Here is a 230,686-nt window from a genome sequence, read left to right as displayed (position 1 = left end):
TCTTACCCGAGGGTTTGCCAATGATCAGGATGGGACTGCGACGGAAGAGATGGTGGCGTATTACGAGCGACGTGCCAGGGATGGCGTAGGGTTGATCATTACAGAGGGTATCAATCCCTCGCTGGCAGGCAAAGGAACCTATGGTATCCCCGGATTATATACGGCTGAACAGACCGCTTCATGGAAAAAAGTAACGAATGCCGTCCATAAACACGGAGGGAACATCATCGCTCAGCTGTGGCATGTGGGCAGACTGTCTCACTCCGATCTGATCGGTACCCCGCCACTAGCACCTTCAAGCATTCCGGCTCAAGGAAGAGTCCATAAATTGCATAAGCCATATCAGATACCCCAAGCTATGAGTGTGCAGGATATCCGGGATACCGTTCAACAATTTCAAACGGCTGCCCGCAATGCGGTACTGGCTGGATTTGACGGAATTGAGCTGCATGCAGCGCATGGTTATCTGATCGACCAGTTTATCAATGAGAAGACGAACCACAGAACAGACGAATACGGAGGCGATATCCAGAGTCGATTGCGTTTTCTGAAGGAGATCATTATTGCAGTCCAAAAAGAAATCAGCGTGGATCGCATATCGGTACGATTTTCCGAGAAAAAAGATGATGACCCTTCCTATGTCTGGTCAGACAAGGCTGGAGTGCTGAATGCCTATCTGAGTCTTTTCCGCGAGACAGGCATTACAATCCTACATCCTTCAACAGATCGGTACACCAGAGTCTGGGATGGGGAACAAAATTTCCATGAGGCGATTCGCGAGCAGTGGGAAGGTATCATCGTTGGCGTAGGCGATCTTGAGGCAAACACAGCAGAACAGGCTGTACAAAATCGGAGCATTAATTTGGCAGCGTTCGGCAGACCGTTTATCGCCAATCCTGATCTGGTGCAAAAATTGCGTACGGGGCAGCAATTGATCAAGTATGATGCCAATGCACATCTGACTGTGTTGGTGTGAATGTAGAAAGAAAAGGGCAGAAGCTGATCTTAAAGATCACTCTGCCCTTTGTTTACGTATGGAAGGATGGTTATGGGTTACTGACGACGGTGACTTTCTTTTCCGTTAAGTAGTATACGAGTGCAAGCAGAGGCATTAACAGACCAATCAATGTCGTGAGACTCCAACCTCCATGCGCGTAGGACCAACTGCCAAGAGATGATCCAATTGCGCCACCTACAAAAAAGATCGACATAAATATCCCGTTTACGCGTCCTCTTGCTTCGCTCAACGAATAGATAATGCGCTGTCCCAGCACCAAATTACCCGAAACCGCCATATCCAGCGTGATGGCAACGACCACAAGCAGAATAAGGCTAGCAGTAGAGTGACCCTGGAACAGATAGGCGAGCCCAAAAGATGCAGCCGCGATAACCATGGCGAGTCCGGTTAATATGCGGGTTAAACCTTTATCCGCCCATCTTCCGGCAATAGGTGCTGCGATGGCACCCCCAACACCAGCCAGTGCAAACCAGGCAATTCCCTGTTGGGACATGCCGTACTCATTGGCGAGCTGCAAGGGAACTGTAGTCCAGAACAAGCTGAAGGCGCCAAACAGACTGGCCTGATAGAGGGCTCGGCGGCGAAGCATGGGAAATGTTTTGAGCAGGGAGCCCAATGACAGAATTAATTGTCCGTACTTCATCGCAGGTTGTGGCTGACGTGCAGGAAGTGCGCGTGACAGGAGCAGTGTAAGCAATCCGATAACGATTGCCGAGAAGACAAAGACCGCTTGCCAGCCGAGCAGGCTCGTAATAAAACTGGCGACAGGCCGAGCCAGCATGATGCCCAACAGCAGACCACTCATCACATTGCCGACAACCCGTCCGCGTTGCTCCTCCGAAGTGAGGTAGGTGGCATAAGGAACCAGAATTTGCGCAACGACTGAACTGATCCCGATGACGAGGGAAGCAGTCAGAAATAATACGGCATGGGAAGAGAAGGCAGCGGCAATCAATGCAACGACTAGAATGATGAGGAAAAAAGTTACCAGTCGCTTATTCTCCAGAATGTCACTAAGCGGAACGATAAACAGCAGGCCAATAACATAACCGATCTGTGTTAACGTCACAATCAGTCCTGCAGCAGCAGAGGAAAGCCCTGTTGTAACGCCGATTGGTCCTATAACCGTCTGTGCATAATACAGGTTTGCCGCAATCAGCCCGCACGCCGCAGCCAAAAGTAAAATCAACCACCTTGGAACTGAATTTGCCTTCACATCAGTTTGCATATCCATGAGTATCACCCTCCACATGTTCTCAAATTATTTTTTATTAAAGTGAACTTGTATTGAAATTGTTAATTACTAAACGGTGCGTTTACTAATCGTAAGCATATAATAAACTAAACGTTTAGTATTGTAAATAGGCGTGGGAACTTTTTTCATGTCGAAGTAAAGTAAGAACGAAATTGTTTAATGTATCGGTGTTTTAGTATAATGAACGTATAGTTTTTATGAATTACAGATGCATTGGTTACACCAAGGAGGGCTTATGATGACAGCCAAAAGAGGGCGTCCCCGCAATGTGGAAACCCAGAATGCGATTCTTGCAGCTTCCTATGAATTATTACTGGAACATGGCTTCGGAGCGGTTACGATCGAAAAAATTGCTGAACGTGCTAAGGTGAGCAAAGCAACGATATATAAATGGTGGCCTAATAAAGGTGCTGTCATTATGGATGGGTACATGTCTGCGGCAACGGCAAGATTGCCTGTACCGGATACAGGATCGGTATTTGAGGATGTGCGTATTCATGCGAGCAATCTGGTTGATTTTTTGAGCAGCCGGGAAGGAAAAGTGATCACACAGATTGTCGGAGAGGGACAGTCTGATCCAGGGCTTGCAGAAGAATACCGAACCAGATACATTCAGCCTCGTCGGCGCGAAGCGTGGGGGATTTTTGAAAAAGGTATAGAACGGGGACAGTTGAAAAAGGATTGTGACATCGGACTGTGCATAGACCTCGTCTATGGAGCGATGTTCTATCGCATGTTAGTGACTGGCCAATCGATAGATACTGAATTCGTGCAACGTTCGTTGATTTCCTTGTTTGAAGGTATTAAATCTCGATCATAGAGAAAGACATCTGGGGGAGGGATAGGGCGATTCGCAAGAATCACCCTGGATGCAAAAGGCTTGTGGATGAATGGGGAATGTGTGGAGAACTGAGAACTATACCTGGAAGATCGGTGAGATGGCAGGGGGCCATGAATCAGGAGAATGCGAAGTGGAAGAAGGAAGAGATTCGTTCAAGAGCGGGGGATCGTTCCATATGAAACTGGGGATTTCGCGTCGTAACACTGGCGCTACATCCTGGGCGAAGCGTTCTACCTGCTCCAGCTGCTCCGCATGGCTGAGTCCATCCACGCTGATACTCAGTACCTGATGTCCATATGCGGCATGGTAATTGAGGATTTTCTCAATGACCTGCTCTGGACTACCAATCAGTACAGGGCCATGCGCAATGTTATCCTCCAGGTCCTTAAAAGGCGACTGGTTGTGCTGCGCAGCGGCCGTAGCATGAAAGGCCTCATAATAAGGCGTATAACGCCGGATCGCTTCTTCGCGTGTATTCGCGAGGTATAGGCTACCTGCCCCGGAGCCAATCACCGCTCGGTTCGCATCATGACCATAATAATCGAGACGCTCCCGGTAATGGTCAATTAACGCTTTGTATTTTGCCTGTGGGTGGAAGGAATTCGAGCTAAATATCGGTTCGCCATACTTAGCTGCAAGCTCGGTAGAGCGGGTGCTCGATGCGCTACCATGCCAGATCGGAATGGATTGCTGAAGCGGTCTAGGCTGAGTGGTAACCTCTTGAAGGGGAGGGCGATACGTTCCCTGCCAGGTTACATTCTCTTCAGTCCACAGCCGTTTCAGCAGTTTGTAGCGTTCACCGAGTGAATCCCATTGTTCCTCTTCGCTAATACCAAACAGGGGATAGTGCCGAGGATCATTGCCTTTCCCGATGATCATCTCCAGACGTCCGCCCGATAATTGATCCAGCGTGGCATAATCCTCGGCAACCCGTACCGGATCAAGTATACTGAGAACAGTGACCGTTGTTAGCAACCGGATACGTGAAGTCGCAGCAGCGACGGCGGTCAGCACAACGGGAGGTGAGGAAGACAGAAAAGGTGCGCCATGCCGCTCACCGATCCCATATGCATCGAACCCCAGCCGTTCGGCCAGCTTGGCTTGTTCCAAAATGTTGTGAAACTTCTGTTGTGTTGTTAGTGATTCACCAGTTACGGCATTTGGAAGATTCATCATGAGACTAAATAAGGCAAATTTCATCTAACCATCCCCTTGGATTGGATTGGAAAAGCACTGGGTTGTCTAATCCTATGGAAATAGTAGGATATTCAAGCTAAAACTAACTTTACCATGTTGCCATGCATTCTTCTAATGGATTTTTTCTATAAGGCGGATTAAAGCTGCCCAAACCTAGACAAATGGGCAGGAAATTGCCACGATTTTTATTGACCGCTGTAAAATTTAGGATTAAAATTGTGCATATCATATAAATTCAAATTTATGGATTTTCATTGTGGAGGTGGGAGACATGGAACCTACAACTACGATACGCTCCTTTATTGAGGACTACATCAGGAAACAGGGCTATACCCTGCAATACTTTGCCGATATATCGGGTGTGAACGCTGGAACGTTAAGTGCGATCATCAAAGGGACGCGGCCAATCGCCATGGCTCAACTGGATTTGATTACCAAAGGCATGAAGCTGGAAGAAGGCCATTTCTACGAAATTTACGGCGCTGAGTGTTTTGTGGAGTCTGCACCACATTGGAGAAGACTGGAACCTTTTCTGCAACGTTGCGCCGAGCTGGACAAGCTCGAATGTATTCAGAGGGTAATCCAGCAAGTGACGGATGACCGCTCCTATATTTCCGAATTATTTGAGATGGCAGAAGGCATGCTTGAACGAGGACAAAAGAAAGCGGCCCGCATGTTATATGAATGCGTTGCGGAGTGTGAGAAGTACCAACACTCGGAACGTCTCGCATTGTGTCAGTATCGTATTTTCACACTATCTCTGGGTCAGGATCAGCATGAAAATCTCAGGGCAGCCGTGCACTTCGAGCCATATATTAATAGGCTTGATGAAGAGCGGCAACTGGATGCGATAAGAGAATTGGCTAATACATATAGTGGATTGTGCCATTGGGATAAGGTATTTCAATTAGCCAGTGAACTAGAGCAACGAGTTGAATTTTTAGAACAATATAAAAAAAAGAAAAAGGGTTTGGAACAACAGAGGACTTCCAAACATCCTTTATTCACCTATAAATCATACGCATATTTATTGATGTCTAATGTATGGGGGGAGCGTAAAGATTATGAAAAGGCATTGAGTCAGACAGCTCTTTATGCGAATTTTGAAATTGAAAAACCTACTTCTGAGGATCTTATATTTATTAAACGATTTCAAAATTGGGCTGAAATTAATACCTATCTCTATAAATTGATGTTAGGTGATTACGAGGCACTAAATACTTATTTAGATATTATTGAAGAGAACGAAAATGAAACTCTTCTTGGGTTAGTTAAGATCATGGAAGCTTCGAATTCATACAATCTGAATGTAGACCACGCTCTTAGAAGATTCGATTTATATATTCATATGTTGTTTGAGGATCGTAATCATGAAAGTAGCTATATTGCTCAAATTAAAGATGATAGATATACTAAATTTTGGGCGGAATTAGCGTTTTATCAGTTGTCTAAGGAACGATATGAAGAAGGATTTAGAAGTCTGTTAACATGTTTAGCATCTGCTCATAAAATCAAAGATGATTCTACAATAATATATTGTGTGGGTTTATTTGAAGAGTACAGAATGCAAGCGACGGAATCAGTAAAATTAAATTATAATAGTCTTATCAAGGAGGTCTATGGTCGATATGATAAAAAAAGCAATGTTAGTATTAATGCTTTTTAGTTCATTCCTTTTATTCTCTGGTTTTACTGGAGGTATTGATTCTACGACGATAAATGCTTTTTTTAGTCACGGGACAGGCGGATATTAGGGGTTTTGATATGTAATGTAGTAAATTGGCTTTCTTCTTAACGAGCGTTTTTTTTCCTGAAATATGGAAATAGAACGCTCGTTTTATGTATCTAATGATTGACCATTGTTAAATACAGGATTAAAATTACATTTATTATAATTGAATGAATCATAAGGGAATTTGGATAATTGGGGGTGGAAGAATTGAAACTTGCACCTACGATACGCACATATATTGAGAACCACATGAAGGAGCATAAATATAAACTACAACAGTTCTCTGAAGTCACTGGCGTCAATGTTGGCACGCTAAGTGCCATAATCAAAGGGAACAGGTCCATATCCATGAACCAATTAGATCAGATTACGTCTGGAATGGGGCTTGAACAAGGATACTTTTACGAAATGTACAGCGTGGAATGTTTTGTGGAAGCTGCACCTCATTGGAGACGGCTAGAGCCGTTCCTGTATAATTGTGCTGAGTTGAACAAGTTAAATTGTATAAAGAAAGTGGTTATACAGGTTACTGATGATCGATCGTACATTGACGAATTGTTTAAGGTAGCTGAGGATTTCTACAGGAAAGAGTTTGAACAAGCGGCACTTATTCTATATGAATGTGTTGCGGAATGTGAGAAATACCAGCACTCTGAGCGGTTGGCATTATGCCAGTACCGTATTTTCCTAATTAACAAGACGTTAAACAAATTCAATAATTTGAATGCGGCGATTCGATTAGAACCTTATGTAGAGAAACTAAATGAAGAAATACAACTGGATGCTATAAAAGAATTAGCCAATGTATATAATGCTCTGAATATATGGGGAAAAGTATATTCTTTGTCAGAAGAACTGGAAAGGAAAAGTGATTTCCAATTAAAGGACGAATCACTTAGGAGAAATAAGGGTCAAAGAGCTACTTTTTATCCTATATTTACTTATAAAGCTTATGCCAATTTGTTAAAAGCAAGTGTTTTTGAGGCCCGAAAGGAGTACGAACTAGCATTAAAGTACACAGAGGTTTATGAAAAAGTAATTGATATTCCTAATCCAACAAAGGAAGAAATAGAAATAATAGAAAGATTCCGAATATGGGCTCAAGGGAATCGATTATCAATTAACCTGATGTCTGGGAATCACGAAGTTATTCATTCATACCTTCAATACCTTGAGGATAATCCTAAAGAAATCCTAACTGCCTTCATAAATATTGTTCAGGTGGCCAACGAACATTCACTTAATATTGATTTTGCATTGGAGAAATTTGAAGCTCAGATCCAACAGTTCCATATTGATTTCCATCTAAAGGGTGAGGATAATCCTCAAATTGGTATTCACAGATTTCTTTTGTTTAACTATGAATTTGCCAAGTATAGACTTAGCCAACGAAACTTTCAGTCTGGAATAGATACTTTACTCTATACTCTGAGGCTTTCATCTTCAAGCCAAGATGATTATTTGACTATAAAGTGTATAGATTTGTATGGGGAGTATAGAGATCATGCCGATTTGGAGCAACAGAAAGTATATTTTCAATTAATAGAGGAAATAAGTTTTCAGAAATTACGAGTATAATTTTGAAATACAAGTTCATATGAAAGTATGTGAATGATGTTGGGAGTGAGAAGAATGAAACTTGCACCTACGATACGCTCGCATATAGAGGATTATATCAAGGAGAAAGGGTACAAACTTCAACAATTTTCTAATACCTGTGGAGTTAATGTTGGCACATTAAGTGCTATTATAAAAGGGAGCAGGCCTCTTGCCATGAATCAACTGGATCAGATTACTTCTGCGATGGGATTGGAGAAGGGGCACTTCTATGAAATGTACAGTGTGGAGTGTTTTGTGGAAGCTGCACCTCATTGGAGGCGTTTGGAGCCGTTCCTGTATCGCTGTGCTGAACTTAACAAGCTAGGCTGTATTAAAAAGGTGATTATATCAGTAACGGATGATCGCTCTTATATTGAAGAATTGTTTGAAGTTGCTGAGGACCTTTACAACAAAGGGATGAAACAAGCGGCGTTCATTTTATATGAATGTGTTGCGGAATGTGAGAAATACCAGCACTCTGAGCGGCTTGCTCTTTGTCAATATCGAATTTTTTTGCTCAGTTGTGGCAGTGATCAGAAGATCGCTATGCAGGCAGCCACTCGATTTGAGCTTTTTGTGGATCGTTTAGAGGAGGAATATCAGCTGGATGCACTTAAAGATCTGGCTAACCTGTACTCTGCTCTGCATAATTTTGATAGATAATATCCAATAACAATAAACCTAGAGAGATTAGCAAAAATTATGATGAGTCACATTAAGCAGGATACTACTCATACCAAAAGAAAGACCGTATATCCACTTTTCGTATACCAAGGTTATTCATTGCTTCTGAGGGCTTCTTGTTGCTCCAAAATAGGGAAGTATGAGGAAGCTTTGGAGTGCACACGTACTTATTATGAATTAACTTTAATCGAACCAAATGAGGAAGATATCTTATTTATAGAGAAATTTAGAAAATGGGGAGAAATAAACATCTATTTATATAGATTGATGATGGGACAAAATGAAGTTCTTGAGGACTACATTGAACATGTAGAAAATGAATATGAAGGAGAGGATGAAGAGATTTTAGTTGCCATATTTAATATCGTTCAGACAGCAAACCGATTTAAATATGATGTTAACTTTATATTGGAGAGGTTTAAAGACAAGATCAATCTTTCTCATATAGGTTCGAGACATGAGGGAGAGTACTCTGAGCAAAATTGGAACACACGTCTGGTCAATTTTTTTTATGAATTGGCAGTTTATTATTTAAGTAGGAGTAGTTACGAGTCAGGTATGAAAGCGTTAATTAGTAGTATGGAACTTTCGATTAATATCAGTAACGACCCTTACCTAATAAAATGTGTAAATCTGTATGGGGAATATAGAAGATTTGCTAATGAAGAAATAAACGTTAAATATCAACAGATATTACAGTCGAACAATATTGCATAAATTATAAAATAATTATTTAAAAGCCAACTGTTTTTGCAGTAGGCTATTTTTTGTTCAATAATCAGGTCTGAAAATGGAAATAAAATCTTTTCTAAACAATCATTTTTACAAAATTCTGCAAAATATCATATGTTTTTGTAAGTACAAAGGGTTTTAACGAAAAAATTGGAGGATTCAAGATGTATTCTAAATTGTTTTAAAAAGGGGTGCATGCTGTGAGAGAGCCGAGAATCCTGAGAGACCAAATAGAGCAAAGTAGACAAGAGCTGCGCCGTTTGGTGGAGAGACATGGCATGCATGATGATAGGGTTTTACAGCAGTCCAGGATTTTGGATGAATTGATAAATGAGTTTAACCGATATACTTCAGCAATTAATATGAAGAAAGAACAGCATTAAAGACGCAATTCCAATAAACATTATTTAGAAATTTTATCCTTAATAATTGCAGCTCTTATAGAACTGCGAAACCATAAACTAAATATGGTTTCGCTGCCTCTTTCAATTAACTCCTGATGCAATGGCGTATTATGAGATCCGCTGCTCATTATGAGAAGAAAGGTTATAGTTAGGCGCGCTAAGAGTATATCTGAAGTTTACATTATTAAACAGTCTCCATTGTTCTTTTAGCTATGATTTTCTTAATAGTGTTTAGAATAAGGAATAATACAATACACATTCCTAACTTTATGCCGATATCAGTGAGACGTTGAATATTACCGGCAACAAAAACGTTGTACCCATTTGTTACCTGTGAAATAAATCCATTAGATAAGAACAGGTAATACATTCCAATAACTAACATGTGAGAGATTGTATACATTACAGAAAATAAGAAAGGCATAACCGAGATGTAAATATTTTTGCTCAGAATAAATATTGCAATGGTTTGCAGTGTTATTATAAAACCTCCAATAAGCATGAAACTGCTACGCCCCGAAAAGTCATATGCGCCACTAAAAAAAAGATTTTCAAAAAGATTAAATGATTCTATCCCGCCTAGCATATTTTTAAAGAGTCCTAAGTATGCCTGTAAATAGCCTAATCCAAATAAAAAGGGAACTGATACCAGGCACAATCTATCTATATTTCTACGAGTAAGCAGTAAAGCACCACATATTGCACAAATTGTAATAAATAATACGGGAAAAAGTTCAATCACTCTATTGTGAATACCATAATGGTTTGCAATTATTCCTAAAATTAAAGAGCTTACAAACAAAAATCCACTGATGCAGATTAACCCCAAAATCACACTGCTTGATAAGCCGAAAGTTTCTTTAGTCAACTTTTCCCTTATACTTATTGGATTGCCAAAGGACTCTAAGGCTTTTTTGGTTGCTTGATCAGAGGAACAGCCTTCATTAATATAACGTTCTTTTGATGAATTTAAATGTGCAGCCATTTCTTCTGTCAAATCCGTTCGTTCTTTTTTGGATAAAAAGGAATTTCTAAATACTTGATTTAAATAAGATTGAATATCCACTAGTTGTACCTCCCAAAAAAATATTTATAATATGTGTGTTTTTTATCCAAGAAGATTTAATGGCTTTAAGTTTATTCTGTCCCTCTTCTATGATTCGGTAGTACCTTCGTCTTGGGCCACCATTTTGTTCCCCCCAATATCCTTCAATATACTTATTAGCCTCTAGCCTTTTTAAAGCAGGATACAGAGTCCCTTCTTTAAGTTGGAACTCTCCATAGGTTATTTCATTTATATACTGGGATATCTCATAACCATATGCATCTCTTTGGCTCAAGATGGATAGTATGATACCATCGATGTATCCTTTAATCATTTCATTCTTCAATTTATACACCACCTACTATGTAATTCTATGTAGTAAAATTAACAGGAAATTGAAAATAAATCAAGACCATAAGATAAGTATTTGAAATTTGATCTAAATCTGGTGGGATCAATATTTTAGTATTTAACTTTAGCTTTTTTTGATAACAAGTGACCCACAACCTTTACGCGAATGTAAGGGTTATGGGTCACATTAATTCCGGCGGTGTCTAAATTAACTTTTACTAGTTGGTATAAACATTCCCTGCGCCATCAACAGGGACTGGAGCCCAATTAACTATACGAATGTGATAATCGCTACCGGCGGGTACACCTGTTAAAGAAATAGAGAATCTATCGCCAGCAGCAGATGAATAGTTGCCGTATACGGGCTCGGATTTTCCAAGAGTCTTCCATCCAAGGAATGAATCTTGAGCCACTTGATAAGTTACATCGGCATGGTATTGTGTCCCTGCATATTGCCAACCTATTAGATTAACGGCATTACCTAATGTAGAAAAGGAATTAATAGTGTAGTGAGCTCTACCATAGTTAAACCCTGTGAAGGAATAGTAATCTACCATAGCTTGGGTAGTGAATTCCGGAGCATTTAGTGCAGCAATAGTAGCAGGATCATCATCACCAAGAATCAATTTCCATTCTTCATCTATTTCTTTAACGTAGATCTCATTTTTGGAATCAATCCCTGAAACATTACCTTCAAAAGTAACTACAACATTTGCCTCATCCTTTAAGCTCGCATCAACAATTTTCATTGATTCAAAGTCACTTACTGAGTTATAGTGCTCATACTTTGCAATTTGTTTTTCTTTACTCGGGTATCTTAAATCTACTACTAACTCTGTAGCTTCTGCGAATTTTTCCTCTGACATAGCATCGAAAAACTCTTGTACAACCAGTTTTGCAGCTCCCTGTGGGTCCTCTGTTGCATGAATGGTTGATGTATTAGAGAAGAAAGCGGCTCCCCCGATAATTGATAAAGATAATAAAGGTACTAAAAATTTAGCTTTCATTGATCAACGTCTCCCCTCGATATTTAATAGAATCGCTTAATTTTTCATAACAATCTCGATTTATGGTATCTCAATTTAAATGATATTTATTTTCGATCTTTTCGCGCTCACCTCTCTTTTGGGAATAATGGGTAAATAACACCTCCTTTTCTATATTTTAAATTTTTTTGCATAATATTTTAATTCTAATTATTAGGAAAAAAATGTTTAGCTTTAATTTATTTTGAAAATCTCTCTAGAAAGATTAAAGATAAAATTGAAATAAACTCTGATTTGAAAAAGACGTTAATCCTTTGAAAAGTTATGTAAGAAAACATTTTATTTTGCAAGAGAATAAAATATGAATTTTTTGGCAATGTATCCTAAAATGTTTTAAAAAGAGGGGGTGCATGCTGTGAGAGAACCGAAGCAGATTAGAGACCAAATCGAACAAAACAGGCATGAGTTAAGTCGTTTGGCGGAATATCATGGCATGCAAGACTACAAAGTCCTTCAACAATCGATGGTATTGGACGAGTTAATTAATGAATATAATCGCTTCAAATATAAAAAACACTTTATGAAAAGACAGCCGATTGCATAATGCAGTCGGTTTTTTTATGTAATAGAAGAGTAGTCGACTGTAGCGATACAGTCGGCTTTTTTGCGTTTCCCCGAAACCTGCGCTTCAATCTTGAAATTCCGTACCAATCCCATGGTTGGCAGGATAGCCAACGATCATTAAAACTGAATATGATGACCCCAGTTATATTCAGATTGATCTGTGAAGGGGGCTCATACAATGATCGGGAGAGGGAGGGATGAACGGAATGATGGACAAGGTACTAGGTTATTTCGGAAGAAATATAAATCTGCGCACCAAGCTGCTTCTGTTGTTCCTGGCGTTGACCTTGCTGCCGCTAAGCTTGCAGGGAGTGGTGAATTACCTGCATTTCTCGCAGACGATTGATCGCAAGACGGAGCAGTTCACCATTGATATTGTTCGCCAGATTAATACTAATCTGAATCGGCTGCTCAAGGACTTCGAACGTTTGTCGCTCTTGCCGCTCTATGATCAGATGGTGCTTGGCATTCTGGGCAAATACAATGCTCCGATGGGATCGGGTACATGGGCGCGGTCCGATGATTATCTGAAAATGAAGCTCTACACGTCCGGTCAAGCGTATGACCGACCGGAAATCCGTGGCATGCATCTGATCAGCAACAGCGGCATTTTGTTCTCCAATCTGGATTCGCTGGCAGTGAATCCGGTATGGGACAGCAGGCAGGATGACTGGTTTGCAGAGCTTAACGGCTCGGAAGGGGAATGGCGTCTGCTTCCTCCACACGAACCAAGCTATTACACGGGCAGTCGTGAAGAGCCGTATATATCGGTTGCCCGTGAGATTCGTGATCCGGGTACACTCCAGCGACTGGGTTACATTCTGATCGACATCCGGCTGGAAGCCTTCGGCCAACTCTTATCCAATCTGAATTTTGAGCAAAATGCGAGCCTGATGATTGTCGACAGCAAGCAGCGTCTCCTGTTCGAACGCACCTCAGCCGGAGGTCTGTCCGCATACGACCAACTGTTAAAACATGGCCAGCTTCAAGGATACGCAGGCAACCAGAAGGTTGTCCTTGAGGGGAAGCCCTATCTCTACGTACAGCACCATTCCAGCTATTCAGGACTTTCGGTGATCAGCCTTACACCTATTGCCGTTATTCAGAAGGAGTCGGGCGAGATGCTCACGTTTACGTTTGGATTCGCTGTGTTGTGTATGGCGGCCGTAGCAGTTCTCGCTGTTCTCTTATCCTACCGTATAACGAGGCCGCTAATTCGATTGAAACACAATATGATTCGGGTCGAGCAGGGAGACTTTAGCCAGCGCGTAGTGCACTTTAGCAATGATGAGTTCGGACAGATTAGCCGGGGTTTTAACCGAATGATGGAAGAGATCAATCGACTATTCAACGAGGTATTTCTGTTGGGCATTCAAGAGCGAGAGGCGGAGTTGTCAGCATTACAGAGCCAGATTAATCCCCATTTTATATACAACACATTGGAGTCCATCAACATGATGGCGGTCCGCCAGAAGCACGCTGAGGTGTCTGATATGGTGACGGCACTTGGCAAGCTGCTGCGTTATACGATTGATAAGGTGGACCGGAGGGTTCCGCTTCAGGAAGAACTGGCTTTTGTACAATCCTATGTACGCATTCAACAGGTACGTTATGACGGCAAGCTGGAGGTAATCTATGACATCGATGAAGCCATTACAGAGTGTCTGATTCCTAAGCTGGTATTGCAACCGCTGGTGGAGAACGCTGTCTACCATGGCATTGAAGGGCAGGCGGATGGCGGGGTGATCTGGGTATCTGCATTGAAATTCGATGATGAGCTGCTGATTATTGTGCGTGACAATGGCAAAGGCATGGCTCAGGCGGAGATTGATGAATTAAATGAATCCATTGCTCGGCAGCCTTCCAATGAGGCATTGCGTTGTCATGCCGGGGACAGGCTGGGACTTAACAATATCTCTCAAAGGCTCCGCCTCATGTATGGAGAAGGCAGCGGCCTGAGCGTCGATGGCAGTCCCGGGCAGGGCCTGGCGGTGACGATATCCATTCAACTTCAACCGAAAGGGGAATGAAGCGCATGTATAAAGTATTGCTTGTGGAGGATGAGACGGTCATCCGTCAGGGACTGAGAGAGCTGATTGTACAGGCGGCTCCTCAGTTCGAGGTAACAGGTGAAGCTTCGAGCGGAGCCGAGGCACTGGATTTTCTGAGATGTGAAGTACCGGATGTGTTGATCACGGATATTCGCATGCGTGAAATGGACGGGCTGACACTCGTATCCAAAGCAAGAGATATGTACCCTGAACTGCTGATGATCATCATTAGCGGGTACGGAGAGTTTGAATATGCACGCAGGGCGATGGAATACGGGGTATTGAACTATCTGCTGAAGCCGATTGAACGACATGAACTGGCATTATGCATCCAAAAAATTCAATTGCTGCTGGATCGCAGGTATGGCATTTCAACCCTTCCAGTCACTGAGCCATCTGGGAAAGCAGAGCACTCCGGCGGAGATACGCGGAAGATTATCCGAGATGTGAAGGAGCACATCAAGCAGCATCCCGATGGGGATCTGCGACTTCAGACCATAGCAGCTCTGGTTCATCTGAACCCCACCTATCTAAGCCAACTGTTCAAGAACGCAACAGGAACCAATTACTCCGAATACATCGCTGAGGCTCGTATGGAACGGGCCAAGTGGCTGCTGGTTAACACAGGGCTCAAAATCTATGATGTTGCAAGGTTATCCGGGCATCAGAGTCCTAAGCACTTCATGCTGGTATTCAAGCAGCAGGTGGGATCGACAGCAGGGGAATATCGTGACCGATTCAGTAGTTCTTGAAAAACCATACCATTTCTGTAATTGACGTGATTTATGAGCGGCCGATACCTTCGTTATACTTTGGTTGCACATGTATACCACTAAGTCCATAAGGGGGATTTTCATGAAAAAAGCAGGACTGATATTGATACTCTTACTCATGATGATTGCTTCAATCGGGTGCACAAGCTCCAATTCCGGAAGTGATCCTGGGCAAACAGCCGGGGAGAATGGAGAGGTTGAGCTGAAATTCATGATGTGGGGCAATCAGGCACATATGGATGTATACAACAAGCTGATCGATGGCTTCACGCAGGAAAATCCAGGCATCAAGGTGACGATGGAATCCGTACCTTTCGCGGAATACCAGCAAAAAATATCGGTGCTTGCCGCTGGCGGCTCTCTCCCAGATATCGCATGGGTATCGGAGCGGATGGTGCCACAATTCAAATCCAATCACATCCTGGCCGATGTATCCGAGTTCAAGGATGATGCACAGTTCAAGCTGGATGATTATATACCAAGTACATTGGATTTGTTCCGTGATGGCGATCAGCTGCTGGGGCTGCCTTTTTCCACACCTCCGGTGGTCATGTTCTACAATAAAACGCTGTTCGACAAAGCCGGCCTGACCGACCCGAATACACTTGCCAGCCAAGGACAGTGGACATGGGAACAGTTCGAGAAGTCCGCCAAGGCGATCACGAGCAAGGAGGCAACCAACCGGATATATGGAGCTAACTTTTTTCGCGACTGGAAGACCTGGGCAGTGCTCTCCTCGTATTCATGGTCCAATGGCAGTGGCCCGTTTGACGAAGGCATGACGAAGTTCACCTGGAACGATGCTTATGGCGTACAGACCTTTGAACTGCTGGAGCGCATGATGTTCACCGATGAATCGCATCCGAAAGCAGGCGAGCAGGTCAGCTTCGATGCTGGCAATGTGGGCATGTTCTTCGATAACTACAGCTATGTCTCCAAAGCAAGAGAGATTACCGATTTTGAGTGGAGTATCGCTCCCATGCCTTCCGGCTCACAGGGAAGCGTACCGATGCTGGGGCAGGCTGGATATGCCATGTTCAACGACAGCAAACATCCGGAGGAAACCAAGAAGCTGTTGAAGTATTTTGCCAGCGAGCAGGGCATTCAGGAGACGGCCACCTATTTTGTGCCTCCGCGTACCTCTGTGCTGAACTCCGATGCGTTCATTAATCAGCCCAATAATCCGAGCAAGGAGCATATTGTGCAGGCGGTGATTAGTGAAATGCCAAAAGCGCGCTTGATTCCAGGTCATATCCGTTGGCAGGATATCGACAATGCGGTGTTGCAGGGATTTGACCGACTGTTCGCCCGTTCAGCGACACCCGAGGATAATCTGAAGCAAATGCAGGAAGAGGTCCAAAGCGTGCTGCAACAATAAATATTCTTATAGAAACAGGAGGTGAGCATGATGGGCAAATTCAAGGAATTGCTTGATCGGAAATCCCTGTCACTTGTGGTCAGTTTACCCGAGAACGATCTATCTTTGGCCCGGGCAGCAATTGAAGAGGGCGCTGATGCACTGAAGGTGCATTATAATGTCGGTCATCGCGCCAGCGGGAATCATTTTGGTCCACTGGACAACTATGCCGAAGTTTTTCAGGCGATCCGTAGCGAGTTTGGCGGCCCGCTTGGGGTCGTACCATCCGGTAGTATAGATGGAGCACGGAGGGAGGATGTGGAGCGCCTCTCCGGGCTGGGTTTTGACTTTTATTCCATCTATGCACATCACTTGCCATCCTTCATGCTGGATGACCTGGGGTTGGACCCTACGTTTGCGATCAACGACGAATATGAACCTTCAATCGTAACGTCAGCGGCTCATTACGGCTTCACCGCCCTGGAGGCATCCATTGTGCCTGGGAATGAATATGGTACACCGCTAAGCTTTGCGGACGTGCTCAAGTATCGCCGTCTGGTCTTGCAGGCGCAAATTCCGGTATTGGTTCCTTCTCAGCGTAAGCTGGTGCCGGAGGATGTTCGGGTGCTGCACGATACCGGAGTCAAGGCGATCATGCTTGGAGCGGTCGTAACGGGCAGAGCGGAGGAGCAGCTGCGAAGGGCTGTTAACGCCTTCCGTAATGCGGTGGACAATCTGAACCGTCCAGACTAGAGGGAAGAAATTTGATAAAGGGGAGGGCCTGACTGTGACCCGTTCACGCAAGCGTACAGGAAGAGGTCCGCTCGCCAGAGAGGCCCAGATCGCGGGATGGCTGTTTGTATCGCCCATGGTGCTCGGGTTTACCCTGCTGCTGCTGTTTCCCATGGGTCTCGCGCTATACATGAGCCTGACCGACTGGCCGCTGCTGGGGGATCATCATTTTATTGGACTGGAGAATTACCGGAATGTGATGACAGACGCCATGTTCTGGAAGGTGCTTGCCAATACAGTCTATTTCACTGCGGGGCTTGTGCCGCTTAACATTGTGCTCGCTCTACTGCTCGCGTTGCTGCTATCCAGAAGTTTGCGCGGTATCGGGATTTTTCGAACAGCCATCTTCGTTCCGGTCATGACCTCGCTGATTGTATGGTCCATCGTGTGGAAGCTGATGTATGCGACAGAGTCGGGACTGATCAATCAGCTTCTGTTAATGATAGGCATCAAGGGTCCGGCCTGGCTCTACAATCAGGATCTGGCGATGCCTGCGGTTATTGTGACGAGTGTACTGAAAAATGTGGGGCTGAATATGGTGCTGTTCATTGCAGCCATTCAGCAGGTGCCGCGTTCACTTTACGAAGCGGCAACACTGGACGGCGCGGGCAGAAGGGGAACCTTCTTTCACGTCACGTTACCCATGATTACGCCAACGGTGTTTCTAACCATGGTCATGACCGTGATTGGCTCGCTCAAGGTGTTTGGACAGATCTACGTCATGACACAGGGAGGGCCGAGCAACAGCACGAAGGTATTGGTCTATTACATCTGGGAAAAAGCATTCAAATTATTTCAGTTCGGCTACGCCTCTTCGCTTGCCTATGTGCTGTTTTTTATCGTGCTAATTCTGACGCTGCTGCAATGGCAGCTTCGAAAGAGGTGGGTGTTCAATGAAGGCGATGCCTAATCCTTCGGTTCGTAAGACATGGAGTGCCCTTGGGACGTATTTGTTGCTGACACTGATCTCGCTGATCATGATTGTTCCATTTATCTGGATGATATCGACGTCATTCAAGGAACCTCAGAGCATATTTACCTATCCACCACAGTGGATACCGGATACCTTCCGATTTCAGAACTACATCGATGTCTTTCGATTGATTCCGTTTCATCGATTTTATTTTAACAGTGTATATATTGCTGCTGTGGTTGTGCTGGGTACGGTGTTCTTTGCATCTCTCGCTGGGTACGCATTTGCCAAAATTCCGTTCAAAGGACGTAATGTGGTATTTCTCATCCTGCTGAGTGCGATGATGATTCCCCACGAGGTGACGGCAATCCCGATGTTTCTGTTCATGCGGCAGCTGGGGTGGATTGATACACATCTTCCGCTGATTTTACTGCCGATCTTTGGGGCGGGCGGTGTGTTTGGCATCTTTGTGATGCGGCAGTTCTTCATTACGGTACCCACCGAGCTGGAGGAAGCGGCGATGATTGACGGCTGCAACCGCTTCCGGATCTATGCTCGTATTATGCTCCCGATTGCCAAGCCCGGTATGGCTACGCTGACGATCTTTACTTTTGTGACAATCTGGAATGAGTTTTTCGATCCGTTGATTTTCATTAACTCGCGAGAACTGATGACGCTGCCGCTTGGGTTATCCCTGTTCACGGATGAAGTGGGTACAGCCTGGCAATATCTGATGAGTGCCACCGTCATGGCGACCCTGCCACTGTTGATTGTCTTTTTTCTGGCACAACGGCGCTTCATTGAGGGGGTTGCCATGACAGGACTGAAAGAGTAGTCCATGTAATAGAACGGAAGGAGTGATAAACTTGAGTGAACGGACGAGTATGAGTATGAAAAAGGAAGAAGCGGATGTGGTTATTGTGGGAGGAGGTCCGGCGGGAATAGCAGCAGCCATTGCTGCTGGACGACAAGGTGTTCGAACAGTGCTGGTGGAGCGGTACGGGTTCGTTGGTGGAATGTCGACTGCCGCTATGGTGTACCCCTGGATGACCTTCCATACGGAGAGTGGTGAGCAGGTGATTCGAGGCATCGCCCAGGAAATCGTTGACCGACTGCAGGCGCGCGGCGGCTCTCCGGGGCATCTTCGGGATACGGTTGGATTTGTGCATACTGTTACGCCTTACCATCCGGCGATCTATCAAGTGGTTGCGGCGGAGATGCTGCAGGAGGCGGGTGTCCGGTTGTTATTGCACAGCTTCGTGGATGAAGTGGTTATGGTGGATGATCGAGTAGAGGCGGTACGCCTGACGAACAAGTCTGGCCGAATGGAGCTCCAAGCGAACGTGTTTGTGGATGCCAGCGGTGATGCGGATGCGGCTTATCTTGCGGGCGCTTCTGTTGCGAAGGGGCGAGATGGCGATCAACAGTCACAGCCGATGACCATGAAATTCCGGATGCGTGGTGTGGACCTTGGACGAGTGAAACAATACATGCAGGAGCACCCGGAGGATTTCTATGCCAAAACCCCTTTCTCCGAACTGGACAGTATTCCGTTAACCGGGGTGAGCGGCTTCTATTCCCAATGGAAAAAAGCAGGTGTACCGATTAATCGTGATCAGGTATTGTTTTTTACCGGACCGGCTGAAGATGAAGTATTGATTAACTGCACCCGGGTGCAGGGGTTGGATGCTACAGATGCAGAGGATCTGACCTCTGCTGAACAGGAAGGCAGGAAACAGGTGCTGATGATCGCTGAGTTTCTGCAGCGTGACGTGCCTGGATTCGAGCGGGCTTCGATCTCAGCGGTAGCACCGCAGATCGGTATCCGTGAATCCAGGCGAATCATCGGACACTATGCATTGACCAAGGACGATGTGGTTGCAGGGAAAAAGTTTGACGATGTAATCGCCAGAAGTGGCTATCCGATTGATATTCATGATCCCTCCGGTCAAGGCGTCGTAGCGGCTTTTATAGAAGGAGACGGAGCATACGATATTCCGTACCGCTCTCTGATTTCTCGCAATATTCGCAATCTGCTGGCGGCAGGACGTTGCATCTCCACCACACATGAGGCCCACGCAACGACAAGGCTGACTCCAAGCTGCATGGCTACGGGGCAGGCGGCGGGAACAGCAGCAGCTTTAGCTGTTCAGATGAAGCTAGATCCGTTGGAGCTGCCGGTAGCGGTGCTGCAAAAGGAACTACGCCGTAACGGAGCAGCGATTTGAGGAATGATTCCTGTGCGAGCAGACTATCATGAAATCCAAAAAAGACTCCAAAACCACTATTGAAGTGGAGCTGGAGTCTTATTTGGTTTGTAATGGGGGTTGCAATGGAAGCAACAATCATCCGATCATCAAGTCATTCGTGCTTCAAGCCGCCGTGCCACAATGGACAACGTGTAGTTGATGACGAAGTACAATACGGCTGCGAGCAGCAGGGCAGGGATGACGTAATCGAAGCTTTGACCCCCGAGGATCTGCACATTGTGCATCAGTTCCGGCAGGGAGATGATGATCGCCAGTGAAGTATCCTTCAGCAAGGAAATGAACTGGCTTACCATCGGTGGCGACATGCGCCGCAAAGCTTGAGGCATGATGATGCCGCCAAGTGTCTGCATATAGCTTAGGCCGGAGGAACGGGCGGCTTCCACCTGACCGCGCTCGATCGATTTGAGTCCACTGCGGACAATCTCTGCGATCATGGCGCCTTCGAACAGACTTAGTCCAACAACCGTAGACCAGAAGACGGACATTTTGATCCCGAGCTGGGGAAGTACGATATGAATGAAGAAAATGATCAGCAGCAGCGGCAGATTGCGGATCGTATCCACGATGACGGCCACAATCTGTGACAGGACCGGAATTCGGGTGTATCGAACGGTACCAAGCACCGTACCGAGTACAAAGCTGAATACAATCGATAACCCTGCCACTTGCAGGGTGATCAGGAATCCGTGCAGCAGGAAACGAAGGTTGGGCCAGGCGTAGGCCCCGCTAAAGTCCATAGATCATCGGCCTCCTTCTGTGAGTAGGACAAGATTTAGAAAGGATGTCTGTTTTACATGGTGACCTGACCCGTTGGTTTGTTCTTTTTTGGTTTGCCTTTGGCACGGCTGGCATCCGCATCACTTTGTCCGAAACGGCGCTCCATATAGTGAACCAGGAAGCTGAGCGGTAAGGTCAACACCAGGTAGAACAGCGCAACAATGGTGTAGACGCTGAGCGGCAGGAACGTATCCGAGTTGATCAGATCGGCAAAATACATCAGATCCATGCCAGCCACGACCGCTAGGATGGATGAGTTTTTGACCAGATTGATAAACTGGTTGCCAAGGGACGGCAATACAATCTTGATCGCTTGTGGCAAAATGATCAGGTTCATGGCCTGTACGTAGGACAGACCGGAAGATCTCGCAGCCTCTAACTGCCCGCGAGGGACCGTCTGAATACCCGCTCGAATCGCTTCGGCAATGAAAGCAGCCGTATAGATGGTCAGACCGAGTGTACCCGAGATGAATCCATCCAGTGAAATGCCGAGTGCCGGCAATCCGAGATAGAAGAAGAACACGACAAGCAGCAGCGGGATGTTACGGATAAACTCCACAAAAGCCGTGCCGATCCAGTTGAGCGGTTTGATGGGGGATATCCGAAAGATAGCCAAGATTGCACCCAGAATAAAGCTGCCAATCAAGGCCATGATGCTCACCTGAATGGTGTTGAGGAACCCTTCCAGAAATCGATCCGAATGTTTGATCAGTACGCTGAAGTCCAATTTGCCCATGTAGGCGAAGCCTCCGTTCTCCAGATGTAGAAGCGGCGATTGCGTCTGCTCATGCATTGCATATCACAGGCGAAGTCGCCGCTTAACCATCATTAATCGGGGTTACTCTGGCTTGCTGCCCAGCCATTTTTCATGCAACGTATCATATTCACCGCTGTCCTTCAGGTTTTTGAGCAGGCTGTTTACTTCTTCGACGAAGGCTGTGTCGCCTTTACGAATTGCTATGCCGTAAGGTTCACTCGTAAAATTGCCACCAACCAGCTTGTAGTTGTTATCCGTCTGCTGCATGCCGATCAGGATGATGTTATCGGTCGTCAGAGCTTCGCCTTTACCCGCTTTGAGGGCTGTGAAGGCATCCTGATAGTTATCGAATTCCAGCACCTCGGCGTCCGGGGCTTTTTCGCGAATGTTTTGCGCAGAAGTCGAGCCTTTGACGGCAAGTACCTTCACACCGCTGAGACTTTCGAGACCTGTAATTGCGCTGTCGTTTTTCACAAGCAGGGACTGCCCGGCTTCAAAATAGACATCGCTGAAATCCACCTGTTCCTTGCGTTCATCCGTAATCGTCATCGTTGCGATGATGAGATCAATGTCGCCGTTTTGCAGCATCGGAATGCGCGTTTTGGATGTTACTTCCTTCAGTTCTACCTTCGTTTCGTCTCCAAGAATCTGTTTGGCGAGTGCCTTGGCGATATCAATATCGAATCCTTCGACTTCGCCACTTGCGGGGTCCTTCAAACCGAACAATTTGGTGTCGTATTTCACGCCGGCAATGAGCTTGCCACGCTCTTTAATCTGTTCAATCGTGCCTTTGGCTTCGGTACTCCCACCAGAACCACCGCTGTTGCTACTTTCCTCTCCAGTGCTACAACCGGACAAGACAAGGGATAGAATCAAGACAAGCATAAACGACGGCCACTTTAATACATTTTTCATTTGGTAAAGACCCCTTTCAAAATGGATTATTCTCAGTGGTGAATCAGACGACTCAGAAATTGCTTGGCCCGTTCTTCTCTCGGGTTGTCGAAAAATTCAGCGGCGGAGGCTTCTTCCACAATTCGGCCTTCATCCATAAAGATGACTCGGTCTGCGACCTCGCGGGCGAATCCCATCTCATGTGTAACAACGACCATTGTCATCCCGTTATGTGCAAGAGACCGCATGACATCCAGAACTTCCCCAATCATTTCGGGATCTAGTGCAGAAGTGGGTTCGTCAAAAAGCATGATTTTGGGCTCCATGGCAAGACCTCTTGCAATGGCTACCCGCTGCTGTTGTCCACCGGACAACTGGGAAGGATAACTGTCTGCCTTGTCGGCAATGCCAACCCGGGTCAAATACTTCATCGCCGTAGAGGCTGCCTGTGCTTTGGGCTGTTTACGCACCTTCATGGGTGCAAGGGTAATGTTATCGATGACTTTTTTGTGAGGGTAGAGATTGAAGTGTTGAAATACCATGCCGATGTCACGGCGGAAGAGGTTGATGTCCACCTTTTTCTGATGTAAAGGGACACCACTGACGATAAGTTCACCTTCGGTAATCGTCTCCAGACGATTGATGCAGCGGAGCAATGTACTTTTGCCTGAGCCGGAAGGGCCGATAATGACAACGACTTCTCCTTCTTCAATGTGAAGATGAATATCTTTGAGGACATGAAAATGGCCAAAATGCTTTTGAACACCCCTAAATTCAATCAAGAGACCCCATCCTTTCTGCAACGTCTGTTTGTAAAAGGAATAATAAGGAATAAATTGAAACTAGTTATTTAATCATACATACTCATCCTGCTAAAGGCAATTGGTTTGTGATAAAACATGACATAAGTAATGGGTTTTATAGGGCTATAGCCAGTAATTATGTTATATATTTGTTATATTGCTAGCCTCTTTGTGACGAATCCTGACAGAAAAATGAATCCATTCTCCTAGTTGTTTTACAACCATTGGAATAGATGTATAGAGTATACTGGAAGGGATGTTTACTTTATGACTCTCATCATAAAAACAAATAACATCAAATTCTGAATCGTACATGGCAAAAAAGCTCAACCTTATGCCCTATGGCATTGATATGATGGAGCGAGAATGCGCTTTCCAGTAAGTAATGCAATATTAAAAACAGTCCGATCCAATTATAGGTAGAGAGGATGTTCTGAACGATGAATACATATTACTCCCCACTGGGTACAGGAGAAGGTGTTGAATCCCATACGAAAGCTTATGAAGTGAGTTTACCTGTCATCCCTGCACGGGATTTTCAGATTACGGATTATGGTGCGGTAGGGGATGGCTTGACCGATAATACCGAGATGTTTCGACTGGCTATAGCAGCTTGTGCAGAAGCGGGCGGTGGCCGAATTGTCATTCCGGCGGGTGTTTGGTTAACGGGTCCGATTGTTCTCCGCAGTCGAATTGAGCTTCATGTTCAGGCGGGTGCTCTGGTTACGTTCAGCCGTAATTTCGATCAATATCCCCTGATTGCGTCCAGCTTCGAAGGTTGGCAGGCAGTGCGGTGTCAGTCGCCTATTGATGGTGAGCAGTTGGAGGATATTGCGATCACGGGTGAGGGGATTTGGGATGGCGGTGGAGAGGCATGGCGTCCGGTGAAACGATCCAAGATGACGGCCTCGCAGTGGAATCGACTGGTTTCCTCGGGCGGTGTGGTGGAGCAGACTGGCGGCGACGAAGCCATTTGGTGGCCCTCGACTTCTGCTCTTGAAGGCGGTGCGATTGCGAATCGTCTGCATCTGGAGCAAGTGTGTGATGTGGCTGCTTATGACGAAGTCAGAGACTTTTTGCGTCCTAACATGGTCAGCTTGCGTCAATGTAAACGAGTGCTTTTGGACGGACCGACGTTCCAAAACTCTCCTGCATGGAATCTGCATCCGTGGGCATCCGAGCATGTCACAATTCGTAACGTGAGTGTGCGGAATCCATGGGTTTCCCAGAATGGTGATGGGCTTGATATCGAATCCTGCCGTCATGTCCTTGTGGAGCAGAGTGTATTCGATGTTGGTGATGATGCGATCTGCCTGAAATCCGGCAAGGATGCAGAAGGACGTGAACTCGGTCTGCCCTCGGAATATATTACGATCCGCAATTGCACCGTGTATCACGGTCATGGCGGTTTTGTCATTGGCAGTGAAATGTCTGGTGGTGTGCAGCATGTCCGGGTCTCGGACTGTACGTTTATTGGAACGGATATTGGGCTTCGCTTCAAAAGCGCGCGTGGGCGCGGCGGGGTCGTTGAGGATATTCAGGTGGAGCGCATTTATATGAAAGATATCATTATGGAAGCTATTTCGTTTTCCTTTTTCTATGCCAATCAGGAGGGTTCCGCTCGTGGTAGCGACTTGACTCAGGAGGTCAGTGAGGAGACTCCGGTGTTCCGGGATATTCGGATATCGGATGTGGTCTGTGCAGGAGCGGAAACCGCGTTATTGGTGAGTGGACTGCCGGAAATGCCTCTGGATGGTTTGGTCATTCAGGGATATACGGTGACGGCTCGTAATGGGGTGCAATGCGCTCATGCGAAGCACCTGCGAATCGCCGAAATGAACGCACATATTACCGATGGATCGTTAATTCATTTGCATCAGTGTAAGGGTGCGGAACTGGAAGCGATTGAGGGTGTAGGCGCGGACGGTCGGCTTCTGATGGTGACAGGACATGAATCGGCAGGAATCGTATGCCGGGAAAGTGATGCAGATACAGAGGGACGCCAAATCTCCATTGGTCCTGAGGTAAGAAGTGGTGTAATTATCCGCAGGTAAGAAGGGTTCAACTTAGTATACGCTTAGCATATCACCGCGGGCATCTCCTGGCGCGCGGTGTCATGATAGGGTGTCATATGACAGGTGTCCGGCTTCGCCAGTCGCCTCCAAGATCTATCGATGTTCTTTGCGATAGCGAAGCGGCGTGGTCCCGGTCACCTGTTTAAACGTTTTATTAAAATGGGCTGTATGCTCAAATCCGACCTTCTCCGCAATCATTTGCACCCGTTCCTGAGTGGAGAGTAAACGTCTCTGTGCCTCCCGAACCCGGGTAACACGTAAATATTCACTGAAGCGAAATCCGGTAAAACGGCTGAACATCCGGCTCAAATAGGATGGACTGATATAAAATCGCGCTGCGGCCTCTTCCAACGTAAGAGGCTCGGTATAATGATTGTTCACATAAGTGACGATCTCACTGATCTTATCCTGCATGGGATGATGCGGGGCCGGAGAGGATTGCCGAGTATCTTCTTCAACCCGGTGGATCTGAATCAGGATCTGGGCAAGCAGGCTTCTCACCACGATGTCATAATGAGGTCGGCGCTCCCTGCATTCTTGCAGCATCTGCCATAGCATTCGTTCGATCTCGGGCTGTTCCGCATCAGGAAAGTGCAGCAGCCTTGAACGATCGAAGGGAAGCAGACCACATACTCCAAGCTCCATCCCGGTGGCAAAAGAAGGCGAGAATCCGATCAGGATTCGTTCAAAGCCGGGAATACTTCCTTTGGACGTCGTATGTACATCATGGGGATTGATCAGGATCAAATCACCTTTGCGGGCGGTAAGAAGCTGACCATTCATGGAATAGACGCGTTCTCCTTCAAGCAGATAATACAGTTCATAAAAAGGGTGGGCGTGAGGCTGTGGCATGGCGTTCCCTTCGTGTCTGCTCATGTGTTCAATGGTGAATGAACTCTCGCCAATTCGATATTTGGGTCCAATCCGATCCTCTATAACACTCATAACACGTCTCCCCTCTGCGCCAGCTGATTTACGGTTAATATCCATATCATAACGGAAAATCCAGTTTGTTGTAAACGCTATCATTTGAATAGGGGGCCGACCAGACGAAATGAACAGCATACGGGTGGAATGATTTTCGGCAAGCTTATATATGCTGTAAAGGTGACAAAAGTCTATTCATGTTTTACAGTAGGGGGAGTGAGACTAACCTCTGGATAGGGGTGTCTCCAATTCGATTTGGAAGGAAGGAAACAGAATATGACGACACATGAATTATCGCCACTCGTTGCTGCATTGAATATGCAGCCGCACGTTGAAGGCGGTTGGTATAAGGAAGAATGGAAGGCATCGTACCAAATTCCACAATCCGTACTGCCGGATACATACTCAGGCCCTCGATTCTCGGCAAGTTCGACGTACTTCCTGCTGCACTCCCATGAAGTCTCGGAATGGCATACCGTTTTGTCCGATGAGCTTTGGTTGTGGCATAGCGGCAGTCCAGTAGAATTGAAATTGGGCGGCAACGGGGAAAACCCCGAAAATGAAGAAGTGCTCGTGTTGGGTATGGATATTGCTGCGGGGCAATCGCCGCAGGTACTCGTTCCAGCTGGAGTATGGCAAACAGCACGACCGCTGGGTGATGAGCCTGTACTGGTAACGTGTGTTGTAGCGCCAGGTTTCCATTTTGATGATTTCAAACTGGTTTCCAAAGGCTAATATAACTATAAATGAATAAGCAAAATCCCGATCCAGGTGCGTGTGCGTCCAGATCGGGATTTTTTGATGTTTTCTAGCTTGATTATATATTGAGGTTAGAAGTTAAAATTGTCCGGATCGGAACCAAAGCGCTTATTCTCGTTCAATTGATTGATGCGCTCGATTTCTTCCTTGGTCAACTCAAAGTCATACAGGTCCGCATTATCGCGAATGCGCTGTGGTGTAACAGATTTAGGTATGGTCACAATGCCATTTTGCAGATCCCAACGCAGAATGACCTGTGCCGGTGACTTGCTGTATTTGGCAGCGATGTCCTGAAGAAGCGGATGCTCCAGCAGATGTCCCTGACCCAGTGGAGACCAGGCTTCAATCTGGATCTGATGTTTGCTGCAATACTCCCGTAGCTCCGTTTGAATCAATAGCGGATGCAGTTCCACCTGATTCACAGCAGGTTTAATGGTGGCATCGGTCATCAGGTCCTCCAGATGGTGAATCTGGAAGTTACTCACCCCAATGGCGCGGATGCGTCCTTCCTTATGCAGCTTCTCCAGCGCTCTCCAGGTATCCTTATACTTGCCTTTGACAGGCCAGTGGATCAGATAGAGGTCCAGATATTCCAGTTCGAGTCGTTCCATGCTTGCTTCAAAAGCCGCCAGTGTGGATTCGTAGCCTTGGTCCCCGTTCCACACTTTGGTGGTAATGAACAGATCCTCGCGGGCGATTCCGGATTCACGAATACCCTGAGCTACACCGGTTTCGTTGTTATACGCTTTCGCTGTATCGATACTGCGATAACCTGCCTGGATAGCCGTTTTGACGGCTTCAACCACTTCTTCTCCATCTTTAACTTTGAATACACCAAAACCCAGCCAAGGCATTTTGACTCCGTTATAAAGTGTCGTTGTGTCCTGCACGTGTTTCATGGTCCGAAATTCCTCCTCTGATTCATTCATTATTCCATTATGTAATTACCCTGCTGACCGCCGGCCAATCCTAAATGGAGGGCCGTCTGTATTGATTATACTAAAACCTTTTTGGTAATGGAAAAGAATACGACCATTTCGATAGGAAAAACCCCTCTTTTATCCTTTTTCGCCAGCCAGAGGTTTGGTTTTGACGCTTACGGGTGATAAGATGAAGTATACGAAATATGGAAACCGAAGCTTTCCTATGGAAGCAATCACAGGAAGAACAGAAGAGCACGGGAAAGTTGGGTGTTATTGAACCCGTGTGATTAACGATAAAGGAGTAAGAATACAATGGCTAAACCTAAACAAACCAAAAAAGCAGCAGCTTGGTCTCTCGTTATTATGGGAGCGGGATTTGCCGCATCATTGCCGTTTCAAGGCGGTGTAGTAGGCAAACTGCTGGTAGGGTCATTTGAAGCGGGATTGGTAGGTGGACTTGCGGATTGGTTCGCCGTAACAGCGTTGTTCCGTCATCCACTGGGTATTCCGATTCCCCATACGGCTTTGCTGCCTAAGAATCGGGACAAATTGACTGAAGGCCTTGTCTCCGCGGTGGAAAACAACTTGCTGAACAAGGATAGCATCACCGAGAAAATTGCGGGCTTCAAGGCGGCAGAAATCGTTCTGGATACCATGACAAGGGAACTTCACAACGATGGAGTCAAAACCATGATTGATACGCTCTGCAAACGAATCCTTGCAGGCCTGCCGTTGGAGCAGATTGCTCCACTGGTTGCGGGCGAGATCAAATCACAGGCGGGAGCCTTCGACCTGGGTCCGATTCTGGAACGTGCTTCGATCCAGATGAGTGAGCGTGGTTATGATGCCAAAGCACTGGACTATGGTCTGAAGCAGGCAGAGGAATGGCTGGTGAAGCCGGAGACGATCATGTTTTTGGGTGAAAGCGGCCTAAAGGCAATCAGTGGTATCCAGATGAACGGATTAATGCAATTTGCGATGAATGCGTTCATGGGTTATCTGAACGAGGAGCGTCTGGGCAGTATTTTGCAAGGATATCTGTTTGACCGGGTGGAGGACATGAAGCGGGAGGGTAGCGCTCTTCGTTACAAAGTGCTAGATCTGTTGCGAACCCAGGCTATCCGGCTGGCGATGAGTGAAAGTGTGCAGGATGGAGTCAACGGCTGGAAAAACAACATGCTGGATGGATGGAACGCAGAGGAAACCGTGCTGAACAAACTCACTGAATTGAGGGAAAAGGCGCTCGCTGCAATGGAAGATGGCCAGTATGTGGAGACGTTTGCTCTACCCGCGATTGAGCGGGTATTGTCTGATTTGCGGTCAGACGATGCTTTATTGGCTGGATTGAATGCGAAGATTGTGGAAGGTGTAACGACGCTGCTAGAGAAAAACCATTCCAAAATCGGCAACCTCGTACGCGAAAATGTCGACAAAATGGATAATGCCTCACTGATCTCCTTGATTGAGGATAAGGTAGGACAGGATCTGCAGTGGATTCGGATTAACGGGGCCGTTACCGGATTTATAATCGGGATTGCACTGACCGCCCTGCGGATGGTATTGGAATAACTCATTGATAATGGCAAGATTAGGGCCGCTCTCTGGAGCAGGCTCTTTTTTTGTCTGGGCAAATGATAAATAGAGAAATGATGCAAAAACAGTTGGATTGGGTAATGTACACCCGAATGCTCTATTGGAATCATTTAGGAACAAAGTTACATAAAAACGATGCCAACAGCCGATGTCATCATGTTGATTTTGTACTATGATGCAGATAACAGAAGAAAAGAGTGGGTATACGAATATATTTAATGATAAAGAAAAGGTGATTGATATGAGGTTGAAGCGACGACTCGCATGTATATTTTTTTTGACCATACTATCTACTTTCATTTTGGGAGGGTGTCAGAACATGAAGGAAAGTGAAAAACAGGCCTATTTTAAAGAAGCCGAAGCGGAAGCCGTAAAATATCTGAAAGATAAATATGAACTGGATGTCGTGATCACAAATAAAGAGCTGTTACCTGAGATGGCGCTTGATTCTATTGCTATGGAAGGGCATGTGGTTGAACATGAAGAGCAAGAATTTACGATCTCGTACGACTATGAGGATAAAAAAATCAAAAACTTTGGCATGAGTCCAGCAATTAAGGAAGCAATTATAGCTAAGGGGTATGATCCGTTTAACAAATAAATCATAATTCAGGATTGATTTTCTTGGAGGTGCAACGGTTGTGAGTAAATCACCAAAAATTGATGATGAAACATACAACAAGATGTCTGAATTAGCTTACGAGAATCTGAAATCAGGTATTGAGTTTGACAATCTTCCCGGATGGCAAGTTCTTGAGGACACTCATGGAAATAAAAAATCGGGTTTTGATGCGGTGACCTTCTACAATCCTGAGACCAAACAGGCGGTTATCGCATATCGGGGCACCGAGGGAAGTGCATCATTGGATCGCAGCGCCCCTGATTATTACGCGGATGCTCAAATCGGTTTGCCTGAGCTTGGCAGAAAAATCGAACAAAGTACTGACCTTACGCCAGATTGGTTAGCTAATGGAATTCAGAAGGTAAGAGATGTGACCGGAATCACTAAAGTCGAGAATGCTGTGGGAGAACTGGACAAAAAGCTGGATAAGACAATCGGGCTGGGTCCCAACCAAATGTATGAAGCGGAAGATTACGCCAAAGATATGCAGAAAAAATATAAGGATTTGGATTTTTCGCTGACAGGGCATTCGCTTGGAGGGGGCAATGCCCAGTATGCGGCCGCATACACGGGACTTTCCGCGGTGACGTTCAGTGCGCCATCCGTGATTTCCAGCCTCACGCCAGAGGCAAAACGAAAGGCTGAAGAGGGTGGGTTTGATAGCCAAATCATTAACTACGGACATCCCGGAGATTTTGTAACCAGCGGATTTTTTGGTGGATATGATCGTCATGTAGGTTCCATGTATTACATCAATTCCAACTACAAGGATATGAATGATGACATGGGCATGTTCGATAAAATCAGTAACACCTTTGGTGGTGAAGAGTATCACGGTTTGAAACAGTACAAATTCGAGAATGGCTATATTTCCAACGATCTATACGATCCGGTTACGGGCGAGCAAATCAGTTATTCACCACGTCAGCCATCCAATGTCCTGTCTGATCTCGCAGCATTCATGCGGAACCTGGGTGGGCAAGCAGGCAACCTTGCAAGAGGTATGGCCGCAGCAGCAGGAGCGTCTGGCCTGATTCAGGTAACGCCCGAAGAACTCAAAAGTGTCGCTGCCCGGTGGAAGCAAAATGCACAACAGTGTAATGCAGAGTTGAATACGGTACGGAGCCGAATGGCGCAATACCTGCATTCCAGCCGTAGTCGCAGACTTGAGCCTATCGTCACTCATTTGGATGCGTCTATTAACGAATTGAGCACATGGCATATGAAGCATACGAGTCAATTCTTGAACTTTATCGAAGAGAAGGCGGAAGCATTCCGTCAAGCGGATGAGAGTCAGGTCAGTTTTAAATAGAATTTTGCGTGAAGGGCCTGGCGCTTGGCACTTACATAAGGGAGGGAACACGAGTGAGCGGACAATTGCTGGTAGAGCTAAATGATCTTCGGATTGCTGAAAAAGAATTGACCCAGCTGCTTGCCCGTCTCCAGGCAGATGAGCAGGAGGCAAGAAGCCTATACAACCGTCTCGACGATTGGAAGGGACAATCGGCCGATTATACAAGGCAGCAGATCGAAGCGTTTTTCGCGGGTCTGTCTGGACGAATACAGTCGATTGAACAACAGAAGAAGAGCTTGCTACAATATATTGAAATCATGATCCAGACGGATCAGGGACGATAGGGGAAAAGTTGTAAGGGACGCTGTTCTTAATCAGTGAACTTAAGCATGGAAATTTGAAATCGAAGTTGGCGTATGCATACAGATATCAAAAAGGAGCCTCGGCACATCGGGAAAGATCCCGTTCGCCAAAGGCTCCTTTCTTTTTCAGTCTACATACAAGACTCTATGTTAGCTCTTAACGTTTTTTGCGGCGTGTTGCCAGAGCGATACCCAGGAAGGACAGGATCAATGCCAGAATGGATACGATCAGTGTTGCCTGTTGCAGCTTCAATGTGCCTGGGTCTGAATCCGTGTTGTTTGGCTCACCAGTAACGGTGTCGTTCAGCGCGTCACCCAGTGTGGTGTCGTCGTTTGCCTTCTTATCATCGCCCGTTGCTGCTTTATCATCATGGCCAGCATTGCCGGCTGTGCCTGCACTATCATGACCTCCGCCTGTAGCAGTATTACCTGCAGCAGCAGGATCTTGGCTGATTGCCGTAATACTGTGCGGGTTGCTGTCACTTGGTCCGCCTGTCCATTCCACGATGCTGCCATCGCTATAATACTGGAACGCATCCCAAGTTACTTCCGTTTCGGCATCCGGATTCTGAGCTACGAAGTTGAACTGCTGGAATTGACCAGCCAGAATTCCTTCGTTATCTCCGTCTACTTCCCAAGTGATTGATGTTACTTCATTGGAATCATTTTTTTCGGTAGTGATTTTCCAGCCTGACAGTGGTTGGTATTGCTTGAATGCAACGCCTTGCGGTACTTTCAGCGTGATTTTGGTGGTAGGCAGCTCTTTTTCGGATGGAATCTTGATGCTATACGTCTGCCATGCACCTGTTTGTGCTACGGTTGGGTTAACGGTAACGTGTGCGCTGGCGAATCCCGCGAACAGCATCAGCGCAGCGGCTCCAGCAGTTAGGCTGGATGTCAGTTTGGAAGTCCATGATGTTTTCTTCAAAATAATTTACCCCTCTCAAATCTTCTAATATATAAGCTCAACTAAAGAATATTTACACTAGCCACTACAATGACAGAACAACCTTCTGATCGCTGTTATCCCCAGATTTTTTGATCCTCTTCTTCAAAGGGGAAATCCGGGGATAAAGGCGAACGCTTCGCTTCTCCAGGTTTTTTCTGTCCTCTCCGTTATTGTGTAAATGTTTAGTTGAACATATAAGGCCAATCATTAATCGGTTTATACCTACGGATTAGCGGTGTCGATCTCAAATTCGGTATCCAGCGAATCCAGAGATCGGGTTAGCAGATGAACCTTGATGTTCCAGCGTCCTGGCATGGAGATATATTCTTCTGCTTCGTAAACGCCAGTATCATTTTTCGGAATCGTGATCTCGTAAATGCCCATATCCATATCCAGGTGGGTCAGTGACAATGTGATCTGTTCCAGATCGTTGACTGTACTGCCGTCCGGTTTCTTCACGTCGACCTTGAACTGATTCTCTCCGGTACGATTGGGACTTACCTGAAGCGTAATTGTAGTCCCGTCATCCGTAGTCTGCACTTCTTTATAGGGTCCTACGGCTGCTGGTTGTCCGGGAGACAAGTGTGTCAGCACGGCGGCCAACGCAAGCACGACGGCTCCAGCAATCAGTTCGGCCTTCAGGCTGCCAGCGAGTCGGTTGCCGCTGCTTGCACGTGCCATTCTGGCATGACGCCAGGCCAATAGAAGCATCGCCACAAGCAAGACAACTTTAGCGATAAGCACGAGACCATACGCCGTTGTGAACAAAGACGTAAGGATAGGTGCAGGCAAAATGATCAGGCTGCTGTATATCCCCGTAGCGACGAGAGCAGCAACAGCGCCGATGCCCCAAGCTGTAAATCGTCGGATCGCCGTCCAGTAGACCTCACCTCGCACCGTGGAAGGCAGTTTATCCGCGAGCGGAGGCAGACACGCAGCCATGGCAGTTAGAGCGCCGATCCAGAAAGCGGCTCCGATCAGATGAACGAAGTCCATTGCAATGGCGAGCGCGCGATGTTCTGCTGCAGCTGGATGTCCTGTCATGGCATGGGTGAACAACCAGCCAAGAACGAGGACCAGTGATCCGTATGATGACCAGATACGGATACGCAGCGAGCGATCCCGGTCATATCCGGAGAGGATGGTAACCGCCAGCAGCATCACAATAAGCATCTGTACCATCCAGATCTGGCCAAATGACGTCAATTTGAGTGCGCTACCCATCAGTGCCCAGCTGAACTCTCCGATGGAAACGCCTGATTCATACAACGTGTTCAGGGGCAGACTGATCAGAGCGGCAACAGAAGCGGCGCCATAACTGATCCATAACAACTTGTAGCTCCTTGGCACTTCCAGTGGTTCTCTCGCCATGGAAGCTGGTGCAATTCGGAACAGCAGGAAAGCAAGTGTGCCCAGAATCACAGACAACCCCAGATATTGAATCCAGTCTGTCAGCGACAAAATCCATTTTAACGGTCCGCCAACCTGGCCTGTACCTGAGGTTAAATCAGCCAGACCAGCAGGAGCGCCAGATGGTTCCCCAATATGAAACACATAGGCCCCTTGAATGGGGTGACCATCAGCAGACACGGCCTTCCAATTCACGGCGTAGGTTCCGTTTCCAAGTCCGGTCCGCAGTCCGGTCTCCAGAATATGAGGACGGTTCTCGTCGACATGCACATTGCCGTCATCTGCCTGTGTTCCGTCAGGTCCGGTGATTTTAATATCAAAAAAGGCCGTCTGTAAAGACTCGTTGAACTCCAGAGTCAGGCGTTCAGGTGCTGTCGCAACAAGTTCATTTTCACCTGGTGAGGCCTGCACAATATAAGCATGGGCGGATGCCCATTGTGGCATAACAAGGCAACACAATAACATCAGGGCGACCATAAGTGCCCAGTGCCGTTTGCCCAATTTCATGGTGAACCTACTCAAAATCAAAAAATCATCACCCTTAGGTCTAGAATTGTAAGTCATTCTTTGTTAACCGAGCACAATCTATACCATTATAACTTTGTCCAAAATAACACTGTATGACTACATTGGGCTATAAAAAAACGAAATGATCCATGGAATTGTGACAAAAACATGAATGTGCCGCTATTTACGCAGCTTACGGCCTGCCAGTCCGCTTTCCAATGCATAGCGGGTTAATTGCACACGATTTTCGAGATGCAGTTTCTGTAAAATATTCTTCAGGTGATTCTTCACTGTTTGATCCGAAATGCCAAGTTGGTCGGCAATCTCACGGTTAGTATATCCCGCAGATACCCATTGCAGGATCTCAAGCTCCCGCGTAGTCAGCGGATTATCGGGTACATCTTCCGTGCGAGGTGCGGGGAACTCCTGAAGGATTCGATAGGCAAGTTCTTTGCTCAGGGGTGCATCATCACTGACGATGGCGCGAAGGTATTCAAGCCAAGTGGACGGAGATAGATTTTTGAGCAAATATCCTTGAGCCCCTTGCTTCAGCGCTTCGAACAGGTACGTGACATCATCCGATACAGTAACCATGACGATAATGACATAAGGAAAGCGCAGTTTAATCTGGCGGGTGGCTTCCAGCCCATCCATATCCGGCATCTGCACGTCCATCAGAATAAGATCGGGCATCCATTGCCCGGTAAGCTCCAGCGCCTCTAGTCCAGTCGAAGCGGTACCAATAACTTCAAACAGGCTGTCCTCGGATAAAATACTGCAGATCGCCTCACGCGCATGCGCGTGATCATCGACAACCAATACCCGTACAAGTTCCATATTAAGCATGCCCCTTTCCAATGGTTATTCGAGTGTAACCTGGCCTTGAATCAAGGGCGAAAGACCAGCCCATCTGAGCTGCACGTTCCTTTGTAATTCGCAAGCCGTACCGATCCTTCAGATGCAGTGGATCCCCGCTCACACCAACACCATTATCCTGAACGAAGATGGACCAGACAAAAGGGGTTCCTTCTGCAATCACCCGAATATCTGTGGCCCGGGCATGTTTACGTACATTAAGCAGTGCTTCCCGAATGCAGGCGAGCAGCTCTACCTGCTCCTTTGGGGAGAAGAAGGTGCTGTCGAGATCCCATTCCAGACGCGCCGAAGGAACCGTCTCCTCTATAAGTAATTCTAACTGTGACAACAGGGAAGTTCCCTCCGGTACTGCCGCTTGTCCAGGGACGTAGCGGAGCTGGGCGATGGCCTGCCGTACGTAAGCGTTGACCTCATGTACGGTTTTGCGTATTTCCTGAATTTCATTCTCGTGACCACTTCCAGCCAAACTGCGCTCGGCCTTGTCTGTTTTTACCGACAGGAGAAAAAGAGACTGCGAGATACCATCGTGAAGCTCGCGGGCTAGTTGATCCCGAGCTTCGAGTGCCACTTTGGAAGCACGCTCCTGCTCCAGAGCAGCCCTGGCACTTTCCAGCATCTTAAATAAGCGACTTAGCAAGGTGACACTTATGAGGTACAGGATAAGTGGGGTAAGCCAGTTGCCCGCATCCATGGAAAGGTAGGGCATCAGGAATTGGTGACGGATGTATTCCCAGAGACCAACCGTGAATGTGGGGACCAGCAGAATCATCCATTTAATCTGTTTGTATGACATGAATACAGAACTCCTTTGAGATAAGGTCCATTTATATGTATCCGTTTCAAGGGCTGGCACCATTATAACGCATGCTTGCTTCAGACCCTAGTCTGGCTTTCTTCGGGGGAACCTCGGGTGGATAAGGGAGCATTTAGAAGGATATCTAAGAACAACATGGGGTGAAATTATGTCACGCAGGGTGAGCCTTGGTGAGTACAGATGAGCGGGGCTGTATCCATTTTCCCTATTGGAGAAGGTCCTCTATACTTATATAGAACAGAAATTCATTACAAAAGATGTTAAGGAGTGAACGCAACAACATGAATCAAGAGGTATTGGAACGTCGCAGCGAGTTGCTCAAGAAGAACATTCATCAAATGCTTCTTCAAGACAATCAGCACGGAATCAGTCGTCAGGATAACATGTTTTTGCAGCAGATGATTAAAGAGCTGCATCAGACTTCACATGAGATGAATACCACTCGATAACGCAGAATCTGCACAAGAATGAAGTAATCTCGTGCATGATTCATTCCATGATGAACATGAAAATGGCGCTATCCCCGATTAGGCCGGGGGTAGCGCTTTTGGCTTTGTAAGGGGGAATTCTGTGGGTGTTACACAAGTTGTTGCTGCACCGTTCGTTTCTGAATATATCGGATGAACAGCTCGGCTAGCTCAGGATCAAACTGAGAACCGGAGCACATCTGTAGTTCCTTGATAGCTTCATCGACATTTTTCGTTTCCTGATACGGTCGCTCTGTCGTCATTGCGTCAAAGGAATCAATCACCGTGAGCATCCGGCACAACCGAGGAATCTCACAGCCTTTCAGACCATAAGGGTAGCCTGCCCCGTCATATCGTTCATGATGCAATTCAATATAGGGAATGAGATCGGCAAAACGCTCGTTCGTCATGGCCATTTTTTTGCCCCAGGTGACATGGCCCTTGATCGTTTCCCATTCTTCAGCGGTAAGCTTTTCTTTCTTATTCAAGATAAACCATGGAATTTCAAGCTTTCCGATGTCATGAATCAGTGCGCCCAGTACAAAATTTCGCTTCTCCACATTATCGAGTTCCAGCAACTCACTTATATCGAGAGCATACTTATATACGCGTTTGGAATGTTTGAATGTATCCATATCCTTATACCTGAACAAGTTGAGTTGTTGCTCAATGTCACGCACATCCTGGACCAGATCAATCTCTTGCTCCATGCCATCATTACTACCGTGGCGATGCACATTGTTTTTGCCTTGCTTTTTGGCATAATACAACGCTTTATCCGCCTGATCCACAAGTTGTGACTTGTTGTACATATCGACTTCATAACGCGCAACACCTGCGGAGAACGAGAGACAACCGTGCGGAAAGACTTCAACCCCTTCAAAAGGTGTGTCGTTCAGCTGCTTGCGCAGCTTGTTCATGAAAGCATAAGCCTCGTCCAGATCCATGCCTGGCATGAGCAGGGTGAACTCTTCTCCGCCATAACGAAAGGCGGTGACCGAAGTGCCTTCCGTCTTCCGACTGAGGAAATCTCCGAGAAGAGCCAGCAGGCTGTCACCCTGGAGATGACCGAAGCGGTCGTTATACTTTTTGAAATCATCAATATCGATGAGTCCCAGTGAAAGCGGGGTTCCCTGAGAACGGGCGTTACCAAGCTCGGTCTCCAGCATACTTTCAAAATGACTGTGGTTAAACAAACCTGTGCGTTGATCCGTATTCGCCTTTTCCTCAATACTCTGATACATCACAAACAGCTGTTTGAACGCATGTGATAGCAGAATGCTAAGACTGAGGTAGAGCAGCAGGCCGAGAACGCCGTTATGCACAACGAGAATGGTCAGCACGAGCGCCAAAATCAATGTACATAAATAGACCAGCAGCGATTCGGTAACAAACACACGCTTCATCTGCTGTAATGCATCCTTTGTTGAGAAATGAAAAAACAGGCCAAGCGTGATTGTATTGATGATGAAGTAGGCTGCAAGTGCCGCAAAATAGGGCAGCAAGTTATATCCATCCAGTGCTCCCGGAATTCCTCCAGTCCAAGTAAATACATAAGCCGCTCCAGCAATCATGAGGCTGTAAATGCTGAAATTGACGATATGTTTCCACCAGGTGAGTTTGCGATCCTTGATTAACAGAATGAGGGAAACAGGCAGCAGTACAGACAGACTGAATGCACCACCAAACATGAAGATAGAGGCGAGGTACACGGAAGAGTCCATGGATTGCTGATTGCCTTTGGGTGGAATTTGAAACGTGAAATAATCCAAAATCAGCGCCGCACCAAGCATCGTGTATACCATTACCCATTCGTCAGAGGATAGATGGAGATAAGACCACTTGTTCATATACAGAAAAATACCGATGCCGGTACAGCTAAGCAAGACGACATACATGCTGCTCCGATCTGCTTTATGGATAAGGTTACGAATAAAGTTCATAAAAATTCTCCTGCTTGGTTTAGTCTGCTCTTGATGTGAATATATCGGCTTGTACTATATTGATGTATAACATAACAAGTTACCTCCCAAAAATCCAGAAAGAAAAAACAGGCCGCTGGCAGCCTGTTTGTCTTGGTTGGCGAAGTATATGTACTAGCCGCCCAGCTTGTATCCCGAAGTCAATGCAACAACGACAGAAGCTACGATGATTGCGTTGATGACGAGACGGGAATATTTAATGCCTTCGAATTTTTTCATGGAAAAGACCTCCCTTCCTTGGAGTCTGTCCGAATGTCTTCAGGCCTGATGGAACTCACTGGCTGCAAAGCTTCTCCGGTTCGATTCACCATCATGTACTGGATAAACAGGAATATGCCAATGTTCATGACCACATCGCCGATGCTGATCACCTGGGTCCGCGGATAAGGGCTGGACAGCGGGATGATATCACCTAGGAATGAAAGATGTGTGGAAGCATCCATCATATAGTGCTTTGATACCGCCCCGCCTTCGCGCAGCATATCTACATAATAGGGCCCAAGAACAGCAGAGGCGTCCACGGAAACCGGCATACGCCCACCGTTCACTGCCATGACGATGAAATTGAGAAAGACACCGATCCAGATCAACGTAAAACCTTTGTAATGTCGATTAAGCCACAAAAATGCTAGACCTGTGACATAAACGGCAGCAAACAGGTACCCGTTGATGGATGCAACCCAATCAAGCCTTTCCTGCAAGAAAAAGATGAAGAACTGGGCCAGCAGCAACAGCGGGAATATCCATCCGCCTCGCAGCTTGAGTGCTGCAAACTGGTGGAGACCATACCGAAATCCTCCCCGGAACAGTCCAACGATCAAGCCTAGCAGAATGCCGTCGTATACCATGATTAACTCCTGTCTTACAGATATGTGTAAATGTGATTGCGTGTTTGTGTATCTATGTTATTCGACCTTTTACTGGTAAATCCTTCAATGGAAAATATTTTTTTGAGAAGAAATTTGCAAAAAAATAAACAAAAAACCGCCTTTACGAACCAATGGGTCGAATCCATTGAAAAGTTCGGTAAAGACGGCTTTATATTATGTCAAAATGCGAGCTTTAATGCACCTAGCATATGTTCGATTTATTCCGATTCCCCGTTGAGATAATTGAAGAACGGGTGGTCAACCCAGAAGGTGTAACTGGAAATATCCGCATCAGGGGCGAGCTTACGGAATCCTTCCTGAATTGCCTTGGAATTCTCCTTAAGGGAGAAGGATTGTGCGTAATAGTTGCCAAGTGAAATTTTATTGTTAGCAATGACCGGATATTCCGCCAGAGCAGTCGGTGAATAATACAGCGGCTGCCACCAGGAAGCATGGATTAAGGCAGAGGTGTCATCGCTATTCTTTTTTGCATACTTCAATATAATGTCGTTGAAACGGGCTTTGTCCGCTGTGTTATTGAACTCGAACTGAATGTCATATTCTTTGGCGTAGGCGATGTAGTTGCCATTCTCGATCTGGGTTACTTTGTAATCCGGTGTTTCTTTGGGCTCTCCCCATTCCTTCAAATAGATGAAGGCAGATGTCTTCGGCTGGAACTGTACATCAGCATCGATGCCTTCACTGCGCAACAGTCCAATCAACTGCACAGCATGTTTAATATCATCATGACCGTAAGTTAAAGTCAGTTCATCGATGAAGTTGGAATCAAAGCGACTATCCTTAAGATTGTAACCTGTGACGAGATCATTCCGCAGAGCTTGATCCACAATGGTCCGAAGCTCTGGTGCTTCTATTAAATCAGCAGTGCGATAGGCAGCGTACAATTTGGAGTAAATGTCAGCGTCGCCGGAACGGCCAATTTCATTTTTATATTTACCCTGACTGGTCAATACCCGTCCAAGCAAAATGTTGGCAAAATCGGAACTTGCTTCGCCACCCTTACGGAGAGCGGGGTACAGACTTTCCGGAATTAGACCTGTATCGATGGCAGCGGCCAGTTCCTGCGCGGCTTGTCCCTGCACGCGGCTTGGGCTAATGCCCAGTTTTGCAAGTGCCTTTGCTGTTTTGTCTTCAGGATATGTATAGGCCAGCTCTTTGAATCCGGCTGCTTTGACTGCGATGAAGACAGCGGCATAAGTGCTCAGTTTGTCATTGGCACGAACTTCCGTACCGGATAGGATACCATTGTTATATAAGGAAACGGCAGCTTTATAAGCTGAATCATTCGATTTCAGATCAGTAAAGGATGGGGCCTTAACTAAGCTGTCACTTGCTTCATCTGTAGCAGGAGCAGCTTGATCGGCTTCAAGAATGGTAGCAATCGCCTTGATGAAGTCACCCTTCGTTAACTGTTTCAGCAATTGGATATTGTATTTAGCTTGCAGGAATTGGGCGTAATCAGCTGCACTCTCGGTATAAACTGAAGGAGCTTGTGCTACGGGTCCTTTAACAGCCTGTGAGGTCGTTTGTCCAGCGGAAGTGGCGGATGCTGCGGATACCGAAGCGGGCAAGCTGAGGCTGCCGAGTGTAACCGGAGCGGCGAGCAGAGCGGCCAGTGTGATCTGGGTGATTTTTTTCAAATGAATAGCCTCCTCAAAATAGGGTTGGAAAATAAATAAGATTGCGTTATAATTCTGACAAATCCTATCTGAATATAATAATTGGATTGACTTTAGCATGGAGCAGCTCTGGATGTCAACGGAAAAAACCTTGGTATAGAGAGGCTTCGGAGGCTCTGTCAAAGGCAAATCAACTATTATATTCCATTTAGTGTATACGCTCAAAGATTTATTGACAAGGATCGACAGTATCCGCTAGGATTATAAAAAAAGAATAGTGAAAAGGGGAATTTTCAAAATGAAAAGAGGTTTATCGTTCGTCTTATCGATCATCATGTTGGCTATATTGCTGGCGGCTTGTGGAAATTCTGCTTCCAAAGACGAACAATCGGCCCAAGGTGGCGACAGTGAAAAATCACTGCGCATGGCGCTTGTACTTCCTGAAAAAATCGGGGTAAACCCGTTCTTCGTACAGATGGATGAAGGTTTCAAAAAAGCAGGCGAGGAATTCAAGGTAGATACCAAAACGATTGAATCGACTGACCCGGCAGCATTTGAGCAAAACCTGCGTGCTGCAGTTGCTGAGAACTATGATCTGATCATTACAGCGACATTCCAGGCAGAAGATGCACTGAAGAAAGTGGCTGCCGAAAATCCGGACAAGTCCTTTGCCGTTGTAGACACAACGGTGGATCTACCGAACGTACGTAGCGTTGGTTTCCATGAATATGAAGGAGCATACCTGCTTGGTGCAGCTGCCGGACTGTCTACGAAAACAGACAAAGTCGGTATGATTGCCGCGATGGACGTTCCATTGATCAAGAAATATACAGAAGGTTTCAAAGCTGGTCTGGAATCAGTTAACCCGAAAGCGGAATTCCTTGTGAACTACGTTGGTGGATTTAACGACCCGGCCAAAGCCAAAGAGCTTGCGTTGGTACAATTCGGCAAAGGTGCTGACTTCATTGCCGCAGCATCCGCTGTAGGGGATCTAGGCGTGTTTGAAGCCGCGAAAGAAAAAGGCTTCTATACTTCCGGTCAGGATACGGACCGTACCGTTGAGGATCCGGAACATATCGTATTGTCTCAATTAAAGTCGACTGATACAGTTTCTTACCAGACAGTGAAAGACTTCGTTGAAGGAAACTTCAAGGCGGGTGCTGTCAACTATGGCTTGAAAGAAGATGGCGTAGGCCTGACTTACGTAACACGTGATAGCGAAACTCCATTGAATGCTTTTGTTGGACAAGAAGTTATCGACAAGGTTAAAGCAATCAAGGATGATATCGTATCCGGCAAAATCGTTGTGAAAGATCCATTGCAACAGTAGTATTGTTTGTTTCATAGGATTGAGTAATTGAGTTGATCAGCCGGCTGCCCGATCAGGCAGCCGGTTTTGCTGCTATTTAAGACCGAGAGGAGAGAACGCGAGATATGCTGTTGGAGATGGAGCAGATTACGAAGAAATACGGCGGCTTCACCGCTAACCGGGACATCCGTTTTAATTTGCGAGAAGGAGAGATTCATGCCCTCGTGGGTGAGAACGGCGCTGGTAAAACAACCCTGATGCGCATGTTGTATGGAATGGAGCAACCGACATCAGGCACAATCAAAGTTCGTGGACGCGAGGTCAGCTTCGCAACTCCGTCTCAGGCCATGGCAAGTGGTATCGGCATGGTGCATCAGCATTTCATGCTGTTTCCTTCCTTTACGGTTGCCGAGAACATCGTGATCGGGCGTGAACCGTCTGCGGCAGGTGTATTTGACCGCAAACAGGCAGCGGCCCAGGTGAATGAATTGGGCAGAACGTATGGCATGCCAGTTGATCCGTGGAAAAAAGTATTTGAATGCCCTCTGGGCATGCAGCAGCGTGTTGAAATTCTCAAGGTGCTGCATCAGGGCGCGGACATCATTATATTGGATGAACCATCAGCGGTACTAACACCGCTGGAAGTGAAAGAACTACTCGCGAATATGAAATCCCTTGCCAAGTTGGGCAAAACCTTTGTATTGATCACGCACAAGCTGCAGGAAGTTATGGATGTGGCAGACCGGATCACGGTTCTTCGTGATGGTCAGGTGACAGGTACATTGGAAGCAAAAGACACGAATGTAGAGGAACTGTCCCGCCTGATGGTAGGCCGTGAGCTGGTTCGCATGGACAAGCAGCCATCCGTTCCGGGAGAAGCTGTGCTTCAGGTGGAAGCGGTAAACTTGTCAGGGGCAGAGGACCGTTCTGCACTCAAGGATATCCATTTGCAAGTTCGGAAAGGTGAGGTCGTTGGAATCGCGGGTATTTCCGGCAACGGCCAGTCTGAATTGATCCAGATCATTGCGGGACTACGCAAGGCAGATAGCGGCCGCGTCCTGCTGTCAGGACAGGATACAACCAATTGGCCGGTGCGGCGCATTCGGGAGCATGGACTTGCCCATATCCCGGAAGACCGTTATATGTGGGGAGCGGCGAAGGATGCGAGCGTTCGTGAAAATGGACTGATGGGCCACCATCACCGGCTTCAATCACGCGGTATCATTAAAGCGAAGGCAGCACGGACCATGGTGGAGAACTGGATCAAGCAGTTCAGCATCAAAACCGGTTCTGCGGAAACGAAGGCGCAGTTCCTATCTGGCGGTAACTTGCAGAAGTTGATTGCTGCGCGTGAGTTTGCCCAGGATACGCCGTTTCTGATTGCGGCTGAACCTACGCGGGGTGTAGACATCGGAGCGATGGAGACCATCCACGCTGAATTGCTGCGCAAACGGAATGAGGGTGCGGGTATTCTGCTCGTTTCCTCGGAATTGTCTGAGATTTTGCAATTATCGGATCGAATCATTGTCATGTATGAAGGCGGAATTGCCGGGGAACTGAAGGCAGATGAAGCAACAGAAGAACAGATCAGCTTGTTGATGGCAGGAGGGAAAGAGCGGATATGAATCGGGTAAAAGAAACACTTCGCGGACTCATACAGCCGCTGCTTGCCGTATTCATCGGTTTGCTGGCAGGTGCTGTAGCCATTCTGATCGTTGGCGGTTCCGTGGTGGATACGTATGCGGAGATGTGGAAAGGGGCCTTCGGCAACTTCTACTTCTTCACTAACACACTGGCACGTTCGACGCCCATTATTCTTGCGGGGCTGGGCGTAGCACTGGCATTCCGCGCCGGATTTTTCAACATGGGTGCAGAAGGACAGATGGTTCTGGGCGGACTTAGTGCAGCGCTGACGGCGCTCTACCTGCCGGGTCCAGGCTGGTTTGTCTGTATTGCAGCCATTGTGGCGGGGATCATCGCCGGTGGGGTCTGGTCGCTGTTTGCAGGTTGGCTGGATGCCCGCTTTGGCATGAATCTGTTGATCACAACACTGCTGCTCAACTATATTGCGATTTATTTTGGAGGATACATGGTATCCTACCCGTTTAAAGACCGTACAGGATCAGCGGCAATGGCCCAGACGCCAATGATTGATCAGAGTGTCTGGCTGCCGAAGCTGTTCCAGGGTATGGGACTGCATGCTGGATTCATCATTGCTATTGTGGCGGCGATTCTCATCTACTGGTTCACACACAAGACGGTAACTGGTTATGAGATTCGCATGTTGGGAAGCAATCCTTCGTTTGCAACGTATGGTGGCGTGCGACGCATTCGCATGATGATGCTGTCCATGATCATCAGTGGTGGACTTGCAGGTCTTGCGGGTGCAGGGGAAGTGCTAGGGACACAGTATCGTTTCCTTGATGGATCGTTGTCATCGGCAAGTTATGCATGGAGCGGCATTATGGCGACCTTGCTTGCCCGCTCGCATCCGCTAGGAACAGCTGTGGCGGCAATCCTGCTTGCAGCGTTGCAGACAGGTGCTATGGGGATGGAACGGAATACGGATGTGCCGCTGGAAGTCGGTAGTGTCATCCAAGCAGTATTGACGTTATTTGTATCGGCTCAGATCGGATATTCATTCCTGAAGCGGAGAAGGGAGAAAAAGTCCAATGCAACAACTGTTTGATGCAGCCATGTTTGGCTCTACTCTGCGGATTATGACGCCGATCCTGCTTGCAGCGCTCGGTGGGGCTTTATGCTCTCGTGTCGGTCTGTTCAACGTGGGTCTGGAAGGACTCGTACTGATCGGTGCTTTCTCCGCTATTGTCGGTAACTATCTGTTCGGCAATGTACTGTTGGCTGTAATATTTTCTATTGTGATCGTCATGTTGTTCTCTGCGCTATTTGCCTTTATCAGTATTAATCTGAAGGCCAACGCCATTGTGGTCGGGATCTCGCTTAACTTTCTGGCCACAGGACTGACGACTTTTGCACTGCGGGCGATTTTTGATGTAAAAGGTGCTTACTATGACAAGGATATGGTGGGACTCCCCAAATGGGACATTCCTCTTATTAAGGACATTCCGTGGGTAGGCGATGTTATCTCAGGGCATAGCCCGCTCGTATATCTCGGGATTATTATCGTGATTGCCTTGCAGTTTTATCTGTTCAAAAGTGTCTCCGGCTTCCGTCTTCGTTCCGTGGGTGAGAATCCGGTAGCGGCACAAAGTATCGGCATCAAGGTGCGCGGCATTCAATATGGTGCAGTTCTGATGTGCGGCGTATTGTGCGCCTTGGCGGGTGCACAGTTATCGCTCGGTCAGGTTACGATGTTTACCGAGGGTATGACCGCAGGTCGCGGCTTCATCGCATTGGTAGCGACCATGCTGGGTCAAGCGAATCCGCTCGGCGTTATGGGGTCCAGTGTGCTGTTCGGGTTCATGGAAGCTCTTAGTATCCGACTGCAGGGCTTTGCGCTGCCAACTCACTTTACCATGATGCTGCCGTATATTGTGACACTGGTGGCGATGTTCTTCTTCAAGGACCGTACTTATGCACAAGACGCACTGAAAGCGGGCGGAAGCTCGCGTTAAATCCTGAATGTTATGCTGGAAGCATATAAAGAAGGAGGAATCACGCTTGCATAATAAGGCTGAACGTCTGAAAAAAACGAAAAGCCCGGCACCCAAAGCGGGTGCTGAGCACGGAGACCGACTGCCACCGGGGCAGGTACTGACCGAGAAATTCCCGATTCTGCATGAAGGTGAAGTGCCGGAATACGACCTTTCCACCTGGGATTTGAAGGTATTCGGTGAAGTTGAAGAGGAGAAGGTGTTCTCCTTCGCCGAGCTTCAGGGGATGCCTCAAGTGAACACGGTGAGCGATATTCATTGTGTTACCCGCTGGTCGAAGTTTGATACACCATGGGAAGGCATACGGTTCTCGGATTTCATCAAGCTACTTGGTGTCAAACCGGAAGCAAAATATGTTATGATCCACGCGGATCATGATTATGAAACGAATGTTCCGCTCGAAGAACTCATGCATGATGATGTATTGCTTGCTTTTAAATTTAACGGTGAGCCGCTCACACCGAAGCACGGTTATCCGCTGCGCTTGGTTGTTCCACAACTCTACTTCTGGAAGAGTGCGAAGTGGATACGGGGTCTGGAATTCATGAAAGAAGATCGCAATGGCTTCTGGGAAGTCAATGGTTTCCATCATTTTGCCGATCCGTTCAAGGAGCAGCGCTTCTCTGGTGAAGATATTCCGATTCCGGAAGACGAATGGACGAAGAAGGAGTTTGATTAAGATGTTGATGCCTATTTTGCAAATTCATTCCGAAGATATGCCTGCATACGCCATTGTCTGTGGTGATCCGGCACGTGCGGAGAAAATTTCCCGCAAGCTGGAGCAGGCGAGAGAACTGGCGTTCAGCCGGGAGTATCGCACGTTTGTAGGATTGTATGAAGGTGTACAAATGGCCGTGGTCAGCCATGGCGTAGGTTCACCAGGAGCAGCTGTCTGCTTCGAAGAACTGATCCGGGCAGGGGTAACGACCCTGATTCGTGTAGGTACAGCGGGCTCGTACACAACGGATTATCCAGCGGGCAGCGTAATCGTCAGCACGGCCGCTGTGCGTACGGACGGGCTGACACGTCAGCTGGTACCAGATGGTTTCCCTGCGGTAGCGGACCTTGGTGTTACACAAGCGTTAATCGAGGCAACTCGTGAGCATGCAAGTGCAGCGAAAGCTTCAAGTGCGGGTAAAGTTGGCGTGGGCATTACCGTTACGCTGGATGCATTCTTCACAGGAGTTGAAGAGATTCCTCATCGCAAGTACAAGCAGGCGGGTGCTCTTGCCGCTGAGATGGAAATTGCCGCGCTCTACATCGTCAGCACACTGCGCGGCGCTCGTGCCGGGGCTATTGTCGCTATCGATGGATTCGCAGACAGCGACCTGGCCGCCGAGTATGATCCGCATACAAATGCGGTAGCTGATGCTGTTGAGCGTGAGATCGAAGCGGCACTGCGTGCATTGGCTGTACTGGCTCGTCAGGATCAGTCGTAAAGCTGAGATCATCAGGGTATTTTGTATTACTACAGCTGGTAAAATTGCAAAATAAGCAAATGATGTCCATCTGAGATGGACAATATAAAAGGGCGTCCCATAAGGTCATGAACATGACTAAGGGGCGCCCTTTTGAGTTTGAGATAGAAGCGACTGTTGCTAGATTGGAAGGTGCAATCGATTCGTTAGCGTTGTCCGAACAATTGCTGTGCCGTCTCAATAAATAACCGGGATGCGGGAGAAGCATCGACAAGTGAAGGAACGGCAATCTCGATATTGCGGTAGGCTTTCGGCTCTGTGGGGAGTGCTTTGACACCCGGAGGCAGCCAGGATAGTGAAATAGCAGGCAGCATAGCGGTCCCGAGTCCCTGCTCAATCATGCTAAGGCAAGTGTTTACGTTATACACGACAAATCCGAAATGTAATTCTGCATCTGCTCGATTGAACAGATCAACAATCGGTACCTCATAGCCGCCTTTGCAAATAATCATGGGGTGTTTGTCCAGCATTTGTACCGGCAGAATTTCCTGATTCGCAAAAGGTTCATCGTCCCGAAACACCGCGAGCATCTCCTCGCTATAGAGTGGAAGCGTCTCATAAGACACATCTACTGGTTCTTTATCTGTGGCAATAATGAGAGCTACATCAATGGCGCGTGAGCTTAGCCACTCCTGAATTTCAAGGATGTTCCCCTCGTGCAACTCAAACTGAATCTGAGGATAGCGCTCCCGAATCGAGCGGATGATTTTTGGCAGCAGATGGGCGGATGACATAGGGAAAGAGCCAATACGAATCGTACCAATCTCCAACCCTTTTTCGGCGGCAACGACCTGCTGTACCTTATCAAATTGCTGTAAAATGCGGCGGAAAATAACCAGAATTCGCTGTCCCACATCCGTAAGCACGATGCCGTTCCTACGATCCCGTATGATTAGAGTGACATCCAGTTCATTCTCCAGCGAGGAGATGGCCCGACTGACTGCGGGCTGTGTCATATTCAGTTCCTGGCCTGCACGGGTGAAACTTCCCGTCTCTGCAATTTTCACAAATAACTGCAACTGTGAGTTGTTCATAACAAATATGGTATGCTCCTTATGATTAACATGCATTTCAATTATTTATATCAATATTGTATCATGAAGACACGGAACGATCAAAGAACGAATGTAAAACGGATCTGGATCGGATTCCAAATGGTTTGCAGGCACAGAAAGAGCGCAGGATAATGTGTACGATTGATTAAACTGCGCCTGTAGATGGTGCCGGATAGGAGAATAAACATATGGCTTTATCACGTGCAAAAGCAGGCTGGGTCCTGGCTTTTCTGGTACTCATGTGGGGAGTAAACTGGCCCCTGACCAAATACGCATTAAATTTCACACCGCCGCTCATATTCGCAGGCATGCGCCTGTTAATTGGGGGTCTGGTGCTGGGGCTGTATGCTTTTCCCCGCTACAAAACGCTGCGGTTAAAGCAAACCTGGCATATTTATGCCATATCTGCGGTGCTTAACATCATCTTCTTCTACGGTTTTCAGACCGTGGGGCTGACGGAAGTGCCAGCAGGATTATTTTCATCCATCGTGTTCCTACAGCCTGTGCTGCTTGGAATCGGGGCATGGTTGTGGCTGGGTGAGTCCATGTATGGACTGAAGATTGCCGGATTGGTGATCGGTTTTGCAGGGGTGGCTACGATCAGTATTGGTGGCATGACAGGCAAAGTATCCCCTGAAGGGGTTATGCTTGGGCTGTTCAGCGCAATTAGCTGGGCGATCGGGACCGTATATATGAAGAGAAATTCAATGAAGGTCGATGGAATCTGGATGACAGCCATTCCGATTCTGATCGGCGGAGTTGTTCTGACATTGACGGGTACGGTCACAGAGAGCTGGTCTGATGTGCAATGGGTGCTTCCTTTTATACTGGATACGCTATTTATTTCGGTGTTTGTCATTGCAATGGGCTGGCTCGCGTTCTTCAAACTGGTTAGCTCCGGCGAAGCCAGCAAAGTAGGATCGTTTACGTTCCTGATTCCGCTGATCGCCCTGTTATGCAGTGTGCTGTTCCTCGGAGAGTCGGTTACGGTCAACCTGATCGCAGGTCTGGTTATGATTATTGCCAGCATCCTGCTTGTGAATGTTAAAGTGAAAGGCAGTAAAGTCGCGAAAATATAAAGTTATACGGAGAACTTTCTTCAAGTGGTTGTTGAACCTTGTATACATTCCGAATGACAATGCAAAAAATGGGTAAGTTATATATAGGAACATCACCATGATTACGAAGAGGAGGACTCCAGCATGACACAGAACAATCAACCTCAGGATGAGGCGGCAATTCGCAACAAACTGGATGAAGACGGGGATTCCTTGATGGAGAAAAAGAAAATTTTGAGCGGTGTGGATATTGAGCCGCAAGCGGACGAATGGTCTGCCAAACCGTCACCTGTAGCATTTGATGAAGGTAAATCATCCAAAGAATAAGAGGAACCAGATATAGCTTTAAAAGAAGCGGGTACCGTTAAGGTATCTGCTTTTTTATATCAGAATGGTTAAGCATGTTTCGGAGCATCATCTTCCTGATGTCTTATTGTATAATCATGGGAACGTTTGTGAGAGGAGAATGTGAAGATGAGTGAGATTAACATTAGAAGGGCTGTCATCGGAGATTACACGGGAGTATCTGCCTTAATGGATGAACTTCATCACTTGCATGTGGAGGCCAGGCCAGACGTATACAGAGAGCTGCAGACGAGAATGAGTCATAAGGAATATGAAGAACTACTGGAAACGGATCATCGTTATCTCTATGTTGCGGAATTGCTGGAACAGGGTGAGATTGTTGGATTTGCGAGCGCACAGTTGAATGTTATTCAGAATGTGGATTTGTTAAAGGATCGAAAGATGTTATATATCCATGAGATCATCGTTGGTAGCAAACATCGTGGACATGGGACAGGCAAACTGTTGATGCAGGAGTTAATCCAACTTGGCAAAAAAATGCAGGTCGACAGTGTTGAACTGACCGTGTCTACATTTAATACTGGTGCTCAAGCTTTCTATGAGCAGATGGGTCTGGCTGTACGTAGCAGCAGAATGGAATACATACTATAATATGCCTGTACGAAGACTGATGAGATGTCTGGCGCGTTAGTGCAGTCGTAGGAAGCATGGAATACATCCATTTGGAGTAAAATAAAGAAATAGTCTTGCATACCCCCACGGGGTATGTTACTCTTATTACAGAACGAAAGAAAAGGGGTGTTCGCGATGGAACATCAGAGCCATCCCAAGGAACCTTTGGAGTCATCCGTAACAGAGGTGAACGAAGTCTCACAGACAGATGATCAGCAAGCCAATTCATGTCATACGTCAGGCAGTGATGGAAAGCATGTGCGCAAGAGCCATCACTCCCAAGAGATGAAGGGCAACCTGATTTCCCGCTTGAACCGTGTTGAAGGACAGATTCGCGGGATCAAGGGATTGATCGAGAAGGATACCTATTGTGATGATGTGCTGACACAGATCGCGGCTGCTCAGTCCGCTCTTAATTCAGTAGGCAAGCTATTGCTGGAAGGCCACATGAAGAGCTGCATCGTTGAGCGCATTCAGGCCGGAGAGCATGAGGTTGTGGATGAATTGTTGGTAACGGTAAGAAAGTTAATGAAGTAATTATTTTTGAATGAACTCATCATTTATATATCTAAGGAGGAACTACCTATGTCTAATATTACGTTGAACGTTACAGGAATGTCTTGCAATCACTGTGTGAAATCGGTTGAAGAAGCTGTGAAGAATGCGGGAGCGAATGGTCAGGTTGATCTGGCAGCAGGAACTGTCGCAGTTGAATATGACGAGCAAAAAGTCAATGTGGATCAGATCAAGGCAGCCATCGAAGATCAAGGATATGACGTAGTCTAATCATCGCAGGCTTAAACTGAACTTCCCTTTGCATGGAAAGGAATTCAACAGGTCTTTTCCATTAAATGAGTTCATTGTTTAAGCCTGATTTTCTGTCTTTTATATACCCCTTGGGGGTATTGGATGTGTAGGAATATTTCATAGAGAAAGGAGCTAACAACATGGATAAGTCATCAACAACGGAAAACGCAACAGTATCAGAACCCGTACCTTCACAGGAAGCGGCGGGATTGCAGACAACACTGCAAATTACAGGCATGACCTGTGCTGCCTGCTCTACCCGGATTGAAAAGGGTTTGTCCCGAATGGAAGGGGTCAATCAGGCGAATGTTAACCTCGCTATAGAACAAGCAACGGTATCCTATGATCCGAAAACAACGAACATCAATGCTTTGCGGGATAAGGTGGAGGCGCTTGGCTATGGTACAGTAACGGAATCCGTGGATCTGGACATTACAGGCATGACCTGTGCTGCTTGTTCTACTCGAATCGAAAAAGGTCTTTCCCGGTTGCCGGGTGTATCCCGTGCAAACGTGAACCTGGCGCTGGAAACGGGACATGTGGAATTTGCAGCAGGAGTACTGAAGGCAACCGATATTACGGCGAAGATCAAACAGCTCGGTTATGGAGCAGAGTTGCAGAAGACACAGGAAGATACCCAATCAGTGCGTGAGCGTGAATTACAGCGTAAAAAGTGGAAATGGATGATCTCCGCCCTGTTATCTTTGCCACTGCTTTGGGCCATGGTGGGTCACTTCTCATTCACCTCGTGGATCTGGGTACCGGATCTGTTCATGAACCCATGGTTCCAACTGGTGTTGGCAACGCCAGTACAGTTTGTGATTGGATGGCAATTCTATGTGGGAGCCTATAAAGCGCTCCGTAATGGCAGTGCCAATATGGATGTACTGGTTGCTTTGGGTACAAGTGCGGCTTTCTTCTACAGTCTGTATCTGACCCTGACCAGTGGCAATGCAGCTTCGACCATGATGGATCATGGTGGGACGGGAATGGCTACATCAGCCATGCCAACCGTGGAGCTTTATTATGAGACGAGTGCCATTCTGATTACGTTGATCCTATTGGGAAAATGGTTTGAGGCCGTAGCCAAGGGGCGTTCCTCTCAGGCAATCAAGAGCCTCATCGAACTGGCTCCGCGTGAAGCCAGAGTGATTCGTGATGGACAGGAGGTTATTGTACCGTCTGCGTATGTCGCGGTAGGTGATCTCGTTCTGGTAAAACCCGGAGATAGCATTCCTGTCGATGGCGTCGTGGAGGAGGGGCAGTCTTCTGTCGACGAATCCATGTTAAGCGGAGAGAGCCTGCCCGTGGATAAAAAACCAGGGGACGCCGTTACAGGTGCTACGTTGAATAAAAATGGAGTATTAAGACTGCGTGCGACCCGCGTGGGCTCGGACACGGCGTTATCCCAAATTATTAAAGTGGTTGAACAAGCGCAGGGTTCCAAGGCCCCTATTCAGCGGATTGCCGATGTGATCTCAGGTATCTTTGTTCCGATTGTTGTAGGCATCGCAGCAGTCACGTTCCTGATCTGGTATTTTTTCGCCAGTCCCGGTGACTTTGCCGGTTCGCTGGAGAAGGCGATTGCTGTACTTGTCATAGCCTGTCCTTGTGCGCTTGGACTCGCAACTCCAACGTCCATTATGGCTGGATCAGGGCGTGCGGCGGAATATGGTGTGTTGTTCAAAGGCGGCGAACATCTGGAATCGGCACAGCAGATCCAAACCGTTGTACTGGACAAAACAGGTACAGTTACCCAAGGCAAGCCCGTGCTTACGGATGTGGTGACGGCTCCAGAATGGACGGAAGCAGACCTGCTGCAACGGGTGGGAGCAGCAGAGCAGAGTTCGGAGCATCCATTGGCTGAGGCGATTGTAGAAGGAATCCGAGGTAAAGGTCTGGAACTGGTCCAGTCAGAGCAATTCGAGAACATACCGGGATATGGTGTGCGAGCTCGGGTTCAGGGACAAGAAATCCTGGTCGGGACACGCCGACTGCTTACGGATGCGAAGGTGAATGTCTCCGAGGAAACGATGCAACAGATGAATAACCTTGAGGAACAAGGACGCACAGCGATGCTGGTCGCGGTAGACGGACAATGGGCTGGGGTTGTTGCCGTGGCTGACACCATCAAGGATACTTCAAGGGAAGCCATTCAGCGGCTTCATGCTATGGGAATCGATGTTATCATGATTACGGGAGACAATGAGCGTACAGCACGCGCTGTAGCGGAGCAAGCTGGAATCAATAAAGTTCTGGCTGAGGTACTGCCAGAGGGTAAAGCGGCAGAAGTGAAAAAACTTCAGAAGAGTGGCCTCAAGGTAGCGATGGTGGGAGATGGAATCAACGATGCTCCGGCCCTTGCTACAGCCGATATTGGTATGGCCATTGGAACCGGAACCGATGTAGCGATGGAAGCAGCGGATATTACGCTAATGCGCGGTGATCTGAACAGTATTGCAGATGCGATCGAGATGAGTCGGCGCACGATGGGCAATATCAAGCAGAACCTGTTCTGGGCACTTGGCTATAACGTGATTGGTATTCCAATTGCAGCAGTGGGCTTCCTGGCTCCTTGGTTAGCAGGTGCGGCCATGGCGTTCAGCTCCGTGTCAGTTGTACTGAATTCGCTGCGTCTGCAACGAATGAAACTGAAAAGCAATGACTGATGTCCATTGAGGGACGTGATTCAACTTTCTATTATGCTCAAAAATAAGCATAGGGTGCGGTCCGCTACGGCGGACCGTGCTTTTTTTGTTGAGGAAAGGTGTTTGAAATATGCTAAGGGAATGGTCCTTACCTTGTTATTAGAAGGTGAGCATGTGAAGTGATGTCCTCTTATGAAATGGAATACATTGTTTGCGAAACACATCTTTATCTTTCTGAACCTTTCAGAAATAGATTGACAATATAGACATATAGACTTAAAATTTAAAACGATTGTTTGATTCAAACAATCGTTTACATCAAATTCGAACTAATGAGTAATGGAGGACATCATTTATGTTGCAGGCTTTACGTATATTGTTGAAAAAACCGCCAGTAATTGTGGGGATCGTGACGGCACTTATGTTCCAAGTGATCTTCAGCGTGATCTGGATGACAGCATATTCCGGAGTGAATGACCGGATGAATGAATTGACGGTTGCCGTTGTCAATGAGGATGGAGAGCAGTCCAAGGGGATCGCAGATCGTATGGCTGAGACGCTTCCTTTTCATACCGTAACGAATCTGAGTGCTGCCGAAGCACTTGACCAGTTAAATCATCGCAAGATTCATATGGTGCTGAATATTCCTGCAGGGTTTAACGAGCTGATTCAGACAGCCGGTTCCACTGCCGAAATCAAGTACACCATTAACGAGGCGAACCCGGTTACGATCAAAAGCATGATGCAAGGTGTATCGCAGAGCGTGACGAACACGATTAACAAGCAAGCAACCGCTCAAGGTGTGCAAGCTGTGTTGACGGCTTCTGGAGCGCCTGCAGATCAGGCAGCTGAAGCTGCTGCCAACCTGACTACACGAGTGGAAGGTACAACCACTTCCATTAATCCGGTTAACGGTATGAACAATCAGATGGTGCCGATGATGATGGTACTCGCTTCTTATGTGGGAGCCATGATTATGGGTATGAACCTGCAGACAGCGATGGGTATGCTGTCGGCTACTCACTCCCGCTGGACTTTGTTTGGCGCCAGAGTAGTCATTAATCTGGGGTCTGCTCTTGTGGTTTCCCTGCTGGGATCATCACTGATCGTGTCGCTGGGCGGACAGATCGAGCAAGGATTTATCGCATTCTGGTTGTTCCAGGCTTTGTTCCTCTGCACGTTCATGTTCTTCTCCCAGTTCTTCCTGATCTGCTTTGGACCAGCGGGAAGTTTGTTCAACATCATTTCACTGTCGCTGCAACTGGTATCTTCCGGTGCAATGGTGCCACGTGAATTGCTGAACAGCTTCTACAGTGGTATTGGTCAGTATCTGCCTGCCACATATGCCGTTCAAGGTGTTCTGAGCGCTCAACTGGGTGGACCTGGAGTTCAATCCGCGGCTGGCTCAATTACCATTGTATTGCTGGTTGCTGTAGCCCTCTCCCTGGTGGTGACGTTGTTGAAAAAACAACCTATGCCAGCTGGGGCACCAAGCCCGGCTCAAATGAACAGCTAATATTCCAGTCATCATGGTTGTTCTTCATAGGATATGATCAAGCACCCCGGTGATTTTCACCGGGGTGCTTGGTTTAATAGTAGGTTGAGGTGGCTAGCTTTGCAGAACCACAGGCGGCACACCTTGCGCTTTGATGCACAAACTTTCATAATGAAACGATAGAGTAGTCTCGCTGCAGCCCGGTGAGCTGAAGCAAATGAATAGAACGGACAAGAGGAGCGGACGGAATGACGGAACCGGAATTGGATATAAAAACGAGGATTTTGCTTGCAGCCAAGAAGCTTTTTGCACAGCAGGGGTATGACGGGACAAGTGTTCGTCAAATCTGTGATGAGGCGGGTGCGAATGTATCGCTGGTCTCGTATCATTTTGGTGGAAAAGAAAAGGTGTTCGAAGCATTATTTGAGCACTTTTTTCCTGATCATATGATGAACGAGTTGGCTGAAGAGTCCATGTCCTCCCCCGTGGAGGGTATCCGACGAATCATAGGTGAAGTCGTAAAATTCACGATGACGGACCGGGAGATGAGCGATATTGTGCAGCTTGAAATTACACTGCGTACCCATCGCACAGCTACCGTGTTTCGTTTTTTGGACCCCGTCTGGACCAGAGTGAGAGAACTGCTGCAAGAAGGCAAGGAGCAGGGCGTGTTTCAGATCGAGTCCGTATCTTATGCGATGCTTCAGGTCATGGGTGTGGCTTTGGCGCACAAACGGGCTAAGAATTCGCGGTTTAGCTTTGACTATCAGGATATGAACACAGATGAACTGGCTGAGCAAACCATTGAATTCGTACTACGAGGATTGGGAGTGAATAGCAATGAACGAAACCATTGAATTGATGATGAAACACCGCTCTGTGCGGAAATTCAAGCCAGACCCGGTAAGTGAGGAGCAGCTGGCAGCAATCGTGGCGGCCGGGCAGATGGCTTCCTCTTCAAGTAGTGTGCAGGCCTATACTATAATTGCTGTTACCGAACAGGAGCAGAAGGCCAAATTGGCTGAATTGGCAGGCAATCAGTCTTACGTCAATGAATGCCCTGTGTTTCTCGTATGGTGTGCTGACCTTTATCGCCTGAGTGATGCTGCCAAGCGTCATTTGCCTGAAAAGGAATCCTATGAGGACTCCACTGAAAACTTTATGGTGGCCACCATTGATGTTGCACTCGCATCGCAAAATGCTGCGCTTGCAGCAGAGTCACTAGGTTTCGGAATTGTATATATTGGCGGGCTGCGCAACCGTATTGAGGAAGTGAGCGAAGTATTGGGTTTGCCCGACGGCGTCTATCCAGTATATGGAATGTGCATTGGTGTTGCTGATCAGGATACGGGTATTCGTCCGCGTCTACCACTGGATGCTGTCCTGCACCATGGCCGCTATAACGCCGAGCAGACTCTCAAAGGCGTCGAGAGCTATGACGAAACGACTGCTGCATACATGAAGGAGCGCACTCAAGGGGAACGTTCTACATCGTGGTCCGAAATGATGGCGAAACGCCTCACAGAACCGGTACGTCTACAGATGAAGCCATTCCTCGAAGGCAAAGGATTCTTGAAACGTTAAGTGTAAATTCAAAAGAAGTCAGTTCGGCAGATGCCGACTGACTTCTTTTTTTGCATACTATATCTATTTAGTTGAGGAACCAGCACAAGAATGGATGCCAATTCGGACCTAAGGAAGACCGTAGAAGCGTTTCGTATTCTGATAAAAGAGACGCGCAGCCCGCTCCGTTCCCATACCGGTCACTTCACTCCACGCTTGAATGACCTGTCTGGTCATGGCAGGGTGCGTCATTCTTCCCTGGAAAGGTCCCTCGAAAGGCCAAGGTCCATCAGTCTCTGCCATAACCTGCTCGGAAGGATACTGGCGAGCTAATTCGCGAATTTCCTCTTCGTATATGATATCAGGTGTAAATGAGACGAAGTATCCGTTGTCAGCCATTCGCTGGACGGTCCCCTTGGAACCTTTGAACCAGTGAAAATGTGCCCGGCGATGTTGATATTGCTCCAGCAGGTCACAGGCGATATCGGCATCCTCGTATACAGCGTGCAGCACAATCGGTTTACCGTGCCGTTTCGCTAGCTGGATAAATCGCTCCAACAGATCGATATAGCCGCTCTGATCAAAGTACTGTCCTGCCTGTTCGGCTTCCTGTCGGTTGTAATAAGGCAATCCAACTTCCCCAATCGCTGTGGCTTGTCCCATATGCTTTTCGATCCATTTGATAAATAGATCCTGCTCTGCCAGGGACGGCAGGGGCTGCTCGGGATGGAACCCAAAGGCCGGATATACGGTACGAGGGTATTGGGAAGCTACTTCTAGGTTACTCTGGGCAGAAGCCAGATTCATGGAAACGGCGATGACAGCCTCAACCTGCTGGGATGGGAAGGAATGCAGCATCTCACGTTGTTCTTCAGGTGTATATTTGTCCAGGTGAAGATGGGCATCGATCAAGGGTGCAAAAGCGGTTGATTGCATGGATGGACCCCTCCTTTTTGTCTTTTACCAATGATACGCAGGATAGTTTGTCTTGGATCACCCATTTTAGGGAAAAAATAACTCAAAAACCCGCACTATTTAGATAGGCGGGTTTTCTGCTGTTCTTCTCTCATCCACTGGGAAATCTGCCGTTTCCGTTCAAGAAAAGCAGATTCCTCCGTGATCGCTTCGCGACGTGGACGATCAAAGGGAACATCGACCTCGTGAAGTACAGCCGCAGGCCGATTTGATAAAACATAGATACGGTCCGCAAGCAATAATGCTTCCTCGATATTATGCGTAATGAACAGCACCGAGCGGCGGTTCTGTTCCCAGATATCGAGCAGCCAGCGCTGCATGTCGCTACGGGTCAGTGCATCCAGCGCACTAAAAGGCTCGTCTAGCAGCATCAGCTCCTGCGGACTGAGCAGGGCGCGCAGAAAGGCAACCCGCTGCTGCATGCCGCCCGATAACATATGCGGATAGGCTTGTTCGAACCCAGCCAGTCCGACACTGCTCAGCCACTTCCGGGCATCTGCAAGCGCCTCTGCTCGGGGTGGTGCATCCGAAGACACTTCACCTGCAAGCAGCACATTGTCCTCAATGGTACGCCATGGGAAGAGGGCAGGCTGCTGCGGCATATAGCTAATCTTGCCGCGTTGTCCGGTGACATCCTGACCATTCATCAGGATTTGGCCCTCCTGAGGTTTCAGCAGACCGCCGATGATGTGAAACAGGGTGCTTTTGCCACAGCCGGAAGGGCCGACGATGGCTACGAATTCTCCTTGTTCCACGGTCAGGGACAGGCCATCCAGAACGGGCAATGTGCTGCGTCGCTCCCGGAACGAAGCATTCACGTCTAATACTTCCAACGCTGGTGAAGAATGATGTGCAGGTAAGGCCACGGTTCCATATTCAGGACTCCCGCTACTCGTTGGAGTGGTTGCACCTTCATCCGGCGCAGTAGCTACCCGCTCGTTGTGTTCGGGTGTCATCTTGTCATCACTTCCTAACCTTTATATGGTGCATATTTCAAAGTTATCGCTTTTGTGGACGCCAGCGTACGAGCAGCTTCTCCAATAGCGCAATGAGCAGGAAGAGCAGCAGACTCAATGCCACAATAATCATGATTGCCACGAAAAGACGATCCGTCCGATAGGCTGATTTTTGCAGCATCATATAATAGCCGATGCCCTTATCTGCACCGATCCATTCGGCGATAATCGCACCCATGACGCTGTACGTAGCGGCAATTTTAATCCCCGAGAACACCGAGGGCAATGCATGTGGAAGTTCGAGCTTCCAGAAAATTTGGCCGCGTTTTGCACCAGCCATGCGCATATAGTTCATCATCGCCGCATCGGTGCGGGTCAACCCGTCCATGGCAGCTACAGCCACCGGGAAGAAGCAGACCAGGATGATGGTAATCAGTTTGGGCAGCAGCCCAAATCCGAACCAGATCAGCAAGAGCGGAGCAAGCGCAATGGTCGGTATATTTTGACTAAGAATAAGTAATGGATAGAGTGCAGATTTCAAAAATGGAATCAGATGCAGCACCATCGCAATCAGTAATCCCACGAGCGTACCTGCTGCAAATCCTATTAATGTCAGCTGGATTGTTGCCGATGCATGCATGCCAAGTCGCTCGGCCTGGGATGCTGCTTCATGGGCGATGTCCGAAGGCGCAGGCAGCATCCATTTCTCAATATGGAACAGGGAGACGGCTCCCTGCCATATCGCTATAAAGAGAATAACCGCCACAAAGGGCGGCCATACGCTTTTCCAATAGGCATGCATTAGCGATATTTCTCCGTCAGGGTGTCCATGCTGAAGCCACTTGGGCTATGGGCGATTTTGATCTGTGAGATGATGCTAGGGCTGCCAGCTTCCACGAGAACTTCGTGCATTTTGCGGACAACCTCCAGCAGTTCCTCCAGTTCTCCCTCCATCGTAGTATCCAGTGGATTAACCTGATATTTCAAGCCAGACTGCTGAATGACTTCAATCGCACGATCAACATAAGGATAGGAATTTTCGCCATTTGGCGTTTTGGGAATGACTTGAATGCTAAGTAGTGTGCTTGCCATGAGAGATCACTTTTCCTTTCGAAATATATAAAATGAACTAATGACTGTTACACTTGCCACTTCGATGACAGAATAACCTTCCAATCGCTGTTATCCCCAGATTTTTTTGATTCCCTTCTCCAAAGGGAAAATCCGGTGATAAAGGCGAACGCTTCGCTTTTTCACGTTATTTCTGTCCTCTTCGTCATCGTGTAAATACTAAGTTCGTTTTATATGGATAATTTTATTGGGGTAAGAACTCGTTTGTATATGCTTTGGATACATCTACCTGCTCATCGAGCAGTTTTTTGCTAAACATCCAATCCGTGTAGTTCTGCCATACTTCCTGCTTCTGCTCACCCCAGCGTGGTGCGTCATCCTGATATTTTGGACTCAGCCACTTCTGGCTTGCGAGTACAAGATCCTTATCCAGATCCGGTACGGCCTTGATCAGAATGTTGGCAGCGTCTTCGGGATGTTCAATCGCGTATTGATATCCTTCGGAAGTCGCTTTCAAGAACGCTTTAACCAGCTCGGGATCGTTCTGAATCGTCTTTTCATTGGTAACGAGTACAGGTGTGTAGTAGTCCAGTGAATCGGAATAATCTTTCACATATAACATGTCGATCGGTTCCCCGCGCAGTTCGGCTTCAATGCCCGTCCACGCGTAGAAGATCCAGGCAAAGTCGATATCGCGTTTCACAGCGGTGAAGAAGTCTGCATCGCCCATGCTAATATTTTTTACTTTGGATACATCGGCGCCTTCGCCTTCCATAATGGACTGCATCACAGCTTCTTCCACCGGAGAGCCCCAGCCACCATAGGTTTTACCTTCAAAATCTTTGGGGGATTTGATGTTCCGGTCCACCGGAGCGGCAAATCCGGACGTGTTATGCTGAATGACTGCAGCAATGGACACGAGCGGTACGCCCTGTGTGCGGGCCTGGGTCACACTCTCCTGATAACTTACGCCAAAAGGCACTTCGTTCGAAGCCACCATTGTATCCGCGCCTCCGGCACCTGGTTGTACAATCTCGACATTTAAGCCTTCAGCTTTGTAAAAACCTTGATCTACGGCCGCATACAGTCCGGTATGATTCGTATTTGGTGTCCAATCCAGCACCACTTTAATGTCCTTGAGGGCTGCGTTGTCACCTTCATTGCTGTTTTCGGTGTTGCTGCTGCCATTTTCTCCTGAAGGTGCAGCTTCTTTGCCGCCACATGCGGCCACAGCCACGAGTAGTACGCACAAGAGCATTAGGCCCATCATTTTACGCCATCTCATCTTCATTTCTCTCCTTCATGTTGTCCGGCCAGTGGCGCGGGGTACTCCTTGGCTTCATATCCAAGCTTCTTGCATAAATCGACAGATTTATACCAGCTATGATCCGGATGACGTCACTTTTTTTAGCTCTCTGGCTATATAAAAGAACATTAAAAAAGCGCCCCGTTAATCCGGGACGCGTGCAGGCGTTAGAGATGTGGCACTCAGCAAAGAGGCTGGGCCAATTCGATATACTCCGATTCCTACGCTGGCATGATCCAGATCAGGTCTAAGGGTCAGTATCTTGGTGGGATACACTCTCAGCCGGCCTATTCCGACTCCCCTGGGAAACTATGAAGTTACGGGCATTACTAGGTGTAATTATAGGCCAGAGGCCCACGCATGTCCAGTCAGGAACTGGATAGGGGCACGTATGAATGAATCAAAGAGGCCATTATACATGCGTATAACGACCTCTCTAGATGTGTGATTTTCAACAATTATCGTGGCGAATCATATAAGGAAATCTGACTGAGTGCAAAAGCATCGGATTTCGGGTCATAGCCTACCTGTTTCTGAGTGGTTTCCAGATTCAATCGTTTAAACCGATTATTCGAGATCCCATGCAGTATGGTGAAGGGCTCCAGATCTGTAGTTGTAATTGCTTTGAACATCAAATCACACAAGTCAGCCGGACTAATATACGCGCTCATATCCCTTGCCTCCAGCGCGGGTCCATCCGGTTGGAAATCATCATATGCACCTATACGTATTGCTACACTTTGTAAACCTTCGGTATATGCAAAATAGGAAGCGAGCGATTCACCAAAACATTTGCTAACTCCGTACAAATTCCGTGGGCGTGTCGGCATGTCCGGATAGACTTGAGCATCAATGGGATACCCCTCGATCGTCTGTGCACTGCTTGCCAGAATGACTCTCCGCACACCTTGGTCCTTAGCTGCACGGAATACATTAAATGTACCTTTGATATTGATGTCCAACAACGATTCATAGAATCCGGCATGCGGGGAAGGATCTCCCGCCAGATGTACAACCACATCCATGCCTTCGCAAGCGTGCTGACAGGCTTCGGGATCTGTCACATCAAGTGTCATGATCTCATGGCTTGTCCCTTGATACGTATGCAGTCTGTCGATATTCAAATCCGTTAGTCGCAGGTGAAATGCTTCTGACAAGTGTTGGGACAAGTCACGTCCAATTTTTCCGGCTGCGCCGGTAATTAAAATGTTCATTAAATCAGCTCCAATTCTTAGCGCTGGAAGAACTCAATCCATTCCTTCTCGGGTCCATAGATGAAGAAATAACGGTAACCGTTAGGCAGTGTAATCATCTCTCCATCAATAAACTCGGCCTCAGTTGCCTTAATGCGGTTGTACTCAGACTCAAGGTCATCGACATGGATAGCAAAATGATGCACCGTACCTTCGGAAGGCAGCTTGTCGCTGTATCCCTGAATCAACTCAATCTCAGTCTCATCGCTTCCGTTGAAGCCGAGAAAGGCGAGCTGAATGACACCGTTGGTGTGGGTTACCCGATCTTTCAATTCAAGACCAACAATCTCCGTATAGAAACGCAGCGTGGTCTCTAGATCACGAACGGCAATGCCGACGTGGTCAATGCGCTTTTGAAAACTCATAATCCAAATCCTCCTTATATGCATTGAATCTTTTCTACCATTTTAAGGGATATCATAGGGCTGTACTACGAGGTTGTCAAATAGGATTTTAATTTGGAAAAATTATAATTGTTCACAGAATGTTCACTTATGAGGAGGGGTTCGTCATCTCTATAATTACGAAGGTAAACAGAGAGGATGAGAGAATTGCCAACAACGAAGAAAGAACAGATTATTTTTGGAATGATGATGTGCACAGGAATGGTCATCGTCATGATGGCCTTCAATTTATGGCACAATGGGTTATTGAGCAAGATGTCCGCGCTTGAAATATTGCTTCAGTTCATATTGTGCTTTGTCATTGCATTTCTGGTGGAGTCCTTTATTGTCGGACCTGTAGCGCGAAAAATTGCATTTTCCTTACCTTTTGACAAGTCCAACAAAATCCTAGGCGTGCTCGCTATGTCATTTTTCATGGTCATTGGAATGGTTCTGATTATGTCCTTGTACGGAATGATTTCCGCTTATCTTGCGAATCAGTTAAATGGAGCATCCGTACTAAGTACGTATCTTCATACGATTGCTCGTAATTTTAGCCTGGCGCTTCCTTACCAAATTATTATTCTGGGACCACTCGTTCGATATGTATTCGGTAAATTCATTAAGGATAAAGGGAGTGTAGTCCCCACAACCTAAATAACGTTAGTTCCGATTTAGAGCATCTGAAAGTATTTCCTGGGCAATCGTCCACTGCACTAAGATAAAGAAGTAATTGTTCATTTTCAAATCAAAAAAGACCTCGTAGCATTCACGCTACGAAGCCTATCTTTTTACCAGCTATGATTTATTGAATTTAATTTATCTTCTGTTCGGTAGATATTACGATGCTGAACTCACAGTATGCCTGCGCTGCCATTGATACGCGATCACGCTGATAATCAGCAGACCAACTGCAAAAATGGCAAGCATCCACGCCGACTGGTTAACTTCCAGATGGTCCAAACTCCAGCCTGTAACCAAAGGCAGAATGGCACCACCAACACCACCTGATGCTATCAGGATGCTGGGCGTTGATTCTTCTGTTCCAGGCAGCATTTTGCTGGCGAAGACGAGGGCAATGGAGAACACGCCCGATAGTGCAAGCCCGAGCAACAGGATGATCAGAAATGCCGACCAGATCTGGTTGGTAAAAGGAAAGATCATCAGCAGTACAACTGCTGCAAGGCAACTGTACAGAACGTAGACGCGATATTGGAATTTCTCCGCAATATATCCGGCAAACAGTCGCCCAACAGACATGGCGATCCAGAAGCAGGTAACACTAAGTGCAGCACCTGCTTCCTTCATGTTCATTTTCTCAATCAGAATGGCTGGCATGAAGTTGGCAAGGCTCATTTCAGTGCCGACATAGAGAAAGAAAAATAGAACAAATAAAGACAGAAGAGCCAAATTACGGCCGTGATAGGTTGAACGAGTTGGTTTAATGTCTTCAGGATTCGATCCATTTGGCGATTCAGCAGCGTGAGTGTGTACAGGAGTCTGGTCTGAGCTGCGTCGACTCAGCTCGTTGTCCAGCTCACCGAATGAACTTTTGGCCCAGAAGATAAAAGTCATCGCTGCACAGACGGCAACCACGAGGAACGACATGCGCCAGTACCCGGCAGAAATCAGACCGCTGGCAATGAGAGGCATGACCATGGCGCCGATACCAAATAACACTTCAAGTCGGCTCATGGCAACCGCCGTATTATCTTTAATTGCAGCAATGATGATTGTACCGATGACAGCTTCTATCATACCGAATCCGAATCCGGCTGCAGGTGCAATGACGAACATCCAGCCCCAAGGAGGCAGCAGCATATAGGATAACTCTGCAATGCAGAGCAGAGCTGCGGCAATTAATATGCCACCTCGTTTACCAAAGCGTTTATTCAACCACGGAGATAACAGTACACCACCCAGGAACCCGGCAAATTGGGCAAATATCAGTGTGCCTCCCTGACTATAATCCTTGCCATAATGTTCAAGGGCAACGGGCAGGATGGAGCCGAGAACGACGTGGGCAAGTCCGATGAGGAAATAGGACAAGCATCCAATCCAAAGCAATTTTTTCATGAAGAAAAACTCCTTCTTGATATTATGTTATGTAGTAAGTCTGCCATTCAGGAGTATTTCCTAAAAACAAACAATCTCTATCATAACAGGACATGTAAGGGTCTGCACGGATAACTTGCAATGGAGGCTAAAGTTCGTATATACTGAAAAACAACAATTACAGATCGGACCATGCCGTTGAAGAGCATCCAACTCGGAGGCGTTTTCGCCAGGGGAGCGTTATTCCCCAAGTTAACCGGAACCGCCCGTTATCGCGGACCAAGAGGCTGAACCAGAATATTCTGGTTTGGCAAGTTGGGTGGCACCGCGAGCAGAGCGCTCCTCGTCCCAAGGGATGAGGGCGCTCTTTGTATTTTTACAGCCAAAGGAGACGGTGACCATGTTGGAAATGAAGTGGATTCGGGAGCATGCAGAAGAGGTGCAAGCTGCGGCAGTTGGCAAGAGAATGAATATCAGTATTCGCGAATTGTTGGAACGGGACGAGGAGCGCAGAGCACTTTTACTGGAGACGGAAGAAGGACGTAGAGTACGTAATTCGTTATCTGCAGATATTGGCAGACTGATGCAAGCTGGTGAGCGTGAACAGGCCGAGGGTTTAAGGGAACAGGTGAAACAGCTGAATGGTCAGTTAGAGCAAGTTGAAGCCAAGCTTGCCGTTGTGCAAGAGGAAGTGACAAGGCTGCAATGGTTGGTACCCAATGTTGTATCGCCAGACACGCCAGTGGGTGCATCGGATGAGGATAATGTGGAGCTGCGACGTGTGGGTGAGCTGCCGGTATTCGATTATGAGGCCAAGGATCACGTGGAACTTGGTGAACGGCATGATCTAATCGACATCCCACGTGGGGTGAAAATCGGCGGAACACGAAGCTATGTGCTCAAAGGAGCAGGGCTTCTCCTGCACCGGGCTGTACAGCAACTTGCGCTTGATCTGCTGCTGAAGCATGGATTTACGCCAATGGAAGTTCCTCTGATGGTGAGGGAGAATACGCTTTTGAACACGGGGTTCTTCCCCACAGGACGGGATCAGGTCTATGAATTAGTAGGCGAGAACAAGTGGCTGGTGGGAACATCGGAAGTGCCGCTGGTTTCGTATTATGCGGATGAGATTGTGGATGTGCAGGAGCCAATCAAGCTGGCTGCTACATCGACGTGTTTCCGCAGTGAGGTTGGCTCAGGCGGGCGGGATGTACGCGGATTGTACCGGGTACATCAATTTGCCAAAGTGGAACAAGTCATTCTCTGTGCACCGGATGCGGAAGAATCGGAGCGAATGCTGCAGGAAATTACGGGACACGCCGAGGAATTACTGCAATTGCTGGAACTGCCTTATCGAGTGGTGGCTGTGTGTACAGGGGATATGTCGCAGAAAACGTACAAACAGTACGATATTGAAACCTGGATGCCAAGCCGCAATGCGTACGGGGAGACACATTCGTCGTCGAATCTGCATGATTTCCAGGCTCGGCGTTCGAATATTCGTTGTCGCGATGCCCAAGGTAAGCTTGCCTACTGCCATACGTTGAACAATACGGCTGTGGCTTCACCACGCATTCTGATTCCATTGCTGGAGAATCATCAGCAGGCGGATGGAAGCATTCGTATTCCAGCCGCACTTCAGCCTTATATGGGCGGTGCTGAATATTTGGTTTTGGCGCACCAGGATGAAGAGAATTAAAAGGATTACAAGCTGTGTGGAGAAGTAAAAAGGGAACCCTTGTGAGGGTTCCTTTTTGTTTTGCCTGTGATTTTGGGACCGGTGAAGGTGGGCAGCGTTTTTATGCTACGGTTACCGCAGTACAGGAATGCGGGAAATGGCCAAACCAGATGGGTATGTCACACAGCTGTAACGTACAGATTGTATAGTAGAATGCAGTTTGGAAAGGAGGCGCAGATATGAACCTGCTACTCGCGGATGATGAGCCGTTGATGCTGCAAATATTAAAAGCCTATTTCGTTAAAGAGGGCTTTCAGGTGTTTTTAGCCGAGGATGGGGAAGCAGCCCTGAATCTCTTTTATAATAATCAAATCGATTTGGCGGTTTTGGATTGGATGATGCCAGGACGCAGCGGTGTTGAGGTGTGCCGGGAAATCAAGCGTACGAGTCGTGCGAAGGTACTGCTGCTGACAGCCAAAGGGGAATCGGATGATGAATTTCTTGCCTTGAAGGCCGGAGCGGATGATTATCTGCGCAAGCCGTTTGATTCGCGTATCCTGCTATTGCGTGTAAAGAAGCTGCTGCAACTTTCCTCCAAAATCATTGTGGGAGAACTGACTGTCGATCTGGAAGGCCAGAAGGTTTACCGTCGTGGAGTGGATGTAGGGGCTACCCATAAGGAATTCGAATTAATGAAGGTTCTGGGAATGAATAAGGGGCAGATCGTAACCCGTAAAATATTGCTGGATCAGGTGTGGGGTTTCGATTACTTCGGCGAGGAGCGTACGGTAGACACTCATATCCGCAGACTGCGTGAGAAAGTTGGAGAAGATTCAATCAAAACGTACCGGGGAATGGGTTATTGCCTAGAGGATCAAGATGAGTAAACTGACCCGTAAACTGCTCGTGCGCATAATCAGTGCATTGTGTGTTGTCTTCTTCCTATCCTTTATCGTCAATACGTTTTTCCTGCCTAGCTATTTTTTGTATCAGAAAAAGCAGAAGTTGGCCGAGTTAACGACTGAAATCTCTGCTTCAGAACATGGCGATCAGCTATCACGGATTGAGAGTCTTGAAACGCAATACGAGGTCGCTATCGCTTATGCATCGTTGAAGGATAGTGTGAATGATATTAACGATCAATTGTTATTTCAATATAACCGCAAGGGAATTGCTCTTAGTAAATTTTGGCTGACAGAAGAGAGTATCTCTGCGCTGCGTGAGGGTGCCAGGGTTAATAAATTCTATGATCAGACCAAGCTGAAATCAAGCTTTCTCGTGAACTTTGTGAAGGTGGGGGATTCCGTGTTTGCTGTCGGCGAATCCATCTCCCATTCATCGGAGACGATTCGAATTATTAATCAGTTCAACGCGTACATATGGCTCGGCATGCTGCTGTTGCTTATCCTGCTTTCCGTGTTGTATACTGCCCGGATTGTTAAACCGCTCGCGAAGCTAAGCGAAACAGCTGAGGCCATTTCCAATTTATCGTTTACGAAAGTTGATATAAAGACAGGTGATGAGATTGAGTCTTTAGGACGCAGCATCAATGTGATGAGCGACAAATTGCAGCAGGCGCAACATTCTTTGGAAATAAAAAACGCCAATCTGCGAACGTTCATCTCGGATATCTCGCATGAATTGAAAACGCCGCTTTCCCTGATTCGAGTTTATGCCTCTGGTATTCAGGATGGCTTAGATGACGGAACCTATGCTGGAGTAATTCAGCAACAGAGCGAAGAGCTGGCTGGTTTAATTGACCGTCTGTTGGAGCTATCCCGTCTGCAGGCCGAAGTATATGATTTTGAACCTGTTGATCTTCGCCAACTGCTCAAGGAGACCCTTCATACCTATGAAACCGTATTTCAGCAGCATGGCTTGCATGTGGAGGTGGAGGATCGATGGACTGCCGAGACATGGGTGCTGGCTGATCGACGGAAGCTGGAGTCTGTTCTGCACAATTGGATGACCAACGCGGTGAAATATACAAGCGGTGACCGAATAACCATTACCCTTGAACTGAAAGGGGAAGCGGCACATTTCGGTATCGCCAATGAAACGGATAAGGAAGAGCATGAACAGTGGGATCAGGTTTGGGAGCCTTTCTATGTAATGGATAGTTCGCGCAGCAAAAAGTTTAGCGGGACGGGTCTGGGCTTATCTATTGCCCGGACGATTCTGGAGAATCACCATGCCGACTATGGCCTTAGCGTAGCCGATGGAGAAGTTATGTTTTATTTTTCTTTACCTTTAATACAACGTTAATGAAGGAGCCGCCATGCAAATGGTGGTTTTTTTGTGTGAGAAGCAACCTGAATTAGAGCCTTTTTCATGTTGGGGAAAGCCAATTGTTCCCCTGTCATACTGATGTAACACAATTGCCTTAGGATAGGCCTATCACCAAATCAGAACTTAATTCATGGAGGGATATCCGATGTTCAATAAAACCTTTTTAATAACAGGAGGCACAGGCTCATGGGGAGAAGAGTTGGTCAAACAATTGCTCGTTCAGGAGCCGAAAGAGGTTCGTATTTTCTCACGAAATGAATCGCTTCAGGCTCAAATGAGACAAACCATCTCTGACCCGAGAGTGAAGTTTGTACTGGGGGATATCAGAGACCGATGGGAGCTGGCAGGTGCCTGTAAGGATGTAGATTATGTCTTTCATCTTGCGGCGCTTAAACATGTTCCGGTCTGTGAGGACCAACCGGATTGTGCGGTCAAAACCAATATAACCGGAACGCAGAACGTCATTGATGCTGCAATCGAGAATGGCGTGCGGAAGGTGGTATACGTCTCTACGGACAAAGCAGCGAATCCTTCCAGCATGTACGGGATGACCAAAGCCATCGGGGAAAAATTGATCTTATTAGCTGACAGTCGTTCCGCTACAAGCTTTGCTTGTGTACGAAGCGGGAATGTTCTTGGATCCACAGGCAGCGTAGTACCGTTATTCAAACGCCAGCTTGAGTTGAAGCAGCCACTCAGCATTACCGATTCCAGAATGACACGTTTTTTTCTTCCCCTTGGAGACGCCGTGGAAATTCTCCTGTCGGCCATGGAGCAATGCGAGGGCGGCGAGATTATTGTACCCCGAATGCCATCCTGCAAAATAACGGATATCGCACAGGTTTTGGCAGAGGATGCTGGGCAAAAGCATGTTCCGATACATTTCATCGGTGCCCGTCCGGGAGAACGGCTTTATGAAACGCTGATTTCAGATTGGGAAAACGTTAGGGAAGTGGAAGAGGAGAAGTCCTACTTTGTTGTCACCGCTTCATCTTCAACCAAATTAACGGATAAAGAGGGTTGTGAAACATCTGTTCTTCCTGGCAGAGGATACCATTCGGAAGATGTCATCATGACCAAGGCAGAGGTTCGCGACATGCTGTGGAGAGGGGGATTTCTGTGTTCAAGCGGAGGATCATATTTACAGGAGGCGGCTCCGCCGGTCATGTAACAGCTAACCTTATTCTGATCTCCAGATTGCTTCAGGAGCAATGGGAAATTCATTATATCGGTTCCAAGCATGGCATCGAGCGCCAATTAATCGGCAAAATCCCGGCTGTTCATTATCATGCGGTTGCAACAGGCAAGCTGAGAAGATATTGGGCGTGGGCGAATATTTCCGATGTGTTCAAAATTATACTTGGAGTGCTGCAGGCTTATCTGCTCATTTTACGAATTAAACCACATGTATGCTTTTCGTTAGGGGGATTCGTGGCTGTTCCTGCTGTAGTGGGTGCCGGGTGGAATCGGGTTCCGGTGCTGATTCTGGAGCCGGATCTTCATCCGGGACTGGCCAACAGGCTGTCACGGCGATACGCTCAAATGATGTGTACTACGTTTATGGATACAGCGACATTCGCTTCCTCTAAGGCGTCAGACAAGACGATGTACGTGGGACCTATAATTCGGGAGGAGTTGAAGCTTGGCAGCCGAGCACGGGGGATTCATTTTTGCCGATTTGTCTCCCACAGACCTATTCTGTTAATTATGGGTGGCAGTCAGGGTTCGGAAAAGCTTAATCAAATGGTACTTGAAACACTGCCAGAGCTGCTCAAGCGGTATCAAATCATTCATATATGTGGTACAGGTAAATTGAACTCATCCTTCCCACATTTTGCAGGCTACAAGGCATTTGAATACGTGCATGAAGAACTTGCGGATCTAATGGTTATGGCGGATATAGTTGTGTCACGTGCTGGCTCCAATGCGATACATGAGTGGCTGTTGCTCCGCAAGCCAATGCTCCTGATTCCCCATGCCAACGGCGGATCTCTTGTTGGACAGACGCTGAACGCGAAGTATTTTCAGGAGCGAGGTTATGCAAGAGTTCTCCAGGAAGAAGAGCTGACTTCTCAGACATTCCTGCGAGATATTGACCTTGTATATAAGGAGAGAGATCATATGGTGGGCCATATGAAGGCGAGTGGAACGGACAACGCCGTTGACAAGGTTCTGCAGCTTATTCATACAACGGTTTCTTCGGTAGAAAGAGCTGAACATGAGTAAAAGATTTCCCGAACTGCTGCTGGTCATGTTCTTTTTGCTCATCGTATCGATCCTGATTATCTCAAAACGTTTATTGTATTAAACTATATAAGTAAAACTAAAGATTTTACACTGAACACTCCGATGACAGAATAACCTTCCAATCGCTGTTATCCCCAGATTTTTAAAATTTCCTTTTCTCAAGGGGAAAATCCGGTGACAAAGGCGAACGCTTCGCTTTTCCAGGTTTTTTCTGTCCTCTCCGTTTCTGTGTAAATGAATAGTTTAATTTATATAGGATTGTAGCCTGTTACAATCCCGTTCTTCTTCTGAATAAAGAGGCATTTTTCAGTCACTTCCTAGTGACTTGAAGAATGCCTCTACTTATTTGGGATATTCACTTTTATGTAATGAGTTTCCGATATAATATAATAGAAGTAAAATATTGGATTACAGGAGATGAAGATTGCAATGAATGGAATGAAATTAGCAATACGAGGCAGCTTGGCCTTTATTTTAGTATTGGTATTACTGGCTCCTTCGTTTGCCCTAGCAGCCACAGGTGACGTGACATCTATCGAGATTACCAACAGTAGTCCGCAACAGATGAGTGTATCCGAGACAACTACGCTTCAGGTAATGGCGGTTATTGAAGGGTTTGATAATAAGCAGGATGTTACTGGAGGCGTCACATGGTCCACGAGTAACGAAGCTGTTGCCACCATTATTAAAGGCAAAGTGAAGGCTGTGGCAGCGGGAGAAGCGACGATATACGCACAGGTAGATGGCGCCAAAGCGCAATTGCTTGTTAAGGTTCAGGATAAAATTAAAAGCATCAAAGCTTCGCCAAGTTCCTATAATTTTGTCAAAGGTAGTGAAAGTACGCTGCCCAAAGTAAGCATTGTGCGTGCAAACGGTAAGGAAGAAGACGTCACATCTGAGATTGTATGGACGGTATCGAGTGCTTCCGCTGTGCTGGAGAGTGGTAAAATCAAAGGAATCACGCCTGGCAGAGTTCTGTTACAAGGCAAATATGGCTCAGAGACGGTTAAAGTTCCCGTAGCGATCACGGACGAGATTACCAAAGTCGAAGTAACTCCTGCTGTCATGCAGCTGAATATTAAGAAATCGAAAGCGTTGAAGGTTATCGGTACATATGCCAATGGGAAAACGATTAATCTTTCGAAACAGGTAACGTGGACCTCTTCCAACAATAATGTAGCCATCGTAAAAAATGGTACAGTCAAAACACTTACCGAAGGACAAGCCACCTTGACAGGGACTTATCAAAATCAGACAATAAAGGCAGAGGTTACCGTTGTTCCTTTGCTCAAAAAGCTGATCACAGGCCAGAAAACACTCATTTTATCGCCACAGGCAAGTACAACACTGAGTGTGATGGCGCAGTATGATACAGGCAAAACCACGATTGTAACGAGCAGTGCCGTATGGAGCAGCACCAAACCAAGTGTAGCCACAGTAACGGGCGGCAAGATTGTGGCCGTAGGTAAAGGCAAAACATCCATCACCGCCAAGTGGGGCAATAAAAAAGTTACTATACCGGTGACGGTAAAATAAAGTTTCAACGAATGAAGTATATCAAATGAAATAAATTCATCATCGTGAACAGAAACAGATGGGGCGTAGACATACGCCCCTTTTAAGTATAAAAAAATTGGATGTGATGAAACTGAATTCTTCAATTATAAGCTCAGATACCAATCTCATTGGATTGGCTTACATGAAGTATCTTCTTCTGACCCTACTTTCGATACTGACACTTGGGATGATTGCCACAGTTGAGGACGCGAAGAAACGATCCCATACGAAGTACCTGGAACAATACCGATTGAAATTCAGTCCTGCAAAGGAGGGAGCATCTGAATGACAGATCATCTGCAACCGGAAAATTGGCCTGCATGGGCGACAGAATCGGTAGAGATTGTTGAGGGCCAATCCTATGTGGAGCCTACAGGCTCAGGAAGAGATTCGCCAGCTCCGAGAACTATTACAGCAACTCAATATTCATCGATTTGAACATATCGGAAGCACGTCGATTCCAGGATTGCCCGCCAAGCCCATTATTGATTTGATGGGAGAGGTGCAGTCATGGGAGGACATGGACATGATTGCCGATCAGCTGAATCCGGTAGGCTGGAACTACGTTCCACCTGAACTGGATGGTCGGGAATATAGACGTTTCTGGGTCAGAGTGAAGGATGGCAAGAGGGCTGTACATCTTCATCTGATGCGCCCAGGCCAGGAACGTTGGGATCGTCAAATCCAGTTCCGGGATGTGCTGAGACAGCGTCCGGATCTGGTAGAGGTTTACGCAGCTTTGAAAGCTAAACTTGCTGATGAGAATAAGGACGACAGGGAAGCGTATACCGCTGCCAAAACGGAATTTATTTTACAAGTGCTTGATGAAGGCATTTGATCGATGATGAAGGCATTTTTCAAAGAGAGGCTGATTTATTTCATCGGTGTGATCATAACCATGGCGGCAGGGTTGGCATCCAGACACTATGGTGAACTTTTACCGGATTTTGTGCATGAGCATTTCGGTGATGCCTTGTGGGCAGCGATGATCTATTGTGGGGTACGCATGATTTGGATTAATCGCAGCAGGGAGTTGGCGCTGATCGTGAGCCTGATTTTTAGCTGGGCCGTTGAATGTTCGCAAATGATTCAGATATCTTGGTTGAACGAAGTGCGTTCCACGGTGCTGGGTGCGCTTATTTTGGGACGTGGATTTCTGGTGATGGATCTGCTGAGGTATGCTGTTGGCATTCTGTGTGTGTATGGGATGGATCGTTATTTCCTGAGAAATAAGAAGGCTTGATAATGGGGAGGGACTTAAGTGAATGTAGAGAAGCTTTTTACGGAATCACCCGAATTTGAGACAGATCGGTTGGTACTGAGACGTCTTACGCTCAACGACCTCGATGATTATTTTATGTTTGCCTCCGATCCGAAAGTGAGTCAGCAAAGTTTGTGGAACTGTCATGAGACGTTGGATGACTCCGTTCAATATATTCAAAGAGTGTTAGATAATTATGAGAAGAAAACGGTCTATATATGGGCCTTTATTCTGAAGGAAACGGGGAAGCTGATCGGGCGAGGTGGCATTTTTCATCTGAATGAATCCATGCAAAGTGCTGAACTGGGGTACGCGATTGCCAGCAGTTGTTGGGGCAAAGGCCTCGCAGCAGAAGCGATGCAGCCGATTGTTGAATATTGTTTTCAGGAATTGGACTGCAATCGGCTGGAGGGGACATGCAATGCAGGCAACATCGGCTCTGCACGAGTGATGGAGAAGCTGGGCATGTCTTATGAAGGTTTGCTGCGTAAACAGTTGAAGATCAAAGGTGTGTTTACAGATCAAAAATTGTACTCCCGTATCCGGGATGATCTATAATACTTCCAATGACGTACAGGATACATAGAAGAAATTGAAGGAGGCGGAACAATGATCTACAGTATTATTTCCCAAGCGGTATGGGAGCAGGTATCCAAGCAGAGCGTGTATGCACCGGATAGCCTGGAGACGGACGGTTTCATTCATTGTTCCACTAAAGAACAGATTCCATGGGTAGCGGCTCAATTTTATCAAGGACGTACGGATTTGTTATTGATTGGTATTGATGAGAGGGCCTTGAAGCCGGAACTGGTGTATGAGGACCTGTATGAGTTGAATGAACTATTTCCACATATTTATGGTGAACTTAATTTGGATGCTGTACGGAAAGTCATTTCCTTTGAACCGAATGAGGACGGGACGTTTTCTTTTCCTGAATAAAGACATTTTGCGAAGGGTTGTGAACGTGTGGATATGAATCAGGTATTTCTGGATACAGCCGAGAAGCAATTTTTGTATTACAAACAGCTTGGTGAAAAGGCCATGGAGCAACTGGAATCTGAGCAACTATTTCAATCCTGGAATGAAGATGCCAACAGTATTGCAGTTATTGTGAAGCATCTATGGGGCAATATGCTGTCCCGTTGGACGGATGTACTGACAACCGATGGAGAAAAGCCATGGCGTGAACGTGATGCGGAATTTGTGAATGATATTTCGACTCGGGAAGAGCTGCTCGCCAAATGGGAGGAAGGCTGGAACTGTCTACTTGGAGCCATTCGTTCTTTTACACCGGAGCAACTGTCTCATATTATATATATCCGCAATGAAGGACATACCGTCATGGAAGCAATTATCCGGCAATTGGCGCATTACCCCTATCATGTGGGGCAGATTATTTATGCAGCCAAAATGCTCAAAGAAACCACATGGAACAGTCTTTCCATTCCGAGAAACGGTTCTAGTCAATATAATGGTGGCAAATTTGCCAAGCCGAAGGCACGAAAACATTTTACAGATGATGAATTACGCATAGAAAAAGGTAAAGGTGAGGAACAGCAATGACACAGATCGCATTGATTCGCCATGGAAGCACGGCATGGAATAAGGAAAAACGTTCACAGGGACAAACGGATAATCCACTGGATCAGGAAGGAAGAGAACAGGCACTATTGCTTGCTGCGAGACTGAGTGAGGAAACGTGGGATGCCATCTATGCGAGTGACCTGGAGCGTGCAAGTGAGACGGCTCGCATCGTTGGCGACCGTTTAGGAATACAGGAGATTCATTTGGACCCGAGGTTGCGTGAAATGGGCGGTGGGCAGGTGGAGGGTACGACCGAAGCTGAACGAGTTGCCCAATGGGGAGCGGATTGGAACACTCTGGATTTAGGCCGGGAACTTGCAGATGCAGGTACGATTCGGGGCAGTGCCGCGATAGAAGATATTGTACGACAGCATCCCAATGGAAGAGTGATCGTTGTCAGCCATGGCGCTATTCTCCGTAATACACTGCGAGGTCTGGTGCCTGAACTTGATGTGAGCGCAAAGCTGTCCAACACGTCGATTACCCGGATTTCTTGGGAAACGAATTCTTGGCAATGGGAGCTATACAATTGCAGCGTGCATCTGAATTCCTCCAAGGAGTTGTGATCGATGGATGCTCTGGCATTAAAACAGAAATTGCGGCAGATTCAGTCGGCTAACCTATCCGCACATGAAGTGGAACATCCTTACGAATTGGCTCTGCATATGATGCAGCATATTGGCAGTCCAGACCCGGTTCTGCGGGATGAATTGATCTATGTTACGTTTGCGACCTGGATTGGACAGGGTGTATTTTCGGAAGAACAGCTCAGTCAGCTGTTACATATGGCGCTGGATGATCAGCATCTTTTTCATGGTAATGGAGAACAAGGCACGGACAGTGTGTTTACCCGAACCTTCTCTGTGCTGCTCCTGCCTCCAATTCTGAGTGTAGATCGTCAGCGGCCTTTTCTGAAAAAGGAAGATATAGAGGTTATTCATCATCGGTTGACCACGTATCTGGAGCGTGAAAAAGATGTTCGTGGCTATACCGATGATAAGGGCTGGGCGCACGCCCCGGCACACGCGGCAGATGCGGTTGAAGATCTTGCACAGTCGCCTTATATGGAGCGGGCCGCCTTGCGGGAGCTTTTGCATGCGCTCACTGTGAAAATTACCGAATCAAGTGTAGTCTACATCCATGATGAGGATCAACGGATTGCTCATGCAGTGGTCACCATCCTTCGCCGCAATCTGCTGGAGCAAAACGATATTTCGTCTTGGATCGATTCACTGAATCCAAACGATAAGAAGGAGGGGAAATCGCTTCTGGAGATCAGCCAGATGAGCTTGAATGTACGCGTTTTTCTGCAGACGCTCTATCTTGCCATACGGACAGAAGAAGCAGAGCCCTTTCCCGCTGTTCGTTCACTTATTTTGCAGGCTTTGGAGAAAAAATGATCAAGGGACTATAAACTTGTGTAGAAGGAGGGTGATAGTATGACTGAACTGTCGTATTCATGGACTGAGGATGTGCTGTCTCCTCTGGGCGAAACAGGAGTTATGATCCGTTGTGGGGACACGATATCCGAAGCGGTGCACCGGAGGGTGATGTCGGTATGTACTTTGCTGGAAAAGAGCCAACTACCGGGCATCTTGGAGTGGTTACCTTCGTTTGCATCAGTTACGTTTTTCTATAATCCGTTGATCTCCCCGTACCACGAGATATGCAGAATGCTGCTTCATAAATTGAACAAGATGGAAGAGGCAACGCTGGCTGAACCCAGAACGATCATTATTCCCGTATGTTATGGTGGTGAACTGGGTCCTGATCTGGAATATGTCGCTACTGAACATGGGCTTACGCCAGATGAAGTCATAGCTATTCACACATCCGGAGAATACCTGGTTCACATGATCGGATTCGCGCCGGGTTTTCCTTATTTGGGCGGATTATCGGAGAAGATCGCTACGCCCAGACGACCTACACCTCGGCTTCGAGTTGAGGCGGGAACGGTGGGCATTGGTGGCAAACAAACGGGAGTTTATCCGGTGACGACTCCCGGCGGATGGCAATGTATCGGCCGTACACCGCTGGCGCTATTTCGTCCGCTGGAAAATCTACCAAGCCTGCTGGCAGCAGGGGATCGGGTTCGTTTTGCATCGATATCTCTTCAGGAGTATCTTGAACAAAAGGAGGGCGAGCGATGAGTATTGAAGTCATTCGCCCAGGTTTGTTATCCACCGTTCAGGACGAAGGGAGAATGGGATTTCGCCGGTATGGAATTCATCCGGGCGGGGTTATGGATACCTTTGCGGCCATAGCAGCCAATGCATTGGTTGGGAATTCCCGCGATGCAGCTGTGCTGGAGATGACGATGACGGGACCGGAGCTTCGATTCCATGAAAATCGGCTGATCTCTTTATGTGGTGCCGATATGACAGCAACTGTGGATGATCTGTCTGTTCCATTATGGCGTCCGGTCGTGTTGCTTGCTGGAAGTGTGCTGAGATTTGGACGATGCCGTTCCGGTTTGCGGTCTTATATGGCGATTGCTGGTGGAATCGTGGTACCTGAGATCATGGGCAGTAGAAGCACGGATCTCAAGACAGGTTTTGGTGGGTTTAAAGGACGTGCCTTGAAGGTGGGAGACAGGTTGTCTGTGGGGGAAGCTTCTCGTGAAGCGCAAGCGGCGTTGCATGGATTGATTGTAGAAGCTGAAAAAAATAACTGGCGGATGCATGCACCTGCCTGGTATTTGTCCAGCAGGGAATGGCCCGCCTACCATGCTGAACCTGTTATTCGTGTCATGCCGGGCAAAGACAGTGCAGAGTTTAATGAAGATAGTCTGGAACGATTCCATAAAGAACGATATGTAATCTCTCCTCAATCGGATCGGATGGGTTATCGATTGGAGGGTGCAAAGCTAGAACTCGTTCAACCGATGGATCGGCTGTCCGAAGCCGTCACCTATGGTACAGTTCAGGTGCCAGCAAATGGTCAGCCCATCATATTGATGGCCGATCATCAGACTATCGGGGGCTATCCTGTGATCGCACAGGTGGCACGAGTAGATTTACCGATACTGGCACAGGCAAAGCCAGGGGAGCGGGTTACTTTTGAACGGATTACATATGAAGAAGCACAGCAGCTATTCCTGGAACAGGAGTTGGAGTGGCGACTAACCGATCAGCTGATTCGCAGGAGATTGGCAGAAATGGGGGACCATCAATGAACACGGTGGATATCAACTGTGACCTTGGCGAAAGTTACGGGGTGTACCGGATGGCGTCGGATGAGTCGATTCTGCCGCTAATCACTTCAGCCAACATCGCTTGTGGATTTCATGCGGGTGACCCGGCAACGATGCGGCAAACCGTACAGCAAGCATTAGAGCATCAGGTTGCCATCGGCGCCCATCCCGGTCTGCCGGATTTGCAGGGTTTTGGCAGAAGACGTATGGATATTACACCACGGGAAGCCTATGACATGGTTGTGTATCAGATTGGTGCGCTGGATGCTTTTGTCCGTTCATACGGGGGGCGTATGCATCATGTGAAGCCTCATGGAGCCTTGTATAACATGGCTGCTGAAGATAATCAACTCGCTGAGGGAATCGCCGAGGCGCTTTATAAGGTGCAACCGGAACTGTACCTCTATGGCCTGGCCGGAAGTGCGCTGATACAGGCAGCGGATCGCATTGGACTGCGCAGTGTCAGTGAAGTTTTTGCGGATCGAACCTACGGATCGGATGGGACTCTAACCCCACGCAGTCAGCCCGGGGCTGTCATTCAGCAGACCGAACAAGCTCTTGTTCAAGTGCTGCGCATGGTGAAAGAGGGAATCGTTGTGTCGACGGAAGGTACACCTGTATCCATAAAGGCAGAGACAATTTGCATCCACGGCGACGGAGCTCATGCCCTTGCATTTGCTCAAGAGATACGTACGTTGCTTGAATCTGATGGAATTAACCTTTCTGCACCTGGAGTTACTAGATGATTGCTAAGGTAACCGAGGGCCAGAGGTCGAACTATACGAGTTTGTAAGGAGTGAGATTAGAGCATGAAACCGATACGTAATTCGGCAAAGGCTGTCATTGTACAGGATGGACGTTTGCTGGTGATCCGGTTGGAGGATCAATATGGTGACGCTTATGTTTTCCCCGGCGGAGGACAGGAGAAAGGCGAAGAACTCAAGGATGCCGTTGCTCGTGAATGTCTGGAGGAGATTGGACAGGCGGTGGACGTGGGAGAATTGCTGCATATCCGGGAGTATATCGGAAAAAACCATGAATTTGCCGAGTGGGATGCCGATGTCCACCAGGTTGAATTTTATTTTGAATGCAGATTGATTGATGCGAAAGCTACAATCTTTGAAGGCTCCAGCCCAGACGACCATCAGGTAGCCGTAGAATGGATTCCGCTTGAAGAGCTGTCCAAGGTTCGCCTATATCCGAAAACAATTGGTGAGTTGCTCCAGAATAAGAATTCATCACGCATTTATCTTGGAGATTTGAATTAAAACTGTCACGTTTACGAACGGGTTCATGGATTCACCATAGATGAGGTGGGTACACTATAAGTACAGGCTTATTACACCTAACGTAAGCTGACTGTACTTATACACGGCAGCGGAGTGGATAAAAAACCTAAGGAAACAAAACCTGCAAAGTTGAGGCGTCGACAGGTTTTGATTTGAACTTTAGCTTACCCACTCCTCAATTTGAAAGAACAGTAGACGTAGTGAAGGAGACGGAATCGATTCTGTAGAAGCGAAGCGTTCGCCTTTATCACCGGATTTTCCCTTGAGAAAAGGGAGTCAAAAAAATCTGGGGATAACAGCGATTGGAAGGTTGTTCTGTCTTCGTAGTGTCAGTGTAAATCGTCTGCGAGACAACAGCGATCGAAAGAACGATCCGTACCCGTAACGGCCGCCTACAACGTTCTTCAAATATTCCCCCAAATCGAAAGGAGCATGTCCCATGAACCAGACTGAATTGGAACAAAACATTGTAAAAGCATTGGAAAACAACCCTTTTTGCAGCTTCTCCACGGTGGAGAACGGTAAACCGAAATCCCGCTATATGGCGCTTTTCAACGATGGAATGAACATTCATCTGGCGACAAACCGCCGTACGCACAAGGTAGAGGAGCTGGAGAATAATCCAAACGTCAGCCTTTTGCTAGGATATGAAGCGGGCGGCTCCAAGGAAGTGGTTGAGATTGAAGGAACATGCGAAGTGACGAAAAATGAAGGTTTACGCGAACAGGTATGGAATGATGAACTAAAAGCTTGGTTTGACGGCCCGAACGATCCCAATTATGTCATTCTGGACATTACCCCAAAACGGATTGAATACATCGGCAAAGATCATGAGCATCAGGTGTGGGAGCAATAATTTTAGATATTGAAAATCACCTTTTCTAAGTGGAAGGCCGTGCCGATTATTTGGAAAAGATATAGCAAACCGTGAACGCCAGAAGGCTTCACGGTTTTTTGATATGGGTCGATTCAGCTAATATGGATATAGATGTAAGCCACATGTAATATACGTTTTTAACAGCGTGAGTAAACTATTTTCATCCAAAAACATGCAAAAGATGTCGAAATCACGCATGTTATTGTAAACTGGGGTAGGTATGTGCGGATAACGTAAAAAATAATGCTTTTCAATGACTGAACATTGCGTTATGATTTGGAATGTAAACGGTACGCACAGATATGAATAGATGTTCATGTGAGATAAACTAACCTGGAATTCTGAACCATACGATCAGAAAATCAGTACGCACAACCCATGAGATCTTTCGCATTTCTGCGCTTATTCGTTTGCTCACTAATGCATGATTCAATGTACATAACCGGGAGGGGTTATTTTGAGAAAGAGTAAAAAAGTATTATCAAGCCTGACTGCCGCTTTGGTTGCATTAAACGTGCTTGCGGTATTTCCGGTACCTGTATCGGCTGCGGACGCTACCAAGGTTAAATTGCGGATCATGGAAACAACGGACATTCACGACAACCTGATTAACTATGACTACTATTCCGACAAAGAGACAGACCAGTATGGTCTGGCGAAGACAGCTACGCTGATCAAAAAAGCCCGTGACGAAGCAAAGAACAGCTTGCTGTTCGACAACGGTGACCTGATCCAGGGTAACCCGCTCGGGGATTATGTAGCGAAGATTGATCCACTCAAAAAGGGTGAGACTCACCCTGTATATAAAGCGATGAACCTGCTCGATTATGATGCAGGAAACATCGGTAACCATGAGTTTAACTATGGTTTGGATTTCCTTGACATGACGCTGGAAGGTGCGAACTTCCCTTACATCAATGCCAACGTATATGTAGATGACGGTGACGACGATGAGACGAATGACAAGAACTATTTTACCCCGTATAAAATTTTAGACAAAAAAGTTACCGATGAGAGTGGCAAAGAGCACACCATCAAGGTGGGTGTCATCGGATTTGTACCACCACAAGTCATGCAGTGGGACAGCGCTAATCTGGAAGGCAAAGTCATTGCCAAAGACATTATCGCTACTGCGAAAAAATTCATTCCTAAAATGAAGGCTGAAGGTGCCGACATTATTGTAGCTATTCCTCACTCCGGTTTTGAAGATATTCCGCAAACGGATCTGATGGAAAACTCAGTATTGTATCTGAGCCAGGTTGAAGGCATTAATGCCATTCTGTTCGGACATGCCCACAAAGTATTCCCGAGCGCTGATTTTGCCGGTAAAAAAGGTGTAGACCTTGAAAAAGGTACAATCAATGGCGTTCCTGCTGTAGAGCCAGGCTTCTGGGGTGACCACCTTGGAATTATCGATCTGGATCTGGAACTGGTAGACGGCAAATGGAAAGTGGCAGACTCCAAAGTGGAGGCACGCCCAATCTATGACACAGCCAACAAAAAGGCTCTGGTAGATGCTGATCAAGAGATCGTTGATGCTGTTCATGACGAACATGAAGGTACGCTTGAGTATGTGCGTGGTCCAGTCGGCGAAACGACAGCTCCAATCAACAGCTTCTTTGCACTGGTTCAGGATGATCCATCCATTCAGATCGTTACCAATGCACAGAAATGGTATGTTGAAAAACATATGCAAGGAACAGAATACGAAGATATTCCTGTATTGTCTGCAGGCGCTCCGTTCAAAGCAGGCGGACGTTCAGGCGCATCGTATTACACGAATATCCCTAAAGGCACCATTGCGATTAAAAACGTAGCTGACTTGTACGTGTATCCAAATACGGTACATGCCGTATTGGTGAATGGCGCTGAGCTGAAAGAATGGTTGGAATGGTCTGCTGGCCAATTTAACCAGATCGATCCGGCAAAAGGTGGACAGCAACAATTGGTCAATATGGACTTCCCAACGTATAACTTCGACGTTATCGATGGTGTTACGTACCAAATTGATGTAACACAACCAGCGAAATACGATGGCAAAGCAACGATTGTAAATGCATCTGCCAACCGGATTAAAGACCTGAGCTTCAATGGTAAACCGGTTGATCCAGCACAAAAATTCATCGTGGCAACGAATAACTATCGTGCTTCTTCGTCCAAACTGGCTAACCCAGACGGTAAACGTATCGTCTTGGCTGCACCGGATGAGAACCGTCAAGTGATCATTGATTACATCCGTGAGAACAAAACGATTAACCCGGCAGCAGATGGCAACTGGTCGCTTGCGCCAATTAAGCCTTCTGCAGGTGTAACAGCAGCTGCACTTAACGATCTTGAAGTGGTGTTCGCGTCTTCCCCAGATGCCAAAGCATTGGTTGAAGCGAACCCGGCGATGTCCTTCATTGGGACAAACAAAGACGGTTTTGCTGAGTATGGCTTGAAATTGACAGGAGAAGCAACAACGACTCCAGAAACAGGTGTGGAACCTGCTCCAACGCCTACGAAGCCAGACCCAACTCCAACTAAACCTACAACCAAGCCACAACCTGAGAAACCAGCAGGCGGCAAAGTGGTTCATGTGGTGAAAAAAGGAGATAACCTCTACCGCATCGGCTTGAAATATGGTGTGGACTGGCGCAAGCTGGTTTCCGTAAATAAAATTACAAATGTGCACAATCTTAAAGTTGGACAGAAAATTGTAATTCCCGCTTCTTAAGATTAATTAGCGGTAAATGAAGACCGACAGTCATCAGACTGTCGGTCTTTTTCATGCTATGCTGATTCGTTAACTCATCAGTAACCGTCATAGTTGAAGTCATCAAAACAGTAGAGATAAATTTCAAGACCCATGCTATAATATTTACAAACTTTGGGTATATACCAGTAAACATTAATGAGATAGAATCACAAACTGGCAAGGGGGTTCTACATGAATTGCAGTGGCTGCAGTCCAATTCATCCTATAGAGGATCAAGGTACCCTGTATATGCGTCCCATCTCCCCCGCTTTGCTGGAAGCACTGCAAAAGCAGGGAAGACATATCGAACATTCGGATGAACTCATCTGGATGCATTTTTTGAATCTTGAATCTGTACAACGTTGTATTGAGGATATTCTCAAGATTGAAGCGACCCTGCCAGATATGTTAACGGTTCAGGTCACTCCACTGTATGGCCAGGCCGATGCTGATAGCTGGATCAGTCTCTCCATGCAGGAAGCTCGCCTCAAACATGCTGATCTGGTTTCTGTTATTCTGGAACATCAATTCAGCAGTCATATGCAGCCAATCGTAGATGCATCGGAGCAGATTATCGGATTTGAATTTTTACTTCGTCCTGCTGAACAGGGTAGACCCTTCAGTGCATATGAATTATTTGAAGTTGCAAGGGATACCGGATTGCATTCTTTTCTGGATCGGACAGCCCGTGTTGCTGCCATCGAGACGAGTGCCGTTCTTTTACCGCATGGTGTCAAACGTTTTGTGAATTTCCTGCCTTCCTCCATCTATAACCCCGAATACTGCCTGACGCACACATTTGAGACGATTGAACGCCTTTCGCTAGACCCTAAGGATTTTGTGTTTGAAGTGGTGGAAACGGAACAGATTCAGCATATGTCCATCTTGCAGCATATTTTTGAGGTGTATCGTTCTCATGGAATGTCGGTTGCCTTGGATGACGTGGGGGCCGGATTCTCGACGATCGAAGTAATGAATCGGCTGAAGCCGGATTTTGTCAAAATAGATCGGAGCCTCATTGATCATTGTGATCATGATTTGAACAAACAGCAGCAAATTATCAATATTGTTGAGATGTCGCGTCGATTTGAGGGGCGGGTACTTGCCGAAGGCATTGAACGAATCGAGGAATTTGATTTCTGTCGATCCGTGGGTATTGATTTGGCACAAGGGTATTATTTTGGTAAACCAACCGCATATCCGCCACAAGGTCCCTACGGAAAAACATCTGCATAAACAATAAAATACGGATGTACCAACAAGTCACTTCGCATGATCGGAGTGGCTTGTTTGTCGTGCTATGTAAATTTATAAATACGCTCATCCAACCGATATATAGGATAGGCCTTTAGATTAGATGGGCGTCTATGTGACAACTTATTTAATTAGGTTGGAGAGGTCTTACATAAAAAAGAAAAAGGGCAGATTTATATTTGGAGGGGGAGAAGTAAAATGGGGAACATTCGGGGGAATGAGCAAGTTAAGGCAGCAATCAAGCCAGCCAAGCCAAAAGATAATAAACCGAAAAAGAAAAACAAAAAGAAAAAAGGCTTCGTCTGGAGCATAAGGAACAAATTATTGGTATCCTTCCTGGCGGTTCTGCTCTTGCCGAGTCTAACCATTGGGATCGTTACGCTGATTATCGCTGATCATACGGTGGAAGACCAACTGATGGACAGTGCCAAACAAAGTGTAGACACAACGAATTCAATCATTGGGACACATGTGGATGCGAAGGTTCATGATATCAATTATTTTGCTAGTTTGATTGTAACTGACATGATTAAAGGACAAAATGAAAGCCCTGAGCTTGAGCTGAAATTGAAACAGTATCTTGGACTGCATCCGGATGCTTTAAATATCTTTGTGGGGACTAAAGAGGGAGTCATGGTCCGTGGCAAGGAATCTGCGGGAAGTTCACAAGGGTCACCTTATGATCCCCGGGAACGAGAATGGTACAAACTTGCAATGGAGAAGCCAGGTACTCCAGTAGTTTCACCTGTATCCAAGAACACGGATGGCATTGCAGTTGTTTTTGTCTCCAAAACGCTTGATGATCAATCGGGTGTTATTGGTTTGTCCATGGATTTGACCGAACTGCGTGAGCAGGCTTCCATTAAGGTTGGCAAGGAAGGGTATGTCGTTATCTTGGATGCAGACAAAAATTATGTCGTATCCCCAGTCGTGGAAGCTGGTACACAAGAACAAACAACAACGCTGGATCCAATGTTCGAGAGCAAGGAAGGCGAGTTCAGCTATATCTATAATGATGATCCCAAAACCATGATTTTCTCTACGAATGAGAAAACTGGATGGAAAATTGGCGGTACAATGTTCAAAAGTGAAGTATCCAATGCAAGTAAAGACATTCGGATGGCTACACTCATCGTTATCCTGGCTGCCACATTACTTACTCTGATCTTCATTATCTGGTTTACACGTTCGATGCTGCGTCCGATTAAACGTCTGCAGGAATCCGCCAGATCCGTAAGTAAAGGCGACCTGACGGTAAAATTGGACACAGGACGCAAAGATGAGGTAGGCGATCTGGCGAAGTACTTTGAACGGATGGTCGACAATCTGCGCATGATGATTCTGGGTGTGCAGGAAACGGCAGAGCAGGTATCTGCCTCCTCACAGGAATTGTCCGCTAGTGCGGATCAAACAACCAAAGCTATTGAGCATTCAACGATGGCAATTCAGGAACTTGCCGAGGGTGCCGAGCAGCAAGTGAAGAGTGTAACGGATGGATCGGGACAAATGAGCCAAATGGCGGAAGATGTTCGCATGATGTCTGAGCGAGTACAATCCATTACAACGAATATGCGGCATACATTTGGAGCGGCTTATTCAGGTAATGAGGCTGCAGGTCAGGCAGTAGAGCAGATGAATAGCATTCAAGAAACGGTGGAACAGCTGGCGACGGTGGTTCAGTCACTGAATGTACGCTCTGTTGAGATCGGCAGTATGGTAGATGTGATTGCCACAATTTCGAAACAGACCAATCTGCTGGCTCTGAATGCTTCCATTGAAGCGGCAAGAGCGGGAGATGCTGGCCGTGGCTTCGCAGTTGTAGCGGGAGAGGTACGGAAGCTCGCAGAGGAATCGGGAAGCTCGGCTGCGCAGATTGGTCAACTCGTTCATAATATCCGTCAGGATATGGATGCTGCCCTGAACGCTATGAATGCAGCTCAGACTCGGGTTGGAGACGGAATTCAGGCCGTGAATACGTCCGGACAATCCTTTGCACAGATTCGGGAAGCTGTAGAGGATGCTGTTCATACGTTGGATGATTTGTCCGAAACAACGAAGCAATTGGAGAATGGTGCTTCCCACGTTGCCAAAGCAATGAACGATATTTCGATTGTGACCCAAGAATCTGCTGCGAATACGGAATCCGTCTCGGCATCTTCACAGGAACAGCTGGCATCTGTGGAGGAGATCGCTTCGTCTTCAGCACATCTGAACAGTATGGCGGAGCAACTACAAGGATTGTTGGGTATGTTCAAAATGGTGGAGGACACGCCGAAGGATGGGGACAAGTCCTGACCATTAGGCGATATCTTTTATCTCAGTTTCTATAGAAATTAGAAGGAAATAAAGATAGACATTTCTCCTGCAGCCCTGTATAACTATAGCGTCTGGTTTATCCGCAATAATTGCAGTGTAATCATATCTGGCAGGCCATTCTCATATCATGCTCCAAAACATGATGAATACAGCGGCGCAGGAGGCTTTATGACATTTGTAGCAATTCTGATTTTTGTCCTGACCATCACATTGGTTATCTGGCAACCACGCGGATTAGGTATTGGTTGGTCCGCCATGGGTGGGGCTCTGCTAGCATTGATGTGTGGTGTCGTCAGTCTGAACGATGCATCTGATGTGGCATCCATTGTATGGAATGCAACGCTCGCTTTTGTCGGCATTATCATGATTTCATTAATACTCGATGAGACAGGTTTCTTCGAATGGGCCGCTCTTCATATGGCAAGGTTGGCAGGAGGAAATGGACGTAGGCTCTTTATCTATTCCATTTTGCTCGGCGCGGCGGTGTCGGCGCTCTTCGCCAATGATGGTGCAGCGCTAATCCTCACCCCGATTGTGCTCGCGATGGTACGTGCATTGAAGTTCGATGAGCGCATGGTACTTGCCTTTGTTATGGCTAGTGGATTTATCGCGGATACAACGTCGTTGCCGCTGGTCGTCAGCAACCTGGTGAATATCGTATCTGCGGATTATTTCGGTATTACATTTGTGGAATATGCGGTGCGGATGATTGTGCCTAATCTCTTTTCCATCGTGGCGAGTACCGGGATGCTGTTCTTGTTTTATCGCAAAAGCATCCCGCTTCGCTACGATATTTCTGCAGCACGTGATCCACGGGAAGCTATTCGTGATCCGCGGATGTTCCGCATCGCCTGGTTCATGCTGGTGCTGCTGCTCGTGGCCTATGCCTCCAGTGAGTTTTTGCCGATTCCCGTATCGGTTATCGTCGGCGCCGTAGCTCTTTTGTTCGCCATATTGGCAAGAAAGAGCGAAGCTGTGGACCTGAAACGCGTGATTAAAGAAGCACCATGGTCCATTGTCGTGTTCTCGGTGGGCATGTATATCGTGGTGTATGGGTTGCGTAATGCCGGTTTAACCGATCACTTGAGCCGTTGGCTAGATGCCATCGCAGACCATGGTCTGTTAGCTGCCTCAGTGGGGATGGGCATGATCGCAGCGATATTGTCATCCGTAATGAACAATCTGCCCACCGTGTTAATTAACGCATTGGCGATTCAGGGTGCACACACCGAAGGTATTGTGCGTGAGGCGCTGATCTATGCCAATGTGATCGGTTCCGACTTGGGTCCCAAAATGACGCCAATCGGTTCACTTGCCACATTACTGTGGCTGCATGTGCTGTCCCGCAAAGGTGTAAAGATTACATGGGGATATTATTTCAAGGCAGGCATCATCTTAACCATTCCCACACTATTAATCACCTTGGCCGGATTAGCGTTATGGCTATGGATTCTGGGTTAGTAAAATCGTAATTTACATTAACAATCATCATATGATCCAACTTATTGTAAAAAGCTGCTCTCACACGCTGGTGTTACCTACCAGCTATGAAGCAGTTTTTTTGATTCTTCTATAGAAGAATCAAATTCTCTTTTTACATTATGCATGTACACAATGGCCAGCCTTCTACAGTGCTGGCCTTCTTTTTTGCCATCCCCAGTCTGAGGATTAAAATGCCTGAGACACAACCAGCGCTGACACAGCGCAGGGAACGGAACGATTGTGTAAAAGCGAAGCGTTCGCCTTTATCCCCGGATGTATTCCTTGAGAAAAGTAAATCATATAAATCCGGGGATAACAGCGATTGAAACAACGTCCGTTCCCGGAGCGGCCACTTCAGCGCAATTTGTCACAGATGTATTTCAATCCACAGTAAACATTTTTAACATTGCGTTTACAAAACATTGATTTTGAGATGACATAACGCAACTACAATGAATAAAGAGTTGATGGTGAACAAAAATAAAAGCAAATCGCCGTCACTAATTTGGGGGAGGAAAACAAAACATGTTTAAAAAGTTGCCGTTCATTTTGATGACCTTAACGTTCGTACTGGTACTCGCAGCATGCGGATCGAAAAATGACGCTGGTACAGAGGGAAGCAATAATTCCACAGGAGAAACTGCTACTGAACTTAGTGGTAACATTCTCGCTGTTGGATCAACAGCACTGCAACCTCTGGTAGAGCAAGCTGGACAAAAATTTATGGCAGTTGATGAATATAAGAACGTGATGGTACAAGTGCAAGGCGGCGGTAGTGGTACTGGTTTGACACAAGTATCCGAGGGACAAGCTACAATCGGTAACTCTGACGTATTTGCAGAAGAGAAAATCGATGACGCAGCAAAAGTAAGCGAACTGAAAGATCACCAAGTGGCTGTTGTAGCCATCGCTCCAGTAAGCAACAAAGATGCAGGTGTACAAGATTTGACGAAGCAACAACTGATCGACATTTTCTCTGGTAAAATCACAAACTGGAAAGATGTTGGCGGTAAAGATCAAGCCATCGTTATCGTAAACCGTCCTAGCAGCTCCGGTACTCGTGCAACATTCGAGAACTTTGCACTGGGAACAAAAGTGGAAGATATCCAAGGTTCTATTCAGGAAGATTCCTCTGGTACAGTTAAAAAGCTCGTAGCTGAAACGCCGGGCGCAATTGGTTACTTGGCTCTGTCCTACCTGGATGACAGCCTGCAAGTTTTGAAATACGAAGGTGTAGAAGCAACGGTTGAAAACGTAGAAGCAGGAACTTATCCGGTATGGGCTTACGAGCACATGTACACCAAAGGTGACCCGGATGCAGCAACAAAAGCATTCCTCGACTACATCCTGAGTGACGAAATTCAACAAAACGACGTGACGGAGCTTGGTTACATCCCAGTATCCGGCATGAAAGTAAAACGTGACGCAGCAGGCACTGTGACTCAATAATCTTTGAACTTGCGCATACAGCGAGAGAGGCGGACCCAGGTCCTGCCTCTTTGCGCGGTTTGCTCTGGATTAATCCCATATTTTGCATGAATTCTACTATAGAAGGATGGTTGTTATGGAACAGACCGAAGGGGGAACGGTAATGAACAACAAGTTGAAACCGCGCCGGCCCTTGAGAGAGAAGCATTATTGGGAAGAGTGGACGGGACGGATCTATACGTCGATTTGTGTCGTTTTCCTGATCGTTGTCATGTTTTCCATCGTTTATTTTGTAGCGTCCAAAGGCTTGTCGACCTTTTTCCAGGATGGCGTGAGTATGCGCGAATTTTTAACCGGAAAAACGTGGAATCCAACGGGAGAACCTGCTGCCTATGGAGCGTTGCCGTTCATTACCGGTTCATTCATAACAACATTACTTGCAGCTCTGATTGCAAGTCCACTTAGCTTGTGTGCAGCGCTCTTCATGACCGAGATTGTACCAGGTAAAGGTAAAAAGATATTGCAACCTGCGATTGAGCTGCTGTCCGGTATTCCTTCCGTTGTGTACGGGTTTATCGGTCTCAGTGTTATCGTTCCTTTATTGCGCAGCATGTTTGGCGGAGCCGGCGTCGGGATTGCAGCCGGATGTTTGGTTCTGTCTGTTATGATTTTGCCTACCGTAACAAGTATTATGGCAGATGCACTGTCTGCACTGCCGAAAGGTCTGCGTGAATCGTCCTACGCACTGGGGGCAACACGCTGGCAAACGATCTACCGTGTCATTATCCCGACGGTTCTTCCAGCTTTGCTGACAGGGATTGTACTTGGTATGGCACGCGCATTTGGTGAAGCTCTTGCCGTACAGATGGTCATCGGGAATGCACCACATGTACCGACATCACTGCTCGAATCGGCTTCAACGTTAACGAGTGTAATCACCCTGAGTATGGGTAACACCACGATGGGATCTGTTCATAATAATGCACTGTGGAGTATGGCGCTTGTCCTGCTGGTGATGACCTTTGTCTTCGTCATTCTGGTTCGCCTGCTTGAAAGGAGGAACCGGGTATGAAAATGAAGGCTAAAACGGTAGATAAAGTTGCCACATCCGTTATCGTTGTTCTGGCGCTGTTCATTGTTGTTCTCTTGCTCGGTTTGCTTGGCTTCATTCTGGTACGTGGGATTGGGCAGATTAACTGGCACTTCCTGACCAGTGCACCACAGCTGCTCAAAGGTGGAGGCGGGATTGGACCGCAATTATTCAACTCAATATTCCTGCTTGTTCTGACCTTGATTATTACGATTCCGCTCGGATGGGGCGGCGGTATTTATATGGCTGAGTACGCCAAGCCGGGCCGGATCACAAGTTTTATTCGACTCGTTGTCGAAGTGTTATCCTCGTTCCCATCTATCGTTATTGGTTTGTTCGGACTCTTGTTAATTGTTAATACATTTGGTCTTGGATTCTCCTTATTATCGGGTGCCATGGCCTTGGCTATATTCAATCTTCCACTCATGGTGCGGACAACGGAGCAAGCGTTCCGGGCCGTTCCGAAAGAGCAGAAGGAAGCGGGTCTTGCACTCGGATTGTCCAAATGGAAAATTATCACCTCCATTCTGCTGCCTGTGGCATTGCCAAGCTTAATCACGGGTACGATCCTGGCATCGGGCCGGATCTTCGGTGAAGCAGCAGCCCTGATGTTCACAGCAGGTATGAGTAGTCCACCGCTGGACTTCACGGACTGGAATCCAACGAGTCCAAGATCGCCGATCAATCCATTGCGTCCGGCAGAGACGTTAGCTGTGCACATCTGGAAAGTAAACAGTGAAGGCATTGGCCCGGATTCCAAAGAAGTAGCAGCTGGCGCTTCAGCGGTGCTTGTACTTCTCGTACTGGCGTTCAATCTCAGTGCACGCTGGATCGGTCGGGTGGTTTACCGCCGCATGACAGCTTCGAAATAAGGAGGAACCAACATGGCCATACCTTTTGGTACGGAACAGTTAAGCATATATTATGGGCATTTTCAGGCAGTTAAGCAGATCAGCCTGACTTTTCCCGAAGCCAGTGTAACGGCACTCATTGGACCATCCGGCTGTGGTAAATCCACGTTCCTGCGGTCGCTCAACCGAATGAACGACGAGATTGCCGGTTCCCGCACCGAGGGACATATCTGGATGGATGGCAATGATCTGAATGAGCCGGGCACAGATGTAATCAAGCTTCGTCAGAAGATTGGCATGGTGTGGCAGAAGCCGAACCCTTTCCACAAGTCTATCTACAACAATATCGCGTTTGGCCCCCGCTACCGCGGTATTAAGAACAAGAAGGCATTGGATGAAATTGTGGAAAAAAGCTTGCGTCGCGCTGCGCTCTGGGACGAAGTGAAGGACAGACTAAATGAATCTGCCCTGGCCCTTTCGGGTGGGCAACAGCAGCGGCTCTGTATCGCCCGCGCGTTGTCGGTTGATCCGCAGATTTTGCTGCTCGATGAGCCGGCATCTGCGCTTGACCCGGTATCAACGGGTAAGGTGGAGGAGTTGATCTCGGAGCTCAAGAAGGAGCTGCGGATCGTAATTGTTACCCATAATATGCAGCAGGCGGCACGCATCTCGGATTATACAGCTTATTTTTATCTGGGAAGCATGATTGAGCACGGGGATACGGAACATATTTTCACCAACCCGGACAATCGTCTGACTCAAGAATATATTATGGGACGTTTCGGTTAACTGTTAAATTGGATGGAGTATGAGATCGAGATAGATTTATAGAGATAGAAGGAAGCATAACACTCGGGCGAGGTCGTTCGGGGGTTATGCTTTTTTACATCATTCTACATATGGAATAGTTTGCCAAAATAAAAACAATCATGCTACGATATTTGTGAGCACCACCTTTAATTTGATAAGAGAAGGAGATGTGGATCATAACTACCCATAAGATTGCCCATGACACCATGGCAACTGAAATTATCTCGCATTATTCCATAGAAAAGCCTGCAATTTCCTTTATCCGACATAATGAAAATCTAACGTATCAGGTGGTTGATGAATCAACCGGAGAGAAGTACCTATTGCGTATACATAAAGCCGCTTTTGCAAGTATGACGGGCATCCAGCATACACGACCTGCACTTGAAGCAGAGATGAATCTACTTTATGAATTACGGGCTACCAGACCATTGCGGGTGCAGACTCCTGTACGCAATACATCGGATGAGTGGGTCACCGTCTGGTTGGACGAAGCAGGAGAAGAGATCTGTTGTACTGTTCTGGAATGGATTGAGGGCAGGGATATTAAGCAGGGAGAACGTCTGACAACAGCGCAGATTCATGATTTGGGCGTACAGTTGCAGACGTTGCACCAATATGGACGACGACCAACGGGAGCTCCTGAGCCTCAGGTGGGTTCACTGAAGTCTGAAAGCGGGCAGCAGACGAATGACCGTGAACAGCACGCTGATAAGGCGATCATCTCAGATATATATAACGATAGCCCTGCCTTAGAGCAAATGGGAGTAAGACCAGCCTATGGCTCGATCAAAGAGAATCTGGTCATGTTGGAGCAATTGGAGGAAGGCGTTAGACGTGGTATCTTTACTCCTGAAGATTTCGATCTGATTCGTGAGACGTTTGAGAACATTAACGGGCAACTCGAAACGTATCCGCAGAATGCCGAGACATGGGGAGTGATACACGGAGATATTACCCGCGGTAATCTGCTAGTGACGGATCAGGGTATATCTATGATTGATTTTTGTTTATACGGTTATGGCTACTATCTCTTTGATGCCGGAGGTGCGGCTACGATTTTCAATCGGGAGGAACGGGATGTCTTCCTATCGGGATATACGGAGCAGACAGGACCACTGACGAAGCGTGATATTCGGTTAATGGAAGGATTCATGCTGATCTTTACGTTCGGCTATTTTGCATTTCAGATGGAGAATGAGTCCAGGTACGAATGGATGAAAGAGCGGATGCCTCTTATATGCAGCAAATTTTGTAGACCATATCTGCAGAACGAGAGTATTTTCTATGAGTTATAATTTGTGATTTCTAGTGGGTGGGTAGCGCTATGAAGAACATTCGTGCAAAGAGAGTTGCATCGAAGGGGCAGTCTGGTGGCTGGAAGCATGCCGGATTGCTACTTAGCGGAGTGGGCATATCCAATCTGGGTGATTTCATATATATTGTGGCGATCAACCTGATGGTATTGAATATGACACAGTCTCCAGCGGCAGTCGCAGGGTTGTGGATTATCTCGCCGATTGCTTCGGTGTGCACTAAGTTTTGGTCAGGCAGCCTGATTGATCGTTATGATCAGCGACAGCTGATGATTGGTGCTGATATGCTACGGGCATTGTTGGTGGCGGCGCTCCCACTGATGTCCAGCCTATGGATGATGTACGCAGTGATGTTTCTGATCAGCATGTCTTCATCTATATTTGTCCCTTCCTCTCAGGTATACATTACCCGATTGGTACCTGCTGAACGGCGCAAGCGCTTCAATTCCCTACAAGCCCTGATCAGCTCAGGGGCATTCATTACCGGCCCAGCAGTTGCAGGAGTGATGCTAATTTATTTATCTCCGGCGGCAGCCATTTATGCCAATGCGGTTTCCTTTGCTGCTTCTGCGTTGATTCTAATGTTTCTTCCCAAATTGGGCATTGGAGAACAGAATATAGGGACGGGAAGCAGACTGACACCTCGGATGATTGCCCAGGATTGGAGAGCTGTACTGAGCTTCAGCCGAAAGTCGGGCTACGTGGTCGGTATATATGCCCTGTTCCAGATTATTCTGGTGGTCGGTATGTCGCTGGATGCTCAGGAAGTGGTGTTTATCCGTCAGGTGATGAACCTGCCTGAATCACAGTACGGAGCATTAATGAGTATCACCGGTATCGGTTATTTGGCAGGTTCCATGCTGGTTTGGATGTTCGCCAAACATTTGCCGATCCGTCACATGATGGGTGGCGGTGTACTTCTGGTCGCGCTGGGTTATTTTCTGTTCTCCCGTTCATTCTCGTTTGAGCTGGCGGCGGTTGCCTTTATTCTGCTCGGTCTGTGCTCCGCACTGGCGAATACGGGCCTGGTTACCTTTTATCAAAATAATATCCCTGTCGATCTGATGGGGCGAATGAGCAGTGTACTTGGACTAGTGTTAAGTATGCTACAGGTGGCTTCCATTTTGATTGTAGGCGTAGTGGCAGAGCAGTTGTCACTTCGTATGGTATATACAGTTGTATCCGGGGTTATGCTGCTGGCTGCGTTGGGATTGTGGGTGACGAGTATGCTTCCTTCCCGAAGCAGGTATTACGATGAACCATCGAAGCCCAAGGCGATGGTGGGGTGACAGGCAGAAATACGGCAATTCTTGTACAGAATAAAGGTTGCCTGAATACCCGAACCGTTCTGTGGAACATAACATAAATAGTATTAAACACTGATAGTCACTAATAGAAAATGAACAATGTATACGCTTTCGAGATGAAACGCATTAACACATTCATGTGATGAAAGTTTACAGTTCGTTAATTTATTTAGTGTATAAAATGGAAAAAAGCAAATATTCACAAAGAAATCGTTAAGTTTGTTGACACTGATCTTCCGGTCGATTAATCTTAATGAGAAAGTATTAAAAACTTCAATTATCGTTCTGTTACAAGATCAGAATGGTTCCATACAGCGAATGATAGCGAGCGGGAGAGACCTGGGCATGTCGAGTAAAATGGCAGCTGTCGGGCACCGAAGGAGCAAGCTGCTACGCACCCGGCGCAGTGGTTAATCTCTCAGGTAAATGTACCATCGTTGGACGCAACTCTGGAGAGTGCGCGAAACTGCGCCACCCAAGGGGTATATGGTCAAGCAGCACGGTGTGCAGGGTGACATCACCTGTGAATACAGGGATTGCATCGATCCGCCGCGCTGCTTATCATGAAACTCTCAGGTATCGAGGACAGAGAGAGGGCCTAGGGCCTTCTTCTGTCCTTTTTTGATGTCATCATTCAGTAATAAAGGAACATTATGGGTGTACGTCTGGATGAAAATGACGATTATAAATGGAGGGTTTGCGATGCGTTTTAAAGACGTTTTTTCAATTATTGGTCCGTCCATGACAGGTCCATCAAGTTCACATACGGCTGGAGCGGCAAGATTGGGGCGAATTGCCCGTCAGTGGCTGGGGTGCACGCCTGAACGCGCTCGATTAACACTGTATGGCTCGTTCGCCGATACGTATCAGGGGCATGGTACGGATCTTGCGTTAATCGGTGGCCTGCTTGATTATGTGACTGATGATCCACGTATACCGGATGCAGAACAATATGCAGAGGAAGCGGGTATGGAGGTAGAGTTTTTCACAAGCGGCCTGCCTGCTCCTCACCCGAATACGGTCAAAATTGAACTGTGGCATGGAGCCCGCCAATGCTCACTAATCGGTGCTTCCATCGGCGGTGGTAGTGTATCAGTGCATGCATTGAATGATTTTCGTGTACAGATCAGCGGAGAGTTCCCCACACTTGTACTGCGCCATTCGGACAAAGCAGGGGTGCTCGCTTCCGTAACCTCGACCATCAGTTCGTCCGGGGTGAACATCGGGTACATGCAAGTGGATCGGAAAGCCCGGGATGGTGAAGCATTAACAGCGATGGAGATGGATGGTGTGCCGAATCCTGAGATGCTGAACCGTCTGCGGTCACTGGATCATATGCTGGACATTCGCGTGATTGATTTAAAGAGAGGGGTCGAGCCTGATGCGGTTTAAACATCTACATGAACTGAATACCATCTGTACAGCAGAATCCAAAACCATTGCCGAGCTGATGATCGAAGAGCAGGTTCAGGAGACGAATATCCCGGAAGCGGATGTTGTACAGCAGATGTCGGATTACTATCAGGTGATGAAGGAAGCTGTACACAAAGGGCTGACAGAAGATACGACATCACGCAGCGGTTTGACTGGCGGAGACGGCAAAAAAATGGCTGAGTACATTCGTAAAGGTGAGACTTGTTCTGGAGATGCTTCTGCACTGGCCATGGCGTATGCCCTTTGTGTATCGGAAGTGAATGCCTCCATGGGCCGGATCGTAGCGACACCGACAGCCGGTTCTTGCGGCATCATTCCGGGTGTGTTTATAAGCTCCCAAGAGCGTTTTGGCTGGAGTGACGAGCATCTGGTGAACGGTCTGTTCTGTGCGGGAGCGATTGGTTATGTCATTGCCAACAATTCATTTATCTCCGGTGCCGAGGGTGGCTGTCAGGCTGAAGTGGGTTCTGCCATCGGTATGGCCGCTGGAGCCATGGTGGAGCTGCGTGGAGGGACGCCGGAGCAAGTGGTTCATGCGGTTGGCCTCGCGTTAAAAAATACATTAGGCCTTATCTGCGATCCCGTCGCAGGCCTCGTGGAAATTCCGTGCATCGTGCGTAACGGACTGGGTGCCGTAACTGCGTTGGCTGCGGCCGACATGGCGCTGGCCGGGGTACGAAGTGCCATTCCTTCTGACGAAGTCATTGATGTCATGCTGGAAGTGGGCAGTGCGATGCCGAGCAGGCACCGTGAAACGGCCCAAGGTGGGCTTGCCCAAACACCGACAGGACGGAAAATGATGGAGAAGCTTGCTAAACCAAAGGCGAAGCGTGCGGAGCCTGAGATTGAAGCTGAGTCTCCTGCTGAAAATGAACCAGAAGCCAAGGCATAACATGCATGAACGTACATGAACTGAATTTAATTCGTGGAGCTTGATCATTAACGGTAATGATCTGCTACCATTATGATAAAAAAGCCGATACGAATTCTTCCTGGTGAAGAAGCGTATTGGCTTTTTTGTTGTTCCAACAAAGAAAAATAAAAAGGTATTGACGTTTATATATCGTTTAGATATATTATTTATTGTCATATATCAACACGATATATAAGATCGAGAATAAGTTATACAAATTAAGGAGATGGATAACATGAAAAGTGTTTTTCAAACGAGTCTTCTGTTTTTGAAAAATGGAGCTACAGTAGTCGGGTTAATTACAGCCGTACTGTTCCAGGTTTTTTTTAATACCATTTGGCTTAGTGGATATGATCAGGTAAATGCACGGATGAATCAGCTTGCTGTGACCATCGTAAATGAAGATGGGTCTGCGGCTGAGCCTGTGGCAAAGTCTCTTGCAGAGGGGCTTCATTTCGCGATTAAACCTTCGGCAACTATGGAAGAAGCCAGACAGATGTTAACGGACCGGGATGTATACATGATTATCGAGATTCCATCCGGTTTCATGCAGCAGGCGGGAGACTTGTCGGGCCCGGTGGCAGTGAAGTATGTAATGAATGAATCCAACGTGGCTACCGTAAAAAGTGTGATGCAGACCGTGTCCGCACAAGTTACAGCGACGTTGAACCGTGAAGTACAGCAAAATAGCATTCGGGGAGTGCTGAATCAATCAGGTATGGCTGACGATCAGGCGAATGCGATGGCAGCGGGGTTATCTTCCCGTGTGGAGGCAGAAGTGGAACGGCTGAATCCAGTTCATAACTTTGCTTTTTCCATGGTACCAATGTTGATTGTGACGGCTACCTTTACAGGTGCAATGCTTCTTGGCATGAATCTGCAAAAGGTTTCTGGTGAACTCAGTAGCAGGGCAGGAAAATGGGAACGCTTTTGGGCGCGCAATATCATCAATGTTGGTGCTGCATTTATCGTATCGCTCGTTGGAGCAGGGATGATGCATGTTATGGGTGTATCATCAGCAGATGGATGGTGGATGTTATGGCTATTTCAGTTGTTGATTACTTTATCTTTTCTATTCGTGGCGCAATTGAGCTTGCTGCTGCTTGGAAATGCTGGAGCATGGTTAAACAGTGCCTTGTTGCCTCTGCTGATGTTGTCATCAGGCGCAACCATTCCGCGCGATGTCATGCCTGACTTCTATCAACAGATCGGTCATTATCTGCCGGCAACCTACGCGGTGGAGGGTATGATGAATCTGGTACTTGGCGGAGATGGGATTAGTCATGATGTTCTGCTTCTGGTAGTGATTGGAGCGGCGACGTTGGTTTTGGGAGCGGTGTGCACATGGATCAAACGCTCAGGTCCTGCACAATCCAGCATACCGTTGGAGTCCAAGACTGCTGCGACACCTGTCGCTCTGACTGGAAACCTGCCTTCACCTGATCGTGGATAACGATATACTCCTTTTGCCGGATAAGCCAATCCGTGAATGTCTGATGATGTTGAACGTATAAGGGAGGATGTGATACGTTAAGAGCAATTGGAAAGGAGCGGTACACCGATGAACACGCAGCATGTCATCCTCGGAATACTGCACAATCAGCCATGTTCCGGATATGAGATCAAGCAGTACTTTGAACAATATTTTTCATTTTTCTTCGATGCCAGCTTTGGCACCATTTATCCCACACTTGCGAAGATGGAAAAGTCAGGGTTGTTAACCAAGGAATCCGTTAGACAAGAAGGGAAACCTGACAAAAATGTGTATACCTTAACACCGGAAGGGTCTGCGGAGTTTAATACCTATTTGATGAGTCCACTGGAAGCAGAGGTGTTCCGTTCTGATTTTCTGATGCGTCTGTATTTCGGAGAGCTGGCGGATGAAGATACTGTCGCAGGGTGGGTCCGGTCGGAGCTGAATCGTAAAGAGTTGCTGTATGCCGAGCTGCAGCGCCAGATGAAGCAATTTGGCGAACAGATCTCACCTGCACAGCGTTTGTGTATGCAAGTGGGGCTTGTGCAATATGAGGCTACCATCCGATTGCTCAAGGAACAGCTGACCGCGCCTCTGTAGCTTTCTATAGTATCCGTGTCACTAAATCAATTGACGATCCATCCATAACGCAGAAAAGCGCTCTACAGATCAGTAACAGGTCTGTGAGCGCTTATCCGGCGTTGCTTGCAATGCGTTGGAATTGCAAGGATACAACAATATGAAGAAGTTACGCGATATCTGTACTTAGTACAGCATATCCATATGCGGGCAGCTCAACGGCCAGAATTCCCTCTTCCTTGGCTGTACGATAATTCTCGCCAAATAACTCCGTCCATTCCCCGGCACCCGCTTCGAGCTCCACGATAGCTGTTTCTTCCGAACGATTGAAAAGGATCAGAATGCGCTCCTCCTCATCCTGTCGTTCCAACACAAGCTGGCTTCCGCCTTCACGGGCCTGCAGGAATCGAATGCTGCCTTCTGCACGCAGGGCAGGATGGGCATGGCGAAGTGCGATTAGCTTCTGATAAAAGGTGAACAGCTCGCGATCCTGCTTCGTCTCATCCCACTCCATACATTTCCGACAGCCGGGATCATGATCGCCGTCCAGCCCAATCTCATCCCCGTAATAGATGCACGGGGCACCCATATAGCTGAATTGGAACAACGCGGCCAGTTTCATCTTCCGCTGGTCACCCTCACATAAGGTGAGCAGCCGTGGTGTATCGTGGCTATCAAGCAGATTGAACGCCACTTCGCTGGCTTGCAGCGCATAGCGGGATAGTTGTCGACCGATCGAGTTCGCGAACTGTTCGGCGTGCATGGCATCTTTTACAAAAAAACGATTTACGGCTTCCGTAAATGGATAGTTCATCGAGGCATCGAACTGATCACCTTGTAGCCAGGAGGAGGACTCATTCCATACCTCACCCAGGATATAGGCATCCGGATTCGCAGCTTTCACTACACGGCGGAAGTCGCGCCAGAACGCATTATCCACTTCATCCGCGACATCCAGCCGCCAGCCGTCGGTGCCCACTTCCTTGATCCAGTATTCGGCGACCTCCAGCAAATACGCCTTCACCTCGGGATTTTCCGTGTTAAGCTTCGGCATGTGGGCTTCGAATCCGAATGTTTCATACGTAGGAATGCCATCCTTCACGTCCAGCGGGAATTCATGCACATGGAACCAGTCCTTATATTTGGACTTCTCCCCGTTCTTCTGCACATCCACAAACGGCGCAAAAGTCTTCCCAGAATGATTGAACACCGCATCCAATAGCACCCGGATTCCGCGTGCATGGCACAGCTCAACAAGCCGTTTGGCTGTATCTGCATCACCAAAATGCCGATCTACTCGCAAATAATCTTCGGTATCGTATTTGTGATTGGTCGTTGCCTCGAAGATTGGTGTGAAATAAATGGCGTTAATGCCCAACTCTTCAAGGTAATCCAGATGGTCGATGACGCCCTGGAGATCACCGCCGAAGAAGTTAAACGGGGTCGGCTCACCACCCCAGGGTTCCACTTTTTCTGGATCAAGGTCGGGGTTGCCATTTGCGAATCGTTCAGGGAAGATCTGATAGAAGATCGCATCCTTCACCCATGCAGGCGGTGTAAATACAGCTCCGAGATGGATGTACGGAAACTGGAACATGTGACCAGGATCGTCGGGTTCATGCGTTTGGAAATCCGTTTCGGTCATCCAGATCTGTTCTGTGCCGCTTTTCAGCAGGAAGGAATACTTCAGTCGATGATACGGAGGCTTTACTTGCCCCTCATAATAATCGAACATGGAATCGGATGTATATTTGGTTAAAGGAACCAGCTCTTTGGTGCGATCCCAGGCGTATTTGTCCCCAGTCAGGGCATGTACCTCGGTGAGATCATTCTTTTTGGCACGCAGACGCACACGAATGGTATCCTTATCGTAGGCATAGGCCCAGTTCCGTTTTGGTTGATGATAGATGGCTTCCAGCAGCATGTTGAATCTCCTCCCGTCGTATACACACGTAGTATGTGAGCAAGTAGCTGCATTCGATGCAAATTAATCTCGGGATGAATGCCACATGCTTATGTTGTTGAATCAACCTCTCAATCTCTGCATGAATTATGCGAAGCGGATGATTAAGGTATAATTTAAAATAAAAGGATATCCATGGTCGTGTGATCATCATTCGTACATTTTATATAAACAAGATACTTCATTATGTTTCAAATATATAATTAACCCAAAGGGTGCAGAAAGGAAACGAATACGCGCATGAAAACGAAACTGTTATACATTGAAGACGATACGGAAATTGCCACATGGGTTAGGGCCGACTTGGAGGAGCGTGGATATGAGGTGGTATGGCTCGGAAGTGGTGAAGGTGCGGCTGAAGCTGCCGGGGGCTGCTCGTTGGTTATTCTGGATGTCATGCTGCCGGGACTGGATGGATTTACGGTAGGACAGCGACTCAAAAAGGAACATCCTGAAGTGCCCATTGTCATGCTCTCGGCTAGAACGTCCATTGACGACAAGCTGCATGGGCTTGATTTTGCCGATGATTATGTAACCAAGCCATTCCATCCCGATGAACTTGCCGCACGGATTGAAGTCCAGCTTCGGAAGGCAGGGACAGCGATCTCGGCCGATACCGTGGTAAAACTGGACCACTTGTCCATCTACGAGAAGGATCACCGGATCGTGAATGAGGAGACAGAGGAAGAAATTATTTTATCGGGCAAACAGTTTCATATCTTCGCCTACCTGCTCAGGCATATGGGCATGATTCGAACCAAGGAACAGATCTACGAAGCCGTTTGGAACGAGCCTTATCTGGACGGGGACAAGACATTAATGGTACATATCCGGCATCTGCGCGAGAAGCTGGAGCGTGATCCGGCGAACCCAACCATCATTCAAACCGTTCGTGGTGTTGGGTATCGTGTGAAGAAGCCATGAGAAGAAAAGCGACGATGCGTGATCCATCCGATAGGAATAGGGGAGTGAAACGTAGTCTTCCAGGCAAACGGAAAATGCGTTTTGGACGGACCTTGATGTCCCGATATATTCTCCTGATCTTGGCAGCGGTTTTGTTTGTGCCGGTCGTTCTCCCCATTACATCCATTATCTATGTGGTGGTGGTGAACAATACAAATAAAGACAATACGGCACCTTATGGCGATAGCACGAAAATTAGCAACCTGTGGACCCGGGAATCCGAGAAGCTGGATGGGGCGACATCTGAAAAAATCAATCAACGTATGGAACAGCTGCATCGTAAATATCCCAAATCTTCGATGTACCGTGTGGACCAAAACGGTGAAACGGCATTTATTCTCGCTGGAGAGGACGTTGATGTATCGGAGTCCACCGTGGATGGAACAACAATGACGACATTGAAATGGACGTTGGATCATCCGAATACAGAGACCCGGATTCCTTCGATATGGAATGCAAACAGCTCCCTGGAATTTATGAAGGAAGCCTCCTATCGTGATCCGCTAACGGTTGTTTCTTTTGTGGGTGGAGATAGTGAAGACAAGGGACAAGGGTTTATGGTGATTGAGGTTCCAAGGTATCTTTTGCAAAAGCCACAGAACAACTGGCCTATGGAACTTTTGTATTTGGGTGGATTGATGATGATCATCTTCCTGTTATTTATCATCATGTCGATCCTGTTCTTTGCGCGAATTCGCAAGCGGCTCATCCGGCTCCAGACGGCGATGATCACTCCGGGCAAGGAAGGCATTCCCCTTCCTGTGGAGATTCGCAGATCGGATGAGATTGGACATCTGGAGGAATCGTTCAACGAAATGGTGCATCAGTTGACAGACAGCCGTCACCGGGAGCGGGAGGAAGAGCAGCTTCGCAAACGTCTTGTCGCGGGATTGTCGCATGATCTGCGTACACCGCTGACCGTCATCCGTGGACATATGCATTCCCTTCACAAAGAACCACTAAGCACGGCTGCGGATACTTCATTGCGTCGTATGGAAGCCAAGATGGATGATTTGAGCGGATTGATCGATAACATGTTATCGTACAACCTGCTCACCAGCGGAAAATATACATTGAAGCTGGAACAGAAGGACGTCCTGCGAATCGTCAGAGAAACGGCAGCGGCCTGGTATCCCGTTTGGGAGAAAGAGCAGTTTGAGATTGATATCGATCTGCCGGAAGAACCGTTGTTCTGGCAGGTGGATGAGCAGGGATTACGTCGTGTTCTCGATAACCTGTTTCAGAATGTCATCCGTCATGCAGCGAGTGGAAAATATATTGGCATATCGACAGAACAGATCCATGGGGAGAAGGCTCTTGTTATTCAGGATAGGGGCCCAGGATTGCAGGAAGATTCGGATACCAAGGGAACAGGTCTGGGGTTATCCATCGTGGATCTGCTGATTCGTGAGATGGGGCTGCGGAAGAGGGTAGACAGCTCTGAGAATGGATTGCGGGTGTGCCTCTATAGCGGCGGAGGAGCTGGGAAATCAAGGCCGTACCTTTTTTTAAACAAAACTTAAACTTCAACCGACTTCAGCTTTAACCTTGGAAGGTTACGATGATATCCGAGGTGATTAAACAGTGACTGATAACATTATTCAAACCGCTAACTTATGGAAAACATACCGGGACCGTGCGGCGGTCCGTGAACTTGATCTGCATATTAAAAAGGGAGACATTTATGGCTTCCTTGGTCCCAACGGCGCTGGCAAAACAACAACTATTCGTATGCTTCTTGGCTTAATCAAGCCAACCAAAGGTGTCATCCGTGTATTCGACAAGGATATCCGCAAGGATCGTATGGACATTCTGCGACGTGTAGGTTCGTTGGTTGAATATCCGTCATACTATGGACATCTGAACGCGGTGGAAAATTTGGAAACCTTGCGCCGGATATTGGATGTACCCAAATCAAGGATTGCCGAAGTGCTTTCCATCGTGGACCTGACTCGGGATGCCAAACGTTCCGTGAAAGGTTACTCGCTTGGAATGAAACAGCGTCTGGGGATTGCAAGTGCCTTGTTGGGTCAGCCGGAGCTGCTGATTTTGGACGAGCCGACGAACGGTCTTGATCCAGCGGGCATCCAGGAGATCCGGGAATTAATCAAGCGTATGCCGCTAGAACACGGCATTACCGTCCTGGTGTCCAGCCATTTGCTGAGTGAAGTGGAACAGATGGCGAGCCGGGTTGGCATTATCCGTGAGGGGAAAATGGTCCTTCAAGATACGATCGCCAATCTGCATAGCCAGACGGGCAGCTCCATTCGACTGACCGTTTCCGAGCCGGAAGAGGCGATGAAGCTGGCACGAGAGCAGGGACAATTCGGTCAACGTGAAGGAGCGGCGCTCACGTTCCCGTATATGGATAATAGCGCGATTGCATTGCTGGTCCGTCGATTGGTTGAGCAGGACCATGCGGTTTATCGTGTGGAAGAGCACCGTCAATCCCTGGAAGACTTGTTCATGCGGGTCATCGGTGAGGGGGCAACGGTATGACGGGCCGTGCGTTATCGTCCGACTGGCTTAAAATTCGTGGCAAAGGTATCTGGTTTCTCGTTTTTCTGGCACCCATTGGACTGACGGCAATGCAGGCTTTGAACTTCGGGCTTCGTTTAGGCTATCTGAAAGAACAGTATGGGAATCATCTGTGGGAGGGTTTACTGGACAATGTGGTTGTTTTTGTACCACTTGCCTTGATGCTGGGGGCGACGATTCTCAGCTCGATGATCGCAAATGTTGAACATGAACAGGGTTCATGGAAGCAGCTGCTGGCGATGCCGATCACAAGACCTGCGGTTTACCTGGCTAAATTCCTGCTCGCTTGTGTGCTGCTCATTATCTCCTGCTTGTTATTAACCGCGGGAACTATTGGTCTGGGATTGGTGCTTGGATTCGACGCTGGTGAGATTCCCTGGACGCATGCAATCAAGCTGGGTTTATTGCCACTGGCAGGCGCGCTTCCGGTGTTATCGCTGGAGCTATGGCTGACGATGGTAAATAAAAATCAGGCTCTTCCGGTCACTCTCGGCATTGTACTCGCGGTAATGGGGATGTTCGCACTCAGTATCTCACCGTACTTTCCGCTTGCTTGGGCACAGATGGCTTGGATCAGCCCGAAACCATTTGTGTATGTCGGTTTGGGTGTAGGGGCGGGGCTCCTAATCATGTTGCTGGGTATGATGCACTTTAGCCGGAAGGATGTGGCCTAAGATGAGTTTTGCAACAACCTATTTCCGAATCCTGTCCTCTGAGCGACTCAAAATGGGTAAATCACCTATCTGGCTTCTGATTCTGCTGAGTCCGTTAATCGCACTGCTTATTGGGCTGCTGTCCACACCATCAGGTCATTGGAATGTGCTTATGGGTTCAATGGTCTTTCTGCACGGTTTGTTATTGCTGCCCATCCTGACCGGCGTATTTACCTCTTTCGTCTGTCGATTCGAGCATGCGGGGGGAGGCTGGAAGCAAATGCTGGTGCTGCCGCTTACTCGTACGGGCGTATATGCAGGCAAACTGACCATCGTGATTTTGCTTCTGGCGGGCACACAATTACTGTTGCTGGGGGCCATCCTGCTGACAGGTACGATCCAGGGCATGACGGATCCCATCCCATGGGGATTGCTTACAGGTAAGCTGCTGCTGGGGCTATTCGCTTGTGTGCCGCTCGCTGCTCTCCAAATGTTCGTTTCCTTGGTATGGAGCAGCTTTGCCGCACCGCTGGCATTGAATTTTGCGTTGACCGTACCGAACATTCTGATCGTGAACTCGGCTACATTTGGCCCGTATTACCCTTGGGCGCAGCCGATGATTCTAATGACACCTTTTGAAGGTGGGGGATTCGGAGCTTATAATGTTCCACTTGGGACCATGCTTGCAGTAGTCGGGGGCAGTGCAGTTCTCTTCATTTTAATTGGAGTTTTATATTTTAGAAAAAAAGAAATTTAATCGTAGAATTTATTCATTAGTTGTGTAATAAATTCCTTTTAAGCAAACATAGACCTCAGTTATTGACGGACTATGTCGCTTAAAGGGGATTTTTTTGTCGCTTTTACATGGTTTTGGTGAAGAGATTGTAAGCAAATTCGAACTGGAATCTGGTAAAATAAAAAAAGCTGTTTCTAGGAGGGCTTACATGGTTATTCGAGGGTAGGCCCATTTCGCCGAAAATTATATTTTTTGGTTGTTAGATGAAGATATAGGCTAAGAAAAGAGGGGTAAGCCTTGGATATTAATAAAACTGGAACCCTAAAGCGCATTATTTCTGAGGGAAGTTCTTACCAATCCTTGTTTTTTAATCACCCAGATGCCATATATGTGATGGACATCCATGGAAATTATATTGATGCCAATCCCTCGATTGAGAGGATTTCAGGGTATACATTTGAAGAACTCCGTAGCTTAAATCGAGATAGGATTTGCCCTCCTGAGAGTGAGGAGTTACGAGGAGAATACATTAGTGAGGTACTGGCTGGCCATTCAGTCAGTAAGCCGATCACGTTTTATCATAGAGACGGTTCCCTGAAACAGGCCAAGATTACCTATGTGCCCATAACGGAGAAAGAAGAGATTGTGGGGATATACGGTATTGCCAGGGATGTAACCGAGATCGTGGAAGTGGAACGTAAATTGCATGAAACGCAGGAGAAATATCAGATGTTGGCGGACCATGCTCAGGACCTCATTACCACGAGTTCGATGGACGGCAAGCTGCTTTATGTCTCTCCTTCCGTCTATTCGTTGCTGGGATATCGTCCGGAAGAGGTAACAGGAAAGTTCCTGAAGGATTACTGTTATCCTGAGGATTACCCTGAACTTCTAGAGATGTCGTCGAGTGGGAATGGCTGCAAGATGCGAGTGCTTCATAAGAAGGGGCACTACATCTGGATGGAAACGCTGGCAAAGCCGGTGGCCGGAGAAGAGGGCAAGAATACTCAGATCGTCAGCGTCAGCCGGGATATTACCCAGCATAAAAATGCAGAAAGACGTCTTAGAGAGAGTCGTCAACGTTACAAATCTCTCTTCGAACATAATCCAGCAGCGGTATACTCGCTGAATCTCGAAGGCAAATATACGGCAGTGAACCGCAATCTGGTCAAAATGCTGGATGTACCTCGGAGCAAATTGATTGGGCAGTCCTTTCTTTCGCATTTGGATAAATGTGAAGTGCATGGCGGGCAAGCATATTTCGAACTGGTGAAGCAGGGGAAACCCCAACACTATGAAACGCGGATCGTGAATTCCAGTGGCCGGAAGGTTGATGTATCTATCATTAATGTTCCCATCATTGTGGACCAGGAACTCGTGGGTGTATATGGGATCTTGTCTGATATTACGGAGCGTAAGGATTATACAGAGCAGATCCAGGAGCTTAGCAAACAGCATGCTCTGATTCTTAACTCGGTTACAGAGGGCATCTATGGACTGGACGCAGATGGCATCACCAGGTTTATGAATCCGGCTGCTGCTTCCATGTTCGGCTACGAAGCGGAAGAGTTTGTCGGCAAAAGCTCGCATCCTATTATTCATCATTCACGTGCAGACGGCAGCTATTTTCCAAAAAGTGAATGCCCTATTCATATGACGGTGATGGACGGGCAGCGTCGCACTGTGAAGGAGGATGTGTTCTGGCGCAAAGACGGAACCAGCTTTCTGGTGGAATACCAGGTTACGCCAATTATCGATGAGGGTCAGATTCGTGGCGCCGTTATAGTGTTCAATGATGTGACGGGTGATCGCGAAATTGTGCGCGCCAAGGAAACCGCTGAACTCGCGGCACAGGCCAAGTCGGAATTCCTGTCCATGGTCAGTCATGAAATTCGTACACCAATGAATGGAATCGTGGGGATGACTGAATTGCTAATCAGCACGGATTTGTCGGAGGAACAGCGAGAATACGCCGAGATCATCCGTGAGAGCGGTGATGCACTGTTAAATATCCTGAATGACATCCTTGATTTCAGCAAATTGGAATCTGGGAAAATGGCTTTGGCCTACGAACCGTTCTCGCTGCGCATCATGTTGGAACAGGTTGCGGAACTTTTCTCGTCTAGAGCGGAAGAGAAGCAGTTGAAGATCCGATATCGTCTCAATCCCGACATTCCTGAGTTTATGGTGGGCGATGCGATGCGTATTCGGCAAATTCTCGTCAATCTGGTGAGCAATGCCTTGAAGTTTACGGATCAGGGGGGCATTGATGTCACGGTAGATATTATTCGTGGCAATCGACCGGAAGCGAGTGTGCTGGACTTTGCGGTGAAGGATACGGGGATCGGTATTCCAGAAGATAAGCTGGATCAGTTGTTCCAGTCGTTCTCTCAACTGCATCCTGTCATTAACCGCAAATATGGCGGGACAGGTCTTGGATTAGTCATCTCGAAGCGACTCGTGGAGATTATGGGGGGCAGTATCAGTGTGGAGAGTGAAGAAGGAAAGGGATCAACCTTCCGGTTCGCTGTGCCTGCCACAAGTGTAGATGCGACTGCAGAGGCAGAGCAATCTGCACGTCAATTCAGCCATGATCGGACACGCCAGGGGGATAAGGTAGCAATACGTATTCTTGTTGCCGAGGATCACCCGGTAAACCGAAAGATTTTATCGGAGTATCTAGAGAAGCTTGGATACCAAGCAGATGTATGCACCAATGGCGTTGAAGCGATTGAAGCCATTTCGCAAAATGCCTATGATATTGTCCTGATGGATCTTCAGATGCCTGTTATGGATGGACTCAAAGCAACAGACCTTGTACACCGATTAATTCCGCAGGAGCGTATTCCAGCTATTATAGCGGTAACCGGAAATGCCAAACGTGAAGACAAGGAAGCTTGTTTGGAGATTGGGATGCGTGACTTCATCAGCAAACCAATCATGCTGAGTGAATTAAAGCGGGTATTGCAGCAATGGGGGCCAACAGATGAACCGCAGCTTGCACCAAGCTGAAGACTCGTACTCCCAAGGTGGATAAAGACAAACAACACAAAAACGCCAATGACGCTTCTGTATCAGGAGGTTATTGGCGTTTTTGTGTTTCTGTTTATTTTGTTATGGACCATCCTTAAATGGCTGAACTGGTCAAACCAGGGTAAGACGATTGATATTGCCTGACAAAACTTCGCATGAACGCTCGAATTTCTCACGTTCAGATGCATCCAGATTCAACTCGATAATCTCCTGAATCCCATCCCCGCCAATAATGGCTGGAACACCTGCGCATACGTTGTTCTGTCCATACTCTCCATCAAGAATTGCGGAGACAGCAATGATCTTGTGTTCATCGTTGAGAATCGAACGGGTAATATGTGCGAGTGCGTTACCGATTCCGAATTGGGTGGAACCTTTACGAGTGAAAATTTCCCAACCGGCGTCTTTCGTTTTGCGGGCGATATCTTCCAGGTCCAGATGTTTGAAGCGTTCCTTGTGCTGTTCCATAATGTGCATAATCGGTTTGCCTCCGATGGTGACATGGGACCATGCCACGAACTGGGATTCCCCATGCTCCCCGAGAGCATATCCATGCACGCTGCGTGGATCGATGGAGAAGACCTCTGACAACAGCGTTTTGAGCCGGGAGGAATCAATAGACGTACCTGTACCGATGACTCGTTCACGCGGAAGACCGGACAGCTTCCATACCATATAAGTTACTATGTCAACCGGATTGGCCGCGACGACAAAAATCCCCCGGAATCCGCTATTCATGATAGGAACAACGATATCTTTGGCAATGGACTCCGCTTCCTCCAGAATATCCAGACGAGTCTGCCCTGGCTTCGGATTCGCTCCGGCAGTCAGGACTATGACGTCCATGCTGCCGCAATCTGCATAAGTGCCAGCGTATACCTTCGTGCGGTTATGTGTGAAGTCCATGCAATGGGAAAAATCCAGCGCCTGTGCAACCGCACGGTCATACGTCCGGTCAACCATCATAATTTCTCTGCATATCGATTGATTAATCATGGAATATGCACAACTTGAACCGACAAGTCCCGCCCCGATCACCGCTACTTTACCTGATTTGCCTAACACTGCTGTTCAGCCCCCATTTACATTTGATTTATCCGTTCGTAATAATACATATGTTAAGTATAGTCCTTTATTTTATGCGAATAGCTGCTTCTACGTTACATAAGATAACACATGGAAGAGCTGTGCAGCAATGATTTCCTCTGTCGCGGGAGCGTATTGGAGTGACGGAGTTAACAAAATTGACATGAATAATTCATCCTCATAAAAAGTGACGGCGTTTGCACCAACGAATTTCGACATGACAGCATTCATGCTCATTGTCGGATGAAGGGTTATTTTTACGAATGAGGCAACTGACAAAAGCTCTTATGAATCCGCAGAAACAGAAGAAAAGCGTCAAAGGGATCTGCAAAGAGACTGACGAATACATACGGACAAGCAAATGAAATATGCGTACTTGATCCATGAGACAGGTTGACCCGATCCGATGACAGTTCCAAAAGGGAACGCTGAAGCCACTACCTTATACTCAAAAAGACTTCATTCCGGGAGGGAATAATAATGATTGAAGAAGTAGGAGCAACGACGGAAACGGCCAAGAGCCTGGGCATTGGTGCCAGTACTCTTCGTAAATATGCGGCAGCGCTTGAGGAACAAGGGTATCGATTCGAGCGTTCCGCCAACAAATCCAGATTGTTCAAGTCGGACGATATCGAGTGCATCGAACGCCTGATGACAGAACTTAGGGAACATAACCTGCCACTTGCAGATGCTGTGGTGACCGTACTGACTCCAGACGTGCCTGTGATGGTAATGGAGGAGGCCTCAGTGGCAGAATGTGCGGCAACAGTGATGCCTGCAATATTTCCTGAGGAACCTGAACTAACTGGAGCATTGAGATCTTATGAAGGTCTGGGACAACTGGTGAGTGAAGTGACTTACGGTGCTGTCGGACAGCAGGATGATCAGGTCCAGCTGCTGCAGCATCGGGTGGACGAACTGGAGTTAACGCTGCAGCATCTGGCGGATACCCATCTTGCTCTCCAGGAGCAGATGGAGAAGCAGCGCCTATGGATGAATGAGAAGCTGGAAGAGGAGCGAGACCGTGAACTGGTCACCAATCTGCGCAGCTTCCAGGGAAGAAAACGCAAACCCAAAGGAACATCGCTTCGAATGTTGTTCGGGCTGCTGCCCAAAAAGCACAAAGAAGCCTGAGAACCCTGTCCATGCTCGTCGTGATTTTACACAGCTAGCTTGGTATAATGAGCCCATACAACAACAAGACTGGCTGCTGATCTGCTCTGCTTAAACGGAAAACAGGAGATCAGATGGCTGGCGTGGGAGGACCTGTGGAGCTGCGACGAAGCTGGCAAAGACTACTCGGCCTATGGACTGATCGTCCCCGGAGGAAAGGTACGAAGATCGCCGGGCGTTATACGATATATGACTTGCTTGGTATGGGAAGTTATGGACTGACATACCTGTGTACCGATGAACAGACTGGCAAGGATGTAGCGTTAAAAGAATCCAAACCCAGCAAGGGTAGACTCGCTGTACGGTTGCTGGACAGGGAGGCGGATGTGATGAATCGGATGGATCATCCGGCCATCCCTAAGTTGCTGGATGTGTTCACATACCGGGCGCGCAGTTACATTGTCACCGAGTATATCCTTGGGGAGACACTGGAACAGTGCATATTCGAGCAAGGCCGCAAATATACGGAACAGGATTGTCTGGAGCTGGTAAAGCAACTACTGGCTCCCATTGTGCATGTTCATGAGCAGGGATATATTCATGGGGATGTCCGTATTCCAAATGTCATTTTACGTGACGGGCAGGTGCATTTGATTGATTTTGGCCTGGCGCGGCGCATGGGGGAGCCGTTGTTGCCTGAGCTAAAACGCCGGATGCGTGAATTGCCCGAGCCTGAAGATGAACTGGCTGCGCCGGATCAGGATTTGCAGGATCTCGGTCATTTTCTTTTGTTCATGCTGTATTCCGCTTACGAGCCAGAGAAGGGCCGCAAACCGGCTAGTTGGCAGGAAGAACTCAAGCTCACGCCGGAAGTTCACGATATGCTGGAACGACTGCTTGGACTTCGTCCAGGCTATGAAGGTGGAGCGCTGGAATTACAGGCGGATATTGACCGTGTGCTGATAAAGTTGCGATGAAGAAATAAATAAGGGTTGTTTTGCTAACCGTGAAGACGGCTGGCAGAACAACCCTTTTAATACATATACGATGATTTAGCGCCAGTCTAGCTGGAGCTGTATTTCCTGCTTTTATAATAACCGGAGCCGTGGCGGCTATCCCGACGCTTCGCATCCGAAGATGAATAGCGTTGATAGGCACGCTTGCCTGAGGAACTGCTGTGACGTTTATATGAGCGTCTATCCGATGAGCTGTTACGCCTACGATGAGATGAAGATTTAGAATCGAGGAGTTTGCCGATAATCTTTTTGAACATGAAAGTTCATCCTTTCGTCTTCAACCGTTTTAAGCATATACGGGGCTCTGTTGGAGTGGGTTTCGGATTTTTTAAGGGGGATTATATTCATTGGACAGGGGCTAGCCTTATAATAGAATGTTGAGGATTACACGGAATTTTTTATTTTGAGCATTTCGCGTTACAATAGAAGACAGGATGAGATTTTAACGGACAGGAGTAGTTGTAATGATTACGTTGAAGACCAAAGAACAAATTGAACTTATGAAGAAGGCTGGAGAAATTCTTGCCGCATGCCATAGAGAAATTGCTGGAATGATCCGTCCAGGGATCACGACACAGGAAATTGATCAGTTTGCAGAAGCTTTTATGAAGAAAAATGGCGCTACGCCGGAACAAAAGGGATACAACGGGTACCAATATGCGACATGTGCGTCGGTTAATGATGTGATCTGTCATGGATTCCCGGGAAAATATGTACTGCAGGATGGAGACATCGTTACGATTGATATGGTCGTGAATCTGAACGGCTGGCTGGCCGATTCCGCTTGGTCGTATGCGGTGGGTCAGGTGACTCCAGAAGCACAACATTTGTTGGACGTTACCAAAACATCTCTCTACAAAGGGATTGAACTGGCTGTGATCGGCAACCGGATCGGTGATATCTCCAATGCGATTCAGACGTATGCAGAAGGTGAAGGTCTATCGGTTGTCCGTGAATTTATCGGTCATGGGATCGGCGAGAAAATGCATGAGGAACCACAGGTGCCTCACTACGGCCCACCACACCGTGGTCCACGTCTCAAGGAAGGCATGGTTATTACCATTGAGCCGATGCTGAACATTGGTACGTACCGTAGCAAGCTGGACTCGGATGGTTGGACAGCACGTACTCAGGATGGAAGTCTGTCTGCCCAATATGAGCATACGATTGCCATTACAGCAGATGGTCCTGTCATTCTGACTGCTCAATAATTACGCTCAATGTCTCCAATGTGATGATATTTGCATATTTCAAGGCGGCCCACGTTTGTGATCCGCCTGTTTCGGTTTAAACTATTTAGAGGCGATACACATAGAGCCGGTGGTGAATGATATCAGCTGACAGAGAGTTAACCCTGTCCACTGGCAAGAAGGAGGTCATTTTGGTGTCTGAAAATAAACAGATCGTACTTGCGTCTCGTCCCGAAGGTGCCCCATCCAGAGAAGACTTTAAATTCATTGATGCACCCCTTCCTGAACCGGAAGCAGGACAAGTCCTGGTACGTACGCTATATTTGTCTGTAGATCCATACATGCGGGGCCGCATGAAAGATACAAAATCCTATGCTCCCCCCTATGCGTTGAATGAAGTGATCAAGGGCGGAACGATTGGGCAGGTGGTGGAGTCTTCGGAACCCAATCTGCGCAAAGGGGATTTGGTATCCGGCATGTGGGGCTGGCAGCAGTATGCAGCCGTAAATACGGGAGATATTTCCTTGATTGATACAGAAGAAGCTCCAATTACGGCTTACCTGGGTGCGCTGGGCATGACCGGTTTGACCGCTTATTTTGGCATGGAAGATATCGGTAAGCCGAAGGACGGCGAAACGGTGGTCGTATCGGGAGCAGCCGGAGCGGTAGGTATGATTGCGGGCCAGATCGCCAAGATTGTAGGTGCGCGTGTAGTCGGGATTGCAGGTTCTGACGAGAAATGTGCTTACCTGAAAGAAAAACTGGGATTCGATGTGGTGTTGAACTATAAGCACGAAGAGGATATGTCTGCTGCCATTGAACGGGCTTGCCCGGCTGGCGTAGACGTTTATTTCGACAATGTTGGCGGTGAAATCTCCGATGCGGTACTAAGCCATATTAATCGGAATGCACGTATTCCACTCTGTGGACAGATTTCGTCATATAATCTGGAGAAGCCGGATATCGGCATGCGCCCGCAGACGTTACTATTAACGAATACAGCGTTGATGAAAGGTTTCCTGGTGGGTGATTATGCCAAGTCCTTTAAGGAAGGCCGTGCCAAACTAGCAAAATGGATCAAGGAAGGCCACTTACAGTTTGAAGAAAACATTGTGGAAGGTTTTGACCAGACACCGGAAGCATTTATGGGCCTCTTCTCTGGAGATAACCTAGGCAAACAGCTTGTAAAGGTTGCAGACCCTGAATAGATATAGAATCCCTTGAACATATACCAGGACAGGAAAAGACACGTTCCGCACGGTGAAGTGCACAGAACGTGTCTTTTTAGTTGTTAGGAAGTTGCGATGATGCTAAGATTCCGCAGCAACAACTTCCTTATAGTGCTTGTACATATATACCCGCCAGCGTACGATCATACCGAAGGCCAGAAGGAAGAACAATCCACCCGTTTGAGGAATGCTCACATAACGCTGAATGACTTCATGCAGGATTAGACGTATTGCCAGCAATCCAAGCAGAATGAACGCGAAGCTTCGTGAACGTGTGGCGAAAATTTCTTCATTAACTCTTTCAAAGCGAGTACTGCGAATGAGGGGGTACGAGAATATAAACCAGCCCACCAACAGCGCGATAAGTGCCCATAGAAGCGGGACATGTGTCTGGGGTACAACAAACATGAGAAAACCCGTGCTCATTCCCAGTGGGGGAATAAGTATTTTGCGAATGGTTACCGGACGGTGGCTGGCTTTCATTCGAATAAAAATGGCAAGCAGGGCCATGACGAGCATACCCAGAGTTGCACCGATCTGAAGGTAAGACGGACTGATTTGAGCCACGTAAAACTCCCTCTTTCTGGAATAATATGTTATCCGGACATCCGGAACATGATGCGAATTACCGGAATTTTCTGTTTCTATTATATCACAAACGAAGAAAGCCGATAGAATGCTTAGTGTATCATTTACCCGGATTGTATATGCAGGATTCATTTGAAAAATTTGTATTATTGTACCCACTGTGAGGCGGTTTATTCGAATAAGGGGAATTCAGGAAATGAACGAACATTTAGGGTCATAAAAATCGGTGATTACAAGACAGATAACCAAGTGGGTCATATAGAGCTTGTCATGCGAGTGCACAAACATATGAAACAGATGAAAGAGCGTGGACGTATTATATACATTCCCGATCCGATCTATGGGTGGATGGGCTACAGGAGGAAGGACAGTAAGAACGGAAAGGAGTAATATGCCGATCATAGGAATACCTTGGAACAGAGCAAGGAGGAATACGCTTCATGAATAGAAATCACAGGCCACTCACGGTATGGACTTTGGCTTGCCTGACCGTGGTATCAGTGGTTCTGGTTATCCCCTGGATTTTGTGGCAATCACAGGCACCGACACTGCTTAACATCATGATTGTCGACAAAAGTAAACCGGACTTGTCCTATGTGGGGCATAAGGGACTAGTCTGGATTCTGAATCAGCAGAAGATTGTCCAACAGACAGGGGAACATTATACGTATGAAGAAGACTACTACGGATATGATATACAGAACGGGATCTCCCGGTTTGAACGGAAATTGCCGGATGAGGTGACTGACACGGACCTGATCTATCTGACGGCGAATCATCATATTTCATCTACAGATACGAATGAACGTATACAAGGCAAAGCTTATGAAGGTCTTACGATATATGATGCGCACAAAATTCGTGAAGCTGCAACCAAAGGCGTAACGATTGTCGCTGAGTTTAGCGCCTTGTCGAATGCTGTTTCGAACATGACAAGAGAGCAATTGTATCCGATTCTGGGCATGAAAAGCAGCGGATGGCAGGGGAGATCGGTATCGGATCTGCAGAGCTTGGATGAAGTGCCACAGAAGGTACGAATGAACTATGAGCTTAGGGAGAAAAAAGAGTGGCCCTATCATGGAGCAGGTATTGTACTGATTCATGAGGATGGACGTGTGATTGTACTGAAGCAAGGCCGTGATGTAAAGACCGGTGACATAAAGCTCTCCTTTACACAGGAAGGTGGGAAATGGAGTGGAATTACCCGGGATATCTATTACAGCGAATGGTTTGACATCATTGTGCCTGAACAACAGACTACTGTACTGGCCTGGTATAAGACGGATCTAACGGAGAGTGGTCAGCTGAAACTGATGGACGCAGGTATTCCGGCGGAATTCGCTGCTCTTATCCGGTATGAGGGCTATAATCGGACGTATTATATGGCAGGATCATTCGGAGAGCTGGAGCATTATTCGTTCTGGCGCCGTATCAAGGGATGGGATGTGGTAAAAACGAAGCTCACACCGGATCAAAAGGGTGTTCCGGATCGGTTTTACTGGAAAGTTTACGTACCCGTGATGAAGAAGATTTTGCAGGAAGTCCAGACAGGGCAAGCACCCTGGCAATAGAAAAGCCGTTCCTTTGGTAGCGGAACGGTGGGATACATAAGGAGGGCTGCAGATGATCTGCAGCCCTCCTCCATTTGGCATCAGGATATATCGGGTTTTATGAATGAAGATGTTGCAACCCATTCAGGAAAGCGGCCACGGACAGTTGCAGGCTCTCATCCGGGTCAAAGTTCATACCGAAGCCACCCTTCTCACCCATGGAGGCGAAGCCGTGGCAAAGACTGCGTAAACCGCGAACGGCATGGAGCGTTTCCGCTTCACTTAGCGTATAGGGCTGCAACAGGCGGAGCAGCAGATCTAGGGCAGCTGTACTCTCCACAACGAGCTGCGGTTCCTGACGGTCCGGGGCATGGAAAAAGGCTTCGTACAGCCCTGGATGCTTGCGGACGAAGCCGATATATGCAGCAGCGACCTCCTGAATGGCTTCGTCACCCGAACGGCCGACAGAAGCCTCAGTTAATGCAAGCCTGAGCTGCTGTGCGGACATCAACGCCATTTCCTGGCGAAGCCCGGGAAGACCGTTGATGTGGTTGTAAAGCGACGGGGAGCGCACATCCAGCCGCTGGGCCAGAGCGGCCAGTGTTAGCGAATGGAATCCGTCACTGTCGGCAAGCTGGGTGGCGGCGCTTAATAGAGCGCCGCGATCCAGCCCTTGGCGGGGGCTCAAAGTTGCCCCCCGGCAGGGCGCAGCCGCTGCTCTGCGTCTGCTGTAGCTGCGCGCATGGCCGCGGCGGGCTGACGCAGCATTCGTCCGTGCCCTACAGCGAGCACGGACGGCTCCAGCTCAGCCAGGCGCTTGGCGCTGGCAAGAGCAAGTTCACGGTTCCACGTCGCCAGCGCGGGGAACGGAAAGAGCGGGCGCAGGCGGCCGGATACGGCGAGGCCGCCGTGCAGCTGATACGCGTCGCCAGCGATGAGCACGCGGCTGCGCGTATCCATGAAGGCCATATGGCCCGGCGTATGGCCTGGGGTAGCAATGGCGACCAGGGATCCGATCCGGTCGCCGTCATCGAGCAAGCGATCCGGCCGGGTGCGGATCGCTTTGGGTACACTGCCGCGTACCGGAGTCTGTGGCTCGCCGGGAAGCAGGGAGGCGTCTCCGCCAAGCAGTGGGGCATCTCTTCTTGAGATGCAGACCTCGGCTTCAGGCAGTGCCTCCTTAAGACCATCCAGTGCACCAACATGGTCACCATGGGCGTGAGTCAGAATAATTCTGATAATCGGTTTGCCCAAGGATTGTGCAGTAGCCAAAATCCCCTTGAGACTGAATGGCATTCCGGCATCAATAAGGGTAAACCCCTCTTTTTCTTCAACAAGATATACGTTCACAGGGAAGAGGCGTGGAAGGAATGAAACTTGGACAACATCATGCTCACGTGTAATTCGCATCATTGAATCCTCCTTAAAACTAATGTTATTAGTAATATAACTAATGTCATTAGTTTTTGCAATACCCTATGTAGATTTGCTTAAAAAATAGCATATTTTAAAATCCCAAAACACTTTACAAAAAAAGCGTTTTCAAAATAGGAATAACCGATTATAATAATCTCGTAAGCCCTTTCATATGTCTATCTTATTGGAGCCTTTCGCGAAGCGATAGGCTCACTTTTTTTGTTCTGTTCCCTCAAAACCCGGAGGAACTCAACCTTTTTACTAAGCCTATGAAGGGCCTGTATATACTGGTATGACAGGGGGAATCAGGTTTTCTAACCCCTAAGTTGATAATGTTGACAAACATAACTGTTATTCCTATAATAACAGTTATACTTACCTTGGATTGAATTTTCAGCGGTGAACGATATGCCGGGAAGGGAGTAAGTAATGAACAGTGAATTTACCATTGCTGTGCACTGTCTGGTCTTTCTGTCCATGAAGGATGAGTGTATGGCCAATAGTGAAGACTTGTCTCAAAGTGTTGGTACGCATCCAGCCAGAGTACGCAAGGTGCTTAGTGTGCTGCGGAAGCATGGATACCTGACCACCAAGGAAGGTGCCCACGGTGGATATCTGCTCAGCCGTCCGAGTGAAGAAATCAAGCTTGGAGAACTGTACAGACTGGTAGCAGGTGGATCACTTGGTCCCAGCTGGTGTTCGGGAGAATCCGGTTCAACGTGCGTTGTTTCTTCCAATATGCAGGATGTGATGGGAAGTATCTACGATGGAGGCGAAGAAGCATTAAGCGCTTATTTTGACCGTATATCCATTGAGGATGTGAAGCATCGTATCGGTAATGGGGAAGAATGTTCTTTGTCTATGGAACCCTTGGCCATGAAGGATAGGTCGTGACAGAACTGATCGTTAACAGCTCTTCATGACCTGGCCTTGGACTGCTGCTATCAGGCATGGTGGACAAGCTATATAAGGGCGTTTGCTCCGGTTGTAAGATCCGTTGATGTTTCAGGCGATTCCGGGCATAACGTGAACACAGATGGAAGCGATCGTCTGCGCTGATGTTATTTTCGGAAGGTGAGTACTCGGTAGAGTTTGACCTTGCGAACGTAAAAAAATAAAAAAAGAATTTGGGGAGTGGAACGCATGTCCAGCATTGAAAACAATGAAACACTTCGCGTGATTAACGAACGTCACGCTGTCAAAAAGTACGAAAGTGGTTTTGTTATGCCTGAAGCAGATCTGAACGCTATCCTGACTGCCGCTTCCGAAGCACCGTCTTCATGGAACCTGCAACACTGGAAATTCCTCGTGATCGAATCCGAAGCAGACAAAGCCAAGTTGCTGCCAATCGCTTACGGCCAAAGTCAAATCACAGACAGCTCCGTTACGATCGCTGTACTCGGAGATTTGGAAGCAAACCGCAACGCCGTGATTTATGATCAGGCTGTTGAAGCAGGTGCGATCCCGGCTGAAGTTCGTGACGCATTGGTTGGACAGATCAACGGTGCTTACCAAAATCCGCAAATCGCCCGTGACGAAGCAATCCGCAATGCATCTTTTGCTTCACAGAACATTATGCTTGCTGCACGTTCCCTGGGATATGATACTTGCCCAATGGGTGGTTACAACCCGCAACAATTGATCGAAACATTCAACATCCCTGCGCGTTATTTACCAACGTTGTTGATCACTGTAGGTAAAGCTGCAGTACCAGCTCGTCCGGCAGGTCGTTTCCCGCTGTCCGAAGTTGTTGTTAAAGGTTCTTTCTAAGACTGATTTTGGATCAGTTATCGCTATAGAGAGTAATATATATAACGTAAATAGCCGCATGTCCCCTTTAGAGGGAACATGCGGCTATTTGGTATTTAAATGATGAAGAAGGGCATTATTTCTCTGGTGTTTCCGGGATTTTCGGTGCATTGAAATCTTCCAGATACTCAATTGCGTTATACATCATAACCGCAGCTTCGGCGCGGGTAATCGTTTCCTTCGGATTGAAGTTGCCTTCTGCATCGAGTGTATTAATCTTCAAGACAAGGGAACGTTGAACAGCACCTTGAAATTCTGGAGTCAGCTCTTTTTCATCCGTGATGTCTACAGGTTTGATGTTAATCATCGGCAGGCCGCCTTTGGCTTCAATGCCCTGCATCAAGAAAAGGGTATACTGTTCACGGGTCAACGCCTTGGAAGGATCGATATCGTTGGACATCTTAATGCCATTGAATTGGGCACGGACAAAAGCATCACTGTACCATACGCCATCTTTTACGTTGGAGAAGTAGTCACTTGGCAGGGGTTGTTTGATAAAACGAATCGTGTCCAAATTCAGATGGAGGCCATCTGTAATGAGCTGGATACCCTGAGCTGTGTTTAGTTCCTGTTCCGGTTTGAACAAGCTATCACTCACGCCTTTGATTAAACCATCCTGATGTAGGGATTCAATCTTGTCTGCCCCTACAATACCTTGAATATCAGTGAATTCCGCTTGAGCGGCGTGAATCGGACCAGCGCTCAGAGAAAGGGTAAGTAAAGCTCCGGCTGTTAATGTAGCCAATATATTTTTTTTCATATCAGATTCGCCTCACTTTTCCAGGGAGTATCCCTTTGTATAAAAGTTATTTGTCCCTATAGACGACCCTATTCCTCAAAAGGTTGCTGTAATTTTCCATTGTTTTTCTACAAGAAATTCTGTTGGAATATGTGCAAAGTGAATGGACTATTGTAAGGCCTTATGCTTTGTATTATGGTGAGGAAAGATAACCACTGAAGCAAAGGTCTGTGATTTGGGTAAGTACATAACAGTGGAATCAACTATTCGGGTTACAACTTCTTATAATTGCATGTAATTAGAGTGTAAGGTTAATCATTTGAATCAATAAGGAGAGAATGAGACGATGGAACCGACAGCAACGAATGAAGCTTTTTTCTATACAGGTACTTATGCATCAGCAGAACAGCCGGGGATTTTTCTATGTGCGTTAAACAAGGAAACAGGCGAGTTGCGGATTGTAAATCATATGGATGGGGTGGATAATCCATCCTATCTGGCTTTATCTCCGGATGGGAATGGTCTGTACGTGGTAAGTGAGACAGATGAGGGAGAGGTGCTGGTCTATCGCAGGGATGCCGCAACGGGTGAGCTGCACTTGATGGATCGCAAATTGACGAAGGGCGCATCGCCTTGTTATGTATCTGTCACGGAGGATGGCGAGTGGGTGCTGACTTCAAACTACAGCAGCGGCAGTGTGAACGTATTTCCGGTAGGAGATCAAGGCACGCTGGAAGAGATGAGTGCGTTGATTGAGCATACCGGAAGAGGACAAAATGATGACCGTCAGGAAGGGCCGCACGCCCACTCGATCCAACCAGACCCCTCAGGTCAGTATGCCGTTGTCTGTGATCTGGGTCTGGATCAGATTATTGTGTATCGTCAGGAAGAAGGTCGCCTGGTAACGCATCGTGAGATGAATCAGCCTCCAGGCTCTGGACCGAGACATCTCGTCTTCCACCCAAGCTCGAAATGGGCCTATGTGATTAATGAATTGAGTAACACCGTTACGGCATTCATGTATGATCAACGCAGAGGTGAGTTCACTACGTTGCAGCATATCACCACACTGCCTGAAGGACATTCTGGTGAAGGTACGGGAGCGGATATCCGTGTGTCCCCATGTGGCCGTTTCCTGTATGCTTCCAATCGTGGGGACGACAGCATTGTGCTGTATCACATTGACCAGGAATCCGGTGAGCTGGAGGCTATAGAGTGGACTTCCACTATCGGTCAGACTCCGCGTAACTTCAACCTACTTCCCGGTGGTATTCTGCTGGTGGCCAATCAGGACAGCAACAACCTGGTTGCTTTTCAGATCAATGGTGAAGATGGACGCCTAACACACAACGGATTCAAGCTGGAGATACCCCGCCCAGTGTGTATTGCTCCGGTAGTATAAGGTGGGATGAAACAACATTCTTGTTACGTTCAGATTCCGATCGAGCGTGTGAGAAAGAAGCATCCAAGTCGAAAGATTCATCTTTCGGCTTTTTTCCTTTTTTTCATACATGAAATTACTAAGTTAGACCTATAGATGGAATTATATGTTTAATTTAAAATAAATATATTAAAGCGCTTACATGTATGCGAGATGGCGCTACCAAGGGCATCGGGCTTACCAATTCGATTGGGGAGGCAATGGCTTTATGGGAAAACGATCGTTATGGAAGCGTACATTGCGGACCGCAGGTGTGTCACTGCTGAGTTCTGCGCTACTGGTTACTTCGCTGGGTCTTGGAGACACGTCGGTCACTCATGCTGCGGGTGCCCGTCAGATGGAGTTTCTGGACCGAGGTGTAGTTGCAGTGAAGACAGGCACAGGTGTGTTCGTTAGCTGGCGGCTTCTGGGTACGGAAGGGTCGAATGTATCGTTTAATGTCTATCGGGATGGAACCAAGGTAAACGCATCGCCCATAACGAACAGCACCAACCTCCAGGATACAAGCGGGACAAACAGTTCCAAATATACGGTTCGAGCCGTAGTCAGTGGAACCGAACAGGCTGCTTCGACGGCAGCGAGCGTATGGGGCAATAATTATTTGTCTGTACCTCTCAGTGTACCCGCAGGAGGCACAACACCGGATGGTGTAGCCTACACGTACAGTGCCAATGATGCGAGTGCAGGCGATGTGGACGGGGACGGCGAGTATGAACTGATTGTAAAGTGGGACCCGTCCAACTCCAAGGATAATTCCCAAAGCGGCTACACGGGTGAAGTATTTATCGATGCCTACAAATTGAATGGAACACGCTTATGGCGTATCAGTCTGGGTAAAAATATCCGTGCGGGTGCCCATTACACCCAGTTCATGGTGTACGATCTGGACGGAGATGGCAAGGCCGAAGTGGCGATGAAAACGGCTGATGGTACGAAGGATGGTACGGGAGTAGTCATCGGGGATGCCAGCAAGGATTATCGTAACTCCAGCGGATACGTTCTGTCCGGACCGGAGTTCCTTACGATCTTCAATGGACAGACCGGCAAAGCACTTTCCACGGTGAACTACGAACCGGCGCGCGGTAATGTGTCCGATTGGGGAGACAACTATGGCAACCGGGTCGATCGGTTCCTTGCTGCGATTGCGTATTTGGATGGGGAGCGGCCAAGTCTGGTCATGGCGCGTGGATACTACACCCGAACCGTGCTGGTGGCGTACAACTGGCGGGATGGACAACTAGCAAAGCAGTGGACGTTTGACTCCAACACGTCAGGTAATTCAGGTTATGCTGGGCAAGGTAATCATAATCTGAGTGTGGCGGACGTAGATGGCGATGGCAAAGACGAAATCGTTTACGGAGCGATGGCGGTGGATGATAACGGCAAAGGACTTTACACGACAGGGCTTCATCATGGGGATGCGATGCATCTAAGTGATCTGGACCCCGATCGTGCGGGACTTGAAGTATTCCAGGTGCATGAAACAGCGTCCAATGCCGGAGTGGAATTCCGTGATGCGCGTACAGGTCAGTTGATCTGGGGCATACCTACGACAAAAGATATTGGACGCGGCATGGCAGCCGATATTGATCCACGTTATAAGGGTGCCGAAGTGTGGGCTGATGGTGGTTTGTATACAGCCAAAGGGCAGAAAATTGGGACAACCCTGCCTTCCTCCACGAATTTTGGCATCTGGTGGGACGGTGACCTGCTCCGCGAGTTGCTGGACAGCAACCGAATTGATAAATGGGACTACGCCAATAGCAAAACGGTTAATCTGTTGACCGCATCCGGTGTTTCTTCCAATAATGGAACGAAATCCACACCGAATCTGCAGGCTGACCTGTTTGGCGACTGGAGAGAAGAAGTGGTATGGCGGACCAATGATAGCTCTGCACTGCGCATCTACACGACAACAGCCGTTACGGACAAACGGATCTACACCCTGATGCATGATCCGGTATACCGTCTTGGCGTAGCTTGGCAAAATGTAGCCTATAACCAACCGCCACACACGGGCTTTTATTTGGGAGATAGCATGAGCACACCTCCCGTACCGAATATCCGGTACGCTGGCAAATAAGAGCGAAAGGGCATGGAACTCATGCCAACCCCAGAGATGATGTTACAGCGAATTAAACTTACCGCTGATAAGGGAACAACGGACTTTGATTCGTTGTTCTTCTTTTTCTGCCATTTACACAGATATTCGGTAGAAATCGGAAAAAAACGTTTGACAGTCATATGTACTGCCCTTATGATACGTATATAACTCACTAAACAGGTAGGAATAATAAAAATGACCTTGCTCTATTTGCGGGAGCAGTCATTTACAGTCACATGAGAGATCGTAAACGTGAACAGAATAACGTTCTCACCGTATAGACGGAGGAACACCGCAGCGCATCATTTCTGGATGAAGCATACACGGCCTTTGGGTCGGCATGACTTTATGAGGGAGAAGTGCGCGGGGGTTCCTCCGTTTTTTGTTTTTTTTCGGTGCGTTCCATGCTGTTCAGCCTGCCTGGGGTAATCTTGCAGATCCATTCGGGGGGAGTGTTATCTATGAAAAAGAGAATTCATAAGGGTATTCTGGTTGGTCTGGCATTGGTGTTAACAGGGGTATTGGCGGCATGCGGATCGGATAGCGGTGGCACGAATGCGACAGGCACATCGGGGGGAACGGAAGGCGGCAAAGAAGGGGCAAAAGCGATCGAGCTGCTGAATGTATCCTATGATCCGACACGTGAACTCTATGAGCAATATAACAAGGCGTTTGCGGCGTATTGGCTGAAAGAGAAAGGTCAGGAAGTAACGGTTAAGCAGTCTCATGGTGGGTCAGGTAAACAAAGTCGTTCTGTTATCGATGGGCTGGACGCGGATGTGGTTACTCTGGCATTGGGATACGATATCGATGCTATTGAAGATAAAGGTCTGATCAATGCGGGGTGGCAGGACAAATACGAGCACAACAGCTCCCCGTATACGTCAACGATCGTGTTTTTGGTACGCAAAGGCAATCCAAAAGGCATCAAGGACTGGGATGATCTCATCAAGGGAGATACCCAAGTCATTACCCCGAATCCAAAAACGTCCGGCGGGGCACGTTGGAACTATCTGGCGGCATGGGGATATGCGCTCAAACATAACAACAATGATGAAGAGAAGGCCAAAGCATTTGTTGCAGAGCTGTTCAAACATGCACCTGTCCTTGACTCTGGAGCACGTGGAGCGACGACTACGTTTGTAGAGCGCGGTATTGGTGATGTACTGCTTGCATGGGAGAATGAGGCTTTCTTGTCAGTTAAAGAGCTGGGTCCGGACAAATTCGATATTGTGGTGCCTTCGGTCAGTATTTTGGCTGAACCACCTGTAGCGATTGTAGATAAAAATGCAGACAAAAAGGGCAGCCGCGAAGTGGCGGACGCCTATCTGAAATATTTGTACAGCGAAGAGGGGCAGACCATTGCTGCCGAGAACTATTACCGTCCAACCCTGGACAGCGTGAAGGAAAAGTTCAAGGATCAGTTCCCGCAGCTTGAGCTGTTCACATTGGACGATGTATTTGGTACATGGCGCGATACCCAGGCCAAGCACTTTAATGACGGCGGTATCTTTGACCAGATCTATGTGCCGGGCAGCTGATGCATCTGCCATCGATGATGTTGCGTGACCATGTAAGCGGCCAACCAGTCCGACCGACTGAAGGCAGAGAGGATGAACGTGCATGAGCAAGGTGATGGTGGCCCGGAGTCGCACACTGCCGGGATTCGGATTAACGATGGGTTACAGTGTGCTTTACCTGAGCCTGGTTGTACTTATTCCACTCGCAGCGCTCTTGTTTAACTCCACGGGGCTGACCTGGTCCACACTGATTGAGGTGGCGACCAATCCCCGGGTACTGGCTTCTTTCCAGGTGAGTTTTCTGACTGCAGGTGCAGCGGCCCTGATCGATCTGGTTCTCGGGCTGCTCCTGGCTTGGGTACTTGTCCGGTATGAGTTCCCGGGAAAACGGCTGTTTGATGCCGTCATTGATCTGCCTTTTGCCTTGCCAACAGCAGTGGCGGGGGTTGCCTTAACGGCGCTGTATGCCGGGAATGGCTGGATTGGGCAGTTTGTGGAACCTTTGGGCATCAAGCTGGCCTATTCACAGGCGGGCATTACTCTCGCGCTGATGTTTATCGGGATTCCGTTTGTAGTGCGTACGGTGCAGCCGGTTTTGCAGGAACTGGAGACTGAGGTGGAGGAAGCTGCGGCTACGCTGGGAGCGGGAAGATGGCGGATATTTCGTAAGATTCTGCTTCCGGATCTGATCCCGCCGCTGCTGACCGGTTTTGCGTTAGCCTTTGCCCGAGGTATTGGCGAATATGGTTCAGTGGTGTTTATCTCAGGCAATATGCCGATGAAAACGGAAATTGCGCCCCTGCTGATCATGGCGAAGCTGGAGCAGTTCGATTATGCGGGAGCTACGGCGGTAGCCTTGCTGCTGCTGCTGGTCTCTTTTGTCCTATTGCTGATCATTAATTCACTTCAACGCTGGAGCCGCAAGGCAGGCAGAGCTTAGTGAGCAGTGAGCCAACCTAAACCAAAAGGAGGTACAGAATATGGCGGGTACCGTTCCATTGACGCCTGCTTCCCGTGTGCGAACCGGGCCGGGGCCAAACCGTGCAACCACGGAAGCACCATGGGTCAAATGGTTGTTGATCGGATTGGCAAGTCTGGTGCTGCTCTGGCTGCTCATCTTGCCGCTGGTGATCGTGCTGATGGAAGCGTTAAAGCAAGGCTGGGGTGTCTACATCGCCGCGCTTACCGAGCCGGACGCGATGTCAGCATTGAAACTTACGCTGCTGGTTGCCGGGATTACCGTACCGCTCAATACGATATTCGGTGTGGCGGCTGCGTGGGTCATTACCAAGTTCCAGTTCAGGGGCAAAGGACTCATGATCACCCTGATTGATCTTCCTTTTTCGATCTCGCCTGTCGTAGGCGGGTTGATCTTTGTCCTCATCTTTGGTTCAAATGGATGGTTTGGACCGTGGCTGGCCGAGCATGATATCAAAATTATTTTTGCCCTGCCCGGCATTGTCATCGCAACATTGTTCATTACATTTCCCTTTGTTGCCAGAGAACTGATTCCGCTGATGGAGGATCAAGGCACGAGGGAAGAAGAAGCGGCGGTTACGCTTGGCGCCTCCGGGTGGCAGATATTCTGGAACGTGACACTTCCCAACATCAAGTGGGGACTGTTATATGGCATTATTCTGTGTAATGCGCGGGCAATGGGCGAGTTTGGGGCCGTGTCTGTTGTATCGGGACATATTCGTGGGGAGACCAACACCTTGCCGCTGCATGTCGAGATCCTGTATAACGAATATCAATTCTCTGCTTCGTTTGCCGTCGCCTCCTTGTTGCTGATTTTGGCTCTGGCAACGTTGCTGCTCAAGAGCTGGTTGGGTCATAAAACGATTCCCGAAAAGTGATGTAACACTCCTATATCTATGCCGATCATCTTGGTTTTGAAGAGGGTTCCGAATGAAAATGGATTTTGTTTAAACTTCATGAAAATTCGGATTGACAGCTACTGGAAGCCCTGCTAATGTATAAACCAAGTATATAGGTTGGATAAGAATGGATTATAAGTCGGGTTGGATGACAGCGCACTTGAGGAATATAGCGGGCAGTAGCCCGAGAAGAGGAGGCGGCTCTATGGCTAAGCCGTTAAAAGTGGATGAGGTATGGATGGATCGCATTGCCGGACAACTGAATGACATGGAGTTTGGCTCGTTACACATCGTTGTACACGAAGGCCAGATTGTGCAAATGGAGCGGACCGAACGCAAGCGTTTTGAAAATACGCCCTCCGGCAGCGCCTCCAAATCCGGCAGCACTGCACGAAGCAGCTCACCCCGTTCATTGCGCTCATCGAATGCAAGCGCGAAGGGATAGGCATCATGTAATTCAGGATCGAATTAGGCATAATGCAAAAAATAGTAGAACCCAAAAAAGAGAAGCCGCGATTTTCCGGGCTTCTCTTTTTTGGTTTTGAATGAACTGAGTCTGATGATGCAGGCAAACCAAGTTAACAGAGTGGTTCACTTTTCAGAAATGGCTCCAGATGTGCGTGGTTTATAGAGGTTTAGCTCCATATCCAGGTTCTCATCCTCATGTGCTTCTGTACTGCTATTCAATTCCTTATCCGAATCGGTGTGTCCCGCGTACGGGCGATCACTGCGAGAAGGCGTTCCTGTCAGGCTGAAGCCAGAGATGAACAGGATGAGTTGCAATCCCAATGCGTAGGGAGCAGCAGCAAGTCCGATCAGATGAAGCAGCGAGCACATGGCAATTAGAGTAACAAGTGCTTTGGTTACTGTGCCCGATGAACCCTGTCTTGGGCTGGACCAGAGCAGATAACCATAGAACACCGTGATGATCAAGGAAACGAAGCGTATCCATGGCAAAGCATTGAACCATGAATGCCAGAAAGGATACAACAGACCTTGTTGACGAAACACAAAATCAGCGATTAGGTACAGTACAGCTACTACAGCGGTGGGCTCGGCAGCTGGACGAATGACATTCCAGATCGCTCTTCCCCACTGGTCAGGATGTACGGATCGATTCAATTCATCGGACAATGCTGCACTCTCTCGTTCCAGAGCCCTGTGCATCAATGCCAGTCGAGCGGGATCAACATCGATGATACAGCTGCGAATTTGATCCTGAAGCTGTGGAGACAGATGCACTGCGGCTCTGCAGGACAGCATGGCCGTTAATAATTCATGATGCTCATGTTCCGTTATAGCAACATTCCGTTGTTCTTTGGCTGTGAGTTGTCCCAATAGGGTTGTACTTATGTATAATGTATCTCGTATCGCGTGCATTCGCCTGTCCCGGCTTCGTCTGACCTCAGTGGCTGACCATACGTAGAGTCCAAGCAGCACAGCGATCATTCCGAGTATTACCGCCACGAAGACCGGATATGAGAATAGAGCAAGCATCCAGCGTTGAAGCACAATGGTTCCTCCTTTGCAAAAACTGTAGTGTAGCATGAAACACGGTTCACATAAGCTTTCTCTCACTATTACACAGGAATTGCGTGAATTCAAGCAGGAACAGTAGGAATTTACTGTCATAGGAAGGACCAGGGCACCCAAGCAAAGAAGATGTAATTTCCATGAATTTTTTAATTCTACACATAATTATAGATTTAATAGGAAGGGAGCATGATCTATGGACCAGATCCACATTGAACACACACCGCCCTCAACAGCAGAATACCTTGCGTTACGGAAAAGCGCAGGTCTTAGTGCGATGAGCAAGGAGGGAGCGGAGATCGGCCTACCCAATAGTCTTTTTGCCGTATGTCTGCGTGAAGAAAATGAAATCGTAGGCATGGGCCGGGTCATCGGGGACGGTGGTTGCTTCTTTCAGGTGGTGGATATCGCCGTACGCCCGGACCAGCAGGGAAGAGGATATGGCAAATTGATCATGAGCGAGATCATGAATTATTTGCGCGAACATGTGCCTGCTCGTGGCTTGGTTAGCCTATTGGCTGACGTTCCTGCCGATCGTCTGTACGCTCAATTCGGCTTCACCTACACCAGTCCGAAATCGGAAGGTATGTGGTGGAGACAAGGGGAATAGAGCGGAAATAAAGCGCAGTTTATTGAAAATTGAAATGAGGGAAGTATGCATGACCTCAAACTAATATGAAGTAATTGATGCTGAGCCGCATATGCGGCTTTTTTTGTGTGGAGTAAGAGGTGGAAGAGATTTTTTCGCGATGGTTTACAAGTGGGCATAGACGGTTTAAGATGGCGTGAGCCGTTTAAGGTATATAACAATGGGATTAAGTATTAAAATAACGGTAAGTTGACAAGATGATATCTACTGAAAAGAGGGATTTGATATGAAAGTTGCCATTTTTGGAGCAACCGGAGCGATTGGGAAGACGATACTATGGGAGTTAATGGACCGCGGACATGAGGTAACGGCGATTGTTCGTGATCCTTCGAAGATTGAGATGGAGCATGAGCGTTTGCGTGTGGTACAGGGGGATTTGCTAAACCCGGACCAGGTTGCCGATTTTACAGCAGGACAGGAAGCCGTTGTGAGTGCCTATGGACCGAAGTTTGGTGCGGAGGAAGAGATGTTGGAAGTTACACGTTCACTAATTGAGGGTGTTCGTCGTGGAAAAGCAGGACGTTTGATTGTCGTGGGTGGAGCAGGAAGCTTGCTTACCGATTCTGGAGAAATGCTGATGGACACACCAGGATTCCCTGAGGAAGTCAAACCACTGGCGAAGGCTCATGTTGATGCGTATAACCTGATTGAAGCATCGGATATTAACTGGACCTACATGAGTCCTGCGGCTACGATCACAACAGGAAGACGGACAGGCCTGTTCCGGGTTGGCATGAATCGTGTAATCACAGATGATCTTGGTGAGAGTTCGATTTCCGTTGGCGATTTTGCAGCGGCTTTGGTGGATGAGCTGGATGATCCGCAATTTATTCAATCCCGGTTTACAGTAGGTTATTAAAAGTTTTAGGTAAGCTAGCAATCTTTCTGTAAATTTCCGAAGAGGCCACCGGGGAGGGATGAACGTTGTTTATCGTAACTGCTGAACAGATGAGAGCTGTGGATGAGCATACGATTCAGAAGCTTGGTATTCCTGCTGTCAGTCTGATGGAGAACGCAGGCAGAGCCATCGCTGAGGAAGTTATCCGGCTGTGCCGGGAAGACGATGTTGACCACCGTTCGAAGCAGTATGGTTGCTGGAACAAAAACGGGAAGCGGGCGCACACCGGGCCCGGGGATCGGCCTGCTCATGGTGGCGACATCATCGCCGATCCGGCGCTCGTGATGGAGCAACCCGGTGATCAGCAGTGGTACATGCTGATCGGCAAGGGTAATAATGGCGGCGACGGGCTGGTTGCGGCGCGCCATTTGGTTGAAGCGGGGCTCGGCGTGACTTTGGTTTACGCCGATGCGCCTGATGCGTTGCGGGGCGAAGCCGCAGTGCAGCGGGATGCCGCTGCGCAGCTCGGCATCCCTGCTCTGGTCCACGGGCGCGAAGCCGTGGACTTCAGCCGGTGCACAGGCATCGTGGATGCGCTGCTGGGCACCGGCTCGAGAGGGGCGCCGCGCGGAGCATACGCGGCGCTAATTGCGGCGGCGAACGACAGCGGCAAGCCGGTCGTGTCTGCCGATGTGCCAAGTGGGCTCAATGCCGACACCGGGGAGGTTCATGAGCCCTGCATTCAGGCCCGGGTGACCGTATGTCTCGCGCTACTTAAGCGCGGGCTGGTGCAGTACCCGGGTGCATCTGCCGCAGGGCGCATCGTGGTGCGCTCCATCGGCATTCCCGCGCGGCTTGCGCCGGAGCATGGCCCCTCGGTCCGTCTGCTGACGGAAGAGGTACTGCGCAGTGCGCTGCGCGTGGACACGGGCCGACTCCGGGCACCGGACGGCCACAAGGGCACTTACGGCCACGTGCTGCTGGCCGCAGGCAGTCTGCCGATGAGCGGCGCAGGCCTGCTCTCGGCCAAAGCCGCGCTGCGCGCTGGCTGCGGGCTCGCCACATGGGCGCTGCCCGCGGCACTGCTGCCGCATGTCATCGGCACCGTGCCCGAGCTCATGCTCGCTGCCGCCGCAGATGGCGACAGCGGCGAGTGGAACGCGGTTTCCGCGGACGCCGTGCTGCGTCTCGCCGAAAGCCGCGACGTGCTCGCGATCGGCCCGGGTCTCGGCCGCTTCAAGGGCGACACAGACTGGCTGCGCCGTCTGTGGCAACATTCGGATCGCCCGCTCGTCATCGACGCGGACGCCCTCAACATGCTGGCAGACGCTGGCCCAACAGGGCCTCGCGACTGGGGCAAACGAAGTGCGGCGACCATCCTGACGCCGCACCCTGGGGAGATGGGCCGACTGCTGGGCATGTCGACCCCCGAAGTACAGCGTGACCGAATTGGACACGCTGTACGGTACGCCCGCGAGCAGGGCGTGACCCTGGTGCTCAAGGGAGCACGAACGGTCATCGCAACGCCATCCGGCGAGGCGTATATCAACACCACGGGGCACGCAGGCATGGCAACCGGCGGTGCAGGAGACGTGTTGACCGGCATTATCGCCGGTCTGCTCGCCCAAGGGCTCAGCGCGGAGCAGGCTGCAGCCTTTGGCGTGTTTCTACACGGCCAGGCAGGGGAGAGAGCTGCGCTGCTGCGCGGTGATCCGGCATCCCTGCTCGCCGGGGATATCGTTGATGCACTATAAAACAGGGGCATGATTGGTGCCGACTCTTGGTACGTACATTCGTTACTTCATAAGCTGCATTTACACCGCTTTGAGCTCGGGTGATAGGTGTGCTGCATGCCTTTGCACAAAGGACGAAGATATAAACCACTCATAACATTAAGAAAGGGATGTCCATAGTCATAAACATGACGAGGACATCCCTTTTTAGTGGTATTAACTTTTAACGAATCAAACACGCTATGAGCTGCATTTTCCATTAATCTGCGCTAGAATCCCAGCGACGTGATTTCACTGATCGGCAGGTTCTGGCCCAAGTTTGTACCATTATAACGAGAATAACGTGACTGAAGTTCGTTAATCTGTGCATTCGACCCAAATCCTCTAATTAAGGTGTGGTCGATTCGTTAGAATTGATTAGCGCTTCGACCCGAGAAAGGAAGTTCCTTTCAACCTTCGGTACAGACGCTTCTCTTCATTCTTTTATCATGGTTCAACTACAACCGGAACCGTAAAAGCTCCTGATGCATCTCTGCACTGATATCCCGCAGGGTTTTCACCTTAGTGCTTGCTTCGGCGAACGAACGTTGTTGCTCGGCCGTTGAAGCTGTAATTTCCTCACTGCTTGCGGCCGATTGTTCCGTAATGGCACTTATATTTTCAATCGCCTGCTGAACCTGTGCGCTAAGCTCACTGGACTGCTGCATGTCTTCCGTAAGCTGATTAATACTTGTGCTAATTCGCTCTACACTGTGACGAATTCCGGAGAAGGATTCGCCGGTTTTTCCGGTGGCCTGCTCCTGTTCTGCAAAGAGCTGAATGCTCTGTGTCACAGAGTTTTTCACTTTGCCCATAGCCGTTGTGATTTCGCCGACAGCCCCAAAGATATGCTGTACCGATTGCTCGGATTGCTCGGCCAGTTTCTTCACTTCCCCCGCGACGACAGCAAAGCCGCGTCCGGCTTCACCTGCACGTGCCGCTTCGATGGAGGCGTTCAGAGACAGAAGGGTTGTCTGCGTAGCGATGCTTGATACATAAGCAGTCATGGTTGCGATCCGGGAGGCACTCTCCTCCAATTCCTGGACAGTCTTTTCTACCTCGGACATGGCAATCCGGTTTACTTCAGCCAGTCGAAGCTGTTCCTGTACGGCAATGTGTCCCTCCTGCACGGAAGTCAAAACTTCGTTACCATAGATGGCCGATTGTGAAGTCGCCTGAAGATTGCTTTCAAACATATGCTGCATCTTGTCCACGACCATGACCGTGTCACTTAGATCCTCAGCAATTTTCTGACTGCCAATCGATAGCTCTTCGGTTGTTCTGGATACTTGCTGAACAATGGCCTGCACGGTATCATTACCGCGATCAATGTCCTGCGCCATCCCATCAACACGGTTTCCTGCCGCACCGATAGATTGAATGATACTGCGAATATTCCCCGTCATAAGGCGGAAGGAGCGGTTTAAGTCATCCAATTCATCTTTGCCTCGTGTCTCCGGAAGCTGCTGCGTCAGATCACCGTTCGCAATTTGTCCTGCTGCTTCCTTCAAGCTGCGTATGCGTCTCGCCAATTTTCGTGAAGTGTACATGTTGAACACCAGCACAGCGACAAGCAGGATGATGGCTCCGGCGAGGGCAATCTGCCAGGTCCGCTGAATGTCTTGTTCAAGATCTACTGTGTATTGGTCATATCGATCCCGGGTCACCTCATCCAGCATATAGATATCATTTTGTATGCCTTTGACCCGTGAGCTGAAACGTTTGGCGTCCGAACTGTTCATGGCTGTGATGGCTTCGGTGGCGCCCGTGTCCAGAGCTGTTAATTTGGTTTGGATCGATTGTATCAGGCGAAGCTGTTCATCCGTTTCCAGCAAGCCTTCTGTGAGCTGCTTTACCATGGTTTTACCTTCATTCAGCAAGCGTGCAACATTATCCTGATTGCCAGCTGTCATGGAGAACGAGTACACATCGAGCGCCTGCTCGGTCTGTATCTGGTTAGCGTTCAGCTCCGTGACCTTCAGCATGGCAGGCACCAGATTTTGATTTTTGGCATTCATGCTCAGCAATTGAATAATGATATAGGCTACAAGCAAAAGGCATAACAGTAACGATACTACGGCATTCATTATCAGCTTTCCCTGCAATTTCATAAGCGTGCCTCCATATTAGCAATTGGTTTATTGATCTAGGGTAATTTTGGTTTTGCCGGAAGCGATCTGTGCTTTCAAATCTTCGAACGTTTGCTGTTGTTCGTCCGTGAGTGTGATGTTATGTAGGGCGGTTAAACCTACGCCGTTTTCTGCCAGACCATAGAACATTTCTTTTTCGGGAAATGAATGTTGGTTCTGAATGAACGTATTAATGGCGTTATGAAGAGAGACATCTACATTTTTGAGCATGGAAGTGAGTACTGCTTTTTCTGCTAAAAAGAACTGATCCTGGTCCACGCCAATGGCGTATTTACCCAATCTCTGAATCTCTGAAATTGAGCCTATGCCGGTAAGTCCGGCAGCAACGTAAATGACATCAACACGCTGTTCCTGAATCATCTGCGCCGCGAGCTTTCCTCCAAGATCAGGATTGCCGAAATCCCCGGCGTACACGACATGGACTGTGGCATCCGGATTAGCCGCCTTTACACCTTGCTCAAAACCTTGCTGGAAATCGTGAAGCACCGGAATATCCATTCCACCCAAGAAGCCTACATGGTCTTCGGTTGTTGCAAAGCCAGCAATGATACCTGCAAGATAGCTGCCTTCTTCTGCTTTGAAGGACATGGAGGTCACATTGGGGAGATCGGAATGCCCGTCAATGATGAGAAAGTGCTGATCGGGATACTTCTGAGCAACCTTCTCCAGATCGGTTTTTATCGTGTCGCTTAGACCAATAATCAGATCAACCTTATCCTTCGCAAATTGCTCAAAGGCCGCCTCGGATGTCAAATCCTTTCCCGGTTCCTTGTAATCAAAAACAATACTGTTCTCGTTTCTTGCCTGTACCAATCCCTCAAAAGATGCGTCACTGAAAGAATGATCACCCAAGCCGACATCCGTAAGAACGATTCCGACTTTGGTTCGCTGATCTGCGGGGGACGCCTTATCGGTTGCCGAACATGCTCCCAGCACCAGAACAACCAGAACCATCATCATGGTGAACCCGAATTTGATTTTCCATTGTGTTTTCATGTGCGTATGCCCTCTTTTCTATAAGATGGAGATGACGTGTGAGGTGAGCAATTCCTCTATATGTATATCGGACGAGAGCAGAGTCTCTATAATGGGTAAGGATGAAAATTTACGAAAACTCAATGGAATTCCAATGAAACCCATAAATTATACATAGAATTTACATCTGAAGAGGCATGAATTCTATACTGAACCTGTACTACGTCTTGCTGGTCAACGGGAAAAAGAAAGACAAAAAAAGGGTAAAGAAGAGACCGATTAGATCTCTTCTTTACCCTTTCCTTGAAACCAAACGAATGATGAATGACTACATATCATGAATCAAAAAATTCATATATATGAACGGTTTTCCCGGTTCCCGCAGCATATGCAATATTCCTGAGCATTACGTTCCCACTCTCATTCAGCTGCACTTGCAACGTATTACCACGCTGCTACCGAGCCATCTGCCCGGCTTTCCGTGCCGCCGCACAATACGCCGTTGTCCGGGTTGCGCCAGATGATCTGGCCGCGTCCAAACATCGACGGATCGAGGGCGACCTGTATATCATGCCCTTTGCGGGCAAGTGCCTGTGCAATATGTTGAGGGAATCCAGGCTCAACCAGAATCGTTTTGCCTTTGGTCCACTGCCAGCGCGGAGAATCGAGCGCAGCCTGTGGATTGAGGTGGAAGTCCACCGTATTCATGACGACCTGCACATGACCCTGGGGCTGCATGAAACCGCCCATGACCCCGAATGGTCCGACTGCTTCATCACCACGTGTGAGGAAGCCCGGAATGATTGTATGAAATGTCCGTTTGCCTGGCTCCAATGCGTTGGCGTGATCGGGATCAAGCGAGAAATTATGCCCCCGGTTTTGCAGGGCAATGCCTGTGCCTGGCACAACCAGCCCGGAGCCGAAGCCCATATAATTGCTCTGAATGAAGGAAACCATGTTGCCCTCACCATCTGCCGTTGCAAGATACACCGTTCCACTTGCCCTTGGGTCGCCCGCTTCAGGCGGAAGTGCCACATCACCAATGAGCTTGCGCCGTTCGTCTGCATACGCTTCGGATAATAATTCCTGCACCGATACGCCCATCTTGCGTTCCTCGGTAATGTATTTTTCCCCATCGGCAAACGCAAGCTTCATGGCTTCCAACTGCCTGTGGTATGCCAGAACGGATTCCTTTTCTTCAAAATCAAATCCCTTTAACAGATTGAGTGCTGCCAGAGCAATCAGCCCCTGACCGTTCGGTGGGATCTCCCATACGTCATATCCGCGATAGGAGACCGAGATCGGATCAACCCACTCAGGTTGGAATGCAGCCAGATCTTCTTTGGTCAGGTAACCTCCGTGTTCTGCCATAAAAGAATGAATACGCTCCGCAAGTTCGCCTTCATAGAAGTCTCGCGCACCGGTCTCACCAATCCGGCGCAGTGTTGCCGCATGATCCGGCGAACGCCACATCTCGCCCACGGCTGGAACATGCCCGCCTGGGGCAAACGTCTCAAACCACGCACGCCCGGCTTCCGCATCGCCTTGGCGTGCGTAGATATCGGCTGCCCGTGCCCAATGGCGGGCCAGCCCCGGCGCAAGCGGGTAACCTTCTTCCGCGTAGCGGACAGCCGGTTCCAGCGCTTCCGCCAGCGTAAGCCGTCCGAATCGGCGGCTCAGCTCAGCCCAACCCGCCGGTGCGCCAGGCACCGTCACCGGGATGACCCCCAGCTTAGGCATCTCCGAATGGCCTGCCGCTTTGAGCGCCTCAATCGATATACTCTGAGGCGCAGGCCCACTGGCATTCAGGCCATGCAATTTGCCCTCGGTCCAGACGAGGGCAAAGGCATCGCCCCCAATGCCATTGGACGTTGGCTCCAGCACGGTGAGTGCAGCAGCGGTGGCGATAGCGGCATCGATGGCGTTGCCGCCCTTTTTTAACACATCCAGACCGGCTTGTGCGGCCAAAGGCTGTGAAGTGGCGACTATGCCTTGTTTGGCATAAACGGGCACACGATAAGACGGATACGGTTGGTAGAGTGGATCGTAGTTCATCAGGTTGTTCAGCTCCTTGTCGCAAGATGTCAGGTTCCGGCTCGCCGGATCAATTACTTCTAACCCTCTTCGGAACAGGTAACCTGATCTCCTGCTGCCAACGCGAAATCCAACCTGACATAACGCGTGAATAGGGAGAATACAGTTGCATTCATATCAGTACCAGTATATTTTTTCCAAGATATGAGGTGTTCTCCAGATGACTAGGTCGTTACCATATCGCCGCCATTGACATGAATGCACTCACCAGTGACATAGGAGGAGTCGCGGGAAGCGAGATAGACGTAGGCAGCTGCTAGTTCATAAGGTTGGCCTGCCCGGCCCATCGGCGTCTCGGTTCCAAATACCTGCACGTCTTCAGCGGAGAAGCTGGATGGAATGAGTGGTGTCCATATGGGTCCAGGAGCCACGCAATTCACCCGGATTCCTTCGGATGCGAGCGATTTGGCGAGTACCCGTGTCAGAGAGACCACAGCCCCTTTGCTGGAAGAGTAATCGATCAGTTGCACTTCACCTTTATAGGCCGTAATGGAAGCCGTATTGATGATGGATGCTCCTTTGCACAGATGTGGGAGAGCCGCCTGAATCAGAAAAAAGTAGGCAAACACATTCGTCTGGAACGTATGGTACAGCTGTTCTTCCGTAATATCGACAATGCTTGGCTGTACGTACTGCACGCCATGATTGTTGACCAGGACGTCGATCTTTCCGAAGGTTTCCATGGTCGTTCGGATGACAGCCTCACAGTTTTTCTTTAACCGCAGATCAATCTCGATTAATAGACACCGTTGTCCCAGCTCTTCAATGCGTTCACGTGTCCTTTCGGCGTCGGTCCGTTCATATAGATAAGCGATGGTGATATCTGCACCTTCCTTGGCAAAAGCAATAGCTGCCGCTCTGCCGATTCCACTGTCACCACCGGTAATAATCGCAACCTTGCCTTCTAGCTTGCAGCTGCCAATATAAGCAGGATCTTCGCTGATCGGTTCAGGCACCATCAGAGTTTCCAGACCTGGCTGCTGGTCCTGATGCTGGGGTGGGAAAGCCAGCTTTTGTGGCTTGCACACCGTTTTCTCACCGTAAAAAGGATAGACAGGATTCATTCGGTTTACATCCTCCTCGCACGTTCGTTCATACGCCTAAACTATGCATTCGCCCAGAAGAAGGTGCGACAGGAGGAAGAAGGGCATTTGTTTTTGGTTCAAAATATACCATAATAAGGATGTATTAATTGCAACAGTTCATTAAAATGTGGAGGTGTCAGGAGCCAAATGAATATTCAGGGAATTAATCATCTGTGCTTTTCCGTATCCAATCTGGAACGGTCCATTACCTTTTATGAGCAGGCTCTCGGTGCCCGTATTCAGGTGAAAGGCCGGAAGCTGGCATATTTCGAACTTGCCGGACTTTGGATCGCTTTGAATCAGGAAGACGTCATTCGCAACTATACGGAACGAACGTATACACATATTGCATTTACCGTAAAAGAAGAGGAATTCGACGAGTCTGTGCAGCAGCTGCGAGCAGCCGGGGCTGACATTCTTCCCGGAAGACCACGCGATCCGAAGGATGCATTATCCATTTATTTTACCGATCCCGATGGTCATTTGTTCGAGCTACATACCGGAAATATGAAGCAGAGACTTGACTATTACCGTGAGGATAAACCCCATATGACCTTTTATACGTAATCGAATGAGCTGAAATGGAAAAAAATATGACATATCTATTGTGCAAACAATGGATGTGCATATAATATGGACAAATATACCCTTAATTTACCACTGTTTGATACTTCGTTCATACTCAAGGAGGTTTGTCATGATTCAGTTTCCCAAACCGGATGTAGAACAGTATTTCCAGACGTATCGCATTTCCCATTTTGCCGTATCGGCCGACGAGAAACGTTTGTTTTTTGACAGCAATCTGAACGGCCAGCCCAATATCTGGGCGATGGATCTGCCGGGTGGCTACCCGTATCCTTTGACGTATTTGAATCAGAGCAGCCAGTTTATCCAACCAGACCCAGAAGGACGTCATATTCTCACGGCGTTTGATCGGGACGGGGATGAGAATTATCATCTGTATGCACTTCAACCGGAAGGCGGAGTCCCATTTCCTGTTGTTCCGGCAGAGCCCAATGATCGTTGTTATTTCTCTCATCTGTCCGAGGATGGACAGCGTCTTTATTATATGACAAGTAAGGATAACCCGAACTATCTCAACTCACGCCGGATGAACCTGGAAACGGGAGAGGATGAGCTCTTGCATCAAGGGGAAGAGGTCACAAGCAATCTGATTGCTGTGAGTTCGGATGAACAAGCCTATGTAATCTTGAATGTATACTCCAATACCTACCAGACAGCATATGTATACCGGAACGGTGAGTCGGAATCCATTATTCCGGTCTCCGAGCGGCAGAGTCAGGTTTCGTATGTCCTATTTGCAGACAATAATCGGCTTCTGATGATTACAAATGATAACGAACCGTACACCTATGTGGCCGAATACCGGCTGGATACTCATGAGTTTCGTCCTCTGTGCAAAGTGGAGGGAGAAGACGTGGATATCATCCGCTGGCATAAGGATTCAGAGACGTTATACTTCTGGACGTTTACGGGTCCCGAGAATCGGATGTACGCGATGGACAAAGGTTCCGAGCAGCCTCGGCGTGTGGCCATGCCACTGGACACCGTAGAACATGTGACGGTTACCAAGGCTGGCAACGTATATATTTCGGGGCGTGGAGCGATCCAACCGCATAATATCTATCGGTTGATGGCAGGTAGTGAGTCCTGGGAACCACTGACTGACAATCGGGTAACAGGGCTTGATCCGAGCGATCTCGTCTACCCGGATGTCATTCGATATAACTCCTACGACGGACTGGAGATCGAAGCGCTTTTTTTCAAAGCGAAGCCGGAACAGGCTAATGGTTACACGGTATTTTGGCCGCATGGCGGGCCACAGGCATCGGAAGCAAAATTCTTCCGTCCGATGTTCCAAATGATGCTGGCTCAGGGTTATCATATTTTTGCTCCGAACTTCCGGGGAAGCACTGGATATGGCGCCGAGTTTGGCAAAATGGTCGAGAGAGATTGGGGCGAGGGCCCAAGGTTAGACTGTGTTGCCGGTATAAACTGGCTGTTTGACGAGGGTATCTCATCACCGGATCGCCTGTTCGTGGTAGGGGGTAGTTACGGCGGATATATGACCTTGCTGCTGGCAGGGCGTCACCCGGAATTATTCCGCGCTGCGGTTGATATTTTTGGGCCAAGTAACCTGTTCACATTCCTAGAATCTGTGCCGGAAGACTGGAAACCGATGATGGACAACTGGCTGGGTGATCCGGTCCGTGACCGCGAACGCTTAACGAAGGATTCACCGATTACGTATCTGGACCAGATGGTCAACCCGATGCTGGTCATTCAAGGGGCCAATGATCCAAGGGTCGTGAAGGCGGAATCGGATCAGATCGTGGCTGCGTTGCAGGGGAAAGGGGTAGACGTGGAATACATCGTTCTGGATGATGAGGGCCATGGCTTCTCCAGAAAAACGAATGAGATTCTCGTGTATCGGCGGATGCTGGAGTTTTTGCAGAAACATCAGGAAGTGCCTGTCGCACAATCTTAATTCATAGGATCGTATGACCGATTTAAATATAGTCATGGTTTGAGAAAACCGCCAGGAGTGAGTGTGTCTCATCTTTCTGGCGGTTTTTTGGTGTGCTAATCCAGTAAAGCAATTACCGAATCCATGTACTGCTCCGCCCAATGTGCAAAAGGCATATCCGATGCCCAGGTTACTCGGCCTGTTGCTTTGCATTCACCCCATAACAAAATACGCTGATAGAGCAGATGCACCCTAAGACGGGTAGCAAAGTGTTGGTATCGCTCCGTATCTGCTGCGCAGACAACCTCCCGGTAACCGTGAAGGAATCGTTTGGCAAGTTCGGGTTGACCTTCTCGTACATACATGGCTGTCATTTTGGTTAAGTCAGCTGTTCCGTCTCCAAAATAGGCCGTTGTAAAATCAAACAGACCACTAATCTGCCAGTCCGAAGCAAGGCTATCACCATTCCTCTGAATCACAAAGTTCTCGACCTTAAAATCACCCATCACAAATCCGGGCACAGGCATGGAGTGAAATGCAGATTCAGCGTTTTTTAATTGCTCGTCCACCCACTGTGTATCTTCGTCTGTTATCACGGAGTACTTTGCAGCATCCTGCAGCCAGTGATGGATTGTCCCATACAGCCAGTCCAGATATTTGCCCGCAAAGGGAACGATCTGCTTTGCTACAGGATCATACTCTCCCGCATCAGGGACTTTCCAACGGTGTAGTTCTGCTAAGGAGCGGGCAAGCATCGTAGCGATCTTCTCCTGATCCTCCTGTGAAAGTGAAGCCTGTAATGACGGATCATGCAGGTGCATTCCAGGTAATCGGGGCATAATCGCATAGCTCCAGCCAAATACGTCGGTATCTTCATGTAATAAATATGGATCAGGTACAGGAATGTTGGTGTGAGTTCTCAGCTGTTCTACGAAAAACTGCTCTTCCTGAAGTTGTCCTGCATATAATGGGTTGCCTTTCAGAATATATTCTCCCTCTGAAGAGCGAATAAGAAGTGTCTGACCCATCACACCCTCATCGGTTCGCTTATAATTCATAAGCGTTCCCAGATTGCAATCATGAAGCGCCTTTTGCAAGGATACTTGCTCAATCTCACCAAGTTTATTGGAGCCAAAATAAATACGGGTTGTCATAAGCCCCTCCTGCGATCTCAGTCTTCATCCTCTTCGTCAGACAGATCAAACGTATCGGCATCAACCAATCCGCGAATGAAAGTTTCAAAATTAGGCGCCAGATATGTAATCTCATAATCATCTTCCTGATCCACATGAACCACAGCAGGTTCGCCTTCAGGGCCACAGAATCGATAATCCAGCATCACTACATCATGTCCGGCAGACGGACAATCACAGATCACAACACCAAGATCAGGGTATCCCCAATCTTCAATCATGAAACGGCTTCCAAATTCTCCGCCCAGTGTATTGGACTTGTCCCATGCAATGCCCATAATCCCCGTAATGGCGATATGGTCTTCAGCCCATGAAGTAGCTTCTTTGGTTGGGAAAACGGTGTGTGCAGGGATTCCGCCGTTCTGTGTGTTCATTAACTGGATATAGGAGGCAGGTAATTTGTAGCCTAGCTCCTGTTCAATGGTTTGGATCATCTCCTCGTCAAAAGGTGAAGATACATAACTTTCCAACGCATATTCGCTGTGTTCCCAGAATGAAGTCGGATCGTAGGACCCGGAAGCAGCTCTAAGATTGTTCAGCCTGCCACTGTGCTCCAATTCCAATAATATCTCTTGATGGCGCTGTCGATCCTGTTGCATTTTTTCAGCTTTGGGCCGTGTCCATTCGAGAAATTCGATGGTCGATTCGTCATGGGGCAAGAGCTCGTTTGCCATCTCAAAAGCTTTGATTGCCTGCTCGTACATGGCCATATGATAATAAGCGTAACCCAACCGGTACTGCCATAGTGGGTCACTCGCTCCCTGCCCATGGATAAATAGTAACTGTTGGACAGCCTCACGGTAACGACCTTCATTGTTATACGCTCTGGAAAGTTGTCCAATCAGCTCATAATCCCGTTCCGATTCGGGGATTTGTTGAATACGTTCAATAATAAGACTGAACTGGTCCTGTTCATGCCATTTGTTTAGTTGCTCCAGCAGTTCTCTTTCCATCACTATGCCTCATTTCAATAGGGGAATGTGAACCTCTTTCCATTATATCTTACAAGCTGGCAGGATGGATGGGTACAGTATCCTATCCAGTCGCATATAAAAAAACACTCCCACAAGCAGAAAGCCATCAAGACATTTCAACAAGGGGAGTGTTGTGCATTTTTATTAGATTGCGTTCATTAAATTACGCTCACTGTATCAATCAACTTACAGATCGTCAAATCCGTTATCGTCGCCGACTTTGCCGTAGTTACGGGATTTGGCTTCAAAGAAGTCTGTTTTCGTAGCATTCAGTGCTTCGTCGGAGAAAGGTTTGATCCAAGGCATGCAGTTTACATCCACGCCTTCGTATGCTTTTTCCATACCCATCAGGCGCAAACGTTTGTTGGCGATGTACTTGATGTAGTCTTCCAACTCGTTCAGGTCAATCCCGCGTACGTTGCTGAGAGTGTAGTGTGCCCAGTTGGTTTCGAGTTCAACGGCACGGTTGATCGTTTTGTACACATAGTCCATGTTCTCAGGTGTGTTCAGTTCAGGGAAGTCTACCAGCAGCTGTTTGTACACTTCAGCGAAGAAGTAGCAGTGTTGGTTCTCGTCGCGCTGAATATAAGAGATCATTTGGCTGGTTGCCATCATCTTCTGGTCACGGGCCAGGTTGTAGAAGAAGGCAAATGTACTATAGAAGAAGATACCTTCAAGTACCAGATCGGCTACCATGGCCTGGAAGAACGTCTGTGGAGACGGGTTATCCCGGAAGGTTTGGTAGATGTCGGCGATGAACCGGTTACGGTCAAGCAGCACCGGATCATGTTTCCAGTATTCAAAGATTTCCTTTTGCTCCCGATCGGACACGATGGAGGACAGAACGTAAGAGTACGATTGGTTGTGTACAACTTCCTGTTGTCCAATGATTGCCGAGATCGCTTCCAGTGAGGAATCCGTGAAATAACGTTTCACGTCACCTACAAACATCGTTTGCATGGAGTCCAATACAGCGAGCAGGGAGATGTTGACTTTAAATGTACGCTGTTCTTCCGGATCCAATTGGGCAAATTGGGAAGCATCCTTGGACATTGGAATTTCATCCGCGATCCAGTGGTTGAGCAGCAGTACTTTGTACAGTTTGTACATATGAGGCATACGAATATCGTTCCAGTTCAGAATGCCTGAGCATTCCCCTTCAATGATACGGGTAGACTGGTTAGGCGCTTCGGTATTGAAAATTTTCTGCAATTGCATAATCCGTTCACTCCTTGAATGAATTTACACTGTATAACTACGATGACAGAACAACCTTCCGATCGCTGTTATCCCCTGATTTTTTTGATTCCCTCTTTTATAAGGGGAAATCCGGTGATAAAGGCGAGCGCTCCGCTTCTTCAGCTTTGTTCTGTCCTCTTCGTTATCGTGTAATCATTAATTCTTTTATATATTAGGGTTGTATAATGTGGCATCTATATCAACATCTCATGATGTTGTGATCGTATTTTAGGCAAAAAAGAACCAGAGCAACGCCATTTTGCAATCAAAACAGGATGCCCTGGTGGTCATCGTGGATCTAGTTAATAATCTTGATCAATGATAAAAACGTAGCTTGTGCAAAAAAAATCAAGATTCTTCAATCGTTAATGCCCGGCTACGAACATAATAGGTTGATTTCATGCCGGCTCTCCAGGCGTGCAGATGCAATTCCAGGAATTCTGTTGCTTTGATATCCGGTCGAACGTAAAAGTTGAAGCTTTGTCCCTGATCGACGTGGCGCTGACGGGCAGCCGCCATATTAATGGAAGCATGTTGATCTACCATGAACGCCGTTTGGTAATAAGGGCTTGTTTTTTCGGACAGATCCGGAGCCGGGTTGGCAATTTTGTAAGTTGTTTTCTCTTCATAAGATAACAGCTCATAGAGCGGATCAATACTAGCTGTTGAGCCAGCAATGATCGACGTGGAACCGTTAGGCGCAATGGCGAACAACCAGGCATTACGTACACCGTTTTGCTGTACTTCGGCTTGCAGTTCTTTCCACTGTTCCGTCGTTACGAACTCGCCTGCGCGCTCACCTGACGTGTACTCGCGTTGGTCGAAGTAGTGACCACTTTCCCAATCGGAACCTTTGAATTTCGGATAATGTCCTTTTTCCTTGGACAGCTCCATGCTGGCTTTCACGAGCAGGTAGTTAATTTTTTCGTACAGATTATCGTTATACGTTACCGCTTCATCGGATTCCCAATGAATGCCTTCAAGGGCAAGCAGGTGGTGAAGTCCAAACGTTCCCAGACCGACTGCGCGATATTGGCTGTTGGTATATTGGGCTTGCAGCACTTCAATGTTGTTAATATCGATAACGTTGTCCAGCATGCGCACCTGAATCGGTACCAGACGCTCCAGTACATTGTGAGGCACGGCACGTGCCAAGTGAATGGAGTTCAGGTTGCAGACAACAAAGTCGCCAGGCACTTTGGATATCACGATGCGGGTTTGTCCATCTTTGGTTACAAGTTCTTCCTTTTCGATAACCGTGGCAGACTGGTTCTGCATAATTTCGGTACACAGGTTGGAGGAGTATACCATACCGTGTGCACGATTCGGATTCGAGCGGTTAACCGTATCCCGGTAGAACATGTATGGCGTACCTGTCTCCAGTTGGGATTTCAGTACACGCTTCATGATATCAATCGCCTGAACCGTGATGCGGGACAACAGCGGATGGTTGACTGCTTCTTCGTATTTATCACGGAATGCACCTTCACCAAAGGACTCATCGTAGAAATCTTCCAGTCCGAGTGCACGACCGCTCTCGTCTTTCCAGCCCATCACTTTCTTTGTTTCATGTGGGCAGAACAGACTCCATTCGCCGCGGCTGGATACCCGTTCCATGAACAGGTCAGGCAGACAGATGCCGTGGAATACGTCATGCGCACGCATCCGCTCGTCGCCGTTGTTAAGCTTCAGGTCGAGGAAGGCCAGAATGTCTTTGTGGAAGACGTCCAGGTATACCGCAATGGCACCCTTACGTGTACCGAGCTGGTCTACGCTGACCGCTGTGTTATTCAGCTGGCGAATCCAAGGGATTACACCGGAACTTGTATTTTGGTGACCACGGATATCCGAACCTCGTGCTCTGACTTTGCCCAGGTAAACGCCGATGCCACCGCCCATTTTGCTGAGACGTGCTACATCTGTGTTGGAGTCAAAGATACCCTCAAGGGAATCATCCACGGTATCAATGAAACAGCTGGAGAGTTGTCCAGCCACTTTTTTACCCGCATTGGACATCGTAGGTGTAGCTGCCGTCATGTACATGTTGCTCATCGCCCAGTAAGCTTCTTTGACGAGATTCATACGATTCTCAGCAGGCTCCTGATGCATTAAGAACATTGCGATAACCATGTAACGCTCTTGAGGCAACTCCATGACTTTTCCGTCAAAATCGTGAGCAAGGTAACGTTCTGCCAGTGTGAGCAAGCCGATATAGTCGAACAACAGATCGTTGCGATAGTCGATGCATTCAGCAAGTTCGTCGATCTGCTCTTTGGTGTAACATTCCAGCAGTTCTTCGCGGTAGATACCTTTCTTCACAAGATCCACTAGAAGCGGGTGGAAAGCGCCGTAAGGCTCTTCCGGGTAAGATTTGTATCTGCGGTTGGTTGCCGCTTTCTTGTAAAGGGAAGTAAGCAGGGAGCGTGCCGCTGCAAATTTCCAGTTAGGCTCTTCCTTCGTTACCAGTTCCAGAGCGCTCATCATAAAAGCGTTGCTGATCTCGTCTCCGGTAACTTCGTCACGACGGAGCTTGCTGTTTACCCCGCGTATCAGACGTTCCTTGTCCAGCATGTCCAGTCCTTCCAGAATACGATCTGCATATACCGAGATGCGCATATCATCAAAGGCAAGCTGGCGGTTGTTCGGCTTGGTCACAACTTGTGGCATGAATATTCCTCGCTTTCGCATGTTTAAGAGATAAATTGGAGAAATTCTTTATATAAAGAATTGAGTGTCTTCTTACGGTGAGATAAAGATATAAGCTGCATATTGCGGACTGAACGGCGGTGATTGCGAGTCTTGCCTCATCTTGCACATAGGAGCGCACGCAGAACATGGTCACATAAAAAGCATTCCCCTTGCCTTGCGGCTGAAAATGCCCATGGATGCCCTGAGTTCCTTATTGTCTTTAAAGAATCAAAAAAAGACAGAAAAGGGTGCTTATGTAATCTTTTGTCTATAGCAAACACGCCTGTAATTTAGAGGATACCGGTGCAGTCCAAATAGCCCCGTTAACCTCCGAGTCAAGTCTGTTTCGAGAAAGCGATTTACACCTACAGGGACGTGCCTTTGGAGGTGATTTCATCCTGTTTTTCGCGAGATTTCAGAAGATGACTAATAGAAGTGGGGTGATTTAATTTTACTACATTTTGTTGCTGTTCTCTTACTGTAACCCAACATATAGTGTTTGTAAACAGGGTCAACACAGTAAAACGTAATTCCGAGTATACCATTTAAGCCAGGATTCCGCAAAGGAAAAGGACTGGAAGATTTGAAGATTTATCAAAAAAAATTTTTGGTCAAATCAGATGACGTCATCACGTCAGTTTGAATTATAGCTCCTTCAACTGGTAGAATAAAAACAGGCAAAAATCGACTAAAAATGAGCGGCACCGGTATCTTTCGGGGCCCAAGGAAGGCGGAGCGAAATGGCAATAGCAGAAGTGACCGTAATTCCAATTGGCACCGGGACGACCAGCTTGAGCAGTTATGTGGCGGATATGCAGAAAGTATTGGAAAACCAGCGAGGCATTACATATCAGTTGACCTCCATGAGTACCATTATCGAAGGCCCGCTCAATGAAGTATTTACAGCAATTGCGGCTCTGCATGAAGCTCCGTTTCTATCGGGAGCTCAGCGTGTCTCCACATCCGTCAAGATCGACGATCGTCGTGACAAACCGGATGCCTCCAGTGTACAGAAGCTGCAATCTGTTCAAGAGAAACTTTCATCCCGTCAGGCACGGCCGAACTGACGGAAGTCAGCAGCATAAGGAAGATGGTCTTATACAATGTACTGCAAGTCTCTTTTTGGGGCTTGCGGTTTTTTGCATTTCATGGGTTCAAAGAGAAAGAGAATATGGTTGCTTCGTAGGTAATGCCTGCCCAAATTTAATCAGAGCCCGATCTAGTGTGTGATTTTTGCATATAGTGAACTGTACCTCAAATAAAAGGAGGGTTTTGCATGAGTGGAGTTGTAGGTGGATACGGCGGCGCATGGACATCGACTGGTGCCATTTTGGTTCTCTTCATATTGTTGGTTATCATTTCCAAAGCATTCCTCATCTAATAGACCCTTAACACCTAAACCATTGGTAAAGGAGGAATCTCCATGAGCGAAGTACTTGGAGGCGCAGGATACGGCGGCTGGACATCAACTGGTGCCATCTTGGTTCTGTTCATTCTTCTCGTTATCATCACTAAATCTTTCTGGGTATAATATGTTGAACTCCGCCGGTTAACCGGTGGGGTTTTTTTTGGTTTGAGGACAAGCCTACAGGAATAGTGAAAACGCCTATTTTGTCAAAGTAGGGCCATAGCCCGGTCCAGAGGTAGGCATAATACATAGCTTAGGGGTGTAGGCAAATGTTAAGGAGGAATGAACAATGAGCGAAGTAAAACCGAATTCACCGAACGGACAGGGACACGTATACGGATACGTGGGAGGGTATGAGCACATGCATGGATACACAGGTCATGAAATGCATGGGTACGGATATGGTTGTGGAACTATGCCAGCGGGCTATGGCTACGGCTACGCTCATCATCCCAATCAGGCTCCAGTGCTTCATGGGTATCACCATGGTTGTGGAACTTCCTATGGACATAGCGGAGGAAGCTGGGGATCCATGGGTACGATTCTTGTACTGTTCATCCTGTTGGTCATCATCTCCAAAACGATGTTTATCTAGTTCTTATAACAGCAACAGTATCAGGGAGTTGATCCATACAACTCCGATGAAAGGCGCCGAGATTGTATCGGCGCCTTTTAGCTGTCTGGACATTTTTTTCTTAAAAGTGGACATGGAAAAACACCCGGAACCCAATTCCGGGTGCTTTGTGTATGTTTTCAATCTTCTCAAGAATAAGTGACATCCAAAACAACAAAAGCCCTACCTCTCTTTTGTCCTTGCGGCTCCGATGACCGCGCCAGTGTGAATGGGAACATCTTGTGAAACTCTGTACTACCGGGTTAATGTGATTCAGGTTCTTCAATCTTCATAGGTTAATGTGCATGTTCGCTGCGGTCGCAGCATGAAGAAAATATTCCGGGGTTTAAAGAAGACAGAAAATCATATGAGGTTGTTTAAATACCAACTCTTAGAGTATACCACAGGCTGTAATTTTTTGCAATAAAAAGGAAGGTTGAAGCATTTTTTTGAAAACAATTGCGAAAACATTTCAAATTTTTTCTTCAATAAGGTAATCCTCTTCAAATGATTCTGCGTAGGTTATAATAAGAGGGATGACACGGAAAGGGGCCCTCGCATGACTGAATCAATAGAGGACAGCAGGTTAATGCGGCAGATTGCGGAACGAGATGCTTCCGCACTGGAGCTTTTATATGACCGCTACGAGCGGGCGGTGTATTCTTTTGCTTATCGGATTGTTGGTGATCCAATGACAGCAGAAGAGACTGTCCAGGAATTATTCCTGCGGGTTTGGAACAATGCTGAACGATATGAGGCCTCACAGGGGAAGCTGACCACGTGGATGTTCGCCATTACGCGCAACATTGCAGTGGACATGCTGAGGCGAAAATCCAAAAGTGCAGCTACGACCTCAGTGGAGAACGAAACACTGGCGGCATATGCCGATGAACATACAAATACAGAAGAAGAAATAGAGCGCAAATGGGAAGGTGTCCGAATCAAGGAGGCGCTGTCCCAGTTGAATGGTGACCAGCAACAGGTCATTGAATCGATCTATTATGCAGGTTTAACGCAACAGGAGGTATCCAGCAGATTCGGGATTCCGCTGGGTACGGTAAAGAGCCGTGTCAGGCTTGCGATGCGGCAGCTTCAGAAGCTGCTCGCCGATGCTGAATTGCATCCGGACGCGGGAAGGGAGGGCATACATCCATGATAGAACGACATGAGGAATGGTCTGATCTGGCACCGGTGTATGTGCTGGGAGGACTCGAAGCGGAGGAAGTGGCAGCATTTGAAGCACATTTGGCCCAATGTGAGTCTTGTCGCCAGGAGGTGAGGGAATTGCAGGAAGTAACAGGCTTCCTGCCACTCGCGGCGGAACCTGTTGCACCGCCGCCTGGCATGCGAGCACGTGTGCTGAGCAACGTGCTAGGACACGCGCAGGAGAGCGCCGGAACGAAGCCGGCGGCTGCTCCTGCGAAGCCTGAAGCACCCGCGGTGCTTCAGGCGGATCTTGCGCCGCAGCATGAAGCGGCGCAGCCCGGGCAAGGCTTGCCGCCGGAGACGGCGGTGCCTGCAGCCCGGGCAGAAGAGGCTGCACAGGCACAGCCATGGCAGCCTCAAGGGCGCGCGCGTGCGCGCAGCAGCCGCGCCTGGCGCATAGCAAGCGTAGCCCTCGCGGCAGCGGCGCTCGTGCTCGGCATTTACGCCGGGCAGCTGCAAGGCCAGGTCGATTCGCTGAAGCAGCAAGCTGCGGGCTCATCGACAGTGCAAGAGCAGCTTGCTCAGGCGCAGGCACAGAATGCGCAGCTGCAAGAGCAGCTCGCTTCATCCCTGCAGCCTGCACAGGGAATGCAGACAGGCGAAGCCGTCAAGCTTAGTCCTGCGACACAGGACATTGTGGCCCAAGGATTGGCTACCATCGTTATTGACAGCAAAGGCACTCACCTGGTCGTACAGGCGGAGAACTTGCCTACTCTGGAAGGAAATGAGGCGTTCCAGGTTTGGCTGATCAAGGGCGATACACCTCAGAATGCGGGGACCTTCCTGAGCCATAATGGAACGGGAGCGGTATATTATACGTTAGACTCTGCCAACGACTACGACACGGTCGCGATCACACTTGAACCGGATGCGATGGGTGATGAGCCGCGTGGTACAATGATTCTGGCTGCCAAGATTAAAGGATAAGAAATGTCTTGCTACATCAGGCTGTTTCCTACGGGGAGCAGTCTTTTTTGTATGGTTGTACGCGTACAAATAAGTTATATAAGCGATTCATAGTTAATTCCAGGATGGAGGTTTCCCGTCCGTGAAATGAATTAATTTTTTCAGTCCGAGCAACCGATAACAAATAGGAGGCTGTACCCTTAAACTCCCTCTGTCATCATCAATGGGGAGAATGGGTATACACCTAGAGAGTGAGGGGTTAGGGTGGAAGTATACCGTTCATTTATCTTTCGTCTGATGCGAAATTATATTATCGGTTCAATGGGAGCTGTTTTTGTGGTAGGTACAGTCGTTATGGTGTCTACCTTACAAATACCAAACATTCAATTTGTACGACTTATTATCATTGTGTTGATATCACTATTGTTCATGCTTGTTGCAGAACTGATTACGTTATGGGCACAACTTGGCCCCATCCGGCAGTTTTTTGCCGCTGAGCATCATGAAAAGGCCGAATTGACAAAAATGTATGAGAGCATTCACCGTTTTCCGGGACAAACGATCTATCGTATTTTGGGTCCGCATATGCTTGGATTTTCCCTGCCTGCTGCCGGATTGACGATATGGATGATTTCTACAGGATGGCTGGAATTTCCGTATGGATATGTCGCAGTTGCAGCTGCGTGTGCCTTATTGATTGCCGTGATGCATGCCTTAATTGAATATTTTCTGACGGTTCGGACCGTGAGACCGCTGCTGCTGGAAGTTCGCCGCAGAGGCAAAGAACAGCATGGCATGGAGCCATCTCTCGGAGGACGTGTTCTGGTGTCCATTCAGCGTAAATTTCAGCTGAGTACGGCGCTGATCGGTTTATTTCCATTATTTCTGTTCTTCCTGGCTACATCGATCCGTCTTCAGTATATGGATAGCGAGTTTGCGAAAGAGTATATTCTGTGGGCAGTTCTTATCGTTGTGCTGGGCGGGGGCTTCGCCCTTGTGGGAAGCTGGCTGCTGATTCGGGATGTTCGTGGTCCGGTTGCAGAGCTAACGGAGGAGATGAACCGAATTCAAGAGGGAGACCTGGGCAGAAGAACCCCTGATCTGTACGCGGATGAATTTTCTGCGCTCATCTCCGGATTCAATATGATGATTAATCGGCTTGAGATGAGACAAGAACGTAATCGGCAGTTGCTGCAAAGTTATTTTTCCACCTTGGCGGCTGCATTGGACGCACGGGACAAATATACGGCAGGTCATTCCATGCGGGTGGCAGAGTACTCCATTATGATTGGCAAGCTGAGTGGCATGAATGAGGAACAAGCAGATCTATTATACAAATCAGCATTGTTGCATGATATTGGGAAAATCGGCATACCCGACGAAGTGTTATTGAAAGATGGGAAACTCACTGATGACGAATTCGCCATCATTCGCACACATCCCGTTCTTGGAGAGAGCATTTTGTTACAGATTGAACCGATTGATGCCATGGCAGATTTCCTGCCGGGTGTAAGGTCTCATCATGAAAGATATGATGGCAAAGGATATCCTGATGGTATAGCAGGCCAAGAGATTCCGCTGTTTGGCCGTATCATTGCCGTGGCTGATGCTTTTGATGCCATGACGTCTGATCGTCCATATCGGAATGGGATGAGCCATGAGAAAGCGCTATCTATTTTGGAAGAAGGAAAAGGGACCCAGTGGGATCCCTATTTTGCAAGTTTGTTTATTGATGAGTGGAGGCGGCAACAGCATCTCCAGAAATCGTCGGAGCGAGGGGTCAGCTGATCCCCTCAGTCCACTTCGATTCTTTTCTGCGACGACGGAGCAGCGAGAGCCCAGTGATAATTGTAAAAACGCATTCGCCGAGTACGACTGCACCCAGGGCGTCATAGATTACATGTTGTTTAATCATTAAGGTGGACAATATAATCAGTGCTGCACCAGCAGCAACTAACACCTTAACATGTTTGCGAATACTCTGAACGGAGAGAACAGCACGCATAACCAGATAAGAATGAAGGGCATGAATACTTGGAAAACAATTATATGGACGGTCCTGGCCGTAGAGCCATCCAAGGAGAGATGCGCCTAGACCTGTACCTGTTAACTCGGGACGCGGCACCATAGTCTGAAAATTAAAATAGATCAGGTAACAGATCCAGACACAGATGTTCATGGATAACAGGACGCGATAATAAGTGAGCCGATCTTTGGCACATAAATAAGCCAAGACGCCGAAGACAAACGGATACCAACCCAGATAGGGTATGGACATGGAAGGTACATAAGGGATGATCCGGTCCAACGGGGAATTAAGAACAGAGAACCCGCGCTCCGGACTATTGAGAATATCATAGAACATCCCCATGACAGCCAAGGAAAGCATCAAGCTTAACGACAGCCAGTAGGATTTGCTTTTTAATACGTGCACAACACCGTTTCTCCTTTCATCCAGGTTCGCAAGGAACTGGATCACAGCAAATAAAATCGAACAACAATATATTCTACTACGTTCAGCGCACAAATTGAATCCTGATTTGTGTATTTTTGTGCATTTTTTTGACGACGAAGGAATGTCGAAGGTTGAATGGGCATGATATGATAGAGATGTATACGGACTAAAGGTTTTCTGTCAATGAATACACGACAACAGGAGTGAGTGAATGCAATTTTCAAAAATGTTCGTATTAAACATGGGGATGCTCATTACCATTGCTTACCTTGCTAGTGTGTTCTATAAATACGTCGTAATACGAGCTTCATCACGAGTAAAACAGATATGTTCGTTGTTTGTACTTATTTTTGCAGGCTGGATCAGCACGGTATTTGGATTTCAGCTTAATGATGAAGTTGTCTTCGATCTTCGTTTTGTTCCTTTAATTGTTGCCGTTTTGACGTATAGACAACCCTATAGCGTGATTATCGTGGGTGTTGGGATTGGACTGACCCGGTTAACTTTCGGTATCAATGATGCTACGGTGGCTGCACTGATCAACATGTCAATCTTGGGTGTGCTGTGTGCAGGGTTGAATATATGGATGAGACGCAGTGACTACAGGCTAATTGTTAAAGGTGTCATCGTCATATTGATTGTAAATGTGGTCAATAGTGTGAACATAGCTATCGTCGGCGTTATCCCGGCTACATATTTTTTCTCACATATTATGCCGTATACCCTTCCTGTTGGTATTTTACTTAGTCTTATTTTTGCTTTTATTTTACGAGATTTCCAGAATGAACAGAATCGGATTTTGCTCATCCAGAGCACCAATCGTTTATTGTCTGTGCAAAAGGAAGAATTGCAGAAAGCTCAGATCGTGCTGGAAGACCGTGCCAAGCAGTTGATGATTACTTCGCAGTACAAATCGGAATTTTTGGCGAATATGTCGCATGAACTGCGAACACCGTTGAACAGTGTCATTAACTTTGCCCAGATGATCAGCGAGAACGGTGATACGCTGGAGCAGGAGGATGTCGTACGTTTTGCCACAATGATTGAGCATTCTGGTCAGGAGTTGCTAACGTTAATCAATGACATTCTCGATCTGTCCAAAGTGGAAGCGGGCAGACTGGATATCGTCTTGGAGGATATCAGTGTTGCCCAACTCACGGAAGATGCTATGAATCACTTCCAGTTGGTTGCCGAGAAAAAGGGAGTCCAGCTGCAACTGGACAAGAAGCCAGGACTACCAGAGACCCTCTGGTCTGATCCCCAACGAGTCCAGCAGATTTTGCGTAATCTTATGTCCAACGCCATCAAGTTTACACATCAGGGGAAGGTCACACTGACCGTGAGTACCAAGCAAATGAAAAAGTCAGGCGTTCTAAGTCAATGGATTGTTTTCTCGGTACAAGATACTGGAATTGGCATTGCTGAAGACAAACATCAATCCATTTTTGAAGCATTTCAACAGGCTGACGGGTCTATTAGCCGCAAATTTGGGGGAACAGGACTCGGCCTGTCAATCAGTCGGGATTTGGCAAGATTACTGGACGGATCGATCGAACTTAAAAGCGCTGAGGGCAAGGGAAGTACCTTCTATCTCTATCTCCCGTTGAACCGTGAAAAAATGAGTTGACAACCATCACGCTGTGAGTAGAATTTGGGGTGACAACTAGCATCGACCGGCTCTTGAAACCCGGTCTAAGGAGTGTATCCCCATACAGAAGACGGTCAACGTTAACCCTCCTCCGTTTGCAGGCAAACCACGGCGCAAGGGTTCGACACAACGCACGAATTTATCCATTGCAACATGGGAGGGTGTACCGGCAATTATTTTGCAGACGTTGCTGGGAGGCCCATTTTTAACCGGATTTCTGCTGTACCTTGGGGCCGGGTCAAGACATATTGGCTTTGTGCTCGCCATTACGACGTTTGTCAATATCGCCCAGATTGGAGCGGCTTACTGGATGCAGCGCATTCGCAGCCGCAAACGCATGCTTATATTGTTTGTAGGGGTGCATCGCATCCTGTGGAGTTCGACGGGCCTCATCCCGTTCCTGTTTCCCAAGGAGTGGTGGGTAGGCATTTATGTTGGTGTGTATACGGTTGCATTTATAGCCAATACGATTGGCGGTATGATCTGGACCTCATTGATTGGAGATATCGTTCCTGCCAAGGTGAGAGGGCGTTATTTCGGAATTCGAAACACGATTCTGAACGCACTTGGAAGCGTATGCTTATTTGCTGGAGGCATCGTTTTGGACCGTTTCCCCGGGGAGATGGGTTTCTTAATCCTGTTCATTCCGGTGTGGATTTGCGCCATAGCCAATACAGTTATTTATTGCTTTTATCCAGATGTGCCGTTTGAACGTTCAACTGAAAAGGTCTTTTGGGGCATGTTCAAGAAGCCGTTTCAGGATCCTTCCTTTTTGAGGGCTGCAATGTTCCTCGCGGCCTGGTTACTGATCCAGACGTTGATCGTTCCGCTATTTTCCTACGTGATGCTTGACCTGCTTAACATTAATTATCAGACGGTATCTATAATGACCGTGGTGCAGACGCTCGTTATGATGGCCGGATTCTATATCTGGGGCAATCTGAACGCAAGATTCAGCAATAAAACCTTATTATTTTGGACATTACCGATCATCGCACTCTCCTGTCTGTCATGGGGATTGATGTCGTTTATGCCTGTTTTGATAGCGCTTTTTTTATCTCATATTTTTCTCGGTATTGGTGTGGGTGGATTCAACCAGCTTGCTTTCAACTTCACAATCGGAGATACACCCAAAAGCGAAAGACCAATGTTTGTCGCCGTGTATTCGGCTATGACTGGAGTGACCTCGTTTCTTGGACCGCTGATTGGTGGCTGGTTGTATGAGAGAATGGAAACCTGGCCGGACGCGATGAATTGGGTTTCCACCTATGGCTTCCAAGTGGGTGTTGGTGCAGCGATGCTGGTTCTTACGTTTACGCTTGGACGTCGTGTGCTTCTGAAATAGAGATATGTGGAGGGATGTACTTGGAAAATCACGAACGGCAAGCTCTTGTGATTGGAGCCACCGGGCTTGTGGGTGGACTACTGGTACGCAGCTTGCTTCAGAATCCGGCTTATGGCCGGATTCGTGTATTGGTCAGACGACCGCTTGAAATGGAACATCCAAAGCTGGAGCAGCATGTCGTGGATTGGGAACAACTTGAAGAGCAGAAAGATCTATTTCGCGATGTTGATGACTTGTACTGTTGCTTGGGTACAACGATTAAAAAAGCCGGCAGTCAGGAAAACTTCCGTCAAGTGGATTTTCACTACCCCGTAAAAGCCGCCAAACTGGCCAAGGAGTACGGTGTATCCCAGATGCTCGTCATCTCTTCCATGGGAGCCGATGCCGGTTCTCGTGTGTTTTATAGTCGGACCAAGGGAGAGATGGAAGAGGCATTAACGGATATCGGTTTCCGTTCACTGCACATATTCCGTCCGTCGTTAATTCTTGGAGATCGCAAAGAAAAACGGTTGGGTGAGCAGTTGGCAGCTCATGCCATGACGTTTCTGGATCGCTGGATGAAAGGCAGAGTGGATAAATACCGGGCAATCCAGGCTTCAACCATAGCTCGCGCCATGATGAACATTGCGCTTGTTCAAACCAATGGAAACCACGTGTATTCCAATGATGTTATTCATGTGCTTGGTTTGGATGAGTCCTGAGATATTCATGGTTATCCGATATTGGAATGAGAGCTAAGGGTAGACGTTTCTTGCCTGGGTAGGATCGTGGTATAATAAGCTTCAAAAATGAGTTCGAGGCTTGTCTCCTCGCGGTGGCAGGACAGCGAACATGAAGGAGAACTCATCCATGAAAAAACCAATCTCTACCGATCAGGCGCCAGGTGCCATTGGTCCATACAGCCAGGCCGTTGAAGCAGGCGGTTTCATCTATACTTCCGGTCAGCTTGGCCTGAACCCGCAAACAGGAGAATTCGGAGCCGATGTACAGGAGCAGACTCGTTTGTCCCTGAGCAACGTGAAGGCCATTCTTGAAGCAGCAGGCACAAGTATGGACAAAGTTGTGAAAACGACTGTTTTCCTGAAAGACATGAATGATTTTGTTCCGGTAAACGAAGTGTACAGCACGTTCTTCGAACAGCCTTATCCGGCACGCAGCGCAGTTGAAGTTGCTCGTCTGCCGAAGGATGCTCTTGTGGAGATTGAGGTCATTGCCCTCAAATAGGGGAGACTGATATTTGCAAAGCAAGGAAAGTTACATAAAAAGCCGATTTCTGGTCAGATGACCGAAATCGGCTTTTTGAATTTATATGAACAGATCCGGATTAATCCCGATCCTGGTTACGGGCGAAGAATAGCCATACCGCATAAATGGCTAGTACGATCGCAATGATAATTGCCGTATAATATACGGAGGTAACGTCTTTTTGTTTGAGTGCGATGGCAATATATGCCCAAGTAAAGACAAGTGGGTATACGCTATCCCGGTAAGGGAAGCTCACCAGTACAGCCAGCACAAGGCCTACAATTAACATGATGATGGTCCAGGTAGGTTCACTGAGTCCGAAGCCATCCCAGCCGATTTTATATAATAATACAGCCGCATTGATAATGGTTGCCACGCTAACCCATCCAAGATATATGCTGAACGGCAGCTTCACGAGCCAGATTTCGGCAGTTGTGGGGAGGGTGATTGCACGCGTTTTTACATATAGCATGATCAGGGACAACAGAAGCAGAACGATGACGACTAAGGCGAGACCGATTTTGAGATTTTGAAAAGCAAAGATCCACGCTACATTAAAGGCACAGCTTGCTAGAAACCAGTAACCGAGGCGGGTAATGGAGTCTCTTTTCCAAGAAGAGGGAACGAACTGATAAATGACAAAGCCAGCGAGCAGCAGATAGATCAGCCCCCATATAGAGAATGCATAGCCCGAAGGGGTGAGCAATACAGGGTACATATCCGATACTTCCTTGTTGGTTCTACCTCCGATAGGCAGCGCGTTGGAAAGATAATTTACTACGATAACAGCGATGAATCCAATCGCGTTTAACCACTTGTACGGATTGTTACGTGACATTGTGTTTCCTCCTTGGTTTTACAAAAATGAATGAACCACGGGTCAGTCTACAATGAATATACCCATTTCTTTCGCATTCTAATAAGAAGCCGCAAAAAATTCACAGGATCGTTGTCTGGATACCCTGCGGTTTGCCGCGCTCTTATTCGCTGTGCTACGTCTCAATGTACGCTGGTTGAAGCAGAAATATGTTAATGGCATGGACTTCTTTCTTATTCATTTGGCTGGTAAGTTTATCTATATTCGTTCACAACGTTCTGCTATACTCAAATTTAGGACAAATGTAATCGGTGGGAAGACACGGCGAAGCTGCTCCGAAAGGAGGTGGAGCCGTGTCTCTTGATTTGATCGTGAAGATTCTGGACGCTTTATTAAAGATCGTCAGTATTTGTACTGGCCTGAGAACTTTATTCAGCGTTAAGAAGACACGTAAGAACAAGAAAAACCACCGACGATAGGTTGGCCCCTTAATTCGGTGGTTTTTCATGCATTTGAAATTCGCGCCGTGGTCACCCATCGGTCTTTTGTCTGGATATCCGCAATGTTAGCGCATTGCGGATATTTTCATATTACCCAGAACTGCTTTCTAATATGACAATAACATATACTTCAATTCACTACAACTCACTACAAACGTACAATTATCATTTTGATATTGTGATAAAATGCTAATTCTCAGAGGGAGAGGAAGAAGGTTGTTTACGAGAGAAACGATGGAGAAGCAACAAACGTGGTTTTATGTCGTCGCCCTATTCGTGGGAGCAGCGATTGGGCTGGGCACCCCTGAATGGGGGTCAGCGCTGCATTATATGGTTTCACCTGTACTTGCCATTTTGCTATATAGCATGTTTGCACAGATTCCTTTTTTACAGCTTAAAGAATCCTTATCCAACCTGCGATTTATTGGAGCTTTGTTGGTGGCTAATTTTATCGTAGTGCCTGTGGTCGTGTGGTTGTTAACCCTGGCGTTTCCGCAACCTCCTGCCGTGCTCATTGGCGTTTATCTGGTACTGTTAACGCCCTGCATTGATTACGTCATTGTTTTTACACAGTTGGGTCGGGGCAATGAGAAATTGATGCTTGCTGCAACGCCAATCCTGTTTGTTATACAAATGGTCTTATTACCAGTATATTTGTGGCTGTTCATAGGGAAGGAAGCGGCACAGGTCATGCAGGTGGGGCCTTTCGTGGAGGCTTTTCTGTTCCTGATCGTTATTCCGTTGCTGTTGGCTATTCTTACGCAAGTTGTGACCAAAGGCAAAGCCGGAGGAGAACGGGTGATGAACGCAACCGCTTGGCTGCCTGTACCCATGATGGCTCTGGCCTTGATTGTGGTTGTCGCATCGCAGATCGGGAAGGTCTACAATGATTTTGCTGTAATTGTGGATGTTCTGCCCATTTATATTATTTTTCTAGTTGTTATGCCCTTCATATCACGAATCGTAGTGGCTCTATTTCGATTGAATACAGGCGAAGGCAGGGCCGTTATTTTCAGTGCAGGGACCCGAAATTCACTTGTCGTTCTGCCATTGGCACTTGCATTGCCGCAAGAGTGGGCCACAATTGCTGCCGCAGTGATAGTAACCCAGACGATCGTCGAGCTTGCGGGAGAGTTAATCTATATTCGTATTGTTCCTGCTGTCATACTACGGGATCGCTGATTCCTTTAGAAAAGAAGATCAGGGTGTATCCATTAAGATGCATCCATATATGTAAAAAGGAAAGGGGCAATTCCCTGAGTCATGAACATGACGGGATGCCCCTTTTATCGTTTAACGAATCGAGCACGTTCTAGTAGACGAAACGAATTTCCACAGATCCGGCGGCTCAATTAAGCATTTCCGCCAGATAACGTTTTACGGTATTCCCCCGGTGTGATGCCCTCCATTTTTTTGAACACTTTACTGAAATACTTCTCATCCTGATAGCCGACCATCTCCGAGATTTTTGCAATTCGTAGTGAAGGGTTCTGTAACAGCAGCTTGGCGTTATTGATTCGCAGTTTGCCCAAATACTCCGACCAATTCAATCCGAACTGCTGTTTGAATTTGCGAGATATATATTCGCGACTCAAGTAGAACCGGGCAGCAATCTGCTGCAGAGACAGGTCCTCTTGATAATGAGCATCCATATAACGTGCAATCTCACTCATTGGGTCCGGTGTTGCATGATGATGTGCAGTGAGGGCTTTTCCGGCTGCGAGCAACCGCTGTTCCAGCAGGGAGCGGAGCAAGGGCAGCGATAACAGTCCGTCACGGTCCAAAGGTAACTCAGCGAATGGAATGGATTGTTCCTCTATCGCTTCATCTTCATCCTTCGGTGGAGCGCCTGCGGCATCGTCGAGCCAACGGCCAATCATCCATTCCATTTCATCCATCCATTGCTGTATCTGCTCCGCTGTTATGACATCGAGCCGGGTGATGGGATCAATCCATTCTGCAACGGCATTGGACACGATGGAAGCGCGCCCGCTCATAGATGCCAGCCGTAAGGACTCCTCAAAGGTAGATAACCGCAGCCCTTTGTTTCCGTTGGAGGACTCCATTGCATCGTGAATACACTGCTTCGTTTGCAAGGCATTGCGTCGCCACAACCGCAAACTAGCTTCCTGATAGGCTCCCGAGGTCCCCGTAGGATAAAACTCACAGCTGGATATACCAAAATGAAGACGGCGTTGAATGGTCTGCTCCAGACCATCGTTCACTTTTTCGAGAATGGTTTGAAGTGTCGAGCATTGACCCCAGTATAGGAGAACGACTTCATCCGGCTGATCAAGCTGGCGGAACACGACACCTTCAGCAGGCGGGGATAACATCTCCGCACAGATATTCAGCACGGAGAATACGAGCAAATCAGGCTGACTACGATATTTTGCCAAGCATTGAGCATCGAGATGGGAAAGGCTGGTGACTGCCACACTGCAACTGTCGATCTGCTTGGGCAGATTTAATTCATCCCGCAGCCGCTGGAATTGGGTGTTATTGCTTCCGCGTCCAACGACAAGCTCTGTGAGCAGTCTGTCATGATAATGCGGACGCATCTGATTGACCACCATGGATTGTCTTGTGGACTGCACACGAACAGCATCGTCTTCTTTCCAGGCGTCGACTGCTCTAAATAAGGATGAATTCAGTTCGTCTGCTTCGACTGGTTTGAGCAGGTAGTCCGTACCTCCATATCGAATCGCATGCCTGACCAGTTCAAAATCATCATACCCGCTGATGACCAGTACCTTGCTGTGCGGGGCATGAACAGATATCCATTCGAGCAGAGCCATACCATCCTTGCCAGGCATTCGCATATCGCTGAGTACAATTTGCGGTTGATGAGCCGTAATGGCAGCGACCGCTTCGTGACCATCTGCCGCTTCATATAAGGTATCAATTCCTGCGGCTTCCCATTGACCAAGCAGCTTAATCGCATCGCGGACGTGTTTTTCATCATCGACAATCAAGGCTTTCATGTTGTTCACTCTCCCGCGTATATTTTGACTATGATCTGCACGCCATTCGGCTCCAGATTGCTAATCGTAAGCGTTGCATTGTATCCCGGAGGTGAGTTCAGTTGGAGTCTGCGCATCACATTACGCAGTCCAATTGACTCGGTTTCGTCCGGTTCCTGTGAGGAATCGGAAGATATAGATGCCGGATGCAACCAACGCTGAATTTCGGACAACTTGTCTTCCGGAATGCGCGGTCCGTTATTTTCCAGCCGAATCTGAATCCAATCGTCAGGCGTTCGCTGACTGGATATGCGTATCCTGCCTTTGCCAGGCTGAACATCCGCTCCATGCTTGAAGTAATTCTCAATTAAAGGCTGCAAGGTCATCCTCGGCATTTCGGCCCGCAGGGTATCTTCGGCAAAATCCAGTTCAACCTCCAGGCGGTCACCGAACCGCTCTTTTTGCAGTTCCAGATAGAGTCGTGCATGCTCGGCTTCTTCGTTCAAAGTGACCCGGGTCTGGTCACGCATGCTGTAGCGCAGCATTTTGGATAGGGAAGATAGCAGCACATACACCCGTTGTCCTTGCTGTTGAAGCGCAAGTGTACCGATGGATTGCAACGTATTATACAGAAAATGGGGATGAATCTGGGCTTGCAGCGCTTTAAGTTGATTCGTTTTATTCGCAATTTCAAGGCGATATTCCCGCAAAATCAAGTTGTTCACCGTATCCATCATATCCCGGAAATGACGGGCCAGCACACCAATCTCGTCCCGACTCGTTAAACGGATATCCACATGCAGGCGTCCTGCCTGAATCTGGTTCATATAACGCATTAATTGCTTGAGCGGTCCGGTGATCCGGATCGAGATGAACAAGGTTGCCACAATGACCAATAACAGCGCAGCAATAGCGATCATGGCATTATTCCACGTTAGAGTGGTGGCACTCGCGTACAGCGTTTCATTCGGAATCTGTTTTACAATGGTCCAGTCTGCAAATTGGCTTCCTAATTGCTGATACACATACATTGAATGATCTTGTTCAAAATGCCCTGAAGCGGTCTGTACTGTCCCTTCACCGGAACGTGCTGAATTCAGCTCAGTCGCTGCTTCCTGCCGTAATGCATCCGTTCCGCTGACTTCCGACTTTCCTTCGAAAATGATCTGGTTCTTATTGTCGATGACATAGATCTGTTCCTTTGTCGGATCATACAGTCTGCTGCAGATTTCGGCAATGGTATCCATGTTCAAATCGATGGCGAGCACACCCAATCGTTCTGTCGAAGGTACATCCTTGATCACACGGTGAAGGGTAATCACTGTTCTTGGAGGATCATCCGCTGACGCTGCCTTGAAGCCGTAAGAATGACTAAGGTGAGCCGATTCGACCCAGATATCCGGGCTTTTATCGTTCGATTTTCCATGAAGCGAGTCGGAGTAGGCCTGTTTGCGTTCTTCCCGCTTCGGGAAAGGATTGGCAATTAATGTCGATTGATTGGCAGCAAAAGAGTGCAGATACAGCTGGAATACATCGGGCACAGCCGAACGTATCGTCTGCAGAGTGGTGTATACCTCGGCAACTGCGCGATAGTCGCCGGGGATTTTCGCCAGATTTCGCAGAAAATTCGGATCGTTGTACACAGCAAGCGAAGCTCTTGCCACGTTATCCACGTAATTGTTGAGATTGGTGGACGCCTGAAAGATTAGGCGTTTGTTCTCTGCGACGGCCTGCTCACGCAGGGCGGTCTTAGTCTGGATAAACGTCATGCTGATGGATGCCAGCAGCGGGATCGTCGTGGCAATGAGCATAAAAGCGATTAGCTTGGTGCGAATGCTGTAGTATTTTGACATCGTTACACCCCTTCTGGTTGCAGGTTAAGAGAGGACAATATTTTACACCCAACTGTTCACCAGGGTCGGTGTTTCCCTGTGCGAGAATGGGGTTTAATAGAACAAGAGACCAATTTCATCCATCTATAGAAGGGGAGAACGATATGAAGCATCGCAAATCTTCACAGCTGTTACAGCAGCTTGTGTTCGTGGGTCCCTCCATCGTCTTTTTTATTCTCATTATCGTGGTCCCTTTCCTGCTTGGCATGGTATATTCCTTTACCGACTGGAACGGGGTGTCGGCGAACATTCATTGGGTAGGATTCGATAATTTCAAGCAAATTTTTGCGAATGATCCCAAGTTTCTATCTGCGTTTTGGTTTACGGTGCGCTTCACCGTGGTTGGTGTAATTTTGACCAATGTTATCGGTTTTTTCCTGGCGTATTTCCTGACCAAGCCGCTCAAGACGAGAAACTTTCTGCGCACGATCTTTTTTATGCCTAACGTGATCGGTGGATTGTTGCTCGGCTTTATCTGGCAGTTCATATTTGTGAAAGGGTTTTCAGCAGTAGGCGACGTAACAGGTTGGTCCTTCTTCAACCTCCCTTGGTTAGGAGACGAGCCAACGGCCTTCTGGGGTATCGTCATTGTATTTGTTTGGCAGACCGCAGGGTATCTGATGGTCATCTACATCTCGTCCTTGACCAACGTATCACCTGATCTGCTGGAAGCTGCCGAAATTGATGGTGCCAGCCGCTGGCAGGTACTGCGCAGCATTATTTTCCCGCTCATTATGCCGGGAGTCACAATCTGTCTGTTCCTTGCCATCTCCTGGTCATTCAAAATGTTCGATCTCAATCTGTCGCTGACCAAAGGCGGACCGTTTGGATCAACAGAATCGGTAGCTCTGAATATTTACAATGAGGCTTTTGTGAATAATCGGTACGGCATCGGTACAGCCAAAGCACTTGTGTTCTTCGTAATCGTTGCCATTATCACCATGATTCAGGTGCGTGTGACGAAGAGCAAGGAGGTGGAGGCATAAATGGAAACGTCAAAAAATTACCGCTTCAGTACCATTGTAACCGAGATTGTTATGGTGCTCATTGGATTATTGTTCCTGGTTCCGTTTTACTTCCTGTTTGTCAATTCGGTCAAAACATTTGGTGACCTGCTTACCAATTCGGCAGCATGGCCAGAGGTATTCCAATGGGGCAACTATGCGAACGCCTGGGAGAAAATCAAGTTCCCATCAGCGCTGATGAACTCGCTCATCGTCACTGTAGTCAGCAATCTGCTGCTGGTGTTGATCAGCTCCATGGCGGCCTACCGAATGGTACGCAGCGATACACGCTTCAACCGGATTTTGTTCGGCATGTTCATTGCCGCTATGGTGATTCCGTTTCAGTCTATCATGATTCCACTCGTTACCGTAACCAGTAATCTTGGACTGATCGACAGCCTCTTCGGACTCATCATCTGTTATCTCGGTTTTGGCGCACCGATGTCCATCTTCCTGTTCCACGGATTCGTCAAATCGGTTCCACTCGAAATTGAAGAGGCAGCTCGGGTGGATGGAAGCTCCGCCTACGGCGTGTTCTTCCGGATTGTATTCCCGCTTATGAAGCCGATGTATGTAACCGTCATCATCCTGAATACACTCTGGATCTGGAATGACTATCTGCTGCCATCCCTGATTCTGCAAAGCTCCAATTTGCGTACAATTCCGATTGCGACCTTTGCGCTCTTCGGACAATATACGAAGCAATGGGATCTTGCCCTGCCTGCACTGGTGCTTGGTATCATGCCAATTATCATCTTCTTCCTGCTGATGCAGAAATACATCATTCAGGGGATTACTGCTGGATCCGTTAAAGGGTAAGTGCGAGGGCGGACCGCTCCGTGATCATGTGCGCTTACGGTCGCTGTTGCTCCTCGGTGGCCTGAATGAATTCAGGTAAAGAAGCCACCGAGTATCAAAGGCGAACGCTCCGCTCCTCCAGCGCATCATGATCCCTCCGCTCCGACCTCGCACGGAGGTGTGCAAGGGAGTCATGCCCGCTAAGCATGGGCCTGACTCCTGAGGGGAAATGATAAAAAGATGGTCAAAGTTTTAACGAACTCACCGCATCTTATGAGGTGAATAATTGAGGCATGCAAAGGGGAAGCACCGATTCGGTAACGGTTGTAAATCAATCGCCCCCTGCATCCTGGTGGCTAAAAAATGCAACGAAGCTGTTATACTGAAACTACTATAGGGAGAGTGTATGTATGAAAAGAATGACCAAGTTGACGTTGCTTATGCTGATTGCTTTTTCTGTAATGCTTGCGGGTTGTGGCAACGGAGATAAGAGTGGAAGTCCTGTCAAAACAGACGGCCAAGGTGGCGGAGAGGCTGCTGCAGGAGACAAAACCATTAAAATCTTTCAATTCAAAGTCGAAATTGCGGAAGCGCTTAACCGTCTCAAAGCGGAGTATGAATCCTCTCATCCAGGCATCAAGTTGGACATTCAGACCGTGGGTGGCGGCAGTGACTACGGCGCTGCATTGAAAGCCAAGTTCGCTGCTGGCGAACAACCGGACATCTTCAACGTTGGTGGTTATCGTGAACTGGACACATGGCTCGAATACCTGGAAGATCTGTCAGGTGAAGCATGGGTAAAAGATGTGCTTGATGTTGCCAAAGAGCCAATGACCAAAGACGGCAAACTGTATGGACAGCCGCTGGCATTGGAAGGCTATGGCTTCATTTATAACAAAGATCTCTTCCAAAAAGCAGGCATCACTGAAATTCCAACGACACTGGAACAATTGGATCAGGCTGCACAGAAACTTCAAGCCGCAGGCATTACCCCGTTCTCCAATGGATATCAGGAATGGTGGGTACTCGGCAATCATAACGTAAACGTGGCATTTGCGAATCAGGCAGATCCGGTGAAATTTATTCAAGGTCTTAACGAAGGTACGGAGAAAATCCCTGGCAATCAGGTGTTCACGGACTGGATGAACTTGCTCGACTTGACGCTGAAATACAGCAACAAAAACCCGCTGACAACCGACTACAACACACAGGTAACCCTGTTTGCCACTGGAGAAGCAGCGATGATGCAGCAAGGGAACTGGACACAGGTACAAATTGATGGCATCGATCCTAATCTGAATCTCGGCATTCTGCCGATGCCAATTACGAATGAACCGAACGACAAATTGTTTGTTGGCGTACCTAACTACTGGGTTGTGAACAAGAATTCGCAAGTGAAACCGGAAGCGAAAGAGTTTCTGGAATGGCTCGTGACATCTGACATCGGGAAACAGTATATGACCAAAGAATTCAAGTTTATCCCGGCGTTCAGTTCCATTCAGGCATCTGAAGAGGATCTGGGTGATCTCGCAACCGATATCATGAAGTACAGCCAGGAAAACAAAACATTAAGCTGGAACTTTAACCGTTTCCCTGAAGGCGTTCCACAAGAATTCGGTAGTACGATTCAGGCTTATGTAGCAGGTAAATCGGACAAAAAAGCCCTGCTTGATGCATTGCAGCAAAACTGGGATAGTCTGAAAAAATAATCACTCGGATTAGCTATCCGTATAAGTAAAATAGTGCTGTCTCATCCTTGAATGGTTATCCACATACTAATATCCACAGGCTATTGGAGCCATTCGCAAATGATATGAATAAGTAGTCAACTTAAATAGGTCAACCAGAATTATATTCTGGTTGACCTATTTTTTAGTTTTTGGACTCCGCTAGCGCAGATCGGAAGAATAGCATGAGATAATGCTCCTGAAATGTGGATAACCTCATCATATATAGAGGCTCAATAACCTATTTAACACAGAGTTAATACTATATGTGGATATCCTGTGTGTACAATGTTCTAAATGTGGACAAGTTCGAGAAAATTGGGGCAAAGATGATCTTTTGTTAACTACATAACTTGCGTTTGTTTAATTAGTACTATATAGTTCTATTTATGACAAATCAAAAATCGATCTCAGGTTCTGTGAAATCCAAAAGTTCAAATCCGGTTAATCGGACCAAGGCAGTCGAAGTGGCTGCTCAGTTATTTTTGCGTCAGGGATACAGCTATGTCAGCATGGATGAGGTCGTGCGGGCAAGCGGGGTATCCAAATCGAATATCTATTACCATTTCAAAAACAAGGAGGAATTGCTCCAGGCCGTGGTGCAGTACTGGATTGCCCAGTATGAATCGGAGCTCTACCTGCTGCTCAGTCAGCGTGAACGAGAGGTTACAGAACGGATCTATTCGTTCATGGCGTTACTGTCCGCAGGCATGGAAGGGCGCGATTATAAAGGAAGTTGTCCGTTTATTACATTGTATATGCAGACACCAGCCAGCGCACCCGAAGTGAAAGAAAGCATAGCCCGTTTCTTCCGTGAGCTGCAGCCGATGATGGAAAAGCTGTTGCAGCAAGGGGTGGATCGTGGCGAATTTCGTAAAGGGATTGAGCCGGGACCCGCGGCTGCATTATTTATCGCTGCATTCGAGGGTTCACTTGTACTCGCGGAGACTGCGCGTGATATAGGGATTATTGAACAATCAGCACGTACATTTTGTCAGATGCTTCGGTAAACGAAGCTCTTTTTTTGAATACAACTAGTACTATATAGTACTAAAATAAATAGGGGTAAAAGGGAGAGAGATTAGAAATGAGTATACATAATTCATCATTATCAAATGCAGAACGTAAGACTGACCTCAATCCAGCTATGAACAACATGGCGACTGAATCAACGACTATTTTGATGACGGGCAGTACCGGATTTATAGGCAAGGAGGCAGTGAAACAACTTGGAGACAGTGAAGCGCAGTTATTACTGCTTGTACGCTCTGAATCCAAAGCGAGGATGGTTCTGAATGCATATGGAGTAACGGATTTCAGCCGAATAACGTATATTCAGGGGGATTTGTCAGCTCCAGGCCTCGGTCTGACCGAAGCTGATCGTGAGCGTGCTCATCAGGCCAATATCATAATTCATGCAGGTGGGACGATGGATGTCACATTGCCACCGAAGGTGGCAGAACAGATTTTTATGAATGGAGCAAGAGGCATGGCCGAACTGGCCGAAGAAATCCAGCGTACACACGGATTGAGGCACTTTATCCACGTGGTTGGTTTTATGAGTCCCTATGGAAGGAAGGATTCTCCGCCCATATCTTCAACGAATGAAGATGTTGGGGATAAGTCGAGCGGGCAGAAGTCATTGATTAGCAAAGCCTTCCATTCGGAAAGTGCTTATGAACATATGAAATTCGAAGCCGATCGTTATATTCGACAGCATGCAGAACAATATTCGTATGTCTTATCTGTTGTAAACCCGAGTACAATCGTGGGTCCATATCCCACTGGAGCAACCGAACAAACGGGCGGAATTGGCATGATGATACAGGCGATGAGAAGGCGTAGAATGCCGGTGATTCCCGGTGGTCTACAGCACTGGTTGCCCCTCGTATCCAATGACGTGGTTGCACAGACCCTTGTTTTCCTGACTCAGGACAGCAATCCATCCTGCGGCACATATCCCCTGTTGTCCAGAAAAGCGGACAGTCCGGATATGAAGGAAATGATTCGGTTACTAGCGGCGGAGTTGGATGTATCTGCACCTCGATGGTCAGTACCCCTGCCCATGATCCATGCAGCGATGAAGGCTGGTGGCACAAAGATTAGCGGAATACCGCCCGAATCAATCGCGTTTATTACCAAACAGGAGTTTGAAGTGCAGCAAACGGAAGGGTTGTTTCAGCGAATGGGACTAAAATTGCCTGAAGTTAGTGAGTTATTACCTTACGTAACAGCTGATTTGGATTATCGTTTCAGCTATCCTGCACAGGAGGATTTACCTCAGGGTTGGACTCGAACACGTAAGGGAAGTCTTGCGGTGCTGGTCCATGAGGGCAAGGGGGAGCCTTGGGTGATTGTTCATGGTTTGATGAGCAGTGCTGACGATATGATCCCGCTGGGAGATGCGGTATGGAGTATGACGGGAAACCCGATATGGCTTGTCGATCTTGCCGGATTTGGGCGTTCTCCGGTTCATCGGAACAAGGTAAGAGGGACGGCCTTCAAAGGGCAGGTCGAAGGGGTGCGAAGTGTGCTGGATGAGATACAAGGTCCGGTCAAACTGGTAGGACATTCTGTTGGGGCAGCCATAGCCGCGGCGGTGATGCAGGAGAGTGGACGTGAAAATATCCAGCTTGCCATGCTGCAGCCCGTATGGGGAGCCTCGAAAGATGGTATGCAGCGCCTAATATCAAGACTCCCGAGAAGAATGCTGCAAGGACTGTTATCTCGGATGTCTCCACAGCAATTGGCTGGGCAGTTAAAAAGAGCAGAGGCTGCGGGGATCAATCCAACCGTGCTGGAAGGTTATGCGAGGAGATCTTCTTCTGGTATGAAGTCTCCTCGCATCGCAGGAGCGAATGCTGATTTGCTCCACTGGATACAGTCCCATCCAAATGATAAAGTGTCACAGACAAGTGCAGATGCGCAGCGCACACTCATGGTTTGGGGGACGAACGATAAGGGATACACGCGCCCCGAAAATATCCATTCATCCGTTCAACGTGTGGAACTTCCCTATGGGCATCACTTTCCCCTGTTTCATGTGGAAGAAACAGCTTCACTGCTTGTGAAATGGCAAATGAAGAGACGGTAAGCGAAGAAATGAAGTGTGCATTCCCTAAATTACAAAATATTCAGGTAGCTCGATAATAAAATGTTAAATTATATTACACATACAGTTAGATAAACGGAATGAAAACGTTATTTTCACTCCCATTTATACTTGTCGCACAATAAAACGATGCTCATTTTGGCAAGGCAGTACATTGTGACCCTCTTCTGAACTGCGATAGACTTGATTTCAAGATCAACAGCTAAGAGGAGGATGTGTACGATGCCACTTCAAAAAACGTTATTGGCACTGGACGCGCTGGACAGCGCTTATGTAAATGGTGAAAGTGTAAAGCAACTATTTGTTCAATATCCACAGGTTTCAGTTGAAGTGCTGACCGTACAAGGGGAAAAGGGAAGTACGGATTTTGTTAAAATCATCATCCCTGGTACAAACGGCAAGTTGTCAGGAGGGCAGGCCCCGACCATGGGGATTGTCGGACGACTGGGTGGAATCGGCGCCCGTCCAACACGCATTGGACTCGTTTCGGATGCAGATGGCGCCGTCGCTGCTGTAGCAGCAGGACTGAAACTCGCCGATATGCAGACCAAGGGTGATTCGCTCAAAGGTGATGTCATTGTGACTACGCATATCTGTCCGGATGCCCCGACTCTTCCGCATGAACCGGTGGATTTTATGGACTCTCCGGTCGACATTTTGCAGATGAACGAACATGAGGTTCTGCCAGAGATGGAAGCTATTTTGTCCATTGATACAACCAAAGGAAACCGGGTGATTAACCATAAAGGCATCGCCATTTCGCCCACGGTGAAAGAGGGATATATTTTACGGGTGAGCGATGATTTGCTCCGAATTATGGAGATGACCACAGGGCAGCTGCCTGTGACCTTCCCGATTACGACGCAGGATATTACGCCATATGGCAATGACTTATACCATATCAATTCCATTTTACAGCCAGCTGTGGCTACACATGCACCTGTTGTAGGCGTGGCCGTAACCGCTCAATCCGCAGTTCCGGGATGCGGCACAGGAGCGAGCCATGAGGTTGACATTGCAAGCGCAGTTCGTTTGGTCGTGGAGACAGCCAAGGAATTCACGAATGGCACCTGTTCTTTCTACAATGTGGAGGAATATAACCTGATTACTCGTCTGTATGGATCAATGAAAGTACTTCAGACACCAGGAATCCAGGCAGCTCCGTCTGCATAGTTTAGTCGAGAAGGTCACGGTTGAAGCGGCAGTTAAAAATAATGCTGTGGACATACGTGGCTTCTACAGCCGATCTGATATGTAGGAGGCTATAACATGACCAAGCAGCTAGGCATGATTACGATTGGACAAGCTCCACGAACCGATGTTGCGCCTGTCTTAGAAAAGTACCTGGAGGGGCGGGCGGAACTCCTTCAGGTCGGGGTGCTGGACGGACTGTCGGCAACTCAGATCGCTGCGCTGGCCCCGGAATCGGGTGAATATGTGTTGACTTCCCGTCTGCAGGATGGCAGTGCAGCTATCGTATCCCGTGAAAAAATCAGACCGATGCTGAATCAAAAGATTCGTGAATTCGAAGCCATGGGTGTCTCCAATATTCTGCTGCTGTGCACAGGTTCCTTTCCGGGTCTGCGTTCAGCTAAAGTGCACCTTATTGAGCCTGATCGTATTATTCCTCCAGCCGTACAGGCCATGGCCGATGGCCGCCGTCTGGGGCTTATTGGACCTTTGGCAGAGCAAGCGGGACAGCTTGATTTGAAGTTTTCCTCCCTGGTCCAGCCTGCGTTTGCCGCTGCTTCTCCCTATACAGCCGGCGAGGCTGAGTTTCGACAGGCGACGGAATCATTAAAGGGGCGTGTTGAACTCATTTTACTGGATTGCATGGGGTATGATGAGCGCCACCGGCAATGGGTTGCCAATGCCAGCGCAGGAATCCCGGTCATTTTGTCGAATGCTCTAATGGGTAAACTAGTAGCGGAAATGGTCTGACACAGGAGGAGACGAACCAATGAACCAGCAACGAATTGACGTCAGTAAAAATGTTTTGGTGGAATGCCTTGGACTTCGCAGTGGTGAGACACTGGCTGTCGTAGCGGATGATGCCAAGAGAGAGCTGGCCGAATCCATATATGAGGCAGGCAAGGCACTGGGAGCAGATGCGGTACTAATGGTGATGAAGGAACGGAGCAAATCCGGTGAAGAGCCGCCTGCGCCGATTGCCGAAGCGATGAAGCGTGCAGATGTCGCGGTATGCGTAACCCGTTATTCACTAACCCATACGCAGGCGCGTAAACAGGCGGCAGCTGCTGGAACCCGGGTAGCCACGATGCCGGGCATGACGGACGATATGTTCATGAACGGTGCCATTACCGCAGAATATCCCAAAGTGAAGGCTTTGACAGATAAGGTCACTGCCATGCTGAGTGCAGGGAGAAATGTCCGTATCGAGAAAGATGGACACCAGCTGTCATTCTCTATTCAGGGACGTAACGGCGTGCCAAGTACAGGTATGTACCTCAATCCAGGTGAGTCCGGCAATTTGCCTTCCGGTGAAGCTTACATCGCCCCCGTTGAAGGTATTGGAGAAGGTGAAATCCTGGTGGATGGCTCAATTGCAGGAATAGGTGCGATCGGTGAACCTGTTCTATTGACGGTTAGAGAGGGCCGCCTTGTTACGGCAACTGGCGCTGAAGGAGACAAGCTGTTATCCATGCTGGGCGAAGGTGATGGTCGAATTCTTGGCGAGTTCGGCATTGGCACCAATGACAAGGCTCGAATTACAGGTGTTGTCCTGGAGGACGAGAAAGTCTACGGTACGATTCATGTTGCTTTTGGAAGTAACAATACCTTTGGTGGCACAGTCGCAGCAGGTGTTCACATTGATGCCGTTGTGCAGAAGCCGGATGTGTACATTGATGATGTGTTGATTATGCGTCAGGGAGAGCTGCTCGATCAATAATAGAGCAGAATATTCAAGGGATAACCTTGTGGATCAAAAAAAGGGTATGAGAGCGTATGCACAATATATCCACAGTGGGGACCAATGCGTAAATTACGCGGTAGATTTAGCGACAAATACACAACATATTCACAATATATAAAGAGATATCCACATAATTGGGGGTAACTATCAACAGTTTGTGGGTAACATATACACAAGATATCCACAGCCTGGGGAGGAATGCCGATGTTGGGTCTTATCAGAGTGATTACACTTCATCATGAAGAAGATATCCACAGACACGGGGCATTGATTGAAGGACGTTATGGCATTCAGGTTCGGAGTCGCTGCATTCCCGATCAACCGCTGGGGGTATATGATCAGGCCACAGAGCTTGAATCGATTCCCAAAATTGTGGATCTGGCACGAAAACTGGCACAGGAAGGCTGTACCTCTATCGGTATCAGTTGTGCAGCCGATCCGGCTCTTGCAGACATGCGTGCCGCTGTTCACATCCCCGTCTATGGTGCTGGCTCATGTGCTGCACATCTTGCGCTCACATCAGCGGCGCGTGTTGGTGTATTGACCATCCTGGAGGAAGTGCCCTTGCTGATCCGAGGAATACTAGGTGATTCTTATATCGGGATGGAGCGTCCTGAAGGTGTGGTAACCACGCTGGATCTCAACACGTCTCAGGGGCGAATCGCGGCTATGGAAGCGGCCAGAAGACTCAAGGCGAAGGGCGCCGAGTCCATCGTTCTTGCGTGTACTGGTTTTGCAACGATGGGTTTCGCCGTGGAAGTGGAAAAAGAACTGCATATCCGGGCGCTTGACCCGATCTATTCATTGGGAGCAGCCGTGTCTGCGTTGAATATCTGATCTATGGAATGCCGAGTGTGGGTATTGGATGATTTTATATTTGGGTTAATTTGATTTTGACGCCGATGCAGTGTGGATAACTGCATCGGCGTTATTTGTGTTGGATAAGGTTATCGGGGCTCTTGGAATAGCATGGCGCAGGTGTGCTAGGATCATGGGCATAATTTTTTCTGTTTTTTGATGTGAAGCGATAAAGTAATGAATTTATTTTCCATGCCATCAACTTCTACTAACAACGTATTATTATTACTTTAATTTATAGAATCAATATATATCATACGTATATCACAGAAATTCCCGTTTTTTTTGATTAGATAGTCTGGTAAACTATCCAAAAAAATTAGATACAGTATGCAAAAATGATTTGCAAATCTGGCTCAGGGTGGTCGATAGGCTTGAAAACGACAGGTATAACACTAAAAGAACTGTTGAATATTCCTATACTCAGCAAGGCCAAAGTCATTAGTGGGCACCAAGGATTGGATCGGGTTGTACGGTTCGTGGATATTATGGAGGTGCCGGATCTGCAAGGATGGTTGCGAGAAGGCATGCTTATGCTGACGACAGCCTATTCGATTCGTGATAATCCCGGCTTGCTCGGAGAACTAATCTATACGCTTAATGAAGCAGGGGCGGCTGCTTTGGCCATCAAGCCTGCGCGTTTTCTCAAAGAAATTCCGAAAGAAGCCGTTGCAGCCAGTAATGACTGTGGTCTGCCCATCATTGAAATTCCTCCGGAGATACCCTACATGGATATTACGCAACCTGTTATGGAATTGGTACTGGATCGACAGGCTGCACTTCTCCGCAGGTCAGAGGAAGTATATCGGACACTGATGACAATGGTACTTGAAAACAGCGGAATTCAGGCGGTGGGGGACAATGTCGCCGAGCTGCTTCAGGCACCTGTGGGTGTTATCGACAATGCTGGTCAGATGATTGTGTCTTCACCGCCGGATTATGACTGGAAAGAAGCGGTGGACCCACTCGTATGGGAGATAAATCTGGATCGGCGGAAGGTTGCCCGACTGCTGGTGGACAAGGACTCCCTGGATGAAATGGAACAAGTCGGCATTGAGCAAGCCAGATTAGTATTATCCCTGGAATTGATGAGAAACAAGGTGGCGGAAGATACCGAATTACGTCTTCGAGGCAATTTCATTGACGAACTGCTGACACCGCCTCTGCTGTTGCCACATGAAGCCGAATCAAGAGGCCGCAAGCTTGGCATGAATCCGGAGCATTTATGGGAAGTAGCTGTGATGGAAGGGGAGACTGCTCCGGATGAAGACCTATTGACCGAATTGCTTGGTCAGGAGGCCAGAAAACGGAGGGTAGCGCCTCATATTGAGTTTCGGACCAACAGGGCAGTGCTCTTCTTGCCAACACCGGAGTCCCGGGATACGACATGGAAGGATGACGTTCAATCCTGGTCTGATACGATTGGGCTATGGCTCGAAGATCCGGCTAACAAGCTTGGACAATTCAGGACAGGCGTAGGCACCCAGGTTCCACTTTGGAATATGCATCAAAGCTATGGCGAGGCCAGAAATGCACTGCTGGTATCCTCCCGCTTGTCGGGTGGGCGTACAACCCGGTTTGAGGATGTGGAGGTATATCATTTGTTGAGCGAAACGGCGAATGAACCAGGTTTTGCGGCATTGTTTGAGCGGAAACTGGGGAAATTGCGTGCTTATGATGATGAACACAGTGGGGATTTGCTGCGTACGTTTTTTTATTATCTGGAGAGCCGGGGCAGCTTGATCGAGACAGCAAATCGCCTCTATATTCACCGGAATTCCGTGAAATACCGACTGGAGCGAATACGGGATATTACGGGCTTCGACCTGAATCATCCGCGTGAACAATTTGTCTGTCATCTGTGTCTTGTGTACTACTACATGAAGCAGGATAAACAAGAGGTGTAGGTCCTGCCAATCGGATACTCTCTTCTACAGCAAAATCAACAAAGGATGATATGGTAGATATAGGTCGAAAAATAGCGAACTATGTCTTAGGGTGTGATTTAACATGACATAAATAGGAGACATTAGTGCACAATCGACAAACGGTTGTGCTTTTTTTTAGCTAAAAGGGACGTAGTTCGACGCTCGGATTCTAGGTAAAATAAGCACAATTACAAAGAAGAGACGGATAATCAGACAAGTTTTCAAGACTGGGCCGTCCACAGAGAACCGTAAAACAGCAAGTGAGACATCAGAGTTAAAGGGGTTGATCGATTGTTTGCTTACACGCTCCGAAGGCTGCTGCAGATGATTCCGGCGCTGATCGGCATTGTGGTGATTACCTTCATCCTGTCCCGTGTTCTTCCGGGAGATCCCGCCATTGTCATGGCTGGCGAACAGGCCACGGATGATGTCATTGCCAAAATCCGAATGGACATGGGATTGGACAAGCCATTATTTGTACAGTTTTTTAGTTACGTGGGACAGTTGCTTCAAGGGAATCTGGGATTCGCCTACCATACCGGTCATACGGTACTGAGTGATTTCGCTACCCGCTTTCCGGCAACCATTGAGCTGACATTAGCCAGTGTGATTATAGCCATCTGTGTTGCGATTCCGGTAGGCATTATCGCTGCAACCCGAAAAGAGTCCTTTATCGACCACATCTCCAGGGTGTTCTCACTGATTGGAGCATGTGTACCGATTTTCTGGCTGGGACTGCTGTTTATTTACATCTTCTATTCCATCCTCGGCTGGGCTCCAGCTCCAATGGGACGCATCAGCGGAGACCTCAACCCACCGACGCATATCACCGGATTGTACGTGGTAGACAGTCTTATGACCGGAGATATGGTTGCACTCAAAAGCAGTCTTGCTCATTTGCTGCTTCCGGCCATATGCCTGAGCACAGGGACAATGGCGATTGTGGCGCGTATGACCAGGTCCAGCATGCTGGAAGTCATCGGACAGGATTATGTACGTACCGCACGAGCCAAGGGCTTGAGCGAAACCGCGGTCGTTGGCAAACACTCCCTGATCAATGCCTTGATTCCCACGTTGACCGTTCTTGGCCTGCAGTTTGGCGGATTACTCGGTGGTGCGGTTATCACGGAAACTATCTTTTCCTGGCCCGGTGTCGGCGGTTATGTTACAGATTCGATTCTGGCTGCCGACTATGCACCAATTCAGGCATTCACACTGGTAAGTGCCATTCTGTTCAGCTTTATAAATCTGGCGGTGGATCTGGTCTATGGATTGATTGATCCACGAATCCGTTATGAATAGGGTCGCCGCAAAAGGAGGAGTACCGCTGTGAGTACTGCCGCACCGACTTCCATGGGAACCAAACCTGCACCAGCGGTTGTTCCCAAACCCAAAACCTTTCTGAGATTGTTGCTCCGCAATCGGCTCGCTGCTATTGGTCTAGCCTTTATAGTCATGTGGACTGTCATCGCAGCTATTGCCCCCTGGATTGCCCCTTATGATCCGTACGTGACGAATACGGCTGTGAAGCTGGAATCCCCATCAGGTGGTCACTGGTTTGGTACGGATAACTATGGTCGTGACATTCTGAGTCGTGTTCTGTATGGCGCCAGAATCAGCATCTGGACAGGCTTGATTGCCGTCAGCATCTCGTTTGTCATCGGGGTTCCGCTAGGCGGAATTGCTGCTTACTACGGCGGACGTACTGGCAATATCATCATGCGGGTGATGGATGTGTTGCTTGCATTTCCCTCGCTGGTACTCTCCATGGCAATTGCGGCTTCCATCGGCAACGGACTGACGAGTGCCATGATTGCTGTAGGGATTGTAGGTATTCCCGAATTTGCCAGATTGATGTATGGGCAGACCGTATCCCTGCGCGAAAAGGAGTACGTTGAGGCCAGCAGAGCCATTGGTGTCAGAGACAGAGTGATTCTGTTTCGCCATATTTTGCCGAATGCTTTGGCACCGCTGTTGGTACAAGCCACGCTTGGTATGGGCTTTGCCATCTTGACGGCATCCAGTTTGAGCTTTCTCGGTCTTGGCGTCAAACCGCCTACAGCCGAATGGGGGGCCATGATCTCTGAAGGTCGGGAGTATATCATTTCCGGACAATGGTGGCTGGTAACATTCCCTGGACTGGCTATAGCCACATCCATTCTTGGCTTTAACCTGCTCGGAGATGGTTTCCGTGATGTACTGGACCCAAGGTTGCGTTCGGGAAAATAGGGGTTAGTGTCATCGGTCCCTATAGAACCGATTCATAGATAGCTGGATGGTGGAACCAACTTGCGGGGAATACCTGAAATAAAGGCAGGCAAGGTTCCATCACCGGCAGTAGGCAGATTGAATGCTGCTGTGGTTGGTATCAGGAAATGGGTAATTTGCTTTCCAAGGTACTGGTCCACGCATTTACTTTGTCTAATAAAAGCTGCAACGTTTTACAGTATCACATCATAAGACTGGTACAAAAAGGGGAGGAAACTAAACATGAAAAAGCTCAAATGGTTTTCTGCAATGATTGCTCTTACCGTTGTTCTTGGTGGCTGTGCCAGTAATGCCAACCAGCAACCTGCGGCATCCGGCTCAGGAGAGGAAACAAAACCCGCGCCAACACTGACGGTTGCTTACTCTGAAGGTGGAACCACGATGGACCCGGCGGAGGCGAATGACCTGACCTCGGACACATTGGTACTGGCAACCTATGACCAGTTGGTAACCTATGGTGTCAAAACGGTGGATGGTGCTGATGTAGCCAACACGGAGGATATTCAGCCTATGCTCGCCGAGAGCTGGGAAGTGTCTGATGACAATACAATGTATACATTCAAAATCAAAAGCGGTCTGAAATTCCAAAGTGGAAATCCGGTCAATGCGGATGCGGTTGTGTACTCTTTTGACCGTGTATCCAAGTCCAGCTCCGGCAGCTTTCTATACGGAATGGCCGACATCAAGAGCGTGACCGCCAAGGACGACTCCACCGTCGAGATCGTACTGAATAAAGCAAACCACATGTTCACCCAGATCATTGCCATGTATACCTTCTCCATTGTGGACCAGAAGTTGGTCGAGGAAAAAGGTGATGATTATTTGAAAACAAATGCTGCCGGATCAGGCCCGTTCACGCTTGAAAAATGGGACCCGGCCAGTGAAGCGGTCTTCCAGGCCAACAACGACTACTGGCAGGGAGCACCGAAACTTAGCAAAGTCACGCTGAAATTCACGAAGGAAGCCTCCAACCGTGTTCTGCTGCTGAACAAGAGTGACGTGGACATGGCAATCGAGATTCCTCCAAAAGATGTTGCAGCTTTGCAGGAGAACAGTAATTTGGCCATCAAGTCGAATGCGAGTAACCGCATTTTGTTCTTCGCGATGAACAACAATGTCAAACCGTTTGATAATGAAAAAGTGCGTCAAGCCATCAACTATGCGATCCCTTATGACCAATTGATCAACGATGTCATGTATGGTCAGGCCAAAGAGATGAAGAGTGCTGTAGCGAGCAACACACCGGGCTTTACGGATGCAGGCTATGTGTACGAGTACAATCTGGACAAAGCCAAGGAATTGTTGAAAGAAGCAGGTTATGCAGAAGGGTTCAGCTTTGACTTTACACTCGGTTCCGGATTTGACGATTGGGAGTATGATGCGGTTCTGATTCAAGCAGAACTGGCCAAGATCGGTGTCAAAATGAACATTAACAAAGTTGCTCGTGCGCAGTTCCTGGAACAACAAAAAGACGGGAATTTAGTCTCTTACATTTCCAAATGGACTTCTTTTGTTAACGATCCTGGATACCATTTGGGCTTCCTGCTCTACGGTGAAGGCTCTTCCAACTACATTCATTACAATAATGCGGAAGTTAACAAACTGTGGGAAGAAGCAGGCGCCGAACCGGATCAGGCGAAACGCAACGAGCTATACATGAAGGCACAGGAGATTATTACGACAGAAGCGCCATGGGCGTATCTATATGAATACAACCGGGTTGTCGGCATGAATAACAAGGTCAGCGGATACGTGTATTACCCGGATGAGGTTCTGCGTTTCTACCCACTTAGCAAAGAGCAGTAAACGAACGGACGATTTGGGGGACAGGCAGTCATGCCTGTCTTCTGACGATTCGTACTGATCATAATGCAGCCATTATTGAAAGGAGCCTGAACGGGATGGATTGGAAAAGGAAGGTACTTGATGCAATCGAGGAAGGTCAGGATGAATTACTGGAGCTCTGTTCACAACTGATTCGTTTTCCGACGGAGAACCCTCCAGGGGATTCGCGTGAGATTAGTGCTTTTATTATCGAATATTTGCATCAGGCCGGAATTGACACCAAAGTACATGCGGCAAACGAAACGATGTTTAACCTGATCTCGACGTTGAACGGAGAAGGGGCAGACAAGTCAGACAAACATCTGATTTTCTGTGGTCATACGGATGTTGTGCCAGCCGGGGATCTTTCTCGTTGGGATTTTGATCCGTTCTGCGGTGAAATCAAGGACGGATATATGCTTGGACGCGGGGCATCCGACATGAAAGGTGGGCTTGCCGGCTTAATCTTTGCGACGGTTATTCTGGCAAAGTTGAATGTGCCTTTGCGCGGAGATCTGTCGCTAATGATTGTTCCGGATGAAGAAACAGGCGGTGACCTGGGGGTACCATGGGTTCTGGAGCGTGGACTTGCAACCGGAACTGCCGCGGTAATTGCAGAGCCATCCAGCCCGCAGCATCCAACCATTGGACAAAAGGGGAGCTGCTGGTTTGAGTTTACGGTGGAAGGTACACCGGGTCATGGCAGTCTTCAACCCATTGTAGGCGATAATGCGATTGTGAAGGCAGCCAAAGGCATTGAAGCATTGCAGCGTCTATGGGACATCAAGCCAGACATCCCTGAAGAGGTGAAGGATATTATCCGCATCTCGCAGGAATATGCGCGTGATCGGGAGAAGGCAGGTCTGGCCTATCAGGTGTTCGACCATGTAACGGTGAATATCGGTTCAATTCAGGGTGGAACCAAGGTGAATGTGGTAGCGGATCGCTGCACAGTTCAGGTGGACTCCCGCGTTCCATTTGGTGTGGATTACCGCGATGTATTGGACCGTGCTCGCTCGCTTCTGCTTGAAGCAGGAATAGAATCGGAGCTGAAGCCGTTTGGCTTCCAGGGCAACGCCAACTGGACTCCAGCACATGAGCCAATAGTGAGCCAATTGGTGGAGAGCATCAGTGAAGTGAGCGGCGAAGAGGCGTACGGTGTGCTGCAATGGGCATCCAGCGATGCACGCCACTTCCGTAATCATCAGATTCCGGTATTGCAATATGGTCCGGCAGAGCTGTCCACGATTCATAATTTTAATGAAAAAGCACCCGTATGGCAGATTATCCAGTGCGCCAAAGTGTACGCGCTGAGCGCGCTTAAATATTTAGGCGTGGAAGGTATGGAAGATGAGACGTCATTGAAGAATTTGAATGGTGCGGCTTCCGAAGAAGCCACGACGTCCAAGCGCTAATTCTTTTTAAAAGGAGCAAAGTTAAAGGTTCAGAACGTAATGGCATGGGAGGGGAACAACATGACTGAACTGCTCGAAGTTTCGGATTTGCGGACAGAGTTCATTACGGATGCAGGTGTGATACGCGCCGTGGACGGGATCAGTCTTTCCATACGGCAGGGTGAAACGCTGGGTATTGTCGGAGAATCGGGATGCGGGAAAAGTATTACATCGTTATCGATCATGCAGCTGCTCCCCAAAAAGATCGGCCGCGTGGCGTCAGGGGAAGTCCGTTTCCAGGGGAAAGACATGCTTAAGCTGTCCGGGCGTGAAATTCGCCGAATTCGGGGTAACCGAATGGCTATGATTTTTCAGGAGCCGATGACCTCACTCAATCCGGTATTCAAAATCGGCAAACAAATCTCGGAAGCGGCACGATACCATCTGAAGCTGGGCAAAAAAGAGGCTTGGGCACGGTCGGTTGATATGCTTCGCAAAGTCGGCATTCCCCGTCCTGACAAAATTGCAGAACAATACCCGCACCAGCTCTCAGGTGGCATGCGCCAACGGGTGATGATCGCCATGGCGATGGTATGCAGCCCGCAGCTGCTCATCGCAGATGAACCAACAACAGCCCTAGATGTGACCATCCAGGCGCAGATTCTGGACTTGATGCGTGACCTCCAGCGGACGGAAAATATGGCAATCATGATGATCACTCATGATCTCGGTGTTGTAGCTGAGATGTGTGATCGCGTCATGGTGATGTATGCCGGGCAAGTGGTGGAAGAGACGGATGTCAAAACCCTTTTTGCCGATCCCAAGCATCCATATACTCGCGGTCTCTTGGCTTCGCTGCCGCAGCTTGCGGGGGATCAGGATCGTCTTCAATCCATTCCAGGTCAGGTACCGAATCCCGCCCATATGCCGTCCGGCTGTCGCTTTGCTCCTCGTTGTCCGGTGAAGGAAGCACGGTGCGAGACAATACAACCTGAATTACTGGAGACAGCACCAAGTCATAGCTGTCGCTGTCTGCTGCAACAGGAGGGGATTATATGAGTGCGATATTGGAAGTCAGAAACCTCAAGAAGCATTACCCTATCCGCAAGGGCCTGTTCTCCAAACAGGTCGGTGCCGTCAAAGCCGTCGATGGTGTAACGCTGTCTGTGGAGCGCGGGGAAACACTCGCCGTGGTTGGAGAGTCCGGTTGCGGAAAATCCACCACGGGGCGTGCCATCCTGCGTCTGATTGAGCCGACGGATGGTGAGGTGTTCTTCGAAGGCATGGATGTACGGAAGCTTCCGCCAGAAGAGCTGCGCCGTTTCCGTACGGATATGCAGATGGTGTTCCAGGACCCATACGCTTCACTGGATCCGCGCTGGACGGTACAGCGCACACTGGAGGAGCCGCTGCTCACCCACCATAATCTGAAAAAAAACGAGTTGAAAAGCCGAATCGAAGAACTGATGGAAGTGGTTGGATTATCCCCCTATCAGGCACATCGCTTTCCGCACGAGTTCTCGGGTGGACAACGGCAACGGATCGGGATTGCCCGTGCTCTCGCTTTGAATCCCAAGTTCATTGTGTGTGACGAGCCCGTGTCAGCGCTGGATGTGTCGATTCAGGCACAGGTGCTGAATCTGATGCAGGATCTACAGGAACAATTCGGACTGACGTATATGTTCATCTCTCATGACCTGTCCGTTGTTAAGTTCATCAGTGATCGTGTGGCTGTCATGTATCTGGGCAAAGTGGTCGAGCTTGCCCCCACCTCCGAACTGTTCACCGAGGCGCTGCATCCATATACCAAAGCATTGATGTCCGCTGTTCCGGTTCCTGATCCGAATGTACAAAAGGAACGGATCGTCCTGGGTGGCGATGTGCCCAATCCGGAAAATCCACCGTCCGGCTGCACGTTTCATACTCGTTGTCCGTATGTGAAGGACGAATGCCGCTCCGTTATTCCGGAGCTGCGGGAGATTTCACCAGGACGTCAGGTGGCATGTCATTTGTATTAGAGTGATTATTTGAACTGAAAATACGATCAGAAAATGCAAACAAACTCCAGTTTACTTGGGTTCTGTTTGCGTTTTTCTTTTTTTATCTTCTCTTCTGCCATTATTTCTGACGATAGCATCTACATATTAAGAAATGGGTAAAAATTTTTCTCCCTTCAACCGATATAAACACAGAGAATGCAACATGAAATGTAATTATTCATGATCAAGATGACTATAAAAAGCTTCTATTTGAAACTGAAGACAAGAAGGGTATGAAAACATCTATGGATGAGGAAGTTCAAATTCAATACATTAATTTCTCGGTCGGAAATCAGATTTGTGCGCTTCGTATTGATGAAGTTCATGAAATTATCAAAATGCTCCCGGTAACCACCGTTCCTTTTGGCAGTCCTGAGATTAAGGGTTTCACGCCCTTGTACGGCAAAGTGGTCTCTGTTGTAAGTGTACGCGTCCTGCTCGGCTTGCCTGACGAGGAGACTACACCTTCCACGCGTATCATTGTTGTGCCGTACCACGACGATTATGTACCGCTCGTCGTCGATTCCGTGGATTCCGTGGTGATGTATGATCGGTTTGAAGAGCCTACAGAAGAATATCGTCGTTACACAACGGGAATATTCAAGGAAATCGCACACAATGACGATCATGAAGCCGGCATTCTTAATTTGGATGTATTGCTCGGTAATTTAACCAAATCGCAGTAAACGTACTCTGAAATGTTATATACAAAGCACATAACCGCTTGATTATAATAATGCTCCTTACCCCTTTGTGGGGATGAGGGGCATTTTTTAGTGTGATCACCTTATCCTTAATGCAATGACGCGGTGTGTTTCACCTTTTAACAGGCATACATAATATAGTATGAAGTGGTTTGAAGATGGTTTTTTGAAGTAATGTAGCACTTTTTATCCGTAAAAGTTTTTAAATCCGAGCATTTTCGTATATGATGGAGAGTAACAATGCGAAGGGATGACGGGAGACTGTAATGATGCAATCGCTGTATGGAGTATGGCTTGGTGACGTATTTTTTTGTTTTTCCGGTGAAACATCGGAACCACGTGTGGATGCGTGGAGCCATGTGGTACGGAAGCTGAATTTTGGCGACGGGGGTCGTCTGTTTCAGCCTGCCGCTCTACGTCTTGCGGAGCTTCGTTGGCCCAATCCGATGCGTAATGCCGCGGAAGCGAAGGGTACGAAGCGACGTCAATTGCTCGGACGGACGTTGGAAGGGCTCGCAATCTCGCCCAAAGATACATTCAAGCTGCTGCTCCATTGGGACGACAGTATATTGAATGCGGCAGGAATTCAGGCCGGAGAAGAGATTCGCTACTGGGTAAAAGCAGCACAGTTTACACAGGAACTGCTGCTGCGCGGAGAATTTGCTCCGTCCGCTGAGTTTGCGGCCAAGACGGGGGCGCGTCGTCGCACCGGACAGGAAACGCTGACAGGTGTATGGCGTCCACGTCTGTTGCAGGAAGCGGATGTAGAACGATTCCGGGAGTTGGCGGAATCTATGCCGCCGATCGGATTGTCTGCTCCCGGAGCATACGCATCTTCTGAACCGGAATCACGGGAGGAAGCGGGAGCGGCCGTATTATTTTCATTTATGAGCGGGATGATTCATGCGGTTGTCACGGGTGAGATGGAAAGCATGGACAGTGAGCTGTCTCGTTACCGCACGCCATTCCGTCGTGGGTCCTCTCCGGTAGCAGAGCTGTGGTGGAATAGTCTGATCTCGATGTTCCGCCCGGTGACGGTGCAGGGACCTACGGAGGAAATGGCAGAACTCATTGGAACGCTGCAAGAAGCTGGCGGTACAGCGAAACCCGTGGTAGGCAGTGAAGAAACGGCTCCCACGGAAGGTGAGCTGAAGCTGGTACTGCGGCTGGAACCGCCCCTTGGTGATCATGAATCATTGTGGGGGATTACCTTCTGGGCAGACAGTGTGCAGGAATCTGGTCTGAGATTGCCTGCACGCACGATTTGGGCACATCCGGAACGAGATCTGGACCGAGGGAAAGTGCGTTATATTTCAGCTGCAGAACAGCTCCTGATGGCGCTGGGGCATGCATCAGAACTGGCACCGGAGCTGGAAACGGCGCTTCTTCATGCACGACCGGAAGGAATGAAGCTGGAACAGCAAGCCTTTTTTGAATTTTTGACCTACGCTGTGCCTCGTCTGCAGAAGGCGGGAGTAACCGTGTTAATGCCTTCCCGCTGGAGCCGTGCAGGGAAACGCCGCGCTGGACTACGTCTGCAAATGCTCAATCGTGGAATAGAAAGACCGGTTGGGGCTCCGTCTGCACTGGGTATGGAGCAGCTGGTTGCCTTTAAGGCAGAACCGATGCTGGACGGCAAACCGGTTACGGCGGAGGAGCTGGCTGCCCTTGCAGAAGCAACGGTACCTTATGTGATGTTCCGCGGCGAATGGATTGAAGTGGATACAAAAGAGATTCGTCAGGTTCTGCGTTATATGAAAAAAGAAGAAGAACAATATATGCCACTCTCCGAATGGTTGCATCTGGCAGCGGAAGAAGGCGAAGATACGGCATGGAAGGGGCTTTCCGTCTTTGGTGCGGAATCCGAGGGGCTGCTATCCTTTTTGCTCGACGGACAGGTGCTCCGCAGTATTGAGCCTCGGCAGGTTCCGGCAGAGCTGCATGGCGAGTTGAGACCCTATCAAGAGCGCGGGTACCAATGGTTATCCGCCATGCGTGAGCTTGGGTTCGGAGTATGTCTTGCCGATGATATGGGACTGGGGAAAACGATTCAGGTTATTACCTGCCTGCTGGACTTGAAACATGAGGAACAGCAAGCTGCGGCGGAGGAAGCACGTGAGCACGAAGCGTTTATGGGGATGAAAGAAGAATCCGCGAACGGTGAACAGCCGCACGTGCATGATGCGCATCTGCCTGCACTTATTGTGTGCCCTACCTCGTTACTTGGGAACTGGCAGCGTGAGCTTAAGCGGTTTGCCCCGAATCTGTCGTTATATATTCACCATGGCGGACAACGGTTGCACGGCAATGCCTTCCAGGCAGAAGCGCAGTCCCATGATATTGTGCTGACGACCTATCATCTGGCTGGCCGGGATGGTCCGGATCTGGCTTCGTTGCACTGGTCTACCGTTGTGCTGGATGAGGCGCAATATATTAAAAATTACCGTACAAAGCAAGCGCAAAGCGTCATGCGTCTGTCTACGCCGCATCGCATTGCGATGACGGGTACGCCAGTGGAGAATCGACTAAGCGAGCTGTGGTCCATTTTCCAATTCCTCAATCCGGGGTATCTGGGTACGGCTTCTTCATTCCGCCAGCGCTATACCGGACTGGGCCCATCCGAAGAAAATGCAGCTTCTTTGCGTGAGCTTCATCGGCTTGTATCGCCCTTTATGCTGCGTAGGCTGAAAAGTGATCCGGATATCCGCAAGGATCTGCCGGAGAAGCTGGAACTGAAATCCTATTGTTCCCTGACACCAGAGCAGACCGTTTTGTATCAGCGGGTGGTGGATGATCTAATGGGTGGATTGGATGGACGAAATGGTATCGCCCGTAAGGGAATTGTGTTGTCATCACTGACTAAGCTGAAGCAAATCTGTGATCATCCGGTGCTGGCGGACAGCAGCCGGAAGGAACATGGTAAGGCTGAGGCATCCGGCAAAATGGAACGTTTGCTGGAATTGGTGGATGCGATCCGTGACAACGGGGAGTCGGCGCTGATTTTCACTCAGTATGTGGCAATGGGAGAACTGCTCGTATCCCGGCTTACACAACGGTATGAGGAAGAACCGTATTTCCTGCATGGCGGTGTTTCGAAGTCGCAAAGGGATGATATGGTGGAAACTTTCCAAAAAGGGGAGGGACCATCCTTGTTTGTCCTGTCTCTTCGTGCCGGAGGTGTGGGCCTGAATCTAACGCGTGCCAGTCATGTCGTTCACTACGATCGCTGGTGGAATCCTGCGGTGGAGAATCAGGCGACAGACCGGGTATTCCGGATTGGACAGAATCGAAACGTACAGGTGCATAAGCTGATCTGTCAGGGTACCCTGGAGGAACGGATTGATGAGCTGATTGAGAGTAAAAAGGCACTTTCTGAGCAAGTGGTCGGTTCTGGTGAGAACTGGTTGACCGAGATGTCGGATGATGAACTGCGCGGTCTGATCTCGCTTCAGGGCGAGACATGGCTGTAAGTTGCGAGGATAAATAGTACATGCAAAATATTGTGACAGGAAGGGGGATTGTTGTGAGCGAAAAATGGAATGTGGAGCTGCATATGTCCCCCGGTGGATGGACAGCAGAAGTAAGTGCGGCGTCTGATGCAGGCAAAGAGGTATTAGCCGCCGCAGGCAAGACTGAATCAGCCGAAGGCTTGTTCACGGTAACAGGCACGCTGCAGCAGTTCAGTGAAGCTGAACGCGAGGCTGTGCTGGCACAGCTGCGCAAGCGTCCACTGGCGCTGTACGCGCTGCTGCGCGGCGGCCCTGCCCCGGCGGAGCTCGCTGGGCTGCTGCCCGCTGCGCCAAGCGAGGCTGAGCTGGGCACAGCCGCTGGCGGCTCGCTGAGCGCTGGCGGCACAGCGGCGTGCACCTGCGGCCGCCCGAGATGCGCGCATGCCGCGGCCGCTGAGCGCGCCGTTGCCGCGCGCTTCGCGGCTGAGCCGCTGCTGCAGCTGGCGCACGCCGGCCTGCCGCGCGAAGTGCTGCTCGCCGGCGTGCTGGGATCATGGGCGGAGGAACTCGCCCATGATCCCAGCGGCCCCGGCCGCGCAGCCGAAACGGCCGGCCGCCCGCAGGCGCGGGGCGGCGAAGGCGGCGCAGCCGTCGGCGAGTGGATCGCCGAGGCAGCCGCGGACGGCGCCATGCACCAGCCGGGGCCTGGTTTCGGCGCCGTGAAGGTGCGGCTGGCGCAGCCGGGGAAACCCCCGGCAACGCCAGAACTGGCGGCGCTGCTGCCAGGCGTGCCTGCCACCGCAGGGCTGGCATTGATCCGCGAGCGCGTAGCTGCGCGGATGTGGGAGGCTGTCCAAAAGAAGAAGAAGGACAGCCCGGCAACCAAATGATGCATCATTCAGAGCGGGGGAGATCTTAGATCATCCCCCGCTTGTTTGTGATGTGCATCGGCATAATCCTTTTTATCCAAAATGGAAATATACATTTTTAATTCGCTTCTATGGCGTTGAACCTTGGGATAGGGCTCTAAAAGTCCAAAAAACGACCGTACAAGCTGTACACCCGGCATATCTTTAGGGTGACCTCCTCTCAAGGAGGTCTTTACCGGTGGAGCTTCGCTGCAATTTAAGGTATACTGTCGCAGGGGAAGACAAGCCCACATGCACGAATACTGCAATCATTATTACAATATGCGATAGGAGTTTTTACATGAAATTACGTACAGGACGACAGCGCCAAGTTGCGGTTATGCTGTCCTCACTTATGATATGCGGAGCTTTGTTATCCGCTTGCCAGGACGGTTCGGGCTCAGAGGAGAACCAGAATCTGAACGCAGCAGGAAGCGCACAGCAAGAGTCGGACGGTACCACGGTTCATTTGACTGAGGATACTGGCAAGGATGGCAGCAACACAGACAGCTCATCTTCGGACAATAACAATGATGATACGGATAGTGGTTCCGGCGATGCTTCAACTGGGGGAGAGGGTTCTTCTGACGCAGGCAATGGAGCCACATCAGAGGATCCCCTAATGGAGAAACGCAGCATTAGCGCGCTGCAAACGACGATTGATGCACAAGCGGTAGTGACCAATTCAGAAGCGATGACAGTGATCGTTAACAAACAGCGCAGCTTGCCAGAAGGATATGAGCCGGATGATCTGGTTGAGCCTAACGTACCTTTTTCCTTCGACGGGCCGCATGAAAAGCGCCATATGCGCAAGGAAGCTGCTGAGGCGTTGGAGAAGCTGTTCGCCGGTGCCAAAGCGGACGACATTGAGCTTCGTGCGGTATCTGGATATCGTTCTTATCAGCGTCAGGTTTCGATCTATAACAACAATGTCAAAACCAAAGGTAAAGAATACACGGATCGTGTAAGCTCTGTGCCAGGCCACAGCGAACATCAGACCGGACTAGCAATTGACGTTTCCAGTCCAAGTGTAGGCAATGCCATAGAAGAGGTGTTTGGCACATCGAAAGAAGGCCAGTGGTTGGCTGAGCATGCAGCAGAATATGGGTTCATCATCCGTTATCCAAAAGGTGAGGAAGGGATAACCGGTTATGTGTACGAGCCATGGCATATTCGCTATGTCGGCACTGATCTGGCTCCTGATGTTGTGAAAAGTGGACTGACACTTGAAGAATACTTTGATGAGGCTAATATCAAGCTGTAAGCCTGGTGCTTCATCTTTTGATTGAAGACTAGGATCTCAATTTCATAGAGCCCCTGAATGATTCACCCTTGTCCAAGGCACGGGAGATCACTCCAGGGGCTTTTTGGTTTGAGCTAAATTCAGTTATATCCTATTTTATTTGCTTGTTCAGCAGGTCGGCAGGCTGATATAATTCATGTTTAATCAGGAGTTCAAATCACATGTAAAGCGAGGGAAAGCAGAATGAACAGACAGCAAGTGTTTACCGGTTCTCCATGGGAGCCGCTTGTAGGATATTGCCGTGCCATTCGTGTTGGCAACCGAATTGAGGTTGCGGGTACTACAGCCATGCAGGACGGTGTTGTGGTTGGAGCAGGTGATCCATATGCACAGACGAGATTTATTTTGCAGACCATCGAAAATGCACTGAAAGAATTGGGAGCAGACATGTCTCATGTCGTGAGAACCCGCATGTTTGTTACCGACATTTCCCGTTGGGAAGAAGTGGGCAAGGCTCATGGTGAATTTTTTGGTCAGATCCAGCCTGTCGCCACGATGGTAGAGGTTAGTGCACTCATTGACCCTTTGCTGATGGTGGAGATTGAGGCAGAAGCGATTGTTGAAGCAGAAGCTGAAGTTGATGCCGATGCCGAAATAACAATAACGGAATAGAGCTATTACGTACATATATATAAATGCAGGATCGAGAAATAACCTTACCCCAACCTCCATGAAGGAGGAATCGTGGGATAAGGTTATTTCTGCATTAATATAGTGTGGTCTAGATCTGCTGTGCTCTACGCATAAAGAAGGCTAGCCTTCTTTTCTGGCAGCTTATTTCGCTTCAGGTTGATCGGCTGGTGTTTCGATTACTACTTTCCAAGCCGTTCCGATTGGAGGCAGGCTGCGAGTCAGGACGGGGCTATAGAAACCAATCACTTTGGCCCCTTTGGTCAGTTCCTCTGGTTTGATCGTTTCCCCTTGATGATTCACCAGTTTTGTATCTTTGCTAATGTTAAGGATAACATGGTCAGGTGCTGTCTCTGTCAGACGGGAGCCGGAGATCTCGATCTGAGTACCATTATCTTCTGTTGTTTTTACATTTTCAATCGTGCCTGCTGTACCCAGAACTTCTTTGGGTTGTGCTTCGGATTCCGAAGCAGCAGTATCCAGTACAGTGACTTTGTAAGTAGGTGTTTGCGGCGGTAAACTGAGGGTTGCAATCTCAGAATGCTCAGCTTCAACGTTCATGCCAATGGTCAGATCAGTAAGCTTGATATCTTTGCCATCTGCGGATTTGAACACGGTATCTTCACCAACATTAAGGACGATACCCTCTGTACCTGCACCGCCGATATGGATGGATTGATACTTGCCTTCACTGTTAATTCCCGTAATGACCCCACGCTCAGTAACAGTTTTCACTTCCTCTTCACTGGAGATGGTTACTTGGTTACCTTTTGTATTCACTTGTGCGTGCAGTACTTTATCTGCAAAAGAAGCGGGTACAAACAATGTACCATTTGTGATTTCAGGTGCTGTTCCCAGCTTAAGCAGCATTTTATTGACTGAATACTGGTCTTTGCCTGTGGTAACAAGAGTCCAAAGGGTACCCTTTGTCAGCTCAGCAGATTTGTTTTCCTTGTTCCATTTCAGTTCAATGCCAAGTGCTTCGGTGAGATCACGCAGCGCGATCATGGGTTCTTGACCATCCTTGTTCCAATATCCGTCAGCCATCGGTGCACCGTTCACAGATACTTTTACAGCTTCAGTTCCTTTGCTGTCGGCTGATACGGAAGTTGAATTGATGGGCTGAATGCTGTCCAGGTTTGCTGCGTATGCCGCTCCCCCGCCCAGGGCCAAGGACAGGACCATCAGGGCACTAACTTTTTTCATGTTGTTGTTCATCGTTGATTTCATCCCTTCTCATCTTGGTTATGACGCGGTAAACTCCTAGTAAGGCCACGTTCCAACCTTATAGACGGGACAACTTCGTCCAGTGTTGCACTTTGAGGTAATTAATGTGAGCAGCATGTTAGTCTATTATTTGAAAAACAGACCACATTGCCGGTTATAAGAAGCAGGATGCGGTTAAGGATCAATGAGTGGAGAACGTGTGATTCAGACTTTGAATTAACCCTGGATTACATGGGGGTGTGGTACGTCCAAATATGAGGAGGGGGGCAATCATATGAGTGATATGTTGGTTGCGCTTTACCATTTGCCAGAGCAAGAGAGTGGACTGAAGAAGTTGGAGGAGTCCTCCATTGTCATCCGAAGAGCCATCGCACCAGAGAAGCAGGTTGTGCTGGATTGGGTGAGATCCCATTTTAGCCAGCCCTGGGTGGATGAATGTGATGTAGCTTTTGCACGTCAACCCGTGACTTGTTATATTGCGCTTGAGCATGGGAAAATGATCGGATTCGCTTGTTATGAAGCAACGTGTCGTAATTTCTTTGGTCCAACAGGTGTTGGTCAGGAGGCACGGAACAAAGGTGTCGGTACAGCGCTGCTGTTGGCCTGTATGCACGCCATGAAGACAGATGGTTACGCTTACGCGATTATTGGATCGGCGGGACCCGTGGATTTCTATGCTCAGACCTTGGGGGCCGTGAAGATCGAAAATTCAACACCAGGGATTTACAAAGGCATGCTCCGGGCAGACTAGACGATATTCATGTTCTGGAAAAGGAAGGGAGGAAGAAGATGAGTACAAGCAAAATGCTGCATATCGGCATGATTGGCACAGGCTCCATTTCGGATCTTCATATGAGGTGTTATGCCAAGAACGAGAATGCCGTCATTTACGCCATCTGTGACCTGAACGAACAGCGTGCAGCCGCGGCTGCTGAGAAATATGATGCACAATCCGTGTACACTGATTATCGCGAGATGCTGAAGGATCCGCATGTGGATGCCGTTAGTATCTGTACGTGGAATAATACGCATGCCGAATTTGCCATCGCTGCCCTGGAGGCAGGTAAACATGTGCTGCTTGAAAAACCGGTAGCCACCAATGTGGATGATGCGCTGCGGATCGAAGAGGCTGTGAAGAAAAGCGGATGTACTTTTGTCGTGGGATTTGTGCGTCGTTATGATAACAATATGCAGATGATGCGCAGTTTCATTGATGCGGGTGAGTTTGGTGAGTTGTACTATGCCAAAGCCTCTATCCTGCGTCGCTTGGGAAATCCTGGAGGATGGTTTGCGGACAAAAACCGTTCCGGCGGTGGCCCGCTCATTGATCTTGGCGTACATATTATCGACCAATGCTGGTATCTGATGGGCAAACCGAAACCTGTTTCGGTGAGTGGCAATACGTATCGAAAACTGGGCAATCGTGCCCATATCGAGCATCTTTCTTTTTACAAAGCCGCAGATTACAGTTCCGCTGTCAACAATGTGGAGGATATGGCGAATGCGCTGATCCGCTTCGAGAATGGGGCTTCTTTGGCGGTAGATGTGAGCTTTACCCTGCATGCACGTGGGGAAGAATCTTCAGTCCGATTGTACGGCGAGCGTGGTGGGTTTGAGCTGGAGCCCGAGACGCTAATCGTCACCGAGAAACACAATACGATCCTGAACATTGAACCTCAGACAGACTATAAAGGTCTCGATATTCACGGTGCCTTCCAGAATCAGATTGATCACTTTGTGGATTGTTGTCTGAATGGTACCGAGCCCATCAGTCCCATTGCGGATGGTGTGGCTTCGACTCGGATGCTGAGCGGAATTTATGAGTCAGCCGAAAAAGGTCAAGAGATTCGTCTGGACTGATATAGAGATTGAATCTAACGTGATATTAAAGGGTGTTGTTTCTCTATCTTATCAATGGAGAGACAACACCCTTTGGTTAATTTATTGATCATGATCAGACAAAATGGATGTATGCTTACTTTTCAAACCCTTCCAACACGATTTTGCCAATTGCAGTGCCCGATTTGCTCTTTCTGTAGGCTTCCAGCAGGTTAGCTGCATTAATAGGTTTAATCCGCTCGGCCATCGTTGTATGAATCTTGCCCGCATCCACTAGATCTGCAATTTCATTAAGTAGAAGATGTTGTTCAATCATATCATCTGTCTGGAACATCGGACGGGTGAACATCATTTCCCAAACGAGCGTTACGCTTTTTGAGAATAACTTTTGAAGTTGGGCTGGTTTTTCGAAGGGTAGAATGGAGCAAATTTTCCCCTGCGGTAAAATAACTTCTGCCATCTCATCCATATGCTCATCTATATGATTTAGCACGAAAATATATTGTACACCAGCGAGTCCGAGATCTTTAAGTTGTGGTCCAAATGGTTGATGATGGTTGATCACGTGGTCTGCTCCGTTTGATTTTACCCAAGAGACTGATTCGGGACGAGAGGCAGTTGCTATAACTTTAAGTCCAGCGAGCTTGGCTAATTGAGTAGCGATCGATCCGACGCCTCCCGCTGCCCCGATAATAAGCATACTGTTACCCTCATTATCCGATGCATTTCTGGAAATGCCCAAGCGTTCAAAAAAAGCTTCTCCTGCCGTAAGGCTTGTCAGAGGTAAAGCTGCCGCCTGGGCGAAATCCAGATTTTTCGGCTTTCTGCCGACAATTCGTTCATCTACTAAATGAAACTCACTGTGTCCGCCTGGGCGCATATTGCTCCCCGCATAATACACTTCGTCACCAACGTTGAACAAATTGCAATCGGAGCCGATGTCCACTACTATTCCCGCTACATCACGACCAGGCACGGTCAGGGATAAATCGTCCGGATGTTTGGAAAGATGAGATCTCCAATCCGTCGGATTGACAGACACCGCCTTCACCTCAACGAGTAAATCCTTTCCTGTAGGTTTTGGTTTCTCAACTTCTACCTCCTGAAATGGTGGTATGTCGGTCTCTAGCCCAGGCTCGTAATATCCGAACGCTTTCATGATTGGATTTCCCATCGTTATATTTATCCTCCTCGCATAAATAAGTTGTATATAAAATATATAGTATAATATCTAAAATAAACAGTAGTATCATTTTTGGTTTATAGTATAAATAATGATACTAATGGGACCGAACCGTAAAAAAATAAAGACTCCCGTTACTCCTGAAGTAGGTCATTGGCCTGAATTCATCGGAGTGGAAGTCTTTGTGATAAGAGTTCATTTATTCAGCGGTGAGTTCTCATACCCCGGATCATCATAATCCGTATCTTGCAGCCGTGAAAGTACATTCATACTCTCAATCGCCTGCCGGGTATCCGGAGTGCCATGGTCGTAAAGAAACGTGTACAACAACGTCATGCCATCTGAGAATTGTTCTGTAGCCTCGTCATGATCAGCCGATTTGTAGGGTACCGGGGCCCGTTGCAATGTATAGGCATCTTCATCTTCCTGCACTTTCATCAGGTCTTTCAGCCGGTTTAGCTGTTCATCGTGCACCATGATTTCAAACGGTGTTGATTCGTTCTTGGTCTGTTCAATAAGATTATGGGTTACCGATACATAGTAATGCTTTTTGCCGTGCATAATCCAACCTCCATTCTAAAATGGAAAAAAGACGCTTCTACTGTTAATAAACAGCAGGAAGCGTCCTGAAACGAATGGCAATCGTTCATCTTCCGAACCGCCCGGTTACCGGAACCTTCCGTGTACCGGCCTCCATTGTGCCTGAACATAGCGGACAAGCCGGAGGACCAGAGACCGCCTTTTTGGATGGCTTGGCAGAAGCACCATCCGGTTTCTGGCGCAGCCACGCTTTGCAGGTTGAAGAACTGCACTTCCAGATCGCTACGGTTTCTGTACGTTCTGCACCTGAAGAATGCGACCCCGAACTGTTGGAGGACGAAGCTGCCTGATTCACACCCGTGGTGCTGAACGCCGTGTGATTGCGAATCACCCCGCTGCCGCGCCGCTCACTGAGACGATCCTCGTCTCGTTCATCGAGTACTTCAAAATCACGCCGATCACTTTGACGGATCGCGCTGCGCTGATCTGCACCACGCTGAACTGGACTCACTGCATCCCGTCCCTGCGGCCGCGAACCTGAACGGGCGTATGCTGCATTTCCATTTCTAGTTCTACTCTCATTGCCGTTAGCTTTACCATTCGTGTTCCCGTTCCCCTTCCAGTTGCTGCTACCGCTGCCGTATGACGCGTGATTGCCAGTCTGGCTTTCCTCGCGGTTTTTGCGTTTGTCTGGTACCTCCATGCCGAAGGCCTCCAGCAGAAAGCGGGAAACGTCCGCCGGTTTTCCGTGATGACTGGCGGGAGAAGTGATGTATAAATACTGTTTGGCCCGTGTGATTGCGACATAGGCGAGTCGTCGCTCCTCTTCCAGAGCCATGTCCAGTTCGGCATCGGTCTGCTGTACGGTAAGAGCAGCCTTCTGGTCTTCAGGGATATCCTGCCGCAGTGCCGTGCTGTGAGGTACAATTCCTTCGCTGGCGCCGATCCAGTATACACATGGGAATTCAAGTCCCTTGGCCCGGTGAATTGTCATCAGTTGGACTGCATCGCTGTCCTGTGAACGGCGCAGTGATTCCATCTCGCGGTGTCTGCGGGAGAGTTCATCGGCGAATTGGATGAACTCTTCAACGGTTTCGAATTTTTTGGCTGCAGCTTCGAATTCGTCCAGTGTCTCCAGCATCGTTTCCTTATAATGGGTAAAGATGCTTGGATCACCGCTTTCCATATATTTGTCGTAAAACTGGCGCCGCATCTCCTGGATCGCAATCACCGGTTTCAGCTTCGTCAGCGATTTGATCAACTTGATACGTTCCTTGACCTGCTCCTGCTGAAAAGGCTTCAGCTTGTCCCATTTGGCCAAATGGATAAGCGGATATTTCTTCGCTTGCTGCTCTTCACTGCGCTGAATCCACTCCAGTCCGGCATCTCGGGATACATAGAGAGGCCCCAGCGCACTCGGCAGAGCATCTAGAGCACGTGGATTCAGGGACAAGCGCATATGATCCATTAAAGGTCGAATCAGTGACTGGTCATAGAAGACCGGGGAAGCGCCGTGTTGTACAAACGGCACATCTTTCAACACAAGCTGCTCAAATATAGCCCGACTGCTACTTGCTGTCCGGTGCAGAATCGCGATATCCCGATACGTATGCAAACCTTCCTCAACTTGCTGACACAACTGGTTAACAACCCAAGCTGCTTCTTCCTCGGTATTGGAGGGGGTGGCAAACCGAGGCGCATCTCCACGATGCCCGGCTGCGCGCAGCCGCTTGTCACGTCTTCGTTTGTTCCGGGCAACCAATTCGCTGCCCAGTCCCAGAATACGCGCATCGCTGCGGTAATTAATATCCAGCGTCACGATGCGTGCACCGGGGTAAACTTTATCGAATTCCAAAATGGATTCCTGCCGTGCCCCATTAAACGTATAGATCGTCTGGTCATCGTCTCCCACAACCATCAGGTTGCGGTGGGCGGCAGCCAGTTTTTGTACAATTTCATATTGCAGACTATTCGTATCCTGGAACTCATCGACCATGATGTACTGAAAACGCTGCTGAAGCGGCCCCAGTACAGCAGGATCACGAAGCAGAGCGGCAGCTCGCAGCAAAATATCATCAAAATCCATTTTGTTGCGATCCCGCTTCCAGGCTTCATAACCAAGGAGAACACGTTTGGCATCCCGTTCCTCCTGTGATTTTTCGGGAAGATCGCTCGTCTCTGAACCTTGCATTTTCCAAGCGGACAGCATAGCCAGCAGACTCTCAGGCTGAAATGCCTCACTCATGCCATTCTGGCGCAGAAGCATCTTGAGTACCGTATGCTGCGCACGGGACTCACCAAAAATCTCCTCCTGCACGCCGTAATGACGCAGCAGCGTCAATGCGAACGAGTGGAATGTACGGGCCTGCACCGCTCGTGCGGCTGCGGGACGAATGCCAGGCAGCGATGCGATGCGGTCTTTCATCTCAGTGGCAGCTTTGTTCGTGAACGTCACCAGCAGGATGCTTCCCGCGTGAGCACCACTAACCTCCATCAGGTAGCCAGCACGTGCAGCCAGTACGGTTGTTTTGCCGCAGCCAGCTCCTGCGAGAGTCAGCAGGGGTCCCTTGCCGTGGCGAACCGCTGAGATCTGGGGTCCGTTCAGACGGATGCCTACCTCTTCCAGAGAGCGGAAATAAGGCGCATCCCGTTCATCGCTTGCCACGAGTTGCCTACTGGTCTCCAGCGGAGCTGAAGGGGACTGGGGCAGTGATGCCGCCGGGGTAACCCCGAGCGGACGGGGGTAAAACGTTGAGTTCGGACTTAACATCATTCATCCACCTCTATATGCATTCAGGGATAGGACTATCCCGGCTTAAAAGTAATTCATTTGCCCTTTTCACAATCACATTGTAAATTGGTATGATAGGGATAACCGCCCAAGTAGGCGGATCAGTAGGGCCAAAGCTTCATTATACCCGAACGTATGGTCCTGACGAAAGCCCCCGAATTCATCCAGTATCGGCAGAAAACGGGCATTCACGCGAGATTTCGCAACTTTTTGGCATGATATCGTATAAGTTATATACTATAAAAAAATCAAATGAAAATGAGTTTTGGAACAAATGGGTGTTGAATCAAAAGGTTCAACTCTGACGGGACAGAGGAGGAGAAGTCATGAAACTGCTTCAGCGAATTAAGAACGGAGCAAACAAAGCAACAGAGCGTGCCCAGCACGCCGTTGAAATCGGAAAAATAAATAATCAGATTGTGGGCTTGCAGCAGGAACAGGAAGTCCATTTTACAGATATGGGTCGTATCTTCTATGAAGGTTATCGCGCACAGGACATGACGCGTGCCGAAAAAGAGATGGTGGATCTATCGGGGCTGTGCGATGAATTGCAGGATGAGATCGATGGTCTGCGCAACAAGATTGCACAACTCAAAAATGAGCGCTTATGCGAGTGTGGACACGTCGCTTCACTGGATGCCAACTTCTGTCCGAAATGCGGACGCAAGTTGGGTGAATTCAAACCCGCAGCAGCATCTGTAGGGGCGACAAACCCTGCGAGACAGGAAGCAGCTGTGGCCCAAAGCCCGGAGGGACCAATCTATGATGCGCCAGCTGAAGAGGAACTGGAGGAAGCTGAGCCGTATCACACGGTAATTCCGTCCATTGCGGACCTGGAGACCGAATCCGAATATAACAGTACGGAATTTACCCAAGAGGAAAAGGAAGCGTTCGATGCCGAGTGGGAACGCCGTCGGGATGAAGAAATGCAACGGGAGCGCGAGCGCCAGCAGGAGCTGGATGAGCGCATTCGGTACTGGAAAGAAAATAATCCGATCGTGAACACGGTGGACGTACAGACGGAAGTGCCACGCGAAATGGTGAATTGTCAGATTTGTACAGCAGAGCTGCCCAAAGGTTCGAAATGGTGCCCACGCTGCGGAGCAGAACAGATTTGATGCAGTAGAAGCGCTGCCGAATCAATGTGTGGCAGCGCTGGTTGCTTACAGCATGGGGGGACGGGAATATGGACCAACTGCTGCATCATTTGCGTCATCTGGGGTTTACCGAGATGGAATCTAAAATTATGGTGGAACTCGCTCGCCAAGGCTCAGCCTCGGGATATGAGGTTGCGAAAAGGCTGGGAGTGTCCCGTTCCAATGTATATGCCACCCTGCAACGGCTGGAACAGCGGGGATTCCTGCGTTGCAGCGCAGGCGAGCCTGCGAAATACAGTGTATTGAAGCCTGAGGAGATGACAAGTATGATCTCCGGTCAGATGCGTGCATCCCTTGAATATGTGCAGAGCAGTATGCCGCAGCATGAGCCGGAGAAGCCGGTCTTTTACAATATTGAAGGCGACAAAAATGTATTTGAGAATCTAAGCCGTGAACTGGCTGAGGCCAAACATGAGATTGTGGTGGACGTATGGCGTGAGGAAGCAGAGTTGTTACGTGCAGACTTGCAACGTGCTGAAGACCGAGGTGTGCGCCTGTTATGGTCATGTGATGGTGGAGAGGGTATTATGGATCAGCCCGCTCCTTGGCCTGGTTTGCCTTCATACGGAGCAGGGAATGGCCGGAAGTTCTCTTTAGTGGTAGATCGTCGTTGGTGCATGTTAGGGATGCGCGGAGAATCTTGCGCCACTCAGGCGATGGTGACAGAACATCCGGTCATGACCGGACTGCTGTTGAATCATTTTGCTCAGGAATTGGTGTTGTATGAACTGGAGCAGGACATGGGGGAGGAACTGGAGTCTCGATACGGGCCTCGATACCAAAACCTGTCAGCACGTTATTGGTCAGTACCTTCAGATATCCTATGAACTCCAAAATACATGCTTAAAGGAAGCAGGCGTTGCCATGAGGCAGACGCCTCTTCTTGCTAGTTAACAGAAGCAGTGATGTTCATCACAGCAAATGTTCCCTGTTGAGCTAATGTAATAGGGTATGAATTCATGCTATTTTTGAGAAAATGAAGCTATGAACGTAACTTTATCATAGGCAAAATTGGTTAGTTTTTGGGCACGTGAACTAACGCTTCAAGTACATCGATATAATATTCCGTACCGTGTGGCACGAACTCGGCTGCTCTAATCTCGCGCATGTGACGTGTTTGAACGTGAAGAGGAACAGAGTTACTATTTGCCTGATCCGCCTGGTCGGAAGCTGACTGCACGGCTTGCACTCCTGCGGCTTGAATCACATGAGTTTCGCCACGGAACAAGGCAATCAAGTCATCCAAAGGCACTTCGTATAAGCTGTCGACTTCGCTTACCTGCAAGGTATAGGCTTCTAGAGGCTGGTTCAAGCACAGTCCAAAGACGGAGCTGAATTCCCGATCGATAAAAGGTACACCGCGAACCTGCCCTTCAAGTTGCTGTCTTGCCGTCAACAGGTAGGTCAGCGTTTCAAAAGGTGCTTGCACGCCCAGTTCTTCCTCCAGCTCACGACTGGCTTCATGCAGCTGTTCGCCGGCTGTGAGATGCCCTGCTGCGGTAATGTCGTAACATCCGGGGAAGGTATCCTTGATATCCCGTCTTCGCTGAAATAGAACCAACCGCTGTGAGCCTTCGTCCCGCACGATCCAGCAGTGGAATGAACGGTGCCAGAATCCCTTGGCATGAACCACGCTGCGCAGCTCTGTACCTATCCAATTTTGCTGATCGTCGTAAATATCGAAACGTTCTGGGGTCATGATACGTATCTCCTTATATAGCAAGTTTTAAAGTTCAAAATTTCACAAAGTATGTTTTAAACGAAAGGGGAACCATCTTATGGAATGCATTGTACACTTTCAGGTCATTTATCCGCAACCTCAGGAACGTAAAAGTCTTAGAGGATTGATTATGGTAGGGCAAGGTCAGGAACCGGCGAATAGCCAGCTAACAACGATGTTTAAGGATATGGGATTCAACGTACGTCTGGAAGACGAGAGCCAATTGTTGTTTAAACCTGTGGATGCGTCGATGAATTTTGATTATATCCGGGTAACAGAGCTCGATACCGGGGAAGAGGTTTATAAGGAAGATCGGGATTTGAAGTCGATTTTGGAGCACTTGTTGCCGCGTCGATTCTAGTTTGTAAGCATGGTGAGCGTAAGATAATAATGACATTAGAGCAACATACCTGCTTGTGAGATAAAGAAAGGCCCCACCTTTACGGTGAGACCTTTCATGTGGTTGCCGATTTGATTCCACCCGCTCCGTGCGGGATTGCAACAACACGGATGAAGAAGCATGACGGACAGATCAAGCAGGAGTTTTTTTACATAAGCCTTTATATATTAACAATTATCCACTACTGTTCTCTATAGAGAGTTTGGGTACACTGTAAATTCTGATGCACTTCAAGCATGGAAACGATTAAGCCGTTGCGCCGTTACCTTCAGCTTCCAGCTCTGAAGTACAGTGCGAACAGCGAGTAGCCGCAGCCGGAATTTCGGACAGACAATATTTGCAAGCCTTGGTCGTTTTTTGCGGCTCGGGCTTTTTGTGTTCTTTGCTTTTGATGTAATTGATACCCTTCACGAGCATGAAAATACAGAAAGCGACGATGAGAAAATCAATCATCACGTTGATGAACTGCCCATATGCAATCACCGTAGCGCCAGCCTCATTGGCTTGAGCGAGTGTTGTGATCTCCTGTCCACTGGCTGTTTTCATATCCCGATCCAGATTAATGATTTTCTGACTGAAATCAATGCCTCCAAGCAGTTTACCTACCGGTGGCATGATAATGTCATTCACGAGGGACGTGACAATTTTACCAAAAGCAGCCCCGATAATGACACCGACTGCCAAATCGATGACGTTGCCACGTACAGCAAATTCTTTAAATTCCTTTAGTACGCCTTTCATGTCTGCAAATCTCCTTTACCAAATATATTCATAATACAGGCGGCGTTTCCATCGATTCTCCGTTCGGACACGCGCTTCCGTTCTCATATTGTACATAAAAAAACCGCAGCAATCATCCCTTTAATGCAAATTAAGACAAGTTTCCGCAACTTCCATGAAAATACTTCTTTATTTCACGGCGCCGATTCGGTATACTTCTAACATTATCAGTTCCGGTCATACTTTTACATTCAGGTTCGCGATCATACATTGTAACGAATCATGGAGCTCTAAAAATTTAATATGCCGACTCGTATATGTGCAGGAATAGGCCTGCATGTTTCTACCCGATCACCGGAATGATCGGACTACGGGAAAGATCCTGCAACGTTGTTAAGGTATGGAGAGAGATGATTATCGGGCAGTGTGTCTGAAAAAGGATGTTCAAGTAGCTTCATATCCCTTCTTGAATAGGGAGTGAGGTTTGCTCTGAGTTATCCTGTTATCATGCTCTTCCATTACACTACACTTGCAGTATCCATGCGGCTTGTCCACATATGTACAAGTCCGTCTTTTCCCGTCTCCGGTTTTTCCGCAGCGTGTAAAAAGGCGGGCTTTTTGTTTTTTTACAGAGGGGATCGAGGTCATGCAGGCTTCTGTACGGGAGGGCGCACAGGGGGAAGAATTACGATGCAATTGTTAAAAGACAAGGTAATACAGGAAGGCATTGTCCTGTCCGAGCAGGTACTCAAAGTGGATTCATTCCTGAACCACCAGATGGACCCGGTTTTGATGAAGGAAGTCGGTAAGGAGTTCATCCGTCGTTTTGAAGGGGAGAACATTACACGTGTACTGACGATTGAATCCTCAGGGATCGCACCAGGCATCATGACTGCGCTGGAACTCAACGTGCCGCTTATTTTTGCACGGAAGCAGAAGTCACTTACACTCACGGAAGACATTCTGGTTGAGAAAGTGTACTCCTTTACGAAGCAGGAGACCAATGAAATTACAGTTGCGAAGAAGTTCATGCAGCCTGGTGACCGTGTACTGATCATCGATGACTTTCTGGCCAATGGCGAGGCAGCATTTGGTCTGGCCCGCATTGTGGAGCAAGTAGGTGCTGAAGTGGTTGGTATTGGCATCGTGATTGAAAAGGCGTTCCAACCAGGAGGCCGCTTGCTGAAAGAGGCAGGATACCGTGTGGAATCGCTGGTTCGCATCGGGGCGTTATCAGACGGACAAGTTACGTTTGCGGACGAGGAGGTCACGATCTAATATGGCACGCGAACGTATTTTTCAGCGGCATCGTCACCCGATCAAAACCTTTTCTCTGGGTCTCCAGCACGTTCTTGCGATGTATGCAGGAGCTGTCGTTGTACCGATTATTGTCAGCAAGGCCCTTGGTTTTACTACGGAGCAGTTGACCTATCTGATTGCGATTGACCTGCTCGCCTGTGGTGTGGCAACACTGCTTCAGGTATGGGGCAATCGTTTCTTCGGAGTGGGGCTGCCCGTCATGCTTGGTTGTGCATTCCAGGCTGTATCACCGATGATTTTAATTGGGATGAAGAGCGGTGTGTCTGCCATTTATGGTGCGATCATTGCTTCAGGGATATTCGTTGTATTGTTCTCGGGCATTTTTGGCAAATTGATTCGGCTCTTCCCGCCAGTCGTCACTGGATCAGTAGTAACCATTATTGGTCTGACCCTGATTCCGGTTGCGTTCAACGATCTCGGCGGCGGTCAGGGTGCAGAGGACTTTGGCAGTGGGGTTCATCTTCTGCTCGGATTCGGCGTATTGGTGTTCATCATTCTGATGACACGGTTCACGACAGGATTCGTTCGTTCCATCTCGGTGCTGATCGGCCTTCTCGTGGGCACAGTGGCAGCAGGGCTTATGGGTGAAGTGAACTTTGCGCCAATTCGTGAAGCAAGCTGGTTCCATGTCGTGCAGCCGTTCTACTTTGGTACGCCGACATTTGAGATTGTACCGATTCTGACCATGATTCTAGTGGCGATTGTCAGCGTAGCTGAATCTACTGGTGTATTCATGGCTCTTGGCAAAATTTTGGATAAAGACCTGTCCTCCAAAGATCTGGCTCGTGGCTACCGTGCAGAAGGTTTGGCGATTGTGCTGGGTGGTATCTTCAACTCATTCCCTTACACGACCTATTCACAAAACGTAGGGCTTGTACAGATGACTCGTGTCAAAACGCGTGATGTTATCGTTGTAGCGGGTGGACTGCTTGTGGTTATCGGCTTTGTACCGAAGATTGCTGCATTGGCGCAGCTTGTTCCAGGTTCTGTTCTTGGCGGGGCCATGGTTGCATTGTTCGGTATGGTGGTATCGTCAGGTATTCGTATTCTGGGCAGCCAGGTTGATTTGAACCGTCATGAGAACCTGTTCATCATCGCCTGCTCTGTAGGCATGGGTCTGGGTGTAACGGTTGTGCCTCAATTGTTCGCAGGTGCGCCGGACTGGGCACAGATTATGCTCGGTAACGGAATTATTGCAGGTAGCTTTACGGCCATTTTCATGAATTTGCTCTTTAATGGTCTGGGTACTCAAGCAAGGGCTGCCAAAATGGCTGAACGTCAAGCGGATGTGATTCTTGGAGATAACGGCAAGTCGGCGTAAAAAGTAAAGAACTGAAATCATCGTTGTTATTACCCGATGCCTTCAACATGTATATTATGTTAACTTTAAATTCCTCATGGATTGAATAATAAATGTTGTGAATAAAAAAGTTAAACGGCCTGAACTATTCAGGGGATGAATCATCTATCCTGTTAATCGTTATTGAAGGCATAATAAACGGAACACCGGAGACCTTGCTCGTTAGAGAGCAGGAGATCCGGTGTTTTTTCTTTTTTTTGCCCAAAACAAGATGGATTATTATGTAGACTCACATGATGAATTACTTTGAGATGAAGCCGATAGAAATGTTACATCTTACAGATGCCGCATCTGTTTCTCTGCAAAGTCTCCGACCCACGGCAGCTTAAGCCATTTGCCTTGCAGACTGGTGACTACCATGAGAAGCCAGACCACCACACCAAGCAGGGATAACAGCGAAGCCAGCAGTGGCCCAAACAGTGGGAGGAATGCACACAACACATGACCGACCATAATGAGGCCAAATACCGTAACGGATTGAAGTGCATGAAACAGAACGAATCGGCTTCGTTTTTCTACAGCCAGAAAGACGATTCCACCTACAAAAGTGAACAGATAACAGAGCATGCCGGCAATATTTTCATCCAGACCGCTTGATGATTTCATGGGGGACATTCGGTCCAGCCTCCTTTGTCCTTTTTAACTATGTTATGAAGGAGGTGGACAGAACTGAACCGGATGGGACGAAATGTATCTTTGCTAGCTTAAAAGGGACATGTTCCTAATACTGCCCTGGAACATGCCCCTTTCCTTGCCTCATTATATAACTTAACGGTCACCCCGCTGGAAATGTCTGCGTGGATGTGTGGTCTTGCCAATCTTATCGGTATCATTCTCTTTAGGAACCAAACGCTCGTCGGTACGACCTTCGTGATGGTTGTCAAAAGTGAATTCCGTCAGTTCCCATTCCGTCTTGCCGAGAACGGGATCGGCCGGGAATTGTTGTCCGCGATGCAGATGTTCTTCTTGTCCGGCTTCGTTGGTATATATTCCGTCCACTTCCACCTTTTCATGCGAAAGGGGCAGCATTTCTTTATCTTTCTGATCCATAAAACAACGCCTCCTTAGATCCCAGTATTTTAACTGTATGGGTTGTCCGTGATAATATCCCCCGAATAGTTCAGTGTTATGCTGGATATATTAATTCCGTATAGAAGTATCGTATTTATAACATATGATTCGGAATTAAACTTTTTGGGCATAAAAACCGTTATAAATATTAGGTAAAATCGTCAAGTCGTCAGATACTTCCGAATATGCTACAATAAGATTATGATTCACACCGAATCATATCGGGTATTTATAGTGTCAGGTACTTGCTTAAGCAAGGGTTCCCGACCTAAAGCTTGCTTTGAGCCGCGCACACAACTTCATGGATGGCATTTAAGACTTATTCGGCATTCTCTAAACGGAGCATTCACTTTCAACGTTTTGGGAGGGAATTACAATGGCAACGAAAGGTCACAATGAGGTCAAAGAAAGTTTGAGGGAAATGACTCGGATTTTCCGTCCTAAAGATCCAAAAAAATTCGTGAAGGAGTACGTGAGAAAATACCGGATTACGGGTGGATACGAGGAAGAATTGACTTCTGTGGTTGAGCATGAGCTTGTCAAGATGGATTCTTCCGTGTCCTGAAACACACACAACTCTGATTATACTGTTCCGATATGAATAGAACCGTCTCCCGGGCGTTAAGCTCCGGCAGACGGTTTTTTTTGATTGAAAAATGATATGTACATATTTCCAACGTGTAAACCTTTCATCTAAAAGAAAACAGAATTAGCTGTAGAGCTTCGCTCCACTTTTGGGGGCTTTGTTCCGTTCCTGCTGCATATACATGGAAGTACACATATGGCAGGAAGGATGAATGCATGTGGACCCTATTTTGAAAACGAAAGAAGAGATTGGCTACATGCGGGAAGCAGGACGGATCCTGCGAAGCTGTCACGAGCATATTGAAAAGTGGCTGGCCCCCGGTGTAACGACAGGAGATATTGACGAACGGGTGGAGGCTTTTTTGGCTGAAAGAGGAGCTACACCTGAGCAAAAGGGGTACAAAGGCTATCCTTACGCTACATGCGCTTCAGTTAATGAAGTGGTTTGCCATGGCTTCCCTAATGACCGGAAACTGGCTGAAGGCGATGTGGTGACCATTGATATGGTGGTGAACAAAGACGGCTGGCTTGCCGATTCTGCATGGACGTATGGGATCGGTGAACAACGCAGGTCCATACGCAAACTAATGAATCGAACGGAAAGGGCGCTTCATAAGGCGATAGCACAGGCAGTTCCAGGAAATACACTGGGGGATATCGGTAACGCGATTGAACGGACAGCGAGGCTGTATCGTTACGGGATTGTGAAGCCTCTTATTGGTCATGGGATCGGTCAGTACATCCATGAACCTCCGAATGTCCTCCCTTACGGAAAACGCAGGACGGGCATGATGCTGACAGAGGGCATGGTCATTACGATTGAGCCTATATTTACGAAAGGTAGCTCTGGAGCAGTTGTATGGGATGAGGATGGCTGGACGGTGAGAACAGTGGATGGAAGCTGGGGCGTCCAGTATGAGCATACGGTAGCCATAACAAGTGAGGGTCCTCTTATACTAACTGACGGGACTTAGACGCTGTATCTATGGCAAGCTGGTAAGGGTGCCGCATACGGTGTAAGAGATATACAATAGGTTCAGGCTCCATGCCGTTTGGTTCTAAAAGGGAGCGGTATGGAGCTTTACTGCGGCTTCCAGTAGTTGTAAGAGAAACAAGCTGATGCAGGCTTTTCTGTTTTGCATAATACTGCATGTTTTCAATGTGAGAAAAATCGGCAAAAAAATCAATTTCATCACCGAAATTTGGCAAAAATTTTCAAAAGTAGAGAGTAATATTTTTAACTGAAATCGGTTACAAATCAAGTTGTGGTGCGGTTTTTTTACATATAGTGAACAATTTGTGAACATGTGTCCAAAGATTGACAAAATCATACCCTCAACTTATATTTAATAAGTGATTGAACCATATAGAATGAATTGGAAGAATGCGCAGACATGCCCTTAGCAGGAAATGACGGGTGTAGTGGAAGCGTTATTTTTGTAAGCGTTCTGTATGTCGGACAGGATTACGTGTATCGTGCTGAAATGAACTGAATTAAGTTTATTTTGGGCGACAACGGCAATCTACGAAAATGTTAAAAAAGTGGGGTAGATCAATGATGAAACAGTGGCAGGTTGCAAAGCGAATTCTCCCCTTGCTGGCGGTGTTCTCTTTGCTGCTATCCGCATGCGGGCGGGAAGACTTGTCGGTAATGAAACCTCAGGGTCCTGTGGCGCAAGGCCAATATGATCTGATGAAGCTGTCCATTGCGATTATGATCGTGGTGCTCATCATTGTATTTGCTATTGCTGCGTATGTGTTGATCCGGTTTCGCAGACGAGCCGGGCAGAATGAAATGCCCGAACAGGTTGAAGGTAATTTCAAGCTGGAAGTAATATGGACAGCCATTCCGTTGCTGCTCGTAATTGTTCTGGCAGTACCGACGGTAAAAACGATTTTTGCCCAAGGCGAAGATCTGTCCAACGACAAAAATGCAATTCAGGTCAAAGTCACCTCGCATCAGTACTGGTGGGAATTCACTTATCCTCAATATGACGTAACCACCGCTCAAGATCTCATCATCCCGACCGGAAAGAAAATCGCATTCGAATTGAAAACCGCTGACGTGCTTCACTCCTTCTGGGTGCCGTCACTTGCGGGTAAAATGGACACAAACCCGGATGGAACGCTTAACAAGTTCAGCTTCTCGGCGCCAAATGAAGGCGTTTACCGAGGCAAATGTGCTGAATTATGTGGCAGGTCGCATGCCTTCATGGAATTTAAGGTAAAAGCGGTCAGTCAGGAATCCTTTGACAAATGGGTTAACGAAATGAAAGCCCCGGCGGTACTTCCGGAAGATACCCAATTGGCTGAGAAGTTCAAAACGAACTGCCTTTCTTGCCATGCAGTTGGGGATCAGGGCGGGCCCGTTGCGCCTAACCTTACAGGTATCGGCGGCAAGCAATCCGTGGCAGGTATTCTGCTGAATCAGGGCGAAGGCCAGGAAGACGGTAATCCGGTGCTGGACAACATGAAAGAATGGCTCCATGATCCACAATCCGTGAAGCCGGGCAATACAATGCCTAATCCGAAAGACCTTGGACTCACAGATGAAGAAATCGACGGAATTGCCGAATATCTGGCCAACTACAAATTGGACTATGAATAGAACAGCAAGGACGAAGAAGGGGGTACACAACCTTGGCTCATGCGCATAGCGTCAAGCGGTATAGGGGCTTGATGGATTGGATCACCACCGTCGATCACAAAAAAATCGCCGTTCTCTATTTGATTGCGGGTGGATTTTTCTTCGGAATCGGCGGCATTGAAGCCATTTTGATTCGGATTCAGTTAATGAAACCGATGAATGATTTTGTGTCGGCACAGGTCTTCAACGAATTGATTACGATGCACGGAACAACGATGATTTTCCTTGGTGTTATGCCTATTATCTTTGCACTTATGAATGCTGTTGTACCTTTGCAAATTGGGGCACGGGACGTTGCTTTCCCTTTTGTTAACGCGCTTGGTTTCTGGACGTTCCTGTTTGGCGGACTGCTCTTGAACCTGAGCTGGTTGATGGGAGGGGCACCGGATGCCGGCTGGACTTCGTACACGCCACTCTCTGGCAGCGAGTACAGTGGGACGCACGGTGTGGATTTCTACACGATAGGTCTCCAGATCGCCGGTCTAGGGACACTCATCGGGGGCATTAACTTTCTCGCGACCATCATTACGATGCGTGCGCCGGGAATGTCCTATATGCGGATGCCGATGTTTACCTGGACCACATTTATTACATCAGCCATCATTCTTTTTGCATTCCCTGCCATTACGGTAGGACTTGTACTGTTAACGTTTGACCGTATACTTGGGGCGAATTTCTTCGATGTTGCAGGTGGCGGTAACCCGGTACTCTGGCAGCATATCTTCTGGATCTTCGGGCACCCGGAAGTATACATTCTCATCTTGCCGGCTTTTGGTATTATCTCGGAGGTTATTCCAACCTTTGCACGTAAAAGATTATTCGGTTACAGCTCCATGGTGTTTGCAACCATCCTGATCGCCTTCTTAGGATTCATGGTCTGGGCGCATCACATGTTTACGACAGGTCTGGGAACAGTCGCCAATGCATTGTTCTCGATCTCAACCATGTTGATTGCTGTACCAACAGGGATTAAAATATTTAACTGGCTCTTTACGATGTGGGGCGGACAGATTCGTTTTACGGCAGCAAACCTGTTTGCTGTTGGATTCGTTCCAACCTTCGTTATGGGCGGGGTTACTGGTGTCATGCTGGCCTCAGCGCCTGCGGATTTCCAGTTCCATGATACGTACTTTGTTGTGGCTCACTTCCATTACGTTATCGTTGGTGGATTGGTGCTAGGTTTGTTCTCTGGATTACATTACTGGTGGCCGAAGATGTTCGGTCGCGTCCTGAGCGAAACGCTCGGAAAGTGGACCTTCTGGACATTCATGATCGGTTTCCAATTAACGTTCTTCGTACAGCATTTCCTTGGTTTAATGGGGATGCAGCGCCGGATCGTTACATACTTGCCGAATCAGGATTTTGACCTGCTTAACCTGGTCAGTTCCGTTGGTGCATTCCTAATGGGTGTTGGGGTTATCATGTTCCTCGTGAACATCGTAATTACAACGAGAAAACCAGTTGATGCGCCGAATGATCCGTGGGAAGATGGTCGTACGTTGGAATGGTCAATCCCATCTCCGCCACCGGAATACAACTTTAAGCAGACTCCTCTGGTACGTGGAATCGATGCGTATTGGAAGGAAAAGATGGCTGGACATACGGAGATGACACCGGCCGAACCTGTTGGTTCGATTCATATGCCATCAGCGACTCCACTGCCGTTTGTTATGTCTGTCGGTATATTCATTGCCGGACTTGGTCTCATGTTCAGCAAAGATGATTTTGGCAATGCGTTTATGAACGGATTGTTTAACAATTACATTGTAGTCATTATTGGCCTTCTGATTACATTTGGTGCGATGGCGCTGCGGTCACTCTATGATGATCATGGCTGGCATATTGAACCGGAGGATCAGGATGAGAAGGGGGTTAGAACATGACAACTCCACATGCCGAACCGGTAAACGGCAAATTGCCGCATGAGCCGGAGAAAGCAACGCTGGAAGGACGCAACAAGCTTGTCGGCTTCTGGTTGTTCCTTGGCGGCGAGACCGTATTGTTCGGAACCCTCTTCGCAACCTTTTTGGCCCTCCGTGGCCAAACGAATGACGGACCGACGGCGAATGAATTGTTTCATCTGCCACTCGTGGCTGCAGCAACCTTTATTCTCTTAGTCAGCAGTTTGACAAGTGTATTTGCCATCCAGGCTATGCATAAGGGGAAGCGCAATGCTCTTGCTCTCTGGCTTGGCATTACCGTTGTACTGGGTCTTGGATTCCTCGGTCTGGAAATCTACGAGTTCTATGAATATGTGAAACATAAAGAGTTCGGCATGACTACAAGTGCATTCAGTTCAGCGTTCTACACGCTGGTTGGGTTCCACGGAGCTCACGTTGCATTCGGTATTATGTGGATTGGGCTCATTATCGGGCAACTGTTCAGAAAAGGATTAACGGTCGTAACTGCACCTAAAGTATACGTCTCCGCAATGTACTGGCACTTTATTGACGTGGTCTGGGTGTTTATCTTTACGGTCGTGTACCTGCTCGGAAAGGTGGGGTAACACATGTCGGTACAGGATAAGAGTGATCAGCAGCCTGTGAAGCATCGTCACCGGGCGGAAGGGCCACAGAAACACGTCGTTGTTTTTATTTTCTCAATTGTCCTGACGCTAATTGCGTTCGCGGCTGCTGCCGCGGGAGGAGTCAATACGACCTTTACCATTATTATATTGGTGGTTATGGCGATCCTTCAGGTGTTTGTACAGCTCGGTTACTGGATGCACTTGAAGGATAAAGGGCATTTAATGCCGATCCTGTTCATGAGCTTCGGATTTTTCGTAGCTTTTACGTGCATCATTATGGCACTCTATTGGGTTTGGTGGTAAAAGAGATGGCGGCGGCGCAGTGTCGCCGTCTTTTCCCCTTTTAGGCGGATCAATCACTCAATGGATTCAGGCAACAACCAAATCAGGTCACGGGGAGGTTTCCCGTATGCTCGGGTTGCAATATTTTAGTTTCAACGATTTATGGAGTCCACTTATTATGGCATTGTTTCTGCTCATTGCTGCAGCTTATCTAGTGCTCGTTGGTCCGTTCAGTGAGCGGATCAAGGGGGCAGATCAGGCTACGGTCGCACAGAAAATGATGTTTATTACTGGGCTTACCGTGTTGTATCTTGCACAAGCGGGGCCATTCAATCTGCTGGGTCATGTGATGTTCAGCTTCCATATGGTGAGTATGGCTCTGTCCTATCTGGTAGCGCCACCGCTATTGATGAAGGGATTACCCCTCTGGGTATGGCGCGGAATCATCCGGTGGCTGCCGACACGGCAGTTATCTTTTTTGGCTCATCCGATCGTGGCGGCTGTGCTGTTTAACGGGTTGTTCTCGTTATATCATCTACCCGTGGTACATGATTACGTGATGTTAAATTTTACGGTTCACCGTTTGTATTACATTGTACTTTTCATTACTTCCATGCTGATGTGGTGGACGCTGCTCAATCCGTTGCCGGAAGGGAGACAAGCGTCGGGGCTGTCTAAAATTGGTTTTATTTTTCTGAACATGGTGCTTCTGACACCAGCTTGTGGACTAATTATTTTTGCCTCCGAACCCTTGTATGCGACCTACAGCAATCCTGCCGTATGGGCTGAGGCGATGCGGTATTGTGTCTCCGGGGATTCCACAGCATTGCTGCGATCGTTCGGTGGACCGGCGTTCTTCAACTTTCTGTCCTCTGCCAAGGAGGATCAGCAGGTGGGCGGTATTTTGATGAAATTCATACAGGAAGGCATCTTCGTCTCCATGCTGGCGTATGTCTTTTTCCAATGGTACCGCAAGGAAAAACGGGAAGATGATGATGATCCGTACCCTATAGAGAATACGGGAGGACCGCTCAATCCTGCAGCGAAATAACACAAGTTTTGTTTGGACAAGAGGGGGAAACACACGATGGATATGTATTTTCTGCTACCCACGATCAGTACTTCTTTCATTGTGATTAGCGCAGTGCTGGTTGGAATTGGCTGGGTGCTAATTATCCGTGGCAAACGGGAGGCGCACCAAACCGCGATGATTGCAGGGGCCATTGCTGCCCTTCTGTTCTTTGTCATTTATATGTCTCGTACCATCTTTGTCGGGAATACGGCTTGGGGTGGGGACCCGGAAATGGAGATCTTCTATCGAATATTTCTGATCTTTCATATTATCCTTGCCACGGTGGCAGCGGTCTTCGGGATTTCCACTTTGGTGCTTGGGTTCAAAAAGAAATTCAAGACACATCGCCGTTGGGGGAGATTTACATCCATGATCTGGTTTAGCAGTGCTATCACAGGCGTTATTGTATACGTTTTGTTGTACCTGCTGTATCCTGGTGGACACACTCGTCCGGTATGGGAAGTCATTTTGGGTGTTTAATGCAATGAATTGAATTCTTTGAAAATATGAAAATGGATGTATCCACCCGTGGATTGGTCCAAGCTTCCTCTCGCATTCATTCATAGAATGAGTTCGAGAGGGGGAAAACAAATGAAAAAAACAGTCCATGTAAGTCAAACGTATCCACGTCTCACGGTGTATTCAGAAGAGGATTATCGTGGAAGAAGCAGGGTATACCGTGGTAACACGGGTCTCCGTAATCTGGACAACATCCTGGGTGGGGTAGAAAGCCTGCGTTTCTTCTCGACAAGTTCGAATGCAACGTTGGTTGTGTTTACGAGACCTAACTTTCAAGGCGGATTCCGCGTCTTTCGTGGGAACACCAACTTGAGAGATTTGGATGATCTGATTCGTGGCAATGATGTGGAATCTTTGATTTCCACCAATCAACGGCTTACTTTGGACGAAATTCGTGCGATTCGCAGTAATCGCAGCCTGCCAAGTGGCTACAACCTCGTTTAAGGATTAAACCTCTTCAGTATTCAGGTGCCGAAAAAAAGGAAAGAGCTGTTCCGAATTGTGTTCGCACAATATAGGATACAGCTCTTTTTTTGGTTTGAGGAGTTATCCTAATCTCCACCACCGCCGCCACTGTCCCCACCGCCACTATCTCCACCACTGTCGTTGCTGGTTCCGCTATCGCTACTGTGATGGTAATTAGATCCCGAAAAAGAATCACTGTCATGATGCTTGTGATCGTGTGAATGTTTGGAATGATGAGTGTAGGAGCCATCATTGGTGGTAATGACCGGGTATGCCGGAGAAGAGTCGGTGTAGCCGTTGTTACGGCGAACTCGATGTCTGCCTTTTTTGGCAGCATGACGCTTGGGTTCATCCCGCAAAATGAGCCAGATGACCACGATAAGGAAGAGGAGCACAAAGCCGATCTCAACCAGCCAATCCATAGGTGAATCAATCCTTTCTATGTATCTCTATAGTATCTCTATAAGTTGAATGAATAAAATTACAATGAATCATTGTACATTTAGAATCAAGTTTTATTTTATCGTAACTCTGACGTGAATCCCATCCTTTCTTCCTGATTCAGGAAAATAAGGAGTTGACGGGAATAGGGAGTAGTCTGTATACTGTGTATAATGATATATACAGTGAGCACAGTCGAGATGGAAAGGCAGGCAATGATATGAACGAATGGAAGCAGGCCTGGTGGCTGACCCGCAGCGAGATGAACAAGGATAAGCTCCAATGGCTGTGGACCGCAATTTTTATGATATATACGGGCAGCATGAGCGGTGTGATGTTATTAGGACAACAGAAGACAGATTTCATTAATCCTGTTGTTGATACTTTCTTTTTGATCATGGTGCCATTTCAGGGGTTCGTGTTCAGCAGGCGTTCCTTCCGTTACATACAGGAGGATTCCTATACACAGATGTTGGCCTACTATCGCAGACTTCCCATTCCACACGAGACAGTGATGTGGTCGAGACTTCAGCAGGCTCTGATGGCGTTTACGTATAATGGTATCTTTTTCTATGGATCACTGTATGTGGTTGGGTTGCACGAGGAAGGGTTCCGGTGGGATCAGTACTTGGCCTTTGGTATAACTTGTACAGGTTACGGACTTCTCATGACAGGCTTATATATTTACGGAGAGTTTCTGCACAGTGGAAAAAAATATTTGCTTCTCAGTTCACTGTTTTTGCCGCTTACGATCATCCTATCCTTGCTGATCCGAACGTCGGGCAGTTACGGATTTTCGATTGTAATTGATATGAGTAAATCATGGGGGCTGCTTTCCCCGATTATGTGGGTTGCTTTGGTGGCTGGCATAGCGGGATTATGGCTTTTCAGTCGGTTGACGCTGAAGAAACTTTCCAATCGGGATTTGAGTTAACGGTATGAGGGATGAACGCAAAAATGAATACAGGATGAAACCGGCACGGACAGGTAACAGACTGGAGTGTACCGGAGGGCGAGGTGCAAGATGTGAAAATACCCATTCAAATTAATGAAAATAGCGCTGAACCTTTATACCACCAAATTGAAAATCAGTTAAGATCGTTAATTGTTACGGGTCAGTTGGGGGAGGGAACACATTTGCCGTCCATTCGCGAATTCGCCGGATCACTGAATTGCAGTGTTATAACGGTTAGACGGGTCTATCAGGATCTGGAGAATGAAGGGCTGCTTCGTACGAAGCAGGGGACGGGTACATTTGTGGCCCAGGTAGAAGCCGGCGACAGAGAACATTATAGATTGAAGGCCGCACAGGAAGCGATGCAGGCAGCGGTGCAGTCCGGAAAATCGGTGGGATGTACGGAAGAAGAACTGGAGAGTCTGTTCCGGGAAGTCCTCAAGGCAGTTTACTCGAAGTGAGGGAGTGATTCATACATGGAGCCCATAGCAGTTCAGTTGAACGGCGTATCCAAAATGCGAAAACGCAGAGTTATTGGCCCAATCGATCTGACCATCCCGGAAGGGTATGTAGTTGCTATTCTCGGTCATAACGGTTCAGGTAAAAGCACACTTCTTAACATGCTACAACAAGTGGTACTGCCAGATGCCGGGCAGATTATATGGTTTGGGAAGGAACATGAGGGGCCTCTTCCCATTGAACTGAGACAACAGATCGGTTTTGTGGCTGACAACGCTGGGCTCGAAGAGAACCGGATTACTGCACAGGAAGCAGCTGATTTTCGAGCCTACTGGTACCCGCGTTGGGATATGAAGTTGTTCAACCAACTGATTCACGATATGGAAGTACCTGTTGATGTGAAGCTGAACAAGATGTCGAAGGGAGAGCGACGGAAATTTGAGATCGCTGCTGCAATCGCAGCTCGCCCAAGACTATTGCTTTTGGATGAGCCTTCATCAGGACTGGACCCCTTTGCCTGGAAAGTGATGGTCGAGCAGTTCCGTACCTTCATGGCTGAGGGAGACACTACGATTCTGATTGCCACACATATTGCGGATGAAGTCAAAAGGCTCGCCGATTACATCGTATTGATGCACCGTGGTCAGTCCCTGGGGATGGCCGAGAAAGATATGGTGCTCGATCAGTGGAAAGAAGTCTGGTACGAAGGAGATTTACGACCAGAGAGTATCCCTGGGGTTGTGGAATCTTCTTCTGAAGAGAGAGGACTGGTTCGCGTCATTACTACCCGGGTTAGCGAAGCGCAGGAAAGGCTGGAGCTGGCAAATAACCGGGTATTGAAGATCCGTAACTTGGAATTGGATGAAGTCTTGGCATTCTGGATTGCCGGGTATGCACCCGTACAGTGGAAATAACCGAAGGGAGACGATAAATGATGAACCGATTGGAATTGAAGCAGGTAGTCAAGCAATATGCAGACAAAACGGCAGTTAATGGTGTGACGCTTAATGTACAAGAAGGGGAGATTTACGGTCTGCTCGGAGCCAACGGCGCTGGTAAAACAACAACGATGCGTATGGTGCTTGGGCTAATCCACCCGGACGGGGGAAGTATCCAGTACAACGGCAAACCCTATAGCAAAGAATTGCAGCAGATTATGGGATATCTTCCGGAAGAGCGCGGTTTGTACCCGAAGGTAAAGGTCAGTGAACAGATCAACTATCTGGCCCGTCTGCGCGGCATGAATGGAAAGGATGCGGATCAGAGCCTGAAGTATTGGTTGGACCGATTCGAAGTGCCGGAGTATTACGACAAGAAGATTGAGGAACTATCCAAAGGGAATCAGCAAAAGATGGGCTTTATTGCCGCAGTGGTTCACAGACCGCAAATTCTCATTCTGGATGAAGCCTTCAGCGGACTCGATCCGGTGAACGTGGAATTGCTGAAATCCACGGTGAAGGAGTTACGTGACGAAGGCACGGCCATTCTGTTCTCGACACACCGTATGGAGCACGTTGAAGAATTATGTCGTCAGATAACAATTCTGCATCGCTCCAATACCGTTGTGCAAGGAGAGATTAAAGAGATCAAGAGCCGTTATCCACGTGAGCATGTATTCCTGAGCACCACAGGTAATGTGGGCGGTCTGGAACAGCTGCCGGGTGTGAAAAAGGTAGAGCAAAATGAGCGTGGATACCTGATCCATATTGGTCAGATGGAAGCAGCTCAGGAAATTCTGAGAGCAGCCATGGCTCAGACGACCGTTGAACATTTTGAAATCAAGGAACCAACGCTTAACCAAATCTTTATTCGTGAGGTAGGTGAGTCGAATGAATAAAATGGGGACAATTATCGGATTTACGTTCAAAAACAAAGTAAAAACGAAGTCTTTCATGGTGACGACTATTGTACTTGCACTTTTAATTACGATTGGACTCAATATTCCATATTTCATTACTTTATTTAATGGCGGTCCCATCGGTGGAGGCTCGAGCACAAATCCGGTAAATATCGGTCTGCTGAGTAAAGGACAAACGGAGGTAGCCGAGAAGCTGGAGACATACTCCTCCGCACAAGGCAACCAGACGTATCGTTTTGTTAACGACGCGAGTAAAGATGAAGCGGCACTCAAAGCCGATGTGGAGTCGGAGCTTTTGGATGGGTACCTGAAGTTTGAACCTGTTGCAGGGCAAGACTTCCCACAACCTGTTTTGTACTCAAGTGAAGATATCTCCCCGCAGGTTATAGCACCCATTGAAGCTGCGCTGCAAATTGTGAAGCTGGATGTCGTGGTGAAAGATACACTCACGGCGGAACAAAAACAGCTCATCAGTACCCCGGTAAAACTGACAGAGCAAAGTCTTGATTCTAGCCAAAGTGGAGCTGCAGCGGAGTCGGAAGGTACCATGAGTGGCATCAACTACATTGTGGTATATCTGCTGATTATCCTGTTGTTCACATCAACGATGATGACAGGTAATATGATTGCTTCCGAGATTACAGCCGAGAAGAGCTCGCGTATTATGGAGATTTTGATTACGAGTGTATCTCCGCTCAGTCAGATGTTTGGTAAAATCATCGGTATTTTCATGGTAGGTTTGCTGCAAATCGGTATCTTCGGTGCAGTAGTTGCTGGTAATATGCTGTTACCGCATAACCGCGATGTATTGAGTGATTTCAACATGAACTTGGGTGATGTGAACGTCGCAGTCATTGTATATGGACTCATCTTCTACATTCTGGGTTACTTCCTGTATGCGGTGATGTTCGCGGCCATTGGTTCCATGGTGAGTCGGACAGAGGAACTGGGTCAGGCCGTGCTGCCGATTACGATGTTGTCCCTGGTTTCCTTCTATATTGCAATTTTCAGTATTGCTACACCGAACATCCTGTTGTTGAAAGTAGCAAGCTTCATTCCGTTCACATCGCCAACGGCAATTCTGGTACGGATTGGGGCAGGCGTTGCGCCAACCTGGCAGATCTGGACGTCCCTGGCCATTCTCGTGGTATCGATTATGATCTTCGGCTGGCTCGCAGCGAAAATCTATCGTACAGGTGTGCTGATGTATGGTAAACGCCCAACGTTCAAGGAATTGTTCAAAGCGATGAAGGCTTATAAGATCTAATCCAAGTTTACGAACAACACGACGTTATTAGTGGTTCAATAAAACTTCATGATCCAGAACGGAAATGGCTTGAGTAATTAAAGCAGAGAAGGTGCTATGCAATAGAGAGGAGCATCTTCTCTGCTTAATTCATAATAATCCAAATATCTTTATTCAAATTACTATATTGCTTAAAGGAGAATACATAATATGAAAAACTGGAAACGCATGCTCTTGTCCCTGACAATCTCGGTAGGTTTGCTCGCATCCGCAGTGCCAACGGCTATGGCCTCTCCGCAAGAGACATCGGTAAAGGTGAATGACGAAACGGTTGAATACACGGCGGGTGCACCGATCAACGATAAAGGAACAACACTTGTGCCGCTGCGCTCCACGTTGGACGCAATGGATGTGAAGCTGACGACAGCAACAGATGATACGATCACAGCCGTCGTTAACGGCAAGACGATTACTTTGAAGAGCAAGCTTACACGCATTAATGGCGTAACGTACGCGCCGATTCGTATTGTCGGGGATGCAACTGGTTATGAGGTCTGTTGGGATGCTGCTACACGCACAGTGCTGCTGGTTTCTAAGGGTGGCGAAACAGAGACTGTTCAAACCGGTGGACGTGGCTTCATGTGGGAAGTCGAAAGCAATGGCAACACAGTATATCTGGTAGGCTCAATGCATATTGCGGATGAAAGCTTTTATCCATTGCGCGAAGAGTTTGAAGAAGCCTTTACCGAGGCGGATTACTTAGGCGTAGAGATTGATATCAGCAAAGCGGCTGACGAAGCGCAGCAGAAGATTGTTCTGGATCTGGGCTCGTATCAGGATGGCACAACACTGAAAGATCACATCTCCAGCGAGACGTATGCTCAGGTGGGAGACATTTTGAAGAAGAATGGATTGGAAGCGAATGCACTGGATACCTTTAAGCCTTGGGTAGTGGAGAGCACACTGGCCAGCCTGAAATCCATGAAAGCGGGCTATGAAGCTTCTTCGGGGGTTGACCTATACTTCATACAGAAGGCAATCGAGCGCAAACTTCCGGTGATCGAATTGGAATCCTATCAATCTCAATTGGGAATGTTCAATGACTTCTCTAAGGAGCTGCAAGAGAAAACATTGAAAGCGACTTTGGACAATTTCGATGTGTTGGATGACAGCGTGAATCAAATGGCCGAAATGTGGAAGACAGGGAATGACGAACAACTGTTGGAGCTGACGAACAGCTTCTCTGATGATGAAGAATACAACAAAGCAATGCTGATCGACCGTAATGTTGGAATGGCTGATAAGATCGATGGTTACCTGAAAAACGGCAAAGGTGAAGAGTATTTCATCGTTGTTGGTGCGGCGCACTACTTGGGTGATCATGGGATTGTGAAGTTGCTGAAAGATAAAGGATATACAGTGGTACGAAAATAATAGAATTATAGCTCCTTATATGGGAGTTTGGTATTCTCTCCACATGATAGACAATAGTGAAAAAAGAGATCGTATAAAATCCCTCTCAAGCACTGGAAGCTTGAGGGGATTTTGTATGCCTGCGAAGAAGCAAGTAGTCGTCTATACGTGAGTGAATGAAGGCTTGATATTGAATTAATTAGGGTAGAGAGGGGTGATCTCTACCAAAATGTCGAATCAGGACTTTAGATTCAATCTCAGAAAGGTCTATTTACAAATATTAGAAAATCATTTAAAATAAATGTAAGCGTTTTAAAAGTTAAAGCGCTTTAACTTTTAGGTGGAGGTGATTGTGTCTCGCGAGTATCGAATCATGGTTTCTCCATCAAGATGCTGCATTGAATTTTAGGCTTAAAGGTTATGTCATGGATCAAAACCCATTTGGACCTAAAAGGAGCGTAAATTTATGAGAAAAAATAGGGGATTTTCGGTTAGCAGCAAGGCTGTTATGATGTGTTGTCTCGCTTTTCTTCTGATTCCGGCGAGCTTTGCTTTCGCCGCTCCAAACAAGCCGTTTCCGCAGCACACGACATATACCAGCGGCTCGATCAAGCCTAACCATGTTACGCAAAGTGCGATGGATAGCTCCGTGAAAGCGAAATGGGACAGCTGGAAATCGGCTTATCTGAAAACGGCGGGCACAGGCAAGTATTATGTGAAGTATCAGTCCAACGGGGATACCGTATCTGAGGCACACGGGTACGGAATGCTGGCAACGGTTATAATGGCCGGTTATGACGGCAATGCGCAGACCTATTTCGACGGACTTTATCAATATTATAAAGCGCATCCGAGCGCCAACAATTCGAAATTGATGGCATGGAAACAAAACAGCAGCTTCCAGAACATTGAAGGCGCCGACTCGGCCACGGATGGAGACATGGACATTGCTTATTCGCTCCTGCTTGCGGACAAGCAGTGGGGTAGCAGCGGCAGTATCAACTACCTTCAGGCCGGCAAGGACATCATCAATGCCATCATGCAAAGTGACGTGAATCAGTCCCAATGGACGCTGCGTCTTGGCGACTGGGCAACGGATAATACGTTCAAAAATGCTACCCGTCCATCGGACTTTATGCTGAATCACTTGAAGGCGTTCCAGGCAGCAACGGGTGATGCCAAATGGGCGAACGTGATCGACAAAACCTATACCATTGTCAACTCCTTATACAACGGGTACAGCTCATCAACCGGATTGCTTCCAGACTTCGTCGTTCTGTCGGGCTCGACGTACAAGCCAGCTTCAGCCGATTTTCTGGAAGGGGCGAACGACGGCAGCTACGATTACAATTCGTGTCGTACGCCTTGGCGGATCGCAACGGATTACCTGATGACTGGTGACAGCCGGGCACTCAGTCAGCTCAATCAAATGAATAGCTGGATCTCAACCAAAGTAAGCGGTAATCCTAGCAACGTAAAGGATGGTTATAAACTCAACGGCACGGTTACAGGTTCCGGCGGCAGCGGCGCGTTCTATGCACCGTTTGGTGTCAGCGCTATGACCTCGTCCGTGAACCAAAACTGGCTAAATTCCGTCTGGACCAAAACGGCCGGCAGCTCCAATGAAGGCTACTATGAAGATAGCATCAAGCTGTTCTCCATGATCGTGATGTCCGGCAACTGGTGGACATACTAAGTAACTTATAATCCGATGATTGCTCATATGCAAGCAGGCCGCGAGATTAGCTCCGGGCCTGCTCTTTTTATGGATAGAGAGCTAGGAGAATGTATTTAATGATTGATTTAAGAAAGCCTTATAGATAGCAAATGCCTAGAAACAACAAACCGCCATATCTCAGGAAATTCTGGGATATGGCGGTTTCTCTTAATGTGAAAGTACGTCGATAGACGTTTTTCTTATGGTATCAGGACGAATGGATGATAGCCGAATTATGCTTTAGCTGCAGATTCAGTAAAGAACTGCGGCAAATATTCCTTGTTGGCTTCGAGCATTTCATCCAGCATCTGAATCGCCACTTCGACCGAAGGGACCAAAGGATGATGGGCCAATGCCTGTATGGCCAATCCACGATCGCCGGTCACGGCAGCATCGATGGCGAGGCGCTCATAGGTTTTAACCGCATGGATCAGTCCAACTGCCATTGGAGGAACCTTGGTCAACGGCAGGGGCAGTGGACCGGTTTTGGTGACCACGCAGTTGACTTCAATGCTGGCATCGTCTGGCAGGAAATCAATGATACCTTGATTGGCTACGTTCAACGTCTGAATGTCATTCGTTCCGTTGTAGAGTGAGCGCATCAGGTTCACGGCAGCTTCGGAATAGAAGGCGCCGCCCCGCTGTTCCAGCTGTTTCGGTTTATCTTTCAGGTCCGGGTCATTGTAAAGCTCGAAAAGTTCTTCTTCAACGCGTTTAACCACTTCCGCACGGTTGCCGCCTTTTTGTAAGGATTCCAGCTGCTCTTCGAGCATGGCGTCGGTCATATAGAAATATTTCAAATAGTAAGAAGGCAGGGCATGCAGGGATTGCAGGAATTCCGGATTCCACTCCCGTGCAGGCACGTTCTTCGCGCTGTAACCGGCCGTATCGGACAGCATGTCATCCAGTTTGTCTTCTCCATTCACATCAATACGCGTAATCCAGTGGAGATGGTTCAGGCCAACAAACTCGGCATAGACGCGGTCCGCTTCTACGCCGTATTTGGCTGAGGTTTGCTTGATTAGGCCGATTGGTGCATTACAGAGACCAATGCTTTTAACGTTGGAATACTTCAGAATGGCTTCCGTGACCATACCCGCCGGATTCGTAAAGTTCAGCAGCCAGGCATTAGGAGCGAGTTCTTCAATATCACGGCAGATATCAAGCAGGACCGGAATCGTCCGCAGCGCCTTCATCATGCCTCCGGGACCAGTGGTTTCCTGACCGATCACGCCGTATTTCAGGGGAATGGATTCATCGCGGCCACGGGCGTCAAGCATACCGACACGCATTTGAGTGCTGACGAAGTCCGCACCCTTGATGGCTTCGCGGCGGTCGAACGTCAAATGTACTTCAATCGGCAGACCCGATTTCTCCACCATGCGTTTGGCCAAGTTGCCGACAATATTCAGTTTGCGCTGTCCCGGCTCAATATCTACTAGCCACAGCTCTCGTACAGGAAGCTCGGCATGATGGAGGATGAACCCCTCAACGAGCTCCGGAGTATAGGAAGATCCACCGCCGATTACCGCTATTTTTAGCCCTTGTTCATATGCCATTTTGCACACTCCAGTCTTTTAAGAATTTTTTATGATGACAGTGTTTATAGACGTTTATCTTGTTGTTTGCTTAATATGTTCGAAGTCACGGAAGGCACGCATTTTGTCATATACATCCTGGCTTACCGCATGTCCGGCCGCATCCATAGCAGACCATAAGGCACCAACAACAGGCTCGGTGGCCAACGTTACGATGGTCGCATTTGGAGCGATGGTTGCAACAGTCTGTTCAATTTTGCTACGTATCCAGCCGCGATCTCCCCTTGTTAGCAGACTTCCTGCCAGTATAACGTCAAAGGCGTCCTTTTCCATTCCAAGTTTGTGGATAACCGCAGCCGCTGATTTGCCAAGCTCTACGCCTTGACGGTTCAGAATTTCCAGAGCTACAGCATCGTCCTCTGCGGCAGCTTCAAATAGCAGCTTTGCTACATGGACAGGCACATGCTTGCCGTGATCCTGAAAGTCATCGAACATGTCGCTGACACTGTCATATCCAAGGAAGTTCAGCAGCAGGGGAGTTAGGAGCGTTGGCTGCTCACGGCCGTCCCAAGAACGGATGACAGAGCGGAACACCTCAATATTGAGGGAACCGCCACCGCCGAAATCACCGTACATATAATCAAAACCGCCGACCTGTATATGTTCTCCTGCCGGATTGCGGCCTGCGGAGTTGGTGCCTGTGCCGCAGATCAGCGCGACCCCGTAAGGCCGGTTCGTACCTGCGCGCAGACCGATCATCGTGTCACAGTTAATCGAGTAGTTCTGGGTGAATCCGATTCCTTGAACCAGAGGGTGCAGGATTCGGTAATCTACCTCCCGATCTGCGCCTGCAAGTCCGAAATAGGTGTGCGAGATTTCATGAACCCGCAGTCCTGCTTCGTTTAGAGCTCCTTCTGCAGCTTCCCGTATGCTTTGTGCGGCCAAGGCGCGGTCAATCTGGTGATTGCCATTGCCGCCCACGCCTTTGCCAAGCACATTGCCGAAGTCATCGGTCAGCAGGGCGTATGTTTTTGTTCCTCCCCCATCGATTCCCAAGTAGTAAGCCAATGGTCGTCACTCCTATATATAAGGTTATATTTTTTATCCGGTTGTACCTTTTGTTGGTGATCCAGTAGATTCTCTCACGATGAGTTCAGGATCGATCCTTACATTAGCCCCGCGTTTCATCGTACCGTCCATGCGTTTCAACAGCATATCCGCAGCGGCGACCCCAATGCGGTCGGCAGGCTGCCGGACCGTTGTCAGATGGGGGTGCAGCTTGGATGAAATATACTGATCGTCATAGCCGACGATAGCTACCTGTTCAGGCACCTTGATGCCTTCTTCCATGAGGGCGTTCACGACCCCAAGCGCGATATGATCATCGCCCGCGAACACCGCGGAAGGCAGGCGTCCCTCACGCAGCCATTTGCGGCAGATGTCATAACCAAAATCGATTTCGAAATCGCCCGTGATCATTTCAAATGGAGCCAGATCTTTTTCCTTAAGTGCCTGCAGGAAACCGCTGCGACGCTCTCTCGTACTGCGGAACATGTTTTGTCCGCTTAAGTGCGCGATGGAGGTATGGCCGAGATCAAGCAGATGCTTCGTAGCGGCATAGCCACCTTTGTAGTTATCGATCGTTACCGAAAAAGTATCATTCTCCGGCTTCTGATTGTCGATTAGGACATAAGGAATATTACGCCGCTTCAGTTCCACGATGTAGTTATCCTCTTCCATCGGCGAGAGCAGAATAAGTCCGTCTACCCGGTCCTCCTGGATCAGGTAATGGGTTTCATCGGAGCCAATGCCGGTAGAGACCGAAACGGCCAGAAAATAGCCGTGAAGTGCAAGCACTTCGTTCAGCTCTTTAACGACGGTGTCGAAGAAGGAATCCTGAAGAGTGGTCATGATCAAGCCGACGATTCCTGTCTTACCGCGAGCTAAACTCCGCGCAGCAGCGTTGGGATGGTAATCGAGCTCCTTGATGGCTTCCAGAACCTTTTGCCTATTTTTCTCTCGCACGGATTCGGCACCGTTTAAGACGCGTGAGACCGTTACGACGGACAGCCCTGATTTCTTTGCAACATCAAATATACTAACCTTCATTGTTTATTCTCCTTGCGGCAGATTTTCCGTACTTTATATTGACTTAACAATAGTATACATGTACGGAGGCTTAGCCGCGAAGCTAATTTGATAGATGCACCGCCCCTTGCAGGACGGCACAATGTCTAGCGTTAACGTTTGATAATTTCCATGACCTTTTTCTGAATCGTCGGCATCACTTCTTCAACGGTGTTGTGTCCGGTATCGATCGGCTGCATCTCATTAATGAACATGTCGTTGATCTGAGAATAGTGGGTGATCAGGTGGTTATAGGATTCAAAGCCGTATTTCACAGCGCCTTCGTAAACCTTCTTCACATCTGCCGCATCGATGCCATCAAAATGCTTGTAATAGGTTTCGGCTGCCTTCGTATTCACTGGAGGGTTACCACCGCTCAGGTCGATGGATTTTTCCTGAATTTCGTCGCTGACCAGATACTTGATCCATTCAAAAGCTTCCTTCGGATGTTTGGAGCCCTTCAGAATCAAGAGCGGATCGACGAACAGCACGCTGCGGACCTTGTCATTGCCGCCGGCAGGCACTGCAGCCACGCCAACCTTGAAAGGAAAGTCATTGGAGCCCGCAAGGCTCCATGAGCCGCTGACGGTCATACCCACCTTGCCGGTTACGAACGCATCGCCGTTTTGCCCCGCTACGCTTTTGCTCCATTCCGTTGTCGGAGACACTTTATCTTTTAAGATCAGGTTGAACAACTTGTTATAGGCTGCGATGACTTCAGGCGAATCAAAATAAGTCTCGGATGGTACGCCGCCGTTGGTCCAGGTATCCTGGGAGTAGGGTTCAGCTCCGAAATAGAGCGGGCGCATATCGCGCTCGGACCATGTGAAGTCAACGCCATATTGAGTTTTGGCAATATCATTGGATACATGCGTCATTTTCTTCGCGTCTTCGACCATTTTGTCAAACGTCCAGCTCTTGTCCTCGTAATCGCTTGGAGGATAAGCAACGTTAGCAGCATCGAACATGTCTTTGTTGTAGAGCATCAGAGAGACGTACATGTTGACCGGAATACCGTAGACTTGGTCTTTGACGGTGTAGATTTTCATAAGATCATCCGGGATGTTGTAGTCGGACGCCTTAAATCCGTCTTCCTTAATAATGTCGTTCATATCAAGCAGCATGTCTTTGTTATAATACTCTGCAAAACCGCCGTATCCATAATGGCTTGTGACGTCAGGCGATTTGCCCCCGGCAATCAGCGTTTGAAGTTTACTGTCGAACTGCTCGTAAGGAGCTTTCTCGATTTTCACCTTAATATTCGGATGTTGGGCTTCGAAATCCGGAACGAGCTTTTCGATAAAAGTGCGATCCTCGGAATCGATGGTGTAGTGCGTTATGGTTACTTGCCCACCTGAGTTAGCGCTATCGCCATCGTTACCAGGTACGACATCTCCCGCTGATTTGCCGCCGCTACAGCCGGACAAAGCCAATACGACGAGCATGCTGGTCGCAAGCAAAAGTGTAAAAGACTTTTTGATCCTTATCGTTTTCATGAATTACAGTCCCCCATATATTCAAGTTTTTTGCCGCCCCTGCGGCGGAGTCTTTACTTGATGCCTGTAAGTACAATTCCTTCCACAAACCGCTTCTGGGCTATCGCAAACAGGGTCACGATCGGCAGCATGGCGAGTACGGAGGCGACCATGAGCAGATGCCACGGCGGAATTCGAAAACGCGAAGATGTGAAGGAAGACATACCGACCGGAAGCGTAAACTTATCCGATGAGCTTAAATAGAGCACAGGTGTCAAAAGGTCATTCCAGCTGTAGATGAAGGCAAAGATCGCAACGGTTGCAAGTGCTGGACCAGACAGAGGCAAAGCAATCTGTCGCCACATCCGGAACTCGCTGCAGCCATCGATACGTCCGGCGTCAAACAGCTCATCCGGCAGCGTGGTAAAGAACTGTCGCAGCAAAAAGATGTTGTATGCTGAACCGAAAAACGCAGGGACAATCAGCGGCAGGAAGGTATCGATCCAGTTCAGCTTGGAAAAGAGAATGAACTGTGGGATCATAATCGCTGGATATGGAAGCATCATGGTGCTGAGCATGAGCATGAACCACAAGTTGCTACCCTTGCCCCGATATCTGGCGAAGCCATAGCCTGCAAGCGCCGACGAAAACAGGGTGCCGACAACAGTCAAAATGCCGATAATGAGACTGTTCATATACATTTGACCGAAGTTCAGCGTGTCGAAAATTTCTCTGTAGTTACTCCACTGCCAGGACTCCGGCAGAAAGGTCGGAGGAAACGTCAGCAGTTCCTTCTTCGATTTCAGTGAGGTAGAGACCATGAAAAACAAAGGGAGGAGCATGAGAAAGGTGGTGACCACCAGGGCAATGAAGCTGGCAATGCTAACCGCATCGATTTTGCGCCGGCGTTTATTCACAGAAGGTGAAGCCCCTGGGCCGGCAGTCGGAATCGTACTCATTTGCGTCCGCCTCCTTCATAGTGAACATAACGGTTCG

General features: G+C 48.0%; 211 protein-coding genes, 2 pseudogenes and 3 riboswitches (2 of these 216 cut by a window edge). Of the genes and pseudogenes, 151 read left to right on the top strand and 62 right to left on the bottom strand.

The window, feature by feature from the left end; all coding sequences use genetic code 11:
* Nucleotides 1–976, top strand: partial view of an alkene reductase gene (locus BLS14_RS23100; RefSeq protein ID WP_256336640.1) — the 3' portion only. It extends 68 nt beyond the left edge of the window; 976 of the gene's 1,044 nt are visible here — the last part of the coding sequence; its start codon lies off the left edge, out of view; its stop codon occupies nucleotides 974–976.
* Between the two features lie 70 nt (nucleotides 977–1,046).
* Here the strand turns inward: BLS14_RS23100 and BLS14_RS23095 are convergent, their stop codons facing one another.
* On the bottom strand, nucleotides 1,047–2,252 hold the full coding sequence (locus tag BLS14_RS23095) for an MFS transporter (RefSeq protein WP_090954148.1): 1,206 nt from the start codon (nucleotides 2,250–2,252) through the stop codon (nucleotides 1,047–1,049).
* A 259-nt stretch (nucleotides 2,253–2,511) separates the two neighbouring features.
* Here BLS14_RS23095 and BLS14_RS23090 point away from each other — a divergent pair, with 259 nt between their 5' ends.
* Nucleotides 2,512–3,093, top strand: a complete 582-nt coding sequence (locus BLS14_RS23090; protein WP_090954146.1) for a TetR/AcrR family transcriptional regulator — start codon at nucleotides 2,512–2,514, stop codon at nucleotides 3,091–3,093.
* A 96-nt stretch (nucleotides 3,094–3,189) separates the two neighbouring features.
* Here the strand turns inward: BLS14_RS23090 and BLS14_RS23085 are convergent, their stop codons facing one another.
* The gene (locus BLS14_RS23085) at nucleotides 3,190–4,314 is read right to left on the bottom strand and encodes an LLM class flavin-dependent oxidoreductase (RefSeq protein WP_090954145.1); all 1,125 of its coding nucleotides are present in this window, start codon (nucleotides 4,312–4,314) and stop codon (nucleotides 3,190–3,192) included.
* Nucleotides 4,315–4,582: 268 nt separating this feature from the next.
* On the opposite strand from BLS14_RS23085, the gene BLS14_RS23080 reads away from it, so the two are divergent.
* The 5 genes from BLS14_RS23080 (at nucleotide 4,583) to BLS14_RS23060 (ending at nucleotide 9,441) form a co-directional block, all read left to right on the top strand.
* Entirely contained in the window at nucleotides 4,583–5,977 is a 1,395-nt protein-coding gene (locus BLS14_RS23080) for a hypothetical protein (RefSeq protein WP_090954143.1), read from the top strand.
* Nucleotides 5,978–6,241: 264 nt separating this feature from the next.
* Nucleotides 6,242–7,621, top strand: a complete 1,380-nt coding sequence (locus BLS14_RS23075) for a helix-turn-helix domain-containing protein (protein ID WP_176854711.1) — start codon at nucleotides 6,242–6,244, stop codon at nucleotides 7,619–7,621.
* 54 nt (nucleotides 7,622–7,675) lie between these two features.
* The gene (locus BLS14_RS23070) at nucleotides 7,676–8,305 is read left to right on the top strand and encodes a helix-turn-helix transcriptional regulator (RefSeq protein ID WP_090954139.1); all 630 of its coding nucleotides are present in this window, start codon (nucleotides 7,676–7,678) and stop codon (nucleotides 8,303–8,305) included.
* 171 nt (nucleotides 8,306–8,476) lie between these two features.
* A complete protein-coding gene (locus tag BLS14_RS23065; protein WP_143021577.1) occupies nucleotides 8,477–9,043 on the top strand; it encodes a hypothetical protein in 567 nt (188 codons plus the stop codon).
* Nucleotides 9,044–9,249: 206 nt separating this feature from the next.
* Nucleotides 9,250–9,441, top strand: a complete 192-nt coding sequence (locus BLS14_RS23060; protein ID WP_090954135.1) for an aspartyl-phosphate phosphatase Spo0E family protein — start codon at nucleotides 9,250–9,252, stop codon at nucleotides 9,439–9,441.
* Between the two features lie 205 nt (nucleotides 9,442–9,646).
* On the opposite strand, the gene BLS14_RS23055 is transcribed toward BLS14_RS23060, so the two are convergent.
* The 3 genes from BLS14_RS23055 to BLS14_RS23045 form a co-directional block, all read right to left on the bottom strand.
* Nucleotides 9,647–10,528, bottom strand: a complete 882-nt coding sequence (locus BLS14_RS23055) for a permease prefix domain 1-containing protein (RefSeq protein ID WP_090954133.1) — start codon at nucleotides 10,526–10,528, stop codon at nucleotides 9,647–9,649.
* Nucleotides 10,494–10,853, bottom strand: coding sequence for a PadR family transcriptional regulator (locus BLS14_RS23050; RefSeq protein WP_090954132.1), 360 nt, complete (start codon nucleotides 10,851–10,853; stop codon nucleotides 10,494–10,496). Before BLS14_RS23050 ends, BLS14_RS23055 begins: the two co-directional genes overlap by 35 nt.
* Nucleotides 10,854–11,076: 223 nt before the next feature.
* Nucleotides 11,077–11,865: a nuclear transport factor 2 family protein gene (locus tag BLS14_RS23045; protein WP_090954130.1), complete on the bottom strand. Its 789-nt coding sequence runs from the start codon at nucleotides 11,863–11,865 to the stop codon at nucleotides 11,077–11,079.
* A 394-nt stretch (nucleotides 11,866–12,259) separates the two neighbouring features.
* Between BLS14_RS23045 and BLS14_RS23040 the strand changes: the two genes are divergently transcribed.
* The 8 genes from BLS14_RS23040 (at nucleotide 12,260) to BLS14_RS23005 (ending at nucleotide 20,582) form a co-directional block, all read left to right on the top strand.
* Nucleotides 12,260–12,448 carry an aspartyl-phosphate phosphatase Spo0E family protein gene (locus tag BLS14_RS23040; RefSeq protein WP_064642743.1) on the top strand — a complete coding sequence of 63 codons (189 nt, stop codon included), beginning with the start codon at nucleotides 12,260–12,262 and terminating at the stop codon, nucleotides 12,446–12,448.
* 217 nt (nucleotides 12,449–12,665) lie between these two features.
* Nucleotides 12,666–14,498, top strand: a complete 1,833-nt coding sequence (locus BLS14_RS23035) for a cache domain-containing sensor histidine kinase (protein WP_090954128.1) — start codon at nucleotides 12,666–12,668, stop codon at nucleotides 14,496–14,498.
* Entirely contained in the window at nucleotides 14,495–15,271 is a 777-nt protein-coding gene (locus BLS14_RS23030) for a response regulator transcription factor (protein WP_306291815.1), read from the top strand. The genes BLS14_RS23035 and BLS14_RS23030 overlap by 4 nt, the downstream gene beginning before the upstream one ends.
* Before the next feature lie 103 nt (nucleotides 15,272–15,374).
* Nucleotides 15,375–16,670, top strand: coding sequence for an ABC transporter substrate-binding protein (locus BLS14_RS23025; protein ID WP_090954126.1), 1,296 nt, complete (start codon nucleotides 15,375–15,377; stop codon nucleotides 16,668–16,670).
* A gap of 30 nt (nucleotides 16,671–16,700) precedes the next feature.
* Complete coding sequence (locus BLS14_RS23020; protein WP_090954124.1) at nucleotides 16,701–17,402, top strand: beta/alpha barrel domain-containing protein; 702 nt, start codon at nucleotides 16,701–16,703, stop codon at nucleotides 17,400–17,402.
* A 34-nt stretch (nucleotides 17,403–17,436) separates the two neighbouring features.
* On the top strand, nucleotides 17,437–18,351 hold the full coding sequence (locus BLS14_RS23015; RefSeq protein ID WP_090954123.1) for a carbohydrate ABC transporter permease: 915 nt from the start codon (nucleotides 17,437–17,439) through the stop codon (nucleotides 18,349–18,351).
* Nucleotides 18,335–19,189: a carbohydrate ABC transporter permease gene (locus tag BLS14_RS23010; protein WP_063566274.1), complete on the top strand. Its 855-nt coding sequence runs from the start codon at nucleotides 18,335–18,337 to the stop codon at nucleotides 19,187–19,189. Before BLS14_RS23015 ends, BLS14_RS23010 begins: the two co-directional genes overlap by 17 nt.
* A 55-nt stretch (nucleotides 19,190–19,244) precedes the next feature.
* Nucleotides 19,245–20,582, top strand: a complete 1,338-nt coding sequence (locus BLS14_RS23005) for an FAD-dependent oxidoreductase (protein WP_090954205.1) — start codon at nucleotides 19,245–19,247, stop codon at nucleotides 20,580–20,582.
* A 128-nt stretch (nucleotides 20,583–20,710) separates the two neighbouring features.
* Here the strand turns inward: BLS14_RS23005 and BLS14_RS23000 are convergent, their stop codons facing one another.
* From BLS14_RS23000 to BLS14_RS22985, 4 genes are all read right to left on the bottom strand, one after another.
* Entirely contained in the window at nucleotides 20,711–21,361 is a 651-nt protein-coding gene (locus BLS14_RS23000) for an amino acid ABC transporter permease (protein ID WP_063566273.1), read from the bottom strand.
* Between the two features lie 53 nt (nucleotides 21,362–21,414).
* The gene (locus BLS14_RS22995; RefSeq protein ID WP_090954121.1) at nucleotides 21,415–22,137 is read right to left on the bottom strand and encodes an amino acid ABC transporter permease; all 723 of its coding nucleotides are present in this window, start codon (nucleotides 22,135–22,137) and stop codon (nucleotides 21,415–21,417) included.
* 102 nt (nucleotides 22,138–22,239) lie between these two features.
* Nucleotides 22,240–23,073, bottom strand: coding sequence for an ABC transporter substrate-binding protein (locus tag BLS14_RS22990; RefSeq protein WP_063566271.1), 834 nt, complete (start codon nucleotides 23,071–23,073; stop codon nucleotides 22,240–22,242).
* A gap of 32 nt (nucleotides 23,074–23,105) precedes the next feature.
* Nucleotides 23,106–23,834: an amino acid ABC transporter ATP-binding protein gene (locus tag BLS14_RS22985; protein WP_090954119.1), complete on the bottom strand. Its 729-nt coding sequence runs from the start codon at nucleotides 23,832–23,834 to the stop codon at nucleotides 23,106–23,108.
* Nucleotides 23,835–24,295: 461 nt separating this feature from the next.
* Between BLS14_RS22985 and BLS14_RS22980 the strand changes: the two genes are divergently transcribed.
* Nucleotides 24,296–25,909: a glycoside hydrolase family 28 protein gene (locus BLS14_RS22980; protein ID WP_090954117.1), complete on the top strand. Its 1,614-nt coding sequence runs from the start codon at nucleotides 24,296–24,298 to the stop codon at nucleotides 25,907–25,909.
* A 114-nt stretch (nucleotides 25,910–26,023) separates the two neighbouring features.
* On the opposite strand, the gene BLS14_RS22975 is transcribed toward BLS14_RS22980, so the two are convergent.
* The gene (locus tag BLS14_RS22975; RefSeq protein ID WP_090954115.1) at nucleotides 26,024–26,875 is read right to left on the bottom strand and encodes a helix-turn-helix transcriptional regulator; all 852 of its coding nucleotides are present in this window, start codon (nucleotides 26,873–26,875) and stop codon (nucleotides 26,024–26,026) included.
* A 258-nt stretch (nucleotides 26,876–27,133) separates the two neighbouring features.
* Here BLS14_RS22975 and BLS14_RS22970 point away from each other — a divergent pair, with 258 nt between their 5' ends.
* Nucleotides 27,134–27,592: a cupin domain-containing protein gene (locus BLS14_RS22970; RefSeq protein WP_063566267.1), complete on the top strand. Its 459-nt coding sequence runs from the start codon at nucleotides 27,134–27,136 to the stop codon at nucleotides 27,590–27,592.
* Between the two features lie 95 nt (nucleotides 27,593–27,687).
* On the opposite strand, the gene BLS14_RS22965 is transcribed toward BLS14_RS22970, so the two are convergent.
* A complete protein-coding gene (locus tag BLS14_RS22965) occupies nucleotides 27,688–28,515 on the bottom strand; it encodes an aldo/keto reductase (RefSeq protein ID WP_090954113.1) in 828 nt (275 codons plus the stop codon).
* Nucleotides 28,516–28,851: 336 nt separating this feature from the next.
* On the opposite strand from BLS14_RS22965, the gene BLS14_RS22960 reads away from it, so the two are divergent.
* From BLS14_RS22960 to BLS14_RS22945, 4 genes are all read left to right on the top strand, one after another.
* Entirely contained in the window at nucleotides 28,852–30,108 is a 1,257-nt protein-coding gene (locus BLS14_RS22960; RefSeq protein ID WP_063566265.1) for a DUF445 domain-containing protein, read from the top strand.
* A 343-nt stretch (nucleotides 30,109–30,451) separates the two neighbouring features.
* Nucleotides 30,452–30,733, top strand: coding sequence for a hypothetical protein (locus BLS14_RS22955; protein WP_072734960.1), 282 nt, complete (start codon nucleotides 30,452–30,454; stop codon nucleotides 30,731–30,733).
* An 82-nt stretch (nucleotides 30,734–30,815) separates the two neighbouring features.
* Nucleotides 30,816–32,066, top strand: coding sequence for a Tle-like phospholipase domain-containing protein (locus BLS14_RS22950; protein WP_064642958.1), 1,251 nt, complete (start codon nucleotides 30,816–30,818; stop codon nucleotides 32,064–32,066).
* A 53-nt stretch (nucleotides 32,067–32,119) separates the two neighbouring features.
* Nucleotides 32,120–32,392 carry a hypothetical protein gene (locus BLS14_RS22945; protein WP_053780102.1) on the top strand — a complete coding sequence of 91 codons (273 nt, stop codon included), beginning with the start codon at nucleotides 32,120–32,122 and terminating at the stop codon, nucleotides 32,390–32,392.
* Between the two features lie 175 nt (nucleotides 32,393–32,567).
* Here the strand turns inward: BLS14_RS22945 and BLS14_RS22940 are convergent, their stop codons facing one another.
* The 4 genes from BLS14_RS22940 to BLS14_RS22925 form a co-directional block, all read right to left on the bottom strand.
* On the bottom strand, nucleotides 32,568–33,338 hold the full coding sequence (locus BLS14_RS22940) for a YcnI family copper-binding membrane protein (RefSeq protein ID WP_256336639.1): 771 nt from the start codon (nucleotides 33,336–33,338) through the stop codon (nucleotides 32,568–32,570).
* A gap of 243 nt (nucleotides 33,339–33,581) precedes the next feature.
* Nucleotides 33,582–35,276: a copper resistance CopC/CopD family protein gene (locus BLS14_RS22935; protein WP_176854707.1), complete on the bottom strand. Its 1,695-nt coding sequence runs from the start codon at nucleotides 35,274–35,276 to the stop codon at nucleotides 33,582–33,584.
* 180 nt (nucleotides 35,277–35,456) lie between these two features.
* Entirely contained in the window at nucleotides 35,457–36,113 is a 657-nt protein-coding gene (locus tag BLS14_RS22930) for a response regulator (RefSeq protein ID WP_063566261.1), read from the bottom strand.
* A gap of 1 nt (nucleotide 36,114) precedes the next feature.
* Entirely contained in the window at nucleotides 36,115–36,945 is an 831-nt protein-coding gene (locus tag BLS14_RS22925) for a sensor histidine kinase (RefSeq protein ID WP_063566260.1), read from the bottom strand.
* A 302-nt stretch (nucleotides 36,946–37,247) separates the two neighbouring features.
* Between BLS14_RS22925 and BLS14_RS32725 the strand changes: the two genes are divergently transcribed.
* Nucleotides 37,248–37,415, top strand: coding sequence for a hypothetical protein (locus BLS14_RS32725; protein ID WP_162842449.1), 168 nt, complete (start codon nucleotides 37,248–37,250; stop codon nucleotides 37,413–37,415).
* A 128-nt stretch (nucleotides 37,416–37,543) separates the two neighbouring features.
* Here BLS14_RS32725 and BLS14_RS22920 read toward each other — a convergent pair whose 3' ends face one another.
* The 3 genes from BLS14_RS22920 to BLS14_RS22910 all read right to left on the bottom strand — a co-directional run bounded on the left by BLS14_RS22920 (nucleotide 37,544) and on the right by BLS14_RS22910 (nucleotide 41,945).
* Entirely contained in the window at nucleotides 37,544–39,376 is a 1,833-nt protein-coding gene (locus BLS14_RS22920; RefSeq protein ID WP_090954109.1) for a bifunctional diguanylate cyclase/phosphohydrolase, read from the bottom strand.
* 254 nt (nucleotides 39,377–39,630) lie between these two features.
* Nucleotides 39,631–40,263 (bottom strand): DUF5317 domain-containing protein, encoded by a 633-nt coding sequence (locus BLS14_RS22915; RefSeq protein WP_063566258.1) that lies wholly within the window; start codon nucleotides 40,261–40,263, stop codon nucleotides 39,631–39,633.
* A gap of 239 nt (nucleotides 40,264–40,502) precedes the next feature.
* The gene (locus tag BLS14_RS22910; RefSeq protein ID WP_090954107.1) at nucleotides 40,503–41,945 is read right to left on the bottom strand and encodes a hypothetical protein; all 1,443 of its coding nucleotides are present in this window, start codon (nucleotides 41,943–41,945) and stop codon (nucleotides 40,503–40,505) included.
* A gap of 277 nt (nucleotides 41,946–42,222) precedes the next feature.
* Here BLS14_RS22910 and BLS14_RS22905 point away from each other — a divergent pair, with 277 nt between their 5' ends.
* The 6 genes from BLS14_RS22905 (at nucleotide 42,223) to BLS14_RS22880 (ending at nucleotide 48,307) form a co-directional block, all read left to right on the top strand.
* Nucleotides 42,223–43,254, top strand: a complete 1,032-nt coding sequence (locus BLS14_RS22905) for a BMP family lipoprotein (protein ID WP_064642704.1) — start codon at nucleotides 42,223–42,225, stop codon at nucleotides 43,252–43,254.
* A gap of 104 nt (nucleotides 43,255–43,358) precedes the next feature.
* Nucleotides 43,359–44,858, top strand: coding sequence for an ABC transporter ATP-binding protein (locus tag BLS14_RS22900; protein WP_063566255.1), 1,500 nt, complete (start codon nucleotides 43,359–43,361; stop codon nucleotides 44,856–44,858).
* Nucleotides 44,855–45,922 carry an ABC transporter permease gene (locus tag BLS14_RS22895; protein ID WP_090954105.1) on the top strand — a complete coding sequence of 356 codons (1,068 nt, stop codon included), beginning with the start codon at nucleotides 44,855–44,857 and terminating at the stop codon, nucleotides 45,920–45,922. The genes BLS14_RS22900 and BLS14_RS22895 overlap by 4 nt, the downstream gene beginning before the upstream one ends.
* Nucleotides 45,906–46,829, top strand: a complete 924-nt coding sequence (locus BLS14_RS22890; RefSeq protein ID WP_024632282.1) for an ABC transporter permease — start codon at nucleotides 45,906–45,908, stop codon at nucleotides 46,827–46,829. Before BLS14_RS22895 ends, BLS14_RS22890 begins: the two co-directional genes overlap by 17 nt.
* 46 nt (nucleotides 46,830–46,875) lie before the next feature.
* Nucleotides 46,876–47,547, top strand: a complete 672-nt coding sequence (locus tag BLS14_RS22885) for a sulfite oxidase-like oxidoreductase (protein ID WP_090954102.1) — start codon at nucleotides 46,876–46,878, stop codon at nucleotides 47,545–47,547.
* A gap of 1 nt (nucleotide 47,548) precedes the next feature.
* Entirely contained in the window at nucleotides 47,549–48,307 is a 759-nt protein-coding gene (locus BLS14_RS22880) for a nucleoside phosphorylase (RefSeq protein ID WP_090954100.1), read from the top strand.
* Nucleotides 48,308–48,492: 185 nt separating this feature from the next.
* On the opposite strand, the gene BLS14_RS22875 is transcribed toward BLS14_RS22880, so the two are convergent.
* On the bottom strand, nucleotides 48,493–49,380 hold the full coding sequence (locus BLS14_RS22875) for a LysR family transcriptional regulator (RefSeq protein ID WP_090954098.1): 888 nt from the start codon (nucleotides 49,378–49,380) through the stop codon (nucleotides 48,493–48,495).
* A gap of 209 nt (nucleotides 49,381–49,589) precedes the next feature.
* Here BLS14_RS22875 and BLS14_RS22870 point away from each other — a divergent pair, with 209 nt between their 5' ends.
* From BLS14_RS22870 to nfsA, 9 genes are all read left to right on the top strand, one after another.
* Complete coding sequence (locus BLS14_RS22870; RefSeq protein ID WP_090954096.1) at nucleotides 49,590–50,480, top strand: DMT family transporter; 891 nt, start codon at nucleotides 49,590–49,592, stop codon at nucleotides 50,478–50,480.
* A 123-nt stretch (nucleotides 50,481–50,603) separates the two neighbouring features.
* Entirely contained in the window at nucleotides 50,604–50,786 is a 183-nt protein-coding gene (locus BLS14_RS22865) for a hypothetical protein (protein WP_063566250.1), read from the top strand.
* Nucleotides 50,787–50,933: 147 nt separating this feature from the next.
* Nucleotides 50,934–51,416 carry a GNAT family N-acetyltransferase gene (locus tag BLS14_RS22860; RefSeq protein WP_090954095.1) on the top strand — a complete coding sequence of 161 codons (483 nt, stop codon included), beginning with the start codon at nucleotides 50,934–50,936 and terminating at the stop codon, nucleotides 51,414–51,416.
* A 156-nt stretch (nucleotides 51,417–51,572) separates the two neighbouring features.
* Nucleotides 51,573–51,974 (top strand): metal-sensitive transcriptional regulator, encoded by a 402-nt coding sequence (locus BLS14_RS22855; protein WP_082935409.1) that lies wholly within the window; start codon nucleotides 51,573–51,575, stop codon nucleotides 51,972–51,974.
* Between the two features lie 48 nt (nucleotides 51,975–52,022).
* Nucleotides 52,023–52,223, top strand: a complete 201-nt coding sequence (locus tag BLS14_RS22850; protein ID WP_053779829.1) for a copper ion binding protein — start codon at nucleotides 52,023–52,025, stop codon at nucleotides 52,221–52,223.
* Between the two features lie 161 nt (nucleotides 52,224–52,384).
* A complete protein-coding gene (locus tag BLS14_RS22845) occupies nucleotides 52,385–54,913 on the top strand; it encodes a heavy metal translocating P-type ATPase (RefSeq protein ID WP_176854704.1) in 2,529 nt (842 codons plus the stop codon).
* 334 nt (nucleotides 54,914–55,247) lie between these two features.
* Nucleotides 55,248–56,408 carry a YhgE/Pip domain-containing protein gene (locus BLS14_RS22840; protein WP_072734951.1) on the top strand — a complete coding sequence of 387 codons (1,161 nt, stop codon included), beginning with the start codon at nucleotides 55,248–55,250 and terminating at the stop codon, nucleotides 56,406–56,408.
* 227 nt (nucleotides 56,409–56,635) lie between these two features.
* Complete coding sequence (locus tag BLS14_RS22835; protein WP_063566247.1) at nucleotides 56,636–57,244, top strand: TetR family transcriptional regulator; 609 nt, start codon at nucleotides 56,636–56,638, stop codon at nucleotides 57,242–57,244.
* Entirely contained in the window at nucleotides 57,228–57,971 is a 744-nt protein-coding gene (nfsA, locus tag BLS14_RS22830; RefSeq protein ID WP_090810159.1) for an oxygen-insensitive NADPH nitroreductase, read from the top strand. The genes BLS14_RS22835 and nfsA overlap by 17 nt, the downstream gene beginning before the upstream one ends.
* Before the next feature lie 108 nt (nucleotides 57,972–58,079).
* Here the strand turns inward: nfsA and BLS14_RS22825 are convergent, their stop codons facing one another.
* The 7 genes from BLS14_RS22825 to BLS14_RS22795 form a co-directional block, all read right to left on the bottom strand.
* Nucleotides 58,080–58,886, bottom strand: a complete 807-nt coding sequence (locus tag BLS14_RS22825) for a TatD family hydrolase (RefSeq protein ID WP_090810161.1) — start codon at nucleotides 58,884–58,886, stop codon at nucleotides 58,080–58,082.
* Nucleotides 58,887–58,981: 95 nt separating this feature from the next.
* On the bottom strand, nucleotides 58,982–59,881 hold the full coding sequence (locus BLS14_RS22820; protein WP_256336638.1) for an ABC transporter ATP-binding protein: 900 nt from the start codon (nucleotides 59,879–59,881) through the stop codon (nucleotides 58,982–58,984).
* 43 nt (nucleotides 59,882–59,924) lie between these two features.
* Complete coding sequence (locus tag BLS14_RS22815; protein ID WP_072734948.1) at nucleotides 59,925–60,683, bottom strand: ABC transporter permease; 759 nt, start codon at nucleotides 60,681–60,683, stop codon at nucleotides 59,925–59,927.
* Nucleotides 60,683–60,973, bottom strand: coding sequence for a thiamine-binding protein (locus BLS14_RS22810; protein ID WP_024632265.1), 291 nt, complete (start codon nucleotides 60,971–60,973; stop codon nucleotides 60,683–60,685). The genes BLS14_RS22815 and BLS14_RS22810 overlap by 1 nt, the downstream gene beginning before the upstream one ends.
* Nucleotides 60,974–61,196: 223 nt before the next feature.
* Complete coding sequence (locus BLS14_RS22805) at nucleotides 61,197–62,237, bottom strand: ABC transporter substrate-binding protein (RefSeq protein ID WP_090954093.1); 1,041 nt, start codon at nucleotides 62,235–62,237, stop codon at nucleotides 61,197–61,199.
* Between the two features lie 221 nt (nucleotides 62,238–62,458).
* Nucleotides 62,459–62,571: riboswitch (TPP riboswitch) on the bottom strand.
* Nucleotides 62,572–62,716: 145 nt separating this feature from the next.
* Nucleotides 62,717–63,472, bottom strand: a complete 756-nt coding sequence (locus BLS14_RS22800) for an NAD-dependent epimerase/dehydratase family protein (RefSeq protein WP_072734946.1) — start codon at nucleotides 63,470–63,472, stop codon at nucleotides 62,717–62,719.
* A gap of 17 nt (nucleotides 63,473–63,489) precedes the next feature.
* A complete protein-coding gene (locus tag BLS14_RS22795) occupies nucleotides 63,490–63,876 on the bottom strand; it encodes a VOC family protein (RefSeq protein ID WP_064642680.1) in 387 nt (128 codons plus the stop codon).
* Between the two features lie 186 nt (nucleotides 63,877–64,062).
* On the opposite strand from BLS14_RS22795, the gene BLS14_RS22790 reads away from it, so the two are divergent.
* Nucleotides 64,063–64,551, top strand: a complete 489-nt coding sequence (locus BLS14_RS22790) for a DUF2798 domain-containing protein (RefSeq protein ID WP_063566240.1) — start codon at nucleotides 64,063–64,065, stop codon at nucleotides 64,549–64,551.
* A 183-nt stretch (nucleotides 64,552–64,734) separates the two neighbouring features.
* On the opposite strand, the gene BLS14_RS22785 is transcribed toward BLS14_RS22790, so the two are convergent.
* Nucleotides 64,735–65,970, bottom strand: a complete 1,236-nt coding sequence (locus BLS14_RS22785) for an MFS transporter (protein WP_090954091.1) — start codon at nucleotides 65,968–65,970, stop codon at nucleotides 64,735–64,737.
* A gap of 379 nt (nucleotides 65,971–66,349) precedes the next feature.
* On the opposite strand from BLS14_RS22785, the gene serS reads away from it, so the two are divergent.
* The 33 genes and pseudogenes from serS (at nucleotide 66,350) to BLS14_RS22620 (ending at nucleotide 100,936) form a co-directional block, all read left to right on the top strand.
* Nucleotides 66,350–67,648: a serine--tRNA ligase gene (gene serS / locus BLS14_RS22780; RefSeq protein WP_090954089.1), complete on the top strand. Its 1,299-nt coding sequence runs from the start codon at nucleotides 66,350–66,352 to the stop codon at nucleotides 67,646–67,648.
* A gap of 218 nt (nucleotides 67,649–67,866) precedes the next feature.
* A complete protein-coding gene (locus BLS14_RS22775) occupies nucleotides 67,867–68,514 on the top strand; it encodes a response regulator transcription factor (protein ID WP_090810167.1) in 648 nt (215 codons plus the stop codon).
* Nucleotides 68,507–69,892, top strand: coding sequence for a sensor histidine kinase (locus tag BLS14_RS22770; RefSeq protein ID WP_090954087.1), 1,386 nt, complete (start codon nucleotides 68,507–68,509; stop codon nucleotides 69,890–69,892). The genes BLS14_RS22775 and BLS14_RS22770 overlap by 8 nt, the downstream gene beginning before the upstream one ends.
* A 169-nt stretch (nucleotides 69,893–70,061) precedes the next feature.
* Nucleotides 70,062–71,087, top strand: coding sequence for a polysaccharide biosynthesis protein (locus tag BLS14_RS22765; protein WP_090954085.1), 1,026 nt, complete (start codon nucleotides 70,062–70,064; stop codon nucleotides 71,085–71,087).
* Complete coding sequence (locus tag BLS14_RS22760) at nucleotides 71,036–72,142, top strand: undecaprenyldiphospho-muramoylpentapeptide beta-N-acetylglucosaminyltransferase (RefSeq protein WP_090954083.1); 1,107 nt, start codon at nucleotides 71,036–71,038, stop codon at nucleotides 72,140–72,142. Before BLS14_RS22765 ends, BLS14_RS22760 begins: the two co-directional genes overlap by 52 nt.
* 459 nt (nucleotides 72,143–72,601) lie before the next feature.
* Nucleotides 72,602–73,699, top strand: a complete 1,098-nt coding sequence (locus BLS14_RS22755; RefSeq protein WP_256336637.1) for an Ig-like domain-containing protein — start codon at nucleotides 72,602–72,604, stop codon at nucleotides 73,697–73,699.
* A gap of 306 nt (nucleotides 73,700–74,005) precedes the next feature.
* Nucleotides 74,006–74,558, top strand: a pseudogene (locus tag BLS14_RS22745) (GrpB family protein).
* A 3-nt stretch (nucleotides 74,559–74,561) separates the two neighbouring features.
* Nucleotides 74,562–74,963, top strand: coding sequence for a ribosomal maturation YjgA family protein (locus tag BLS14_RS22740; RefSeq protein ID WP_090954076.1), 402 nt, complete (start codon nucleotides 74,562–74,564; stop codon nucleotides 74,961–74,963).
* Between the two features lie 18 nt (nucleotides 74,964–74,981).
* Nucleotides 74,982–75,539 carry a GNAT family N-acetyltransferase gene (locus BLS14_RS22735; protein ID WP_090954074.1) on the top strand — a complete coding sequence of 186 codons (558 nt, stop codon included), beginning with the start codon at nucleotides 74,982–74,984 and terminating at the stop codon, nucleotides 75,537–75,539.
* 51 nt (nucleotides 75,540–75,590) lie between these two features.
* A complete protein-coding gene (locus tag BLS14_RS22730; RefSeq protein ID WP_063566229.1) occupies nucleotides 75,591–75,920 on the top strand; it encodes a DUF952 domain-containing protein in 330 nt (109 codons plus the stop codon).
* A gap of 33 nt (nucleotides 75,921–75,953) precedes the next feature.
* Nucleotides 75,954–76,544 carry a DUF1572 family protein gene (locus tag BLS14_RS22725; RefSeq protein ID WP_064642951.1) on the top strand — a complete coding sequence of 197 codons (591 nt, stop codon included), beginning with the start codon at nucleotides 75,954–75,956 and terminating at the stop codon, nucleotides 76,542–76,544.
* On the top strand, nucleotides 76,541–77,131 hold the full coding sequence (locus tag BLS14_RS22720) for a histidine phosphatase family protein (RefSeq protein ID WP_090954071.1): 591 nt from the start codon (nucleotides 76,541–76,543) through the stop codon (nucleotides 77,129–77,131). Before BLS14_RS22725 ends, BLS14_RS22720 begins: the two co-directional genes overlap by 4 nt.
* A 3-nt stretch (nucleotides 77,132–77,134) precedes the next feature.
* Entirely contained in the window at nucleotides 77,135–77,965 is an 831-nt protein-coding gene (locus tag BLS14_RS22715) for a DUF2785 domain-containing protein (protein WP_090954069.1), read from the top strand.
* Between the two features lie 39 nt (nucleotides 77,966–78,004).
* Nucleotides 78,005–78,715: a 5-oxoprolinase subunit PxpB gene (gene pxpB, locus BLS14_RS22710; protein ID WP_090954067.1), complete on the top strand. Its 711-nt coding sequence runs from the start codon at nucleotides 78,005–78,007 to the stop codon at nucleotides 78,713–78,715.
* Nucleotides 78,712–79,740, top strand: a complete 1,029-nt coding sequence (locus BLS14_RS22705; protein ID WP_090954065.1) for a 5-oxoprolinase subunit C family protein — start codon at nucleotides 78,712–78,714, stop codon at nucleotides 79,738–79,740. Before pxpB ends, BLS14_RS22705 begins: the two co-directional genes overlap by 4 nt.
* Nucleotides 79,737–80,504 carry a LamB/YcsF family protein gene (locus tag BLS14_RS22700; RefSeq protein ID WP_090954062.1) on the top strand — a complete coding sequence of 256 codons (768 nt, stop codon included), beginning with the start codon at nucleotides 79,737–79,739 and terminating at the stop codon, nucleotides 80,502–80,504. The genes BLS14_RS22705 and BLS14_RS22700 overlap by 4 nt, the downstream gene beginning before the upstream one ends.
* 63 nt (nucleotides 80,505–80,567) lie before the next feature.
* The gene (locus BLS14_RS22695; protein WP_090954060.1) at nucleotides 80,568–81,026 is read left to right on the top strand and encodes an NUDIX domain-containing protein; all 459 of its coding nucleotides are present in this window, start codon (nucleotides 80,568–80,570) and stop codon (nucleotides 81,024–81,026) included.
* Between the two features lie 460 nt (nucleotides 81,027–81,486).
* Nucleotides 81,487–81,903: a pyridoxamine 5'-phosphate oxidase family protein gene (locus BLS14_RS22690; protein ID WP_063566223.1), complete on the top strand. Its 417-nt coding sequence runs from the start codon at nucleotides 81,487–81,489 to the stop codon at nucleotides 81,901–81,903.
* A gap of 478 nt (nucleotides 81,904–82,381) precedes the next feature.
* Complete coding sequence (locus BLS14_RS22685; protein ID WP_063566222.1) at nucleotides 82,382–84,640, top strand: bifunctional 2',3'-cyclic-nucleotide 2'-phosphodiesterase/3'-nucleotidase; 2,259 nt, start codon at nucleotides 82,382–82,384, stop codon at nucleotides 84,638–84,640.
* A 213-nt stretch (nucleotides 84,641–84,853) separates the two neighbouring features.
* Nucleotides 84,854–85,897, top strand: coding sequence for an EAL domain-containing protein (locus BLS14_RS22680; protein WP_063566221.1), 1,044 nt, complete (start codon nucleotides 84,854–84,856; stop codon nucleotides 85,895–85,897).
* 216 nt (nucleotides 85,898–86,113) lie between these two features.
* Entirely contained in the window at nucleotides 86,114–88,210 is a 2,097-nt protein-coding gene (locus tag BLS14_RS22675) for a methyl-accepting chemotaxis protein (protein WP_090954058.1), read from the top strand.
* Between the two features lie 189 nt (nucleotides 88,211–88,399).
* Nucleotides 88,400–89,692 (top strand): arsenic transporter, encoded by a 1,293-nt coding sequence (locus tag BLS14_RS22670; RefSeq protein ID WP_090810194.1) that lies wholly within the window; start codon nucleotides 88,400–88,402, stop codon nucleotides 89,690–89,692.
* A 140-nt stretch (nucleotides 89,693–89,832) separates the two neighbouring features.
* The gene (locus BLS14_RS32720) at nucleotides 89,833–90,039 is read left to right on the top strand and encodes a hypothetical protein (RefSeq protein ID WP_176854702.1); all 207 of its coding nucleotides are present in this window, start codon (nucleotides 89,833–89,835) and stop codon (nucleotides 90,037–90,039) included.
* A 199-nt stretch (nucleotides 90,040–90,238) separates the two neighbouring features.
* Complete coding sequence (locus BLS14_RS22665) at nucleotides 90,239–91,162, top strand: phosphate ABC transporter substrate-binding protein (RefSeq protein ID WP_063566219.1); 924 nt, start codon at nucleotides 90,239–90,241, stop codon at nucleotides 91,160–91,162.
* A 142-nt stretch (nucleotides 91,163–91,304) separates the two neighbouring features.
* Nucleotides 91,305–92,213: a phosphate ABC transporter permease subunit PstC gene (pstC, locus tag BLS14_RS22660; protein WP_090810399.1), complete on the top strand. Its 909-nt coding sequence runs from the start codon at nucleotides 91,305–91,307 to the stop codon at nucleotides 92,211–92,213.
* A gap of 2 nt (nucleotides 92,214–92,215) precedes the next feature.
* Nucleotides 92,216–93,103, top strand: coding sequence for a phosphate ABC transporter permease PstA (gene pstA / locus BLS14_RS22655; protein WP_063566305.1), 888 nt, complete (start codon nucleotides 92,216–92,218; stop codon nucleotides 93,101–93,103).
* Between the two features lie 12 nt (nucleotides 93,104–93,115).
* On the top strand, nucleotides 93,116–93,871 hold the full coding sequence (pstB, locus tag BLS14_RS22650; protein ID WP_063566217.1) for a phosphate ABC transporter ATP-binding protein PstB: 756 nt from the start codon (nucleotides 93,116–93,118) through the stop codon (nucleotides 93,869–93,871).
* A 227-nt stretch (nucleotides 93,872–94,098) separates the two neighbouring features.
* Nucleotides 94,099–95,190, top strand: a complete 1,092-nt coding sequence (locus BLS14_RS22645; protein WP_176854700.1) for a phosphotransferase enzyme family protein — start codon at nucleotides 94,099–94,101, stop codon at nucleotides 95,188–95,190.
* 29 nt (nucleotides 95,191–95,219) lie between these two features.
* Entirely contained in the window at nucleotides 95,220–96,497 is a 1,278-nt protein-coding gene (locus BLS14_RS22640; RefSeq protein ID WP_090954054.1) for an MFS transporter, read from the top strand.
* A gap of 337 nt (nucleotides 96,498–96,834) precedes the next feature.
* Nucleotides 96,835–96,958, top strand: a riboswitch (glycine riboswitch).
* 259 nt (nucleotides 96,959–97,217) lie between these two features.
* Nucleotides 97,218–97,907 (top strand): L-serine ammonia-lyase, iron-sulfur-dependent subunit beta, encoded by a 690-nt coding sequence (sdaAB, locus tag BLS14_RS22635; protein WP_063566214.1) that lies wholly within the window; start codon nucleotides 97,218–97,220, stop codon nucleotides 97,905–97,907.
* On the top strand, nucleotides 97,897–98,841 hold the full coding sequence (gene sdaAA / locus BLS14_RS22630) for an L-serine ammonia-lyase, iron-sulfur-dependent, subunit alpha (protein ID WP_063566213.1): 945 nt from the start codon (nucleotides 97,897–97,899) through the stop codon (nucleotides 98,839–98,841). The genes sdaAB and sdaAA overlap by 11 nt, the downstream gene beginning before the upstream one ends.
* 256 nt (nucleotides 98,842–99,097) lie before the next feature.
* On the top strand, nucleotides 99,098–100,315 hold the full coding sequence (locus BLS14_RS22625) for a YhgE/Pip domain-containing protein (RefSeq protein WP_176854698.1): 1,218 nt from the start codon (nucleotides 99,098–99,100) through the stop codon (nucleotides 100,313–100,315).
* 108 nt (nucleotides 100,316–100,423) lie between these two features.
* Complete coding sequence (locus BLS14_RS22620) at nucleotides 100,424–100,936, top strand: PadR family transcriptional regulator (protein ID WP_090954050.1); 513 nt, start codon at nucleotides 100,424–100,426, stop codon at nucleotides 100,934–100,936.
* A 148-nt stretch (nucleotides 100,937–101,084) separates the two neighbouring features.
* Here BLS14_RS22620 and BLS14_RS22615 read toward each other — a convergent pair whose 3' ends face one another.
* On the bottom strand, nucleotides 101,085–102,839 hold the full coding sequence (locus BLS14_RS22615; RefSeq protein ID WP_090954048.1) for an alpha-glycosidase: 1,755 nt from the start codon (nucleotides 102,837–102,839) through the stop codon (nucleotides 101,085–101,087).
* 279 nt (nucleotides 102,840–103,118) lie between these two features.
* Between BLS14_RS22615 and BLS14_RS22610 the strand changes: the two genes are divergently transcribed.
* The 6 genes from BLS14_RS22610 (at nucleotide 103,119) to BLS14_RS22585 (ending at nucleotide 110,780) form a co-directional block, all read left to right on the top strand.
* On the top strand, nucleotides 103,119–103,802 hold the full coding sequence (locus BLS14_RS22610) for a response regulator transcription factor (RefSeq protein ID WP_063566209.1): 684 nt from the start codon (nucleotides 103,119–103,121) through the stop codon (nucleotides 103,800–103,802).
* On the top strand, nucleotides 103,799–105,364 hold the full coding sequence (locus BLS14_RS22605; RefSeq protein WP_176854696.1) for a HAMP domain-containing sensor histidine kinase: 1,566 nt from the start codon (nucleotides 103,799–103,801) through the stop codon (nucleotides 105,362–105,364). Before BLS14_RS22610 ends, BLS14_RS22605 begins: the two co-directional genes overlap by 4 nt.
* 61 nt (nucleotides 105,365–105,425) lie before the next feature.
* Nucleotides 105,426–106,340 carry an ABC transporter ATP-binding protein gene (locus BLS14_RS22600; RefSeq protein WP_090810206.1) on the top strand — a complete coding sequence of 305 codons (915 nt, stop codon included), beginning with the start codon at nucleotides 105,426–105,428 and terminating at the stop codon, nucleotides 106,338–106,340.
* Nucleotides 106,337–107,053 carry an ABC transporter permease gene (locus BLS14_RS22595; protein WP_090954045.1) on the top strand — a complete coding sequence of 239 codons (717 nt, stop codon included), beginning with the start codon at nucleotides 106,337–106,339 and terminating at the stop codon, nucleotides 107,051–107,053. Before BLS14_RS22600 ends, BLS14_RS22595 begins: the two co-directional genes overlap by 4 nt.
* A 1-nt stretch (nucleotide 107,054) precedes the next feature.
* Nucleotides 107,055–107,789 carry an ABC transporter permease gene (locus BLS14_RS22590; RefSeq protein ID WP_090954044.1) on the top strand — a complete coding sequence of 245 codons (735 nt, stop codon included), beginning with the start codon at nucleotides 107,055–107,057 and terminating at the stop codon, nucleotides 107,787–107,789.
* Nucleotides 107,790–108,065: 276 nt separating this feature from the next.
* Entirely contained in the window at nucleotides 108,066–110,780 is a 2,715-nt protein-coding gene (locus BLS14_RS22585) for a PAS domain-containing hybrid sensor histidine kinase/response regulator (protein ID WP_090954042.1), read from the top strand.
* Nucleotides 110,781–110,912: 132 nt separating this feature from the next.
* Here BLS14_RS22585 and BLS14_RS22580 read toward each other — a convergent pair whose 3' ends face one another.
* Nucleotides 110,913–111,866, bottom strand: a complete 954-nt coding sequence (locus BLS14_RS22580; protein WP_063566203.1) for an L-lactate dehydrogenase — start codon at nucleotides 111,864–111,866, stop codon at nucleotides 110,913–110,915.
* 501 nt (nucleotides 111,867–112,367) lie between these two features.
* Here BLS14_RS22580 and BLS14_RS22575 point away from each other — a divergent pair.
* From BLS14_RS22575 to BLS14_RS22555, 4 genes are all read left to right on the top strand, one after another.
* Nucleotides 112,368–113,021, top strand: coding sequence for a MerR family transcriptional regulator (locus BLS14_RS22575; RefSeq protein ID WP_079695818.1), 654 nt, complete (start codon nucleotides 112,368–112,370; stop codon nucleotides 113,019–113,021).
* Nucleotides 113,022–113,134: 113 nt separating this feature from the next.
* Nucleotides 113,135–113,977, top strand: a complete 843-nt coding sequence (locus BLS14_RS22570; RefSeq protein ID WP_090954041.1) for a serine/threonine protein kinase — start codon at nucleotides 113,135–113,137, stop codon at nucleotides 113,975–113,977.
* 503 nt (nucleotides 113,978–114,480) lie between these two features.
* Complete coding sequence (gene map, locus BLS14_RS22560) at nucleotides 114,481–115,227, top strand: type I methionyl aminopeptidase (RefSeq protein ID WP_063566201.1); 747 nt, start codon at nucleotides 114,481–114,483, stop codon at nucleotides 115,225–115,227.
* Between the two features lie 173 nt (nucleotides 115,228–115,400).
* Nucleotides 115,401–116,414 carry an NADP-dependent oxidoreductase gene (locus BLS14_RS22555; RefSeq protein ID WP_063566200.1) on the top strand — a complete coding sequence of 338 codons (1,014 nt, stop codon included), beginning with the start codon at nucleotides 115,401–115,403 and terminating at the stop codon, nucleotides 116,412–116,414.
* Between the two features lie 102 nt (nucleotides 116,415–116,516).
* Here BLS14_RS22555 and BLS14_RS22550 read toward each other — a convergent pair whose 3' ends face one another.
* The gene (locus BLS14_RS22550) at nucleotides 116,517–117,002 is read right to left on the bottom strand and encodes a CcdC family protein (RefSeq protein WP_176854693.1); all 486 of its coding nucleotides are present in this window, start codon (nucleotides 117,000–117,002) and stop codon (nucleotides 116,517–116,519) included.
* Between the two features lie 461 nt (nucleotides 117,003–117,463).
* On the opposite strand from BLS14_RS22550, the gene BLS14_RS22540 reads away from it, so the two are divergent.
* Nucleotides 117,464–118,594: a hypothetical protein gene (locus tag BLS14_RS22540; RefSeq protein ID WP_090954039.1), complete on the top strand. Its 1,131-nt coding sequence runs from the start codon at nucleotides 117,464–117,466 to the stop codon at nucleotides 118,592–118,594.
* 97 nt (nucleotides 118,595–118,691) lie between these two features.
* Here BLS14_RS22540 and BLS14_RS22535 read toward each other — a convergent pair whose 3' ends face one another.
* The 3 genes and pseudogenes from BLS14_RS22535 to BLS14_RS22530 all read right to left on the bottom strand — a co-directional run bounded on the left by BLS14_RS22535 (nucleotide 118,692) and on the right by BLS14_RS22530 (nucleotide 119,983).
* Nucleotides 118,692–119,081, bottom strand: a complete 390-nt coding sequence (locus BLS14_RS22535; RefSeq protein WP_240321495.1) for a TetR-like C-terminal domain-containing protein — start codon at nucleotides 119,079–119,081, stop codon at nucleotides 118,692–118,694.
* A 51-nt stretch (nucleotides 119,082–119,132) separates the two neighbouring features.
* A pseudogene (locus BLS14_RS33275) lies at nucleotides 119,133–119,261 on the bottom strand (TetR family transcriptional regulator); the annotation flags it as partial.
* On the bottom strand, nucleotides 119,258–119,983 hold the full coding sequence (locus BLS14_RS22530) for an MBL fold metallo-hydrolase (protein ID WP_176854719.1): 726 nt from the start codon (nucleotides 119,981–119,983) through the stop codon (nucleotides 119,258–119,260). The pseudogene BLS14_RS33275 and the gene BLS14_RS22530, both read right to left, overlap by 4 nt.
* A 435-nt stretch (nucleotides 119,984–120,418) precedes the next feature.
* On the opposite strand from BLS14_RS22530, the gene BLS14_RS22525 reads away from it, so the two are divergent.
* Together BLS14_RS22525 and BLS14_RS22520 are read left to right on the top strand one after the other, a co-directional pair.
* Complete coding sequence (locus BLS14_RS22525) at nucleotides 120,419–120,883, top strand: Rrf2 family transcriptional regulator (RefSeq protein ID WP_063566196.1); 465 nt, start codon at nucleotides 120,419–120,421, stop codon at nucleotides 120,881–120,883.
* 249 nt (nucleotides 120,884–121,132) lie between these two features.
* Nucleotides 121,133–121,759: a nitroreductase family protein gene (locus BLS14_RS22520; RefSeq protein WP_063566195.1), complete on the top strand. Its 627-nt coding sequence runs from the start codon at nucleotides 121,133–121,135 to the stop codon at nucleotides 121,757–121,759.
* 115 nt (nucleotides 121,760–121,874) lie between these two features.
* Here the strand turns inward: BLS14_RS22520 and BLS14_RS22515 are convergent, their stop codons facing one another.
* Nucleotides 121,875–122,558 carry an S-layer homology domain-containing protein gene (locus BLS14_RS22515; protein ID WP_090954038.1) on the bottom strand — a complete coding sequence of 228 codons (684 nt, stop codon included), beginning with the start codon at nucleotides 122,556–122,558 and terminating at the stop codon, nucleotides 121,875–121,877.
* Between the two features lie 325 nt (nucleotides 122,559–122,883).
* On the opposite strand from BLS14_RS22515, the gene BLS14_RS22510 reads away from it, so the two are divergent.
* From BLS14_RS22510 to BLS14_RS22485, 6 genes are all read left to right on the top strand, one after another.
* Nucleotides 122,884–123,939, top strand: a complete 1,056-nt coding sequence (locus BLS14_RS22510; protein ID WP_063566193.1) for a lactonase family protein — start codon at nucleotides 122,884–122,886, stop codon at nucleotides 123,937–123,939.
* A 247-nt stretch (nucleotides 123,940–124,186) separates the two neighbouring features.
* Nucleotides 124,187–126,061: a rhamnogalacturonan lyase gene (locus BLS14_RS22505; protein WP_090954036.1), complete on the top strand. Its 1,875-nt coding sequence runs from the start codon at nucleotides 124,187–124,189 to the stop codon at nucleotides 126,059–126,061.
* A 482-nt stretch (nucleotides 126,062–126,543) separates the two neighbouring features.
* Nucleotides 126,544–127,623 carry a sulfate ABC transporter substrate-binding protein gene (locus BLS14_RS22500; RefSeq protein ID WP_090954034.1) on the top strand — a complete coding sequence of 360 codons (1,080 nt, stop codon included), beginning with the start codon at nucleotides 126,544–126,546 and terminating at the stop codon, nucleotides 127,621–127,623.
* 82 nt (nucleotides 127,624–127,705) lie between these two features.
* A complete protein-coding gene (cysT, locus tag BLS14_RS22495) occupies nucleotides 127,706–128,542 on the top strand; it encodes a sulfate ABC transporter permease subunit CysT (protein WP_063566191.1) in 837 nt (278 codons plus the stop codon).
* A gap of 40 nt (nucleotides 128,543–128,582) precedes the next feature.
* Nucleotides 128,583–129,458, top strand: coding sequence for a sulfate ABC transporter permease subunit CysW (cysW, locus tag BLS14_RS22490; protein ID WP_090954032.1), 876 nt, complete (start codon nucleotides 128,583–128,585; stop codon nucleotides 129,456–129,458).
* A gap of 226 nt (nucleotides 129,459–129,684) precedes the next feature.
* A complete protein-coding gene (locus BLS14_RS22485; RefSeq protein WP_062322628.1) occupies nucleotides 129,685–129,924 on the top strand; it encodes a YezD family protein in 240 nt (79 codons plus the stop codon).
* A gap of 146 nt (nucleotides 129,925–130,070) precedes the next feature.
* On the opposite strand, the gene BLS14_RS22480 is transcribed toward BLS14_RS22485, so the two are convergent.
* Entirely contained in the window at nucleotides 130,071–130,991 is a 921-nt protein-coding gene (locus BLS14_RS22480) for a hypothetical protein (protein ID WP_090954030.1), read from the bottom strand.
* A gap of 217 nt (nucleotides 130,992–131,208) precedes the next feature.
* On the opposite strand from BLS14_RS22480, the gene BLS14_RS22475 reads away from it, so the two are divergent.
* From BLS14_RS22475 to BLS14_RS22465, 3 genes are all read left to right on the top strand, one after another.
* A complete protein-coding gene (locus BLS14_RS22475) occupies nucleotides 131,209–131,622 on the top strand; it encodes a GNAT family N-acetyltransferase (RefSeq protein WP_090954028.1) in 414 nt (137 codons plus the stop codon).
* Nucleotides 131,623–131,887: 265 nt separating this feature from the next.
* A complete protein-coding gene (locus BLS14_RS22470; RefSeq protein WP_090954026.1) occupies nucleotides 131,888–132,520 on the top strand; it encodes an NAD(P)-dependent oxidoreductase in 633 nt (210 codons plus the stop codon).
* A gap of 65 nt (nucleotides 132,521–132,585) precedes the next feature.
* Entirely contained in the window at nucleotides 132,586–134,253 is a 1,668-nt protein-coding gene (locus BLS14_RS22465) for an NAD(P)H-hydrate dehydratase (protein ID WP_090954024.1), read from the top strand.
* A gap of 476 nt (nucleotides 134,254–134,729) precedes the next feature.
* Here BLS14_RS22465 and BLS14_RS22460 read toward each other — a convergent pair whose 3' ends face one another.
* The 4 genes from BLS14_RS22460 to BLS14_RS22445 all read right to left on the bottom strand — a co-directional run bounded on the left by BLS14_RS22460 (nucleotide 134,730) and on the right by BLS14_RS22445 (nucleotide 140,554).
* Nucleotides 134,730–136,382: a methyl-accepting chemotaxis protein gene (locus BLS14_RS22460; RefSeq protein ID WP_063568252.1), complete on the bottom strand. Its 1,653-nt coding sequence runs from the start codon at nucleotides 136,380–136,382 to the stop codon at nucleotides 134,730–134,732.
* Between the two features lie 27 nt (nucleotides 136,383–136,409).
* A complete protein-coding gene (locus BLS14_RS22455) occupies nucleotides 136,410–137,417 on the bottom strand; it encodes a BMP family lipoprotein (protein ID WP_256336636.1) in 1,008 nt (335 codons plus the stop codon).
* 423 nt (nucleotides 137,418–137,840) lie between these two features.
* Complete coding sequence (locus tag BLS14_RS22450; protein WP_090954022.1) at nucleotides 137,841–139,451, bottom strand: gamma-glutamyltransferase family protein; 1,611 nt, start codon at nucleotides 139,449–139,451, stop codon at nucleotides 137,841–137,843.
* A gap of 203 nt (nucleotides 139,452–139,654) precedes the next feature.
* A complete protein-coding gene (locus tag BLS14_RS22445) occupies nucleotides 139,655–140,554 on the bottom strand; it encodes a glucose 1-dehydrogenase (RefSeq protein ID WP_063568255.1) in 900 nt (299 codons plus the stop codon).
* 168 nt (nucleotides 140,555–140,722) lie between these two features.
* Here BLS14_RS22445 and fosB point away from each other — a divergent pair, with 168 nt between their 5' ends.
* The gene (gene fosB, locus BLS14_RS22440; protein ID WP_072734912.1) at nucleotides 140,723–141,142 is read left to right on the top strand and encodes a metallothiol transferase FosB; all 420 of its coding nucleotides are present in this window, start codon (nucleotides 140,723–140,725) and stop codon (nucleotides 141,140–141,142) included.
* Between the two features lie 130 nt (nucleotides 141,143–141,272).
* Entirely contained in the window at nucleotides 141,273–143,084 is a 1,812-nt protein-coding gene (locus BLS14_RS22435) for a S9 family peptidase (RefSeq protein WP_090954020.1), read from the top strand.
* Between the two features lie 95 nt (nucleotides 143,085–143,179).
* On the opposite strand, the gene BLS14_RS22430 is transcribed toward BLS14_RS22435, so the two are convergent.
* From BLS14_RS22430 to BLS14_RS22415, 4 genes are all read right to left on the bottom strand, one after another.
* The gene (locus tag BLS14_RS22430) at nucleotides 143,180–144,217 is read right to left on the bottom strand and encodes a phosphotransferase family protein (protein WP_090954019.1); all 1,038 of its coding nucleotides are present in this window, start codon (nucleotides 144,215–144,217) and stop codon (nucleotides 143,180–143,182) included.
* A 17-nt stretch (nucleotides 144,218–144,234) separates the two neighbouring features.
* Entirely contained in the window at nucleotides 144,235–145,209 is a 975-nt protein-coding gene (locus BLS14_RS22425; RefSeq protein ID WP_090954017.1) for an SMI1/KNR4 family protein, read from the bottom strand.
* Between the two features lie 207 nt (nucleotides 145,210–145,416).
* Nucleotides 145,417–146,448, bottom strand: coding sequence for a ribonucleotide-diphosphate reductase subunit beta (locus tag BLS14_RS22420; RefSeq protein ID WP_024632189.1), 1,032 nt, complete (start codon nucleotides 146,446–146,448; stop codon nucleotides 145,417–145,419).
* 369 nt (nucleotides 146,449–146,817) lie between these two features.
* On the bottom strand, nucleotides 146,818–149,136 hold the full coding sequence (locus BLS14_RS22415) for a ribonucleoside-diphosphate reductase subunit alpha (protein ID WP_090954015.1): 2,319 nt from the start codon (nucleotides 149,134–149,136) through the stop codon (nucleotides 146,818–146,820).
* 761 nt (nucleotides 149,137–149,897) lie between these two features.
* On the opposite strand from BLS14_RS22415, the gene BLS14_RS22410 reads away from it, so the two are divergent.
* The 7 genes from BLS14_RS22410 to BLS14_RS22390 all read left to right on the top strand — a co-directional run bounded on the left by BLS14_RS22410 (nucleotide 149,898) and on the right by BLS14_RS22390 (nucleotide 155,078).
* The gene (locus BLS14_RS22410; protein ID WP_063568261.1) at nucleotides 149,898–150,224 is read left to right on the top strand and encodes an MTH1187 family thiamine-binding protein; all 327 of its coding nucleotides are present in this window, start codon (nucleotides 149,898–149,900) and stop codon (nucleotides 150,222–150,224) included.
* A 209-nt stretch (nucleotides 150,225–150,433) separates the two neighbouring features.
* Entirely contained in the window at nucleotides 150,434–150,538 is a 105-nt protein-coding gene (locus tag BLS14_RS32960) for a hypothetical protein (RefSeq protein WP_017690880.1), read from the top strand.
* Nucleotides 150,539–150,580: 42 nt separating this feature from the next.
* Nucleotides 150,581–150,688 (top strand): sporulation protein YjcZ, encoded by a 108-nt coding sequence (locus BLS14_RS32955; RefSeq protein WP_197521564.1) that lies wholly within the window; start codon nucleotides 150,581–150,583, stop codon nucleotides 150,686–150,688.
* 166 nt (nucleotides 150,689–150,854) lie between these two features.
* Nucleotides 150,855–151,160: a hypothetical protein gene (locus tag BLS14_RS33270; protein WP_063568262.1), complete on the top strand. Its 306-nt coding sequence runs from the start codon at nucleotides 150,855–150,857 to the stop codon at nucleotides 151,158–151,160.
* A 577-nt stretch (nucleotides 151,161–151,737) separates the two neighbouring features.
* The gene (locus BLS14_RS22400; protein WP_064642567.1) at nucleotides 151,738–152,334 is read left to right on the top strand and encodes an RNA polymerase sigma factor; all 597 of its coding nucleotides are present in this window, start codon (nucleotides 151,738–151,740) and stop codon (nucleotides 152,332–152,334) included.
* Nucleotides 152,331–153,311, top strand: coding sequence for an anti-sigma factor domain-containing protein (locus BLS14_RS22395; RefSeq protein ID WP_090810243.1), 981 nt, complete (start codon nucleotides 152,331–152,333; stop codon nucleotides 153,309–153,311). The genes BLS14_RS22400 and BLS14_RS22395 overlap by 4 nt, the downstream gene beginning before the upstream one ends.
* Nucleotides 153,312–153,554: 243 nt before the next feature.
* Nucleotides 153,555–155,078 carry an HD-GYP domain-containing protein gene (locus tag BLS14_RS22390; RefSeq protein WP_090954013.1) on the top strand — a complete coding sequence of 508 codons (1,524 nt, stop codon included), beginning with the start codon at nucleotides 153,555–153,557 and terminating at the stop codon, nucleotides 155,076–155,078.
* On the opposite strand, the gene BLS14_RS22385 is transcribed toward BLS14_RS22390, so the two are convergent.
* Nucleotides 155,071–155,724: a phosphatase PAP2 family protein gene (locus tag BLS14_RS22385; protein WP_079695791.1), complete on the bottom strand. Its 654-nt coding sequence runs from the start codon at nucleotides 155,722–155,724 to the stop codon at nucleotides 155,071–155,073. The two genes, BLS14_RS22390 and BLS14_RS22385, sit on opposite strands and share 8 nt — an antisense overlap.
* Nucleotides 155,725–155,956: 232 nt before the next feature.
* Between BLS14_RS22385 and BLS14_RS22380 the strand changes: the two genes are divergently transcribed.
* The 4 genes from BLS14_RS22380 to BLS14_RS22365 all read left to right on the top strand — a co-directional run bounded on the left by BLS14_RS22380 (nucleotide 155,957) and on the right by BLS14_RS22365 (nucleotide 159,962).
* Nucleotides 155,957–157,372, top strand: coding sequence for a sensor histidine kinase (locus tag BLS14_RS22380; protein ID WP_079695790.1), 1,416 nt, complete (start codon nucleotides 155,957–155,959; stop codon nucleotides 157,370–157,372).
* Nucleotides 157,373–157,580: 208 nt separating this feature from the next.
* On the top strand, nucleotides 157,581–158,738 hold the full coding sequence (locus tag BLS14_RS22375; protein ID WP_256336644.1) for an MFS transporter: 1,158 nt from the start codon (nucleotides 157,581–157,583) through the stop codon (nucleotides 158,736–158,738).
* A gap of 20 nt (nucleotides 158,739–158,758) precedes the next feature.
* Entirely contained in the window at nucleotides 158,759–159,439 is a 681-nt protein-coding gene (locus BLS14_RS22370) for an oxidoreductase (RefSeq protein WP_231952951.1), read from the top strand.
* A 148-nt stretch (nucleotides 159,440–159,587) separates the two neighbouring features.
* Nucleotides 159,588–159,962, top strand: a complete 375-nt coding sequence (locus BLS14_RS22365) for a RidA family protein (RefSeq protein WP_063567999.1) — start codon at nucleotides 159,588–159,590, stop codon at nucleotides 159,960–159,962.
* A 100-nt stretch (nucleotides 159,963–160,062) separates the two neighbouring features.
* Here the strand turns inward: BLS14_RS22365 and BLS14_RS22360 are convergent, their stop codons facing one another.
* On the bottom strand, nucleotides 160,063–160,821 hold the full coding sequence (locus BLS14_RS22360; protein WP_063567998.1) for a tryptophan-rich sensory protein: 759 nt from the start codon (nucleotides 160,819–160,821) through the stop codon (nucleotides 160,063–160,065).
* A 713-nt stretch (nucleotides 160,822–161,534) separates the two neighbouring features.
* Between BLS14_RS22360 and BLS14_RS22355 the strand changes: the two genes are divergently transcribed.
* The gene (locus tag BLS14_RS22355; protein WP_256336635.1) at nucleotides 161,535–162,482 is read left to right on the top strand and encodes an arsenic resistance protein; all 948 of its coding nucleotides are present in this window, start codon (nucleotides 161,535–161,537) and stop codon (nucleotides 162,480–162,482) included.
* 170 nt (nucleotides 162,483–162,652) lie between these two features.
* Here BLS14_RS22355 and BLS14_RS22350 read toward each other — a convergent pair whose 3' ends face one another.
* Together BLS14_RS22350 and BLS14_RS22345 are read right to left on the bottom strand one after the other, a co-directional pair.
* Nucleotides 162,653–164,284, bottom strand: a complete 1,632-nt coding sequence (locus BLS14_RS22350; RefSeq protein WP_090954007.1) for a response regulator — start codon at nucleotides 164,282–164,284, stop codon at nucleotides 162,653–162,655.
* A gap of 5 nt (nucleotides 164,285–164,289) precedes the next feature.
* The gene (locus BLS14_RS22345) at nucleotides 164,290–166,116 is read right to left on the bottom strand and encodes a cache domain-containing sensor histidine kinase (protein ID WP_090810253.1); all 1,827 of its coding nucleotides are present in this window, start codon (nucleotides 166,114–166,116) and stop codon (nucleotides 164,290–164,292) included.
* A 143-nt stretch (nucleotides 166,117–166,259) separates the two neighbouring features.
* On the opposite strand from BLS14_RS22345, the gene BLS14_RS22340 reads away from it, so the two are divergent.
* The 21 genes from BLS14_RS22340 (at nucleotide 166,260) to BLS14_RS22240 (ending at nucleotide 193,018) form a co-directional block, all read left to right on the top strand.
* Nucleotides 166,260–167,141: a carbohydrate ABC transporter permease gene (locus BLS14_RS22340; protein ID WP_063567994.1), complete on the top strand. Its 882-nt coding sequence runs from the start codon at nucleotides 166,260–166,262 to the stop codon at nucleotides 167,139–167,141.
* Nucleotides 167,142–167,978 carry a carbohydrate ABC transporter permease gene (locus BLS14_RS22335; protein WP_053779743.1) on the top strand — a complete coding sequence of 279 codons (837 nt, stop codon included), beginning with the start codon at nucleotides 167,142–167,144 and terminating at the stop codon, nucleotides 167,976–167,978.
* A gap of 389 nt (nucleotides 167,979–168,367) precedes the next feature.
* The gene (locus tag BLS14_RS22330) at nucleotides 168,368–169,666 is read left to right on the top strand and encodes an ABC transporter substrate-binding protein (protein WP_063567993.1); all 1,299 of its coding nucleotides are present in this window, start codon (nucleotides 168,368–168,370) and stop codon (nucleotides 169,664–169,666) included.
* A gap of 407 nt (nucleotides 169,667–170,073) precedes the next feature.
* On the top strand, nucleotides 170,074–170,694 hold the full coding sequence (locus BLS14_RS22325; RefSeq protein ID WP_072734898.1) for a TetR/AcrR family transcriptional regulator: 621 nt from the start codon (nucleotides 170,074–170,076) through the stop codon (nucleotides 170,692–170,694).
* A 77-nt stretch (nucleotides 170,695–170,771) separates the two neighbouring features.
* Complete coding sequence (locus tag BLS14_RS22320; RefSeq protein ID WP_090954005.1) at nucleotides 170,772–172,778, top strand: alpha/beta fold hydrolase; 2,007 nt, start codon at nucleotides 170,772–170,774, stop codon at nucleotides 172,776–172,778.
* A gap of 240 nt (nucleotides 172,779–173,018) precedes the next feature.
* Nucleotides 173,019–173,969, top strand: coding sequence for a DUF1177 domain-containing protein (locus BLS14_RS22315; protein ID WP_072734897.1), 951 nt, complete (start codon nucleotides 173,019–173,021; stop codon nucleotides 173,967–173,969).
* Between the two features lie 96 nt (nucleotides 173,970–174,065).
* On the top strand, nucleotides 174,066–174,737 hold the full coding sequence (locus tag BLS14_RS22310) for an AroM family protein (protein WP_090954003.1): 672 nt from the start codon (nucleotides 174,066–174,068) through the stop codon (nucleotides 174,735–174,737).
* Between the two features lie 19 nt (nucleotides 174,738–174,756).
* Nucleotides 174,757–175,707, top strand: a complete 951-nt coding sequence (locus BLS14_RS22305) for an aminopeptidase (RefSeq protein WP_063567989.1) — start codon at nucleotides 174,757–174,759, stop codon at nucleotides 175,705–175,707.
* A 228-nt stretch (nucleotides 175,708–175,935) separates the two neighbouring features.
* Nucleotides 175,936–176,568: an aspartate/glutamate racemase family protein gene (locus BLS14_RS22300; RefSeq protein ID WP_090954001.1), complete on the top strand. Its 633-nt coding sequence runs from the start codon at nucleotides 175,936–175,938 to the stop codon at nucleotides 176,566–176,568.
* A 395-nt stretch (nucleotides 176,569–176,963) separates the two neighbouring features.
* Entirely contained in the window at nucleotides 176,964–178,496 is a 1,533-nt protein-coding gene (locus BLS14_RS22295) for a PucR family transcriptional regulator (RefSeq protein WP_083584805.1), read from the top strand.
* Between the two features lie 312 nt (nucleotides 178,497–178,808).
* Nucleotides 178,809–179,819 (top strand): ABC transporter permease, encoded by a 1,011-nt coding sequence (locus tag BLS14_RS22290; protein ID WP_170867904.1) that lies wholly within the window; start codon nucleotides 178,809–178,811, stop codon nucleotides 179,817–179,819.
* Between the two features lie 51 nt (nucleotides 179,820–179,870).
* Nucleotides 179,871–180,746 carry an ABC transporter permease gene (locus BLS14_RS22285; protein WP_063568004.1) on the top strand — a complete coding sequence of 292 codons (876 nt, stop codon included), beginning with the start codon at nucleotides 179,871–179,873 and terminating at the stop codon, nucleotides 180,744–180,746.
* A 261-nt stretch (nucleotides 180,747–181,007) separates the two neighbouring features.
* The gene (locus BLS14_RS22280; RefSeq protein ID WP_090953999.1) at nucleotides 181,008–182,591 is read left to right on the top strand and encodes an ABC transporter substrate-binding protein; all 1,584 of its coding nucleotides are present in this window, start codon (nucleotides 181,008–181,010) and stop codon (nucleotides 182,589–182,591) included.
* Nucleotides 182,592–182,686: 95 nt separating this feature from the next.
* Entirely contained in the window at nucleotides 182,687–184,024 is a 1,338-nt protein-coding gene (locus tag BLS14_RS22275) for a M20 family metallopeptidase (RefSeq protein WP_256336634.1), read from the top strand.
* Between the two features lie 60 nt (nucleotides 184,025–184,084).
* A complete protein-coding gene (locus tag BLS14_RS22270) occupies nucleotides 184,085–185,062 on the top strand; it encodes an ABC transporter ATP-binding protein (protein ID WP_072734891.1) in 978 nt (325 codons plus the stop codon).
* Nucleotides 185,059–186,021 (top strand): ABC transporter ATP-binding protein, encoded by a 963-nt coding sequence (locus BLS14_RS22265; RefSeq protein ID WP_090953997.1) that lies wholly within the window; start codon nucleotides 185,059–185,061, stop codon nucleotides 186,019–186,021. Before BLS14_RS22270 ends, BLS14_RS22265 begins: the two co-directional genes overlap by 4 nt.
* Nucleotides 186,022–186,287: 266 nt before the next feature.
* Nucleotides 186,288–186,728 carry a chemotaxis protein CheW gene (locus BLS14_RS22260; RefSeq protein WP_176854689.1) on the top strand — a complete coding sequence of 147 codons (441 nt, stop codon included), beginning with the start codon at nucleotides 186,288–186,290 and terminating at the stop codon, nucleotides 186,726–186,728.
* A 284-nt stretch (nucleotides 186,729–187,012) separates the two neighbouring features.
* Nucleotides 187,013–190,216 carry a DEAD/DEAH box helicase gene (locus tag BLS14_RS22255; protein ID WP_063567981.1) on the top strand — a complete coding sequence of 1,068 codons (3,204 nt, stop codon included), beginning with the start codon at nucleotides 187,013–187,015 and terminating at the stop codon, nucleotides 190,214–190,216.
* Between the two features lie 53 nt (nucleotides 190,217–190,269).
* Nucleotides 190,270–191,085: a hypothetical protein gene (locus BLS14_RS22250; RefSeq protein WP_143021576.1), complete on the top strand. Its 816-nt coding sequence runs from the start codon at nucleotides 190,270–190,272 to the stop codon at nucleotides 191,083–191,085.
* 319 nt (nucleotides 191,086–191,404) lie between these two features.
* Nucleotides 191,405–192,367, top strand: coding sequence for a M15 family metallopeptidase (locus BLS14_RS22245; RefSeq protein WP_064642532.1), 963 nt, complete (start codon nucleotides 191,405–191,407; stop codon nucleotides 192,365–192,367).
* A 222-nt stretch (nucleotides 192,368–192,589) separates the two neighbouring features.
* Nucleotides 192,590–193,018 (top strand): RidA family protein, encoded by a 429-nt coding sequence (locus BLS14_RS22240; protein WP_090953994.1) that lies wholly within the window; start codon nucleotides 192,590–192,592, stop codon nucleotides 193,016–193,018.
* A 162-nt stretch (nucleotides 193,019–193,180) separates the two neighbouring features.
* Here BLS14_RS22240 and BLS14_RS22235 read toward each other — a convergent pair whose 3' ends face one another.
* On the bottom strand, nucleotides 193,181–194,242 hold the full coding sequence (locus BLS14_RS22235; RefSeq protein WP_176854685.1) for a copper amine oxidase N-terminal domain-containing protein: 1,062 nt from the start codon (nucleotides 194,240–194,242) through the stop codon (nucleotides 193,181–193,183).
* Between the two features lie 295 nt (nucleotides 194,243–194,537).
* Here BLS14_RS22235 and BLS14_RS22230 point away from each other — a divergent pair, with 295 nt between their 5' ends.
* A complete protein-coding gene (locus BLS14_RS22230; RefSeq protein ID WP_090953991.1) occupies nucleotides 194,538–195,014 on the top strand; it encodes a GNAT family N-acetyltransferase in 477 nt (158 codons plus the stop codon).
* A 38-nt stretch (nucleotides 195,015–195,052) separates the two neighbouring features.
* Complete coding sequence (locus BLS14_RS22225) at nucleotides 195,053–196,123, top strand: Gfo/Idh/MocA family protein (RefSeq protein ID WP_090953989.1); 1,071 nt, start codon at nucleotides 195,053–195,055, stop codon at nucleotides 196,121–196,123.
* Nucleotides 196,124–196,238: 115 nt separating this feature from the next.
* On the opposite strand, the gene BLS14_RS22220 is transcribed toward BLS14_RS22225, so the two are convergent.
* From BLS14_RS22220 to BLS14_RS22210, 3 genes are all read right to left on the bottom strand, one after another.
* Complete coding sequence (locus BLS14_RS22220; RefSeq protein WP_090953987.1) at nucleotides 196,239–197,276, bottom strand: zinc-binding alcohol dehydrogenase family protein; 1,038 nt, start codon at nucleotides 197,274–197,276, stop codon at nucleotides 196,239–196,241.
* 204 nt (nucleotides 197,277–197,480) lie between these two features.
* Entirely contained in the window at nucleotides 197,481–197,846 is a 366-nt protein-coding gene (locus tag BLS14_RS22215; RefSeq protein WP_256336633.1) for a hypothetical protein, read from the bottom strand.
* Nucleotides 197,847–197,931: 85 nt separating this feature from the next.
* Nucleotides 197,932–200,595 carry a UvrD-helicase domain-containing protein gene (locus BLS14_RS22210; protein ID WP_090953983.1) on the bottom strand — a complete coding sequence of 888 codons (2,664 nt, stop codon included), beginning with the start codon at nucleotides 200,593–200,595 and terminating at the stop codon, nucleotides 197,932–197,934.
* 347 nt (nucleotides 200,596–200,942) lie between these two features.
* On the opposite strand from BLS14_RS22210, the gene BLS14_RS22205 reads away from it, so the two are divergent.
* Nucleotides 200,943–201,734: a zinc ribbon domain-containing protein gene (locus BLS14_RS22205; RefSeq protein ID WP_064642520.1), complete on the top strand. Its 792-nt coding sequence runs from the start codon at nucleotides 200,943–200,945 to the stop codon at nucleotides 201,732–201,734.
* 68 nt (nucleotides 201,735–201,802) lie between these two features.
* On the top strand, nucleotides 201,803–202,600 hold the full coding sequence (locus BLS14_RS22200; protein ID WP_079695773.1) for a TrmB family transcriptional regulator: 798 nt from the start codon (nucleotides 201,803–201,805) through the stop codon (nucleotides 202,598–202,600).
* Between the two features lie 188 nt (nucleotides 202,601–202,788).
* On the opposite strand, the gene BLS14_RS22195 is transcribed toward BLS14_RS22200, so the two are convergent.
* Entirely contained in the window at nucleotides 202,789–203,472 is a 684-nt protein-coding gene (locus BLS14_RS22195; protein ID WP_090953981.1) for an NUDIX hydrolase, read from the bottom strand.
* A 79-nt stretch (nucleotides 203,473–203,551) separates the two neighbouring features.
* On the opposite strand from BLS14_RS22195, the gene BLS14_RS22190 reads away from it, so the two are divergent.
* The gene (locus tag BLS14_RS22190) at nucleotides 203,552–203,854 is read left to right on the top strand and encodes a hypothetical protein (RefSeq protein WP_063567890.1); all 303 of its coding nucleotides are present in this window, start codon (nucleotides 203,552–203,554) and stop codon (nucleotides 203,852–203,854) included.
* 285 nt (nucleotides 203,855–204,139) lie between these two features.
* On the opposite strand, the gene mscL is transcribed toward BLS14_RS22190, so the two are convergent.
* Nucleotides 204,140–204,634, bottom strand: coding sequence for a large conductance mechanosensitive channel protein MscL (gene mscL / locus BLS14_RS22185; RefSeq protein ID WP_063567891.1), 495 nt, complete (start codon nucleotides 204,632–204,634; stop codon nucleotides 204,140–204,142).
* 270 nt (nucleotides 204,635–204,904) lie between these two features.
* Nucleotides 204,905–205,004: riboswitch (purine riboswitch) on the top strand.
* Between the two features lie 299 nt (nucleotides 205,005–205,303).
* Here mscL and BLS14_RS22180 point away from each other — a divergent pair.
* Entirely contained in the window at nucleotides 205,304–205,891 is a 588-nt protein-coding gene (locus BLS14_RS22180; RefSeq protein ID WP_024632141.1) for a xanthine phosphoribosyltransferase, read from the top strand.
* Between the two features lies 1 nt (nucleotide 205,892).
* Nucleotides 205,893–207,254 (top strand): nucleobase:cation symporter-2 family protein, encoded by a 1,362-nt coding sequence (locus BLS14_RS22175; protein ID WP_063567893.1) that lies wholly within the window; start codon nucleotides 205,893–205,895, stop codon nucleotides 207,252–207,254.
* Nucleotides 207,255–207,569: 315 nt separating this feature from the next.
* Here the strand turns inward: BLS14_RS22175 and BLS14_RS22170 are convergent, their stop codons facing one another.
* Entirely contained in the window at nucleotides 207,570–207,908 is a 339-nt protein-coding gene (locus BLS14_RS22170; RefSeq protein ID WP_063567894.1) for a DUF4870 domain-containing protein, read from the bottom strand.
* Between the two features lie 153 nt (nucleotides 207,909–208,061).
* Nucleotides 208,062–208,343 carry a hypothetical protein gene (locus BLS14_RS22165; RefSeq protein WP_064642492.1) on the bottom strand — a complete coding sequence of 94 codons (282 nt, stop codon included), beginning with the start codon at nucleotides 208,341–208,343 and terminating at the stop codon, nucleotides 208,062–208,064.
* Between the two features lie 397 nt (nucleotides 208,344–208,740).
* Between BLS14_RS22165 and BLS14_RS22160 the strand changes: the two genes are divergently transcribed.
* The 9 genes from BLS14_RS22160 to BLS14_RS22120 all read left to right on the top strand — a co-directional run bounded on the left by BLS14_RS22160 (nucleotide 208,741) and on the right by BLS14_RS22120 (nucleotide 216,440).
* Complete coding sequence (locus BLS14_RS22160) at nucleotides 208,741–208,929, top strand: hypothetical protein (protein ID WP_017690840.1); 189 nt, start codon at nucleotides 208,741–208,743, stop codon at nucleotides 208,927–208,929.
* Nucleotides 208,930–209,161: 232 nt separating this feature from the next.
* On the top strand, nucleotides 209,162–209,923 hold the full coding sequence (map, locus tag BLS14_RS22155) for a type I methionyl aminopeptidase (RefSeq protein WP_090953980.1): 762 nt from the start codon (nucleotides 209,162–209,164) through the stop codon (nucleotides 209,921–209,923).
* A 581-nt stretch (nucleotides 209,924–210,504) separates the two neighbouring features.
* Nucleotides 210,505–211,557: a cytochrome c oxidase subunit II gene (gene coxB, locus BLS14_RS22150; RefSeq protein ID WP_063567896.1), complete on the top strand. Its 1,053-nt coding sequence runs from the start codon at nucleotides 210,505–210,507 to the stop codon at nucleotides 211,555–211,557.
* 71 nt (nucleotides 211,558–211,628) lie between these two features.
* On the top strand, nucleotides 211,629–213,479 hold the full coding sequence (gene ctaD, locus BLS14_RS22145; RefSeq protein ID WP_371121660.1) for a cytochrome c oxidase subunit I: 1,851 nt from the start codon (nucleotides 211,629–211,631) through the stop codon (nucleotides 213,477–213,479).
* Nucleotides 213,476–214,102: a cytochrome (ubi)quinol oxidase subunit III gene (locus BLS14_RS22140; RefSeq protein WP_063567898.1), complete on the top strand. Its 627-nt coding sequence runs from the start codon at nucleotides 213,476–213,478 to the stop codon at nucleotides 214,100–214,102. The genes ctaD and BLS14_RS22140 overlap by 4 nt, the downstream gene beginning before the upstream one ends.
* A gap of 3 nt (nucleotides 214,103–214,105) precedes the next feature.
* On the top strand, nucleotides 214,106–214,426 hold the full coding sequence (locus tag BLS14_RS22135; RefSeq protein ID WP_063567899.1) for a cytochrome C oxidase subunit IV family protein: 321 nt from the start codon (nucleotides 214,106–214,108) through the stop codon (nucleotides 214,424–214,426).
* A 106-nt stretch (nucleotides 214,427–214,532) separates the two neighbouring features.
* Nucleotides 214,533–215,456, top strand: coding sequence for a cytochrome c oxidase assembly factor CtaG (gene ctaG, locus BLS14_RS22130; protein ID WP_090953979.1), 924 nt, complete (start codon nucleotides 214,533–214,535; stop codon nucleotides 215,454–215,456).
* A 36-nt stretch (nucleotides 215,457–215,492) separates the two neighbouring features.
* Nucleotides 215,493–215,957, top strand: coding sequence for a DUF420 domain-containing protein (locus tag BLS14_RS22125; RefSeq protein WP_024632131.1), 465 nt, complete (start codon nucleotides 215,493–215,495; stop codon nucleotides 215,955–215,957).
* Between the two features lie 111 nt (nucleotides 215,958–216,068).
* Nucleotides 216,069–216,440 carry a hypothetical protein gene (locus BLS14_RS22120; protein WP_063567901.1) on the top strand — a complete coding sequence of 124 codons (372 nt, stop codon included), beginning with the start codon at nucleotides 216,069–216,071 and terminating at the stop codon, nucleotides 216,438–216,440.
* Nucleotides 216,441–216,547: 107 nt separating this feature from the next.
* On the opposite strand, the gene BLS14_RS22115 is transcribed toward BLS14_RS22120, so the two are convergent.
* Entirely contained in the window at nucleotides 216,548–216,883 is a 336-nt protein-coding gene (locus BLS14_RS22115) for a hypothetical protein (RefSeq protein WP_090953977.1), read from the bottom strand.
* Between the two features lie 239 nt (nucleotides 216,884–217,122).
* Here BLS14_RS22115 and BLS14_RS22110 point away from each other — a divergent pair, with 239 nt between their 5' ends.
* The 7 genes from BLS14_RS22110 (at nucleotide 217,123) to BLS14_RS22080 (ending at nucleotide 224,529) form a co-directional block, all read left to right on the top strand.
* Nucleotides 217,123–217,836: a hypothetical protein gene (locus BLS14_RS22110; RefSeq protein WP_143021575.1), complete on the top strand. Its 714-nt coding sequence runs from the start codon at nucleotides 217,123–217,125 to the stop codon at nucleotides 217,834–217,836.
* A gap of 92 nt (nucleotides 217,837–217,928) precedes the next feature.
* On the top strand, nucleotides 217,929–218,318 hold the full coding sequence (locus BLS14_RS22105; protein ID WP_063567922.1) for a GntR family transcriptional regulator: 390 nt from the start codon (nucleotides 217,929–217,931) through the stop codon (nucleotides 218,316–218,318).
* A gap of 15 nt (nucleotides 218,319–218,333) precedes the next feature.
* Entirely contained in the window at nucleotides 218,334–219,230 is an 897-nt protein-coding gene (locus BLS14_RS22100) for an ATP-binding cassette domain-containing protein (protein WP_063567903.1), read from the top strand.
* A gap of 20 nt (nucleotides 219,231–219,250) precedes the next feature.
* Nucleotides 219,251–220,153 carry an ABC transporter ATP-binding protein gene (locus BLS14_RS22095; protein WP_064642929.1) on the top strand — a complete coding sequence of 301 codons (903 nt, stop codon included), beginning with the start codon at nucleotides 219,251–219,253 and terminating at the stop codon, nucleotides 220,151–220,153.
* Nucleotides 220,146–221,441, top strand: coding sequence for an ABC transporter permease (locus tag BLS14_RS22090; protein WP_090953973.1), 1,296 nt, complete (start codon nucleotides 220,146–220,148; stop codon nucleotides 221,439–221,441). The genes BLS14_RS22095 and BLS14_RS22090 overlap by 8 nt, the downstream gene beginning before the upstream one ends.
* 189 nt (nucleotides 221,442–221,630) lie before the next feature.
* Nucleotides 221,631–222,854 carry a TraB/GumN family protein gene (locus BLS14_RS22085; RefSeq protein ID WP_090953971.1) on the top strand — a complete coding sequence of 408 codons (1,224 nt, stop codon included), beginning with the start codon at nucleotides 221,631–221,633 and terminating at the stop codon, nucleotides 222,852–222,854.
* A 445-nt stretch (nucleotides 222,855–223,299) separates the two neighbouring features.
* Nucleotides 223,300–224,529 (top strand): family 8 glycosyl hydrolase, encoded by a 1,230-nt coding sequence (locus tag BLS14_RS22080; RefSeq protein ID WP_090953969.1) that lies wholly within the window; start codon nucleotides 223,300–223,302, stop codon nucleotides 224,527–224,529.
* 254 nt (nucleotides 224,530–224,783) lie between these two features.
* Here BLS14_RS22080 and BLS14_RS22075 read toward each other — a convergent pair whose 3' ends face one another.
* The 6 genes from BLS14_RS22075 to BLS14_RS22050 form a co-directional block, all read right to left on the bottom strand.
* Entirely contained in the window at nucleotides 224,784–226,109 is a 1,326-nt protein-coding gene (locus BLS14_RS22075; RefSeq protein ID WP_090953967.1) for a 6-phospho-beta-glucosidase, read from the bottom strand.
* A 54-nt stretch (nucleotides 226,110–226,163) separates the two neighbouring features.
* Entirely contained in the window at nucleotides 226,164–227,156 is a 993-nt protein-coding gene (locus BLS14_RS22070) for an N-acetylglucosamine kinase (RefSeq protein WP_090953965.1), read from the bottom strand.
* A 33-nt stretch (nucleotides 227,157–227,189) separates the two neighbouring features.
* A complete protein-coding gene (locus BLS14_RS22065; protein ID WP_063567785.1) occupies nucleotides 227,190–228,197 on the bottom strand; it encodes a LacI family DNA-binding transcriptional regulator in 1,008 nt (335 codons plus the stop codon).
* 131 nt (nucleotides 228,198–228,328) lie between these two features.
* The gene (locus BLS14_RS22060) at nucleotides 228,329–229,711 is read right to left on the bottom strand and encodes an ABC transporter substrate-binding protein (protein ID WP_063567786.1); all 1,383 of its coding nucleotides are present in this window, start codon (nucleotides 229,709–229,711) and stop codon (nucleotides 228,329–228,331) included.
* 53 nt (nucleotides 229,712–229,764) lie between these two features.
* Nucleotides 229,765–230,649 (bottom strand): carbohydrate ABC transporter permease, encoded by an 885-nt coding sequence (locus tag BLS14_RS22055; protein WP_063567787.1) that lies wholly within the window; start codon nucleotides 230,647–230,649, stop codon nucleotides 229,765–229,767.
* Nucleotides 230,646–230,686 carry the 3' end of a carbohydrate ABC transporter permease gene (locus tag BLS14_RS22050; RefSeq protein WP_063567788.1) on the bottom strand. 817 nt of this gene lie beyond the right edge of the window, so the window shows 41 of its 858 coding nt (coding positions 818–858); its start codon lies off the right edge, out of view; its stop codon occupies nucleotides 230,646–230,648. The genes BLS14_RS22055 and BLS14_RS22050 overlap by 4 nt, the downstream gene beginning before the upstream one ends.

It is taken from the genome of Paenibacillus sp. OK060, assembly GCF_900101205.1.
Lineage (GTDB): Bacteria > Bacillota > Bacilli > Paenibacillales > Paenibacillaceae > Paenibacillus > Paenibacillus marchantiae.
This window is presented reverse-complemented; position numbering and strand designations above follow the sequence as displayed.

What these genes read in the sequence shown, in the direction of transcription:
- BLS14_RS23095 (WP_090954148.1), bottom strand. Translation starts at nt 2,252, where the DNA reads ATGGATATGCAAACTGATGTGAAGGCAAATTCAGTTCCAAGGTGGTTG.
- BLS14_RS23090 (WP_090954146.1), top strand. Translation starts at nt 2,512, where the DNA reads ATGACAGCCAAAAGAGGGCGTCCCCGCAATGTGGAAACCCAGAATGCG.
- BLS14_RS23085 (WP_090954145.1), bottom strand. Translation starts at nt 4,314, where the DNA reads ATGAAATTTGCCTTATTTAGTCTCATGATGAATCTTCCAAATGCCGTA.
- BLS14_RS23080 (WP_090954143.1), top strand. Translation starts at nt 4,583, where the DNA reads ATGGAACCTACAACTACGATACGCTCCTTTATTGAGGACTACATCAGG.
- BLS14_RS23070 (WP_090954139.1), top strand. Translation starts at nt 7,676, where the DNA reads ATGAAACTTGCACCTACGATACGCTCGCATATAGAGGATTATATCAAG.
- BLS14_RS23045 (WP_090954130.1), bottom strand. Translation starts at nt 11,865, where the DNA reads ATGAAAGCTAAATTTTTAGTACCTTTATTATCTTTATCAATTATCGGG.
- BLS14_RS23035 (WP_090954128.1), top strand. Translation starts at nt 12,666, where the DNA reads ATGAACGGAATGATGGACAAGGTACTAGGTTATTTCGGAAGAAATATA.
- BLS14_RS23030 (WP_306291815.1), top strand. Translation starts at nt 14,495, where the DNA reads ATGAAGCGCATGTATAAAGTATTGCTTGTGGAGGATGAGACGGTCATC.
- BLS14_RS23025 (WP_090954126.1), top strand. Translation starts at nt 15,375, where the DNA reads ATGAAAAAAGCAGGACTGATATTGATACTCTTACTCATGATGATTGCT.
- BLS14_RS23020 (WP_090954124.1), top strand. Translation starts at nt 16,701, where the DNA reads ATGGGCAAATTCAAGGAATTGCTTGATCGGAAATCCCTGTCACTTGTG.
- BLS14_RS23010 (WP_063566274.1), top strand. Translation starts at nt 18,335, where the DNA reads ATGAAGGCGATGCCTAATCCTTCGGTTCGTAAGACATGGAGTGCCCTT.
- BLS14_RS23005 (WP_090954205.1), top strand. Translation starts at nt 19,245, where the DNA reads ATGAAAAAGGAAGAAGCGGATGTGGTTATTGTGGGAGGAGGTCCGGCG.
- BLS14_RS23000 (WP_063566273.1), bottom strand. Translation starts at nt 21,361, where the DNA reads ATGGACTTTAGCGGGGCCTACGCCTGGCCCAACCTTCGTTTCCTGCTG.
- BLS14_RS22995 (WP_090954121.1), bottom strand. Translation starts at nt 22,137, where the DNA reads ATGGGCAAATTGGACTTCAGCGTACTGATCAAACATTCGGATCGATTT.
- BLS14_RS22990 (WP_063566271.1), bottom strand. Translation starts at nt 23,073, where the DNA reads ATGAAAAATGTATTAAAGTGGCCGTCGTTTATGCTTGTCTTGATTCTA.
- BLS14_RS22980 (WP_090954117.1), top strand. Translation starts at nt 24,296, where the DNA reads ATGAATACATATTACTCCCCACTGGGTACAGGAGAAGGTGTTGAATCC.
- BLS14_RS22975 (WP_090954115.1), bottom strand. Translation starts at nt 26,875, where the DNA reads ATGAGTGTTATAGAGGATCGGATTGGACCCAAATATCGAATTGGCGAG.
- BLS14_RS22970 (WP_063566267.1), top strand. Translation starts at nt 27,134, where the DNA reads ATGACGACACATGAATTATCGCCACTCGTTGCTGCATTGAATATGCAG.
- BLS14_RS22965 (WP_090954113.1), bottom strand. Translation starts at nt 28,515, where the DNA reads ATGAAACACGTGCAGGACACAACGACACTTTATAACGGAGTCAAAATG.
- BLS14_RS22960 (WP_063566265.1), top strand. Translation starts at nt 28,852, where the DNA reads ATGGCTAAACCTAAACAAACCAAAAAAGCAGCAGCTTGGTCTCTCGTT.
- BLS14_RS22955 (WP_072734960.1), top strand. Translation starts at nt 30,452, where the DNA reads ATGAAGGAAAGTGAAAAACAGGCCTATTTTAAAGAAGCCGAAGCGGAA.
- BLS14_RS22950 (WP_064642958.1), top strand. Translation starts at nt 30,816, where the DNA reads ATGTCTGAATTAGCTTACGAGAATCTGAAATCAGGTATTGAGTTTGAC.
- BLS14_RS22935 (WP_176854707.1), bottom strand. Translation starts at nt 35,276, where the DNA reads ATGAAATTGGGCAAACGGCACTGGGCACTTATGGTCGCCCTGATGTTA.
- BLS14_RS22930 (WP_063566261.1), bottom strand. Translation starts at nt 36,113, where the DNA reads ATGGAACTTGTACGGGTATTGGTTGTCGATGATCACGCGCATGCGCGT.
- BLS14_RS22925 (WP_063566260.1), bottom strand. Translation starts at nt 36,945, where the DNA reads ATGTCATACAAACAGATTAAATGGATGATTCTGCTGGTCCCCACATTC.
- BLS14_RS32725 (WP_162842449.1), top strand. Translation starts at nt 37,248, where the DNA reads ATGAATCAAGAGGTATTGGAACGTCGCAGCGAGTTGCTCAAGAAGAAC.
- BLS14_RS22920 (WP_090954109.1), bottom strand. Translation starts at nt 39,376, where the DNA reads ATGAACTTTATTCGTAACCTTATCCATAAAGCAGATCGGAGCAGCATG.
- BLS14_RS22915 (WP_063566258.1), bottom strand. Translation starts at nt 40,263, where the DNA reads ATGGTATACGACGGCATTCTGCTAGGCTTGATCGTTGGACTGTTCCGG.
- BLS14_RS22905 (WP_064642704.1), top strand. Translation starts at nt 42,223, where the DNA reads ATGAAAAGAGGTTTATCGTTCGTCTTATCGATCATCATGTTGGCTATA.
- BLS14_RS22900 (WP_063566255.1), top strand. Translation starts at nt 43,359, where the DNA reads ATGCTGTTGGAGATGGAGCAGATTACGAAGAAATACGGCGGCTTCACC.
- BLS14_RS22895 (WP_090954105.1), top strand. Translation starts at nt 44,855, where the DNA reads ATGAATCGGGTAAAAGAAACACTTCGCGGACTCATACAGCCGCTGCTT.
- BLS14_RS22890 (WP_024632282.1), top strand. Translation starts at nt 45,906, where the DNA reads ATGCAACAACTGTTTGATGCAGCCATGTTTGGCTCTACTCTGCGGATT.
- BLS14_RS22880 (WP_090954100.1), top strand. Translation starts at nt 47,549, where the DNA reads ATGTTGATGCCTATTTTGCAAATTCATTCCGAAGATATGCCTGCATAC.
- BLS14_RS22875 (WP_090954098.1), bottom strand. Translation starts at nt 49,380, where the DNA reads ATGAACAACTCACAGTTGCAGTTATTTGTGAAAATTGCAGAGACGGGA.
- BLS14_RS22870 (WP_090954096.1), top strand. Translation starts at nt 49,590, where the DNA reads ATGGCTTTATCACGTGCAAAAGCAGGCTGGGTCCTGGCTTTTCTGGTA.
- BLS14_RS22865 (WP_063566250.1), top strand. Translation starts at nt 50,604, where the DNA reads ATGACACAGAACAATCAACCTCAGGATGAGGCGGCAATTCGCAACAAA.
- BLS14_RS22860 (WP_090954095.1), top strand. Translation starts at nt 50,934, where the DNA reads ATGAGTGAGATTAACATTAGAAGGGCTGTCATCGGAGATTACACGGGA.
- BLS14_RS22855 (WP_082935409.1), top strand. Translation starts at nt 51,573, where the DNA reads ATGGAACATCAGAGCCATCCCAAGGAACCTTTGGAGTCATCCGTAACA.
- BLS14_RS22850 (WP_053779829.1), top strand. Translation starts at nt 52,023, where the DNA reads ATGTCTAATATTACGTTGAACGTTACAGGAATGTCTTGCAATCACTGT.
- BLS14_RS22845 (WP_176854704.1), top strand. Translation starts at nt 52,385, where the DNA reads ATGGATAAGTCATCAACAACGGAAAACGCAACAGTATCAGAACCCGTA.
- BLS14_RS22840 (WP_072734951.1), top strand. Translation starts at nt 55,248, where the DNA reads ATGTTGCAGGCTTTACGTATATTGTTGAAAAAACCGCCAGTAATTGTG.
- BLS14_RS22835 (WP_063566247.1), top strand. Translation starts at nt 56,636, where the DNA reads ATGACGGAACCGGAATTGGATATAAAAACGAGGATTTTGCTTGCAGCC.
- nfsA (WP_090810159.1), top strand. Translation starts at nt 57,228, where the DNA reads ATGAACGAAACCATTGAATTGATGATGAAACACCGCTCTGTGCGGAAA.
- BLS14_RS22825 (WP_090810161.1), bottom strand. Translation starts at nt 58,886, where the DNA reads ATGCAATCAACCGCTTTTGCACCCTTGATCGATGCCCATCTTCACCTG.
- BLS14_RS22820 (WP_256336638.1), bottom strand. Translation starts at nt 59,881, where the DNA reads ATGACACCCGAACACAACGAGCGGGTAGCTACTGCGCCGGATGAAGGT.
- BLS14_RS22815 (WP_072734948.1), bottom strand. Translation starts at nt 60,683, where the DNA reads ATGCATGCCTATTGGAAAAGCGTATGGCCGCCCTTTGTGGCGGTTATT.
- BLS14_RS22810 (WP_024632265.1), bottom strand. Translation starts at nt 60,973, where the DNA reads ATGGCAAGCACACTACTTAGCATTCAAGTCATTCCCAAAACGCCAAAT.
- BLS14_RS22805 (WP_090954093.1), bottom strand. Translation starts at nt 62,237, where the DNA reads ATGAGATGGCGTAAAATGATGGGCCTAATGCTCTTGTGCGTACTACTC.
- BLS14_RS22800 (WP_072734946.1), bottom strand. Translation starts at nt 63,472, where the DNA reads ATGAACATTTTAATTACCGGCGCAGCCGGAAAAATTGGACGTGACTTG.
- BLS14_RS22795 (WP_064642680.1), bottom strand. Translation starts at nt 63,876, where the DNA reads ATGAGTTTTCAAAAGCGCATTGACCACGTCGGCATTGCCGTTCGTGAT.
- BLS14_RS22785 (WP_090954091.1), bottom strand. Translation starts at nt 65,970, where the DNA reads ATGAAAAAATTGCTTTGGATTGGATGCTTGTCCTATTTCCTCATCGGA.
- serS (WP_090954089.1), top strand. Translation starts at nt 66,350, where the DNA reads ATGTTGGAAATGAAGTGGATTCGGGAGCATGCAGAAGAGGTGCAAGCT.
- BLS14_RS22775 (WP_090810167.1), top strand. Translation starts at nt 67,867, where the DNA reads ATGAACCTGCTACTCGCGGATGATGAGCCGTTGATGCTGCAAATATTA.
- BLS14_RS22770 (WP_090954087.1), top strand. Translation starts at nt 68,507, where the DNA reads ATGAGTAAACTGACCCGTAAACTGCTCGTGCGCATAATCAGTGCATTG.
- BLS14_RS22765 (WP_090954085.1), top strand. Translation starts at nt 70,062, where the DNA reads ATGTTCAATAAAACCTTTTTAATAACAGGAGGCACAGGCTCATGGGGA.
- BLS14_RS22755 (WP_256336637.1), top strand. Translation starts at nt 72,602, where the DNA reads ATGAAATTAGCAATACGAGGCAGCTTGGCCTTTATTTTAGTATTGGTA.
- BLS14_RS22740 (WP_090954076.1), top strand. Translation starts at nt 74,562, where the DNA reads ATGATGAAGGCATTTTTCAAAGAGAGGCTGATTTATTTCATCGGTGTG.
- BLS14_RS22730 (WP_063566229.1), top strand. Translation starts at nt 75,591, where the DNA reads ATGATCTACAGTATTATTTCCCAAGCGGTATGGGAGCAGGTATCCAAG.
- BLS14_RS22725 (WP_064642951.1), top strand. Translation starts at nt 75,954, where the DNA reads ATGAATCAGGTATTTCTGGATACAGCCGAGAAGCAATTTTTGTATTAC.
- BLS14_RS22720 (WP_090954071.1), top strand. Translation starts at nt 76,541, where the DNA reads ATGACACAGATCGCATTGATTCGCCATGGAAGCACGGCATGGAATAAG.
- BLS14_RS22715 (WP_090954069.1), top strand. Translation starts at nt 77,135, where the DNA reads ATGGATGCTCTGGCATTAAAACAGAAATTGCGGCAGATTCAGTCGGCT.
- pxpB (WP_090954067.1), top strand. Translation starts at nt 78,005, where the DNA reads ATGACTGAACTGTCGTATTCATGGACTGAGGATGTGCTGTCTCCTCTG.
- BLS14_RS22705 (WP_090954065.1), top strand. Translation starts at nt 78,712, where the DNA reads ATGAGTATTGAAGTCATTCGCCCAGGTTTGTTATCCACCGTTCAGGAC.
- BLS14_RS22700 (WP_090954062.1), top strand. Translation starts at nt 79,737, where the DNA reads ATGAACACGGTGGATATCAACTGTGACCTTGGCGAAAGTTACGGGGTG.
- BLS14_RS22695 (WP_090954060.1), top strand. Translation starts at nt 80,568, where the DNA reads ATGAAACCGATACGTAATTCGGCAAAGGCTGTCATTGTACAGGATGGA.
- BLS14_RS22690 (WP_063566223.1), top strand. Translation starts at nt 81,487, where the DNA reads ATGAACCAGACTGAATTGGAACAAAACATTGTAAAAGCATTGGAAAAC.
- BLS14_RS22680 (WP_063566221.1), top strand. Translation starts at nt 84,854, where the DNA reads ATGAATTGCAGTGGCTGCAGTCCAATTCATCCTATAGAGGATCAAGGT.
- BLS14_RS22675 (WP_090954058.1), top strand. Translation starts at nt 86,114, where the DNA reads ATGGGGAACATTCGGGGGAATGAGCAAGTTAAGGCAGCAATCAAGCCA.
- BLS14_RS22670 (WP_090810194.1), top strand. Translation starts at nt 88,400, where the DNA reads ATGACATTTGTAGCAATTCTGATTTTTGTCCTGACCATCACATTGGTT.
- BLS14_RS32720 (WP_176854702.1), top strand. Translation starts at nt 89,833, where the DNA reads ATGCATGTACACAATGGCCAGCCTTCTACAGTGCTGGCCTTCTTTTTT.
- BLS14_RS22665 (WP_063566219.1), top strand. Translation starts at nt 90,239, where the DNA reads ATGTTTAAAAAGTTGCCGTTCATTTTGATGACCTTAACGTTCGTACTG.
- pstC (WP_090810399.1), top strand. Translation starts at nt 91,305, where the DNA reads ATGAACAACAAGTTGAAACCGCGCCGGCCCTTGAGAGAGAAGCATTAT.
- pstA (WP_063566305.1), top strand. Translation starts at nt 92,216, where the DNA reads ATGAAGGCTAAAACGGTAGATAAAGTTGCCACATCCGTTATCGTTGTT.
- pstB (WP_063566217.1), top strand. Translation starts at nt 93,116, where the DNA reads ATGGCCATACCTTTTGGTACGGAACAGTTAAGCATATATTATGGGCAT.
- BLS14_RS22645 (WP_176854700.1), top strand. Translation starts at nt 94,099, where the DNA reads ATGGCAACTGAAATTATCTCGCATTATTCCATAGAAAAGCCTGCAATT.
- BLS14_RS22640 (WP_090954054.1), top strand. Translation starts at nt 95,220, where the DNA reads ATGAAGAACATTCGTGCAAAGAGAGTTGCATCGAAGGGGCAGTCTGGT.
- sdaAB (WP_063566214.1), top strand. Translation starts at nt 97,218, where the DNA reads ATGCGTTTTAAAGACGTTTTTTCAATTATTGGTCCGTCCATGACAGGT.
- sdaAA (WP_063566213.1), top strand. Translation starts at nt 97,897, where the DNA reads ATGCGGTTTAAACATCTACATGAACTGAATACCATCTGTACAGCAGAA.
- BLS14_RS22625 (WP_176854698.1), top strand. Translation starts at nt 99,098, where the DNA reads ATGAAAAGTGTTTTTCAAACGAGTCTTCTGTTTTTGAAAAATGGAGCT.
- BLS14_RS22620 (WP_090954050.1), top strand. Translation starts at nt 100,424, where the DNA reads ATGAACACGCAGCATGTCATCCTCGGAATACTGCACAATCAGCCATGT.
- BLS14_RS22615 (WP_090954048.1), bottom strand. Translation starts at nt 102,839, where the DNA reads ATGCTGCTGGAAGCCATCTATCATCAACCAAAACGGAACTGGGCCTAT.
- BLS14_RS22610 (WP_063566209.1), top strand. Translation starts at nt 103,119, where the DNA reads ATGAAAACGAAACTGTTATACATTGAAGACGATACGGAAATTGCCACA.
- BLS14_RS22605 (WP_176854696.1), top strand. Translation starts at nt 103,799, where the DNA reads ATGAGAAGAAAAGCGACGATGCGTGATCCATCCGATAGGAATAGGGGA.
- BLS14_RS22595 (WP_090954045.1), top strand. Translation starts at nt 106,337, where the DNA reads ATGACGGGCCGTGCGTTATCGTCCGACTGGCTTAAAATTCGTGGCAAA.
- BLS14_RS22590 (WP_090954044.1), top strand. Translation starts at nt 107,055, where the DNA reads ATGAGTTTTGCAACAACCTATTTCCGAATCCTGTCCTCTGAGCGACTC.
- BLS14_RS22575 (WP_079695818.1), top strand. Translation starts at nt 112,368, where the DNA reads ATGATTGAAGAAGTAGGAGCAACGACGGAAACGGCCAAGAGCCTGGGC.
- BLS14_RS22570 (WP_090954041.1), top strand. Translation starts at nt 113,135, where the DNA reads ATGGCTGGCGTGGGAGGACCTGTGGAGCTGCGACGAAGCTGGCAAAGA.
- map (WP_063566201.1), top strand. Translation starts at nt 114,481, where the DNA reads ATGATTACGTTGAAGACCAAAGAACAAATTGAACTTATGAAGAAGGCT.
- BLS14_RS22540 (WP_090954039.1), top strand. Translation starts at nt 117,464, where the DNA reads ATGAATAGAAATCACAGGCCACTCACGGTATGGACTTTGGCTTGCCTG.
- BLS14_RS22535 (WP_240321495.1), bottom strand. Translation starts at nt 119,081, where the DNA reads ATGTCCGCACAGCAGCTCAGGCTTGCATTAACTGAGGCTTCTGTCGGC.
- BLS14_RS22530 (WP_176854719.1), bottom strand. Translation starts at nt 119,983, where the DNA reads ATGCGAATTACACGTGAGCATGATGTTGTCCAAGTTTCATTCCTTCCA.
- BLS14_RS22525 (WP_063566196.1), top strand. Translation starts at nt 120,419, where the DNA reads ATGAACAGTGAATTTACCATTGCTGTGCACTGTCTGGTCTTTCTGTCC.
- BLS14_RS22520 (WP_063566195.1), top strand. Translation starts at nt 121,133, where the DNA reads ATGTCCAGCATTGAAAACAATGAAACACTTCGCGTGATTAACGAACGT.
- BLS14_RS22515 (WP_090954038.1), bottom strand. Translation starts at nt 122,558, where the DNA reads ATGAAAAAAAATATATTGGCTACATTAACAGCCGGAGCTTTACTTACC.
- BLS14_RS22510 (WP_063566193.1), top strand. Translation starts at nt 122,884, where the DNA reads ATGGAACCGACAGCAACGAATGAAGCTTTTTTCTATACAGGTACTTAT.
- BLS14_RS22505 (WP_090954036.1), top strand. Translation starts at nt 124,187, where the DNA reads ATGGGAAAACGATCGTTATGGAAGCGTACATTGCGGACCGCAGGTGTG.
- BLS14_RS22500 (WP_090954034.1), top strand. Translation starts at nt 126,544, where the DNA reads ATGAAAAAGAGAATTCATAAGGGTATTCTGGTTGGTCTGGCATTGGTG.
- cysT (WP_063566191.1), top strand. Translation starts at nt 127,706, where the DNA reads ATGAGCAAGGTGATGGTGGCCCGGAGTCGCACACTGCCGGGATTCGGA.
- cysW (WP_090954032.1), top strand. Translation starts at nt 128,583, where the DNA reads ATGGCGGGTACCGTTCCATTGACGCCTGCTTCCCGTGTGCGAACCGGG.
- BLS14_RS22485 (WP_062322628.1), top strand. Translation starts at nt 129,685, where the DNA reads ATGGCTAAGCCGTTAAAAGTGGATGAGGTATGGATGGATCGCATTGCC.
- BLS14_RS22475 (WP_090954028.1), top strand. Translation starts at nt 131,209, where the DNA reads ATGGACCAGATCCACATTGAACACACACCGCCCTCAACAGCAGAATAC.
- BLS14_RS22470 (WP_090954026.1), top strand. Translation starts at nt 131,888, where the DNA reads ATGAAAGTTGCCATTTTTGGAGCAACCGGAGCGATTGGGAAGACGATA.
- BLS14_RS22460 (WP_063568252.1), bottom strand. Translation starts at nt 136,382, where the DNA reads ATGAAATTGCAGGGAAAGCTGATAATGAATGCCGTAGTATCGTTACTG.
- BLS14_RS22455 (WP_256336636.1), bottom strand. Translation starts at nt 137,417, where the DNA reads ATGAAAACACAATGGAAAATCAAATTCGGGTTCACCATGATGATGGTT.
- BLS14_RS22450 (WP_090954022.1), bottom strand. Translation starts at nt 139,451, where the DNA reads ATGAACTACGATCCACTCTACCAACCGTATCCGTCTTATCGTGTGCCC.
- BLS14_RS22445 (WP_063568255.1), bottom strand. Translation starts at nt 140,554, where the DNA reads ATGAATCCTGTCTATCCTTTTTACGGTGAGAAAACGGTGTGCAAGCCA.
- fosB (WP_072734912.1), top strand. Translation starts at nt 140,723, where the DNA reads ATGAATATTCAGGGAATTAATCATCTGTGCTTTTCCGTATCCAATCTG.
- BLS14_RS22435 (WP_090954020.1), top strand. Translation starts at nt 141,273, where the DNA reads ATGATTCAGTTTCCCAAACCGGATGTAGAACAGTATTTCCAGACGTAT.
- BLS14_RS22430 (WP_090954019.1), bottom strand. Translation starts at nt 144,217, where the DNA reads ATGACAACCCGTATTTATTTTGGCTCCAATAAACTTGGTGAGATTGAG.
- BLS14_RS22425 (WP_090954017.1), bottom strand. Translation starts at nt 145,209, where the DNA reads ATGGAAAGAGAACTGCTGGAGCAACTAAACAAATGGCATGAACAGGAC.
- BLS14_RS22420 (WP_024632189.1), bottom strand. Translation starts at nt 146,448, where the DNA reads ATGCAATTGCAGAAAATTTTCAATACCGAAGCGCCTAACCAGTCTACC.
- BLS14_RS22415 (WP_090954015.1), bottom strand. Translation starts at nt 149,136, where the DNA reads ATGCCACAAGTTGTGACCAAGCCGAACAACCGCCAGCTTGCCTTTGAT.
- BLS14_RS22410 (WP_063568261.1), top strand. Translation starts at nt 149,898, where the DNA reads ATGGCAATAGCAGAAGTGACCGTAATTCCAATTGGCACCGGGACGACC.
- BLS14_RS32960 (WP_017690880.1), top strand. Translation starts at nt 150,434, where the DNA reads ATGAGTGGAGTTGTAGGTGGATACGGCGGCGCATGGACATCGACTGGT.
- BLS14_RS32955 (WP_197521564.1), top strand. Translation starts at nt 150,581, where the DNA reads ATGAGCGAAGTACTTGGAGGCGCAGGATACGGCGGCTGGACATCAACT.
- BLS14_RS33270 (WP_063568262.1), top strand. Translation starts at nt 150,855, where the DNA reads ATGAGCGAAGTAAAACCGAATTCACCGAACGGACAGGGACACGTATAC.
- BLS14_RS22400 (WP_064642567.1), top strand. Translation starts at nt 151,738, where the DNA reads ATGACTGAATCAATAGAGGACAGCAGGTTAATGCGGCAGATTGCGGAA.
- BLS14_RS22395 (WP_090810243.1), top strand. Translation starts at nt 152,331, where the DNA reads ATGATAGAACGACATGAGGAATGGTCTGATCTGGCACCGGTGTATGTG.
- BLS14_RS22380 (WP_079695790.1), top strand. Translation starts at nt 155,957, where the DNA reads ATGCAATTTTCAAAAATGTTCGTATTAAACATGGGGATGCTCATTACC.
- BLS14_RS22365 (WP_063567999.1), top strand. Translation starts at nt 159,588, where the DNA reads ATGAAAAAACCAATCTCTACCGATCAGGCGCCAGGTGCCATTGGTCCA.
- BLS14_RS22360 (WP_063567998.1), bottom strand. Translation starts at nt 160,821, where the DNA reads ATGTCACGTAACAATCCGTACAAGTGGTTAAACGCGATTGGATTCATC.
- BLS14_RS22355 (WP_256336635.1), top strand. Translation starts at nt 161,535, where the DNA reads ATGGAGAAGCAACAAACGTGGTTTTATGTCGTCGCCCTATTCGTGGGA.
- BLS14_RS22350 (WP_090954007.1), bottom strand. Translation starts at nt 164,284, where the DNA reads ATGAAAGCCTTGATTGTCGATGATGAAAAACACGTCCGCGATGCGATT.
- BLS14_RS22345 (WP_090810253.1), bottom strand. Translation starts at nt 166,116, where the DNA reads ATGTCAAAATACTACAGCATTCGCACCAAGCTAATCGCTTTTATGCTC.
- BLS14_RS22340 (WP_063567994.1), top strand. Translation starts at nt 166,260, where the DNA reads ATGAAGCATCGCAAATCTTCACAGCTGTTACAGCAGCTTGTGTTCGTG.
- BLS14_RS22335 (WP_053779743.1), top strand. Translation starts at nt 167,142, where the DNA reads ATGGAAACGTCAAAAAATTACCGCTTCAGTACCATTGTAACCGAGATT.
- BLS14_RS22330 (WP_063567993.1), top strand. Translation starts at nt 168,368, where the DNA reads ATGAAAAGAATGACCAAGTTGACGTTGCTTATGCTGATTGCTTTTTCT.
- BLS14_RS22325 (WP_072734898.1), top strand. Translation starts at nt 170,074, where the DNA reads ATGACAAATCAAAAATCGATCTCAGGTTCTGTGAAATCCAAAAGTTCA.
- BLS14_RS22320 (WP_090954005.1), top strand. Translation starts at nt 170,772, where the DNA reads ATGAGTATACATAATTCATCATTATCAAATGCAGAACGTAAGACTGAC.
- BLS14_RS22315 (WP_072734897.1), top strand. Translation starts at nt 173,019, where the DNA reads ATGCCACTTCAAAAAACGTTATTGGCACTGGACGCGCTGGACAGCGCT.
- BLS14_RS22310 (WP_090954003.1), top strand. Translation starts at nt 174,066, where the DNA reads ATGACCAAGCAGCTAGGCATGATTACGATTGGACAAGCTCCACGAACC.
- BLS14_RS22305 (WP_063567989.1), top strand. Translation starts at nt 174,757, where the DNA reads ATGAACCAGCAACGAATTGACGTCAGTAAAAATGTTTTGGTGGAATGC.
- BLS14_RS22300 (WP_090954001.1), top strand. Translation starts at nt 175,936, where the DNA reads ATGTTGGGTCTTATCAGAGTGATTACACTTCATCATGAAGAAGATATC.
- BLS14_RS22285 (WP_063568004.1), top strand. Translation starts at nt 179,871, where the DNA reads ATGGGAACCAAACCTGCACCAGCGGTTGTTCCCAAACCCAAAACCTTT.
- BLS14_RS22280 (WP_090953999.1), top strand. Translation starts at nt 181,008, where the DNA reads ATGAAAAAGCTCAAATGGTTTTCTGCAATGATTGCTCTTACCGTTGTT.
- BLS14_RS22275 (WP_256336634.1), top strand. Translation starts at nt 182,687, where the DNA reads ATGGATTGGAAAAGGAAGGTACTTGATGCAATCGAGGAAGGTCAGGAT.
- BLS14_RS22270 (WP_072734891.1), top strand. Translation starts at nt 184,085, where the DNA reads ATGACTGAACTGCTCGAAGTTTCGGATTTGCGGACAGAGTTCATTACG.
- BLS14_RS22265 (WP_090953997.1), top strand. Translation starts at nt 185,059, where the DNA reads ATGAGTGCGATATTGGAAGTCAGAAACCTCAAGAAGCATTACCCTATC.
- BLS14_RS22260 (WP_176854689.1), top strand. Translation starts at nt 186,288, where the DNA reads ATGGATGAGGAAGTTCAAATTCAATACATTAATTTCTCGGTCGGAAAT.
- BLS14_RS22255 (WP_063567981.1), top strand. Translation starts at nt 187,013, where the DNA reads ATGATGCAATCGCTGTATGGAGTATGGCTTGGTGACGTATTTTTTTGT.
- BLS14_RS22245 (WP_064642532.1), top strand. Translation starts at nt 191,405, where the DNA reads ATGAAATTACGTACAGGACGACAGCGCCAAGTTGCGGTTATGCTGTCC.
- BLS14_RS22240 (WP_090953994.1), top strand. Translation starts at nt 192,590, where the DNA reads ATGAACAGACAGCAAGTGTTTACCGGTTCTCCATGGGAGCCGCTTGTA.
- BLS14_RS22235 (WP_176854685.1), bottom strand. Translation starts at nt 194,242, where the DNA reads ATGAAAAAAGTTAGTGCCCTGATGGTCCTGTCCTTGGCCCTGGGCGGG.
- BLS14_RS22230 (WP_090953991.1), top strand. Translation starts at nt 194,538, where the DNA reads ATGAGTGATATGTTGGTTGCGCTTTACCATTTGCCAGAGCAAGAGAGT.
- BLS14_RS22225 (WP_090953989.1), top strand. Translation starts at nt 195,053, where the DNA reads ATGAGTACAAGCAAAATGCTGCATATCGGCATGATTGGCACAGGCTCC.
- BLS14_RS22220 (WP_090953987.1), bottom strand. Translation starts at nt 197,276, where the DNA reads ATGGGAAATCCAATCATGAAAGCGTTCGGATATTACGAGCCTGGGCTA.
- BLS14_RS22215 (WP_256336633.1), bottom strand. Translation starts at nt 197,846, where the DNA reads ATGCACGGCAAAAAGCATTACTATGTATCGGTAACCCATAATCTTATT.
- BLS14_RS22210 (WP_090953983.1), bottom strand. Translation starts at nt 200,595, where the DNA reads ATGTTAAGTCCGAACTCAACGTTTTACCCCCGTCCGCTCGGGGTTACC.
- BLS14_RS22205 (WP_064642520.1), top strand. Translation starts at nt 200,943, where the DNA reads ATGAAACTGCTTCAGCGAATTAAGAACGGAGCAAACAAAGCAACAGAG.
- BLS14_RS22200 (WP_079695773.1), top strand. Translation starts at nt 201,803, where the DNA reads ATGGACCAACTGCTGCATCATTTGCGTCATCTGGGGTTTACCGAGATG.
- BLS14_RS22195 (WP_090953981.1), bottom strand. Translation starts at nt 203,472, where the DNA reads ATGACCCCAGAACGTTTCGATATTTACGACGATCAGCAAAATTGGATA.
- BLS14_RS22190 (WP_063567890.1), top strand. Translation starts at nt 203,552, where the DNA reads ATGGAATGCATTGTACACTTTCAGGTCATTTATCCGCAACCTCAGGAA.
- mscL (WP_063567891.1), bottom strand. Translation starts at nt 204,634, where the DNA reads ATGAAAGGCGTACTAAAGGAATTTAAAGAATTTGCTGTACGTGGCAAC.
- BLS14_RS22180 (WP_024632141.1), top strand. Translation starts at nt 205,304, where the DNA reads ATGCAATTGTTAAAAGACAAGGTAATACAGGAAGGCATTGTCCTGTCC.
- BLS14_RS22175 (WP_063567893.1), top strand. Translation starts at nt 205,893, where the DNA reads ATGGCACGCGAACGTATTTTTCAGCGGCATCGTCACCCGATCAAAACC.
- BLS14_RS22170 (WP_063567894.1), bottom strand. Translation starts at nt 207,908, where the DNA reads ATGTCCCCCATGAAATCATCAAGCGGTCTGGATGAAAATATTGCCGGC.
- BLS14_RS22165 (WP_064642492.1), bottom strand. Translation starts at nt 208,343, where the DNA reads ATGGATCAGAAAGATAAAGAAATGCTGCCCCTTTCGCATGAAAAGGTG.
- BLS14_RS22160 (WP_017690840.1), top strand. Translation starts at nt 208,741, where the DNA reads ATGGCAACGAAAGGTCACAATGAGGTCAAAGAAAGTTTGAGGGAAATG.
- map (WP_090953980.1), top strand. Translation starts at nt 209,162, where the DNA reads ATGCATGTGGACCCTATTTTGAAAACGAAAGAAGAGATTGGCTACATG.
- coxB (WP_063567896.1), top strand. Translation starts at nt 210,505, where the DNA reads ATGATGAAACAGTGGCAGGTTGCAAAGCGAATTCTCCCCTTGCTGGCG.
- ctaD (WP_371121660.1), top strand. Translation starts at nt 211,629, where the DNA reads ATGGATTGGATCACCACCGTCGATCACAAAAAAATCGCCGTTCTCTAT.
- BLS14_RS22140 (WP_063567898.1), top strand. Translation starts at nt 213,476, where the DNA reads ATGACAACTCCACATGCCGAACCGGTAAACGGCAAATTGCCGCATGAG.
- BLS14_RS22135 (WP_063567899.1), top strand. Translation starts at nt 214,106, where the DNA reads ATGTCGGTACAGGATAAGAGTGATCAGCAGCCTGTGAAGCATCGTCAC.
- ctaG (WP_090953979.1), top strand. Translation starts at nt 214,533, where the DNA reads ATGCTCGGGTTGCAATATTTTAGTTTCAACGATTTATGGAGTCCACTT.
- BLS14_RS22125 (WP_024632131.1), top strand. Translation starts at nt 215,493, where the DNA reads ATGGATATGTATTTTCTGCTACCCACGATCAGTACTTCTTTCATTGTG.
- BLS14_RS22120 (WP_063567901.1), top strand. Translation starts at nt 216,069, where the DNA reads ATGAAAAAAACAGTCCATGTAAGTCAAACGTATCCACGTCTCACGGTG.
- BLS14_RS22115 (WP_090953977.1), bottom strand. Translation starts at nt 216,883, where the DNA reads ATGGATTGGCTGGTTGAGATCGGCTTTGTGCTCCTCTTCCTTATCGTG.
- BLS14_RS22110 (WP_143021575.1), top strand. Translation starts at nt 217,123, where the DNA reads ATGAACGAATGGAAGCAGGCCTGGTGGCTGACCCGCAGCGAGATGAAC.
- BLS14_RS22100 (WP_063567903.1), top strand. Translation starts at nt 218,334, where the DNA reads ATGGAGCCCATAGCAGTTCAGTTGAACGGCGTATCCAAAATGCGAAAA.
- BLS14_RS22095 (WP_064642929.1), top strand. Translation starts at nt 219,251, where the DNA reads ATGAACCGATTGGAATTGAAGCAGGTAGTCAAGCAATATGCAGACAAA.
- BLS14_RS22090 (WP_090953973.1), top strand. Translation starts at nt 220,146, where the DNA reads ATGAATAAAATGGGGACAATTATCGGATTTACGTTCAAAAACAAAGTA.
- BLS14_RS22085 (WP_090953971.1), top strand. Translation starts at nt 221,631, where the DNA reads ATGAAAAACTGGAAACGCATGCTCTTGTCCCTGACAATCTCGGTAGGT.
- BLS14_RS22080 (WP_090953969.1), top strand. Translation starts at nt 223,300, where the DNA reads ATGAGAAAAAATAGGGGATTTTCGGTTAGCAGCAAGGCTGTTATGATG.
- BLS14_RS22075 (WP_090953967.1), bottom strand. Translation starts at nt 226,109, where the DNA reads ATGGCATATGAACAAGGGCTAAAAATAGCGGTAATCGGCGGTGGATCT.
- BLS14_RS22065 (WP_063567785.1), bottom strand. Translation starts at nt 228,197, where the DNA reads ATGAAGGTTAGTATATTTGATGTTGCAAAGAAATCAGGGCTGTCCGTC.
- BLS14_RS22060 (WP_063567786.1), bottom strand. Translation starts at nt 229,711, where the DNA reads ATGAAAACGATAAGGATCAAAAAGTCTTTTACACTTTTGCTTGCGACC.
- BLS14_RS22055 (WP_063567787.1), bottom strand. Translation starts at nt 230,649, where the DNA reads ATGAGTACGATTCCGACTGCCGGCCCAGGGGCTTCACCTTCTGTGAAT.